Source organism: Algoriphagus lacus, assembly GCF_003583985.1.
GTDB classification, from domain to species: Bacteria; Bacteroidota; Bacteroidia; order Cytophagales; family Cyclobacteriaceae; genus Algoriphagus; species Algoriphagus lacus.
This window is the reverse complement of record NZ_QXML01000007.1, coordinates 56,586-247,697: the sequence shown is the minus strand read 5'-3', so window position 1 is coordinate 247,697 and position 191,112 is coordinate 56,586. Positions and strand designations below refer to the sequence as shown.

General features: G+C 44.7%; 169 protein-coding genes and 3 tRNA genes (1 of these 172 cut by a window edge). 91 read left to right on the top strand and 81 right to left on the bottom strand.

Translation table 11 applies throughout. From position 1 onward, the window contains the following. Positions 1–352: 352 nt before the first annotated feature. The 10 genes from D0X99_RS15115 to D0X99_RS15070 all read left to right on the top strand — a co-directional run bounded on the left by D0X99_RS15115 (position 353) and on the right by D0X99_RS15070 (position 10,156). Complete coding sequence (locus D0X99_RS15115; protein WP_119478673.1) at positions 353–769, top strand: hypothetical protein; 417 nt, start codon at positions 353–355, stop codon at positions 767–769. 322 nt (positions 770–1,091) lie between these two features. Next, positions 1,092–1,763 (top strand): 3-keto-disaccharide hydrolase, encoded by a 672-nt coding sequence (locus tag D0X99_RS15110; protein WP_119478672.1) that lies wholly within the window; start codon positions 1,092–1,094, stop codon positions 1,761–1,763. A 43-nt stretch (positions 1,764–1,806) separates the two neighbouring features. After that, positions 1,807–4,959 carry a PVC-type heme-binding CxxCH protein gene (locus tag D0X99_RS15105; protein ID WP_119478671.1) on the top strand — a complete coding sequence of 1,051 codons (3,153 nt, stop codon included), beginning with the start codon at positions 1,807–1,809 and terminating at the stop codon, positions 4,957–4,959. A gap of 146 nt (positions 4,960–5,105) precedes the next feature. Next, positions 5,106–6,047: an alpha/beta hydrolase gene (locus tag D0X99_RS15100; protein ID WP_119478670.1), complete on the top strand. Its 942-nt coding sequence runs from the start codon at positions 5,106–5,108 to the stop codon at positions 6,045–6,047. Positions 6,048–6,144: 97 nt separating this feature from the next. Beyond that, the gene (locus D0X99_RS15095) at positions 6,145–6,948 is read left to right on the top strand and encodes a M90 family metallopeptidase (RefSeq protein WP_119478669.1); all 804 of its coding nucleotides are present in this window, start codon (positions 6,145–6,147) and stop codon (positions 6,946–6,948) included. 334 nt (positions 6,949–7,282) lie between these two features. Further along, a complete protein-coding gene (locus D0X99_RS15090) occupies positions 7,283–7,675 on the top strand; it encodes a heme-binding domain-containing protein (RefSeq protein ID WP_119478668.1) in 393 nt (130 codons plus the stop codon). Continuing rightward, positions 7,675–8,163, top strand: coding sequence for a heme-binding domain-containing protein (locus tag D0X99_RS15085; protein WP_119478667.1), 489 nt, complete (start codon positions 7,675–7,677; stop codon positions 8,161–8,163). Before D0X99_RS15090 ends, D0X99_RS15085 begins: the two co-directional genes overlap by 1 nt. A 96-nt stretch (positions 8,164–8,259) precedes the next feature. After that, entirely contained in the window at positions 8,260–8,655 is a 396-nt protein-coding gene (locus D0X99_RS15080; RefSeq protein WP_119478666.1) for a hypothetical protein, read from the top strand. Beyond that, complete coding sequence (locus D0X99_RS15075; protein ID WP_119478665.1) at positions 8,652–8,867, top strand: hypothetical protein; 216 nt, start codon at positions 8,652–8,654, stop codon at positions 8,865–8,867. Before D0X99_RS15080 ends, D0X99_RS15075 begins: the two co-directional genes overlap by 4 nt. A gap of 215 nt (positions 8,868–9,082) precedes the next feature. Then, positions 9,083–10,156 (top strand): alkaline phosphatase, encoded by a 1,074-nt coding sequence (locus tag D0X99_RS15070; RefSeq protein WP_119478664.1) that lies wholly within the window; start codon positions 9,083–9,085, stop codon positions 10,154–10,156. 77 nt (positions 10,157–10,233) lie between these two features. Here D0X99_RS15070 and D0X99_RS15065 read toward each other — a convergent pair whose 3' ends face one another. After that, positions 10,234–10,962 (bottom strand): class I SAM-dependent methyltransferase, encoded by a 729-nt coding sequence (locus tag D0X99_RS15065; RefSeq protein WP_119478663.1) that lies wholly within the window; start codon positions 10,960–10,962, stop codon positions 10,234–10,236. 137 nt (positions 10,963–11,099) lie between these two features. Here D0X99_RS15065 and D0X99_RS15060 point away from each other — a divergent pair, with 137 nt between their 5' ends. Both D0X99_RS15060 and D0X99_RS15055 read left to right on the top strand, forming a co-directional pair. Beyond that, positions 11,100–12,392, top strand: coding sequence for a M20/M25/M40 family metallo-hydrolase (locus D0X99_RS15060; protein WP_119478662.1), 1,293 nt, complete (start codon positions 11,100–11,102; stop codon positions 12,390–12,392). Between the two features lie 83 nt (positions 12,393–12,475). After that, a complete protein-coding gene (locus tag D0X99_RS15055; protein ID WP_233553731.1) occupies positions 12,476–13,573 on the top strand; it encodes an outer membrane beta-barrel protein in 1,098 nt (365 codons plus the stop codon). Positions 13,574–13,645: 72 nt separating this feature from the next. Here the strand turns inward: D0X99_RS15055 and D0X99_RS15050 are convergent, their stop codons facing one another. Beyond that, a complete protein-coding gene (locus D0X99_RS15050) occupies positions 13,646–14,185 on the bottom strand; it encodes a hypothetical protein (RefSeq protein ID WP_119478661.1) in 540 nt (179 codons plus the stop codon). 154 nt (positions 14,186–14,339) lie between these two features. Between D0X99_RS15050 and D0X99_RS15045 the strand changes: the two genes are divergently transcribed. From D0X99_RS15045 to D0X99_RS14945, 20 genes are all read left to right on the top strand, one after another. Continuing rightward, positions 14,340–14,942 (top strand): hypothetical protein, encoded by a 603-nt coding sequence (locus D0X99_RS15045; protein ID WP_119478660.1) that lies wholly within the window; start codon positions 14,340–14,342, stop codon positions 14,940–14,942. After that, positions 14,939–15,592 (top strand): hypothetical protein, encoded by a 654-nt coding sequence (locus D0X99_RS15040; protein WP_119478659.1) that lies wholly within the window; start codon positions 14,939–14,941, stop codon positions 15,590–15,592. The genes D0X99_RS15045 and D0X99_RS15040 overlap by 4 nt, the downstream gene beginning before the upstream one ends. Before the next feature lie 21 nt (positions 15,593–15,613). Beyond that, the gene (locus tag D0X99_RS15035; protein ID WP_119478658.1) at positions 15,614–16,045 is read left to right on the top strand and encodes a VOC family protein; all 432 of its coding nucleotides are present in this window, start codon (positions 15,614–15,616) and stop codon (positions 16,043–16,045) included. Between the two features lie 139 nt (positions 16,046–16,184). Then, entirely contained in the window at positions 16,185–16,745 is a 561-nt protein-coding gene (purN, locus tag D0X99_RS15030) for a phosphoribosylglycinamide formyltransferase (protein WP_119478657.1), read from the top strand. A 181-nt stretch (positions 16,746–16,926) separates the two neighbouring features. Next, positions 16,927–17,475 carry a dihydrofolate reductase family protein gene (locus D0X99_RS15025; RefSeq protein WP_119478656.1) on the top strand — a complete coding sequence of 183 codons (549 nt, stop codon included), beginning with the start codon at positions 16,927–16,929 and terminating at the stop codon, positions 17,473–17,475. A 496-nt stretch (positions 17,476–17,971) separates the two neighbouring features. Next, on the top strand, positions 17,972–20,089 hold the full coding sequence (locus tag D0X99_RS15015; protein WP_199708108.1) for a PQQ-dependent dehydrogenase, methanol/ethanol family: 2,118 nt from the start codon (positions 17,972–17,974) through the stop codon (positions 20,087–20,089). A 368-nt stretch (positions 20,090–20,457) separates the two neighbouring features. Next, positions 20,458–20,895, top strand: a complete 438-nt coding sequence (locus D0X99_RS15010; RefSeq protein WP_119478653.1) for a VOC family protein — start codon at positions 20,458–20,460, stop codon at positions 20,893–20,895. A gap of 82 nt (positions 20,896–20,977) precedes the next feature. Then, on the top strand, positions 20,978–21,481 hold the full coding sequence (locus tag D0X99_RS15005; RefSeq protein WP_119478652.1) for a DoxX family membrane protein: 504 nt from the start codon (positions 20,978–20,980) through the stop codon (positions 21,479–21,481). 586 nt (positions 21,482–22,067) lie between these two features. Next, on the top strand, positions 22,068–22,610 hold the full coding sequence (locus tag D0X99_RS15000; protein ID WP_119478651.1) for a Crp/Fnr family transcriptional regulator: 543 nt from the start codon (positions 22,068–22,070) through the stop codon (positions 22,608–22,610). A 73-nt stretch (positions 22,611–22,683) separates the two neighbouring features. Continuing rightward, positions 22,684–23,871: an epoxide hydrolase family protein gene (locus D0X99_RS14995; RefSeq protein WP_119478650.1), complete on the top strand. Its 1,188-nt coding sequence runs from the start codon at positions 22,684–22,686 to the stop codon at positions 23,869–23,871. A gap of 1 nt (position 23,872) precedes the next feature. After that, positions 23,873–24,937 carry a winged helix DNA-binding domain-containing protein gene (locus tag D0X99_RS14990; protein ID WP_119478649.1) on the top strand — a complete coding sequence of 355 codons (1,065 nt, stop codon included), beginning with the start codon at positions 23,873–23,875 and terminating at the stop codon, positions 24,935–24,937. Positions 24,938–25,219: 282 nt separating this feature from the next. Beyond that, complete coding sequence (locus D0X99_RS14985; protein WP_119478648.1) at positions 25,220–25,522, top strand: RNA polymerase alpha subunit C-terminal domain-containing protein; 303 nt, start codon at positions 25,220–25,222, stop codon at positions 25,520–25,522. 33 nt (positions 25,523–25,555) lie between these two features. Then, positions 25,556–25,972: an NAD(+)--rifampin ADP-ribosyltransferase gene (arr, locus tag D0X99_RS14980; protein WP_394336582.1), complete on the top strand. Its 417-nt coding sequence runs from the start codon at positions 25,556–25,558 to the stop codon at positions 25,970–25,972. A gap of 12 nt (positions 25,973–25,984) precedes the next feature. Continuing rightward, positions 25,985–26,398, top strand: a complete 414-nt coding sequence (locus D0X99_RS14975; protein WP_119478646.1) for an SRPBCC family protein — start codon at positions 25,985–25,987, stop codon at positions 26,396–26,398. Between the two features lie 275 nt (positions 26,399–26,673). Beyond that, complete coding sequence (gene purH / locus D0X99_RS14970; RefSeq protein WP_119478645.1) at positions 26,674–28,200, top strand: bifunctional phosphoribosylaminoimidazolecarboxamide formyltransferase/IMP cyclohydrolase; 1,527 nt, start codon at positions 26,674–26,676, stop codon at positions 28,198–28,200. Between the two features lie 341 nt (positions 28,201–28,541). Then, entirely contained in the window at positions 28,542–30,035 is a 1,494-nt protein-coding gene (gene cysS / locus D0X99_RS14965) for a cysteine--tRNA ligase (RefSeq protein ID WP_119478644.1), read from the top strand. Continuing rightward, entirely contained in the window at positions 30,025–31,002 is a 978-nt protein-coding gene (locus tag D0X99_RS14960) for a M28 family peptidase (RefSeq protein ID WP_119478643.1), read from the top strand. The genes cysS and D0X99_RS14960 overlap by 11 nt, the downstream gene beginning before the upstream one ends. Before the next feature lie 73 nt (positions 31,003–31,075). Next, on the top strand, positions 31,076–32,098 hold the full coding sequence (locus D0X99_RS14955) for a LacI family DNA-binding transcriptional regulator (protein ID WP_119478642.1): 1,023 nt from the start codon (positions 31,076–31,078) through the stop codon (positions 32,096–32,098). A gap of 92 nt (positions 32,099–32,190) precedes the next feature. Next, on the top strand, positions 32,191–33,336 hold the full coding sequence (gene galK, locus D0X99_RS14950) for a galactokinase (protein WP_119478641.1): 1,146 nt from the start codon (positions 32,191–32,193) through the stop codon (positions 33,334–33,336). A gap of 116 nt (positions 33,337–33,452) precedes the next feature. Continuing rightward, entirely contained in the window at positions 33,453–36,896 is a 3,444-nt protein-coding gene (locus tag D0X99_RS14945) for a ThuA domain-containing protein (RefSeq protein WP_119478640.1), read from the top strand. Positions 36,897–36,969: 73 nt separating this feature from the next. Here the strand turns inward: D0X99_RS14945 and D0X99_RS14940 are convergent, their stop codons facing one another. The 3 genes from D0X99_RS14940 to D0X99_RS14930 form a co-directional block, all read right to left on the bottom strand. Next, positions 36,970–37,317 carry a hypothetical protein gene (locus D0X99_RS14940; RefSeq protein WP_119478639.1) on the bottom strand — a complete coding sequence of 116 codons (348 nt, stop codon included), beginning with the start codon at positions 37,315–37,317 and terminating at the stop codon, positions 36,970–36,972. Positions 37,318–37,527: 210 nt separating this feature from the next. After that, entirely contained in the window at positions 37,528–38,271 is a 744-nt protein-coding gene (locus tag D0X99_RS14935) for an NIPSNAP family protein (RefSeq protein WP_119478638.1), read from the bottom strand. Positions 38,272–38,389: 118 nt separating this feature from the next. After that, positions 38,390–38,752 (bottom strand): transmembrane 220 family protein, encoded by a 363-nt coding sequence (locus D0X99_RS14930; RefSeq protein ID WP_119478637.1) that lies wholly within the window; start codon positions 38,750–38,752, stop codon positions 38,390–38,392. A 137-nt stretch (positions 38,753–38,889) separates the two neighbouring features. Here D0X99_RS14930 and D0X99_RS14925 point away from each other — a divergent pair, with 137 nt between their 5' ends. Next, on the top strand, positions 38,890–39,471 hold the full coding sequence (locus D0X99_RS14925) for a GNAT family N-acetyltransferase (protein ID WP_119478636.1): 582 nt from the start codon (positions 38,890–38,892) through the stop codon (positions 39,469–39,471). Between the two features lie 86 nt (positions 39,472–39,557). On the opposite strand, the gene D0X99_RS14920 is transcribed toward D0X99_RS14925, so the two are convergent. Further along, positions 39,558–41,009: an arylsulfatase gene (locus D0X99_RS14920; protein WP_119478635.1), complete on the bottom strand. Its 1,452-nt coding sequence runs from the start codon at positions 41,007–41,009 to the stop codon at positions 39,558–39,560. 904 nt (positions 41,010–41,913) lie between these two features. Here D0X99_RS14920 and D0X99_RS14915 point away from each other — a divergent pair. Then, the gene (locus tag D0X99_RS14915) at positions 41,914–43,233 is read left to right on the top strand and encodes a Gfo/Idh/MocA family protein (protein ID WP_119478634.1); all 1,320 of its coding nucleotides are present in this window, start codon (positions 41,914–41,916) and stop codon (positions 43,231–43,233) included. Positions 43,234–43,279: 46 nt separating this feature from the next. Here D0X99_RS14915 and D0X99_RS14910 read toward each other — a convergent pair whose 3' ends face one another. Then, positions 43,280–44,293: an SMP-30/gluconolactonase/LRE family protein gene (locus D0X99_RS14910; protein WP_119478633.1), complete on the bottom strand. Its 1,014-nt coding sequence runs from the start codon at positions 44,291–44,293 to the stop codon at positions 43,280–43,282. Positions 44,294–44,331: 38 nt separating this feature from the next. Here D0X99_RS14910 and D0X99_RS14905 point away from each other — a divergent pair, with 38 nt between their 5' ends. Further along, on the top strand, positions 44,332–45,771 hold the full coding sequence (locus D0X99_RS14905) for a sulfatase (RefSeq protein WP_119478632.1): 1,440 nt from the start codon (positions 44,332–44,334) through the stop codon (positions 45,769–45,771). On the opposite strand, the gene D0X99_RS14900 is transcribed toward D0X99_RS14905, so the two are convergent. From D0X99_RS14900 to D0X99_RS14895, 3 genes are all read right to left on the bottom strand, one after another. Then, positions 45,772–47,013 carry a TIM barrel protein gene (locus tag D0X99_RS14900; RefSeq protein ID WP_119478631.1) on the bottom strand — a complete coding sequence of 414 codons (1,242 nt, stop codon included), beginning with the start codon at positions 47,011–47,013 and terminating at the stop codon, positions 45,772–45,774. A gap of 152 nt (positions 47,014–47,165) precedes the next feature. Continuing rightward, the gene (locus D0X99_RS20525; RefSeq protein ID WP_199708106.1) at positions 47,166–47,342 is read right to left on the bottom strand and encodes a hypothetical protein; all 177 of its coding nucleotides are present in this window, start codon (positions 47,340–47,342) and stop codon (positions 47,166–47,168) included. After that, positions 47,339–48,742 (bottom strand): purine-cytosine permease family protein, encoded by a 1,404-nt coding sequence (locus D0X99_RS14895; RefSeq protein ID WP_119478630.1) that lies wholly within the window; start codon positions 48,740–48,742, stop codon positions 47,339–47,341. Before D0X99_RS14895 ends, D0X99_RS20525 begins: the two co-directional genes overlap by 4 nt. Positions 48,743–49,010: 268 nt before the next feature. Here D0X99_RS14895 and D0X99_RS14890 point away from each other — a divergent pair, with 268 nt between their 5' ends. The 6 genes from D0X99_RS14890 to D0X99_RS14865 all read left to right on the top strand — a co-directional run bounded on the left by D0X99_RS14890 (position 49,011) and on the right by D0X99_RS14865 (position 56,359). Next, on the top strand, positions 49,011–51,131 hold the full coding sequence (locus D0X99_RS14890) for a bifunctional aldolase/short-chain dehydrogenase (RefSeq protein WP_119478629.1): 2,121 nt from the start codon (positions 49,011–49,013) through the stop codon (positions 51,129–51,131). 53 nt (positions 51,132–51,184) lie between these two features. Beyond that, entirely contained in the window at positions 51,185–52,222 is a 1,038-nt protein-coding gene (locus D0X99_RS14885) for a GntR family transcriptional regulator (protein WP_119478628.1), read from the top strand. Positions 52,223–52,344: 122 nt separating this feature from the next. Continuing rightward, on the top strand, positions 52,345–53,673 hold the full coding sequence (locus tag D0X99_RS14880) for an FGGY-family carbohydrate kinase (RefSeq protein ID WP_119478627.1): 1,329 nt from the start codon (positions 52,345–52,347) through the stop codon (positions 53,671–53,673). 15 nt (positions 53,674–53,688) lie between these two features. Continuing rightward, complete coding sequence (locus D0X99_RS14875) at positions 53,689–54,447, top strand: (Fe-S)-binding protein (protein ID WP_119478626.1); 759 nt, start codon at positions 53,689–53,691, stop codon at positions 54,445–54,447. Then, a complete protein-coding gene (locus D0X99_RS14870; protein WP_119478625.1) occupies positions 54,444–55,802 on the top strand; it encodes a lactate utilization protein B in 1,359 nt (452 codons plus the stop codon). The genes D0X99_RS14875 and D0X99_RS14870 overlap by 4 nt, the downstream gene beginning before the upstream one ends. Further along, positions 55,799–56,359, top strand: coding sequence for a LutC/YkgG family protein (locus D0X99_RS14865; RefSeq protein WP_119478624.1), 561 nt, complete (start codon positions 55,799–55,801; stop codon positions 56,357–56,359). The genes D0X99_RS14870 and D0X99_RS14865 overlap by 4 nt, the downstream gene beginning before the upstream one ends. On the opposite strand, the gene D0X99_RS14860 is transcribed toward D0X99_RS14865, so the two are convergent. The 3 genes from D0X99_RS14860 to D0X99_RS14850 all read right to left on the bottom strand — a co-directional run bounded on the left by D0X99_RS14860 (position 56,351) and on the right by D0X99_RS14850 (position 59,292). Continuing rightward, a complete protein-coding gene (locus tag D0X99_RS14860) occupies positions 56,351–57,427 on the bottom strand; it encodes a sensor histidine kinase (protein ID WP_158587710.1) in 1,077 nt (358 codons plus the stop codon). The two genes, D0X99_RS14865 and D0X99_RS14860, sit on opposite strands and share 9 nt — an antisense overlap. A gap of 318 nt (positions 57,428–57,745) precedes the next feature. Beyond that, entirely contained in the window at positions 57,746–58,126 is a 381-nt protein-coding gene (locus tag D0X99_RS14855) for a VOC family protein (RefSeq protein WP_119478622.1), read from the bottom strand. 125 nt (positions 58,127–58,251) lie between these two features. After that, entirely contained in the window at positions 58,252–59,292 is a 1,041-nt protein-coding gene (locus D0X99_RS14850) for a 6-bladed beta-propeller (RefSeq protein WP_119478621.1), read from the bottom strand. 102 nt (positions 59,293–59,394) lie between these two features. Here D0X99_RS14850 and D0X99_RS14845 point away from each other — a divergent pair, with 102 nt between their 5' ends. The 8 genes from D0X99_RS14845 to trhA all read left to right on the top strand — a co-directional run bounded on the left by D0X99_RS14845 (position 59,395) and on the right by trhA (position 67,025). Then, a complete protein-coding gene (locus tag D0X99_RS14845) occupies positions 59,395–60,222 on the top strand; it encodes a sugar phosphate isomerase/epimerase family protein (protein ID WP_119478620.1) in 828 nt (275 codons plus the stop codon). A gap of 141 nt (positions 60,223–60,363) precedes the next feature. After that, positions 60,364–61,029, top strand: coding sequence for a hypothetical protein (locus D0X99_RS14840; protein ID WP_119478619.1), 666 nt, complete (start codon positions 60,364–60,366; stop codon positions 61,027–61,029). A gap of 242 nt (positions 61,030–61,271) precedes the next feature. Then, positions 61,272–61,919 carry a DUF47 domain-containing protein gene (locus D0X99_RS14835; RefSeq protein ID WP_119478618.1) on the top strand — a complete coding sequence of 216 codons (648 nt, stop codon included), beginning with the start codon at positions 61,272–61,274 and terminating at the stop codon, positions 61,917–61,919. Positions 61,920–61,955: 36 nt separating this feature from the next. Then, positions 61,956–63,386, top strand: a complete 1,431-nt coding sequence (locus D0X99_RS14830; protein WP_119478617.1) for an inorganic phosphate transporter — start codon at positions 61,956–61,958, stop codon at positions 63,384–63,386. A gap of 172 nt (positions 63,387–63,558) precedes the next feature. After that, positions 63,559–64,155 carry a DUF2911 domain-containing protein gene (locus tag D0X99_RS14825; RefSeq protein ID WP_119478616.1) on the top strand — a complete coding sequence of 199 codons (597 nt, stop codon included), beginning with the start codon at positions 63,559–63,561 and terminating at the stop codon, positions 64,153–64,155. 120 nt (positions 64,156–64,275) lie between these two features. Then, on the top strand, positions 64,276–65,130 hold the full coding sequence (locus D0X99_RS14820; protein WP_119478615.1) for a sulfurtransferase: 855 nt from the start codon (positions 64,276–64,278) through the stop codon (positions 65,128–65,130). 99 nt (positions 65,131–65,229) lie between these two features. Further along, on the top strand, positions 65,230–66,330 hold the full coding sequence (locus tag D0X99_RS14815) for an acyltransferase family protein (protein WP_119478614.1): 1,101 nt from the start codon (positions 65,230–65,232) through the stop codon (positions 66,328–66,330). Between the two features lie 62 nt (positions 66,331–66,392). Next, positions 66,393–67,025: a PAQR family membrane homeostasis protein TrhA gene (trhA, locus tag D0X99_RS14810; protein ID WP_147392239.1), complete on the top strand. Its 633-nt coding sequence runs from the start codon at positions 66,393–66,395 to the stop codon at positions 67,023–67,025. A gap of 48 nt (positions 67,026–67,073) precedes the next feature. Here the strand turns inward: trhA and D0X99_RS14805 are convergent, their stop codons facing one another. From D0X99_RS14805 to D0X99_RS14765, 9 genes are all read right to left on the bottom strand, one after another. Then, entirely contained in the window at positions 67,074–68,099 is a 1,026-nt protein-coding gene (locus tag D0X99_RS14805; protein ID WP_119478612.1) for a proline iminopeptidase-family hydrolase, read from the bottom strand. Between the two features lie 160 nt (positions 68,100–68,259). Then, positions 68,260–69,426: a Gfo/Idh/MocA family protein gene (locus tag D0X99_RS14800; protein WP_119478611.1), complete on the bottom strand. Its 1,167-nt coding sequence runs from the start codon at positions 69,424–69,426 to the stop codon at positions 68,260–68,262. Between the two features lie 153 nt (positions 69,427–69,579). Continuing rightward, positions 69,580–70,602, bottom strand: a complete 1,023-nt coding sequence (locus tag D0X99_RS14795) for a sugar phosphate isomerase/epimerase family protein (protein WP_119478610.1) — start codon at positions 70,600–70,602, stop codon at positions 69,580–69,582. Between the two features lie 102 nt (positions 70,603–70,704). Beyond that, on the bottom strand, positions 70,705–71,913 hold the full coding sequence (locus D0X99_RS14790) for a cupin domain-containing protein (RefSeq protein ID WP_119478609.1): 1,209 nt from the start codon (positions 71,911–71,913) through the stop codon (positions 70,705–70,707). Between the two features lie 156 nt (positions 71,914–72,069). After that, positions 72,070–73,131, bottom strand: a complete 1,062-nt coding sequence (locus tag D0X99_RS14785) for an aldose 1-epimerase family protein (protein ID WP_119478608.1) — start codon at positions 73,129–73,131, stop codon at positions 72,070–72,072. Positions 73,132–73,354: 223 nt separating this feature from the next. Continuing rightward, positions 73,355–74,119 (bottom strand): 3-keto-disaccharide hydrolase, encoded by a 765-nt coding sequence (locus tag D0X99_RS14780; protein ID WP_119478607.1) that lies wholly within the window; start codon positions 74,117–74,119, stop codon positions 73,355–73,357. Then, positions 74,116–76,800 carry a c-type cytochrome gene (locus D0X99_RS14775; RefSeq protein WP_119478606.1) on the bottom strand — a complete coding sequence of 895 codons (2,685 nt, stop codon included), beginning with the start codon at positions 76,798–76,800 and terminating at the stop codon, positions 74,116–74,118. The genes D0X99_RS14780 and D0X99_RS14775 overlap by 4 nt, the downstream gene beginning before the upstream one ends. Positions 76,801–77,015: 215 nt before the next feature. Further along, a complete protein-coding gene (locus D0X99_RS14770) occupies positions 77,016–78,527 on the bottom strand; it encodes a RagB/SusD family nutrient uptake outer membrane protein (protein WP_119478605.1) in 1,512 nt (503 codons plus the stop codon). Positions 78,528–78,571: 44 nt separating this feature from the next. After that, positions 78,572–81,607 (bottom strand): SusC/RagA family TonB-linked outer membrane protein, encoded by a 3,036-nt coding sequence (locus tag D0X99_RS14765; protein ID WP_233553735.1) that lies wholly within the window; start codon positions 81,605–81,607, stop codon positions 78,572–78,574. 367 nt (positions 81,608–81,974) lie between these two features. On the opposite strand from D0X99_RS14765, the gene D0X99_RS14760 reads away from it, so the two are divergent. The 8 genes from D0X99_RS14760 to D0X99_RS14725 all read left to right on the top strand — a co-directional run bounded on the left by D0X99_RS14760 (position 81,975) and on the right by D0X99_RS14725 (position 90,907). Further along, entirely contained in the window at positions 81,975–85,130 is a 3,156-nt protein-coding gene (locus D0X99_RS14760; RefSeq protein WP_119478603.1) for a PVC-type heme-binding CxxCH protein, read from the top strand. 184 nt (positions 85,131–85,314) lie between these two features. Further along, positions 85,315–86,424 carry an FG-GAP repeat domain-containing protein gene (locus D0X99_RS14755; protein WP_119478602.1) on the top strand — a complete coding sequence of 370 codons (1,110 nt, stop codon included), beginning with the start codon at positions 85,315–85,317 and terminating at the stop codon, positions 86,422–86,424. Positions 86,425–86,520: 96 nt separating this feature from the next. Next, entirely contained in the window at positions 86,521–87,942 is a 1,422-nt protein-coding gene (locus tag D0X99_RS14750; protein WP_119478601.1) for a PQQ-dependent sugar dehydrogenase, read from the top strand. Between the two features lie 151 nt (positions 87,943–88,093). Then, positions 88,094–88,657, top strand: coding sequence for a sugar O-acetyltransferase (locus tag D0X99_RS14745; protein WP_119478692.1), 564 nt, complete (start codon positions 88,094–88,096; stop codon positions 88,655–88,657). Positions 88,658–88,825: 168 nt separating this feature from the next. Further along, on the top strand, positions 88,826–89,389 hold the full coding sequence (locus D0X99_RS14740; protein WP_119478691.1) for a DUF2975 domain-containing protein: 564 nt from the start codon (positions 88,826–88,828) through the stop codon (positions 89,387–89,389). Positions 89,390–89,399: 10 nt separating this feature from the next. Further along, positions 89,400–89,936 (top strand): DUF2975 domain-containing protein, encoded by a 537-nt coding sequence (locus tag D0X99_RS14735; RefSeq protein WP_119478600.1) that lies wholly within the window; start codon positions 89,400–89,402, stop codon positions 89,934–89,936. A gap of 3 nt (positions 89,937–89,939) precedes the next feature. Further along, complete coding sequence (locus tag D0X99_RS14730; RefSeq protein ID WP_119478599.1) at positions 89,940–90,146, top strand: helix-turn-helix domain-containing protein; 207 nt, start codon at positions 89,940–89,942, stop codon at positions 90,144–90,146. Between the two features lie 140 nt (positions 90,147–90,286). Next, entirely contained in the window at positions 90,287–90,907 is a 621-nt protein-coding gene (locus D0X99_RS14725) for a YdeI/OmpD-associated family protein (RefSeq protein ID WP_119478598.1), read from the top strand. A 162-nt stretch (positions 90,908–91,069) separates the two neighbouring features. Here D0X99_RS14725 and D0X99_RS14720 read toward each other — a convergent pair whose 3' ends face one another. Continuing rightward, positions 91,070–92,638 (bottom strand): DUF1593 domain-containing protein, encoded by a 1,569-nt coding sequence (locus D0X99_RS14720; RefSeq protein WP_233553730.1) that lies wholly within the window; start codon positions 92,636–92,638, stop codon positions 91,070–91,072. Positions 92,639–92,824: 186 nt separating this feature from the next. Between D0X99_RS14720 and D0X99_RS14715 the strand changes: the two genes are divergently transcribed. The 4 genes from D0X99_RS14715 (at position 92,825) to D0X99_RS14695 (ending at position 97,685) form a co-directional block, all read left to right on the top strand. Then, positions 92,825–93,757: a serine aminopeptidase domain-containing protein gene (locus D0X99_RS14715; protein ID WP_119478690.1), complete on the top strand. Its 933-nt coding sequence runs from the start codon at positions 92,825–92,827 to the stop codon at positions 93,755–93,757. A gap of 224 nt (positions 93,758–93,981) precedes the next feature. Continuing rightward, positions 93,982–94,737 (top strand): hypothetical protein, encoded by a 756-nt coding sequence (locus D0X99_RS14705; protein ID WP_119478595.1) that lies wholly within the window; start codon positions 93,982–93,984, stop codon positions 94,735–94,737. Between the two features lie 410 nt (positions 94,738–95,147). Continuing rightward, a complete protein-coding gene (locus D0X99_RS14700; RefSeq protein ID WP_119478594.1) occupies positions 95,148–95,978 on the top strand; it encodes a class I SAM-dependent methyltransferase in 831 nt (276 codons plus the stop codon). A 279-nt stretch (positions 95,979–96,257) separates the two neighbouring features. Further along, positions 96,258–97,685, top strand: a complete 1,428-nt coding sequence (locus D0X99_RS14695; protein WP_158587709.1) for a serine hydrolase domain-containing protein — start codon at positions 96,258–96,260, stop codon at positions 97,683–97,685. A gap of 103 nt (positions 97,686–97,788) precedes the next feature. On the opposite strand, the gene bla is transcribed toward D0X99_RS14695, so the two are convergent. Then, positions 97,789–98,529, bottom strand: a complete 741-nt coding sequence (bla, locus tag D0X99_RS14690; protein ID WP_119478592.1) for a subclass B1 metallo-beta-lactamase — start codon at positions 98,527–98,529, stop codon at positions 97,789–97,791. Between the two features lie 52 nt (positions 98,530–98,581). Further along, the gene (locus D0X99_RS14685) at positions 98,582–99,961 is read right to left on the bottom strand and encodes a sulfatase family protein (RefSeq protein ID WP_119478689.1); all 1,380 of its coding nucleotides are present in this window, start codon (positions 99,959–99,961) and stop codon (positions 98,582–98,584) included. Between the two features lie 164 nt (positions 99,962–100,125). Here D0X99_RS14685 and D0X99_RS14680 point away from each other — a divergent pair, with 164 nt between their 5' ends. Together D0X99_RS14680 and D0X99_RS14675 are read left to right on the top strand one after the other, a co-directional pair. Further along, positions 100,126–101,298: an MFS transporter gene (locus tag D0X99_RS14680; RefSeq protein WP_119478591.1), complete on the top strand. Its 1,173-nt coding sequence runs from the start codon at positions 100,126–100,128 to the stop codon at positions 101,296–101,298. Between the two features lie 31 nt (positions 101,299–101,329). After that, positions 101,330–101,764, top strand: coding sequence for a nuclear transport factor 2 family protein (locus D0X99_RS14675; protein ID WP_119478590.1), 435 nt, complete (start codon positions 101,330–101,332; stop codon positions 101,762–101,764). 150 nt (positions 101,765–101,914) lie between these two features. Here D0X99_RS14675 and D0X99_RS14670 read toward each other — a convergent pair whose 3' ends face one another. The 4 genes from D0X99_RS14670 to D0X99_RS14655 all read right to left on the bottom strand — a co-directional run bounded on the left by D0X99_RS14670 (position 101,915) and on the right by D0X99_RS14655 (position 105,818). Further along, positions 101,915–102,766 carry a sugar phosphate isomerase/epimerase family protein gene (locus tag D0X99_RS14670; RefSeq protein ID WP_119478589.1) on the bottom strand — a complete coding sequence of 284 codons (852 nt, stop codon included), beginning with the start codon at positions 102,764–102,766 and terminating at the stop codon, positions 101,915–101,917. Positions 102,767–102,849: 83 nt separating this feature from the next. Then, positions 102,850–103,872: a ThuA domain-containing protein gene (locus D0X99_RS14665; protein ID WP_119478588.1), complete on the bottom strand. Its 1,023-nt coding sequence runs from the start codon at positions 103,870–103,872 to the stop codon at positions 102,850–102,852. A gap of 38 nt (positions 103,873–103,910) precedes the next feature. Further along, positions 103,911–104,792, bottom strand: a complete 882-nt coding sequence (locus D0X99_RS14660) for a DUF808 domain-containing protein (protein ID WP_119478587.1) — start codon at positions 104,790–104,792, stop codon at positions 103,911–103,913. A gap of 141 nt (positions 104,793–104,933) precedes the next feature. Further along, the gene (locus tag D0X99_RS14655; RefSeq protein WP_119478688.1) at positions 104,934–105,818 is read right to left on the bottom strand and encodes a phytanoyl-CoA dioxygenase family protein; all 885 of its coding nucleotides are present in this window, start codon (positions 105,816–105,818) and stop codon (positions 104,934–104,936) included. A 207-nt stretch (positions 105,819–106,025) separates the two neighbouring features. Here D0X99_RS14655 and D0X99_RS14645 point away from each other — a divergent pair, with 207 nt between their 5' ends. Next, positions 106,026–107,450 (top strand): Gfo/Idh/MocA family oxidoreductase, encoded by a 1,425-nt coding sequence (locus tag D0X99_RS14645; RefSeq protein WP_119478585.1) that lies wholly within the window; start codon positions 106,026–106,028, stop codon positions 107,448–107,450. Between the two features lie 195 nt (positions 107,451–107,645). Here the strand turns inward: D0X99_RS14645 and D0X99_RS14640 are convergent, their stop codons facing one another. Further along, on the bottom strand, positions 107,646–108,878 hold the full coding sequence (locus tag D0X99_RS14640; protein WP_119478584.1) for a M48 family metallopeptidase: 1,233 nt from the start codon (positions 108,876–108,878) through the stop codon (positions 107,646–107,648). Positions 108,879–108,886: 8 nt separating this feature from the next. Next, a complete protein-coding gene (locus D0X99_RS14635) occupies positions 108,887–109,933 on the bottom strand; it encodes a PorP/SprF family type IX secretion system membrane protein (RefSeq protein WP_119478583.1) in 1,047 nt (348 codons plus the stop codon). 82 nt (positions 109,934–110,015) lie between these two features. Between D0X99_RS14635 and D0X99_RS14630 the strand changes: the two genes are divergently transcribed. The 5 genes from D0X99_RS14630 (at position 110,016) to D0X99_RS14610 (ending at position 122,783) form a co-directional block, all read left to right on the top strand. Then, positions 110,016–115,529 (top strand): T9SS type B sorting domain-containing protein, encoded by a 5,514-nt coding sequence (locus D0X99_RS14630; protein WP_119478582.1) that lies wholly within the window; start codon positions 110,016–110,018, stop codon positions 115,527–115,529. 1 nt (position 115,530) lies between these two features. Continuing rightward, a complete protein-coding gene (gene yaaA, locus D0X99_RS14625) occupies positions 115,531–116,283 on the top strand; it encodes a peroxide stress protein YaaA (protein ID WP_119478581.1) in 753 nt (250 codons plus the stop codon). A 106-nt stretch (positions 116,284–116,389) separates the two neighbouring features. Continuing rightward, complete coding sequence (locus tag D0X99_RS14620; RefSeq protein ID WP_119478580.1) at positions 116,390–119,890, top strand: T9SS type B sorting domain-containing protein; 3,501 nt, start codon at positions 116,390–116,392, stop codon at positions 119,888–119,890. A gap of 253 nt (positions 119,891–120,143) precedes the next feature. After that, entirely contained in the window at positions 120,144–121,370 is a 1,227-nt protein-coding gene (locus tag D0X99_RS14615) for an MFS transporter (RefSeq protein ID WP_119478579.1), read from the top strand. A gap of 42 nt (positions 121,371–121,412) precedes the next feature. Then, the gene (locus D0X99_RS14610; RefSeq protein ID WP_119478578.1) at positions 121,413–122,783 is read left to right on the top strand and encodes a glycoside hydrolase family 140 protein; all 1,371 of its coding nucleotides are present in this window, start codon (positions 121,413–121,415) and stop codon (positions 122,781–122,783) included. Here the strand turns inward: D0X99_RS14610 and D0X99_RS14605 are convergent. Beyond that, entirely contained in the window at positions 122,780–123,016 is a 237-nt protein-coding gene (locus tag D0X99_RS14605) for a YgdI/YgdR family lipoprotein (RefSeq protein WP_119478577.1), read from the bottom strand. The genes D0X99_RS14610 and D0X99_RS14605 overlap by 4 nt on opposite strands. Before the next feature lie 96 nt (positions 123,017–123,112). Beyond that, positions 123,113–123,186, bottom strand: a tRNA-Arg gene (locus tag D0X99_RS14600). Between the two features lie 178 nt (positions 123,187–123,364). Between D0X99_RS14600 and D0X99_RS14595 the strand changes: the two genes are divergently transcribed. Further along, on the top strand, positions 123,365–124,111 hold the full coding sequence (locus tag D0X99_RS14595; RefSeq protein ID WP_119478576.1) for an outer membrane beta-barrel protein: 747 nt from the start codon (positions 123,365–123,367) through the stop codon (positions 124,109–124,111). A 47-nt stretch (positions 124,112–124,158) separates the two neighbouring features. Here D0X99_RS14595 and D0X99_RS14590 read toward each other — a convergent pair whose 3' ends face one another. Both D0X99_RS14590 and rpoN read right to left on the bottom strand, forming a co-directional pair. Further along, positions 124,159–124,779: a PA-phosphatase gene (locus D0X99_RS14590; RefSeq protein WP_119478575.1), complete on the bottom strand. Its 621-nt coding sequence runs from the start codon at positions 124,777–124,779 to the stop codon at positions 124,159–124,161. Then, positions 124,779–126,236: an RNA polymerase factor sigma-54 gene (rpoN, locus tag D0X99_RS14585; RefSeq protein ID WP_119478574.1), complete on the bottom strand. Its 1,458-nt coding sequence runs from the start codon at positions 126,234–126,236 to the stop codon at positions 124,779–124,781. Before rpoN ends, D0X99_RS14590 begins: the two co-directional genes overlap by 1 nt. 176 nt (positions 126,237–126,412) lie before the next feature. On the opposite strand from rpoN, the gene asnS reads away from it, so the two are divergent. Next, complete coding sequence (gene asnS / locus D0X99_RS14580) at positions 126,413–127,864, top strand: asparagine--tRNA ligase (protein ID WP_119478687.1); 1,452 nt, start codon at positions 126,413–126,415, stop codon at positions 127,862–127,864. A gap of 39 nt (positions 127,865–127,903) precedes the next feature. Here asnS and D0X99_RS14575 read toward each other — a convergent pair whose 3' ends face one another. From D0X99_RS14575 to D0X99_RS14505, 15 genes are all read right to left on the bottom strand, one after another. Further along, positions 127,904–129,091 carry an MFS transporter gene (locus tag D0X99_RS14575; protein WP_119478573.1) on the bottom strand — a complete coding sequence of 396 codons (1,188 nt, stop codon included), beginning with the start codon at positions 129,089–129,091 and terminating at the stop codon, positions 127,904–127,906. Between the two features lie 64 nt (positions 129,092–129,155). Next, complete coding sequence (locus D0X99_RS14570; protein WP_119478572.1) at positions 129,156–130,625, bottom strand: NAD(P)H-hydrate dehydratase; 1,470 nt, start codon at positions 130,623–130,625, stop codon at positions 129,156–129,158. Positions 130,626–130,627: 2 nt separating this feature from the next. Beyond that, positions 130,628–131,941, bottom strand: coding sequence for an MFS transporter (locus tag D0X99_RS14565; protein ID WP_119478571.1), 1,314 nt, complete (start codon positions 131,939–131,941; stop codon positions 130,628–130,630). Between the two features lie 61 nt (positions 131,942–132,002). Continuing rightward, positions 132,003–132,464, bottom strand: coding sequence for an ExbD/TolR family protein (locus tag D0X99_RS14560; protein WP_119478570.1), 462 nt, complete (start codon positions 132,462–132,464; stop codon positions 132,003–132,005). A 1-nt stretch (position 132,465) separates the two neighbouring features. Further along, complete coding sequence (locus D0X99_RS14555; protein ID WP_119478569.1) at positions 132,466–133,101, bottom strand: ExbD/TolR family protein; 636 nt, start codon at positions 133,099–133,101, stop codon at positions 132,466–132,468. A 1-nt stretch (position 133,102) separates the two neighbouring features. Then, positions 133,103–133,432 carry a hypothetical protein gene (locus tag D0X99_RS14550; RefSeq protein ID WP_119478568.1) on the bottom strand — a complete coding sequence of 110 codons (330 nt, stop codon included), beginning with the start codon at positions 133,430–133,432 and terminating at the stop codon, positions 133,103–133,105. 52 nt (positions 133,433–133,484) lie between these two features. Then, positions 133,485–134,291, bottom strand: a complete 807-nt coding sequence (locus D0X99_RS14545) for a MotA/TolQ/ExbB proton channel family protein (protein WP_119478567.1) — start codon at positions 134,289–134,291, stop codon at positions 133,485–133,487. Between the two features lie 348 nt (positions 134,292–134,639). Continuing rightward, positions 134,640–134,727 (bottom strand) — tRNA-Ser (locus D0X99_RS14540). A 92-nt stretch (positions 134,728–134,819) separates the two neighbouring features. Continuing rightward, positions 134,820–135,887: an asparaginase gene (locus tag D0X99_RS14535; protein WP_119478566.1), complete on the bottom strand. Its 1,068-nt coding sequence runs from the start codon at positions 135,885–135,887 to the stop codon at positions 134,820–134,822. Beyond that, positions 135,884–136,660 carry a TatD family hydrolase gene (locus D0X99_RS14530; RefSeq protein WP_119478686.1) on the bottom strand — a complete coding sequence of 259 codons (777 nt, stop codon included), beginning with the start codon at positions 136,658–136,660 and terminating at the stop codon, positions 135,884–135,886. Before D0X99_RS14530 ends, D0X99_RS14535 begins: the two co-directional genes overlap by 4 nt. Continuing rightward, positions 136,657–137,763 carry a glycosyltransferase gene (locus D0X99_RS14525; RefSeq protein WP_119478565.1) on the bottom strand — a complete coding sequence of 369 codons (1,107 nt, stop codon included), beginning with the start codon at positions 137,761–137,763 and terminating at the stop codon, positions 136,657–136,659. Before D0X99_RS14525 ends, D0X99_RS14530 begins: the two co-directional genes overlap by 4 nt. Next, positions 137,760–138,386, bottom strand: coding sequence for a polysaccharide deacetylase family protein (locus tag D0X99_RS14520; RefSeq protein ID WP_119478564.1), 627 nt, complete (start codon positions 138,384–138,386; stop codon positions 137,760–137,762). Before D0X99_RS14520 ends, D0X99_RS14525 begins: the two co-directional genes overlap by 4 nt. A gap of 3 nt (positions 138,387–138,389) precedes the next feature. Further along, positions 138,390–139,601: a PP2C family protein-serine/threonine phosphatase gene (locus D0X99_RS14515; RefSeq protein ID WP_199708104.1), complete on the bottom strand. Its 1,212-nt coding sequence runs from the start codon at positions 139,599–139,601 to the stop codon at positions 138,390–138,392. Between the two features lie 3 nt (positions 139,602–139,604). Then, on the bottom strand, positions 139,605–139,856 hold the full coding sequence (locus tag D0X99_RS14510; RefSeq protein ID WP_119478684.1) for a hypothetical protein: 252 nt from the start codon (positions 139,854–139,856) through the stop codon (positions 139,605–139,607). Positions 139,857–139,889: 33 nt separating this feature from the next. Next, a complete protein-coding gene (locus D0X99_RS14505; RefSeq protein ID WP_119478563.1) occupies positions 139,890–140,990 on the bottom strand; it encodes a glycosyltransferase in 1,101 nt (366 codons plus the stop codon). Between the two features lie 21 nt (positions 140,991–141,011). Here D0X99_RS14505 and ruvC point away from each other — a divergent pair, with 21 nt between their 5' ends. After that, positions 141,012–141,587 carry a crossover junction endodeoxyribonuclease RuvC gene (gene ruvC, locus D0X99_RS14500; protein WP_119478562.1) on the top strand — a complete coding sequence of 192 codons (576 nt, stop codon included), beginning with the start codon at positions 141,012–141,014 and terminating at the stop codon, positions 141,585–141,587. Between the two features lie 44 nt (positions 141,588–141,631). On the opposite strand, the gene D0X99_RS14495 is transcribed toward ruvC, so the two are convergent. Beyond that, positions 141,632–142,189 (bottom strand): porin family protein, encoded by a 558-nt coding sequence (locus D0X99_RS14495; RefSeq protein ID WP_119478561.1) that lies wholly within the window; start codon positions 142,187–142,189, stop codon positions 141,632–141,634. An 82-nt stretch (positions 142,190–142,271) separates the two neighbouring features. On the opposite strand from D0X99_RS14495, the gene D0X99_RS14490 reads away from it, so the two are divergent. The 3 genes from D0X99_RS14490 to D0X99_RS14480 all read left to right on the top strand — a co-directional run bounded on the left by D0X99_RS14490 (position 142,272) and on the right by D0X99_RS14480 (position 145,346). Beyond that, positions 142,272–142,835, top strand: a complete 564-nt coding sequence (locus tag D0X99_RS14490; RefSeq protein ID WP_119478560.1) for a Crp/Fnr family transcriptional regulator — start codon at positions 142,272–142,274, stop codon at positions 142,833–142,835. A 78-nt stretch (positions 142,836–142,913) separates the two neighbouring features. After that, positions 142,914–144,212: a parallel beta-helix domain-containing protein gene (locus D0X99_RS14485; protein WP_119478559.1), complete on the top strand. Its 1,299-nt coding sequence runs from the start codon at positions 142,914–142,916 to the stop codon at positions 144,210–144,212. A gap of 42 nt (positions 144,213–144,254) precedes the next feature. Continuing rightward, positions 144,255–145,346, top strand: a complete 1,092-nt coding sequence (locus D0X99_RS14480) for an SO2930 family diheme c-type cytochrome (RefSeq protein ID WP_233553729.1) — start codon at positions 144,255–144,257, stop codon at positions 145,344–145,346. 1 nt (position 145,347) lies between these two features. Here D0X99_RS14480 and D0X99_RS14475 read toward each other — a convergent pair whose 3' ends face one another. From D0X99_RS14475 to D0X99_RS14460, 4 genes are all read right to left on the bottom strand, one after another. Next, on the bottom strand, positions 145,348–145,788 hold the full coding sequence (locus D0X99_RS14475) for a GNAT family N-acetyltransferase (protein ID WP_119478557.1): 441 nt from the start codon (positions 145,786–145,788) through the stop codon (positions 145,348–145,350). 77 nt (positions 145,789–145,865) lie between these two features. After that, positions 145,866–146,615 (bottom strand): succinate dehydrogenase/fumarate reductase iron-sulfur subunit, encoded by a 750-nt coding sequence (locus tag D0X99_RS14470; protein ID WP_119478556.1) that lies wholly within the window; start codon positions 146,613–146,615, stop codon positions 145,866–145,868. Between the two features lie 29 nt (positions 146,616–146,644). After that, entirely contained in the window at positions 146,645–148,579 is a 1,935-nt protein-coding gene (locus tag D0X99_RS14465) for a fumarate reductase/succinate dehydrogenase flavoprotein subunit (RefSeq protein ID WP_119478555.1), read from the bottom strand. 13 nt (positions 148,580–148,592) lie between these two features. Next, positions 148,593–149,273: a succinate dehydrogenase cytochrome b subunit gene (locus tag D0X99_RS14460; protein ID WP_119478554.1), complete on the bottom strand. Its 681-nt coding sequence runs from the start codon at positions 149,271–149,273 to the stop codon at positions 148,593–148,595. Between the two features lie 320 nt (positions 149,274–149,593). Here D0X99_RS14460 and D0X99_RS14455 point away from each other — a divergent pair, with 320 nt between their 5' ends. Together D0X99_RS14455 and D0X99_RS14450 are read left to right on the top strand one after the other, a co-directional pair. Next, positions 149,594–152,371, top strand: a complete 2,778-nt coding sequence (locus D0X99_RS14455) for a T9SS type B sorting domain-containing protein (protein WP_119478553.1) — start codon at positions 149,594–149,596, stop codon at positions 152,369–152,371. Beyond that, the gene (locus D0X99_RS14450; protein WP_119478552.1) at positions 152,368–152,790 is read left to right on the top strand and encodes a thiol-disulfide oxidoreductase DCC family protein; all 423 of its coding nucleotides are present in this window, start codon (positions 152,368–152,370) and stop codon (positions 152,788–152,790) included. Before D0X99_RS14455 ends, D0X99_RS14450 begins: the two co-directional genes overlap by 4 nt. Here D0X99_RS14450 and D0X99_RS14445 read toward each other — a convergent pair. Beyond that, a complete protein-coding gene (locus D0X99_RS14445; RefSeq protein WP_119478551.1) occupies positions 152,787–153,746 on the bottom strand; it encodes a sodium-dependent bicarbonate transport family permease in 960 nt (319 codons plus the stop codon). The genes D0X99_RS14450 and D0X99_RS14445 overlap by 4 nt on opposite strands. Before the next feature lie 86 nt (positions 153,747–153,832). Between D0X99_RS14445 and D0X99_RS14440 the strand changes: the two genes are divergently transcribed. Both D0X99_RS14440 and fabD read left to right on the top strand, forming a co-directional pair. Beyond that, positions 153,833–154,765: a LysR family transcriptional regulator gene (locus D0X99_RS14440; RefSeq protein WP_119478550.1), complete on the top strand. Its 933-nt coding sequence runs from the start codon at positions 153,833–153,835 to the stop codon at positions 154,763–154,765. 189 nt (positions 154,766–154,954) lie between these two features. Then, positions 154,955–155,830, top strand: a complete 876-nt coding sequence (gene fabD, locus D0X99_RS14435) for an ACP S-malonyltransferase (protein WP_119478549.1) — start codon at positions 154,955–154,957, stop codon at positions 155,828–155,830. A gap of 81 nt (positions 155,831–155,911) precedes the next feature. On the opposite strand, the gene folK is transcribed toward fabD, so the two are convergent. Beyond that, positions 155,912–156,397, bottom strand: coding sequence for a 2-amino-4-hydroxy-6-hydroxymethyldihydropteridine diphosphokinase (gene folK / locus D0X99_RS14430; protein WP_119478548.1), 486 nt, complete (start codon positions 156,395–156,397; stop codon positions 155,912–155,914). A gap of 155 nt (positions 156,398–156,552) precedes the next feature. Between folK and sppA the strand changes: the two genes are divergently transcribed. Beyond that, positions 156,553–158,316: a signal peptide peptidase SppA gene (gene sppA / locus D0X99_RS14425; protein WP_119478547.1), complete on the top strand. Its 1,764-nt coding sequence runs from the start codon at positions 156,553–156,555 to the stop codon at positions 158,314–158,316. A gap of 34 nt (positions 158,317–158,350) precedes the next feature. Here sppA and D0X99_RS14420 read toward each other — a convergent pair whose 3' ends face one another. Then, the gene (locus D0X99_RS14420; protein ID WP_119478546.1) at positions 158,351–159,244 is read right to left on the bottom strand and encodes a flavin reductase family protein; all 894 of its coding nucleotides are present in this window, start codon (positions 159,242–159,244) and stop codon (positions 158,351–158,353) included. Positions 159,245–159,439: 195 nt separating this feature from the next. On the opposite strand from D0X99_RS14420, the gene D0X99_RS14415 reads away from it, so the two are divergent. Further along, positions 159,440–160,288 carry an endonuclease/exonuclease/phosphatase family protein gene (locus D0X99_RS14415; RefSeq protein ID WP_119478545.1) on the top strand — a complete coding sequence of 283 codons (849 nt, stop codon included), beginning with the start codon at positions 159,440–159,442 and terminating at the stop codon, positions 160,286–160,288. Positions 160,289–160,303: 15 nt separating this feature from the next. Further along, entirely contained in the window at positions 160,304–160,750 is a 447-nt protein-coding gene (locus D0X99_RS14410) for a DinB family protein (protein WP_119478544.1), read from the top strand. A 66-nt stretch (positions 160,751–160,816) separates the two neighbouring features. Here the strand turns inward: D0X99_RS14410 and D0X99_RS14405 are convergent, their stop codons facing one another. The 17 genes from D0X99_RS14405 to D0X99_RS14325 form a co-directional block, all read right to left on the bottom strand. After that, positions 160,817–161,938, bottom strand: a complete 1,122-nt coding sequence (locus D0X99_RS14405) for a hypothetical protein (protein WP_119478543.1) — start codon at positions 161,936–161,938, stop codon at positions 160,817–160,819. Positions 161,939–162,066: 128 nt separating this feature from the next. After that, positions 162,067–163,389: a sensor histidine kinase gene (locus D0X99_RS14400; RefSeq protein ID WP_119478542.1), complete on the bottom strand. Its 1,323-nt coding sequence runs from the start codon at positions 163,387–163,389 to the stop codon at positions 162,067–162,069. A gap of 1 nt (position 163,390) precedes the next feature. After that, positions 163,391–164,065, bottom strand: coding sequence for a response regulator transcription factor (locus D0X99_RS14395; protein ID WP_119478541.1), 675 nt, complete (start codon positions 164,063–164,065; stop codon positions 163,391–163,393). Then, entirely contained in the window at positions 164,062–164,889 is an 828-nt protein-coding gene (locus D0X99_RS14390; protein ID WP_147392238.1) for a hypothetical protein, read from the bottom strand. The genes D0X99_RS14395 and D0X99_RS14390 overlap by 4 nt, the downstream gene beginning before the upstream one ends. Before the next feature lie 105 nt (positions 164,890–164,994). Further along, positions 164,995–165,366, bottom strand: coding sequence for a hypothetical protein (locus D0X99_RS14385; RefSeq protein ID WP_119478539.1), 372 nt, complete (start codon positions 165,364–165,366; stop codon positions 164,995–164,997). A 111-nt stretch (positions 165,367–165,477) separates the two neighbouring features. Then, complete coding sequence (locus tag D0X99_RS14380) at positions 165,478–166,677, bottom strand: phosphoglycerate kinase (protein WP_119478538.1); 1,200 nt, start codon at positions 166,675–166,677, stop codon at positions 165,478–165,480. 293 nt (positions 166,678–166,970) lie between these two features. Continuing rightward, positions 166,971–167,933 (bottom strand): L-threonylcarbamoyladenylate synthase, encoded by a 963-nt coding sequence (locus tag D0X99_RS14375; protein WP_119478537.1) that lies wholly within the window; start codon positions 167,931–167,933, stop codon positions 166,971–166,973. 3 nt (positions 167,934–167,936) lie between these two features. Continuing rightward, positions 167,937–168,647: a tetratricopeptide repeat protein gene (locus tag D0X99_RS14370; protein ID WP_233553728.1), complete on the bottom strand. Its 711-nt coding sequence runs from the start codon at positions 168,645–168,647 to the stop codon at positions 167,937–167,939. Positions 168,648–168,778: 131 nt separating this feature from the next. Then, a complete protein-coding gene (locus D0X99_RS14365; RefSeq protein ID WP_119478536.1) occupies positions 168,779–169,213 on the bottom strand; it encodes an acyl-CoA thioesterase in 435 nt (144 codons plus the stop codon). After that, the gene (locus D0X99_RS14360) at positions 169,213–169,764 is read right to left on the bottom strand and encodes an NUDIX hydrolase (RefSeq protein ID WP_119478535.1); all 552 of its coding nucleotides are present in this window, start codon (positions 169,762–169,764) and stop codon (positions 169,213–169,215) included. Before D0X99_RS14360 ends, D0X99_RS14365 begins: the two co-directional genes overlap by 1 nt. Beyond that, positions 169,757–170,359: a hypothetical protein gene (locus D0X99_RS14355; RefSeq protein WP_119478534.1), complete on the bottom strand. Its 603-nt coding sequence runs from the start codon at positions 170,357–170,359 to the stop codon at positions 169,757–169,759. The genes D0X99_RS14360 and D0X99_RS14355 overlap by 8 nt, the downstream gene beginning before the upstream one ends. Then, a complete protein-coding gene (locus tag D0X99_RS14350) occupies positions 170,352–172,274 on the bottom strand; it encodes a RecQ family ATP-dependent DNA helicase (RefSeq protein WP_119478533.1) in 1,923 nt (640 codons plus the stop codon). The genes D0X99_RS14355 and D0X99_RS14350 overlap by 8 nt, the downstream gene beginning before the upstream one ends. Position 172,275: 1 nt before the next feature. Then, entirely contained in the window at positions 172,276–173,052 is a 777-nt protein-coding gene (locus tag D0X99_RS14345; RefSeq protein WP_119478532.1) for an enoyl-CoA hydratase/isomerase family protein, read from the bottom strand. Between the two features lie 59 nt (positions 173,053–173,111). Then, positions 173,112–175,049, bottom strand: a complete 1,938-nt coding sequence (locus tag D0X99_RS14340) for a ComEC/Rec2 family competence protein (RefSeq protein WP_119478531.1) — start codon at positions 175,047–175,049, stop codon at positions 173,112–173,114. Positions 175,050–175,137: 88 nt separating this feature from the next. Then, complete coding sequence (locus D0X99_RS14335) at positions 175,138–175,710, bottom strand: outer membrane beta-barrel protein (protein WP_119478530.1); 573 nt, start codon at positions 175,708–175,710, stop codon at positions 175,138–175,140. Between the two features lie 38 nt (positions 175,711–175,748). Further along, positions 175,749–176,183 carry a GNAT family N-acetyltransferase gene (locus D0X99_RS14330; protein WP_119478529.1) on the bottom strand — a complete coding sequence of 145 codons (435 nt, stop codon included), beginning with the start codon at positions 176,181–176,183 and terminating at the stop codon, positions 175,749–175,751. Continuing rightward, positions 176,152–177,141 carry a PhoH family protein gene (locus D0X99_RS14325; RefSeq protein ID WP_119478528.1) on the bottom strand — a complete coding sequence of 330 codons (990 nt, stop codon included), beginning with the start codon at positions 177,139–177,141 and terminating at the stop codon, positions 176,152–176,154. The genes D0X99_RS14330 and D0X99_RS14325 overlap by 32 nt, the downstream gene beginning before the upstream one ends. 105 nt (positions 177,142–177,246) lie before the next feature. Here D0X99_RS14325 and D0X99_RS14320 point away from each other — a divergent pair, with 105 nt between their 5' ends. The 3 genes from D0X99_RS14320 (at position 177,247) to D0X99_RS14310 (ending at position 178,490) form a co-directional block, all read left to right on the top strand. After that, complete coding sequence (locus D0X99_RS14320; protein ID WP_119478527.1) at positions 177,247–178,017, top strand: SAM hydrolase/SAM-dependent halogenase family protein; 771 nt, start codon at positions 177,247–177,249, stop codon at positions 178,015–178,017. Continuing rightward, positions 178,017–178,316 (top strand): putative quinol monooxygenase, encoded by a 300-nt coding sequence (locus D0X99_RS14315; protein ID WP_119478526.1) that lies wholly within the window; start codon positions 178,017–178,019, stop codon positions 178,314–178,316. The genes D0X99_RS14320 and D0X99_RS14315 overlap by 1 nt, the downstream gene beginning before the upstream one ends. A 90-nt stretch (positions 178,317–178,406) precedes the next feature. After that, positions 178,407–178,490: transfer RNA gene (locus D0X99_RS14310), tRNA-Leu, on the top strand. A gap of 103 nt (positions 178,491–178,593) precedes the next feature. Here D0X99_RS14310 and D0X99_RS14305 read toward each other — a convergent pair. Both D0X99_RS14305 and D0X99_RS14300 read right to left on the bottom strand, forming a co-directional pair. Continuing rightward, on the bottom strand, positions 178,594–181,119 hold the full coding sequence (locus D0X99_RS14305) for an ABC transporter permease (RefSeq protein WP_119478525.1): 2,526 nt from the start codon (positions 181,117–181,119) through the stop codon (positions 178,594–178,596). Next, the gene (locus D0X99_RS14300; protein ID WP_119478524.1) at positions 181,112–181,789 is read right to left on the bottom strand and encodes an ABC transporter ATP-binding protein; all 678 of its coding nucleotides are present in this window, start codon (positions 181,787–181,789) and stop codon (positions 181,112–181,114) included. The genes D0X99_RS14305 and D0X99_RS14300 overlap by 8 nt, the downstream gene beginning before the upstream one ends. Before the next feature lie 248 nt (positions 181,790–182,037). Between D0X99_RS14300 and D0X99_RS14290 the strand changes: the two genes are divergently transcribed. Continuing rightward, positions 182,038–182,724, top strand: coding sequence for an arylesterase (locus D0X99_RS14290; protein WP_119478522.1), 687 nt, complete (start codon positions 182,038–182,040; stop codon positions 182,722–182,724). A 6-nt stretch (positions 182,725–182,730) separates the two neighbouring features. Here the strand turns inward: D0X99_RS14290 and D0X99_RS14285 are convergent, their stop codons facing one another. The 4 genes from D0X99_RS14285 to D0X99_RS14270 are packed head-to-tail and all read right to left on the bottom strand — an operon-like array spanning position 182,731 to position 186,188. Next, complete coding sequence (locus D0X99_RS14285) at positions 182,731–183,747, bottom strand: ATP-grasp domain-containing protein (protein ID WP_119478521.1); 1,017 nt, start codon at positions 183,745–183,747, stop codon at positions 182,731–182,733. 16 nt (positions 183,748–183,763) lie between these two features. After that, the gene (locus D0X99_RS14280; RefSeq protein WP_147392237.1) at positions 183,764–184,447 is read right to left on the bottom strand and encodes an LbetaH domain-containing protein; all 684 of its coding nucleotides are present in this window, start codon (positions 184,445–184,447) and stop codon (positions 183,764–183,766) included. 2 nt (positions 184,448–184,449) lie between these two features. Then, positions 184,450–185,322 (bottom strand): glycosyltransferase family 2 protein, encoded by an 873-nt coding sequence (locus D0X99_RS14275; protein WP_158587708.1) that lies wholly within the window; start codon positions 185,320–185,322, stop codon positions 184,450–184,452. A 5-nt stretch (positions 185,323–185,327) separates the two neighbouring features. Continuing rightward, on the bottom strand, positions 185,328–186,188 hold the full coding sequence (locus D0X99_RS14270) for a BKACE family enzyme (RefSeq protein WP_119478518.1): 861 nt from the start codon (positions 186,186–186,188) through the stop codon (positions 185,328–185,330). A gap of 146 nt (positions 186,189–186,334) precedes the next feature. On the opposite strand from D0X99_RS14270, the gene D0X99_RS14265 reads away from it, so the two are divergent. The 5 genes from D0X99_RS14265 to D0X99_RS14245 form a co-directional block, all read left to right on the top strand. Then, a complete protein-coding gene (locus D0X99_RS14265) occupies positions 186,335–187,372 on the top strand; it encodes a sugar-transfer associated ATP-grasp domain-containing protein (protein WP_119478517.1) in 1,038 nt (345 codons plus the stop codon). A 42-nt stretch (positions 187,373–187,414) separates the two neighbouring features. Continuing rightward, on the top strand, positions 187,415–188,344 hold the full coding sequence (locus D0X99_RS14260) for a 1-aminocyclopropane-1-carboxylate deaminase/D-cysteine desulfhydrase (protein ID WP_119478516.1): 930 nt from the start codon (positions 187,415–187,417) through the stop codon (positions 188,342–188,344). Positions 188,345–188,480: 136 nt separating this feature from the next. Then, complete coding sequence (locus tag D0X99_RS14255; RefSeq protein WP_119478515.1) at positions 188,481–190,223, top strand: GMC oxidoreductase; 1,743 nt, start codon at positions 188,481–188,483, stop codon at positions 190,221–190,223. Positions 190,224–190,226: 3 nt separating this feature from the next. Then, positions 190,227–190,931: a gluconate 2-dehydrogenase subunit 3 family protein gene (locus D0X99_RS14250; RefSeq protein WP_119478514.1), complete on the top strand. Its 705-nt coding sequence runs from the start codon at positions 190,227–190,229 to the stop codon at positions 190,929–190,931. Positions 190,932–191,083: 152 nt separating this feature from the next. Then, positions 191,084–191,112 carry the start of a WD40/YVTN/BNR-like repeat-containing protein gene (locus D0X99_RS14245; protein ID WP_119478513.1) on the top strand. 2,482 nt of this gene lie beyond the right edge of the window, so the window shows 29 of its 2,511 coding nt (coding positions 1–29); it begins with the start codon at positions 191,084–191,086; its stop codon lies beyond the right edge, outside the window.

Below are 191,112 nucleotides of genomic sequence, written 5' to 3'. Positions count from 1 at the left end.
ATCAAAACCGGTAAATCCCTGCTTTCGGATTCGGTGTATTTGGGGAAGGTGTGATTGTTGTGTTTAAGGGAATTCGGATGCTTCGACATATTTCGATAAGCTCCCTAACCACGCTCAATCGCCAAGCTCTGCACAAGAGTTTGGACAACGAATAGAAAAATGAGCCCAATAACAAATTGGTTAGAATATTTGGGTAGGACAATGCTTCGAAAAACAATCCAGCAGTTTATTTTAGCCTTGGGCCGGAATGTAGGGTAAGAAAATTCATATCTTTAAACTAAACATACACTCAGTCCAGTCCGAGATTTGACCTTGCAGAGCAAAATCCCACCAAATTTTTTACTACACTCAGATGAATCAGAATTATAATTTCCTCAAAAAAGCTTTGCAGCTTTTCTGTTTACTACTGATTCAGAGTTGTGGACCGGAGGATCCGACTATATTCTCCGGAGAAGTAGTAGACACAGCGACTGACAGGGAAATTCCAGGCGTCACTTTATTAGTCAGTGTTTACGAGAAGGCTCCATTCCTTACACTTCCTGGTATTATCAGAGAGGATACCCTTGATACGGATAGCCAAGGAAAATTTCGTCTATTGGTTCCTTTCAGTGAACAGTATTCCCGATTTACAATAAGCGTTTTGAAAGAGGTAGCCACTGATACCTATGAATTTGTTAACGGGAAGGATTGCTCACCTTATGATTGCAGTTCGTTTAGGGCTGGGAACATTTATAAATTCAAGCTAAAAATTCCTTTGGACTCACTTTAAAAAAGACAATTAAAACTACTTATTAATCCACCCCATCTGGGCGTAGAATTAGCAATTAACTAAGCAGAGTTTACAACTCCGCTTTTCTATTCTTTCGGATCCCGTACAGGTTTCCTGAAAACTCAGGTGCTGCTTGGTCATGGAAATCGGTTCCTTGAAAAACCTTCCCAAAGGCAAACAGAAAGAAGGTGCATTTTTTAAAAAATGCTCGCTCACCGCATATAAAAATAGGGCACAAAAGAAGCGGTAAACGGATGGATTTTAGGAAGTTCTTCCTAGATTAAAGAGTGAATCAAGCTACATCATTTTCAAAAACAACAGGATGAAGTCCACAGTAAAGCAGTTTCTCCGTATCAACTTGTTCTTTTTTACAGCATTTTTCTCCAGCCATGCAGCAGCTGTGGGACAAACTTTCGAAAATACCATTTCCATATTTAACGGAATTTCCTTGGAGGGTTGGAATGTCCACCCTGTATCAACCAAAGATCTTTGGAAAGTTGAAAGCGGTCTGATCATAGGTGGAGATGGGACAAGTAAAATCCCCGAAAACACCTATCTATACACAGAGGAAGTGTATGAGGATTTTGAATTGAGATGCCTTTTCAGATTGACAGGAGATGAGGCTACAGGCCTGATCAATAGTGGAATACAGTATCGTTCTGCCGTCGTAAACAACAATATGGTTGGCTATCAAGCAGACATCGGAAATGGCTATTGGGGAGATATTTATGACGAACACAGACGTGGCAAGCTGGTGGGAGGTGACTTGAGTACCCTAAAACACATCCTATCAGAAAGTGGATGGAACAGTTATACGATCCGATGCAAAGGAAACTTCCACGAGATCTTTATCAATGGGGTAAAGACAGCTGAGTATGAAGAAAAAGATCCCAATGTTCCAAAAAGCGGATTGATCGGCCTACAGTTACACAGTGGAGGAAATGCCAAAATTGAGTTTCGGGATTTGACGATTACCCGTCTGAACGGGAATTGAATTTTTCTCTTTAAAAAACCAATCCAATACCCTTTCCACTAACATGAAGGCTAATAAAATCCTAATCCTGGCAGCGGTCCTTTCCACCATTTTATTATTCATATTTTTTTTAACCCGTCAGTCCTTTCAGGATCAAACTTCAACCACCTCCTCTGGGGAAGGTGCCCTGACTCCTGAAGAGCAGCTGAAAAGCTTCAAATTACCTGAAGGATTTATCATAGAACTGGTTGCCAGTGAGCGGGATGGGATTATCAAACCGATTGATTTGACTTTTGATGAATCCGGGAGATTGTGGACCCAAACAGCCTCCATGTATCCCCTCGATCCGATCGCGGATATCAAATGGCAGGATTTATTAAATCTCATGAATGATTCAGCGGCTCAAAAAAACCATCCTGAGTTTCAAAGAATTTCAAAACTTTATCGGGGAGAAAGTAAAGGAGATGACAAAATCCTGGTCCTTTCAAATCTCTTCAATGATAGCCCCCTGAAAGTAGATGTTTGGGCGGATGGACTTACCATACCACAAAGTATTCTGCCTTACAAAAACGGCGCATTCGTAGCTCAGGGCTCTGAACTTTTCTTACTGCAAGATTCCAACGGAGATGGGAAAGCTGACACCAGAACTCCCCTTTTTACCGGGTTTGGCTTTACCGATACCCATACCATGGCACATACGCTGGTTCGGGCTCCGGGAAATTGGATTCACTTCAGTCATGGCGCATTAAACAAAGGAGAAGTCACCGCCTATCAAGGGGATATGAAATTACGGATGGACTACAGCAAAATTGCTCGGTTTTCAATTTCCGAAGCAAAAATGGAAATAGTCAATTCAGGGTTGAACAACATTTGGGGTTACCAACTGCGCCACAATGGACAGTGGTATGGCACTGAAGCAAATGATATGGGGTATTCGGTAGTCCCCATGGAATCTGGAACAAGTTTTCCAGGAATAGGAAATGAAAAAATCCGTTCCTATCAGCCTTGGTTGCCAGCCTTTCATGAATTCAGGGTGGGTGGTACAGGTCTCTCAGGATTGGCTTTTTCTGATGACACCTCGGGTTCTTTCCCTGAAGAATGGAGAGATGTGGCTTTTTTAGCCAATCCGATAACTGGAACCATAAACTCTGTAAAAATTAAAAGGAATTCTGATGGCAGTTATAGTTCGGAACATCTTGAAGATCTGCTGGTATCAACTGATCCATGGTTTCGCCCTGTCAATATGGAATTCGGACCAGACGGCTCGCTGTATATCGCGGATTGGTATAACAAGATTGTCTCCCATAATGAGGTTCCTACAACTCATCCGGATAGAGACAAATCGCATGGAAGAATTTGGAGAATCAGGCATGTAAGCCAAGAGGAAAGGGAGATTCCTGATTTCAGGAAGATGAAAACCGAAGACTTGGTGGAACATCTCCAATCTTCTTCACTCTGGGCAAAAAGGTCAGCCTGGCAACAACTATCTGATCGGCCAATTTCTGAAACCAAAAAACTATCACCTCAATTAATCGAGCTGGCAGGTAATACTTCGCTGGATGAAATCACGCGAATCCATGCACTGTGGAGTCTTGAAGGGATCAATCATTATGATGAGAACTTGATGAATGCCTTAATTCAAGACCCCATGGAAAATTTAAGGCGTGAAGCCATTCGGTCTCTCGTCACTTTTAAATTAAGTCCAGCTGAGGCGGCAATTAAACTGAAGGTAAGCAGTGAAGATTCAAATGCTCTGATCAGATCTCAGGTGCTTCGCACCCTATCGGAAATTGGAAGTGCGGTTCCCGAAACCATTGAGATACTACTTTTAGCCTGCAAACCTGAATTACCGGGAAACCAGATGGGTGGATCCTATGAAAGAAGATTTGAGCGCTATCTTGCCAGAAAAGCATTGGAAAACTACCCTTCCGAATTGTATGCATTTTTAAATTCTCCAGCCGCTTCCAAAATCCCCGTCACCAATAAAATCTGGGCGATACAAGCCTTAAACAAAGAAGAAAAAGAACAACAGTTTCTTACCCTTTGGCCAAAGGCCAAGATTTCTGAATTGGATGAAACCCATTTCATCATTGTCTCCCAAATGTTGGGCAACAAAGAAATTTATCAATTGGTCAAGCCCTATTTTTCCAACCTTGACCATGCATCCAATTATGTCAGTTTTGCCATCCAAAACCAAGCCCTGATTCAATCCGATTTACTGACTGATTTATTGAAAACACCCATTGCCTACCTGTTGAAGCAGGATTCTGAGCCGGACAAAAACCTGGGATTAGAGGCTGTCAGCAGATTTCAAATACGCTATCCGGGACAACAATTGAGCTCACTGGTCGATAAAAATGCTTCAGAGAAAACAACAAATCTGGTCATCAAAGCCTTGGAAGTTGACCTCCCTGCCAATCAAAACTACTTTCTTCAACTCTACCAAAATGGAGATATAAGTTTTAGCAATCAGGTTTTGGCATTAAACCATTTTTCGAAAGTAAATCCATCAGAAGGCAAAAAAGAACTGATCAAGTTGATCCCGACATTGGATTCCTATGAAAAAACGGAATTGGTCAAATTATTCTCTGGCTCCAAACAAGGTTCAGAAATAGTAAAACAATTGTTCGATTCAAACTTGCTGGAAATTTCATCCTTTACTAAATCTTCAGCCGAACAAATTAAAAGTTACGATACATCTGACCCTCTTGGAAACAAAATTTTAGCCTCTGTTTACGAATATGAAGAGTCCGAGAAAAAATTACTGAATGAAAAATTAATCAGCTACAAAAACAGTATAGCCAAGAATAAAGGAAATGCAGTGAATGGGAAAGTCCTTTTCCAAACTTGCTTAATGTGCCATAAAGTTGGAAATGAGGGGCAAAGTTTTGCTCCTGCTTTGGATGGTTCGGCCAATCGGGATCTTGATGCGCTCCTTACCGCAATTCTGGACCCGGATGCTGCGGTGGAGTCAAATTATGCGGTTTTTAGGGTTACCAATAAAGATCTCCAAAATATCGAAGGCTATCTAATCAAAAGAGAGGAGTCGGGCACTACCCTGGGCTTTATGGGGGGAAGCAAAGTATTTATTGCAGCGGAGGATATTAAAGGTCAAGGCTTTATCGGCGGGCGTTCTTTCATGAATTACGGATTGATGGACAACCTTACCGAACAAGAAGTAGCCGATTTATTTGCATATATCAGCACCTTAAAATAAAAATTTACTCGCCACTTTTTATCAAAATGAGCTTGTCGTTGCTTGAAGTAAGGGGAATTAGTCATCCGAAATATTCAAATAAAAAAACCTGACCTTATCTCACAAAACCAATATCTTACTCCTGTCAAACCCAAAAACCTAAACCCATGTCCTACCTTATCAAATCGGGCGCTCTCGCCTTTTTTTTGGCTTTTTCTGTTCAAGCTTTGGGCCAGGATGGCACCATCTATCCACTTGAAAACCCCGCTGAACCCAACGCGATCTTACTCGGAACAGGCGGAGTGGATAATCAACCTGCACCCGAAACTTGGTTTCGCCAATGGGGTGACCCTATGGCACGAAACATCTCCACGGCTACTTTGACGCCATTTCTTCCCGAACCCGGAAAAGCAAATGGCGCGGCAGTGATCGTGGCACCGGGAGGTGGCTTCAGCTGGCTGTCGATGGGAAATGAAGGCTGGGAAGTGGCCGAAGCACTTGCAAAGCAGGGTATAGCTGCCTTCGTCCTCAAATACCGATTGAATCCTACGCCTCCTTCGCTGGAAGACTTTACAGCCTGGATGAACCGACCCCGAACGGCACCTGCCCCATCCGCCAATGCTTCCGGTGCAGCTACTCCTGCACCCCGTCCTCCACAGCGCGACCTTTCCAATCAGTTAGAAGACGCTGAAGCAGCCTATGCCATGATCGTCAACCGCGCCAAAGAATGGGGAGTGGATACTTCCCGAATCGGGATGATCGGTTTTTCCGCCGGTGCAGGTCTCACCATGCATTCCACACTGAATTCCAAAACAATGAAACTGGCCTTTATTGGGCCGATCTATGGAGGTATGGGACCGGTGGAAGTTCCTGCTGATGCCCCTCCGATGTTTAATGTGATAGCAACTGACGATTTTCTGTTTCAGGGACAGTTTGGCGTGATCGAATCCTGGCACAAGGCAGGCCGGCCAGTCGAGTTTCACCTCTACCAAAACGGAGGCCATGGCTTCGGTCTCGGCAATCCCAACCGCACGAGCAACCGTTGGTTTGATGCTTTTATCCACTGGCTGGATGTGAATAAATTTCTTACTGCCAAGCAAGGAAATTAAAACACCCTCCTCTTGAAGTTTCTGGACAGGTGCTTTTACTTGAACTGGAATGGACAAATCCCAATAAAAAAATAAAGGATATTAGTAAAACCAGCCCTTGAATATCTTTACCCTTCTCTTCTCCGCTGCTTTGCTTAGCCTGATCGCCTGGGCGATTTATCGGTCTTTTAGAAATAAGAATGTTTATGCAGTACCACCGGCTTTTCCGGAAGAATGGCGTAGCTTTTTGCTGGAGAAAGTCAATTTCTATAAAGCGCTTTCGCCCTCCGAAAAACTCCGATTCGAAGCAGACATCCAGTATTTTTTTAAACGGGTTCGAATCACGGGAATTGGGTTGGACGTGAAAGACGAGGATCGCTTATTGGTAGCAAGCAGCGCAGTGATTCCGATATTCGCTTTTCCGGAATGGGAATACTCCGACCTCATGGAGGTGCTTTTGTATCCGGACTTCTTTTCGGAAGAGTTTGAGTTCAAAGGCCACAATCGGGGAATTTCAGGATTGGTGGGAACGGGAGGAGCCATAGACCATGTGGTGATTTTTTCCAAACCGGCACTTTGGATGGGCTTTGACAATCGGACGGACAAGCAAAATGTAGGCATCCATGAATTCATCCACCTCTTTGACAAGCAGGATGGGAATCTTGATGGCATTCCGGCAGTCTTTATGGAATATCAGGCAGTATTGCCCTGGCTCCACCTCATCAAGTCCAAAACAGATGAAATCCTTTCCGGAAAAAGTGACCTTAATTCCTATGGGGCTTTGAACAAAGAAGAGTTTTTGGCCATTGTTGGGGAGTATTTTTTCGAACGACCAAGATTACTCCAAAAGAAACATCCCGAGCTTTATGAAGCCCTGTCTTCTGTTTTCAAGACTGATTTGGCCAAACGGATGAATGATTGATTGGAAAAGGAAATTCTTTTGCACTTTAACTTTCCGAATTCAGGGCTAAATAAAATCTCCGTTCAATCCTGTTCGAACGGGGAATCAGGATTTTTTGCCAACCTCCAGACCAAAAGCAACCATTTTCAATCATTTTTTTCCCGTGTTTGGTCGAGAAAAGAAAGGTATTCATAGGGCAAAGTCGGTGGTTTCATCTATTCTACCCCCATTGAGAAGATATGGCAATGCAACCAAAACACGGATGATCAGTATATTGATGTATTGAATTGACCAAATTCTATTGGCTAAATCGAAAAACTTACAGAAATTTCATTTTTAACCCAACCCTATTCCTATGAAAAAATTATCACTACTTCCTGTGGCCGCGATCGTAGGCCTCCTTTTTCTCCAAGCCAATCCAAAACCGGAAGCTGACACAATGCTTGCACTTCACCCTGAAGCGCCTGCCTTACCTGCAGACGTGAAGGCAATAGTTCAGCAAAAATGCTACGGTTGTCACAATGCCAACTCCAAAAATGAAAAAGGAAAGGCCAAGCTGGATTGGGATGCTTTGGAAGCTGCAAAAAAATCCAAGGCAATGGCTTCTATGGGTAAAATCTCCGAAGCCTTGACTGAAGGCACCATGCCTCCTGCCAAATTCCTGGAAAACAAGCCGGAAGGCAAATTGACCGAAGCCGAATTGGCGACCTTGATGGAGTGGAGTGCCGGTAAAAAGAAATCCAAGTAATGAAAGTCTGGCAATACCTGGTGGGTGGGATTGCAGTGATTGGCATCGCCGTCCAGTTCGTCCCAAATGAATTGCCAGCTGTGGAGTCCAACAATCCCGGTGACCTCATCGGCAGCGGAATCGTCAGCGAGGAAATCTCAGGAATCCTTAAAACTTCCTGCTACGACTGTCACAGCAACGAAACCCAATACCCATGGTATTCCAATGTGGCTCCGGTTTCCTGGCTGGTTTCCAAGGACGTCCGAGAAGCGCGTGAAGAGCTTAATTTTTCCACCTGGCAAGATTATGACATGATGGAACAGCTGGAGAAACTGGATGACATTGCCATTGAAGTCAAAGAAGGCGAAATGCCTTTGGGAATCTACACTGTCATCCACTCTTCTGCCAAATTGGATGATGCCCAGCGTCAGCTGATTGTGGAATGGGCCGAGGCTACCATGGATGTCGTGGTGGAAGAAGAGGAAGGCACCGAGGAGGAAATTGAGTAAAGGATACCGTTCAAACCTTCATTGACAAACTTATAAAGGGTGTAGGCAACTGCACCTTTTTTTATGAATTGTAAATCAGTTTCGATTTGAATAACCATGCCCAGATTCCTCCGAAACCTACTTATCCTATTCTTTCCCCTCCTGCTGATGGTCCTGGTCAATGAGTTCTCCAGAAAGCAGGAAAATGAAAATTACCATAAGAACTATGGATTAGCAACCATTAATCCAGGGGTGAAAATCGAAGAAAAATGCTCCTGGGCCTGTCACAATGATACCGGCTATTGCAAAACCCATCATGTGAAATTTGACTCCGGCTATTTTCAGTTTACCGATCCGCTGTACTTCGGGATGATTGCCGGTTTGCAGGGGTTCGGAAATTACGGATTGGCCAATATTTTCCTCCTGGTACTTTTCTTCCCACTCTTGATCTACACATTGTTTATCAAGTCGCTCAACATTCAGGATGAGATAAACCAACTGAAAAAATCATGAGTACCTTCCTCGAGATCGCCTATTTGGTGTACAATTATTGCACTGACTTTGTCATCAACCTGGCCAATATTTTCAACCTGTCCTATTACGAGGTCAATTTCATCCTATTCATTATTCTTTACCCTTTGTTGATTATTGGTACAGGATTGATCTTTTTGATCCAGATATGGAGGTTGAAAAAATGGAAAAGACAACTGGGTCAAAAGCCCTAAGGCAATGATCAAACTCAATGTTCAAGGAACCTCCAGCCTGAGGATTGGAAATTGGTCATTGATTATTTAAACGGTGGCTATTTTTCCCAAAAATCAGGTAGACTAGTAGACAGATTTCCTTAAGATCAAGAATCGGTTATGAATCAGTCCGATCTGTATCCTTTACAACTTTGAGCTCTATTTTGCACCTGAAAAACGCCAAATCTTAATCCCCCATGCACAAAAGATCACTGCTAATCCTCGCCCTGTTTTTATGCTTTGGCCCTTCCTGGGCTCAGAAAAAAGCGAAACACCCCAAAAACATCATCCTGATGGTAGGTGACGGCATGGGTGTGGCTCAAATCTACGCTGGCATGATCGGCAACTATGGCCATTTGAATCTCGAACGGATGCCTGTAGTAGGTTTCCATAAAAACCAGGCAAGCAATGCCTTTGTGACGGACTCAGCAGCTGGGGCTACGGCTTTCGCCTGCGGGGTAAAAACCTACAATGGGGCCATCGGAGTAGATGCCAACAAGCAACCTGTTCCCACCATTCTGGAGATAGCGGAGGAAAAAGGCCTGGCGACCGGAATGGTTGCTACCTGTTCCATCACGCATGCCACCCCGGCCAGCTTTATCTCCCATCAGCCTTCCCGCGCGTTGGATGAAAATATTGCACTGGACTTCCTGAATACCGACATCGACGTTTTTATCGGCGGTGGGAGAAAGTTTTTCGCCAACCGATCTGACGGGTTGAACTTGGTGGATTCCCTGAAAAACAGAAACTATCAGATCGCCAACTCCATCTCGGAAGTGCAGCAGGTCAAAAGTGGAAAGCTTGCAGCTTTCCTCGCAGATGAGCAACAGGCCCGGTTTTCCGCCGGTAGGGGAGATGAACTGGTGAAGTCCACTGAAGTCGCGCTAAACCTGCTCCATACCAATAAAAAAGGAATGTTCCTGATGATCGAAGGCTCACAGATCGACTGGGGAGGCCACGGAAATAATACCCAATACATCGTGGAGGAAATGATCGATTTTGATCATGCCATCGGGAAGGTGCTGGACTTTGCAGCCAAGGATGGTAACACCCTGGTCATCATTACCGCCGATCATGAAACAGGCGGATTCACCATTAATGGAGGTAACTCAGAAAAAGGTGTGGTCGAAGGCAAGTTTACCACCGGCAGCCACACAGGAGTGATGATTCCGGTTTTTGCATACGGCCCCGGTGCGGAGAAATTTGCAGGGATCTACGAAAACAATGAAATCTTCCACAAAATGATGAGTGCTTTCAGATTTAAACAGTAGCGAGTTATCGAAGCATAGAGGTTGGGAAGATTGATTATTTCAAACCACTAACCTCCGTGCCATTGGAGGCAGATCCATTAATCCGCTTTCTCAAAAACCAAAAAGTGCTGTATGCTCATAAACTGCCCGTTTTGCACCAGCTTAAAGCCATTTGCTTCGAGTTCCTTTTTGGCTTGGCGAACGGTCATTTTATGAAGCGGTTTGATAGCCACTTCAGGGTCTTCGCCCCGGTATTCGATGAGTAAGATTTTCCCGTCAGATTTCAGGGACTTCCTGATTTCGGCCAGCATTTCCTGAGGGTATTCCAGTTCGTGGTACACATCCACCATAATCGCTAAGTCCACCGAGTTTTCAGGCAAATTTGGAGAAGCTTCAGATCCTTTGACTGTCATTACATTGTCAAAGCCCAATTCCTTGCTGCGGTTTTGAAGGTACCGAATCGCTTCATCCTGAATTTCCACGGCATAAACTTTTCCTTGGGGCACTTTGGGAGCAATTCGAAAGGTGTAATACCCGGAGCCTGCACCAATGTCAGCCACTACGCTTTGAGCCGTGATGGGCAGATTTTCCAAAGCAAGCGCAATACTTTCCTCCTGTTCACGCTCCTGTCGCTCCAGCCAGTCCCTACCCTCAAATCCCATGACAAAGGAAATCTCCCTGCCCATGTAAACCTTCCCGATGCCGTCATAACTGGGGTTTTTGAAGGTATAGGGAGAATCTGTGGATTTGGATTTGGTCTGAGCTTGGCAGGAAAAAACCAAACACAAACTCAGGATCATCAAACAGTAAAATGGGACTTGCTTCATCGGGTCATTTTTTGAGTAAACCCATTAGATTGGGTGGTGTTTAAAAATACCAAGTTCTTCATCCACTTCAAGAAATTGGTAGCTTTAAGATCTGATCCGATATCACCTTCTGCTCAGTTCCTCAAAATCAAATCTTCATGAAATACTTCCTGTTTACGGCATCCTTTCTTACCCTCAGCATTTCTGTGTTTGCCCAGGCAAAAAAGCCAGGAGCTCAAGAAAAGTACCTGACTGAAGTCGCTGCCATCGCCAAAAACAATGCGGTCAAAGCTGCTTTTGCAGAGATCGACCGGTTGAATCCCCAGACGACCGAGGAATTAATCCAGCTTACGGAAATCCCGGCACCTCCATTTATGGAAGGAACAAGAGGCCTGAAGTATAAGCAAATGCTGGAAGAAGCCGGTGGGGTCAAAGTCTGGATGGACAGCATCGGGAATGTCCTTGCTCTCCGAAAAGGAACAGTGGGAGGCCGAATTGTAGCCATTGACGGTCACTTGGATACAGTATTTCCTGAGGGCACAGATGTCAGGGTCAAACAAAAAGGCGATACCCTTTTCGCCCCAGGCATCGGCGACAACACCCGTGGACTGATGGTTGTGCTGACTGTACTGAGAGCTATGGAAAAAGCCCAAATTCAAACAAAAGATGATGTCCTTTTTGTCGCCACGGTAGGCGAGGAAGGGAATGGAGACTTGCGCGGAGTGAAGTACCTGTTTGATAAAAGTGCGATCAAAATCGATTCCTGGATTTCCATCGACTCCGATGGAGTGGGCGGAATTTCCAATCAGGGAACCGGCTCTATCCGCTACAAAGTGACCGTTTCAGGACCTGGTGGACATTCCTGGGGGGATTTTGGCTTGGTTAATCCCCACCATGCCCTCGGCAAAATGATCAATTATTTCTCCGATGCTGCTGCTCAGTTTTCTGCAGTCGCCAAAACAAAAACCAGTTTCAATGTCGGAAAAATCGGAGGAGGCACTTCCGTTAATTCCATTCCCTTCGAATCTTGGATGGAAGTGGATATGCGTTCGGAGGACGATGAAAGCCTGACTACCATGGATTCGATTTTCAAGGCTTCCCTGCAAAAAGGCCTGACTGAATACAACAACAACCGAAAGACCAGCCCTGCCCTGTCCATGCAGGTGGATCAAATCGGATTCAGACCTTCCGGTATTACTCCAGAAGAATCTTCCTTGGTTCAGCGGTCAATGGCTGCAATCCAGTCCTTTGGCATCACCCCTAGCCTTTTTATCATGTCCGGAAATGCGAACTGGCCAATTTCCAAAGGAATTCCTGCGGTGACTTTGGGTTGGGGTGGGAAAAGTGACAACTCCCATGCCCTCGACGAATGGTGGATTGATGACCAGGGAACCGACGCCATCAAACTGGCTTTCCTAACGTTGGTGGCAGAGGCTGGAATAAGCCAATAAATCAATTCAAGTGTTATTTTGGAGAAATGGAATCGGAAAGAACTGTTCCCAACCGTCAATAGGCCTATTTCAAGTGTGATACCATGAAGCCATTTTTACTCGCAGCACTCTTCCTTACGGTAATCTTGTCGGCCAATTGCCAGATCATTAACACGGCCGTGATGGACTCCACCGCCTTGAATTACCAAGGAAAAGTCAGCATTGGAGGCTACATCGACACCTATTTCTCTTACGACTTCAATCGGCCGGCGGATGGAAACAGGCCTTATTTTGTATCAATGCACCGGCACAACGAAGTAAATATCAACCTGGCCTACCTGGATATCAAATACAACTCCTCCAGACTTCGTGCTAGGTTTGTTCCGGGCTTTGGTACCTATATGAACCAAAACTACGCCTCCGAAGAAGGCACTTTGAAAAACATCGTCGAAGCAAGTGCAGGAATTAAGGTCTTTTCAAAAAAGAATATCTGGCTGGATTTCGGTGTTTTCGGCTCCCCGTTTACCAACGAAAGCGCAATCTCCAAAGACCATTTAGCCTACACGAGGTCTTTTGCCCCCGAATATGTCCCCTATTACCTCGCAGGTGCAAAAGTCACCTTGCCGGCTTCGCCAAAGCTAAATCTTTATCTGTATCTCCTCAACGGCTGGCAACAGATCAAAGACCAAAACTCCAACAAGGCAATTGCCACCCAAGTCGAATTTCGTCCCAATAACTATTGGCTGATCAACTGGAATACCTACTCCGGGAAGGAAAGTAGTGCGTCGGAGCCCGGATTTGTAGGATGGAGGTATTTTACAGATGCCTTTTTTATCTACAGCAAAGACCGCTGGGCAATGACCGGTTCCTTCTATATCGGCAGTCAGGAGCAATCTTCCGGAAATGCCACGTGGTGGAACGCCAATCTGATTGCCCAATACAGTCTGACGAAAAAGTTATCACTGGTGTCCCGAATCGAGTATTTCGAAGACGATCGCAGTGTTCAGATCGTCCCGATCACTTCAGTAGTTGGTTTCAGTTCTTACGGCAGTTCCCTGGGGATCAACTATCGCATCGCGGAAAATTTCATGTTTCGAACTGAAGGAAGGGTGTTTTTCTCAGACCAGGAAGTCTATCTCCGAAATGGCCAAAGCGTCAGCAACAGCAGCATGTTGACCACCAACTTTACGGTTTGGTTCTAGACTTTTCCTTGAAAAATCCCAGCGCGAGCACACCTCAAAAACCAATCATCGGTCTGAATTCTTGAGATAAACTCAATCCTTCCCACTTCCCTTAAACTGATCCTCCTTGTAGGCAAAGAGCACGTTGAAAGTTGTCAGAGAACCATAGCAGCGGGTGATGTATTGCTGAAGGTTGACCCTATCCTCGTCATCCAGTTTGGGATGGTTGTTGATGTTTTGTTCGAGTACCCGAAGCTTTTCGCGAACCATCACGATTTTGTGAAAAAAGGTCTCAATCGGAATTTCCTTAGTCTGAAGGCTGCGGTCTGAAGGCTCAATGACCAACGTCCCTCCCATCCACTTACCACCCAAGGGAATCAGCGGCGCCCGCTCCGAGGTAGCCATCAAGGCCTCGCGGATCGCCCGCTCCACATCCTTCATGGTCAGCATCGGAAAGTCCGGCACCTTGGCTTCCTCCACTGTATATCCCTCGTAATCTCTTGCCAGAGTTTTGACTTCCTCCGAGGCGGAAAAATAAATTTTGTAATACGTGGCATCCACCGCCACGATGACTCCTGAGCCAAATTTGGGATGGCCAATGCGGCTGCCTACGCCTAGTTCACTTGCTGACATGGTTTGTAACAGATTGAGTTGGAAACCGGAAATTAAAAGAAAGTGCGCAATCCTTCATCTCCCGGAAGATTTAAAGGAATTAGACAGAAATAATTTTTTATAATTAACTGGAATTCTACCTTTTCCAACAGAAAATAAAAACCAACTCTTGCCCATGAAAAACTTTTTCATTCAATCCATCTCCGCATTCCTTGGCTTTACCTTTTGGGGTGCAGGGATGGTCAAGCTCTATGAAGGTCATCACTTTATCGGTTGGATTGGACCTCAATGGCTGGTCGAAAAACTTGCAGAATACGACCTCGGCCTCTATGCCGAATTCATCGCCATCGCTCAGATTACCATCGGATTTATGCTGATGACTTCGCGGTTCAAACTCCTTGGTGGCATTATGCTTGTACCCATGATTCTGAATATCCTGATGGTCACCATTTCCCAAAACTGGCAGGGAACTCCCTATGTCCTGGCTGTTTTACTAGCGATGAATGGCTTTCTGTTGTGGCAGTTTCGGGACTATTTCAGCCCCTTGGTAAATGAGTCATTCCCAAAGACCTCCAATCGCACCAAAGTCAAGCGGACATGGACAGGTCATGGAGTTTGGTTGGTGGGATTGAGCCTGAACCTGCTATCCATTTCAGTTTCCTATGAGCAGCTGACCCTTGCTTTTGTTTTAGCCGGGATAGGGGTCGTGCTCGGAATTTTGTCATTTCGGGTGGATCGATATTACCTTAGCCAAGCCACCTTTTCCAACCAACTATGAGTGAAAAATTTTTCAACCTCTTACTCCTGCTCCACATTGTAGGAGGTTCCATTGGATTATTGTGTGGAATTTTGGTTTTCATCCTGAAAAAGGGAACCAAAACCCATGCGAACCTGGGCAAGCTGTTCATTTTTGGAATGCTGCTCTCTGGCGTGACAGCTCAGGTCATGGCAATTCTTCACCCGAACACCTTTTTGTTCATGGTTGGGGTATTTACGATTTACCTCGTGGGAACGGGTGCCCGAGCGATTTTCACCAAAAGCTCCAGATCCATTCATTCCATAGACCGATTCCTACAGTTTGGAATGGTACTCGCCGGACTGGCCTTGATCTATCTGGGAATTGCCGGAGTGATGGGAGGAAATAATTTCGGGATCGTTTACATCGTTTTTGCTTCGATCGGTTTGTTGATGGCTGTACAGGATATTCGCAGTGCTTCCAAACACAGCCATGATAAAAAAGCCTATGTCCGAAAGCATTTACAGCGATTAGGTGGTGGTTTTATAGCTTCTGCTACAGCCTTTTTGGTAGTCAATTTGAGAGAACTTCCCGATTGGTTGCCGGTTTGGGTTCTTTGGCTTATACCTACGCTGTTGATCTCACCGCTGATTTCATTTTATTCCAAGAAATACAAAGCGGCTTCCTTATAGTAACCCAAAACCCCAAGCGCTATGAACATCTATCCTTATCTCAACTTTGACGGCACCGCTGAAGAAGCTATGCTGTTTTACAAGTCCATTCTCGGCGGTGAATTCGAGGGAGGCATCAGCTTTTTCGGAGAAATCCCAGGCATGGAACTTCCCGAAGAAGAAAAATCCCGGGTCATGCACATCTCTTTAAAAATAAGTGACTCGGTAAAAATCATGGCCAGTGACACCAGCCCCAGCATGGGCCATGTCTGGATCAAAGGCAACCACAATTACATCTCCATCAATGCTGACAGCAAAGAAGATGGAGACCGCATTTTTAAGGGCCTGTCTGCCGGTGGAAAAATCGAGATGGACTACCAAAAAACCTTCTGGGGGGCGTATTTCGGAAGTTTTGAGGACAAATTCGGGATCGGCTGGATGGTCAATTACGATCTGAAACCGGGAGAAGAATAAGCGATTTCGGATCTCGGATTTCGGATTTGGGACCCAAACTCCAATCCGAGATCCGAAATTTGAAATCCGAAATTACAAGTCCTGTTTTGATTGGAGTATTCCCATCCTCTAATTTGCACTCTCAAACAACTCACGCCTGATGATCAGATTAGCCATACTCGCCTCCGGCAGCGGCAGCAATGCCGAAAAAATCATGGAGCACTTTCAAGGCTCTTCAAAAGCCCAAGTGGGGCTCGTGGGGTCCAATAAAGCCGATGCATTTGTCCTCGAGCGTGCGAAGAAATTTGGTGTACCGACTTTCACCTTTTCCCGCAAAGAAATGGATGCAGGCGTACTGTTGGCTAAACTTCAGGAAGAAAAGATCGATTGGGTGATTTTGGCTGGTTTTTTACTAAAGATTCCTGACGAATTGATCCGTGCTTTTTCGGATCATATGGTCAATATCCATCCCGCCCTTTTGCCCAAGTATGGAGGAAAAGGAATGTACGGTGTCCATGTCCATGAAGCCGTGAAAGCATCCGGCGACACCGAAACCGGTATCACCATCCACTTGGTCAATGAACACTACGATGAGGGAAAAATCATCTTCCAGGCAGCTACTCCCGTAACCCCGGAAGACACCCCGGACACCATCGCCCAAAAAGTGCATGCGCTCGAGCATCGGTATTTTCCGGAAGTGATTGAGAGTTTGCTGGGATGAGGGATTTGGGATGTCGGATGTCGGATATCAGATGTCAGATGTCGGATGTCGGATGTCAGATTTAGTTTGACGGAAGACGAAAGTGACGAGAAGGAGGTCGGAGCCTCGTAAATCTAAAATCGTAAATCGTAAATATTGTAGACGGAAGTTTGAAAAGGAGAAAAAATCAATCCGAAGCAAGATGCAAAACAGCAACCGCGTATTCATCGCCACCAGTCTGGATGGATTTATTGCAGATGCCCAGGGAGGCATAGGCTGGCTGGACACCTTTCCTGAGATCAATCAGGTTGATACGGGCTATGCAGCCTTTACCGAAGACATCGATGCACTAGTCATGGGAAGAAATACCCTTGAGACAGTCTGTGGATTTGACATGGACTGGCCTTACCAAAAGCCGGTGTTTGTCCTGAGTAATTCCCTAACCGAGCTTCCGGAAAAGGCCCTCGGAAAAGCCGAATTGGTTCGTGGGGAACTGTCAGAAATCCTGGAAACTATCAACGGAAAAGGATACTATAAGCTGTACATCGACGGAGGCAAAACCATTCAGAGTTTTCTGCAGGCAGATTTGATCGATGAACTCACCGTGACGGTGATTCCTGTACTCTTGGGATCTGGTATTCCTTTGTTTGGTCCCTTGACCAATCCCCTTGTTTTTGAATGCAAAAGGACCACCCTCTTCTTCGATAAAGTCGTCCAAAATCATTTTGTAAGGCAACGAGCCGGGAGCTAATTGACGGGTTTTAAGCTTTTTTGGCAGGCAGAACTCCTTACAAAATCCAAGCGCTAGGGTTATTTCCCATTTTTCAATTTGATTTTTCGGGTAGCATGAAAACCATTTTTGTCAAAAACGGAGAATTCCGTAACAAGCCTTTGGTCCTGTTGGAATTTCCCTTTGATCATCAGCTGAAGGAGCTGGTCAAACCTGAATACAAAACACGAACAGCTTCAAGACTCTCTATAAATCATGGAATGACTTTAAGGAATGCTGATAGATCGGCGCTTCGCACAATACGGTATATGCAAGATGCCGGGCACTCACTCTTGAAATATATTTATAACTTGGATTTAAACACCAACAAGGGAGATAGCGCAGAGCTGTCGGAATTGTCCCGGCGGCTTTAGCAAGCTCTCCTAACACCCGATAAGTTGCATACACAGGTCGTTGACAGTGATTGGGCTTGATAGCGACATTCTGGCCATTCCAAAGTATTAAACGAAGCAATATTATGAAAGAAACGACCCTATCAACCACCTCACATACCTGGAAGATATTTTCCTGGATTCTGTATGTTATGCTTATTGCTTCGTGTCAGCAACCAAAAGACGCCCTGCAGGCTGATGATGCAGCCATAGCAGATGAATCACAAACAGAAAACTGGCTGGCCTACGGACGAACACATAATGAAAGACGGTTTAGCCCAATGAAAGACATCAACGAAAACAACGTGGCTAACCTTAAAGTGGATTGGTACATTGACTTGCCCAACGATCGCGGCCTGGTTTCCACTCCGTTGGTAATTGATGGTGTGCTTTATTTCTGTGGCACAATGAACATAGTAAAAGCCGTGGATGCCACTTCCGGTAAATTGATTTGGGAATATGACCCAGAAGTAGCCAAACACGTTGCCGGCAAGCGTCAAATAGGATGGGTACATAACCGGGGCATCAGTTTTTACAAAGGGAAAATTTATGCGGCCACCTGGGATGGAAGGCTGATTGCCTTAGATGCAAAGACTGGAAAGGAAATCTGGAGTGCCCAAACATTTGCCCCAACTGAGTCATTGTATATCACAGGCGCTCCCAAAGCTTTTAAAGACAAAATCTTGATTGGCAATGGAGGAACCGAATATGGCCCATCACGTGGATATGTTACCGCTTACGATGCCGAGACCGGTAAACAGGCCTGGCGCTTTTATATCGTGCCCGGAAACCCGGCCGATGGTTTTGAGAATGAAGCGATGGAGATGGCCGCCAAAACCTGGACGGGGGAATGGTGGAAGCATGGAGGTGGCGGCAACGCCTGGCATGGGTTCACCTATGATGCCGATTTGGATGTGCTCTACATCGGCACAGGAAATGGCTCTCCCTGGAATAGAAAGATAAGAAGCCCCGGTGGGGGCGATAATCTTTTTCTCAGTTCGATTGTGGCACTTGATCCGGATGACGGAAAATATTTATGGCATTACCAAACCACACCTGGAGAAAGCTGGGATTACAATTCCAACATGGACATTGTGCTGGCCGATCTGAAAATTGATGGCAAAATGGTGAAGACAATCCTTCACGCACCGAAGAACGGTTTCTTTTATGTCATCAACCGTGAAACAGGAAAACTGATTTCTGCCGATCCCTTTGTTGAAACGTCTTGGGCTTCGCATGTTGATCTTGCTACCGGGCGACCAGTTGAAGTACCCGGGGCACGTTATGAAAATGGCCAGGCGGAAATAACGCCATCACCCTTGGGTGGACATAGTTGGCAATCCATGTCGTTTAATCCAAATACAGGCTTAGTATATTTTCCTGTTATGCATTTTTCAATGACCTATTCAGATGATGGTATTGATGTAGCTAATTGGCAAAACAAAGCATTCCAACGAGGGACAGGAGTCAACACATCTGTTTCGAAAAAACAACCCCGGGAATACCTAAGTTCATTGTTGGCCTGGGATCCTATAAAAAAGAAACCGGTTTGGTCCGTTCCTCAAAATGATTTATGGAATGCCGGTACCTTGACAACCGCAGGCAATTTGGTTTTCCAGGGAAGGGCCGATGGCAAATTCTTAGCTTTTGATGCCAATACAGGTGACGAGCTTTGGTCTTTTGACACAGGCCTAGGCATATCGGCGCCGCCCATAACCTATTCGGTTAACGGCCGCCAGTATATAGCACTGTTGGTGGGTTGGGGAGGTGCTTTAGCTGGAACGGGAGGTATGAATATGGGTTGGGGATACGGTGTGCATACAAGACGACTAGTTGTATTTTCCCTTGAGGGGGTTGCAGACATGCCCAAGCTACCGCCGCGACATTCACCAACTCTTATCGAGGGTTCCAATTTTATTCTGGATAATAATTTAGCCCAGAAGGGTGTAAACGAATACAGCGCTTGTGCGGGATGTCACGGTAAAGGGGGTATAGCGAATGGCATGGCCCCTGATTTACGGGCATCGCCTATTCCCCTAGAAAAGGCAAGCTTTAACGCGGTAGTACGCGATGGTGCTAAAGTCAGTATGGGCATGCCTGCTTTTCCGGAAATGACCGATGAACAACTTACCGCTCTTATGCACTATATCCGGCAACAGGCAAGGGCTGGCATTCCTAAATCTAATTCCAATGGGTCGCATTGAGCTTGGAGGAGAAATAAATCAATTAAAAGTTCTTACTCTTGGTCAGCAGTTTAAAATGAAGCTCCATCATTTGATTTATATATCTGTTTTTATTGGGTGAGATTCGTTGGGAAGGGATAACATGTGGACTTCAAAAAAATAAACTGAGATAAAAAAAAGACACTTAGATGATGCCTAAATACTGCCACCAGACGGTTTGGCAATATGGCGGATGATGTGCAAACTTCCATATCAGTAATTCTATTGAGCATTTGTACAAAACTGAACAATTGTTCTTCGATTGCCCACCATCGCAAAGCCATAAACCGTTATACGGTAGCTTAAAGGCGATGACCAACATAAAATCAGAAACCGGATAAGGTAGCAAAATGGAACAAAGAATTAGTGTATTGACAATTGGAGCTACCGACCTCAACGCAATGAAAAACTTCTATGGAGAAGTTTTAGGTTGGACGACAGTAGCCGAGAACAAAGACATTGTATTTTATAAACTCAATGGATTTTTATTGAGTATCTGTGACAGAAAAATGCTTGCTGACTTTATCGGTGTTGACCATAACGGACAAGGTTTTCGTTCTGTCACAATTGGCTACAATGTCGAAAGCAAGGAAGAAGTTTTAGAACTTTATAACCAACTGAAAGACAAAGTAAAAATTTTGAAAAAGCCGACAGAGCCGCCATTTGGCGGACTTTTCTTTTACTTCACTGACATTGAAGGAAACATAATTGAAATTGCACAGAACTCATTTATAACGCTGGATAAAGACAAAAACGCAATAGGTCATGAACCAATTGACCACTTATAAACTGAAATTAAAAGGACAAGAGAGCCAACCGCATCACAAGGGATTTTCGTTATTCTTAAATTCACCTTGTATGTATTGAAAAATGGAGAAGATTATATTTAGACTGAAATTATTTAAGAGCTTCCAAGTATTTACAATTTTTGTTAGGTATCTGCTTGGCATAGCCTTCGTATGGGCGAGTATTTTAAAAATAAAAGGAATAAGATTTGAAGCTTATTCAGGTGAAAATTCACCAATAGGTTCATTGTCTCACCTATTAGAGGCTATGTATCGTTCAGGTTTTTTTTGGTATTTTATTGGCTGGGGACAATTAATAGCAGGACTTTTACTTATGTCTCAGATTTTTAGCACACTTGGCGCCTTAGTGTATTTCCCAATTATGCTTACTATTTTTGTTCTTACTACCGCCTTTCAGGGACCTGTTTTTTTGACTATGACATCTTTAATGCTTCTTACAAATATATACTTGTTATTGTGGGACTGGAATAAATTAAAATTCATAATTCTAAATAATCCAGGTGAATATATTGACCAAAATACTGAGTTTTCAAGAAAAAAATTTGGACATATTGTGGTATATTGTTAGGTGCAGCAATTGTAACTTTTCGTATAATAAGCACATGATAAAATAGTTGATAAACACAAAGTGAAAAATCGAGCGCACAACATTGGGTTTAATGCAAGTCGGGCATGACCAGCAAACATCAACCGATTGCAAATCCAAGCTGTGGTTTGGGATGGACAATCAACTTTCAACTTTAGTTCTTAGATTCAACTTTATATTTTCAATCAGCTGTAGTTATCGGCGGAGGGAATGCAAATTCCCAACTTGCATAAAGCCCTACTCGTTGGCGGTAATTGACCCAAACAATTTGTTCACGTAAGGGCAGAGACTCAATTAACAAAGATTTCATAAGGGGAAAATCTAGCAGCTTCGACCCAACTTCGGCTCAGAAAAAACAAAAACCTGGGCCAGACTAAAATAATACTGCCAACCCTTCGCGTTTTTAAAAAGATTTTCCTGCAAAAGTCCTGTGCATTTGGAACACCCCAAAGTCAATAAAACCGACAGCGAAACCAAAGCTATGAATGGGAAGAGCCAAATCGCCTCTGAGTACAATCCATTACTAAATAAATTAGACACCAATTGCTCATGATAAAGGATTCAGCCCATGGTAAATGAACGTGAACTACTGAATGTCGAATGGGAAAAGTATCGGCATTTCTTTAAACATGAAGAGATTGCTGCCCGAACACTATTGTTACGGGAGGGTATGGTCTCCGAAAGAATGTTCTACATAGAAAAGGGATGTATCAGGTTGTCTTTTAATAAGGATGGAAAGGACATCACATTTCAATTTTTCTTTGAAGGTGAAGGGGTCTCATCGGCCGAGAGTTTTAGAAGCAATCAACCAAGCTTATTTTCGATTGAAACGATTGAGCCTTGCATTGTTCATACGCTGAATAAAAAAGACCATGCACTAATTATTGAGAGTTCCCCGCTTATCAAACAAGAACTTGAAGAACAGACCTTTCAGCGATTGCTTTATTATCAAAAATTGTTTCTCTCGAGAATAAAAAACAGCCCTGAGGAAAGGTATAAAGAGTTACTCGAGCAAAGTCCCCACATCCTGCAACGAATACCGCAACATTATATAGCATCATTTCTAGGGATTACGTCCGTGTCGTTAAGCAGGATCAGAAATAGAAAGTAGCGTTTCTTAACAATTGTTATCGCTTTAAGGGGGCATTACAAGCCAGTTTTGTTTTAAAACAAAACCAAAAAGTATGAAACAATTTAAAATTCAAATTCCTAATTCCGAGATCAAGGATCTGAATGAAAGACTGCTTAACACTCGTTGGCCAGGTGAAATGATCAACGAGGGATGGAAAAAAGGCCCTCCGACAGATTATTTGAAAAGTCTGGTAGATTATTGGATAAACAAATTTGACTGGAGAAAACAAGAGACCTTGTTAAATCAGTATCCTCAGTTTATAACTGAAATAGATGGCCAGAACATCCATTTCCTTCATGTAAAGTCTGACAATCCCAATGCTACTCCGCTTATGTTGATTCATGGTTGGCCGGGTTCCTTCGCGGATTTCGTAAACGTAATTGAACCACTTACCAATCCGCAGGCAGGCAAAGAGAATGGAGTCAGCTCATTTCATTTAGTTATCCCATCTATTCCAGGATTTGGTTTTTCCACCCCTGTTAAAGAGAAGGGATGGAATATGTTTCGAATTGCCGCAGCCTTCAGCACCCTAATGGAGCAACTAGGCTACGCCAAATTTGCCGTTCATGGGGGTGATATGGGTGCCGGGGTGACGAGTATCATGTCGGCATTGGCTGCACACAAACTTATCGGAACCCATGTGAATACTGATTTCTACTCATTGGCTGGACTGGGCATGTTTCCGTCAGATTCTTCATTTTTATCCGAGGCTGAAAAACCACGACTGGAACGCATGAAAGATTATAAAAAGTATGGTACCGCCTATCTTGAAATACAATCAACAAGACCACAAACAATTGCATATTCACTTTCAGACAGCCCAGTAGGACAACTGGCATGGATGATTGAAAAATATAAAGAATGGACGGATGAAGATATAGAATTGCCAGATCAGGCCATGAATATCGATCAGATGTTGACGAACGTTTCTTTGTACTGGTTTAATAAAACTGGAGCATCCAGTGCAGAAGTGTTGTATGAAAACATGAGCATGGCCTTTAACTGGGGAACAGACAGTGGAGCGAAGGAATCAAGTCAATGGACGCCACCAAGGGTTCGATCTGCTATGACCGTGTTTGGTAAGAGTGCGGATAAATCGCTTTTTAATAAACTTTTATCACTCACAGGAGAACCAGACTGGTACAGGTTTCATGAAAAAGGAGGGCATTTTCCTGCCATGGAGGTTCCTGACTTATTGGTGAAAGACCTCAGGGAAGTTTTCGATCAGCACAACGTTTAGTATGAAGGTAAAGGAATTAATACAATTAAGATTGGCAAATCAGGGATTAACATCTGCGGAGGTCAGCACTTGGGCTGCAGATGTAGTCTCCCATTTTGGTGCTATGCAAGCCCAAGATTACCCGATGGCAAAATGGGCAGTGGGTATGAGAATGCAGCAAGCCTCTGATAAGGATATCGAAATGTGTGTGAATTCAGGAGAAATCATTCGAACACATATTCTTAGGCCAACATGGCACTTTGTAAGCCGAAAGGACATTCGCTGGATGATGGAGTTGTCAGCACCCTATGTGAAAATAAAATCGCAATATGTAAATAAGCAAGTTGGCCTTACAGATGAAATCTTCAAAAAAGTATGGAAGATGATCGAGGTTGAACTGGCAAACGACCACAATCTTACAAAAGAGGATCTAACCGAAAGGCTTTTGAAAAAGAAAATAAAAGTCGAAGGCTTACTGGCTACGCAGCTATTAATACGGGCCGAATTGGAAATGCGAATTTGCAGTGGGGTGAGGAAAGCAAATAAAATTACTTATGCTCTCTTTGAAAGTAGAGTTCCGAATTCAGAAAAATTATCCAAAAAGGACTCTCTTGTAAAACTTGCGTCAATTTATTTTAAATCGCGCGGCCCTGCTACAATAAAAGATTTTATGTGGTGGAGTGGCTTAAATATGACCGATGCTAAATACGGAGTATCCGGATTAGGCGAAAACCTAATATCGGCTTCAATTGACGGAGTGAGGTATCTATACTTTGAAAGCGACAGTTTTCCAAAAAAGCAAGTCTCAGCATTACTTCCTTCCTTTGATGAATACATGGTTGGCTATTCTGAGAGCAGAGGCATTGCCTTCCCTCCTGACATCGAAAAATCTTTTTTAGGCAATGGGATATTTAAGCCAATAGTTTTATCGGATAATACAATTGTCGGCACCTGGAAAAGGGTGGACAGAGAACCATTTGTCGAAATCCAATTTCTAGAGGACCACAGAAAATACAGTGGTGTAAACATTTCCCAGCAAAGATTTAAATCATTTTCCGGCAAAGCAGAAGAGGAAAACCATAAGTAAATCAAGTCCAAGGTTTTTAATTCAAAGGTCCCACACACATTGCGTTGAACCAAATACACCCCAGATCCAAAGTCAGTCAATTAAGTGCGCATAGTTTAGAGTAAGCCGACAATAGAATTATCAAAATACTCGGGACTCCTTCGATGACCTTTGAAAAATAAAAGAGACAAACACTCGCCAATCAGAACTTAACGGGTGAATAGACGAGAAAAAAGTGAAGCATCAAACAAGTTATACGGGCATTGTAAAAGACGAGACTACTCAAGTAAAAAAAGACAGGAAATGGTGACAAGAAAGATTTTGAAAACATGTAAAAATGGGCACAAATTTTATAAAAGTTCGGACTGTCTTACTTGCCCAATTTGTGAAGAAGAACGAAAGCCAAAAGACAGTTTCCTTTCCTTTCTTGTGGCTCCCGCAAGACGAGCATTGGAAAATAATGGTATCACAACATTGGAACAACTTTCAAAATACACGGAAAAGGAAATTCTGAACCTGCACGGAATGGGAAGAACCACCATTACGAAACTGCAAAAAATACTATCCGAAAATAAATTAGCCTTTAAGAATTCGATAATGCTATAAATAATGAAACAAAATCAAAATGACCTTAAATCAATAGGACAGGGAGCAACACCATTCTCCCAAACATACTTTCACGGCACGAAAGCAGACTTAAAAGTTGGCGACCTGATTGAAGTTGGGTTCAACTCTAATTATGGACAGAAGAAAAACGCAAAATATATCTTCTTGACAGCAACATTGGACGCTGCAATTTGGGGTGCAGAACTTTCATTAGGCGAAGGGCGAGAAAGGATTTATTTGGTTGAGCCAACTGGTGAAATAGAAGATGACCCGGACTTGACTGATAAAAAATTCCCAGGAAATCCGACAAAATCATATCGATCAACAGAACCCTTCAGAGTGGTAGGAGAAGTAACCGTTTGGCAAGGGCACCCAGCAGAACAAGTAAAGACTATGAAAGAACACCTTGAAAAATTGAAAGAACAAGGTGTCAATTCGCTTAACGACTAAAACTTTATCAATATGTCAGCTAGTAAAATTACAATCAGCACAATAGTTTCCGCTGATAATCAGAAAGTTTGGGACTATTATACCCAACCTGAACACATAACAAAATGGAATTTCGCCGATCAAAGTTGGCATTGCCCTACAGCCACAAACGATTTGAAAGTTGGTGGACGATATATTGCAAGAATGGAAGCCAAAGACGGAAGTTTCGGTTTTGACTTTGAATCAGTTTATACTGAGATTAATTCAGGAAAAAACTTCACTTATGAGTTTGGAGGACGTTATGCTAAAGTTGAGTTCAAAGAAGCAAATGGACAAACAGAAGTAATTGTATCATTTGACCCTGAAACAGAAAATTCAACTGAATTACAGCAAAAGGGTTGGCAGGCAATCTTGGACAACTTCAAAAAATATGTTGAAACCAACTGATGAAAAGAAAACGACCCGCTAACAGCGGTTTGGCGAAATGGTGGGTTCAATGCTTCGTATGACAGGTTTGTGGTAGGTTCAAGTGCTGTTATTCGATTGAACTTTTGTTCTAAAAATCCGCCACAACGCCTAGCTGCCGAGCCTTGCCCAAACCAAAGCGATTACTACAGCCTTTTGGTTTTCCCAATCCAAGTTCCCTAATTTTCCCCCACCGGTTCCAAGCATTTTTTCTACCTTTGCGCCTTCGCAAGATTTCATCCCAATTCCATTCCCAAATGGCTACCAAAAAAATACAATCTGCCCTAGTTTCAGTCTATTACAAGGACAACCTCGAACCGATCATCGCCCTCCTCAAAAAGCATGGAGTGAAAATCTACTCCACCGGCGGTACGCAGAAGTTTATCGAAGAGCAAGGCGCAGCAGTGATTCCTGTCGAAGAACTGACCAGCTATCCGTCCATCTTTGGCGGTCGAGTGAAGACGCTCCACCCAAAAATCTTCGGAGGAATCCTCTACCGCAGAGAAAATGAAGGCGATGTGGCCCAGGCTGCTGAATATGACATCCCGGCCATCGACTTGGTGATTGTGGATTTGTATCCTTTTGAAGAAACGGTTGCCTCCGGAGCATCCGAAGCCGACATCATCGAGAAGATCGACATCGGAGGGATCTCTTTGATCCGTGCCGCTGCAAAAAACTTCAAGGACGTCATCATCATCGCTTCCAAAGCACAGTACGGAGAATTGGAAGCCAGACTGTCAGCACAGGATGGAGGAACCACCCTCGAAGACCGTCGCTACTTTGCGGCACAGGCTTTCCAGGTGTCTTCCAACTATGACACCCACATCTTTAATTATTTCAACCGGGCAGAAAACATCCCGGCTTTGAAAGTTTCAGAAAACAAGGCAAAGGCCCTTCGCTATGGAGAAAACCCGCACCAGGCGGCTCATTTTTACGGCAACTTGGAAGATCTTTTTGACCAGCTGAACGGCAAAGAACTTTCCTACAACAACCTCGTGGACGTGGACGCCGCAGTGAACCTGATCGCTGAATTCCCGGATCAAACCGCTTTTGCAATCCTTAAGCACACCAATGCCTGCGGTTGCGCAACTGCTGGCTCCGTCAAAGAAGCTTACCAGAAGGCTTTTGCAGCCGACACCACTTCCGCTTTCGGAGGCGTGTTGGTTACCAACAAAACTGTGGACAAAGAAGCCGCGGAGGAAATGAACTCCCTTTTCTTCGAGGTATTGATCGCTCCGGAATTTACCGAGGAAGCCTTAACTGTGCTGAAAGGAAAGAAAAACCGTATCCTGCTTCGTCAGAAAATGGGGTTACCTGGCACCAAGATGATCAAAACCTTGCTCAATGGCGTGATCGAGCAGGACAAGGATTTGGCTACCGAAAGCAAAGCTGATTTCAAGGTAGTGACCAAAGTTGCACCGACAGAAAAAGAACTTGACGCTTTGGTTTTCGCAGCAAAAGTCTGCAAGCACACCAAGTCCAACACTATTGTACTGAGCAACGATTCCCAATTATTCGCTTCAGGCGTGGGTCAGACTTCCCGCGTGGATGCCTTGCGTCAGGCAATCATTAAGGCCAGGGAATTTGGCTTTGATCTGAAAGGTGCTGTGATGGCATCCGATGCTTTCTTCCCATTTCCGGATTGTGTGGAGATTGCACATGAAGCCGGAATCACGGCAGTCGTGCAGCCTGGTGGATCGATCAAAGACCAGGACAGCATTGACTTCTGCGATGCCCACGGCATGAGCATGGTGATGACGGGAGTACGTCATTTCAAGCATTGATCTGAAGTATCAAGTAGCTAGATTATAGTATCAAGACCTCCGGTTCGCTTAGGATCGGAGGTCTTGATTTTTCCAACCATTAAGAAATTGAGGGGATTAAGAGGGCTTTCAAGGAACTTCGCTTTAGTAATTTTCCCTCTACACTCTTAATTTCTAAATGGTAAAATCCAAGTCTTTGTAATCCAGCTTTTCCAAAGGTTCAAACTTTGGAAAAGATAAACTTACCGGCATTTCAATTCACTTTTATTTACTATTTCCAATCAGGTAATTTGCCTCCAAATTGGAACCGTTTACCACAATCCTCGTATTTCGTATTTCGTATTTCGTACTTTTGAAGACTTATGAAGTCGCATCAATTAAAACTCTATAATACTCTTTCCCGCCAAAAGGAGGATTTTGCACCCATCAACCCGCCCTTCGTGGGCATGTATGTCTGCGGACCGACTGTTTACGGGGATGCACACCTGGGTCATGGTCGACCTGCCATCACCTTTGATACGGTCAACCGCTACCTGACTCACCTTGGCTATCGCGTGCGCTACGTTCGCAACATAACCGACGTGGGTCACCTCACCGGTGATGCAGATGAGGGCGAGGACAAAATCGCCAAAAAGGCCAAGCTCGAGCAGCTCGAGCCCATGGAAGTGGCTCAACAGTATACGGACACCTACCACCGGGACATGGCATTGCTCAACACCTGGAAGCCAAGCATCGAGCCTCGCGCCACCGGTCATATTCCGGAGCAAATCGCCTTGGTCGAAGCCATTCTTCAGGAAGGCTTGGCTTACGAAGTCAATGGTTCGGTCTATTTTGATGTGCTCAAATACAACGAAACCTACAAATACGGAAAGCTGTCCGGCCGTGTGCTCGACGAACTCATGAGCGGGAGCCGGGATCTGGATGGACAGGGAGAAAAGCGGAATGCCGTGGACTTTGCACTCTGGAAAAACGCCTCTCCCGAACACCTGATGAAGTGGGATTCCCCTTGGGGTGTGGGATTTCCGGGTTGGCATCTCGAGTGTACAGCCATGAGCAGCAAGTACCTTGGCACCCAGTTTGACATCCACGGAGGCGGAATGGATCTGATGTTTCCTCACCACGAATGTGAGATCGCACAGGGCAATGCCTGCAATCACCGCGATCCGGCCAAATACTGGATGCACAACAACATGATCACCATCAACGGGCAGAAGATGGGCAAGTCCTTGGGTAATTTTATCACGCTGCAGGAGCTTTTCACCGGCAATCATCGACTGCTGGAGCAAGCCTATAGCCCGATGACGATCCGGTATTTTATCCTCACGGCGCATTACCGATCGACCCTGGACTTTTCCAATGAAGCCCTGAAAGCTGCGCAAAAAGGCTATAAAAAAATCATCAACGGACTGCGGATCGCCAGAGCTTTGGAGTTTACATCCAACCAGGAAGTTGGGATCGATGCCGACCAGGTGAAACAAATCGAACAAAGCATTGCCGCTGCCTATCGCGCAATGGATGACGATTTCAACACCGCACAGGCCATTGGTCACTTATTCAATCTGCTCAAAAAGATCAACTCCATTTTCACCGGACAGCTAAATTCAGCGACTTTGGGTGAAGAGGTTTTTGCCAAACTTAAAGGAACCTTCATCACGTTTGTGGAAGATATTCTCGGACTTATTGAGGAGAAAAGCGACGTGCAAAACTCAATGCTGGATTTGCTGTTGAAGCTTTACACCGAAGCAAAAACTGCCCGGGACTATGCCAAGGTGGATGAAATCCGCGCCGGACTGAAGGAAATGGGCTTTGTGGTCAAAGACATGAAAGACAAAATTGACTGGGCGTATGAAGAATAGATTTTGGCTGATCGCCCTCTTGGTTTTTGCCTGGGCCTGTTCGGGTGAAAAAACCACCGAGACTGTTGTACCCGAAGTTGTCACCAAGCCTTATCCAGCCTTCAATGCCGATTCGGCTTATGCATTTGTGCAAAAGCAGGTGGACTTTGGACCACGAGTACCCGGAACCAAAGGCCATGCCGACACCAAAGCTTGGATGATTTCCAAGTTGGAAAGCTACGGATGGACGGTGCAGACCCAGGATTTTCAGGCTAAAACCTACGATGGTTTGACATGGAATCTTACCAATGTGATCGCCTCCTACAATCCTCAGGCAACCAAGAGAATCCTTTTGGCTGCCCATTGGGATACCCGACGGATCGCCGACAAAGACACCGAGCGAATCAAGGAACCCATTGACGGTGCAAATGACGGCGCATCGGGAGTTGGGGTTGTTATGGAAATTGCCCGTGTGATCGCCTCTCAGGAACTCAAACCTGAGGTTGGAATCGACATCATTTTCTTTGACGGAGAAGATGACGGGGAACCCGAAAATGCTTCCGTCACCAACAACTCCCAAGTCTGGTGGTGCCACGGTTCGCAATACTGGTCCAAAAACAAGCACGTCCCTAACTATTCAGCCTTTTATGGGATTTTGGTGGACTTGGTTGGAGGAAAAAATGCCCGGTTTTATCGGGAAGGATATTCCAGAAAATATGCGAGCGGAATTGTCTCAAAAGTGTGGGGGAATGCAGCCCAGTTGGGGCATTCAGGTACTTTTATCCAGCAGGATTCCCCGGAAATTTTGGATGACCACGTTTTTGTGAATGAATGGGCAGGTATTCCCATGATTGACATCATTGAGTTTTCACCGGAGTTTGGTTTTGGGCATTACCATCACACCCACCAGGACAATTTGGACCTGATCGATCCCCGGACTTTGAAGGCAGTTGGGGAGACTGTCATTTACACAGTTTATCAGGAATAACGATTTTTCCCTAAATCTTTGCTTTATTCGTAATTGCAGACGTTTGCAGGATCAGGATTAAGAAAGCACTAAAATGAAGAAGGGTCATCAGATTACGATGAAGGAAATCGCCAAAAAGCTCGGCGTGTCGGTTTCCACCATTTCCAGAGCGCTAAAGGATTCCCCGGAATTACATCCCGAAACCAAACGAAAAATCGTGGAAATGGCCAAGGAGATGAATTATCAGCCCAATCTTCTCGCCCAAAGCCTTCGCATTTCCCGATCAAAAACGCTTGGAGTCATCGTTCCGGAGATCACCTCCCACTTTTTTGCATCCTGTATCAGCGGAATTCAGGACACTGCCAACAAACGCGGATACAATGTTATGATCTGCCAAAGCAATGAATCCATTGAGCAGGAAAAAGCCAATATCCGAACTCTGGTTTCAAGCCAGGTTGACGGTTTGCTGATATCTCTTAGCCGCGAAACCAATACCTTCGAGCACCTCTATGACCTGTATGACCGGGAGATCAACTTTGTGTTGTTTGACCGGGTTCAGGAAGACATTCCGGTATCAAAAGTCACCTTCAACGATGCAGGTGGAGCTTATCAGGTCACCCACCACCTCCTGGAGGGTGGCAATCGGCGGATCCTCTATGTGTCCGGACCGGAGGACCTTTACATTTCCAAAAAAAGAAAAGAAGGCTATCTCAAGGCTCTGGCAGAATACGGGATCGGAGAAGATCCTTCCCTCATCAAAATCTCCGAACTTACTTTGGATGACAATATCCGGGTAGCAAATGAAATAGCTGAAATGAACCCCAGACCCGATGCGGTTTTTTGCATGATCGATCCGGTAGCGGTGGACGTCCTGACCCAATGGAAGTCAATGGGCATCAAAATCCCGGAAGAAATGGCATTGGCGGGTTTCACCAACAATCCAACTTCCGCGGTCGTCGAGCCCCCCCTCACTACGGTCTCCCAACCCGGGTATGAGATGGGAAAACTGGCAGTTAGCCACTTGTTGGATCAGCTCGATGGAATCGCATCGGAAGATCCCATTTCCATTGTTTTGGAAACCACCTTGGTTCCGAGAAAATCCTCTCAACACTTTTAAGTGAAGAAGTAATCGGTTATTGAGTTAATAGTTATAAGTCTCTCGAGAATCCCCACTTGTAACTAATAACCAATAACTTAATAAACTATCCCATGATCTCCCAACTCACCCAAATCTTTTACTCCTACTTTGCCTCTACTCCCCTCATCGCATTTGCTCCTGGCCGAATCAACCTCATTGGCGAGCATACCGATTACCAGGAAGGGTTCGTTTTTCCGGCAGCTGTGGAACAGGGGATTTGGGTTGGCATTCAGAAAAACGGACAAAAAATCTGTCGCATCTATTCCATGGATTTTGACCAGGAATTCACCTTTGACATCGACGCTTTTTCGCCGAAAAAAGGACATTGGGCGACCTACGTGATGGGCATGGCTGCTTTGCTACAGCAGTCCGGTTATGAAATCGAAGGATTTGACATGGTAATAGGGGGGAATATTCCGGTGGGTTCGGGGCTTTCCTCCTCTGCTGCGCTTTCGGTAGCAATCGGCACGGCGATATCAGGTTTGTTTGATTTTCAGATACCCAAGAAAAACATCGTCCTCTATGCCCAAAAATCCGAGCACCTGTTTGCAGGTGTAAAGTGCGGGATCATGGACCCCTATGCTTCTGCCTTTGGAGCTGCCGGGAAAGCCCTCTTGCTGGATTGCCGAAGCAATACCCATGAGGAAATTCCGGTTAATCTCGGAGAGTATTCTCTGATGCTCGTCAATACCAAGGTGAAGCATTCCTTGGCTGACTCCGCCTACAACAAGCGACGGGAGGCCTGTGAAGAAAGCGTGAGAATACTGGAACCAAATTTTCCTGGCATTAAGACCCTTCGGGATATTGGAGTGTCAGACTTGGAAAAAGTTGAAAAACTACTTCCTGAAGGCCTTTTCCCGAAAGCCAAACATGTCATCACTGAATGTGTCCGGGTGCACGAAGCAGCAAAGGCTTTGCAATCCGGCGATTTGAAGACTTTTGGAAAGCTTCTCAACGCCTCCCACCAAAGCCTCAGTCAGGACTTTGAAGTCAGCTGTCCCGAACTGGATTTTCTGGCTGAAATAGCACAAGTTTTAGATTTTGTCTTAGGCTCAAGAATGATGGGCGGAGGCTTTGGAGGCTGCACTATCAATTTGGTCAAGACCAGCGAACTTGAGAATTTCCATCAAACCATTTCAGCCGGATACGAACGCACCTTTGCCATATCTCCCGACTTCATTCCGGTGAAAATCGGATCTGGAGCCCACCTCCTTTAAGGGATCGATTTTTTGTCGACAAAATCCCTCCGTTGGTCTATTAAAACCCCCGAATTTCAGTTGGTTAGCCTGAAATTCTCTTTTATTCCCTATTTTCCCGAAAATTTCTAAACCCTATGCATTTACCCAAAAACCTACGTAGCCTGTTACTTTTGCTGGTAGTCCTCGGACTGGGATTTTCTGCTTGTTCCAAAAAGCGGGAGGGCAATCCCAAAGTCCTGGTTTTCAGCAAAACAGCAGGATTCTATCATGAATCCATCCCGGATGGAATTGCCGCAATCCAAAAGTTGGGAGCCGAAAACGGCTTTCAGGTGGACACCACCAAAAACGCAGAAAACATCAACGAAGAAAATCTGGCCCAATATGCGGCTGTGATCTTCCTGAGCACCACCGGAGATGTGCTCAACAATTATCAGGAAGCTGATTTTGAGCGATACATCCAATCCGGAGGTGGCTATGTCGGCATCCATGCCGCAGCTGATACGGAGTATGAATGGGGCTGGTACAACCGATTGGTTGGCGGCTATTTTTCGGATCATCCGGGCATCAATGATCCCCATCCAAATGTTCAGCCTGGCAAAATCACCAAAACTGCCGAAAAACACCCATCTACAGACTTTTTGCCTGAGACTTGGGAAAGAACGGACGAATGGTACAGCTACAAACAAGTCAGTCCAGACACCAAAAAACTCCTGATGTTGGATGAATCTTCATACCAGGGAGGAATGGACATGGGCGAACACCCAATTGCATGGTATCATGATTTTGACGGAGGGCGTGCATTCTACACCGGTGGTGGTCACACCAAGGAGTCCTATTCGGAAAATGACTTTTTGAAGCACCTGCTTGCAGGCATTCAGTATGCCGTTGGGGAAAATGAGGAGTTGGACTACACCAAAGCCAAGTCCAAGCGAGTGCCTGAAGAAAACCGATTCACCAAAACCATGCTTTCGGTAGGTGAATTTACCGAACCAACAGAAATGACCATTTTGCCAAATCTGGACATCTTGGTGGCTCAGCGCAGAGGAGAAATTTACCTGTACAACAATGCCACTCAGGAATTGAAAGAGGTCGCCAAGCTCGACGTGTATTGGAAAACTGAAGTGAAGGGTGTCAATGCCGAAGAGGGTTTGATGGGAATTCAAAAAGACCCGAATTACGCAACCAACAATTGGGTATATGCCTTCTACGCTCCTACAGGTGACAAAGAAATCAACCGACTTTCCCGATTCAAGTTTGCCAACGGAGTTTGGGATATGGCTTCAGAACAAGTGATTTTGGAACTTTACTCGCAGCGAGACATCTGCTGCCATACCGGAGGATCCATTGCATTTGACAAAGAAGGCAACCTGTACCTTTCCACCGGGGACAACTCCACTCCTTTCAATCAGCCCGGCTCGAAATACACCCTAAATGGCTACGCGCCTTTGGACGGAAGAGAAGGCAACAAGCAGTGGGATGCCCGTAGAAGTTCCGGCAACTCCAATGACTTGAGAGGAAAAATCCTCCGAATCAAAGTGGCTGAAGACGGAAGCTACACCATTCCGGAAGGCAACCTCTATCCACAGGGAACTGAAGGCACCCGACCTGAGATCTATGTTCAGGGCCTCAGAAATCCTTACAGAATCTCAGTAGATCAGAAAACCAGCTTCCTCTACTGGGGTGAAGTAGGTCCTGATGCCAACAATGACTCACTGGACATCAAGGGTCCAAGAGGATATGACGAAGTCAATCAGGCAAGAAAGGCAGGACATTTCGGATGGCCTTATACCATCGGAAAGAACTTTGCCTACCGGGAATTCAACTATGAAACCGGACAAACTGGGCCAGCATTTGACGTAGCCGGACCAACCAACAACTCTCCAAACAACACCGGCCTGAAGCAACTGCCTCCGGTGGAACCGGCATTTATCTATTATCCTTATGCTGTTTCTCCGGAGTTCCCTCAATTGGGTACCGGTGGAAGAAACGCCATGGCAGGTCCGGTGTATTATTCAGACATGTATCCGGCTGAGACCCGATTCCCGGATTATTTTGATGGTAAGCTATTCATTTACGACTGGATCCGAGGTTGGATCAAAGTCGTGACCATGAAAGAAAATGGGGATTTTGACAAAATGGAGCCGTTCATGAAAGGCACCAAGTTTAACGCCATGATCGACATGGAAATGGGTCCTGACGGAAAAATCTACATCCTCGAATACGGAAATGGCTGGTTCTCCAAAAACCGTGATTCTGGTCTTTCCCGAATTGATTTCAACGGTGGTAACCGTGCTCCGGTAGTGTCAAGCTTGACGGTAGACAAAACTTCCGGTAAAAACCCGCTGACCGTGACGCTTACTGCTACCTCAGCCGATCCTGAAAAAGACCCGATGACCTACACTTGGGATTTGGGTAACGGAGAAACCAAATCCACCACCGAACCTACGTTGACCCATACTTACAATGCAGTTGGAGAGTATGAGATTAAAGTGACCGCAGCTGATCCTGCTGGCATGACCGGAGTCAGTGCCCCAGTATCCGTTTATTCCGGCAATGTGGCCCCTGTGGTTTCTATACAAATCGAAGGAAACAAGTCCTTCTATTTCCCGGGTAAAAAAGTGGGCTACTCGGTAGCGGTGACAGACGAAGATCATCCGGATGCTGCATCAGACCTAAGCACTTTGGTTGTCTCTGCCGATTACCTGCAGGGAATCGATCAGGCGGAAGCAAATATGGGGCACAAAGTAATGACCGAAGCTATGAACGGAAAGGCCTTGGTGCAGTCCCTGACTTGTAAAACCTGCCACAAGGAGGCTGAAAAATCCGTAGGCCCTGCTTACACCGAAGTGGCTAAAAAGTATCGCGAGCGTGACCGTGATTATTTGCTCAACAAGATCAAAAACGGTGGCGGAGGCGTATGGGGTGAAACAGCCATGCCTGCCAACCCGGATCTCAAATCGGCAGATGCAAATGCCTTGGTAACGTACATCCTATCGCTGAGAAACGAAGCCAAGCCTTTGTTGCCTGCCAAGGGAACTGTAGATGCCACTCAAGGAAAACCGGCCACGCCAAACGGAGTGCTAGTGTTGTCCGCATCATATACTGATAAGGGAGGAGAAAATATTAAGCCGCTGACTGGCACAGGTACCTATTTCCTCAGAAACAACAGCTTGGATATGGGAGTAGCCGAGGAATTGGTGGGCTTTGGATCAATGAACTTCAATGGAGCAAACCTGCTCACCGTGCCGGAAGGCTCGGGAAGCTTTGCTGTTCCATCCATCGACCTGACCAACATCGGATCCATCACCATGATCACAGCGACCATTGCTCCGGTAACCCAAACCTTCACCTTCGAAGTGTATTTGGACAGTCCAACAGGAACAAAAGTGGGCGAGGGAACCTTCAAGCAACGAGCGATTAACGAAGGAGAACCGATCCCTTATTACACTCCGGTCAACATTGCCATCACTGGCGCACCGGATGGCAACAAACACACCTTGTACTTTGTGTCCAAGCAAAACGGTGAAGGAAGCCCAGGCACCTTTATCCTTGCAAACCTGACTTTCAATCCCAGATAATTCAGGATTGAGGTAAAATGCAAAAAGCCATCCCGAAAAATCGGGATGGCTTTTCTTTTTCTACCGATCTGTCCTAGTCAAAAGTACAGACAGAGTTTTCCGGCTTCCAGATGATTTTTTGGTTTTTCACCTCGCTGATGGACGCGTCTTCGATCACCTTACCCTGACAGTCCGCCACCAAAACAATGGAATTACAAAATGGACAACACGAGCCCCATGAAAAAACGGTCTCTCCTTTATAGCTTCCCTGAATAAGGTAGGAATACTGAGACAGGCTGTTTGATTGAGATTCTTCAATCGTTTCTTTTATCCATGCCAAATTCTCTACAGGATTATCAACTCCACAGAGTGTGGGATCTTCGTTTTCAGTACAGGAAAAAAGAAAAGCCGAGTACATAAACAGAAGGGTGTACTTTTTCATGGGTTCATGGAAGTTGAGGCTATGATACAACGAGCGGCATAAGCCAAAGGCTACAGTTGAATAAAAAAACCACCCTGATCTGGGTGGTTTTATGGTTTCTAAACTCTCGGATGTGTGAAAGAAGGAATTCTAAACTTTTTTAAAATTTCGAATATCGAACGCTGAACATCGAACATCCGAACTTCCTGACTTCCCTGTATCCTTACCTCGCTACTTCATCGGTGAAAAAGGCAAGGCCTTGTAAAATACCGCGTCGATCTTCTCCACGATTTTACCATCAGCCTCAGATGCATCACGTGCTTTGATCCAATCCGGATCTGCTACAAATCGCTTGAAGGCCTCATTGTAGGCTTCTTTGGAATCATGACCGAGGATATAGACTAACTTAGGCTGAGAACCGTCCTTTTCCACAGTCAACCAATACGGATAATTTTTCAAGCCTTGTCTTTCAAAAAGCTCCCGGGTATGATCTCTGAATCGGGTTTGGATATTTTCGATTCTTCCGGGTAAGCAATAGTAGGTCCGCATCTGAAGAATCCCACTAGGCTTTGGCTTTTTATGGTCATTCAGATTGTTGGCCCAAACCATGAAGGTTTGATCCACTTTTTGAACCAAAGGTCCGTTGGCCTCAGAGGCAGTTCTTGCCTTTGTCCATTCCGGATCATTGGCAAATTTGTTCCAAAGTACATCTCTGGAAGCCTCATCCGGATAGCCCAAAATAAAGGTCAGGGTCTTATCCGGGTTTTCCTCGGAAATAAAATAGGCAACGTTTTCAATGCCATTCTTCTTGAAAAGTTTCAAGGTATGATCTTCAAACCGCTTGATCAGATCCGGCATTTTGCCTTCATGGGCGGTATAGGTCCGCATTTCAAAGTAATTGGACTTGATTCCCTGCTGGGCAAAAATGCTGACCGAGATCAACATCGTGAAGATTAAGGAGAGTAATTTTTTCATTAGGTCTGTAGGTTTATGAATTGACAAATTGTTTGATTGATTAGTTATTGAAGAAATTCTATCTATAGATTGAAAGACAATTCCCTTTCTGGATTCCAGCTCATTTTTCGTGTTGGTCTTATTTTTTCAATGCTCGATATAAGGCCGGACTCAAAACCAAGGCAATGGACAATAAGCCAAATGTCTCGCGATTTTCCTCCATTTGGGGAGTTTTCATAGTTAGGTCTTTTTGGGCCCATTCCTGAGCAATCCAATCCCCGACTCCGCCCGGAAAGAAATACACTGCACCAAGAAGACATAGGATTATGACTAAGGTAAGTGGGATTTTGGGGAAAATTCCCCGCGTACCGAGCAGGCAAAAAATCATGGCAACACCATAGATACTTACCCAAACTTCCGGATCGGGGTCATTGAATTGCCAGTATGCAAAAAGGGCAAACAGGAAGAACCAAATGCCAAAGAAAATGCGATTGAACTTCATAGATTTTTTGGGTTGATTTGGCTAAAACTAATCAATTTAAAAATCAATCCATCCTGCTTGGGATAAATGGTAAAGCATCAGTCCAAAGCTTGGAAAAAGTAGCTTTTTTCGGTTAGTTTCCCTGAAAAATCCCATCCATGATTCAGATCAAAAGCGCCGAAAATGAATCAGAGCTAAAAGGAATCCTGGAGCTCCAGGAGGCCAATCTCTTTCAGAACCTTTCCCCTATAGAAAAATCAGAGCAGGGTTTTGTTACCGTCAAGCATTCGCTGGAACAATTAACTGCAATGAACGAACTGGCTGCCCATGTGATTGCCAAAGACGGAGATCAGGTGGCAGGCTACATCTTAGCCATGACGAAAGCGTCCAGAGCGGTTATTCCGGTGCTCGTGCCAATGTTTGAGCAATTTGATCAGTTAAAAGTGGATGGTCAGCCTATTTCTGCGCTGGATTATCTGGTCATCGGACAAATCTGTGTGGGAAAAAACTACAGGGGGCAAGGCCTCTTTGATCAGATGTATGCCGAATACCGGAAAAAATTTTCAGGAAAATACGAGTTTGGAATTACCGAAATCGCCACTTCCAATCTCCGTTCACTGAACGCCCACCATCGGGTTGGTTTTGAAACCATTCACATTTTCCGGGATACGATTCAGGAATGGGCAATCGTAGTCTGGAAATGGAAAGATTTATCAGGCAGGTCAGACAAGGATAGTTGATTCCGGACAGAAGCTATCTTAGAATAACTTATAGGGTAATAAGTAAATGATTGGGTAAGGAAACGGGGGCTCTTGAGCTCCCGTTTTTATTGTTTAAAGAGTTGAAATACAGGATTCGGCCGATGTGCATGCGTAATTAAGGCTTCCAATTCTTTCACCTTTTCAGGATTTTTTCCAGACAAATCAACCTTCTCCCCTGGATCTTTGGACAAATCAAACAGCTCTGTGGTTGTTTTCAGCGGATCTTTAACCTGATACTTGACCAACTTCCAGCCATCTTTCAGCACTGCTTGCCTTCCTCCCAATTCATGAAATTCCCAATACAGAAAGTCATGCTTTTTCTGACCCGATTTACCCAACAAGGAAGGCAAAAAAGAGACTCCGTCAATTCCTTTCGGCGCAGGTTGATCCAAAAGCTCGGCAAAAGTCGGCAACCAATCCCAAAAGGCAGAAACATGATCGGATTGACTTCCTGCTTTAACTTTTCCTGGCCATTTCACAATCAGGGGAACATGGATTCCTCCATCATACAGGTCCCTTTTCAATCCACGAAACGGGCCATTGCTGTCAAAAAACTCCGGATCCGCACCTCCTTCAAAGTGCGCTCCGTTGTCGGAAGTGAACACGATGATGGTATTTTCGGAAAGACCAAGTTCTTCCAGTTTGGCAACTACTTCACCTACATATCGGTCAATTCGCCCGACCATGGCAGCAAAAGCTGCATGAGGATAAGGTTCGGACTGATAGCCCGGAATTTTCATTTCCGGTCCATAGTCACCTCCTTCGGGAGCCTGATGAGGCTTTTCCTCGCCAAACTTGGCCCGGTACTTTTGAAATATCGCATCATCCGGTGCAGCAAGTTCGGCATGAGGAGTTACGATCGGCATAAAGAGAAAGAAGGGCTTATCCTTATTCTCCTCCAAAAATGTTAAGGTCTTTTCCTGAATCAGATCCGGGGCATAGGTGGTTTTGGTAGTCCAGTCATTACCGGGCAGGTTTACCTTGGACTGATTTTGCCATAGGTAAGCTGGATAATACCGGTGGGCATAACGCTGACAGTTGTAGCCATAAAACTCCTCAAATCCCTGATTGCCAGGGTCACCGGAAGTACCGACAAAACCAAGGCCCCATTTGCCAAAAGCTCCAGTCGCATACCCGGCCTGCTGGAAAATCTTGCTCAACGTCTGCAGCGTATCCGGCATGGGATATTGCCCTTCGGGTTGAACCTCAAAATTACCTCTTACCGGAGTATGACCGGTATGCAAACCCGTCAACAGTGCAGATCTGGAAGGAGCACAAACAGGCGCACCGGCATAATGCTTGGTAAAAACCATTCCCTCAGCGGCCAAGCGGTCAATATTTGGTGTCTCGATGTATTTCTGTCCTAAAAATCCAACATCACCATAGCCAAGGTCATCAGCTAGGATAAAAATCACGTTAGGATTGCCTTCAGATTCTATTTGGAAAGGAAAATAAAAGCTGCTAAAAACGAACACGCAGCCAAGCAATGCCAGGATCGACAGGGAAAGTTGTTTCATAGGCGAAAATATAACACAGAGGCCTATAAAACAGAAATGGGAAGCATTTCTTGTAGAAAGCTTCCCATTTAACGACTTAAAAACCGTAATCTTCAAATCGTTTCAAGCTACAGTTATTTTGACTATCCCCAGTTGCCCAGTTCAAAATCAAATGTTCAAAGCCTCTCCGAAGAGAATGTCCCAGTTTTGGAAATCCTTTTGCACTTCTGCGGTTGCCCGTCTCAAACTTTCCTTTCGAAAAACTCCTTCATGCCCGGAATCCTGATTAAGTCCGAAGACAAAACCTTGGGCCGATCTGTTTTTGCACTTCTGCGGTCACCCGTTGCAAACCGCCACACCTAAGTAGCTGTTCCTTTGTGCCCGATTGATTTGCTTTTATCCCGAAGAATAACAGCCTCTGATTAATCCGGTTGGTTGCACTTCTGGAGTTTCCTCTTTCAATCGACCGATTGCTCAGCCAATCCTTTATGCCCGGAAATTTGATTCTATCCGAAGATTTCGTCAAATTCAGGTCAATCGTTTTTTGGCACTTCTGCGGTTACCCGTCTCAGAAACTTACCTTGCGATAAGCCCCCCTTTGCGCCCGATCTCAAACTTTCAAACATTGATCCGGAATCTTATTTCCGGCCTTTTATCTCTTACTTGATGATTTAAAGTTGGCTGAATTTCAGACAGATTCCAACTTTTAAACTAAAAACTTTTACACAATTTTTCCCCAAAAAAAGTCCCGTAAACGAACAGGTTATCCACCGTTTTTTCTGAGATATTCACACTTTTTGAAAATTTGTTTTACAGAAATCCTGATTCACAAACTTTCCGCTAAGTTGAGTTTCTAATCCGACTGTTTTTCCTCTATCTTAAAAATCCAGAATCCGCTATTAACCTGATAAACCCAACCTATCCCATGGCAAATCGCAGAAACTTTCTAAAAACAACAGGTCTGTTGGCAGGGGGACTTTGGCTTTCCCCGGCTCTTCTTCAAGCACGTCAAAGAATCTCTCCGAGCGACCGAATTAGGTTGGCTTTAGTAGGTGCCAACAACATGGGCTTTGGAATTCTGCGCCATCACCTGGCCTTGCCGGAAGTCGATTGTGTTGCGATCTGCGATGTGGACCAAAACGTACTTGACAAACGACTGAAGGAAGTCGAAGATGCAACCGGAAAAAGGCCGGAGCGCTACACGGATTTTAGGAAATTGCTGGAGAAAAAAGACCTGGATGCGGTCATTATCGGCACGCCTGACCATTGGCATTGTCTGATTGCGGTGACTGCCTGTGCTGCGGGAAAAGACGTCTACGTTGAAAAGCCCATGGCAAATTCGATAGGAGAATGTGACCTAATCGCCAAAGCCGGATCTCAGTACCAACGGATCATCCAAGTTGGGCAACAGCAACGGGCCGGACAGGCATTTCTGGAATCAAGAGATTTTGTAAAAAACGGCCACCTTGGAAAAATCCGGAAGGTGAATATTTGGTCCAATTTCAATTATGGCCTGGGAAATGAAATTAAACCCGCTACCCCTATTCCTACCGGGGTGGATTATGATTTTTGGCTAGGCCCGGCTCCCAAGAGGGAATTTAATCCCAACCGCTTTCACGGGAGCTGGAGGCATTTCTGGGATTATGGAGGAGGTTTGATGTCAGACTGGGGAGTACATCTTTTGGATATGGCGATTTGGGTGGAAGAAAACCCTTCCGCACCCTCCACTGTCTTGACTTATGCCAACAATGTGAATAAGGAGAATCGGGACCGAGACACCTTTGATACCATGAATGTTCTTTTTCCCAAAAAGGACTTTCTGATCAACTATGACATGAACGGAGGATTGCAGACCGGACCTTACAACAAACCCTATGGAATCGCCTACGTTGGCGAAAAAGGCACCCTGGTAGTCAACCGCAGCGGTTACGAAATCTATCCGGAATGGGATGGTACCACTAAAGCGCCGAAATGCGAAGCAAAAAAACTGGAAGGAACGACGGAATCGCACAATCTCCACGTAGCCAATTTTGTCGAATGTATTAAAAGCCGAAACCAACCCAATTGTCCACCGGAAGCCGGAAGAATTGCCGCCCTCCACGCACACATTCCCAATATCGCCGCCCGAATCGGGGCAGACCAGGTAATTTGGGATGACGAAAAGAGACAGTTCATCGGGAATTCACAGGCCAATGACTTGATCTGGCCTGAATATCGAGAGCCTTGGGTATTGCCGAAAATCTAGGCCTCGACCCGGCCTGGCTTTGGACAATCCTTACTTCCTATCCTTATTACTTCAAGGGTATCCTCATCAGGTAGGAATCTGCTGTCATGTAGAGGTATTTTTCTCCGGAATCAAATCCACAGTTTGCAGTTCCATTTTCAGTTAGGATTGTACCCAGGTGTTTTCCTTCAGGACTGATTACCAACACTCCTCCCGGACCTGTTGCGAAAAGCGTCCCATTGGAATGCACTTTCAGGCCATCAGGAAGACCCTTTTTGCTTTCGCTCTGCAAAGCTGTGACATCAAGCAAAACTTTTCCGGCGACCACATTCCCGTTTTCATCCAAGGAATATTCATAATAACGGGCTTTCTCCGGATCAGACTGAGCGATATAAAACTTGGACTCATCCGGGCTCAATGCAATGCCGTTTGGCCGACTGAGCGAATCCACCAGAAGTGTGACTTTTCCGTCTGCATCCAACCGATAAACTCCCTGAAAATCCAACTCTTTAACATCCCAAGGATCCATTCCATAAGGCGGATCGGTAAAGAAAAGTTGACCTTTGGAATTGAATGCCAAATCGTTGGGACTGTTGAATCGCTTGCCCTCATACCCGGTAGCCAAGGCTTCAAATTCCGGCCTTGGCGCATCGAGTGCAGCTTTCATTTTCCCTACTTGCCTTTCCCCATGCTGACAAAGGATGAGATTACCCAGTGCATCCATTGCCAGACCATTGGCTCCAGGTTCCCCTTTATCTGTTCGGTCACCAAGGTAGCCTGAAGGAGTAAGAAACAGGGAAAGACTGTCTTTTTCCGTCCATTTCCAGATTTTGTTGGTAGGTACATCGGTAAAAATCAGTGCTTGTTGATCCTCCAGCCAAAGCGGGCCCTCAGCCCATTCGAAACCGGAAGCCAACACTTCAATCTGTGCATCAGCGGGAATCAGGGAATTGACTGCGGAATCGAGCCGCTCCACGGAACCGATGGTTTGGAAAATTTTATTTTCCTTGACTTCCTCCTTTTTAGGAGATGCACAGGATAGTAAAATCAGAAAAACAAAGGATTTTGAGAAAGCTTTCATTATTAGGCTGTTTCTTTTTACCAAGTTAACTTAAAGTCATGGAGACAACCAGTTATTCTATTCGAAAATCCATAGGGAATTTATGTCTTATTTGGGCGCTATTTACTTCCTTGAAAAGCCAGGCTCACCCGGAAACCTCAAGACCAAATATTCTTTTTATTCTCACAGATGACCTTGGGTATACAGATTTGCCTTCTTATGGCAATCCTTTTCAGGAGTCTCCCCACCTGGATTTCCTAGCCAAGAATGGGTTGAAATTTACTGACGCCTATTCATCCAGTCCCGTTTGTTCTCCTTCTAGGGCTGGATTATTAACAGGCATCCACTCCACGAGATTTCACTTGACAAACTTCATCGCTGGAAACCGAAAAGCAGACACTGTGGCAATTGATCCGGCAATTTGGAATCCTTTTTTGGAAGGAAGCCAACTCACCTTAGCGGAACTTTTTAAGGAAAAAGGCTATCAAACTGCTATGATTGGAAAGTGGCACTTGGGAAATCAAGAGGATCAGACGCCTTGGGCTCAGGGTTTTGATTTTACCCGGATGATTGGAAAAAATGGGCTGGACTACTATCACTACGGTATTTTTGCAGACAGTTATCAGAGGGAGTTTTTAGACTCTGGAAAAAATTACCTCACGGACCAGCTCACCTCCTACGCTTTAGACTTTTTGGATCAAAAATCAGCCAAAACGCCCTTTTTCTTATTTCTAAGCTATTCTGCTCCCCATGTGTTTGTAGTGCCCAGAGGGGACAAAGTCAGTAAGTACCTCCGAAAGTACGAGCAGTTTGAAGGTAAGTACAATCCATATTATGCGGCCATGATCGAATCAGTGGACGATGGAATCGGGTTGATCTTGGAAAAACTTAAATCCCAAGGCCTGGACAAAAACACCTTGATCATTTTCACGTCGGATAACGGCGGAGTGGGACTACCGGAACTTGGACCTACCCCAACCCATCTGGATCCTTTACGGAAATGGAAAGGCCACCCCTATGAAGGAGGTATTCGGGTGCCTTTGATCACCTACTGGCCAGATAAAATAGCGCCCGGAGTTACCGCCTTTCCCACTTCCAATTTGGACTTTGCCCCCACTTTTGCAGAACTAGCTGGACTTACACCACAAAAGTCTTGGGACGGTCAATCACTTTCCTCTGTATTGTTTGAAAATCGTTTGGCTACCCGTGAAAAAGCCATGTACTGGCACTACCCCCATTTCTCCAATCAATTGGGAAAACCAGCCGCAGCCATTCGTTTGGGGGATTGGAAACTGATTTTGCACTACGAAAATCAAAAGGCTGAACTATACCACCTTAAAATCGATAAATCAGAAACCAATGATTTAAAATCCAAAGAACCTCAAAAAGCCGCAGAGCTCTATGCGTTACTTTTGAATTGGCTGGAAGACACGAAGGCTAATCTCCCGATTTCCAAGGCTACCGGAAAACCAATTATCCTCCAGAGGACATTGAATTAATCAAAGCCCACTCGCCTGGGCATTTTTCCCACGCTGAGCAATCAGTTTCTCCCGGATTTTTTCCCTGCGATAAAAGGCCAAAGGATTAGGCTCTCCTCCACTTTGTATTCTTGCTTCCCTGACCAAAGCTCTGACATCAGTCAGGAAAGCTTCCTGCAAAACCGCCTGGGCACCGACCGTATCCCCTGAAAGCTGACAATGTGTGAGTTTTTCCCGATCTACCAACAGCGCCTTGGCATAAGCCTGGGAAATTGCTTCCAGTGCCTGAATCAAATCTTCCAAAGGGTCCTTGGTATTATGACTCGCATCGATCATCCAGGATATCGAGTTCCAGTTTTGGGCACCATCGGCTGCCCCTCCGATCAGTTCGCAGAAAATCAAAAACAACTGATACGGCTTAATACTCCCTGTACTCAGATCATCGTCACCGTATTTGCTGTCATTGAAGTGAAAACCTGCCAATAGATTCTGATGCATCAAGGTGGCCACAATCTGTTCGATGTTGGTGTTGGGCAGGTGATGCCCTAGGTCAACGAGAACCTTGGCCCGGTCTCCAAGTTGTCGGCAGATCAGCGAAGATGTCCCCCAATCCGGGATCACGGTATGGTAAAAATTGGGTTCGTAAGGTTTGTATTCCAACAACAATTTCCAATCCCCCGGCATCCCTCCATAGATTTCTTTAAGGGAATCAGTAGTCCATTCCAGGGCTTTTCGGAAATGGGCCTGTCCCGGAAAATTACTCCCATCTGCCAACCAAACGGTCAACCCTTTGCTGCCCAGACTTTTTCCGATCTCTATAACCTGAAGATTATGCTCCACAGCTTGCTTCCGGGTGGCTGCATCTGCATTACTGAGCGAACCCATTTTATAAGTTAGTGCCTGTCCGTAATCCTGGAACGTATTGCTGTTCATTGCATCAAAGCTGATTCCGAGGCTACTGGCTTTTTCCTTGATGGCTTGAGTATCTTTTGGAATATCCCAGGGAATATGGAGGGAAACCGCATCCGTCCGTTTGGTCAGCTTCGCCAATAGACCTATATCCTCCAACTTTTCCTCCAGATTCCTAGGCTCACCACCGATAGAAAATCGTCCAAAACGCGTCCCTCCTGCCCCCAGCGCCCAACTTGGCACTGCGATCTGAAAAGCAGAGATTTGAGATATAAGCTCCGCAGTGCTTTTTCCCATTTCCGCCAGCTGTTCGGAAAGCAAGGAGAGGGATCGTTGGTGGAAGTCGGTGGACATGGAAGGTAATGTGTTATTGAGTTAATGGTTATTAAGTTTTGGGCTAGGAAACTACATCAACCTGGTAATTGACTATTGAATTTGCTTATTGATACTTGGCTTTAGGTCTTAAATCGCAAATCCTAAATACCCACACTGTTTACTCGGATTACTCACTGCTCACTGGGTTTATTTATCCAAAATGGAGCAGAAATCATCCAAACCACCATTCCTATTCCCATCCATAGCTTCATGGAGCTTAACTCCATTTTACCAAGGAAAAACAGAATTGGAGGAAAAATGCTCATGGCCAATCCAACCAGTGAAATTAATTTGAGTAGAATTTTCATGCTGCAAGAGATTTGGTCTGAGGATAGTTGATTTTGGAAAGCATTACAAAAATGGCAACTGCCACAAACCAACCCGGAAGCCCCAAAAAGAAGATTTCAACTCCATAGAAAAAGTTTAACCCCAGACAAAAGCCCAAGGTCAACACCCAACTCAACAAAGCCGGGAGACTAAAATTGGATCCGGAGCTCAAAGCACCTTCCGCTTTGAAGCCCATTTTCTTGGAAAAATAAAAGTCCGCAAAAATTACCGCTCCCATTGGCATCAAAAGCAAGCCATAAAGTGCAACAAAGTCAAGGAGCTTCATCACCAGAGCAGGAAAACATGCCGCCAAACTGGTGATTCCGCCTACGATTGCCGTGATTTTCCAAGTTGGAACCTTCGGGAAAATCCCCTGCAAAGCCAATCCTGCCCGATAAATCGTGGGGTTAGCTGTAGTCCAACCCGCAATTATAACGCAAACCGCTCCTGCAATTCCCAAGGTTTGATAAGCAATCTGCCCAGGAGCAAATTCCTGGGAGTCCGCGTTGGCCTGAAGAAATACTGCATACAAAATTCCAGAAGCGATCCAGGCAACAAAATGACCTAAATACACTCCTGCAAAAACTGAAAAACCGGATTTCCAGGACTTGGCATAGCGAAGGATCGTCAGGTCAGACATCCCAATATGCATTGCCATATTACAAAACCAGGCAAAGAAGATGATGTGCCAGATCGAAAATCGGGACATTCCAGGAAGCGGAACGCCATTCCAAATCACCTCCTGAGCAATGGTGACCATACTTTCAAATGAATTCACCCCCAACTGTGCCAAGCCGACGATTGCAGCAGCGAAGAAAACCAGAATCATCCATGGGGACATGATATTGGCAAATTTGGACACTTGAGAATATCCTTGGATAGCAACCAAGGTAATGACGGCCCCCATCAACAAAACAGTAATTATCCATCCGGGGGTCCTCGGAAGCCAATCGTTAAGTGTTGGCATTTCCAGATCAAATGGAATCCCCACTGCTGTGGCAGAAACGGCAATCATCGATCCCGCCAAAAAGCAAAACATCAAAGCATTGACCAGATTATACCAACGAACAACGTTTTTGCCGGCGATCCGCTCAAGTTGGTAATAAAGTGTCAACCGCTTAGCTGTGGCTATGGGTGCAGTAATAAAACCCCAACTCAAAACTGCGAGAAAGTTGCCGATCAAGAGACCTAAAACCAAATCCAAAGCTCCCACTCCATGGGCGACAAACAACGGTCCGATTACAAATTCAGTCCCTGCTGTATGTTCTCCCGCATACATCCCCAAAAAACTTTTATTTCCTTTCAATTCATTCTCAGGAATTGGAGTCCGCTCATATTCATTGGTATCAGCGACAATTTTTTTAAAAAAGCGGTTGCTCATAGGGGGAATTTTGAATTGAATAAATGAATTTTACCTTCCTGTCCCATCCTGCCCTGTCCGAAGATAATTTCATGGAATTATCGGACAAAAATTTTGCAATTCTTCGATTTCGAATTAGATTTTAGAAACAGGCAGGCAGATATCCAAAACATACTGCTTTTAAAGAAAAAAATTATCTTAAAAAATTTCCCACTCAAGACACTACAGGATACTTGAAGTCTCTATATGATAGAAATTCATGTTATCATCACCAGTAGACCGATCATCTATGAATACACCGATTATGAGTTTTAAACACGTAAGCTACCTCTGGGACGAAGCGAAAGCCTCGAAGCTGGCAGGAAATGAAGTTGACCTTTTGATATACCGCTCCAATATTCTTGGGGCAGACCTAAGAATCACCAATTATGGAGGAGGCAACACTTCCTGTAAGACCATTGAACTGGATCCCCTCACCAAAGAGCCTGTAGAGGTGATGTGGATCAAAGGTTCAGGTGGAGACATCGGTACGATGACTCGTTCCGGACTTGCTGGACTCTATGTAGATAAACTTCGATCCTTGAAAGGAATCTACCGCGGGATCGAGTTTGAGGACGAAATGGTAGAGTTGTTCAACCATTGCATTTACGACTTGGCCTCAAAAGCACCCTCTATTGATACCCCGCTTCACGGGTTTTTGCCATTCAAACATATCGATCACCTTCACCCGGATGCTGCAATTGCGATTGCCGCTTCCAAGGACGGCGAAAAAATCACCAAAGAACTCTGGAAAGGCACGATTGCTTGGGTACCGTGGCAGAGACCGGGGTTCGATTTGGGACTTAAGCTCAAAGAAGCATTGGATAATAACCCAGGCATCCGTGGAATCATGCTTGGGGGTCATGGCCTGTTCACATGGGGAGACACAGCCTTCGAATGTTACCTCAACAGTCTTGAGGTGATCGAAGCTGCTTCAGCATACCTCACAGAAAATTACGGTAAGAAAAGACCTGTTTTTGGAGGTGAAAAAGTAGCATCTCTGGCGCCTGATCAGCGTAAATCTCAAGCTGCAAAACTTGCTCCGGTTTTACGGGGGCTGGCCTCTTCCGAAAAACGGATGGTCGGCACCTTCAACGACAACGACACCGTCCTTCAATTCATCAACAGCCATGATTTGGTAAAATTGGCCCCGATGGGTACCAGTTGCCCTGATCACTTCCTTCGAACCAAAATCAGCCCGCTGGTTTTGGACCTTCCTGCAAATGCAGATCTGACTGACGTAAATGGTTTGAAAGAAAAAATCGGTGTAGCATTTCAGGCCTACCGGGAAATGTATGCCGATTATTACCAAAAACACAAGCATCCAAACAGTCCGGCAATGCGCGACCCAAATCCGGTAGTGATTCTTTGGCCTGGCGTGGGGATGTTCAGTTACGCAAAAGACAAACAAACCAGCAGGGTAGCTTCAGAATTTTACATCAACGCAATCAATGTAATGCGCGGAGCAGAGGCTGTTTCCGAATACGTTTCGCTTCCGCTTCAGGAAGCATTTGACATTGAATACTGGTTGCTTGAGGAAGCAAAACTTCAGCGAATGCCAAAAGAAAAGCCCCTTTCCAGGAAGATAGCTTTGATTACAGGCAGTGCTGGGGGAATAGGAAAAGGCATTGCCGAAAGATACATTCAGGAAGGGGCCTGTGTGGTTTTGACCGACATAGATCAGGCAAGACTTGACGGAACTGTTGCTGACTTTGAGAAAAAATACGGAAAAGACAATGTGCTCAGCGTCAAATTGGACGTGACCAATACGGCAAGTTTGGCAGATGCGATTCAAGCTACCTGTCTGCGATTTGGCGGACTTGACATAGTAGTCAACAATGCCGGAATTTCCATTTCCAGATCATTCGAAGATCATACCGATCTGGATTGGGAGCGACTCAATGATATCCTGGTAATGGGCCAATACCACGTTTCCAAAGCCGGAGTTACGTTGATGAAACAGCAAGGCTTAGGCGGAGATATTGTAAATATTGTCAGTAAAAACGCATTGGTTGCCGGTCCAAAAAATGTAGCTTACGGTACAGCAAAAGCCGCTCAACTTCATATGTCCAGACTGATGGCTGCCGAGCTGGCGGAAGATAAAATCCGAGTGAATGTGGTGAACCCCGATGCGGTGATCGAAAACTCCAATATCTGGGAAGGTGGCTGGGCCGAAAACAGGGCCAAAGCTTATGGCATTGATGTAAAAGATCTACCTCAATACTACGCAAATAGAACTTTACTGAAAGAAAGTGTCAAAGTGAGCGACATAGCTGACGCGGCCTTTGCCTTTGTGGGTGGATTATTAACCAAATCCACCGGGAATATGCTCAACGTGGATGGAGGCCTTGCGGCTGCCTTCCCTCGGTAAATCCGATTTACCCTTATTACCCTACCCAACCTAACCCAATAACCCAGTAACCTATGCTTCTTGACAAATCTGAAAAAATCGCCGTGGATTCACGCACGCCGAAGTATCTCCAGGTGGTCAATTTGATCCTCGAGGAAATCGAGAAGGGAAAGCTAAAAATCGGCGATCGCATCCCTTCGATCAATGAAACCAGTTTTGATTTTTTACTCTCCAGAGACACCGTGGAAAAAGCCTACAACGAACTTCGCGACCGTGGAATCATTTCCTCAGTCCGAGGTAAGGGTTTTTACATTTCGTCTACCAATATGGGAAGTAAACTAAAAGTACTCCTGCTTTTCAACAAGCTCAGTTCCTACAAAAAAATCATTTACTATTCTATCCTGGAGACCTTGGGATCCAATGCCTCCGTCGATCTTCAGGTTCATCATTACAACAGGAACTTGCTGGAGGACTTGCTGGAGACCAACTTAGGAAATTACAATTATTACGTTTTGGCCCCGCACTTCTTCGACAATTCCGGCCATCCCGAAACAGCTTACGATTTGATTAAACGTATTCCAAAAGATAAGCTTTTGATCATTGACCGTGCTGTAAAAGGACACGAAAACGAATTCCCGGGGATTTATCAGGATTTTGCCAAAGACATTTTCGAGTCACTTGAATCCGGAATTTCCCACCTCAAAAAGTACCAGAGATTGATTCTAGTTTTCCCGAAAGGTGAACTTTACCCAGTGGAAATCATGGATGGATTCAAGCGCTTTTGTTTTTTCCACGATTTCAAAAACCTGATTGTTGACGGAGTGGATGATGACGAGCCCTTGGATGAAGGAGATTGCTACATCGTTTTAGCCGAATCAGATTTGGTGAATATTGTCAAAAAATCCCGAGAACAATTGTTGAAACTAGGCAGAGATGTAGGAGTCATTTCCTACAATGACACTCCGCTGAAGGAAATCCTTGCTGAGGGAATCACCACTGTTTCCACGGATTTTACCCACATGGGTAAGTCCATCGCCGAGCAAATCCTGGGGGTAGAAGATCGAATTCCGATCAAAAACCCTTTCCGACTGACCATCAGAAAGTCACTATAACCTAATAAAAAAACACCAGCTAGAGCGTCTGGATTCTGGATCCTGACGCTCTATTATTGAATATCAGTTCTTGCTTCTTGGTACATAGTACCTAGGTACTGGGTACAATCATTTTGATCAACATGCCAAAAATTCCAGTAACTGCCGTCTTTGACATTGGGAAAACAAATAAAAAATTCTTCCTTTTTGATGAAAACCTGAAGGAAGTTCACAATACCTACACCAGACTGGACGCAATCCCTGACGAGGATGGTTTTCCCAGTGAGCCAATTCTTCCACTGAGGGAGTGGATGCTGGATACTTTTAAACAAGCCCTGAATTCTCCCGAATTCGAAATCAAAAAACTCAACTTCTCCGGCCATGGTGCCTCCTTTGTTCATACCGATGAACAGGGAGAACCTGTCACCCCGCTTTACGATTACCTGAAGCCCTTTCCGGAGGAATTACTGGAACGTTTTTATGCTGAAAACGGCGGAAAAATGGCTTTCTGCCAAAAAACTTCCTCCCCACCATTGGCGATGCTCAATTCAGGATTGCAGATCTATTTCCTGAAATATGCCAAGCCTGAATTATTTAAAAACGTTCGGCACTGTCTGCACCTTCCCCAATACCTCAGCCTGATTTTCACCGGGAAAATGGTATCCGACTATACCAGTATTGGTTGCCACACAGGTCTCTGGGATTTTGAGAAAATGGATTACCACGATTGGGTGAAAAGAGAAGGGATTGAACCGCTCCTTCCACCGATTCTTCCCGGAAATTCATTGCTGAAAACGAAGCCCGAACTTGGGGGAATTCCCTGTGGAATCGGGGTTCATGATTCTTCTGGAGCTCTTTTGCCCTACCTCAAGCAGGAAACCAAACCTTTTGCCTTGCTTTCCACCGGCACTTGGGCGATCAGCATCAATCCATTCAACAAAACTTCACTTTCGGAATCAGAATTGACCAAAGACTGCCTCCAGTTTTTGAGTATTTCCGGTCAGCCAATCAAGATATCCCGTCTTTTCATCGGGGAGGAGCACAAATATCAGGTCGATGAAATGTACGCCCATTGGAAACTTCCATTGGGGACCTACAAAAAACTGAGATTCGACGAATCCTGGTACCAAAAGGTATGTCAGCAATCCAAAAAAAGAATCGGCTTCCACTACCTAAAGCCGACCGACTATGGGTTGGAAAAGTCGGATTCCAGTAACTGGAGCAGTTTTTCCGAATTTACCGAGGCGTATTACACCTTTTTGCATGAGCTGACAGATATTCAGGTAGCCTCATTGCAGCTTGTCCTTGACGGAGCCCCGGTCACTCGGCTGTTTGTGGATGGTGGATTCAATGCCAATTCCATTTTTCTGGAAATGCTCCGGAAAAAACTTCCCGGAATGGAAATAATTCCAAGCGATTTTCCGAATGGATCTGCATTAGGGGCGGCAATGCTCGTGAATATGAACTCCTGAGATTAACTTACCCTGATGAAGCCAGATTCCCCTCATATTGCCTTATTTATTCCCTGCTACGTAGATCAATTCTATCCTAAGGTGGGAATTGCATCGCTCGAACTGTTGGAAAAGCTGGGCTGCAAAGTCACTTATCCGCAAGGCCAAACTTGCTGCGGACAGCCCTTGGCCAATGCGGGATATGAACGGGACACCGTGGGAACGACGCGACATTTCATTGAGCTTTTCAGGGAATTCGACTACGTGGTGGCTCCATCAGGAAGCTGTGTGCTGCACGTAAAAGAGCATTCTCCGTCCGTTCCGGGACTGGAAAAAGAACAAGCCGAATTGCATCACAAAGTATTCGAGTTGACCGAATTCATCACCGATATCCTCCAAGTTGAAAAACTGGATGGCAAATTCCCTCACCGGGTAGGATTTCATGCTTCCTGCCACGGACAGCGAGGACTGCGTCTGGCTTCGAGTTCAGAACTCAATCAAACGCCATTCAACAAAGCCCGAAAACTTTTGGAAAATCTGGAGGGTTTAGAATGGGTGGAACTGAGCAGAACTGATGAATGCTGTGGATTTGGGGGGACTTTTGCGGTCACGGAAGAAGCGCTTTCCATCCGAATGGGGAAAGACCGACTTGAGGATCACCTCAGTCATAAAACAGAAATACTCACCGGTGGTGACATGTCCTGCATCATGCATTTGCAGGGAATCGCAACTAGAAATAATCAGAATTTGAAATTTCTCCACATTGCCGAAATCCTAAACCAAGCGATCTCATGAGCCATCCGGAGAATGCCACCGAATTTCTGAAGGATCAGGCCAAAGCCAAATGGCATGACGAAACCTTGTGGTTTGTCCGGGATAAGCGGGACCGAATCAGCAAGACTATTCCTGAATGGGAGCAACTGCGTGAGTTGGCCTCCCAGATCAAAGACAACGTCTTGGCAAATCTGGGCTCCTATCTTGAGGATTTTGAGCGAAATGCACAAAAAAACGGGATCATCGTCCATTGGGCGGAAGATGGAGAAGAGCACAATCGGATCGTGCTGGAGATACTCCAAAAGCAAAACTGCAAGGCCATTGTCAAGAGCAAATCCATCCTGACCGAAGAGTGCCACTTGAATCCCTATTTGGAAAAGTATGGAATCGAGGTCGTAGACACCGACCTTGGTGAGCGGATAGTCCAGTTTCTCAATCAGCCCCCTAGTCATATCGTATTGCCGGCAATCCACCTCAAAAAGGGGGAGATTTCAGAGCTTTTCCACGAAAAACTTCATACCGAAAAAGGCAACGAAGATCCTACATACCTGACTCAAGCAGCCAGAATTCATTTGCGGGAAAAATTCCTCGGGGCTAAAGTGGCAATTACTGGGGTCAACTTTGGAATTGCTGAAACCGGAGAATTTGTGGTTTGCACCAACGAAGGCAATGCTGATATGGGCGTACACCTCGCCGATGTCCACATTGCCTGCATGGGCATTGAGAAAATTCTCCCAAGAAGAAAAGATTTGGGTGTTTTTCTTCGGCTCCTGGCCCGATCCGCTACCGGTCAGCCGGTCACCAATTACAATTCCCATTTCCGAAGCCCATCCCCAGGAAAAGAAATCCACATCATCTTGGTGGACAATGGACGGACTGCTCAACTGGCTCGGGAAAAATTCAAAAACTCCCTCAAGTGCATCCGCTGCGGTGCCTGCATGAATACCTGCCCGATTTACCGTCGAAGTGGGGGATTCAGCTATGGAAGCACCGTTCCAGGACCGATCGGATCAATCCTCTCACCGGGATTGGATATGAAAAAATACAGCACACTTCCTTTTGCCTCCACCCTATGCGGCAGCTGCTCGGATGTGTGTCCTGTTAAAATCAACATCCATGAGCAGCTTTACGAATGGCGACAGGAAATCACCAAAACCCATGGGGAATTTGGAAAGGGACTGTCCATGAAGTTGGCCAGCGGAATATTCAATAGTCCATTGGCCTATAAAATTTCAGGAAGCCTGATGCGAAGCGCCTTAAAAGCGCTTCCGGATAGTTTGATTTATCACCCATTGAATACTTGGGGCAAAAGCAGAAATCTACCTGAAACACCGAAAGAAACTTTCCAACAGTGGTATCAGAAGAACCGATCATGAGCAGCCGGGAAAAAATTTTAAGCGCTATCAAAGGAATTTCCATCGAGCCAAAAGCACTTCCTGAAATTCCGGATTTCCATCTGACCGGAGAACTGGTGGAGCAATTCATCCGATCCATCATAGGAAACAAAGGAGAGGTCATGAGCAGGGTGGAGTTTCAATCCTGGATTGGCACTGCCCATTTCTCCAAAATCATTTCACTTTCGAAGACATTCGAAGATCTTTCCAACCTTGCACTTCCTGAGGATCCTCATGAACTTGAGGATTTGGGATTGGCCATTTTGGAGGGGCAATTCGGTGTAGCTGAAAACGGGGCAATCTGGCTGGAAGACCCCAACCTTGGACTCCGCGCTTTGCCGTTCATCACGGAGCATTTGGTGATTGTGTTAGAAAGAAAAAATTTGGTGGAAACCATGCACCAAGGTTATGATCGGATTGGATCAGCACATTCCGGTTTCGGAGTGTTTATTGCCGGTCCTTCCAAAACCGCAGACATTGAACAGTCCTTGGTCATTGGAGCGCATGGTGCCAAGAGTTTGAGAGTAGTTTTACTCTGATTTGACTTTAATTTCCAAGAAAAACACATTCTCCTGAAGTTCGCTCACTCGATAGCCCAGTCTCATTCCGAGGTGATCTGCTATTTTTTTGCAAAGTGACAGTCCAAGTCCTGTGCCCTTTTCTTTTTCAGTACCAAATGAATTTTTGACTTGAAAATCAAACAAATACGGCCGAACCTCCTCCGAAATTAATTTTCCTGAGTTTTTCACCTCCCAAAGAATTTGGTTTTCGGATGTGGTCAAGGATAAATAAACCGTGGCTCCAGCGGGTGCAAACTTAATCGCATTATCCAACAGGTTTTTGAGAATAATCTTCACCTCCTTCGCTTCCAGATTAACTTGGCGGTTCTCCCCCTTCAAATCAAACACAATGCTCTGATTCTTACGGATAGCCTGAAAACTCATCGTTTCCACCATAAGCTCCCCAAGTTCTTTAAGGTCAGTTTCAGTTTTATCCATCTCACTCATCTGCATTTCGGAGGTAACCCAAGCTAGCGTGTTATTCAAAACTTGGGTCATTTGGAAACTTTGGGATTTTAGGCTAAAAAGAATCTTGGACAAATCCTTTTCGTCCAAAAGCCCTTGATCTACTAATTGCAGAGTCGCGTTCAAAGTGTTCACCGGACCTCTGAGGTCATGAGAAAGGAGTGCGATTAACTCGTTTTTCTTTGAATTCAATGAACTGAGTTCTGCCAAATGAATTTGGTTCTCCTTTTTCAAATCCAATAAAATCTGATGTTGCTTTTGGTAATTGATGATCAAAAGATAAATCCCTATAAAAATGAATACTATGCACAACACTATGGAAATCGAGTTGTCCAAAAACAAATCCTGAGGAGATCGGTAATTTTTGGAAACGTGGATTTTGGATTCAACTTCCAAGTAAAAAAGCACCAAATAACTCCCCATACTGGCCAGTAACCATATCAAATTCAATGGCTTCTTAAAAAAGATAGCCACTGCCACCACGAATACGAAAATGTTTGTCAAGGTTGGCCCCTGGTACCCGTCATTGTATAAATAGTTGAAAATGGAAAAGATCAAAATCAACCCTAACATAAGGTTCATTGACAGAAAAAATTTTCTGTATTTGACCATGATAAAAAAACAAGCACTGAATAATAAGATGTAAACTATCCTTACATAATTCAATGTCGAATTGAGCCCAAGTAAATAGTCGGAAATTCCGAAAAATACGATTGCAAAGAATGTCAAAAAGACAAAGTACAAGGCGATTCTTTGCTGAAGGTGCTCTAGATTGCCTGGGTCCTCCTGAAGATTAAAAAGTTTTCTCCACATGATTATTCAATCAAACCCATTGACCTAAAAGTACGAAAGATAAATACCGGCCCATGGTTCATGCTAAAATAAAATACCGAAAACCGCTTAATTATTAGAATGAAGGGCGATTCGGTTTCCTTCCGAATCCAAAAAAACGCCCATATACCCAATGCCCGGAGCAATGAGCCTTTTTGTAATTTGCACTTTTCCTCCTGCTTCCTCCACGCGTCCTAGTTCGATCGAACAGTCTTCCGAAGTAAAATAAATCAACGATCCAGCGTGGCTGCTAGTTTGATAAAATTTTTCATGGAAAACCAAACTACCACCTGCCCCTCCTTTGTTTTCATCCCAAGGAAACCAAGCCATCTGAAAATCTCCCATGTCCTGCTTGCTTAGCTTACAGTCAAATACTTTTCCGTAAAACGAAATTGCCCGGTCCATGTCGCTCACCGGAATTTCAAACCAACAAACACTCACTGATTTCATGGCTAAATGGGGATAGTTTTTGTGATTTTCTTGGGATTAGAAATTCGACATTCAATATTCCTTATCAAAATATCGAATGTCGAAGACTGTATATCAAATCAGGAAGCCGAAAGACTCAAAATCAATTAGACTCTGGTCAATTTAATCGGATAGGTTTTCCCTGCATTCCACTGGCAGACATAGATGTTTTCATCCTGATCGATGCATACATCGTGGCAATGCTTGAACACCGGTTCTTTTTGAACCATCAATTGCAACTCACCATTCCGGTACTCAGGAGCAGTTCCCCCGGGGTTGGAGACCACTTTGTTGTCTTTGTCCAGGATGGTCACAAATCCGGAATTATTGGTCTGTTCCAAGTACCTCAATCTGGACCAGCAAACTCCAGCGTAAAGATTTTCTCCGTGAATTACTGGCCTGCAAACAAAAGCTCCCGGAAGAAAAATCGTTTCAATATATTTTCCATCGAGCGTAAATCTTTTGAAGGAATTATGTCCTCGGGAGGTACACATTAGGGTTGGCTCCTTGCCTCCTCTCTGATCAACAGCAATGCCATGTGCTGTACTGAACTGGTCATCTCCTTGGCCGGCTCCTCCGAATTTACGGATGAAGTTTCCATTCTTGTCGTACTGGAGAAAAAATTGGGAACCATAACCGTCAGCGACATATAGGTCACCATTAGGAGCAATGGCCGTCTCAGTAGGTACCCATTTCATGCTTTCGGTATAAATTCCCTGTGAAATAGGCGACGCAATCTCTGCGACGACCTTCCCGTCCAAAGTGGTCTTGACCACTTTTCCCCCGTTGTCGACCACCCAGAGGTATTCTGCATCCCCTTCGTCAACTAAGGAAAGCCCGTGAGCGCGATCCAATCCAAGGGTCCAGGTTGCTAAAAGCTTTCCTGACTGATCGTAGATAATGATGTTGTTTTTAGCCTCATCGGTCAGGAGGATCATGCGTCCTTTCCGGTCCATGACCATCTCATGGCAATTAACCACCGGAACTTTGGTGGGATCAAGATTCCCCCATTTGGGGTCAATTTTGTATTTGAAATCTCCGTGTCCAAGGATGGTATCCTGGGCGGCTAAAAGGGACAGGTCAGGGTTAAGACTCATAGCTAATCCTAAAAAGGAGGAGGTTTGGATAAATTTTCTTCTGGAATTCATGGGAATGTGCTGTGAAGTCAATTTAGGGATTTTGATCCTAAACCCACTTCCTAAACCGAGAAAAAATCTCTAGATTTCAATTGACCCAAAATTTAAGACTCAATGAAACTAAAACACCTGATTTTAAGCCTAGCCCTAGTCTTTCCTTTTAGCCTGAGTGCCCAGGAAATTGCCCTCCAACTCTACTCCCTTCGAAATGAAATGAAGGTTGACCCAGTCAAGTATCACAAGATGATCGCTGAATGGGGAATCTCAGCCTTGGAAGGTGGAGGAAACTACGGGATGTCTGAAGCTGAATACCAAAAACTGCTCAAGGACAACAAGCTCAGGATTGTCGGAGTGGGAGCAGATTACAACAAGCTCAAATCAGACCCTGCTGGAATCGTCTCGGAAGCAAAGAAATACGGCGCCAAATACGCGACCTGTTATTGGATCCCGCATGCAGAAGGTCCAATCACCATGGATGAAATCAAAGCGGCTACGGAACTTTTCAACAAGACCGGAGAAATGCTTGCCAAGGAAGGAATAACACTGACCTACCATCCTCACGGTTATGAATTTGCACAAACCGGAAGTGGCTCACCTATGGACTACATGCTTCAAAATGCAAAGAATTTCCAGTTTAACATGGATGTTTACTGGGTTAAAATGGGCGGAGGAGATCCCCTAGCCATCATGAAAAAGTATCCGGGCAAATTCCCTCAGCTACACCTAAAAGACCGAAAAATTGGCACCCCAGGATCACCTGATGGACGGGGAGATGTTGAAACCAACGTAGTTTTAGGTACCGGGGACATTGATATTGCCGGATTGATACAGGAGGCTAAAAAACAGGGTACCAAATACCTCGTCATCGAGGATGAAAGCTCCAGGTCGGTGGCTCAAATTCCACAAAGCATTGCCTTCATTCAAAGTCAGTTGAAAAAGTAAATCAAAAACAGCCCATTGAAAAATTTCAATGGGCTGTTTCAATTTTTCAAATTTCCACTTTCTGACGATTCCCTGAATATTACCTGATGATTTCAACACTCCACTCAAATTTTTAAGCCATTGCCAATCTAATATTGCTTTATGAATTCAATCCCTAATCCTTGGTTTACCACTTATTCTGACCAAGCAGCACTTGTCAAGGACGGAACTCAAATCACCACCCAGTTTATTTCAGACATTCATCAGATCAAGGCTGATTTGCCCTTCGATGTACAAGTGATTATCAACACCACGCCTTCTTTGGTATTTTTTGATCCTGCGACCAAAACCGTCAACTTACCTTTTTGGGATCAATTGGGTTCCGATTCGATCGGTTTCTTTTCCCAAATGGGGGGATCAGATGCAGCTGGAAAAACACTGTTTGGACTCTTTTTCAACGGGTTTTACCTTCCTCATGAACTGGGACATGGACTTCAGTTTTTTGCAAAGGGAGACGAAAAGGGTTCCTACAAAAATGAATATTTCGCCAATCAGGTAGGCTTGACTTGGTGGAGAATGCATCAGGAAATCGACCAACTGGAAAAGTGCTATGCCTTTGCTCAGCATATTGTTGGGATTCTCCCTGATCCTGTCCCAAAAGGAATGAGCATCGAGCAATACTTCAATGAGAATTACGACAAGGTCTCGAGCGATCCCTATATCTATGGCTACATGCAGTTCAATCAGTTTATCCAGATTTACGAGGATAAGACATTACCTGACTTTGTCACCTTAGTCAGAGACTACATCAACAGCTGCACATCCTGACCTATTCGAAAAAAATGAAATAAAACGGCCTGACTGACAATCAGATATAAATCCTAAATCCTCATTTCCATTTCCTTGGACCTCTCTGAATTACCCCGGAAGTCTGGACGGCCATCAGAATCAAAGGCGTCTTCAATATTATCTAATTGTTAATTCACTGTTAAGCAACGGAGCCCTTAAAATGAAGCACTTACCTTTGCAATGCCATTCCAAAAGATCACCACACCAAAATCAATAATCCCATGGGTTTAAATTCCTTTGTAAAACTCTTCACTCCCAAGGACAGAGTTTTCTACAGTATTTTTGAAGAAGTCGCTGATAATCTAAACGTTATGAGCCAGGTATTCCGAGACGCATTGTACGAAAAAGAGGATGAGAAAAAGGATAATATGCTGATCACTCTGGAAGCACTGGAGCGTAAAAACGACGAAGCTACTCGCCGGCTTTTCTTGGAATTGGGGAAAAATTTCATCACCCCGTTTGACCGGGAGGACATTCACTACCTCGCGGGTTCTTTGGATGATGTAGCTGACTACATCTGGCTTTCTGCAAAAAGCATAGTCAATTATGATATCAATGAAGTCAATGACACCATGCGGGCGTTTTCTGATGTGATTTTGAGTGCAACGGGTGCTCTCCGGGTTGCATTATTGGGTTTGAGAAATATGAAAGACCTCAAGGCCATCACCGACGCCTGTGGCAAGGTAAACTACTTTGAAAATGAGGCGGATAAAATTTTGGACAAAGCGCTTAGGCACCTTTTTCTCACCGAGAAAAACCCAATTGAATTGATCAAGCTAAAGGAGCTTTACCAGGATATGGAGACGGTAACTAATAAATGCGAAGATTCGGCCAATGTAATCGAGTCGATCATTATCAAGTACTCTTAATCAAAAGCCTCTCTCAATCGATCACCTTCCCATCTCATGACGACACTCCTGATAGTCATCATAGCGCTTGCACTTATTTTTGATTACATCAACGGTTTTCATGACGCCGCCAATTCCATCGCTACGGTTGTTTCTACAAAAGTTTTGACTCCATTCCAGGCAGTAGTTTGGGCGGCATTCTTCAATTTTGTGGCTTTCTTTATTTTCAAGGATCACGGTGTTGCCAATACCATCGCCAAAACCGTCCACGAGGCAGATATCACCCTGGAAGTAATTTTGGCCGGTTTGATTGCTGCAATCGCCTGGAACTTGCTGACTTGGTGGTTCGGAATCCCGTCCAGTTCTTCCCATACCTTGATCGGAGGGTTTGCTGGAGCTGCGATCGCGCATGCCGGATTTGACGCGATAGAGGCTGGTACCATCGCCAAAATTGCAAGCTTTATCGTACTGGCTCCCTTGCTGGGAATGCTGATGGCCTTCATCATTTCCCTTTGGTTTCTGAACTCTTTCCGAAAAAGCATTTTTCCAAAAATCTTTTCCATCCTAGTCATGGTGGTGACGGTTTATTATGTGAGCCTGTCCTTTGAAACCAAAATGACCAAAATACTGGGCTTCAACAATATTGAGGTTACCGACCAAGGTCTGGCTGTTCAGGAAATCCTAAACAAAACTCCAGCAAAAGCCATGGGGCTGAACAAAGGGGACATTATCCTGGCAGTGGATGGCAAATCTCTGGAGGATTCAAACGAACTCGACCAAATCTTAGCTTCCCATCGGCATGGAGATCAAATTACTTTTTCCCTCCTCCAAAGCGGCAAACTCAAGGAAGTTGCGACAACATTCCAACCCAGATTTGAAACCAATTACATGAATTACATCTCCCATGGAGAAAATGTAAAATGGCTGATTATCGGGTTTATAGTTATTTCCATCGCCCTGTTTAGCCTTTTCCTAAGCATGATGAACTACACCCAAAGTGAGGCGTGGTTTAAGCGAATGCAGCTGGTCTCCTCTGCTGCATTTAGTATTGGTCACGGGGGAAATGATTCCCAAAAGGTGATGGGAATCATCACTGTCGCACTGATTGCAGGCAACCAAATTTCCAGTTTTGAAGAAATGCCCAACTGGGTACCCTTGGCCTGTTATTCATTTATAGCCCTTGGCACAATGAGCGGAGGCTGGAAAATCATCAAAACAATGGGGACCCGAATCACCAAAGTCACCCCATTTGAAGGAGTGGCTGCAGAAACAGCCGGTGCTTTGACCTTGTTTTTGACCGAAATGCTAAAAATCCCGGTTTCTACCACCCATACCATCACCGGATCAATCATTGGGGTAGGTGCTACCAAAAGACTTTCTGCAGTTCGCTGGGGAGTGACGATCAATTTGCTTTGGGCCTGGATCTTGACCATCCCGGTTAGTGCTATGATCGCGGGGCTGATCTACATGATCATTTCAGCATTCTAAAAACAGTCCGAATTGCTTTTTAGTGGAAACAACAGATCCTATTTTCCCGGATCACCACTAAATCGATTAATTCCTGATTTTAAAATCGGAAAACCCAAGGGATAATTTGAATGGTCAAACATCACAGCTGATTTTTTGTTAGCTTTCCAAACAAAATCCAAACATAACATTTATGAAATCCACCAAGTCCCTTTTTCTTGCCATTGCATTGATCATGGCAACCTCATTTGCGGCTTTTGCGCAGCTACAAACTCCCGCTGCCAGCCCTGCTGCATCCGTTTCTCAGGTAGTAGGCTTCACCAAAATCAGCATTGACTACTCATCTCCAGCTGTAAAAGGTCGAAAAATCTTCGGAGAAATCGAAAAATACGGCGTAACCTGGAGAGCAGGCGCAAACGCTCAAACCATCATCGAATTCAGCACTCAGGTAAGCGTAGGCGGTAAAACCCTCCGTGCAGGTAAGTATTCCATCTTCATGACTCCTGCCGAGTCAGGCGAGTGGACTGTACACCTGAACAGCAAGGCTGCTTCTGTATTCTCTTACATGAAAGAAGGCAAAATCGACGAAGCGGCTGTAGCAGCTGACGACGCGGTATCCTTCAAAGTGGCTCCAGTAATGGGCGGAAACACTGAGCGTCTACAGTACCACATCTCTGCCGAAAACAACAAAGTGGCTAAAGTGACCATGGCTTGGGAAAAAGTAGCCATCTCCTTTATGGTCGATACTATGGTTGATCAGAAAATGGAAGGGTTCAAATCGGCTTTCTAATCCACATTTAAATCAACTTTTAAACCTGCCCTGAATTCATTCGGGGCAGGTTTTTTTTTCGCAATCCCAGCCTAAAAAACTTAAATCCTTAAATTCGGAGAAAGCAATTCACCCATTCCCATGTCCAGAAGACCTTCTCCCCTTATCCAGGCAACCGAATTAGCGGAAATTCTCCAAAGTCCTGACGTACTCATCGTCGATGCCCGTACCAGCGCCAACCCAAAAAAAACCTATGAGAGCGGTCATTTGAAGGGAGCTGTCTTTGTAGATCCCAATCTAGACTTAGCGGATATCAAAGCTAATTTGGCGGAGGGAGGAAGGCATCCCTTACCCAAACTGGAGGATTTCTGCAGAACTCTGGGGAAATTGGGAATCCGTCCTGAAAGCCGCTTGGTAGTCTATGACGATCAACTTGGCGCTAATGCCGCTGCCAGATTTTGGTGGATGCTCCGTGCGCTGGGCCATGAGCAAGTTCAGGTTCTTGAAGGCGGATTTCAGGCTGCCATAGCAGCTGGAATTCCTATCAGCACAGCTTGGGAAACAAAAAATCCTACTGCTCCCTATCCGGCAGATCATTGGCAATTGAGAATTGCCGATATGGAAGAAGTAGAAGCGGTAGCTTCGGACAAAAATCACTTAGTAATCGATGTGCGATCTCCGGAGCGATTTCGGGGAGAATCCGAACCGATTGACTTGATTGCCGGACATATCCCTGGCGCTGTAAATGTGCCATTAACCGGAAACATGGATGACAAAGGAAACTTCCTGTCTCCGGAAAAACTGAGAGAAAAATACATTCCAATTCTGGGGGAATTCCAAAATGAAAACATCATCGTTCATTGCGGCTCAGGAGTGTCGGCTTGCCACACCCTGCTGGCTTTGGACCATGCCGGACTCGAAATACCCAAACTATATGTCGGATCTTGGAGTGAGTGGAGCCGAAACGACAAGCCAATCGGGAAATCCATCGGTTAAAATCCATACATAATGAGGAATGAGGGATAACCTTTCATCAAATTCCTCAGGAATATTTTTGGGCAATTTTTAACTTGGATATAACCCAAAACCCTCACTATGAATACCATTCCTAATCCAACCCAACGGTTGGTTTCCCTTGATGTGTATCGCGGACTGACCATGTTTTTGTTGGTTGCGGAAGCTTCTTTGGTTTACGATGCACTGTTGGAACTCTTTCCTGAAGGACATGCACTCCATGGAATTTTCATTCAGTTTACCCATCATGAGTGGAATGGGTTGATGTTTTGGGATTTGATCCAACCCTTTTTCATGTTCATAGTCGGCGTAGCAATGCCCTTTTCCCTGAATAAACGATTGGCCATCTCGGAGGATAGAACCAAAGTAACCTTGCACATCCTGAAGCGTTGTTTATTGCTTTTCCTATTTGGGACGGGATTGCATTGCATCTATTCCGGTGAGCTGGTGTTTGAGCTTTGGAATGTCCTGACCCAACTTTCCTTCACCGTTTTGATCACCTACTTTCTGCTGACCAAAGGCTGGAAGGTTCAATTAGCCGTTTCCTTGGGGTTATTGGCTTTGACCGAGATCCTTTATCGGGCTTACAATCCAGAAGTGCCGTTTGAACATGGCACCAACTTTGGCAACTCGATCGATCAGCTCATGATGGGCAAAATCAACCGAGGCGGTTGGGTGGCCATCAATGCGATTCCAACAGCTGCCCATACCATTTGGGGAGCGATTTGCGGGAATTTACTTCTTTCGCAGAAACCCAACTCCGAGAAAATCAAAACCTTCGTCATTGCCGGATTGATTGGATTGGTTGTCGGCTTTGGATTGGATTTGGCGGGAATCACTCCTATCGTCAAGCGAATCAGTACCACGGCATTTGTATTTGCATCAGGGGGCTGGGCACTTTTGGCGTTGGCATTTTTCTATTGGTTTGTCGATGTGAAAAACAACAAAGGATGGGCTTTCACATTCCTCATAGTCGGGATGAATTCCATTTTCATCTACCTTTTCGCCGAAACATTGGGCCGGTGGATGAATAAAACAATTGGGATCTTCACTACCGGATTCTTGGGCTGGATGGGCTTTGGGGAGCATGGACTTGCTTTGGTGACAGCATTCGCTACGCTGGCCGCGATGTGGGGCCTGTGCTATTTCTTGTATCGAAAGGGAATCTTTTTCCGGATTTAATCTGCAAAAAACCTCTTCAGAAGGATTCCATTTCTTCCCAGCTTCCGAAAGAAACTTCAGCAATGGCTAAGCGCACCCAAACTCTAAAAGAAGAATCAGCCAATGCACTTTCGCATGGCCTTGGGCTGGTTCTTGGACTGGTGGGAATTCCCTTTTTGGTTCAAAAATCGCTGGAAAAAGAGGGTATATCGGCCCTGATTGCGGGAATTGCATTCAGCTTGGGAATTTTGATGGTGTACACTTTCTCAACCTGGTACCATTCGACAAAGGATAGGCGATTGAAAAGCAAACTTCAGGTACTGGATCATATTTCCATCTTTTTCCTGATCGCAGGCTCTTACACTCCGATGGTTTTGGCTGTTTTACAAAAGGACAAAGCCATCCTTTTCCTTTCAATTCTATGGATTTCCGTTTTGGTGGGTACATTTTTCAAACTCTTTTTTACCGGTCGGTTCAAAGTGCTTTCGGTTGCCATTTACCTATTGATGGGGTGGCTGGCAGTATTTTTCTTGGATGAAGTATTGGGAAAAATCTCCTTCGGGACTTTAGTTTGGGTCGGAGCAGGTGGATTGGCTTATACGATTGGGGTATTCTTTTACGTCAAAAGTGACAAGCCCTATTTTCATACGATTTGGCATCTATTTGTCCTTGCAGGCACGATTGCACACTTTGTAGCAGTGTATCAAATCCTTTAAAAAAGGATTTAACCTTTGATTTCTTCACCAAAGAACTTTTGGAGGTTCTTAAAATTTACCGCTGTCCACGTCCTTTACAAATCCAATCAGGCCAGGAAAGAAGTGTTCAGGATCGTCATATTGGCTAAAATGACTGCCGTTGGGACAAAGCAGGAACCTTCCGTTTTTCACTTCCTTGGAAATCCATTCCATGTGCTTAGGATCCATTGTGTCGTGGGTGCTCCCAATAACCAAAGTCGGCACAGTGATGTTTTTCAGATTTGGCTTAACGTTCCAGCCTTTCAGCGTCGCCCCCGGAGTAATTCCAAATTCACTGTATCCCTGCATGTAGACATAGACATTGGGATTCACATGTTCGATTGTTTTGGCTGGAGATTCTGGCCACTCGTCCATGGGTTTTCTCAAGACATGAAATGGATAATGGTGCTCAGCGAGAAGTTCCATGTAGCGCGGATTTTCGAAGTCATTGTTTTTTTCGATTTCCATCAGTTCTGCAAAAACTGCTTCAGGCATCTGCGGACCGAGTACCTCTTTGGCATATTTCTCATAGTCATCCAAGCTTGCCATCATATTGGAAATGACCAGTCCTTTGAGGTTCTGCTGATGCTTTAGTGCATATTCCATGGCCAACATTCCTCCCCATGATTGACCGAACAAGAAGAAATTATCCTTGTTTAGGCCCAAAGCGATTCTGACTTGCTCCACCTCATCCACAAAGCGTTCAATGGTCCAAAGTGTAGAATCATCCGGCTGATCAGAGTAATAAGACCCCAACTGGTCATAGAGAATAAACTCGATATTTTCCTGTGGAAAGTAATCCTGAAAATTGCCGTATTGCTCATGAGTCATCCCCGGACCACCATGCAATAACAGCACTTTCATGGTCGGGTTATCTCCGATTCGTTTGGTCCAAACCTTAAATTCTCCCTTTGGTGTCTGGATGGGAATCATCCGAACTCCCTCCTCCACAGCAAGTGACGTGGAATCAGAAGTGATTTCCTCAGTTTGAGTTTGGGGCTGGCATGAGAAAAGAAATCCAGCCAAAGCAAGGAATAAACAGGTGATTTTGAACATGGCACAAGGGATTTGAAGGAATCTGAAATTAGCCAATAATGCAGATTTTACGCTAGTCTATCCAAGTTTGATTTTTTAGGTCGGTATTAATCTTCCTGTTGAAAAACAAAAAGGTCCAAGCCTTTCGACTTGGACCTTTTTAGATTTAAAACTCAACACTTTAAACTTTCTCCACCCACTGCACTCCGGTGTCTTTCCAGGATCTGGAATTCGCGGATTCGATAACAGCTTCACAGACTTTTTGGGTTTCGAAGGCATCTCTGAAAGTAGGATGGCAAGGCTCTCCAGTCTGTAAGCTCAGGAAGAAATCGGATACCTGATGGATGAACGAATGCTCATATCCAATGGAAGTACCCGGAATCCACCAACGCTTCATGTACGGATGGTCACCGTCGGTCACGTGAATGGATCTCCACCCTCTCAATTGACCTTCATCACTGTGATCGAAGTACTCCAGACGGGTCAAATCGTGCAAATCCCAACGGATAGAAGCATGTTCTCCGTTGATTTCAAAGGTATAAAGCGCCTTGTGCCCTCGCGCATATCGGGTAGCTTCAAAAAGACCCAAAGAACCGTTGGAAAAGTGGCAATGGAAAATACAGGCATCGTCAATGCCTACCTTTTTCTTCTCCCCAGAGCCCACGTGAACCCGCTCTTTCACGAAAGTTTCGGTCACGGCAGAGACATCAGTGATTCCTCCATTGAGCCACATCGCAGTATCGATGCAGTGCGCCAGAAGGTCACCGGTTACACCCGAACCTGCCGCTTCCACATCCAATCTCCACAAGCCATCTCCTCCCTGTGGAAGTTCCGGATTGATGGTCCAGTCCTGAAGGAAGTTGGCTCGGTAGTGGAAAATCTTGCCCAGCTTGCCGGAAGCCACGATGTTTTTGGCCAAGGTTACAGCAGGAACTCTGCGGTAATTGTACCACACGGTGTTTTTGACTCCGGCTGCTTCGACTGCTTTTACCATTTCGGCTGCCTCTGCAACTGTTCTCGCCAAAGGCTTTTCGCAAAGAATCATTTTACCGGCTTTTGCCGCAGCAATGGCAATCTCAGCATGGGAATCGTTTGGTGTACAGATATCCACCGCATCGATATCATCGCGCTCGATAATTTTTTTCCAGTCAGTCTCAATGGACTTATAACCCCATTGATCGGCAAAAGCCTGTGCGCGTTCTGCTTTTCTGGAGCAGCAGGCCTGAAGTACGGGAACGTATTCGTATTCCGGAAAAAAGTCAGCCAGACGCTTGTAGCCATTGGTATGGATTCGGCCCATCAGACCGGTTCCGATCAGGCCAATTCGTATTTGTTTTTTATTGCTCATTTTTCTAAGATTTTAAAATTAAAAGATTTGAAAATTGGGTGGAAAGGTTGAAATGTGGTAAGATTATTAAGTTCCGGTTCCTCAAACGTCAATCTTCAAAACTAACTTCAACACTACCCAGAAGCTCGTAAATCGTACTTCTTAAATCGTAAATTAGCCTTTCCAGCCATGCGCCTCACGCACCTTGACCATTGCAGCCAGAATGTCATTCCAGGTTTGCTGCTTTTCCATCACGGCATTGGGGAACATGCAACCATCCCAACAGATATGCTGGAAGGCTTTGGTCAACTGACCGTTTTCATCACGCAGCCAATAGCCCGCATCATGAGCAATATCCAAAAGTCCGTTTGGATCCGTTGCCTGGCAGTGGCGACCTGTTTTGTCGTGTGAGCCTGAACCAAAGACAGACCCGTCGTTTTGAGCCACGTGAAAATCAATCGTCCAAGGACGCAAAGCATCAGTAACAGTTTTCAAAGCGGCTTTGATGGTTTCGCGGTTTTTCAAGTCTGCGTCGGCAGGCAGGATTCGATGCTCAGGGGCATTGTAGCCCATGGTGTAGAGGAACGTGTGGGACATATCCGCCTGGAAACCGATGTTTGGTCGGTCCACCATTTCAAGGAGTTCGACCATGTGCTTCCAGCTGTGCATGGCACCCCAGCAGATTTCCCCTTCAGCCGCCAGTTTTTCTCCAAACCCGGCAGCCACATCGCATGCTTCCCGGAAGGTTTCAGCAATCTGCTTAGTATTGCCAACCGGATCTTTTGACCAATCATGTACTCCTGCTGCGGAGTCAATCCGTACCACACCATAATGTCTCACTCCCAGATCTTTTAGCTTCTGACCAAACTCGCAGGATTTGCGGACCATTTCCACAAAAGTCTTACGCTGATCTGCGGTACCCATGGCTGAACCCGCCCAAATCGGAGCAACCAGCGATCCTACATTTAAATTGTATTTAGAAACTTTGTCAGCAAGCTTTTTTGCTTCATCAGGGTTATTCAAATCAAAATGCGGCTCAAGTAAGCCCACATCAATCCCGTCAAATTTTACCCCGTTGACTTCCGCCGCAGCGGTCATTTTCAGCAAAGAATCAAATGGAATTACGGGCTCTGAATCTGGGCCTTTGCCCACCAATCCAGGCCAGGTGGCGTTGTGGAGTTTGGGAAAATTGTTCATGTGAAAGAGTTATTGGGTTATAAGTTATTGAGTATTTATTTCGTCAACAGTCAACCGTCCACGGACCACCGCAAAACGGTTGACTATGGACTGTTGACAATTCTATTTCACAACCAAATCCGGGTTTCTAGGCCCGAAGTGCTTCAGCATCACGATAGGATCAGTTTTGGACAAGTTGGTGATTTTCACCCCTGCCTGTGCCGCCTGCTCAGAGACGAAGTATTCGTCATGGGTCAACTGACCAAAGCGGATCAGTGCAGGAGTTTCAATATCCCACACGCCCATTTTGCCATAGCCCTGCATCATGATGAAGCCATAAGCAGCTGCATCCTTGATCACCACAGTCTGACCTGGGAACACAGTCAATTCCTTTGCACTGTAATCATGCGAACGGTAACAAATCCAGGATTCATGGTAGCCGGCAGCATGCATCTCATTTGTGTCTCGCACAGGCTTTGGCTCCATGTAGTGGTTGTCCATCAGATTTGGATTCACATTGAGATCCCAATCGATCATTTCCACCAACAGCTCATAGTCACCCCAGCGGTCTTTCGGAGTGGCATTCCAAAGCAATTCATCCGGGATGATCGCTTCATTGACCAGCGACTGATACATCGCAAAAATATCAGAGGCCTTCTGAGGCTCATAGGTACACAAGCTTCCCGGTGCGTGAAGCATCCCCGGAGGCACGTCCCAACCGGTACCCGGCTGAAGTCGGAATGCCTGGGAATAATTCGTGATTTTGTTATCCCCTTTGTTGAAGTTTTTCAGGCAATCCAGGATAATTTCTTTGGTGGTTCCCGGAGCGATTCCGAAGAACGTATAAGGAAAGTCTCCACCGTGATTGTTTACCTGAGGAGGGAAATAGTAGGCTTCCGGCTTTCCGTTTTGTCCGGTCAGCTTTCCAAATTCATCCGAAGGGTGAATATGGTGCGGAAGTGGCCCCATGTTATCAAAAAACTTCGAATACATCGGCCAAGACTTGTATTGATTCCACAACCTTGAACCGACGATCTGTGCGCCAAGTTCGTCTATGGCGTCTTTCAACAGGAAGAGTTCAGTTTTGCCGCCGTCTTCAAAAGCGATATGACTCAAGCCTTCATTTTTGGAAGTTAGAGGGCCGTTTTGAGCAGGTGTGGTGGATGCAAACCAACGCTCATCGATTCCTCCACGCATTCCACCCAGCGCATAATAATCATCCGGATGAAGCTTGATTCTTCGGCCGGGCACGCAGAAAGAGCGTGGAACCCAGGTGGGTGTTAATCTTAGTATTCCTTCGCCTTGTTCAAGGGCTTTTTTTGCTAGGCTCATGGTGTTGGGTATAGTTATTAGTTATTGAGTTATTTGATTTGTTCGATATTCGAAATTCAGCGTTCGATATTCGAAATTTGTTAAGTGTTAATTATCCAAAGCTCAGAGTTTAAAGTGCCGGATTGGTGTCGTAAATTCTCAATCTTACCCCGATAGCTATCGGGGCGTAAATCCCCTTGCTTCTTCCCCTGTCAGCACTTCCAGCAGCAAGTCATAAGTTCTGCTTTCGCCGGGCTCCAACAGAATAAGGGTTCCGTTTTCCCGTGCTGCTGCCTGACCGATTGGAGGATGGGTCGCAGGTTCCAAAGCGGTCACGTACTCATTTTTCCCCCAATGCTGCCAGTTGATCAACCAAGGCATTTGGGTTTTGGAAAATGAAATCCTCAAAGCCAATCCCAGTTCATCATTGGCGTAGCCACAGACGACTTGATTTCGGGAATCTGCTTTGGGATCAATAAAGGCCACATCTTCCCCAAATCCAGAATGCTCTTCCATTGGAGGGGCACACCGGGTAAATTCATATTCCCGGTTGAATTCCGTATTGTTGGCATCCGTGGCTTTCGGTTTTTTCTCACCTTGCCAAATGATCCTCGTTCCGTCATCAATCAAAGGCCATCCACAATTGATATGATACAAAATCATGTGTGGAGCAGGAGCATTTCCCCGGTTGGTGACCTGATCTTTGATTCGGATTTCGGCTGAACCGATTTTCCCGGAGATCGTCCGGGTCATCTCCAGACTCGGGCCGAAAGTGGTTGTTTCCCTTACTTTGGCTACAATTTCAAAGCTCAAATCCTGGCTGAAAATATCAGGTTGGCGGATTGAGATTAACTCAGCCGGCGTGTTGGAATAGTTTCCATGAAGTCCACGGCTTCCGCTTCCATCGGTATTTGGTGGGCCGGCATTGGATAAGCCACAGGTTGTCAACAAGCCTCCGCCAAAAGTTCGAAGCCAGTCTATTCCCTGATTGGAAAATGGCTGGGGGAAAGTCATTCCCGCATGGGAAATCCAAGCCAGGCTGTATTCATTAAAGAACGCATCCAAGATATCCATTCCCCGATCCAGCACGAGCTTGTATCTCAATCCTGTCCCGGTATTGATCCAGGCGACCCGGACTCCCCGACCGGCACCGTTGTCTATGACGGAGGTTTCGATCCCTCCCAACTGATGGGAGTTGGAGAGTTTATACTTCCATTTTGCTTTATCGGACAGGTTCATTTTGGGCTGCTTGGACTAGGATTAAACCTATGAAAAAGGCCTTCTGAGACTATCCTGCTGTATATGGGTTGCTCAGAAAAGCATGAGCTTAAGATAGAGAAAATGCAAAAGGTTCTCTCGCCTTTGGTCAAAAAATCAGGATTAAAATTTCTTTATCCAATTTAATTTAAAAACAAAAGGCGTGGATTTCTCCGCGCCTTTCTGCCTTTTATGGCTAATCACTTTACAACTTTTTTACTTGGATATTTTTAAACATCACTTTCATCGGAGGACCAACGTGAACCTGGAAACCCATCAGGCCTTTCAGCCTTCTGTTTTTGGCATCTTCATCATGCACTTCACTCATCAATGTTCCGTTGACATAGTGCTGCATTACATTTCCTTTGGCCACAATATGGATGGAATTCCATTCACCCTTTTTGATCAGATTTCCGAGTTCAGCACGATCACCCAGTTCAGATACGATATTCAAACCCTTCCAGGCATTGCGCTCAACAAATCCTCTCACTTCGGTGATGGAGTCCGGCTGGGAGGTGATTCGTGTTTTTTGCCCACGGTAAGCTAAAGTGGTTCGCTTACGCTCTTCATAGTTTTGGCCGGTATACCGGTTGCCTCCGTCAATATCGGCCTGATACCCTCTGAGTGCGTATGGCAATTCAGTAAAGCGATCACTTCGGTATTGCACTCCTGAATTGCCGGTATCAGAAATCCAATAGTCCACTTTCAGTTCGAAATCTCCCAGTTCTCCACCCTTCCAGATGATGAAGGTGTTGTTTTTCAAAACTGTCTCGGGGGTAATTTCCCCTACCATTGCACCGTCCTTGACAGACCAATACACCGGATCATATTCCCAACCTTCAAGCGTCTTCCCATCAAAAATGGATTCGAAATCAGCCTTTTCTGTAGAGGAAGAAATCCCTGCACAGGAAAAGACAGCAGCCAAAATCCAGGCTGCTGCTTTAAAATTTATCAGTGATGAGAGACTCATTTCTGTGCGGTGGGTTGTTTGTACACGGCATGATCCGCATGACCACCTGAAATCAGGTACGCCATCAAATCTTTCAATTCTTCCTCATTGAGGCGGTTGATCAAGCCCGGCATCATGATGGAAACTTCTGCACTTTTCTTCAATGCAACCGTATTTTTCGGAACCGTCTTGATGTCATTTGGAGCAAATGGATTCTGAGAGATGAAATAATTCTGTGCATCTTCATCATTCAATTTACCCACAATAGATCCCCCACCTTTCAATTCCAATACCGTAGCCTGATACTGATCAGAGACGGTTTCACTTGGATTGATCGTGGCAGCCAAAATATCTTTTGGAGAGAATCGAGTTCCCAACTGAGTTAAGTCTGGACCAATTGCACCACCTTCACCTTGCATGGTGTGGCAAGACTGACAAAGGACTGCTGCATACATGGCCTTTCCTTTGACCAAATCACGTCCAGTCAGATTCTCCACCAACGGTGCTGCTTCCTCCACAGTCCATCTTCTACCCGGACCTTCAGGCTGCACGCCACTGTTTACGATGTCATTTCCACTGGCAGTCAAAAGCTTACCTCCGGACATTTCATCGTACTTCTCAAAATCAGCTTTGTCTACGGAAGCCAAAGCCATTTTTCTTGCCCGATCCAAGAAGCCCACATAGCTGCGGCCACCCTTGTAAGCGGTCAGTGCATGATGGATCCATTTAAAGTATTCCTCTCGCTGGGCAACAGTCCATCCCTTGTCGGCTCCGCCTAGAACTGTAGCGTAGAAGGTAGCCTGAGCTGGCGGCACATTAGCCAGCATATTGGCAATGTCCATCCCGTACTGGGGATTTCTGAACACCAAGTCAGAGGAAGCGGTGAAAGTCTTCTGATAATTTGGATCATCCTTGGCTGTTTTCAGCAATGCCAATGTCTTTTCAACAGCACTTGGAGCATCCAAGTGAACCATCAGGATGGAAAGAGATCGATCCAGCATGTTGTCATTAGACGGATAATTTGGATCCAAGTATGCAATCAACTGCGGCTTCACCGATTCGGCTCCTTTGCCATAGCGATACAAAATCACCTCGATGGTTCGAAGTATATCCTGCTTATCCTTTGATGAAAGACCTTTGTAATCCACCTGCATCAAGCTGTTTAGCATTGCTGGCGCATCTGCATCCGTAGCATGATGGGCCAAAGCTAAAACGGCATGGATCTTTTTGGTTGGATCAGTTTCAGCAATTGCTTTATCCTTCCAGGAAGCTACAGGCTGATGCTCCAACACGATACGGGCTGCATATTGAACAAAGCGATCTTTGTGGTTCAAATTTTCCCATGCCATTTCAAGAGCTTCAGTAGGAGCTCCAGCTACGTGGTACTGCTCAAGCTTTCTTCTAAGTTTCGCTTCTTCTGGTAAATCGGCTTCCTGAAGAGGCGTGTAGGTATCCACATCTCCTTTGTAATAAACTCGATAAAGGTCTGAATCCAATCTTCGACCACCCGTAGCGAAATACATTGCACCGTCAGGACCAATGGTACCATCGGTTAGTGGAAGCGGAGAACCTGAAATAAATTCTTCAGCCGTGGCATCATAAGAAGCGCCCTTAGGTGTCAGGTGAATGGCGTAAATGATTCCAAAGCTCCAATCAAAGGCAAAAAGTGCTTTCTTGTATTTGCTTGGAAAATTGGCTTTCAACCCAAACATCACGTTAGTTGGAGAACCTTGTCCGATATTCAAAGTAGCAGGCAAGTTGTCCGGATAGTTAGGTGACCACTTGGAATTGCCTGTTCTCCAGCCATACTCAGAGCCACTTGTCAAATGAGTGATTCGCGTAGGCCGATACCAAGGCATCCCGAAGTCCCATTCCATGTCTGAGTCATAGGCGAAAATATCTCCTACCTCATTGTAGTCAAAATCGAATGCGTTTCGATACCCAGCAGAAATCAATTCCCAATTTTTCCCTTCGGGATCAATTCGAGCAAGCCATCCTCCAGGAGCCAAACGGTCATTGGCATGACCTCTAGGGTCTTTGATCAGAGGAAATAAATTGTCCTCATTCCATACTCTAGGTAGGCGGTAGGAATTCATTTCCGGTACGTCTACGTGGTTACCTGCGATCAGGTAAATTCCTTTTCCATCCGGCGTCACCTTCATGGAGTGCGGGCCGTGCTCACCTTGTTGACCTTTTAGTTCCCGAATCTGAGTTACAGTTTCAAACTGGTCATCTCCATCCAAGTCCTGGATTCGGTAGAGACCGGTAGGCTGACTGAATTTTTCATTCGGATTGTGATTCACCATCACGTAAAGGGAATTGAAGGCATAAAGCAGGCCTTGGGCATAACCCATTCCGACCACTGTATCAGCCACATTCCCAACGTTTAGTTTCTCAACTTTTGGCTTAACGGTGGAATCAGACCCAATCGGAGGCAATTCGAGACGGTAGAGAAAACCGTATTGATCTGAGGTAATCATTCTACCCTTGTCATCAAAGGTCATCGCTACCCAAGAGCCCTGGTCATTCTCTCCTGGGCTGTAAAGCAATTCTGCCACAAATCCATCCGGGAGTTTCAGTTTATCAATCTTTGGATTGCCGGTAAGCTGCCGGCCGGTTTCTTCTTTTTTCGAGCAGGCAAAAGAAATTGCCAAAACCCCAGCAAAAAAGAAAATATTCTTTAGAGTGCTTTTGAGGAACATATTATTAGGGATTATTGAATTGCAGGTAAATAAATTTTCATAGGGATCAAATTGCAAAATATTTAATGGGATCAAAAGCCATTCATGATAGCTATTTACTTTCTGTCAATTAATTAACTGTCCTGCCATTTCCGGCTTAGAAGAAAATAACCCAACATCTTTCAGATTTCAGGAATCTTACCGGATGTCGGGCTATTTGATTGAAGAAAACCAACTTAGAAATAAGGACTCAAATCAGATTCTGCAGCAGGATATGCGTAAAACTTGCTCAGATTCGTGAATACGTTGTTTCTTGGTACCGCACCGGCAATTGGTGGGTAATAATAGGCCTGTGGATTGGCTTTGATTCTGTTACCATAAGGAACAATGATTTCCTGAATACGGTCTGTTCGTTGAATATCAAACCAGCGCTTGTTTTCGAAAGCAAGTTCTACTCTTCTTTCTTTGAAAATGGCTTCCCTAACACCGGCCTGACCGGAAGCTGTTGTAGCTCCAAGTCCTGCTCTGGTTCTTACCTGATTGAGGAATTCAATGGCTTCGCCTGTTTTTCCCTGTTCGTTCAATACCTCAGCCATGAACAAAAGAACTTCTGCATAGCGATAGACTGGCCAGTTGGTTCCGTGGTTATTGTGCTGGGAGTGCTTTTTGGCGAATTTCAGAATGTAAGGCAAAGTTTTTGGTACTTGGAAAGCTCCGTTCAAAAAGACATATCCGATAGAAACATCTTTTCTAAGATCACCTGGCTCATACGCCGCAATGATATCCGGTGTAGGAATATTGTTACCTTCTCCATCTACTGGCTGAGGGTTGCTGGTACCTGTGATTGGCTGAAGTTCGGCAGCACTGATCGGTCTTGGCAGGAATTGATAGATGAAATTACCCTGCAAACCTGCTGCACCTTCCAAATACTGCACCTCAAAAACGGATTCCACATTGTTCTTATTGGAAGCATTATCAGAGAAAGCAGCAGCATAAGTTGGCATTAGTCTGTATTGACCGCTGGTAACTACGGGTCTCAACACTTGCTCGGCATCTGCCCATTTTTTCTGGTTGATGTACACATTGGCGAGGAGCGTTCGTGCTGCGCCAGCAGTAGCTCTTCCTGCCTCTTGGGTAGCCTTATCTTTCAATAATGGAATGGCAGCAACCAAATCAGACACAATCTGAGCATACACATCCGCCTCTGGGGAAAGCGGCAATGCGGCTTCACTTCTTACGGTCACAGGAGTCAGGTGCAAAGGCACACTTCCGAAATATCTTGCCAACTCGAAGTAGGCGAAGGCTCTGAGAAATAAAGCCTGACCTTTGATGTTTGCCTTAGCAACTTCGTCAAAGGTGACATCGTCAATGAGATCCAAAATTTGGTTGGCTCTCGCAATAATCAGGTAGTCCTGTCTCCATTGGTTGAGCACGTGGGTATTGGCAGTGGTCCCATTGGAAACGGGAACTGAGAAATCCGCCAAATCTTCCTGGTTATCTACCGCACCAAACAACACGTTTCGGGCATAGTAGGTATTGTCGGAGTGCATTTCTCCCAAAAGCCACGCTCTATCATTGAAGATGGTTCGAAGTGGAGCATAGGTGGCATTTACTGCTTGTTCAAAGTCCTTTTGGTTTTTGAAGAATGTGGCCGAGCTCAGCTGAGTTTCCGGTACCACCGTCAGAAAGTCTTCACAGCTTGTCAGAAAAACGCTCGCTGCAAATATTGCTATGATATATTTTTTCATTGTCATTGAGTTTAAAGGTGAATTAAACGGTCGATTTCCGCAGATTAAAAGTTGATGTTAGCACCAATGGTAATCGTGCGAGGAACCGGATACGCTGACAAATCAACCCCTGGGCTCAAGTTACCTCCGTCACCCTGACCATCGCTTTGCATACTCACCTCTGGATTGGATCCACCCCAATATTTGGTGAATACCCACATATTCTGGCCTGAGGCATAGATTCGCGCTGACTTCACTGATTTACCTAGTTTCTTGAAAGAATATCCCACTGTAATATTTCGTATCGTGAAATAAGAAGCATCCCATACGAAGTTGCTGTTGTTCCAGTCACGTTCTACCCCAGTTACGTTACCGCCACCCACAGTGGTACCAAAAATTCCTTCACCAGGATTTTCAGGTGATCTGAATCGGTCTTTTGCTTTTCTCACCATGTTGAATACCCCATCAAGGTTAGCTGTACTGTACAGGTGTCTCATGTACAACTGATTGCCCTGTGAACCTGAAGCAGTGATGCTGGCATCCCAGTTTTTGTAGGTGAAATTGTTGACGATGCCGTAAACGAAATCAGGGAATGGATTACCGATGATGGTACGGTCATCGCGGTCACCACCGTAAGTGATTACCCCGTCACCGTTGATATCTGCCAATTTGATACTACCCACGGTAGATCTTCCGGGAATCTTTGGAGAATTAGCCAAATCTTCCGCATTGGCATAATTACCCAACTTCTTCATTCCGTAGAACTGACCAAAAGGCTTTCCTACCTGAGTGATGTGCTGGTTACCATAAACTCTATCAATTCCGTCGGCAAGAGAAATTACCTCATTTCGGTTGAATGAAATGTTAGCGTTGACATTCCATCGGAATGCACCTGCTACAGGGATAGCATTAATTGAGAATTCATGACCCCAGAATTTGATCTCACCGATGTTGTCATTGAAGTTGGTGAAACCTGCTTCCTGAGGAATCTGAACTGCATAAAGCAGGTTCGTGGTGTTTTTGGTATAAAAATCATACACGAAAGACACTCGGTCATCCCAAAGTCCCAAGTCCAATCCGATATCAAACTGTGCGGTAGTTTCCCATCCTAAGTTACTGTTGTTCAATGAAGTAATAGCCGCACCCGGAGTTACTGTATTACCAAATGCCACGTTGATAGTGTTGTTCACCAAAGCGTATTGAGTATAGTTACCGATGTTATTATTACCGGTGATTCCGTAAGAAGCTCTCAGTTTGGTAAAGGAGATCGTAGAACTGGTCTTCATGAACTCCTCGTCAGAAAGTACCCAACCCAAAGATGTAGATGGGAATACACCCCATCGGTTGTCCGAACCAAAACGGGAAGACCCATCACCTCGGACTGAGGCCGTAAACAAATATTTTCCTTTGTAATTATAAGTGGCTCTAGAAAAAATAGAGGTCAATGTCCATTCTTCAACTCCGCTGATTGTACCCCCTCTGTTGATGTTCAGAGCACCTTGAATGGTTGGGAGTCGGTCATCAGCGTAGGTATCTGCCTGAACTCGGGTTCGATCCCTTCTGAATTGCTGATTGGAGAAACCTGCCAAAAGCTGGAAAGAGTGATCATTGATCTTCTTGTCATAGGTCGCGATGTTTTCATTCAACCAAGTGAAGTCTTGGTTCTCATCTCGGATAGATACAGCGACCGTAGGAATTGCCACGTTGATCTGTGCTGTAGCCGTGGAGGGGTTAAAGAAGAAGTAATTGGAATTCCTGATTTCGGCATTGAAAGTTGATTTCAAGGAAAGTCCCTTAATCGGCTTCCATTCTGCATAGGTATTTGCCAAGAGGTTGATCACCTTGGTTTCATTGGTGATTTCCTGAGCAGATCTTACCCAGTTTGGATAGGCGAAGATGTTACCAGTATTGGCAGGAAATCTGTTGAAATAGGTCAATTCTCCCGCCTCATCATAAATCGGCATCACAGGCCATGTATGTAGCGCATTGAACAAGATACCGGTACCACGATCACCATCTGATCTTGGAGTATTGTCCACCACATAGTTTGGAGCTACGTTTACTCCGATATTGACTTTGTCAGATACTGCGTAGTCCGTGTTCATTCTCATGGAAAAACGTCTGTAATCTGTATTGATTACAACACCCTTCTGATCGAAAACACCGGCTATCACCGCGGTATTTACTCTTTCTTTATTAGAAGTGAGGGTCAGGTTGTAGCTGGAAATCGGAGCATTCTGGAGCACGGCATCATACCAATCGTTGTTCTTGTCCCGGTATTGGGAAGGGTTTTGAAAGGCTTCTGGTACAGGAAGTTTGGCATCCTCGTAGTACTCCTTTTTAAACTGAGCAAATTCCTCCGCGTTCATCATTTCCAATCGTCCCTTCTCCGGCACTTCCTGGAAACCTGTAAATACATTCAAATTCACATTGGTTGCGCCTGCTTTACCCTTTTTGGTGGTAATCAATACCACCCCGTTGGCTGCTCTTGAACCATACAAAGAAGTAGATGCTGCATCTTTTAGTACAGTGATGTCATCGATTTCATCCGGGTTGATGGCATTGATGTCACCGGTAATCGGGAATCCATCCACCACATAGAGCGGCTGGCTACCACCGGATACAGAGAGCTGACCTCTGATACGCACGTTCATACCTTGACCTGGACGGCCGGTGGTCTGATTGATTTGTACACCGGCGAGTCGACCCTGAAGCTTCTGAGCAACTGAAGAAACCGGCATGTCCTGAAGATCTTTACCGTTGACAGATTGGATAGCACCGGTCAATTCCTTTTTGATCTGGCTACCGTAGCCAACTACGACCACTTCGGAAAGGTCAGAGGTAGAAAGGTCCAGTGTGACATCATAAACGGTCTGACCTCCAACCACAGGAACTTCCTTGGAAGAATATCCAACAAAACTGATTACCAGGATTTCTCCGGCTGCAGCATTGATGGAGTAGTTTCCATCGATGTCAGTTACAGTACCTCTTTGGGTGCCCTTGATTAATACCAAGGCACCGGGTACTGGTTCTCCTTCGGATGTGACTACACCCCGGACAGACTGGGTCTGCCCAAAACTCGTTACGCTTATGCAGAACATAAGCAATAAAAACCCGAAAAGCCGGATTTTTACTCTAGATAGATAGTGGTTATTCATATAGACGGGTTTAAAGTATTTGAATAATTTCCACTCAATTACATCAATCGATTTCCAGACTCTATCCTGTCGAATCCTGCATAAAACTCAGAAAATCAGGAAAAAATAGCAGGACACTACAGGATACATATAATTTAAAAAAGAAGTAAACCCACAATACAGGATGGATCAGGTTGCACTAAAATTTATTTATTTCTAATTCACCATTGAAATCAAACTTGGAACCTTGGTAAAAAAGGATTTATCCACCCATCCAAATCCGATTAACTTCCATTTATTTATAGATTAAAGAATAAATACCCCAGACCTTATGAAAAGAATACTTTCTTCTTTTTCTCTCAGACTGCTTATTCTGGCTATGCCTGTTTTTTTCAGCTGCAAACCTGACAAGACTCTAGAGATTCGAAAAAACTCCCGCATCACTCTGGTCGGAAACAACCTAGGATCCCGGATGCAGGAATATGGGCTTTTTGAAACCGAAATGCACCTCCGATATCCGGACAGCACGCTTTTTATAAGGAATCTTTGTGATCCCGGAGACACTCCGGGTTTTAGACCTCGATCTGGCACCAAGGACCCTTGGGCCTTTCCCGGTGCTGAGGAGTTTCAAACAGAATACGCCTCCCCTTCAGGAAGCGAAGGTTTCTTGGAAAAACCAGATCAGTGGCTCACCCGACTTCAGGCAGATATCGTAATCGGATTCTTTGGTTTCAATGAATCCTTCCAGGGAAAAGAAGGCTTGGAAAACTACAAGGCCGAACTCGATGCATGGATTCAACATTCAAAAACCCAGAAATACAATGGAAAATCAGCCCCTCAACTGGCTTTGGTTTCTCCGATTGCATTCGAGGATCTTTCTGGCACCATTGACGTTCCGGACGGAAAAAAGGAAAACGAAAATCTGAAGCTTTACACCGATGCCATGAAGGAAGTGGCAGCGAAACATGAACTGGTTTTTGTCGATGCATTTACCCCAAGTCAGGAATGGTATGCCGAATCGGAAGAACCGCTAACTATCGATGGATCCCAGTTGAATGAAAAAGGCTATGAAAAACTGGCAGTCTTACTGGCAGATAAGCTTTTTGGAAAAGAAGACCGAAAAGCGGAAGCCAACCGTGATCTGATTCACGCCGCTGTCATGGAGAAAAACTGGATGTGGACCAACGATTACAAAATTCCAAACGGAGTACACGTCTTTGGTCGTAGATACGACCCCTTTGGTCCTGACAACTATCCTTTTGAACTGGAAAAAATCCGTCAGATGACGGCCATCCGGGATACGGCAATTTGGGAAGCTACCACTGGGAAAGTAAAAGACCTCGCTGCTGCCGATGCTAAAACCCGCCCCCTACCTGAAGTGGAAACCAACTACAACCCGGAGGCAAACGGAAGCTTGGAGTATAAATACGGTGAAGATGCGCTGAAATCACTAAAAGTGCCTGAAGGCTACAAAATCGAGCTTTTTGCCTCTGAAAGTGAGTTTGTTGACCTTGCCAATCCGGTCCAACTTTCCTTTGACAATAAAGGAAGACTGTGGGTAGCTACCATGCCCAGCTATCCTCACTACAGACCGGGTGATAAAAGACCTCAGGACAAATTGATCATTCTAGAGGACACCAACAATGACGGCAAGGCTGATAAACAGACCACTTTTGCAGACAATCTGCACATACCGGTAGGTTTTGAAATTGCTCCGGAGGGAGTATATGTTTCTCAGGGGAATAATCTCATCCTTCTCGTAGATGAAAATGGGGACGATAAAGCAGACCGTAAAGAAGTCCTCTTAAGCGGATTTGACGATCACGACACCCACCATGCCATATCGGCTTTCACCACCGATGAATCCGGCGCCATTTACATGGCTGAAGGCGTTTTCCTCCATACCAATGTGGAAACGTCCTACGGTCCGGTTCGTGCTACCAATGGAGGCTTTTACCGATACGAACCCAAACGCCATAAGCTGGAACGTGTCAATCAGGTGAACATCCCAAATCCTTGGGGCATTGCCTTTGATGCCTGGGGACAAAACTTCTACGCCGAAACCTCCGGACCAAATGTCAACTGGATGCTTCCAGGATCCGTATTGCCACGCTATGGCAACTCAAACTTTAAAGGTCCAAACCTGATTGAAAAAGCACACATGGTTCGTCCTACCTCCGGTTTGGAATTCATTTCCAGCCGCCACTTTCCGGACGAGGTACAGGGCGACCTGATTATCAACAATACCATTGGATTCCTGGGAACCAAGCAGCACCAGATGTTTGAGGACACTGTTGGATTCACCACCAAATGGAGACAGGACCTAGTCGTATCCAGTGACCGAAATTTCCGTCCTGTCGATATGGAAATTGCTCCGGATGGCTCACTTTACATTGTTGACTGGCACAATATCCTCATCGGTCACATGCAGCACAATGCCCGTGACCCGCTTCGAGACCACGTCCACGGCAGAATCTACCGGGTGACCTATCCTTCACGGCCGTTGGTTACCCCTGCAAAAGTTGCCGGCGCCAGCATTCCTGAATTGTTGGAAAATCTGAAACTCCCTGAGTATCGTACACGCTACCGAACCCGTCGCGAACTCAGAGGCAGGGATAAAGGAGAAGTTTTCACAGCTATTCAAAACTGGACCAAGTCTCTAGACAAAACCGATCCGAATTATGAGCACCACCTGCTCGAAGGACTTTGGGTGACTTGGGGAATCAATCAAGTGGATCAAGACCTGTTGAAGCAATTGCTCAAATCCAAGGATTACCGGGTAAGGGCCGCAGCCACCCGAGTGGTCAGATATACCGGGCATCAGGTCAAAGATCAGGCAGAACTCCTGATGGCCTCTGCCAAAGATCCTCATGGCCGGGTGAGACTGGAGGCCATCGCGGCCGCTTCCTGGCTTCCAAGGGAAATCGGCTTACCGATTTTGGCTGAAGCTGAAAAACAACCTCAGGACAAAACCTGGATTCCGGGAACACTGGAAACCGCGGTAGCTCACCTAAATGGACTTTCTGTTCGGGAGAAAAAAGAAGAGGACGTCAAATCTTCCCTGACCGGCTCGGATCGTGAACTCTTTGTCCTCGGAAAAGAAATCTACGCCCGCGAAGGCTTCTGTAGCACCTGCCATCAGCCGGACGGCGGTGGCTTGACCGCGTCCCAATTCCCTCCACTTCGAGGCACGCCATGGGTGACCGGTAGTCCGGAACGATTGATCAAAATCGTCCTCAAAGGTATCATGGGGCCAATTGAAGTAGCTGGAAGGGAATATCCGGGACAAGTTCCTATGACACCTTACGAAGGCATGCTCAACGACACCGAAATCGCAGCAGTGTTGACTTATGTGAGAAATTCCTTCGGCAATAAAGCCTCTCCAATTTCTCCGGATTTGGTCAAAACAGTACGGGAAGAAGTAAAGGGCAAAGAAGGATTCTGGAGTCCAAGTGAGTTGCTCAAGATGCATCCGATGGAGAAATAGGATTTCGGATTGGGTACGATATTCGGAGTTCGAAATTCGTTATTCATTATTGAGAAATTGGTTATTAAGTTATTGGTGGCATGGTTTTTTAGATCTTGCCACCAATACTAGTTTTAATGAATTTCTTACAAAAATCAGGTTTGAGGCCCCAATGCCCTCGTAATACGTAAATCAAAAATCGTCAATGAGAACCACCCTTACTTTACTTGCCCTCTCGTTACCAATCCTTTCCTTTTCCCAATCCAAAAATCTCAGCTTCGAAAAGCAAATGATCGCTTACGAAAGCTATGAGTCAGTTGGGATTATTGATGTGGACAAAGACGGAGTTCCGGATTTGGTCTCGGGTAGCTTTTGGTACAAGGGACCCAAGTTCCTCGACCGGTTTATGATCGGACAGGTCAAGAGGTACGGAGAGTACTATGAGGATTTTTCCACCATTCCCATGGATGTCAACGGAGACGGAAACATGGACTTTATTACCGGAGGATGGTTTGAAGGCAAACTCACCTGGAAAGAAAATCCCGGAAACGGAAAGGAATGGACTTCCCATGTAATCGCCGAAACGGGAAATATCGAAACAACCCGGGCCTGGGACATCGATGGCGACGGTACATTGGAGATCGTTCCCAACACCCCCAGAAAACCTCTGGCCTTCTACAAATGGGTCGCTCCAAATCAGTTTGAGAAATACGAAGTCTTCGAAACCCAAGGACATGGACTGGGCTATGGAGACATCAACGGCGACGGATGGGGAGATTTTGTGAGTTCATTTGGCTGGTATGAGGCTCCGGCTGACTTGCGCAACGGGGAATGGACTTTCCACCCGACATTCAATCTTGGCGATACTAGTGTACCGATCATTGTGACCGATCTCAACGGGGACGGAATGAACGACCTGATCTTGGGTAATGGCCATAATTACGGCTTGCTCTGGATGGAACAGGTGAAAAAGGACGGGGAAATCTCCTTTGTCAAACATGACATCGATCCCTACCACGCCCAATACCATGTTTTGGAATGGGTAGACCTGGACGGTGACGGCAAAAACGAATTGATTACAGGAAAGCGCTATCGGGCACACAACGGAAAAGATCCGGGAGAACTCGATGACTTTGGACTTTACTATTTCAAATGGGATGGGAAGACTTTTGTCAAAAATGTGATCAGCTTTGGACCTTTTGGGGAGGGCAAAGGAACCGGGCTTTACTTCTCTACCGGAGATCTCAATGCAGACGGAAAAATTGACATCGCTGTGGCCGGAAAAGATGGCTTGGCGGTGTTTTTTCAGAAGTGAAAACTGTCGGATGCTTGGAGCCGAATGACTGAATAAACTTAACCCACTAGAAGAATTCCGTATCTTCATCAGGTAAAACCATTCAGGAAACTTACGATGAAAGCCTTTCATTCCTTAGCCATTTTAACTGGATTAATCCTTTTCTCCTTTATTGCTGTTGCTCAAAATGGAGAAAAGGTTTACAAAATGTATTGCATGGGTTGCCATGGAGCTGACCTAAAAGGAACGCCGGCAGGCACTTCTCTTTTGGCAGAAAACCTAAAGTATGGGAATGAAACTGCTGATATCAGCAAAAGCATCAGCAATGGAATTCCTAATACAACCATGATCAAATGGAGCAATACCTTGCCGGCCCATGAAATCGGGGAGCTGACCGAGTACATTTTAGGGGTTAGAAAAAGCCAACCCTCCCAAAAAAAATCCGCAGAAACTCTGACGTTCAGTACCGAGGATTACACTCTCAAAGTGGAGAAACTTGTGACCGAGGGGTTGGTTTTCCCCTGGGGGATCGAATTTGTCGATGCTCACCGGGCCTTGATTTCCGGCAACAAAGGAGAGCTGTATTGGGTAGTAGATGGAAAACTCGATCCCAAACGGGTAACCGGACTTCCTTTCATTTACGGAACTGACTTGGTCGGAGGAATGATGGATTTGGCTTTGGATCCCAAGTATTCCGAAAACGGCTGGATCTACTTTTCCTTTTCACACAATCCCAAAAACACAGCGGACAAAACATCTCCAGCCATGACCAAAGTGGTTAGAGGCAAAATAAAAGAATACCAGTGGGTGGATCAGGAAACACTTTTTGAAGCTCCGGATTCCGTTCTGGTCGTGGGAGGAACGCGTTGGGGAAGCCGCCTTTTGTTTGACAAAGAAGGTTACCTGTATTTCACCACCGGTGACATGCAGCAAAGCATAGCCGAGGGGATTAATCCTCAGTTGCCCTCCCGGGCAGAGGGAAAAATATTCCGGATCTATCCTGACGGAAGCATCCCCAAAGACAACCCTTATTATGGTCAAAAAGGCACTCTGCAGGCAATCTATGCAGTGGGTACCCGGAATGTCCAGGGGCTTGCACAGCATCCGGTGACCGGAGAAATCTACTTCACTGATCACGGACCAAAAGGTGGGGACGAGGTGAATCGGCTAAAAAAAGGAGGGAATTACGGCTGGCCGGTGATTACCTACGGCGTGAATTACAATGACAGTCCCGTCACGAGTCTGACAGCCAAAGAAGGTATGGAGCAACCCCTCACCTATTACGATCCGTCTATTGCCATCTGTGCGGCAGAATTCATTACCGGTGCTCTTTTCCCAAAATGGAAAAATCAGCTCCTGATCACCGCCCTCAAGGATCAGGAAATCCGGAGATTGGTGATCGACGGGGACAAGGTGCTTGGCCAAGAAGTAATTCTGAAAGGAATGGGACGGGTGCGTGATGTCAAAATCGGCCCGGATGGGGCACTTTATGTACTCACCAACGCTCCGGATGCCTTGCTGAGAATTACCCCAAACTGATAGGAATCCAGTATCGATCCAAGAAAAAGGTGTTTGATTTTCTTAAGTCTTGATTTGATTTGAGTTAAGAAGCAAACCGGGATACTGTCGAATTTTGAACCCTGATTCTCTTGCAGAAAAAACTGGTTCCCATTTAAACTCAATTGCCTTAATGACCCTAGCTGAAGCCTACGCCCGATTCAATTCCGGAGAAGTCATCCCTCCAAATGACCCTGCTTTCTCCGTCGTATTTCCAATCGTGGGAGAAACCCTGCGACTGATCGGAAAACTTAATGCCAGCGGAGATATCGGTGAAGCAAGGCAAATTCTCAGTCAGATTCTGGATCAGGAAGTACATGAAAGCACCACAGTTTTCCCTCCATTCACTACCAATTTTGGGAGGTTTACAACGATCGGGAAAAACGTTTTCATCAATCACGGCTGTTCCTTCCTGGATTTAGGCGGAATCACCATCGAGGATAATGTGCTCATCGGTCCCCAGGTCAAACTGGTAACCGAAAATCATCCCCTGGATCCAGCCACACGGAAAGGCTTGATCACCAAACCCATCGTAATAAAGCAAAATGCCTGGATCGGTGCGGGTGCAACAATTCTGCCCGGCGTAACCATAGGCGAAAATTCCGTAGTAGCCGCCGGAGCGGTAGTTTCCAAAGATGTACCCGACAATACTGTTGTGGGAGGAATTCCAGCCAAATTCCTGAAGCATATTGATTAAATCCCAGTATGCAGGCAAGCATTCAAAAAGGGGATATTGACAAAAGCAGAAAGAACCATTTTCTTCTGCTTTATGACCTTCAAAAATTAATTTGAATTTTTTTCAACAATTATTTATTGTTTTTCAATAAATATTTACCGAGGTTTGGGAAATCAAATCCATCCTCCTATGAACAATCTAAAATCTCAATGGAAAGAAAAGTGGGTCAACCAGCCTGCTTTGATGCTGATCACTGTCGTCATCTGGTCCATTTTTATCGGACTCTGCATCCAGGCAGGCGCATTGCTTTTCACTTTTATCTATAGTCTTTTTAATCCAATTGTCGCTCACAACCTCTATGAAGGACTCGACCTTTCGGCTTTGCGCGAGCAAAATCTCTGGTACTATGGAGGAGTGATCTCCATGGTCCTGTTTATTCTGGGTCAAAAGGCTTACCTGTTTTACCTGATGATCCGCATTTTTCTCAAGATCAACCTGGTTCATCCATTCAGCAAAGAAGTTTCCAAACTCATCTCCTCCATCAGCTACGTGGCTTTTCAGATCGGTGTGGCGATCATTTTAGCCTCAGGGGTTTTCAAATGGCTGGTAAAAAGAGGCTTTGAACTTGATAAAGTTCAGGATATGGTCGGAGGAGGCTTTGAGTTCTTGCTGATGGCAGCCCTGTTGATCGCTATCAGCATGGTCTTCAAAAGGGGCGTGGAAATCCAATCTGAAAACGAGTTAACGGTATAAGTCAAGCACCATGTCACCAAAAACCGACTTTGTCATCAAATTACTCCATGTGATCTCTTGGATCATCTTCATCGCGCTCTGCTATCAAACCGGAGCCTTGATGTTCAACTATGCATTCATGCAGTTTCAAGTTTTCCCGCCAGAAAATCAGTACCTCATTTTGGATCTATCCAAACTCTTTACCCAAAGTGAAATCTATTTTGGGATACTGTTCGGTTTGGCCATAGGAGTAAATGGATTGAAGGCCTATACCTTCTATCTGATCACCCTGATTTTCCAGTATCTGAATTTGCACAAGCCCTTTAGCAAAGAGATATCCAGCTTGATCTCCAAGATCAGCTATTACATCTTCGCTGTCGGCATCCTGGGAGCGATCGCACAGGGAATCAATGAGGAATTGGACAAACAGGGTTATCCGGTCGAAAATGCCTATGAACATTGGGACGACTATTCGGCATTTCTCCTGATGGCCGCAGTGGTCTTTGTGATCGCTCAGATTTTCAAAAAGGGAATGGAAATCCAATCTGAAAACGACCTTACCGTCTAGGCCATGGCAATCATTGTAAATCTGGACGTCATGATGGCAAAGCGGAAAATGTCGCTGAATGAGCTTTCAGAAAAGGTGGACATCACACTTTCCAACCTATCCATCCTCAAAACCGGCAAAGCTAAAGCCATCCGGTTTAGCACCCTGGAATCCATCTGCAAGGCCCTGGACTGCCAGCCGGGGGATATCCTGGAATTTAGAGATGAATAAGTGGAGATTCGTATTTTGATTCAAATGGGTGTTCAAGGTTCGGCGTTCAAAGTTTGATTTTCGTCCAACCTTGGATTCACAGCCCTGAACCCTGAACTTTGAACCTTCGGTAACACTTTACTTTTAACCTTGACGACTCTATGAATCCCCATGTCGACCTATTCCTACTTGAAGGCTGCATGCGCTGTGCAAAGGGCGCCACTCCTGCCTGCAAAGTGCATCGATGGACTGTTATTCTGGAATTTTTGCGCCAGCTTCTCCTTGAATCCGAACTCACCGAAGAACGGAAATGGGGCGTACCTACCTACACCCTGAATGGAAAAAATGTGATTATGTTGGGTGTTTTTGTGGAGTCCTGTGTGCTGAGTTTCCTGAAAGGGGGTCTGATGGAGGATCCGAATGGGATTCTGGAGCTTCCCGGACCTAATTCCCAGGAAGGCCGATTCATCCGCTTTACCACATTGGAAAAAGCAAAGACACTGGAAAACGAAATCCGGGAGTACATCCAGCAGGCCATCGCGATTGAAAAGTCAGGCAAAAAGATCGAAACCCTACCTCGGGGTGGAATGGAACTTCCGGAGGAACTAATCCAAAAATTCGCCGAGCACGAGGGCTTGGAAAGGGCCTTTTTGGGATTGACACCCGGACGACAACGAGGCTATCTGATCCATTTTACCGGAGCCAAACAATCAGCTACCCGACTCAGCAGAATCGAAAAATGCATTCCCCGGATCATGGCAGGAAAAGGGATGATGGATTGAAGCTATTTCACCGCAGAGTCGCGGAGATCGCAAAAAGAGTTTTAAAAAACTTGTAAAAGCATCTTTTAAAAAAATCCAATCCTCTGCGTCCTTTGCGCCTTTGCGGTGAATATTTCTTTGTGTTCTTCAATTAAACCTCCGCGCCCTTGGCGGTTAAAATCTTCACTTCACCTCCACCACAAATCGCACATACCGTGTCATCGGATGGATTCCATTGTCCTTCACTTCCGCGATCACATGGAGCTGGCCTGTGGATTCTGAATCCAACCTTACCTGCGCTTGATTTCCTGTCATACTTAGGCTTTCATTACCGGAGTAAGTTCCCACTTCCCGATAAACCCAGAATTTGGTCTCCAATTGATCGCCATCCGGATCGTTGGTCTGAACCTCCAGGGTCAGTGTTTCCCCGGGTTTGGCTGAAATGCGGGTTCCGCCCACAGCCTTAACCACCGGTGGATGATTGGCCTCGGCAAAGTCCATCACACACCAATCTGCCCGGGCAGCAAAATCCTCCTGAATTGTCTCAATCCAGCGGATTTGGGGATAGGTGGCATCTAGGGTGTCAGTGAAAGGATTGTAATCGAGGACAGTTGCGCCGTCTTCCCATCGGTTGGGTTGCTCAATGGATTGCACCAATCGGCCACCCCAACCTCCCCACTGGGGCTGATTGAGATTGTCCAAACCGACATCGATCAGGTGAAGGTAAGCCGGAGAGTCGCCCTCGGAGATAAAGTCATACACTCCAAAGGTTCCCCATTGCGCATTGACCAACTTGGTGGGATCGCCGTGGATATGCTCGTCATCCCCTGCCTGCACCTGTCCGTCGCCGTAGCTGTAGTATTGCTTCAGCAGCGGCCCGTGGTTGTTGATGATTTCCTCACCCATGAATTTTCCTTCAAACAGGTACTGCTGGGATTCCGGTACGGCCCGCTTCCAGGGATAGGCAAAGCACCAAAACTGATTGGAATTGTAGTAAATCTTCAGGTCTGGCCAGTTTGGTGCGATGTACTTCCGATACGTCGCATCCTGATCTAAAATCGCATAGATGATGGCCTTATCGATCACCTTCTTGTAAATGCTTTTCCACTCTGCCGTGCCTTTGTATTGATCTTCGATGGACTTCAAGGCCCGGGCAATGGTATTTGTCCCGCCCCAGACCTGAAGGTAAATCGGTTCCATGTTGGCATCCAGTAGCTTGGCTTTGATAAAGTCTGAACCCTCCGTATCGACTTCCATTTCTCCTTCAAAGTCGATGTTCCCCACCCGAACCACCGAGCGCAAATATTCCGCTGTAGGGAAACCCTCCGCATGCTGACTCAGTTTGGGATATACCGATTCATAGGCATCCAAAAGCGGATTCATCCATTCCACTCCCGGCCAGCGGAGGTCCGTCTTCGCTCCATACATAGTTTTGGTCATTTCCATCTCCGAGGTGAACAGCGTCCCTTTACCATCCCCCTTGTAGTGCCACATGGAGGAAGAATAGATCAAGCCCTCGATTCGGAATTCATTCGCATAGAGTAACATTCGGATAAAGGAATCCACATCATCAATCTCCCCGTCGGTGGTGACGATGGTTCGGGGCTTTAGGGGTTCCGGTGTGGCTTCCTCTACCGACTCGGTCTTGGGTTGACAGGAGAAAAAGGAAAAGAAAAGGGAAGCAATCAGGAAGAAGCGCATGTGGCTTAGGGTTGAGAATGGGAAAATAGGGAAAGGGCGGGAAAAATCCATTTCCGATCAACTAGGGTTTGGAGATGCGAGTGGAAGAGGGTACTTTCAGAAAGTTGGGGAAGGAAGTTCGCGGGGAAATGATAGACCTGCTTGTTTCAATTATTTGACAGACTGAATCAAAAAAGCACTAAAAAATGGCGACTATAAACCGGTTAATGACCATATAAAATGACAAAACCGATAGCGATGAAAATATACAGTAAGTCAAATTTTAAAGACGAAACAGCAGACCTAACCTACTTTGAAAATTGGGCGGAAAAGCTGGAAAAAAATAACGGAAGACACTATGAACGTTTCAAAATAGAAACTTCGCTTGGTAAGACACACATTTGGGGTGTTAACACAAATGAGGAACAATTAGATACGTTGGTGATTTTTCCAGGCGCAAGAACTACTGCACTCATTTGGGACTTTGACAAAGGACTTGATAACTTAAATCATAGAATGAGAATTTTTATGGTGGAAACAAATGGACTTCCAAATTTGAGTGAGGGATCAACACCAGATATTAAATCTTTGGACTATGGTATTTGGGCAACAGAGGTATTTGACCGGTTGAAAATTGAAAAAGCCTTTATCGCAGGCGCTTCTTTTGGGGGATTGATATGTATGAAGTTTGGAATTGTAAGTCCAGATAGAATAAAGGCGGCTTTTTTATTAAACCCCGGTTGCTTACAACCCTTTTCTCTGACTTTTAAAAACCTATTCTATAATCTTTTGCCAATCATCAAGCCAAATAAGAAGAACGTCTTAAAATTTCTCGATAAGGCGATTTTTTCTAAACCGAATCACAAGCTTTCAGAATTTTCAGAAACAATGCTTGTAGATTATGAGGTTTTTGCCATAAGTAGATATAAAGACAAAACTCAAAAACCTTATTACATGGACAAACAACTTGAAGAAGTTAAAGTAGATACCTATTTACTCGTTGGCGACAAAGACCTTTTATTTCCCTATCAAAAATCAATAGATAATGCAAAAAGGCAGATTAAATCATTGAAAGAATCAAAAATCTATAATAACGTAGGTCATGGTATTGAAACCTACGACAAAGCATTGAACTATATAGGAGAAACAATAAAAAAATACAACCCATCTGAAAATAGAATAAGCCATTGAATAGGGACAAAGTACCCCCATTTAATCTGGCAGGTCTAAACGAAACAACCTGCCTGAGTGTAAAAGAAATGACGGATAATTGGTCAAAGTTCGTTACCCCTCCCCTTACCAAGATCCGAGAAGCACTTTTTGCATTTGATCAACATCCTGTTTATTTTCAATTACTTTTCAGAAAAAACCAGCAAGAGCCCGGCTTGATTTTTTGAGAAAAACTCATCTTTTACATGAAAAAAATCTTATTCCCGCACATTGAAAAATGGCTGCTCCTCTTGGTGCCTTTGGTAGTCCTTGGATTCTACCCCAGCTATTGGAGTAAGTTATTGTCCGTGGACAAAACAGCAATCCAACATGTGCATGCATTCTTGATGTGTCTGTGGGTCATTATGAGTTTGGTGCAGCCCTATTTGATCCTAAAAAAGAAGATCCAAGCACATAAAATCATCGGCAAAATAAGTTACGGGTTGATGCCCTTAATCGTCATCTCCGGTTATCTCCTTATTCAGGCACGCTATGAACGCGTGCTTTTTCGGGTCCAGGATCGGGTGGCCACGGGCGAACTCCAACTTACTCCGGAAGAGGTTCTTGGAAGAGTAGCCAGTTCGCAAACTATCGGCATCCTGTTTTTGCTTTTACTTATCATCTGCTACGTACTGGCCATTGTCCATCGCAAAAAAATCCTCCCCCATGCCACCTACATGTTGGGGGCCATATTTACTTCCATTGATCCCGCCTTGGACCGATTGATTGGGTTTTGGTCAAATGCCTATGAACTCGAGCCTAACTTCTTCATTACCTATGGTTCCCAACTTTTCGCCATGGTCTTGCTCCTTGCCTTAGCCATTTACCAGCGATCCAAACAGCTGTCGCTTAAACCCGTGTTGGTGGTGATTGGTCTGTATGCCATTGTTTTCTTAATAAACAACAATGCAAGTGAAACTGCCGTTTGGCGAGGATTTGTGGAGCTCTTCTTGTTCAGATAATAACCCTCCAAACCAGTGAAGGACAAAGGCAATCCGAACATTTAAGGATTTGGTTGAGAATGCCCGGTATGTTCCTGAGAAGGTTAAGGGGTGGCCATTCTGAACACCTTTGTTTCTTCGTTCAGCCTTAAACCTATTGCATAGAAAATAAAACTTTTAAGTTATATTGACTTTCCGTAAAACCCTGATTACCATCTGATTTTTAGGAAAAGTATCCCGGAAAAAAAAGGAAGTTTATAACATACGCCCATACAGTTGGACGGAAAGTACCTGCAAACACGTAATCATAAATAAGTTACCTGTCTTTTTTTTTACGGTTCCCATAGCTGATTTCAATTGTTCGATTATAAATTTAGCGTAAAAACGGTGCAGCTGAAAACCGGAAAAAAGAGGCGAAAAATTCAACCAATATGGAAAATTCAACGGTAACAAATCCAAACAAAGCCTTGTGGGAAAAGGGCGACTTCACCCGCATAGCTCAAACTATGCGTAAAAGTGGGGAGGAACTAGTGGCCAAACTTGGCATCAGTCACGGAATGAAAATTCTAGAATTAGGTTGTGGGGACGGAACTACGGCTATTCCTGAAGCAAAATTGGGTGCTGATGTTCTTGGTGTTGATATTGCAGGCAATCTTGTTGCAGCCGGAAATATCCGTGTCCAAAAAGAGGGCCTGGGCAATTGCAAATTTCAGGAAGGTGATGCAATCAACCTGATTGGGTTGGAAGACAAATCATTCGACCGTGTGATCAGCATTTTTGGAGCCATGTTCGCCCCAAAACCGTTTGAGGTTGCGAAAGAAATGGTTCGAGTTACAAAACCGGGAGGTAAGATTATAATGGGCAACTGGATTCCTGGCGACCCAACATTTGTGGCCCAAATACTTAGAATCAGTTCTTCCTTTACTCCTCCCCCTCCGGAGGGCTTTATCAGTCCTATGACATGGGGAGTTGAAAGTAATGTAATTGAACGCTTTGAGAAGGCAGGTATTTCCAAGGAGAACATCTCATTTGAAAGAGATACTTTTACTTTTATTGCAGAATATTCTCCGGAAGAATTTGTCCTGGCATTTAAATCCTATTACGGACCTACAATGAATGCCTTTGAAGCAGCAGAGAAGAACGGTAAATCAACCGAACTCCAGCAAGAGTTAATTGAATTATTCACCAGCCAGAATCAAAGCTCAGATCCAAGCAAGACTGTTATTCCAGCTACTTATCTGAGAGTAACAGTTCAATGTTGATCCATTAGGACCAAAAAGCGGTAAAATAAAGAGTCTGCGATAGGGATGAAGTAACTTCGCAGACTCCATTTGGCCCTGTACAATCTTATTGTTTGCCTAAATCATTAATTAATTGAGCAAGCTTTTCCTATCTCTTCTACTTCACGTAAAATTACTAGGGGAGATATCTACCAAAACCTTCTCCCTGTATTCCAAAACGATGTTTTGCCCTCTACCCCTCGCCCTATAGTTCCGGAAAAGATGGGACCACCCTTAAAGGCAAAGTTCTTATCTTTCTACATGCGAAATATTATCCCCTTCCTTTTTGTACTTCATCTGATCAGTTGTGGTCCCAGCAAGAAAACCGATCAGGAAATTTTGGCCGAGCGAATTTCCAGAATAGAAAATGGCCTACAACCCAACCTCCAAATTGAAGGAGACTCGGTACCCCAATTCAATATCGAAGATCGGATGAGGGAACTGGGTATTCCCGGAGTAAGCATTGCTGTACTCCACAACGGAAAAATTGAATGGGCCAAAGGCTACGGAACAGCCGATAGTGTTGAAAATCGTCTGGTCACCACGGAAACACTTTTCCTCGCTGGATCCATCAGTAAACCGGTGGCTGCCACTCGGGCCCACCAACTTGCAGAGCAAGGGGTCATCAGCCTAGATTCTAATGTAAATCTATACCTCAGCAGCTGGAAGCTACCTGAAAATGAGTTTACCCAAACTGAAAAAGTCACCACCCGGAGAATGTTGAATCATACTGCAGGATTGACCGTTTGGGGATTTCCCGGATACGACAAAGGGGATACCATCCCATCCGTATCTGAAGTTTTGGATGGAAAAGGAAACACGGATTCTGTCAGGGTGTATAAAAAACCAGGAGAAAGTTGGATGTACTCCGGGGGAGGATACACCATCATGCAGTTGATGATTACCGATCTGGAAGGTAAAACTTTCCCGGAAATCATGAAGGCGAATGTTCTGGATCCTCTGGGAATGAAGAACTCCACCTTTGAAAATCCACTACCATCCAAGTATCATTCCCTTGCTGCCACAGGATATCGATCCAATGGAAAGGAAGTAGAGGGCAAATGGCCCATTTACCCGGAAATGGCTGCAGCAGGTCTTTGGACTACTCCATCCGAACTCATCCTTTGGGCCAAAGAAATTCAGCAGATCCAGCAAAACCAAAAAGATGGATTATTGAAAACCGGGACTGTAAATGAAATGCTGATTCCGGGAATGAATGACCATGGACTTGGTCCAGTGAGCAATGAACACACCTTCGGACATGGTGGGGCAGATGAAGGATTTAGGGCAAATATGGTGGCCTGGAAAAATCATCCGGTAGCCGTAGTGATCATGGTAAATTCGGACAATGGCAGCATCATGCAGGAAATTCTTTTGAGCATTGCCAGGGAATACAAGCTTCCCGGTGTCGAACCAAGTATCCGAAAAGTGATTAACAAAACAGTGGAAGAGCGGACCCCTCTGGTCGGAATCTATAAATTTCCAGAACTGGGAGAGGCGACTATTTCCATCAAGGACAATGGTCTGGAAATTAGCGCAGAATGGTTGGAAGAGTCTTTCTTTCTTCTTCCCCAAAACGATTCCACTTATTTCAACAAAAAAAATGGAGATAACTTCACGTTTGTTTACGAAGGGGAAAAGGTAAAGAAGATGAAAGTTTTTCGGTTTGAGGGGGAAAAGATTAAGTGATAAGAAATTCCTCTGAAAGGCATCTTTGTGATTTTTGTAAAATCGATCTCCGGTTCAAAGACCCAATGTCCCGAGTTGGAGCTGGGCTTGTCATTTCGGAATCCTATTTCCCTTCAAACAACCGGATCGTATAATCCAGCAATCCCCCATTCCCAATTTTGCCATGACCCGGAATGACGGTCTGCACTTCGGGGAAGGTCGTTTTTACCTGTGACACCGTCTCGGACCAAGCCCCCGTATTGGCATCGCCCAAAAAGCCCATCGTTGCTCCAACTTCCTTGATCAGACAGCCTCCAAACAATACCTGATCGGACGGCACATAAGCCACGACATTGTCCCGGGTGTGGCCTTCTCCCAGAAAGCGGATCACCACATCCAATCCTCCCGCCTTTAAGACCAGCTGCCCTTCAAATCCATTCTGCGGCACGGGACCTCCTGCAGCTTTTGCCAAAATTTGGGTTTGGGAGGAGCCGAAGGAAGGCACACCCTGAGTGTGAAACTCATTTAATCCTCCAAGACAGTCATTGTGAAAATGGGTGGCAAGCACTGCTTTTACCTTGACCTTACGCTCAGTTTCCAACCAATTGATCAATTCCCTACTGGCCTCGTCATCGGTGGGAGTATCGAAAACCACTGCTTCGTCCCCATTCACGACAATCATTCCATTGCAAGGGACTTTCCCAAAATCCTGAGTACTCAGGTAGCTGACATGAACAAAAGTATTGGGACTGACCTGCTCGATCTGAAGCGATTCTGATTGGTAAAGTGGCTGGGCGGTCTGGGCAAAAAGGGACTGATTGGCAAAAAACAGGATCAGGAGGATTGGATAAAGCCGGGATTTCATAAAGTCTGAATTTGAAACCCAAGATACTGGGTCCCCGCATTTTTTTCCGTTCTTAATTCTTCTCCAGCTTCATTTTATCGATTAGGTAATCCGCGGTCTGTCTTTCCAGCTTGGAACGGAGCTGTGTAAGTACTTTTGAATAGGAAGGATCAGAAGCCAGATTGTTCTTTTCCAGCGGATCCACGCTCAGGTCATACAATTCCTCGTGGCCGGGATCATTGATGTATCGAAAATATTTCCATCGCTCGGTACGGATGGCCTCACTGGGTGCAATTATCGGAGTCTGCCACAGGTGCTCGGCCAGGAATTCCTTTCGGCGGGAAAGCTGGGCAGAGGTCAGAGGGATTCCCTGCCAGGTCTTCGGAGCTTTTGCTCCTGCCAAGTCCAGAATCGTTGCCGGCACATCGATATTCAGTGCAAAATTACTAACCCGCTTTCCTCCTTTTTCCCTTGGGTCAAAAACCATCAGTGGAACCCGTATGGAAGGCTCGTACATCAGCCACTTTCCCGCGAGTTGGCGCTCTCCGAGAAAGTACCCATTGTCCCCCATCAGAATGATGACGGTGTTTTCCGCCTGACCACTTTCTTCCAAGGCCTTTCGAATTTTGCCGATTTCCGCATCCACTTCCGAAATCATGCGGTAGTAGCCCTTGACGCTATGCTGGTATTTTTCCGGAGTATCAAACCGCCAGTACCAGCGGGTACGGTTTTCTCCTTTTCGGACATACTCCGGTTGTGCCAAAAACTCAGCCTCTGAAGCCATAATCGGATCAGGGATTGTCACATTTTGGTACATCGTATCGTACTCAGGCGACCAGAAATACTGCAAAGGCGCAGGGTCATGTGCATGCGGAGCACTAAAGCTCAGGGAAAGCATGAAGGGCTTTTCTTTTGGAGCATTATGGATAAAATCGATCGCCTGCTGCCCGGTGTAGCGACTGAGATGGACCGTGTCTTTTCCGATGGTTTTGAAAAAATAACCCCTTCGGTCATTGAATTTCCCATTGCGGTCGTAGTCTTCCCCCTGATCGAATAGCTCCGAAAAACCCGGATAATTCACCCCAAACTTCCCAAAGAAACCGGTGTAATAGCCAGCTTTTTTCAGTTCAACAGGATAAGACTGGTCCATGAAGGGCTGCTTTATAGCGCCCTGCCCAAAGGTGTAGCCGTGTGTCCGCTCATACAATCCGGTCAGGAGACTAGCCCGGCTGGCAGCACAGATCGGCGTGGTGACAAAGGCATTTTCGAAATACCTGCCTTCTGCAGCCAACCGGTCCATCTCGGGAGTCTGAATGATCGGGTTCCCTGCAAATCCCAAAGCATCCCACCGCTGATCATCCGTTAAGATAAAGATGATGTTGGGACGTTTGTCCTGGGCATGTGCCTGGAAACAGAGTCCAAGAAACAGGAAAAGAATTGAGAGGTTTTTCATCCGTTTGAAATTCAACATTTTTCAAAGGAAAAACACTTTTCCAGAAAACTATCCTGCCCAATAGATCCCAAGGCCCAAACCGAAAAAATCCTTGGATAAAATCTCATCTTTTCTAATTTTATTCAAACCTGAAATCCAACCCTTCTTTTAGCATTCCCTATATTTTGAAAAAGCGAATTCTCCTCCTGATTATCTACTTGACCTTTATCAGTCTAGGCCTTCCTGACTCACTTTTAGGCTCTGCCTGGCCGGCCATGTTTGGCAACTTGGGTGTCCCAATGGACTATGCGGGTATTATTTCCATGATAGTAGCTGCCGGCACGGTGGTTTCCAGTTTGTTCAGCGGCAGAGTGATACAAAGTTTCGGCGTAGCCGCAGTGACTACTTTCAGCGTGCTGATGACGGCTTTGGCTTTGATGGGCTTTTCTCTTTCCGGCGAGTTCATCTACCTCTGCTTCTTGGCTATTCCCCTCGGACTCGGCGCAGGGAGTGTGGATGCCGCACTCAACAATTACGTGGCACTGCATTATGAGGCCCGTCACATGAACTGGCTTCACAGCTTTTGGGGAGTGGGTGCGGCTATCGGGCCCATGATCATGGCGGGCTATTTGGCAAAAGGGGATCCCTGGTCGAACGGCTATCATACTGTGGCATGGATTCAGTTGAGTCTGGTGTTGGTCTTGCTTCTTTCCCTGCCGCTCTGGACCAAAGGAAAGCAATCGGAAACACATACCTCTGAAGCAGCTTCTCCCTCTTTGTTTGACCTGTTGCTCACCCTACCCGGACTCAAGCAGGCATTGGTCGTATTTTTTTGTTACTGCACGATAGAGGCGACCTTTGGCTTGTGGGGAGCGAGTTACCTGGTTTTTGAAAGAGGATTTGATACAGACGAGGCCGCAAGGCTTACTTCCCTGTATTTCCTGGGAATTACACTAGGAAGGTTTTTATCCGGATTCTTGACGGCCCACTTTTCCAACCGGCAATTGGTTTTTCTGGGACAGGGAGTCATCGGCTTGGGACTGCTGTTACTTTTCCTGCCATTTTCGGCCACGATCATTCCGGGGTTTCTTCTGATCGGCTTGGGTTGCGCGCCGATTTTCCCCAGCCTCCTGCATGAGACCCCTGTCAATTTTGGTGAAAAGCACTCCCAATCCATCATGGGCATGCAGATGGCAAGTGCTTACGTAGGCATTACCCTGATGCCTTTTCTCTTTGGGAAAATTGCGACTTTCACCGGACAGGGCTTTCTTTTGGTTTTTTTGGGAGTATTCCTCATCTTGATTTTCGGGATGACTCGACAGATGAACCAAAAAGTGGCTGTCCAGAAAACAACTTGACATTTTTTACTCCATATTAGAAACACCTCCTATGAAAGTCTTATTCCTTCTCTCCTGCCTCACTATACTTCAGACGGTTTCTTTTGCCCAAAGCCCAGAGGAGCAACTTCTCCAAGTGGACCAAGGCTGGGAAAAAGCCCTGCTGGAATCCAATGTGGAATTTTTGGAAAATCTCGTGGCAGCCGATTTTATCTGGGTGCACAACCATGCCGGACTGATCGACGGAAAAGAGGCGGTAATTGTCCGGGCTAAACGGATTCGGGGCGGGCAAGCCGATGATACCCGAAACCGGACTCCCCGAGATCAACAAGTGGTGATCTTAGGACAAACGGGTGTGGTCAGCGGCTATACTGTGGTGGATCGTGGACCCAGTCCTACCACCTATCACTTCATGCGGACCTATGCACGGGTAAATGGTGAGTGGAAACTTCTGGGAAATCACACCATGGCGATTCCGGAGGATTAGGGGAAATAACAAAGGGTCAATCCTCAGCAATTAAGTTCCGATTTTCAAGGATCTTCACCCACTTTAAAATTGACAAAGGATTGAAAGTTTTCCAATCAACTATTTGGTACACTTCCCGGGCTATTGCAGGCCTATACACTCAAAAAACAACTACAACCCGTACTTCTCCCCCATCTCCCTGATTAGTTTATAGCCATTTTCAGCCATGTCCCAAGGCGCTGAAAACTCCCTCCACACGCCGATGGAATTAGCAAAGGCGGGATCATTGCGGGTAAAGCCCTCGATAGTAAGCCAACCAGAGTAGCCTACTTTTTTCAGCGCTGCAAAGGTTTCGTCAAAGTTGACATGGCCCGAACCGGGAGTACCACGGTCGTTTTCTGAAATGTGGAAATGCCCCAGTCGAGGCGCAATCAACTCGATGGCCGATCCCAGTTTTTTCTCCTCCATATTCGCATGGTGGGTATCAAACATCGCCTGCACATTCGGATGATTGACTTTGGCAAGCAGGTAATCCAACTGCTCCATAGTGTTTGCTAGATAGCATTCAAATCTGTTGAGTGCCTCGGGAGTTAAAAGAATTCCTAGTTTTTGGCCATAATCGCCCACTTCATTAAGAACTTCTGCAGACCAATTGTATTCTTCCTCAATGGGTGCACGGGAAGCGAAAGTTGCAAAAGCTGAATGAAAAGGTCCACACAGCACCTGAGAATTCAGGTCAGCAGCCCGGTCGAGTATCCATTTAAGTTTTTCAATGGACTTTTCCCGAACTTTGGCATCCGGTGAAATTGGGTTTTCATCCGGACCCATCACGGTCACTGTGGTGACTTCCAGACCGATATTTTTGCAGTGGTCTCCTACAAGTCGACAGGCTTTTTCATCTGTCCCACCAACAAAAAATTCCGCTCCATCATAGCCGACTGACTTCAATCGGTCCAAAATCGGCAACAGTCCTTCTGATATTTCTGCTGACCAAGCCAGCACGTTAAATCCTATTTTGTTCATCGTTTTAAAATTGTCAACGGACGACAGACCACGGTCCACAGCCGCGCATCGGTGGACTGTGAACCGTAGACTGTTGACCAGAATTATTTGAAATCTGCCACTCGCATTCCCTTTCGGAAGGTATCAAAACCAAAATTGGTCGGCTGATAGCTGCCCACATAGTCTACGTTTAGATCCGGCTTGACCATGTCTCCCATTCCCATCAACCAGAACGAGGCATTGATTACCAATCTTCGGAGGTCGGCGCTTTGAAAATCCAGGGAAGCCCCCATAGTCGAGGCGAAAGCCATTCCCTGCTTACCTCCTTCGATTTGATAAGGCTTGGTCCAGGCGATCGGCATCACAGACTTTTCCCACATAAGGGGAGCTTTATCTTCCATTCCTGCTGTGGACTGCCCATAAACCAACACATCCGCTTCTTTGGGTAAGTTCTTGATCCCATAGACATCGGAAGGACCCCAAATGTCCTTCACTCCACGAAGTACCGGATGATCGTTCATCTGCTTCACTCCGTCGATCAATGCGCGGGTTCCTTCTTTAGCATGATAACCGTGGTGATTGACCCAGGTTTCCCCGAAAATCCGCTGCCCAAATCCACGCTCCCAACCTTCCGTTTTGCTGTTAAACGCCCACTTCGCAAAAGGAGAAGTCAGGTTTTTGGAATAGGCAAAAGCGTGGGTGGAGGTTCGGAGCCCGATGATTGGCTTTCCGGCTTTTAGAAAATTTTCGATGTATTTGCTTTGCTCATCGGGAAGTTCACGAAATCGAATCAACATGATCATCAGGTCAGCAGATTCCAGATGCTCAAGACCGGGAATATTGTTTTGGTAATTAGGGACAATATTTCCCGTGGAAGGTTCAATTGGAAAAAGGACCGTAGTCTTAAATCCATATCTGTTGGAAAGGATTTTTGCCAGCATTGGCATGGACTCCTCCGAGCGATATTCGTCATCCCCGGCAACCAGGACTATGTGTTTGCCTTTTCCCGGGCCGGAAGTTCCTTCGTATTGGAGAAAAGTCACGCCATTTTGGGCACATGCAAAAAACTGCATTCCAACAAAAAGAAACAGAAACAAAAGTCTGGTTTTAACGAAGGATGATTTCATGGGCTTGGGTTGATTAAAATTGTAGAGGCAACGAAGAATTATGTCGGTTCGGATTTTGACCGGATTTTTTTAAAAATAAGAATTGGAATCAAACAAACTATCCCGACCCCAAGTCCAATCAAAAACTCTTTGATAATTCCTGGCCAAGTAGGCAGCAGATGATGGAAAAATTCAATGTTGTGCGAAAAGATTCCTCCAGCCACCAACAAAAGGGCAATCGTACCGACAAAGCCAATGATTCGAATCAGAACAGGCAAGGCATTCACAAGCAGGCGTCCGATTTTATCCGAAATGGTGTTGTCCTGGGAATTGAGTGCGATCAGTTTGAATCCAAACTCATCCATCCGAACGATCAACGCTACCAATCCATACACACCCACAGTAGCCAGCAAAGCAATAACGGATACCACCAAAATCTGGGTGGTCAGAGGTTGCTCCACTACAGTACCTAAGGCGATGATCACAATCTCTACTGACAGGATAAAATCAGTTGTGATTGCTGACTTGATCTTCTTCTTTTCATGGGCCAACACCTGCTCGGGAGTGATTTCTTCCTCCAAATCAACTTTTTCATGCGGATGGTGATGAGGTAGGATCATTTCCAGAACTTTTTCCGCTCCCTCGTAGGCCAGATAAAGTCCACCCAAAACCAAAATGACTGTCACCGCCAACGGCGCAAAGGCACTGAGCAAAAAAGCCACCGGCAAAATGATCAACTTATTGACGAAAGAACCCTTGGAAATTGCCCACAAAACAGGAAGCTCCCGGTCAGGAACAAACCCAGAGGCCTTTTCGGCATTTACAGCCAAATCATCTCCCAAAATTCCCGCAGTTTTCTTTGCTGCCACTTTACTCATCACTGCTACATCATCCATCAGAGTAGCGATATCATCCAACAAGGCAAATAATCCAGAAGCCATTAAGAAGTAAGATTTACGAAATACGAAGTACGAAGCTAATAAGAAGTCAGGCGATTTGACAAAATCGATCGCCGATTAAAAAACCACCAAGTTTTGATTACTTCCCCTTGGGAAGGTACTTTCGAGGAGGATTGGCAATTTTCAAATTTCCAATCTCTCTGGATCAAAAATCAAGGGAAAGAATTTACCTCCCATTTTTTCACCCTTTGGAATCACAGGTACACCTTCCAGCAAAGGGTCATTGGTATCCGAGACCGTCCCGTCGGCAAAGACATTCAAAACAAAGGCTTTTCGAGACCTGGGTGAATAATTGGCATAGCTTCCATGCACCAGAAGGGGATGATGAAACGCAGCATGTCCGGCCTTGAGTGGTACTGCAACGGGTTTAAACTCTGCCTTTTGCTCTTCGGTAAGCATGGCCATCAACCCGTTCATTTCCCCTGCTAGGGCAGGTTTATCGAGCAGTCCCCAACGATGGGATCCCGGAACATATTGAAGGCATCCATTTTCCTCTGTGGCATCATCCAATCCACACCAGCAGGTCAGGTGCTGCATTTCGATGGTACGGGTCCAGTAGGAATAGTCCTGATGCCAAGCAACCACTCCTCCGTGATGTGCCGGCTTGCAAAAAAGCTGGTCATGCCAAAAACGGACTGGTCGATCTCCCAGAAGCTGGCTTGCCACCATCCGAAAAGCGGGGTTCCATATCACATCATGAAATGCTTCTGCGATCCGCCAATGGCCCAAAGAGTGGAAGAGGACTGTATTAGGATCCGCAGATTCATTGCTGTGAAACTCATGGAAAAGATGGTGAAGCGGATGCTTGGGATCCATCACTTCGTCCAGCGCCTTTTTCAACACTTCGATTTGATGTTCATTCAACAGCTTGATGTCCGCGAGATATCCATTTTCGTGGAAAAACTCCACTTGCTCTTTGCTGATACGGTATTGATCCCAATCGGAGGCAGTTTGGGGCTGGGAGAAAAGATCCGAAATCGGATGAGGAAAGTCAGCTAGGTCTTTCATGGGTTGATTGATCATTGGGTACCGAAAATATAGCAAAAATTGAAAGCTAAGCTGTCTGGTAGTCCTAAAATCCGCTTCGAAATGGTTTCCGTTGATTTTCCTGCACTTTCTCCCAAGTTTGGTTTTTGCTGGGTAGATTGGGAATTAGAAAAAGATGCCAATTCATGAAGATTTGGCACTACCCTTTTACCCAAAACGACCAAAGCAATGTCTACTAATCGAAGAGACTTTTTAAAAACCGGAGCTACCGCCGCCCTTGGGCTTTCGGGCTTCACACTGATTTCCCCTTCCGTACTTGGCAAGTCCATGGGCTATATAGCCCCTTCCGACAAAGTAAACCTGGCATGTGTAGGAATCGGCAACCGAGGCAACGAAATCATCAAAGCCTTGGACAAAACCGGCCTTTGTAATATTGTCGCCCTCTGCGATGTGGACATGGGCGCCAAGCAGACTTTGGAAGTCATGAACATGTTTCCAAATGCCAAAAAGTATCAGGACTTCCGAAAAATGTTTGATGAAATCGGAAGCGAATTTGATGCGGTAAGCATTGCAACCCCGGACTTTTCCCACTTTCCGGTGACCATGATGGCTTTGGCCGAAGGCAAACACGTCTATGTGGAAAAACCCATGGCACGTACCTTCCAGGAAGTCGACTTGATGATGGCTGCCGCTAAAAAATATCCGAAACTGGCCACCCAAATGGGAAATCAGGGCCACTCAGAGGGAAACTATTTTCAGTTTAAAGCATGGAAAGATGCTGGGATTATCAAAGACGTGACAGCGATCACAGCCCACATGAACAGTCGAAGACGCTGGCATGACTGGGATCCGAAAATTACCCGTTTCCCTGCTGCCGAACCTATCCCCTCCACTCTAGACTGGGATGTATGGACCAGCCAAGCCCGACCGCATCCCTTCAACAAAGATTACCACAACGGACAGTGGAGATGCTGGTATGATTTCGGAATGGGCGCTTTGGGAGACTGGGGGGCACACATCATCGACACGGCTCATGAGTTTCTGGAATTGGGACTTCCTTACGAAATCAACCCGACCAAACTCACCGGACACAACGCTTTCTTTTTCCCGATGTCCACCACCTTGGAATTCAAATTCCCAGCTCGGGGAGCCATGCCTCCACTTACCATCACCTGGCAGGATGGTATGGATAATATTCCGTCTGTGCCTGAAGGATACGGCGTATCCGAACTCGACCCTAACATTCCACCTCCAAGCACCGGGCAGATTCAGCCGGCCAAACTCAATCCCGGTAAAATCATCTACAGTAAAGAACTGACCTTCAAGGGTGGTTCACACGGAAGTACGCTTTCGATTATTCCTGAAGCAAAAGCCAAAGAATGGGAATCCAAACTTCCGGAAGTGCCTCAGAGCCCGTCCAACCATTTTGCCAACTTCCTCAAAGCCTGCAAAGGTGAGGAGAAAACGCGATCGCCTTTTGAAATTGCCGGACCACTTAGTCAGGTTTTCTGCCTAGGGGTCATGGCCCAGCAGATGGGAGTGAAATTGGAGTTTGACCGGGAGACGCGACAGATTACCAACAATCCACTCGCAAATCAAGTGCTGGCAGGTATGCCTCCGCGAAAAGGCTGGGAGGATTTTTATAAGGTTTAGTCAACTGTTGACAGACCACAGTCGACCGTAAGGTTCAATTAAAGTTCAGGCCACCAGATTTCGATCAGGTGGCCTTTTTTAATCCCTTAGAATCTACGCAAAGACCAATCATTAGAAAATTTGTGTCGATCTGTGTTCTTTTCTTAGAAAATCCGGGTGAAAATCCGAAATGTCAGTTCCGAAATCCGAAATCTATCAGCTTTCCAGCTTTTTCAACCTTTCCAGCAAAGGCGGATGCGAATAATTCACAAATACGTACCACGAATGGGGATTGATGTTGGTCAGGGATTTGACCGAAAGTGTTTTGAGCGCCTCGGCCAAGGGTTCGCCTGAAAAAGTAACTTTTGCAAACTCATCCGCCTCAAATTCATTCTTGCGACTCAGCCAGTTCATCCCGATCCCAAGAATCATGGAAATCGGTGCAAACAACATCGTAAAGCCAATAATATTGAGTTCAGCCGACCAGGATTGTCCACCCAAAGCCTGACTCATCGTCTCGGAAAAAATAAACTGTGCCAACAGGAAAAGCATCAAGCCCACCTGAAGAACAGCCGTCACCATTCCCCATAGAATGTGTTTTTTCTTATAATGACCTACCTCATGCGCCAACACTGCCACCAGTTCGTCAGGAGGATGCTGCTCCAACAGGGTATCATAAAGAACTACTTTTTTCCGTTTCCCAAAGCCGGAGAAAAAGGCATTGGCTTTGGAAGATCGCTTACTTCCATCCATGACAAAAATATTGTCCAGTGGAAAGTCCACCGATCGGGCATAGTGAATGATTTTTTGCTTCAACTCCCCGTCTTCCAGTGGGGTGAGTTTGTTGAAAAGTGGAAGAATCCAAGCAGTGTAAAAGAGGTTGACCAAAACCATAAAAACGGACGTAATCACCCAAAACTGCCACCAGAAGTCTTTCCCCATCTGGTGAATCAGCCAAAGGAAAATCAGAAGCAAAGCACCTCCTACCAAAATGGAAAGCACATAACCTTTGATTTTGTCAGATAAAAACGTGGCGAAAGTTGTCTTGTTGAATCCGTATTTTTCTTCAATCACAAAAGTGCCGTAATAATCAAAAGGCAAACTGAGGATATCAGAACTCACAAACACCAACCCAAAAAAGACTAGGGATTTGATCAGCGGATTAAACCCAAAACCTGCGACCCAATTGTCAATAGCTCCAAACCAGCCTTGGGAAATAAACAAGAAGGTGAGCACAAAAGAAAAAGTCCCTGCAATGAATTTGAATCGGAAATTTTCGCGTTGATAGGCTTTGGCCTCTTCCAGTTTTGCCTGGCTGAGATACTCTGAAAGGGTATCAGGGATTTTGGGAACAGGATTCTTGACATTGAGATACCCTAGGGTTTTTCTCACCAAAAATCCAAAGACCAACACCCCGACCAGCAGGTATTTCAAACTCTCAGCACTCATCGATTCAATTAGAATTTAGGGCAAGGCAAAATCGTGTCCCTTCGGGAAGGTTTACCCTGATAACTGTTTGGCAAAGTCCAGGACAAACTTAATTCGTGGGCACCACCTGACTGGATGCCCAATTGAGATACCGTGTAATCGAAACTGTAACCGATATTCAATCCACTTAGGAGATTTATACCAACCATCATGACGATTGCGTCACGATTGCTTTGATTTTCAACGGGTTTGTAGGGAAGCCCTCTGTACCAAAGTCCAAAAACGATGGGCTCAACATAAAAATATGCCCCAAGATCCAACTGCTCAAATGGACCTTGACGTTTATAATTAATCGTTGGAGTGATGGACCGTTGCTTTCTCATATGGGTAAAGTCCCCTCTCATGCCACCTTCACCCAATTCAATTCGATAGCCGGCGTGAAAAGAAAGTTTCATCGGAAGCGGGCTAACTCCGTCTATGAAAGACTGATTGGGTTCATTCACATGATGCGCAGAGACTCCAGCCCACATATTTTCGGTAAAAAACAAACCTCCTACCGAAAGGGAGAGCATTCCTACCGGATCCCCTAAACCAGGAATATCTGTTCCGGGCAAGGTTGGGCCGAAAGGATCGCTTGGATTGATCTGATTGGCAAAAACCAAATTTTCGTAAAATCCGATTTCGCGCCGGATGTAGCTAGCCTGAAAACCAGGTCGGAAATAGGTGTTGTCACCAATTTTCAACTCATAGGAATATAGTGCAGAGATCGTGGTAGAACGCAGTTTTGCTGCTCCTTCTGTATCCTGCATAACATGAACCCCAATTCCGCTGTTGTAATCAGGAAGGTAGGTGTCGTAATAGGCAGAGAAAGTAGTAAACTGTGCGTCTATGGATGGCCACTGATTTCTGTAATTAAATCCAACGCGACCGGTTAATTCACCACCAGCCATAGCGGGGTTAAGGTAAAGGGGAGCAGCGTAATACTGGCTATATTGCGGATCTTGAGCGTAGGAAGACAAGGCTGTAAACAGCCAGAGTCCTGTAAAAAAAACCAAACCGCGCAGAGACCGTAACAAGGAATTGTTCGTTTATTTGAATAATTAGATAGCTTCTAAACGATCCAAGGCTTTGGTTGTTTTAGTAAGCAGTTCGAAAAATATGAAAAGCAGCCCTATTTCCATAAGGTTCATTTTAATTTTTACAAGCTTCATTTCCCTGAGCTTTTTCGGAATCAATGGTTTAGGGTACTCCCAAGGCTTTAATGATAACGAGTGGATTTTCGGCTATTGTGGCTCAGGCACTCCAAACAGCTATCTTTCATTTGGAAAAGGTGGCACTGCCAATGTGCAAACGCTGCCGGGTTCGGTAATTATCGGAGCAAAAAACAATGCGATAGCCATTGACCCGATCACAGGGCAACCGCTATTTATAACAAACGGTGAACTGGTTTATGACTACAGCTCCCAACCTATCCAAGGCGTGGGGTCGGGTCTCAACGGCGACATTGATGGTCATCAAAAAGTCGCCACTGGATTTTTGGAATACAACCCTACTGGAAATAAGCTATTTTACATCTTCTACCTTTCTCCTGGAGGGCAACTCCAATATGCCGTAGTCGACATGAATGCCCCTGGTCAGGCTACCGGAAATGAGCGTCCTTTGGGACAGGTGACTGAAAAAGACCAAATAATCGGTCCTGGATCCGGAGCGATCCTAGTGGTAAAAACTCCAGCCTCTCCCTCCTACCTGATCAGCTTCAGCGGTGGAAACCTAATTTCCAGAGAATTGGAATCGACTCAGGGAAGTTTTTCCCAGAAGGACACCGAAGGAATTCCATTCACTCCAAAGGCCATTGTTTTTGATGAAGAAAACAGCCAACTAATCGTGATTTCGGAAAATCCGGGCGATGACATTCTGGTTATTCCATTCGATACCAGCACTGGTAATTTCGGTAGTCCTAGCCCAATTACTGGTTCGGGCGGAACAGGGGAAATCGGCGGGGCCGACTTTTCACCGGATGGATCATTCATTTATTTCTCCAGAGGAAATCAACTGTTCCGTGTACCCAGCAACAACCTGAGTGCAACTCCCGAAGAGATCCCATTGACCGCGGGATTACATCAAGTGTATGATGTAAAAACTGGACCTGATGGACAACTCTATTACATCTATGAGGAAGTCCCGGGTGGACCTCAACTGATGGGAAGAGTGACCAATCCGGACGAACCGGATTTGACTTTGGTTACTGTAGAAGAGGATCCTTTTGGAGGAACAGACTTTTGTGGGACGATATTTCCGGTTTTTGCACCAAATGCTGACATTACTCCAACGGTTGATTTCACTTGGTCTCCCGAGGAGCCATGTGCAAAGAATCCCGTACAGCTAACCAGTGTGATCACACCGCAAAATTACCAGCCGGTCTCGTTCAATTGGGAATTTAATCCTCCCCTGACAGATTCAGACGGCAATCCACTCCCAGCAGATTACTCTCAAGAGCATTTTTTAGTTCCTGCCGACGCAGCCGAAGGATCAAGTATCGATGTGACCTTGACGGTGGAATTTGCAGATGGAAGCACACAGGTAGTCAACAAAACCATTCCTCTTACTGAAAATAATCTGGAAGCGAATTTTTCTCCTTCAGATACTACACTTTGCGAAAGCTGCATTGACTTGGATCCTTTACTTCAGGCTCAGTCTGGTGACAGCGGTGGAGAAGCACCACCTGCAGGTGGTGACAACTACGAATACTTCTGGTCCAATAAGCGGGATCGGGGTTGGATACCAAAAGAAGCCAATGAAGTCTGCAAGCCGGGATTGTATTGGGTATTGGTCCGTGAACCGGGATCACAATGTTATGCTTATGCGGAGATACGGGTAAAAATGTGGGACATCCCAGACCAAAGCAACAACATCTGGTATTTTGGCGACGGTGCGGGACTCGATTTCAATCCCGATCCAAATGATTCCACTGCCCCAACACCAAGGCCAATTGCCCAAAGACATCCACAAAATATTCCAGCAGGTACCACCACCATTTCCGACCAGGCTGGACAAGTCTTGTTTTTTACCGATGGCCAGTCTGTATGGGATTTGAATGGAGATTTGATGGAAAACGGGGCAGATATTGGAGGAGATAATTCTTCCAGTCAGTCAGTACTTGCAGTAGGACTTTCTCAGGAGCCCACCCTGTTTTACCTCTTTACTACACAAGCTTCTGCAAACGGCAGCAATACAGTAAGCTATTCCCTGGTTGACATCAAATCTGAAAATCAAACCGGTGTAGGAAACGTCGTTACCAAAAACAACTTCCTCTTTAGCCCTTCCACAGAACAGTCTGCCGCACTCAGTTCGGGAGATACTACCTGGGTCATGTTTCATGAATTGGGAAATAATACATTTCGCGCTTATCCCGTTTCAACGCGTGGGATTGGTCAGCCGATCCTAAGTTCAGTGGGAAGTAGCCATGGATTCAACTCTGGAGTTGGAGCGATGAAATTCAGTCCCGACGGCACTAAACTGGCCGTTACGATTTCCGAAGGAGGGTGTAATAAGTTGGAAATCTTCGAGTTTGATCAAAATACCGGTGAACTCTCCGAATATGCCAGGATCGACTTGGGATGTAATGGGGATGTCTATGGTTTGGAGTTTTCTCAGGATTCTGACCGGGTCTTGGTCTCCTACCGAAACGGAGGTCCGGGAGTCGAAGAATTCATCATCAAGGCAGTGGACAATGATGATCCCAATGCCGCATCCTGCCCTTCATGCTTTGAATCCGCAACTACGAGGGCTCAACGCGAGACCTGTATTCTTTCCACCAAAAAACAAGTAAGTGGAACAGCAGGCCTCAATTTGGGAGCACTTCAAATTGCATCCGACGGACAAGTCTATGTCGCTGTTGTAGGAGACAACCGAATCGGCCAAATTCAGGTAGGAACGGGTTGTACGGCTGCAAGTACATTCAATCAAGACGCAGTGGAGCCCATGCCGGGCACTTCCAATCTGGGACTTCCTTCTTTCGTCCAAAACTCCGGAAGTTCAATCCCCGAACCAGCTTTATCCTTCCCTGCCAGACTCTGTCTTGACCCGGAATTAGGCGCAAGCGGTTTGCTCGAAGGTGCCGGCGAGCCTGATATAGACTCTTACTTCTGGACCATCACAAATGAAGACGGAACTGTGATCCGAAACAACTATGGAGGACCGGGCGACCAATTCCAAACTTTGGATCAGATCTTTACTACACCTGGAATCTACACAATTGAACTTCGGGTGGATCGATGTGGTGACCCTGAATATTTCAGAGCCGAAGGCGAAATCGAAGTGGTGGCTCCTCCTGCATTGACCTTTGCTTCCGATGCCACACTTTGCGCTGGAAACCCAGTTACACTTACTGCAATCGACGGATACGATCCGGCAGATGGCTTGTATGATTTTCAATGGACCAATGCTGCCGGTCAAGTTTTTGGGGATGAAAACTCCAATTCCATCGAAGTTACCGAGGAAAGCATTTACACTGTCCAAGTAAGCTACAGACTACCAGATGGATTGTCGGAGGAAGATGCCTTGCTTTTTGAGACTTGTCCATCCACTGCTGAGGTATTTGTCGGACCGGCATTTGAGTTTGACCTGACTCAAACTGCAACTGAGGTTTGTTACGAGGAAACATCGGTGATTTTCGCGCCGAATACCCCGATCACAGGGGAGTGGTTTTATGATCTAAATTCCAGTGGAACACGAGTTTCCTTGGGAGAATTTTTCGAACTCGAGCTCTTCATCAATACCCTTCCAAGTCCGGGAAATTACGAGATCATCTTTGTGGCTCAGGATCCGATTCTACCGGGGTGTACCATTGAGAAAAAACTGGACCTCCTGGTCAACGAGTTGCCACTTCTTACAGCTGTCCAAACCACTCCTGCGACAGATTGTGCTTCGGCGGATGGCAGTTTTGAAATCACAATGCAGGCCAATGCTTCTGAGGTAAGAATTCCTGAACTCAGTCTTACGTTTTCCAATGCTAATGCAGGCGATGTGATACCAGTGACAGGTTTGCTTCCCGGAGTTTACACAGTTGAGGCAGAGAACGGCGCAGGGTGTTTGTACTCAACTTCGGTGACGGTTGAAAACCTCAATCCACCCATAGCTTATGCCTTTTCAGTTGCCACCACAGATGAAACCTGTAATGCTACCGGAGTAGAACCCGGACGAATTACGATTTCATTTGATAACGGATTGCCACAAGTTGGCGAATACCGCATCGTCAGACAAGGAGACGGCCTTGAGTTCACTGCTCCTCTTCCCAATCAGGCTAGCTTTGAAGTAGAGGTGCCTTACGGAGATTATTTGGTTGAGGTAATTGACCAATTTGGTTGTTCCATTCCGGATGATCAGGTCTACACGATCGACCAAAAATTCGAAGTGGTGTTCTCAGTTCCCTCTGATGTCACCGCCTGCGAAAGCCTGATTTTTGCTCCTTTAGGACCCAAACCTTTGACCTATTCTGCTAAGAGTTCAAGCGGGACAGTCTTTAATCCTGATGCTGACGGAAACTTCACTTTTACCCAAAGCGGGATTTACACTGTTCTTGGGGTGGATCCCACCGGAGTGGATTGTCCTAAGGAAATTCAGATGAATGTGACCATCACCCAGCCGCTGGATTTTGAATTGGCTGGACCTATTGTCGACTGTCAGACAGGAATCCGATATGAGGCTGTCTTGAACAATGCAGATCCTGCAGATGTCATTTTCCTTTGGAAAGATGCGCTGGGAGTGATCGTGGGAAGAAGGCAGACTTTTGTTCCGAGCCGGGACGGAGATTATTCCCTGGAGATTCAGCCTGCCGCTGGTGGACTTTGTCCGACATTGGAAATTCCTTTTTCGGCTAAAATTTTAACCGAGCCTGTTCCTGTAGCCTTGGAAGTGGTGCCTTTCTGTATCGACCAGACCAGTACTACGGTAGCTGTCCAAGCAGATCTGACCCAAGTGGCAGAAATCGAATGGTACACCGTTCAGGGAGGAACTCGGACTCGGATCTTTGCATTCGACGATCTTCCAGTCGTGGAAGTATCTCAGGAGGGTACTTATGAAGTGCTTCTTCGCAGCGAATTTGGATGCGAATTGGGCAGGGCAAACGGAGTTGTCGCCAAATCCACCATTATCCCTCCTGTAGTGCCAACGGAGGAAATCACGATCTGTGCGATAGAGGGAGTCACCACTAGCATTGCTCCGGGAGACTATGACAACTACAGCTGGATTTTGAATGGAGAGGAAGTGTCTCAGGATGCCATCTTCACCCCTACACTTCCCGGAACCTATGAGTTGATAGTTTCCGACAATTTGGGTTGCGAGTATACTGCCACCTTTACAGTGAATGAGGATTGCCGTTTGAGAGTATCCTATCCAAACGGGGTTGTCCTTGGAGACCCGAATAGAAATTTCATTCTCTATGCCAATGAATTTATCGATGAGGTAGAAGTATTCATTTTCAACCGATGGGGAGAATTGATCTTTTATTGCGAGCATGAAAATTTGGAGCCTAAACAACCCTTCTGCCCTTGGGACGGTATAGTCAATGGAAAAAATGTCCCAAATGGAACATATGCCGTCGTAGTGAAGTTTACATCCCGAGAACAAGGAATTACTCAATCCGAAACCAAAGCCATTACGATTATTCAATAGTATGTTGATTCTGATTTCCCCTGCGAAAACCCTCGATTACAGTACCCCAAGTTTCAAAGAATACACTCACCCGGATTTCAAATCAGACATTCAGTCTCTGATTAGGGTGATGAAAAAAAAGTCTGCCCAGGAGATTTCGGAACTGATGCATGTAAGCGAAAATCTTGCAGTACTCAACGAGGAACGCTACAAGACCTTTCAGAAAGAGTTTAACACCGAAAATTCGAAGCAGGCGCTCCTGGCCTTCAAGGGTGATGTTTATACCAAAATTGAAGTGGACAGTTATTCTAAAGATGATTTTGAATTTGCACAGGATCACCTGAGAATCCTTTCCGGATTGTATGGGCTTCTGAAGCCCCTTGACCTGATTCAGCCTTACAGGTTGGAGATGGGTACCCGACTGGAAACCAACAAGGGTAAGAATCTTTACGAATACTGGGACAAAAAAATAGCCAAAGCGATCAATGATGTAGCAGCAGGAAGGCCAATCGTGAATTTAGCTTCTCAGGAATACTTCAAAGCGGTCGACCTGAAAACCCTGAAAACTCCTGTTATCACTATCCATTTTAAAGAATTTAAAAGCGGTACTTACCAAGTAATTGGTTTTTTTGCCAAGCAGGCTCGAGGCATGATGACCAATTTTGCTATCAAAAACAGGTTAACTGAACCAGAGTCTCTGAAGTCATTCAATCAGGAAGGCTATGAGTTTTCAGAGCCGATGAGTACCATTTCGGATTGGGTGTTTATCCGTTAAATTGCTTGCATTGGGTCGATCAGAAGGACTGATTAACCCAAGTCATTTTTTTGAGGGGCTAAAAATCAGTAATTTAGTAACCCCGTAGTCAGTTTTTCCAAATCAATTGAAAAAAGTTTTTTCCAGAATACTGTTTATTTTTTCCCTCTTTATGCTGTTGGCATTTACTGGAGGGGCTGGTATTTTATTGTTTGATCGGCTCGGGGAAAATTTCCCTTTCACATCTGTAAATCCGGTATTCATTGATCCGGAACTTACTGGCCCTGATAGGCTCTGCAATGTTTTCGGGAGTGTAATCGGTGACTTTTTTGGAGGAGGCGATCCTGCCAAGGATGTATATAGCTGGGAGATTTTAGGTCCGGCAGGCCAATCCCTTTTCAAAGGAACCGGAGGAGCAGGATTTCAGACGATCAGTTACACGTTTTCAATAACTGGAGTTCACCAAGTCAAGCTGGAGGTGAGTAGAGGAGGAAAGCCAATCGGTACTTTTTCAAAGAACGTTGAAGTTTCTCCCGGGCCAATTATCGTGCTCAAGTCCTCCTATCAAATCTGTGAAAATCAAGAGATAGAGCTACAAGCAATTGATCCCACAACAAGTGTTAATTTTTCCTCTTATGAATTTGAATGGCGGAATGAATCCGGAGTTTTAATTGGAGCAGAAAACAATCAAAAAGTAAATCAGGCAGGCAACTATGAAGTTTCCTTTTTCTTCAAAAACAGTTTAGGTGAAAATGAATGTTTCACCACACTAACTACCAGTGTTTCGATTGCTACTGGTTTTTCTTTGGTTTCCTCTTCAACGTCCGTTTGTCCGGATGAGGAAATTGTCTTTTCTACTGAGCCTCCAATTGATGGAGAATGGTTTATCCAGAAACAAAATGAACCTTTAAAGGAATCCATAGGAACAGGCACCACGATTAAAATAAACCCAATTTCTGATCTGGTCACTACCGGTGAGTATTCGGTTTTTTTTCAAGCAGGAAATAATGGAAACGCAAGTTGTTTGCCTGAATCATCCATTTCATTTACTTATTTTCCAAAACCTGAATTTGAAATCCTTGAACCGATCATTTCCTCCGGTTGTAATACGCCGGATGGTACAATCCGAATAAAAGCAATCACTCCCTTGGAAGGAATCTATCTCGATGGCCAAAGTCCTTCAGGTATTTCTCTTTCCCCTGGTGATATTTTTGAAATTCCCAATCTAAAATCCGGCACCTACACTGTGATCGGAAGTCTTGGTTCATGTGCAAATTCTCTTGGTACTGTGGTCCCTTTGGACAATCCACCCCCAAATTTGGAGTTTGAAATCCTCGATATCAAACCCGAAGTCTGCACACCTACCGGGAAATTAGACGGAGCGTTTACCATTTCATTATTGAACGGACCATCAACGGGAGTTTCTTACCGCCTGATAAATGAAAGAGGGGCAGTGGTCCTGGAGGAGAAACTTAGCCCGGGATTATTAACCATTGTCACCGTACCTGGAGGTACTTATTTTGTTGAAATATTTGACGAAGATCTTTGCTCTTTGCCCCAGGTTGAAGAATTGGTAGTCCCAAATCTTGATCAGGTAGAGTTTTTTATTCCCGAATCTCTATCGGTCTGTCAGTCTTTTGATTTTATTCCTGAAACCTCCCAAGCATTGGAATTCACCCTTACTGCTCCAGATGGGACCGTGGAAATTCAAAAAGCGGGGGAAGCTTTTTCTATCACGCAAGCAGGCAAGCATACGCTAGTTGGTGTATTACCGGGTCAATCGAACATTTGCCCTACCCTGAAAGAATTGATGGTGACCTTGGTTCCTCCGGTAGATTTTGAACCACTTTTGATCAAACAGGATTGTTTCGGAAATCAGACATACCGTGCAATAATAAAAGACAGGGCTCCGGAAGAAGTGGTTTTTTCATGGTATAATGAAAAGGATGAACTGGTCGGTACTGGAGAATTCCTATTTCCCTTCTCCTACGGAACGTACAAGTTGGATGTACAACCGGCCGACAGTGAGGCATGCCCCATCCCCCCAAAGGAATTTGTTGTAAAAGAACCTGTGCTTTCTGTCGATGTCAGCTTAGAATCAACCAAACTTTGTGAATTTGGGCCAAGAGCGGTGATTAATCTCAGCACCACGTATCCGGAGGAAGTCACCGATATCGAATGGCGAAGATTTGACGAAACAGGCCAAATAACTGAACTACCGGAATTCCGAGATCGGAAAGAAGTTACAGTGGATGTCGCGGGAACTTATGAGGCCTCTGTTTTTAGCATAATCCCCTCGATTGAAAAAAACTGTGAACTTGGGCGTAGCACTATTCAAGTTGACTTGATTCCGAATAAAGTCACGTTTGATATTCCTGGGAATCTTTCTATTTGTGACCCATACCAACTTATTCCCCAAAGCACCTCTCCTTTGGAATTTTCGCTCATCTACCCTGACGGCAATGTCGAAACCAAAAGCTGGAACGAAGCATTCACAATTGACCAGGCAGGTCTTTATACCATATTGGGCTACGACCCTGACATCAAAGGACCTCTGTGCCCGGAGCAAAAAACCTTTGAAGTCACTATCAATTCGCCAGTACAGTTTCAACCGGTCTTAAATAATCTTTCCTGCGAAGGGATTTATGAATATCAGGCCCAGGTAGATAATTACGCTCCCGATCAGGTGGATTATTTTTGGAGGGATCCAGCCGGAAATCTAGTAGGAAGTTCCGCTGTATTTACTACTTCCACCTATGGAACCTTCACCTTGGAAGTCCAGCCTAAAGGTTCGATTCCATGCAAGATTGATCCTCAAAGTTTTGAAGTGGCGATTCCCGTACTACAGGTTGCGACTAAAATAATCGCAGGTCCTTTGTGTCCAGACCAGCCCAATGCGGCCTTGGAAGTGGATGCCGATTTCACAGAAATCTCTACCATTGAATGGTGGTTTACGGACATCAACAACAATCGGATTCAGCTTATTTCAGAAACAAACAAAAAGGAAATACTGGCATCTAGGGAAGGAACCTATGAAGTGATCGTCAGAAACAGCTTCAATTGCATCCTTGGCAGAGACCAAGTTTTGGTCCTCAGAAGTTCGGACCAAGTAAGACCGGCATTGGAAGAAAGCTACCAAGTCTGTCCTCGCTATGAGATCGCTCCAACGCTAAACCCGGGAAACTTCGCCCAATATGAGTGGTACTTTGAAGATGCATTGGTTGGGAATTCGCCTACCTTCAAACCATTACAAATTGGAACTTACAAAGTGATCGTTTACAGCACGGAAGGTTGCGCTTATGAGACCACTTTTATCACAGAAGAAGAGTGCGAGCTTAGGGCTGTTTTTCCGAATGCTATCCAACCTGGAAATCCTGAAAAACCTTTCCTGATTTATACCAATTACCTGATTGATGAATTGGAGGTTTGGATTTTTAACAGGTGGGGTGAAGTAATTTTCCATTGTAAAAACACTGACCTCCTGACGGAAGAATCAACTTGTCTGTGGGATGGTTACTTTGATGGACAAAAAATCCCGCCAGGATCTTACGCCTACCGACTGAATTTTAAAAACTTGGAGAAAAACATTTCAAAAGAGCAATTAGGATCAATACTCGTTATTGATTGATTTTTTTGAACACTCAATCTATCACCAGATTGGGCTATAGAGGCTTTTACTGAATTAGGCCAATTCAATCGGAACGAAAGGCATCCCTTCTCAAAGTAAGAGAATCCTGCCCAATTCCCATTTCAGGTTTCTTAAAGCCATCTTCCGTTCACGGAATAATTTTTACCACGGGAAAGCTAAATCCTTTTTTTTTTCTATTTTGAACCGTTTCAAACCTGTGTTTTATTCAACCCAAAATCCAAAGCACTCATCTATGACCCAAACCATCAATCGGAGCGCCCTCTTCAATGCAAGCTGTCTGGCGCTGATTACGACCGCCTTTACCTTCGCAATCCGTGCAGGTATCCTACCTCAGCTGGGAGAAACGTTCGGCCTGACTGCCGAACAGCTCGGCTTTATTAATTCCATGTGGTTTCTCGGCTTTCCGATTTCCATGATTCTGGGAGGGCTTTTCTACCATATCGTAGGGCCAGCCAACATTATGAGAATTGCTTTTGTCACTCACACGCTGGGAATTCTACTGACCATCTATGCTGATGGGTACACTACATTGTTGATTTCTACCTTATTTATCGGTTTTGGAAACGGATGTACCGAAGCTGCTTGTAATCCCATGATTGCAGACATGTATTCCGGAACCACCCTAAACAAGATGCTCAACAGGTTCCACATGTGGTTCCCTGGAGGAATTGTTTTGGGAAGTTTGATTTCCAAATTCATGACAGATGCCAATATGGGTTGGGAAGCTCAGATTTGGGTGATGATGATCCCGACTGTTGCTTATGCAGTCTTATTCTTTGGAAAAACTTTCCCTAAACCAAGTGTGGAAGCTGCAACTTCAGTAGGAAGCAATATCAAGGCAATGTTTAGCCCTGTATTCATATTCCTGTTTGTATGTATGGCTCTGACAGCCATTTCCGAATTCGGGCCTCAGCAGTGGGTAGGATTGATCATGAGTGCCAGCGGTGCAAGTCCTATGCTAATCCTTGCACTGACCACAGGCGTTATGGCCATTGGTAGATTCTTTGCTGGGCCAGTTGTAAAGGCTCTAGGTCAAACAGGTGTTTTGTTGGGAGGAGCGATTTTCGCATCTCTTGGAATTTTCCTTTTCAGTACCGTCACAGGACCAATGGCCTATGTTGCCGCCTTGGTTTTTGCGATTGGAGTTTGTTATTTCTGGCCAGTAATGGTGGGTGCAGTAGCACAGCGTGTTCCACTTAGTGGTGCGCTTGGCATGTCCATCATTGGTGGAGTTGGGATGTTCTCCACAGCTATTTTCCAACCGATCATCGGTGGATGGATTGATGTCTCAAGAGCTACTCAAAGCGCTGCTGGATTAGCTGGAGATGCACTTGAACTTGCTGCAGGTCAGGAGACTTTACAAAAAATGCTCCTTTTCCCAGGTATCCTGATTGTACTCTTTATCATCTTCTTCATCTGGCAAAAAGGCTCCAAGCCGGCCGGTGCAGCAGCACATTAATTTCCAGAAGCAGCCTTCGGGCTGCTTTTTTTTGCTCCAACTATGAAAAAATTCAAATCACTTTTCTTTTGTCTATTGACATCATTGGGAATGTATGCCCAAGAAATAAATGGCCCAATCCAAATCCATCCCGAAAACCGATATCTGATGACGGCGGAAGGAAAGCCGTTCTTTTGGATGGCTGATACAGCATGGGAAATCTTTCATCGACTAGATGAAAAACAGGCAACGCTCTATTTGGAAACAAGAAAGGAACAGGGCTTCAATGTAATCCAAGCTGTAGTTTTAGCTGAATTGGATGGAATTCACTCTCCAAATGCAAATGGAGATACTCCATTTTTGAATTTGGAAACCTGGGAGTATAACGAAGCCTATTTCAGTCATGTTGACAGAATTTTGGATTTGGCTTTGGAACGAAATATTCATATTGCTTTGCTCCCTACCTGGGGAGATAAGCTTTTCAAAAACTCATGGGGGACCGGTCCGGAAATTTTCACTCCTGAAACTGCTTATTCCTATGGAAAGTGGATCGGGAAAAGATATAAGGATAGAAAGAACCTGATTTGGGTTTTGGGAGGAGATCGGAATCCAAGGGAAAACACTCAGGACATCGAGGTTTGGAATCAAATGGCCAAGGGAATCCTGGAAACCCAAAATCCAGAAAACCCGATTTTGATAACCTTCCACCCTCAACCCACCGAACCCGGTGGTAGCAGCAACTGGTTTCACCAAGCAGGTTGGCTGAGTTTCAACATGCATCAGACGGGTCATTGCCCCAATCAGCCTATCTATCAAAAAATAGCCCATGACTTGGCCCTTTCACCCCAAAAACCAACCATCGACGGGGAGCCCATGTATGAAGAGCACCCGAAGTGTTTCAATGCAAAAGAGTTGGGCTACAGTGAGGCAACGGATATCCGAAAAATCATGTATTGGAATGTTTTCGCAGGTGCTGCTGGCCAAACTTACGGATGTCATGCGGTCTGGCAGATGTATGATTTGGACAAACAACCTGTAAATGCACCTTTGAAACCTTGGCATCAATCCCTCGATCTGGAGGTGGCCAATCAAGTCAAACATCTCAAGTCTCTACTCCTTAGCCGAAATTACTTTGAAAGGATACCCGACCAAAATCTTATTCTAGACAGTCAGTTAGATGATGACCATTTTGTATCAGCTACCCGCTCCCGGGATGGTTCGTATGCCTTTATCTATTTTCCCACCGGCAAAAAAACAATGTTAAATTTTTCCTCCCTCCAAGGCGAAAAATTTCAGCTGAAGTGGTATGACCCAAGAACAGGTGTAAGCTTTGTCAGAGACAATCCAATCGACCGTAAAAATTCAGTGGAAGTCATTCCTCCTAGTTCTGGCAGAGGAAATGATTGGGTATTAATTGTAGACAGTGTGAATTAATTGCCACAAACGTAACTTTCATATTCATCTGTCGTCACGGACCAAAGTCTTCCTTCATCATCTCTATAGGTGATGGTTCCGGTACTTTCGAGGATTTCAATGCTTTCTTTAGTGGTTATGGTGCTTCCATCCTTCATCTGAATGGTACAGGGCCCATCGAAGCGTAAAACTTCTATCAGTTCATCACACGAACCAAGAACAACCAAAAAGAAAAAAAGAAAGTAACGATACATAATCAGTGGGATGTTGCTCTAAAATAGTCTGATTCCAGAGATTAATAAAAAACTTGATCTAAAAAGAAAAAGCCCGATCTGAAAGACCGAGCTTAGTGACCTCGTCAAGATTCAAACTTGAAACCTCCTGAGCCGTAATCAGGTGCTCTATTCAGTTGAGCTACGAGGCCGAATGGGTTTGCAAAAGTACCCAATAATATTTTTTATGCAAATACACGGATCAAAGAAATTTAGGATTCTACTTCTTCACAATCCCCAGGCCTTAAGAATAATTAAGAGGCTGAGAGGGGTAAATCCTTGAGGATTTTATATTTTTGCCCACATTCCACAGAAAAGAATATTCTTTTGATGAAAAAATTATTAACACTGTCCTTGGCAATTTTGGCTTTTCAATTTGTGCAGGCACAGGATTCCGAGACTAAACCGAAAACTCCAATTGGTGGTCGCCCAAATATTCCAAGTGATTTGAATTTTGAGTTTGGTTTCAATCAACTGAACAACCGACCAGCAGATTTGGATATTGATTTCCTTGGATCACGAACTTTCAATGCCTCCTACCAATTCCCAATAAATCTTTTCGGAAAAGGCTCGGGCTTCACGCTGAACCCAGGATTCGGTGTGGGATCTGATAAATTGGAATTTGACGGTGCTAAGAATCTTTTTATTAACCCATTATTAGGCCCGGAATCTTCCAAGTTGACTGAGGTTTCTGATGTATACGGAAAAAACATCAACCTCATTTCAAACAACTTCTCAGCAAACTACTTGGAAGTCCCCATTGATATTCGCTATCACCTTAACAAGAATAATTACAGTAAAAGCTTTAGGATAAGCGTTGGCGGCAAAGTAGGATTCCTCTATGAAGCCCATACAAAAATCAAATACGAATCTGCCGAATACGATAAACGGAAAATCAAAGACTCCCAAAACTTCGGTTTGGAAAAAATCCGATATGCCGTTTCAGTCAAAGCAGGATCTCCAGGTTTCTATGTATGGGGAAACTTCTTCCTTAATGACATGTGGCAAGCCGGTCGGGGACCATTCGCAAACCAATCAAGCCAAATTAATTTTGGACTAGCCGTCACAGTTTTCTAAAAAAACTCAAATCTGCAGAGAGACCAGGCAAAAACCTGGTCTTTTTTTTATACCCAAATCAGATTAAAACCAATCCAACAAATGGCAAATCCTGCTAGCCATCCTGCATACACCTCAACCGGCTTATGGGCCTGAAGCAATAGTCTTGAAGAAGCTACAATACCACAAAGAATAAGTGCTCCCAAGAGTGGATAAACAACTTCAAACGTTGGGAATTTACTTCCCAACACCACAACTACCCCTAGCAATCCTCCCAGTCCTGTCATATGAGCGGACATTTTCCAGAAAAATGTAATGATTGTGAGGAATATTACAGCCACACAAATCACTGCCAAACTTTGCCAAAGAACTGGATCCATATCTGTCTTTTGGTATAAAAACCAAGTTGTCATCAGATAGAATGCAGTGGTAATCAAAAAAGGAACCCTTCGTTCCTGAACTTCCGGCATATGCAAACTTTTCACCATTCCGCTGATTCTAAGACCAATAATGGTGATCATTGGGATAAGTAAAGTAGATAGAACAATAAGAAAAAATATTCTGTCTTTGAATTCTTCAGGAATACTCGAAGCTTCCGGTACAGCGAAAAGCAATAAACCATAAACCATAGCTGGCATCAGCAAAGGCTGAAAAACCACCGAAATCACCAACGCAATCGACCTTAGCACTACAGTTCCTTTCTAAGTCTTGCCACTGGAATCTGAAGCTGCTCACGGTATTTGGCGACAGTCCTTCGTGCTATGTTGTAGCCTAATTTATTCAGCATTTTCACCAGCTTGTCATCAGAAAGCGGTCGCTTTTTATCTTCTGCATCTACCATCCCTTGCAATACGGATTTCACTTCGCGATTACTTACATCTTCCCCACTGTCTGTAGCGATTCCTTCTGAGAAAAAGTATTTCAAAGGATAGACTCCAAATTCCGTCTGAATGGACTTGCTATTGGCAACTCTGGAAACGGTAGAAATATCCATGTCAATTCGCTCGGCAATATCTTTCAGGATCATGGGGCGCAGATTGGTTTCATCACCGTCAATGAAAAACTCCTTTTGGTAATTCAATATCGCCTCCATTGTCCTCAACAGCGTGTTTTGTCGCTGCTTGATGGCATCAATAAACCATTTTGCCGCATCCAGTTTTTGCTTCACAAAAGTGACCGTATCCTTCAACTTCTTATCCTTCTTATCACTCTTGTCATATGCATCAAACATGTCCGCATAAGATCTTGAAATCCTCAGTTCAGGAGCATTTTTGGAATTCAGGCTGACTTCCAGCTTGCCTCCGTTATTGGTCAAAATAAAATCAGGAATGATATACTGTGTCCTGACCAACCCATCGGAAGCCCCTCCAGGTTTTGGATTCAAGCGGGTAATCAGATTGACTGCATCCTTGATACCTTCTTCGTCCAGGTCCAAACGCTTTTGGATCTTGGAATAGTGTTTTTTTGTAAACTCTTCAAAACAATCCTGAACGATCAATAAAGCATGCTTCACAACCGGATCGTCAGGATGTTCTTTTCGCTCCAACTGGATAATCAGGCATTCCTGAAGAGTACGTGCAGCGATTCCTGCAGGGTCGAAGGTTTGAATTTTTCGAAGGATTTCCTCCAATTCGTCAATATCAGTTTCAATGTTTTGGCTAAATGCCAAATCATTGATTATCGCCTCCAAATCTCTTCGGATATAGCCATCATTTTCAATACTTCCGATTAATTGTTGCCCAATAATCTTCTGGCGATCATCCAGTTTCAAAAAATTGAGCTGAGTGATCAATTGTTCATGCAATGAGGTTTGTGAGGAAATCGGAATCTCCCGATCATCATCATCGGAATTGTAATTTCCGTCGCCCTGCATCTTATACCCACTGTATTCATCATCCAGATAGTCATCCAGATTGAGTTCGTGATCATCTCTTCCCAAGTCGTCATCGTAGGAATCCTCAAAATCATCATCCTGGGATTGTTCCGTCTCTTCTTCCTTCCCCTCCTCGAGTGCAGGATTGATTTCCAGCTCCTCTTCAATTCGGGTATCCAGCTCGGCGGTAGGCACTTGAAGCAGTTTGATAAACTGGATTTGCTGGGGTGAAAGCTTTTGAGAAAGAGATTGACTAAGATTAAGCTTTTGCATTGAAATCAGTTAAAACCTGCTAGTTGGGTTTAAAAAAGCTTTTCCTTTGGAAAAAGCCAGTTGACCAAATTTAGGAAAAAGAGGCAATTTTTTGATAAAAAGGTGATTTAATCGTTTTTTTGCATTCCACTAAAAAATGGCCGGAAAAGAACTTTTTTCCGATAAAAAAATCGCTAATGGCATTCAACAAACGGGTCAAAATCAAGACCATCCTGGAACAAAACCCGATCGGACAAGAAATCACCCTGATGGGTTGGGTACGTACCAAAAGAAGCAATAAAAATGTTTCTTTCATCGCACTCAATGACGGCTCCATAATTACCAATTATCAGGTAGTGGCTGATCCAAACCTGATTTCTGAGGATATTCTGAAAAAATGCAGTACCGGTGCATGTTTGAAAATATCCGGAACTGTAGTTGAATCCCAAGGTTCAGGTCAAGCTTCCGAGCTCAATGCGAAAACAATTGAAATCCTAGGAGAGGCAGATCCTGAGAAATATCCTTTACAGCCTAAAAAACACTCACTTGAGTTTTTGCGGGAAATTGCTCACCTCCGAATGCGGACCAACACGTTTGGAGCTGTTTTTCGGGTGAGACATGCATTAGCTTTTGCTGTTCATAAGTATTTCAATGACAAAGGATTCTTTTATATCCACACACCAATCATCACGGCATCCGATGCTGAGGGTGCAGGAGAAACCTTTAAAGTAACCACCTTTGAGCTTGGAAATCCTCCCAGAACTGAGGACGGAAAGATCGATTTCAAACAGGATTTCTTCGAGCGGGAAACCAACCTTACTGTTTCAGGTCAATTGGAGGGAGAATTGGCTGCAATGGCGTTGTCCGAGATTTACACTTTCGGACCAACTTTCCGTGCAGAAAATTCCAATACCACCCGTCACCTAGCGGAGTTTTGGATGATCGAGCCGGAAATGGCCTTCTACGATGCTGAAGACAACCAAAATCTGGCAGAGGACTTCTTAAAATACGTGATCAAGTACGCACTTGAAAACTGTGCTGAAGATCTTCAATTCCTTGCTCAGCGAGCACTTGAGGAAGAGAACACCAAGCCTGCGGATCAAAGAAGTGAATTAGGGCTCATAGAAAAGCTGAAATTCGTTGTTGAAAACGACTTTGTCCGCCTAACCTACACCGAGGCTATCGATATCCTGAAAAATTCCAACCCGAACAAAAAGAAGAAATTCAACTACCTTATTGAATCTTGGGGTGCAGACTTGCAGTCTGAACATGAGCGTTTCTTGGTGGAAAAACATTTCAAAAAACCGGTAATTCTGACTGATTATCCAAAGGAAATCAAAGCCTTCTACATGCGTCAGAATGAGGATGGAAAAACCGTTGCAGCTATGGATATCCTTTTCCCTGGAATTGGGGAAATCGTGGGAGGTTCCCAGCGCGAAGAGAGGCTGGACCGATTGACTCAACGAATGCAGGAAATGCACATACCTGAAGCAGAACTTTGGTGGTATCTGGATACCAGAAGATTTGGAGCCACTCCTCATGCTGGCTTTGGATTAGGCTTCGAGCGAATGGTTCAGTTTGTCACCGGAATGGGAAATATTCGGGATGTAATCGCCTTCCCTAGGACTCCAGGAAACGCGGAATTCTAAAAACCAAAAATCCCCGGCTTTACCGGGGATTTTTGGTTTTTAGCTTACAATAGTTACTCGTTTGGCAAGGGGAATACAAAGAATACTAAAGAATATTGCCAAATAGCCCACAATGTTGAAATTGGTCAATTGACCCAACTCATTTTCCCCAATAATCAACCCTGCCGCAAGGGAAGCCAATCCGGCTGCCACTTGTTGCACAGCAGAATTGAAGCTTAAGAAACTACCTCTGTTCTCCGGAGTAGCCGTTCCGGTAATAATCGCTGCAGCAGGAACATATCGCCCGTTGGAAGTCACAAAAAACATCGTAGTAACAATCAAAACAAGCGGAATCGGAGTGACTCCCAAATGGGTAATTATTCCGATTGGAATCAGGTTCAATATCATGAAAATGGTAAATACCTTCAGCTTTCCATGCCTATCTGCCAATTTTCCTACCCATGGAGAAGTGAATATGGTAAATGCGCCTCCTGCCATGTAGATGTAAGTCAGCTGCATTTCACTGAATCCAACATTGGCTACATTAAAGGGGCTCAAAAAAGGGATGATCATAAACTGCCCAAACATCATCATGATGGAAAGTGTAATGGCTTTCATTTGATTGCTGTTACTGGTTACCCGAGAAATCACCTCAAGCGGGTGAGGTCTTTTAATTTCCACTCCCAAGTGCCCCGCTATAGGTGGAATAAAGCGGACAATCATTCCCAAACTTAACACCGAAAGGCCAGTAAGAATATAAAATGGTGTTTGCCAATTGGATAAGCTAGCCAAAAACAGCCCCAAAGGAACACCCATAACAGAAGCAAAGGAAAAAGCAGCCATCACCAGCCCCATTGCACTCCCTCTTTTCTCATTAGGTATCACGTCTCCAATGATTGCCAATATCAACGCTGAGGTAAGCCCACCAAAAACCCCTGAAACCACCCTTGCTACTAACAGAATTCCATAACTTGGGGAGAGTGCACAACCTAACGTACCTATCATAAACCCCACATAAACCCAGAGTAGTATTTTCTTTCGGTCAAACCGGTCCAAGAAAAAGGCACCGAAAAAACTGGAAGCACCGGCGCTAAAGGTGTACGAAGATACGAGAAGACTAAACTCACCAGGACCAATCTCAAAGATTCTCATTAGCTGAGGTCCCAGCGGCATGAGAATCATGAAGTCAACAATGTGGATGAAATTAATCGCTGCTAAAGTCCAGAGCAGGGCTTTTTCATTTTTCATGGTAAAAATCTATGGTTTGAAAACCCCTCCTGGAAAATTTAAGTTTATCCAATTCCAAAATAAATCAAGAAATATCAAGCTGAATGAATGTGTCAGGAATAGCCTCTATAATATCCGAAGCAATTGTGCCCCTTCTTTTAATTTTCCCTGCAAGTTCTCCCGCTAATCCATGATGAAAAACACCACAAATGAGTGCTTGTTCAGGAGAATAAGACTGACCTAGAAAAGAAGTAAGTATACCTGTCAACACATCTCCCGAGCCACCCGTAGCCATGTATTTCGTACCTGATGAGTTGAAAATCTGACGACCATCAGCCAAACAAATCACTGAATTAGCACCCTTGATCACCAAATTCAACCCCCACTTTTTGCAAAAAAGGAAAGCCTTTTCAAGTCTTTCCAAGTGATTGACAGACGTGCCTAGCAGCCGATCAAATTCACCCAAATGAGGCGTAAGAATACTGTTTTTGGGAATCATAGGAATCAAATGCTGATTCAAAGCTAAGAGGTTTATTGCATCAGCATCCAAAACCAAGGGCTTGGAATACCGCTCAAATAGATCTTCCAGCAAAGCTGTTTTACCTTCTGTTCCCAATCCAGGACCTACTCCTATTGCATCAAATTCACGATAATCAATCTTTTCTTCCAATCTGCACATGGCTTCCGGAACGGCGGTTTGGAGGATAAGCCTCTCCTCGGAATCCACTTTACAAGATACCAATCCAGATCCTGTACGAAGGGCACTTTTTGAGGAAAGAACTACCGCTCCCATCTTCCCTTTACTTCCTCCGATAAGCAAAACTTTCCCAAAATCACCTTTATGGGAAAACCGATGAAACTCCCGATGAAATCCGGAAATATCCCTATCCCTCAAATAGAAAAAAGAACTCGAAAAAGAATCATATTCCCCATCCGAAATCCCAATATCCACCAATACTATTTCTCCAACATTTCTTGCATGCTCAGGGAAAAGCAAAGACAACTTTGGAAAAGCAAAGGTTACCGTTATACTTGCCCGAACGCAATTGCCCTTCAAAACATCATCTGAGGGTAATCCACTTGGAATATCAACAGCAATAATCTTACCTGTAAAAGAATTAATTTTTTCAATAATACCTTCTGCATCGGATCTCAAAGCCCCTTTAAAACCAACTCCAAGAAAAGCATCGATCAAAATCCCCTTCCTAGTAGGATCAAATTCCTGCCATGATTTTATTTCAATCCCTTCCGAAAGCAGAGCATAGTTTTTACCTGCATCTTCACTTAAGGATGTTCTGTCTTCGAAACACTTAAAAACTGAAACAGTATAATCCATTTTATGAAGCAATCGGGCTATAGCAAATCCATCACCACCATTATTTCCTGCTCCACAAAAAACAAAAACCGGAAGATTCTTTGAGAAAAGCTTTGATTTCCACCAATTGGAAAATCCCACAGCAGCACGCTCCATCAATTCAAAACTTGAAATTACTTTTAGCTCTAAATGAGCTGAGTCCAACTTTTTAACTTGATTGCCTGAGAGAATTTTCAACATAGTTAGATGGTTTTTGGCGAAAGAAGCTTTTTAGGTATACTGACCAAAAACAAAAAACCAAGACCCACCAAAAAGAAAACGCCAAGGGAAACAGCACTATTTCGCATACTCCCTGTAAGTTGCTCAATTGCACCGTAAGTAAAGGTCCCCAAGACAATAGCCATTTTTTCAGTTACATCATAAAAACTGAAATAGGATGCATGATCTGTAGTTTCCTCGGGGATAAGTTTTGAAAAAGTAGATCTGGAAAGAGACTGAATCCCACCCATTACCATACCTACTACAAACGCCAAGGCATAAAACTGGTATACTGAATAGACATAATATGCAGCGCCGCAGATGCCAATCCATATCAAAACCATGATCATCAAACTGATTTTATTGCCAAAAAATTTTGAAATAAAAGCGAAGAGATAACTTCCTCCAATCGCCACAAATTGAATTATCAATACAGTTAGTATCAATTGATCTCCTGGCATTCCCAACTCCTTATCACCAAAGGATGCCGCCAGATACATAACAGTTTGAACCCCCATGGAATAGAAAAAGAATGAAGCCAGGAAGCGCTTCATAACTGGGATCTTTTTGACTTCCTGAAAAACTGAACGAATTTCTTCGTAACCCTTTAAAAAAAACTTACTTGAAATTATCTTTTGGTAGGGATTTTTAGGAAGTATTCGAAATGGAATTTGAGCGAAACCTGCCCACCATAACCCGGTAATCAAAAATGAAAAACGAGCTGCAAAACTTCCCTCCGGCACTCCAAACGATTCGGGAAACTGAATCATCAGAAGGTTAAAGACTAATAAAATTACACTTCCAATGTAGCCAAGTGCAAAACCTCGAGCGCTTAGAAAATCATATTCATGCTCATCAGCGATTTCGGGTAGGTAAGCATTATAAAACACAATACTACCAGCATAACCAATACTTGCCAAAACACTGCATAAAATCCCAAACTCAAGATTACTCCCATCAAAGAAAAATAATCCAATGCAGGCTACGGATCCCAAATACGCGAAAAATTTCATAAAAAAGAGCTTATTTCCAGAGGCATCAGCTATGCCAGAAAGTAATGGTGAGAGAATCGCGATTACCAAAAATGAAAATGAAATAGAATAAGAATAAAGTACTGTGTTAACTACTTCCCAACCAAAAAAATTGACTCTATCAGATCCATCAACACCTTTAGTGACGCTGTTATAATAGACTGGAAATATAGTGGAAGTGATAACCAAACTGTAAACGGAGTTGGCCCAGTCATACATCGCCCACGCGCCTTGGACTTTAGATTTATTGCTTAAGATAAATTTCATTGGAGGAAAATAAAAAAGCCACCCTGAACCCAGGATGGCTTTAAATATAAGGATTGAAATCTTAATTGGGAACTTTTGTACTAGAGGCGTAAAGTACACGTCTAGCATCCGCATTCCTGAGTTCAGTTTGAACATCAGAAACAGGACCCATCTTAACATCTTTATCCACTTTCATCGAAATAGTGATCAAACCTCTATCCGCTTCAGGAAGCAAATCTCTTTCTTGGTTTACCCACTGAACGATATCTGGAGTACCAATTAAAACATCATTTGCCTGAATCCTAGGCTCAGAACCGTATAGACCAGTATTTTTTGGTTTACCGATAAAGATGTAAGAAATCAAGGTTTTGTTCTGAAGCTTTTGAAGCTGAGTTGCTTGCGGGATCTTTTGTTCAACTAATAGATCTTGCTCCCTCAAAACTGTTGTCACCATGAAGAAAAACAACAACATGAAGACAATATCAGGAAGAGATGCTGTAGATACAGCTGGTAAGGGTTTCGGTTTTTTAGCAAACTTTGACATCTTAATTCCCTCCTATTTTATTTGGTTCAGCAATCGAAATAGCCATCGGAATTCCTTCTTTTCCTCTGTCTTGAAGTGCCTTAGAAGCTTCGTCATCGCCGGTTAGAGCTCTATATTCATCAGCCGTCAGGCCAACTCGCTCAGCGTAGATTTCAAAATAAGCCTTCTTAGCCGCATCAAATACCTCAAGATAAAGCTCGTAACTGGTACCACGGTCAGTTTTAATAGAAACTACCGCTTCACCAGGATGATCAGATGATTCAGGTCTCCTTAGAGCTTGAGATTTAAGAGAAGCCGGAAGAGAATTGAACAAGGCAACAGCTTCCTCATCTGGATCACCAAAATTCAGAATAAATTCTTTGATGTCTTTGTCCAAGTCATCTGTTGTCCTCCTGTATTCACCTTCCACCAACAGATCATTGTTCGCATTGATCAAAATAGCGAAAATATTTCTCTCGTTAACTTTGATGTCTGGTGGTGGCACATTCGGGTCTTGCTTCGGAGGAAGGATATTTAATATACCCTTATCTGAAGCAATCGTAGTGGTAACGAGGAAGAAGATCAACAGCAGGAAGGCAATGTCAGCCATCGAGCCTGCGTTAATCTCATTACTCATTCTATTCTTATTTTTTGCCATTTTATCTAACAGCTTTAAATAGTTCTGATACAAAAATTGATAAAATTGTTACTACTGACAACACGTAGGTCAATACCAACATTCCACCAATTGTTTGGGACATACCAGGAGTCAAGTTGAAAGGATCACCTTCAAACTTCGGCAGTACTTCATTTCCAGAAACAGAGTATGAAATGAAGAATAAAACTGCAAGACCCAAAATACCCAAGCCAGACTTCATCAAACCTTTGGGATCGTCCAAAGACTTTATAAGAGGCAAAACTATCGACAATAGGGTACCAACTACGGCTAGCGCGTAGGTGGCATAAAGCATTATATCGTAAGTATCCATATTTTCAAAGGTTTATAAACTTAATTAAATGAGCAATTTAATTAACTGGATATTACTTACCGGTCAATTTATGCTTAACCAAGATATCAACCAAAGAGATGGAAGCATCTTCCATATCGATTACAAGAGAGTCGATTTTGGAAACTAGATAGTTGTAAAACAACTGAAGAATCATTGCAGCAATCAAACCAGCTACAGTAGTCAAAAGGGCGATTTTGATACCACCTGCTACGATAGTTGGAGAAATATCACCAGCTTGTTCGATGGTATCGAACGCGAAGATCATACCGACTACAGTACCGAAGAAGCCCAACATTGGAGCAAGAGCGATGAAAAGAGAGATCCAAATCAAACCTTTCTCCAAACGACCCATTTCAACAGAACCGTAAGAAATGATTGATTTTTCTACCATGTCAATACCTTCAGCGTATCTCATCAGACCTTGAGTAAAGATCGAAGCTACTGGACCTTTGGTATTTCTAGTTACCTCTTTAGCTGCTTCAACACCGCCTGAAGCTAGTGCGTCTTCTACTTTCAACAACAATTTCTTGGTGTTGGTTGTAGCCAGGTTCAAAGTGATAATTCTCTCCAATGCAATTGCAAGACCAAAGATCAAACAAAGCAATACTGGAGTCATGTACAAAGGATCACCCTCGATAAACTTCTCCTTAATCAACTGGTGAAAGCTTTGCTCCTCAGCAACGATCTCGTCGTCAACAACTGTAGGAGATGCAGCAGGTTCTTCTACTGCTTGGGTAGCTTCAGCTGCAGCAGAGTCTGCAGGAGCTTCTTGTGCGTTAGCGAAAACAGGAACAAACATGATACCTGCAAGCATGAACAAAGCGATTAACTTTCTCATAATGTGTTTTTTAAATAGACTTTTGATAAAGGTTAAATGGTTTCCAGATTAAAATCGAGTTTTAAAGTTATGATTTTTTAAATTCAAAAAACAATGGGGTCTTTTAACTTTTTTGAAAGAATCCCGTGTTTAAATCGAATTTAGGGCAATTTTTACATGAATGGATTGAATGGAACAATCAAAACAGGATTGTTTAAATTAAGTGATAAATACTCAAATCATCACCTTATTGTGAATATTATCTTTTAAACTAGTTGATTTTCAATTGAATCCGATTTTTTAAAACTGAAACTAATTAAACTCCCAAAAAAAGAAAAACCAGCTTCATTTCTAAAGCTGGTTTTATTGCAGAGAGGAAGGGATTCGAACCCTCGATACCCTTTTGGAGTATACACACTTTCCAGGCGTGCTCCTTCAACCACTCGGACACCTCTCTGTGTTGATTTTTCGCTGTTTTGCGATTCGGAGTGCAAAGAAAATTATTATTCCTGCCGATTCCAAACCCCTTCCCAAAATTCAATGGAAAAATCACGCAGTGATCTCCCCTGCCAAAGATTGGGTTAGCTTTAATCTTATTTCATCTCTGGAAAAATTCTGACCTAATAAAAACATGAGCTTGGTGACTGCTGCCTCTGTAGTCATGTCAGCACCGCTTACTACCCCAACTTCCAATAATTCTCTGCTGGTCTCATACCTTCCTTGAATAACACGCCCACCATTACATTGAGACACGTTGAGTATGATCAAGCCCTTTTTGATTGCTCGCTCCAAGGATTTCATAAACCAGGACTCCGACGGACTGTTTCCCGAACCATAGGTTTCCAAAACAACACCTCGTAATCCTTCGATATTAAAGCAGGCATCCATGATTTTGTCTGTGATTCCGGGAAAAAGCTTCAATATCATTACCCGGTTATCAAGCTTGTTTTTATTTACCAATTTTCGGTTAGGTTCAAATGGCCGAATTGCGTTTGTATTATAATCAATCACAATCCCTGCCTCTGCCAATGAAGGGTAATTAGAGGATTCAAAAGCATCAAAGTGTATGCTCTGAACTTTTTTTGAGCGGTTGCCTCTAAGGAGCATGTGATTAAAAAAAATGCAAACTTCAGGCACAATGGGTCTACCGTTGATTTTGGCGGTTGCAATTTCTAACGAAGTCATCAGATTTTCCCTCGCATCAGATCGCATGGCTGATATTGGCAATTGAGCGCCTGTAAAAATCACTGGCTTATTCAATCCATTCAGCATGTAGCTAAGCATGGAGGCTGAATACGCCATAGTGTCCGTGCCATGCAGTACGACGAAGCCATCGTAGCTATCGTAATTTTCATAAATAATATAGGCCATATCCATCCAGTGACGCATGGTCACATTGGACGAATCAATGGGCTCTGGAAAGGAAATCACCGTGATTGCGATATCCATATTGGAAAGGATGGGTATCTTCTCCAAAATCTGTCCAAAGTTGAACGGAACTAAGGCGCCGGAATCATCATAGGCCATACCCAAGGTACCACCGGTATAAATGATCAAAACCGATGCGGTTTTTCCGGTTTTCAGACCGGTATTTAGACGGACGATTTTATAGTTCATTTCTTGATCTCCTTGAATAAATTTAATGCATTCGACTTGGTCACTTCGGCTACTTTTTCGGAAGAAATCTGAAGTAAGTCTCCTACTCGCTGGGCAATAAGCGGCAAATAGGCCGGACTATTTCTCTTTCCCCGATGGGGAACAGGTGCCAAATATGGTGCATCTGTCTCCAAAACCAGATTTTCCAAACCGATAAAAGGAACTACCTGGTCCAGTCCTCCATTTTTATAGGTCACGACTCCGCCGATTCCCAATAAAAACCCAAGTTTTGTAATTCGTTTTGCTTGTTCTAAAGTTCCGGTGAAACAATGAAAAATACCGGTAAGCGATCCATTCTGAGCTGACTCAATAATTTCAATGGTCTGATCAATGGATTCTCTGCAATGCAATACGATGGGAAGATTTTTAGATTTTGCCCATCCAATTTGAATCTTCAGGGCCTCTACCTGAATATCAAATGTGCTTTTGTCCCAATACAAATCAGTGCCGATTTCTCCCACAGCCGCGAAAGGACGCTTATTCAACCAGCCTTCCATCACGTAAAGTTGCTGCTCAAAATCTTCCTTGACATCACAGGGATGGAGCCCCATCATCGGAATACAGAGATCACCGTACCTAGACTCGCAGTCCAACATGCGGTCGATTGTCTCCACATCTACATTGGGCATGAAAATCCGCTCAATCCCAGCTTCTCTAATTTCATCGATGACCTGATCCCGATCGGAATCAAATTTTGAAGAATAAATATGAGCGTGGGTATCGATAAGGTTCATGGGTAATTCCGGGCTTTCCATTGCGTTTGCCCGGGCCAAAAGTAATAAAGAATCGTCAGGCTAAGGCTTTGAATCTGGTAAAAATCAAAGCACAACAAGGGTAAAATCCCAATTTTTTGACCTGCCTTTTTTGCGAAAAAACTCAAAAAAACACTCTGAATTCCAATTTTCAACCCCCAAAGGATTACACCCAATTTCCAAGCTAATCCTATGAGAACCAACACCGCAGGAAAAAAGAAAAACTGAAACCCCAGCAAAATTTTCCAGTAAACTGAAAGCGTCATTGCTCCGGACATCCAGCGTTTTCGTTGACTGAGGAGTGACTTCCAGTTTCTTTCGGCTTTTGTTTTGACCAAAAAAAAATCACTAACCTGATGCCGGATTTCAAAACCCTCGTTCACTATTGCTTTGGAAATCTCCAGATCTTCTGTCAGGGAAAAAGGAATCCCTTCAAAGCCGCCGCTTTTAAAATACGTGTCTCTGCTGATTACCATATTATTGCCCAAGCCTGTGGTCGGCAAGCCCAAATCTGTGACGATCTTGACTATCCCAAGCGTATTCCACCATTCCAGTTCCTGCATTTTCTCAAAAAAATTCAGGCATTTGACTTGTGTAATCCCAATGAGTATCCCTGTTTTTCCACCAAAACAGCTTACTCCTTCCTGAATCCAGCTTGGAGGAACTTCGCAGTCTGCATCAGTAAAGAAGAAATATTCCCCTGTGGCTTCTTGGGCCAAAACCGCCAAGGCATTGGCCTTCCCATTCTTTTGGTAGAATCCGACTTGATCGGATTGGATGGAAATTAGTTTTCGGTTAGCTCCCTTTTGAATCCAATCTCTTGCCACCTGCGCCGTATCATCCTGACTTTGGTCATCAGCAAGGAGAATTTGGAGCTTATCCACCGGATAATCCAGTTTTTCCAGACTTGCTAAGAGTTGAGGTAAGAATTTCTCTTCATTCCTGGCTGCAACCAAAACCGAAACATGAGGAAAAACCTTGAGCTGCTTTTGGTGATTTTTCCAATTACTCTTTAATAAAAAGGTCAAAAACATATACTGTAGGATAAGGATTCCTACTACCACACTTAGCCATGCTGAAATCATAGCAAAGCGCTTTTAAACCCATTATCCTCCAAAAAATTAAGATATTGCGGTAAAACTTTGGGCAATACCTCACTGGTCTTCTGTTGATCGTGAAATAAAACGATACTTCCCGGAAGGGTCATTTGAATGCTTTTTTTCAGGATTTCAGAAGGCAATATGGATCGGTCATAGTCCCCTGTCAGGACATTCCACATGATGATTCTTTTGGATTCCAATACAGGTTTTGCCTGTGAGATTTTAATCAAACCATAGGGCGGACGAAAAAGGTCAGTGCCTACTCCAAGCTCTTCTTCAAAAACCAAATCACATTTTTTGACATTATCCAGATAAACTGAGTCCGCTGTATCCCATCCTTTAAGGTGATTGAAGGTATGGTTTCCGATCTGATGGCCTTGTGCCAGTACCTCATTGGCGAGGGCAGGATGCTTACGTACATTGTCTCCCACCATGAAAAAAGTCGCCTTTTGATTTCGTTTCGAGAGTTCATTCAACACAAAATCTGTAATCCCCGGAACAGGACCATCGTCAAACGTGAGGTAAACTCGTTTTCCGGTTGGATCACCTTCCCAAATTCTATTCGGGAATAGCCCTTGGACAAACTTGGGTACCGTATGCCAAACCATGGATTAACTGAATCTTAGGCTTAGCAGCGTCAAATCATCCCTAAGGGGAATTTTTCTTGAAAAACTCTGCATCAATTCCAGAAAATCCCGATGAAATTCCTCTGGGTCATCTTGAATATGTTCGTCCACAAAATTGTGGAACCTGTCCTCTCCAAACTCCTCTTCCTCAGGGTTCATGGATTCGGTCAAGCCGTCCGTGTATAAATGAATGGTAAACTGATCAAGGTTTTTTCTTTCTCCGATTTCCATAAAAGGCAATTCCTCAAAAGCTCCCAAAATGGTCGTCCCCGCTTCCAAAAGCTCGGTCTTGTCAGTTTTGCCCCAGCAAAGAATAGGAGGATTATGCCCGGCATTGACGTATCGAAGAGTTTTAGTACTAAAATCGTACTCACCCAAAAAGAAGGTAATAAACCGTTCCCCTTTGGTGTTTTCAAAAAGTGTATAGTTAAGCTGTTGAATAATCACCCCAAATTCCGCATCACTACGCAATAAGGTCCGTAAGGCAGCTTGGAAATTGGACATCAGCAAAGCTGCTCCAATTCCTTTGCCCGACACGTCTGCAATACAGAAGTATACTTTTTCCTTCGATTTTCGGATGAGGTCGTAATAATCCCCTCCTACCATACTATGAGGGAAATAAGTGACTTTGGCTTTCAACTCCTTTGAATTAGGAAGAGAGGCGGGGAAGAGCATTTGCTGCACTTGGGATGCTATGGCAACCTCTCGGTTCAGTACTTCCTGTTCGAGTTGCTGTCTTGCAAACCGCTTGTTTTCCAAGGCAACTACCAGAATGTTTGTTAGGGCTTGGGTAAAGTCCAAATCCAACTCCAACTCCATCGACTTCCGTTTCAAAAACAGAATAGCAAGCATTTTGTCCTTATGGTATACCGGCAGATAGGTCTCCAGCTCTTCAAAGGTGTATCCGTCACTTAGTTTTATATGAAGTTGACCCGAGGATTTTTGGTCCGTCACCTGAGAGGAATCCAAACTAATTGGAATCTTACCCTTCACTCCGTGAGAAATTTTTCGCTCAAACACCCCCTCCTTTGATACATAGAGAATCAGAGCCTTGATGTCTAGGTGAACCAGACAGGTAAATTTGAATATATTTACCAAGACTGCCTCTGACTGATTTTCATTAATCGCCTGAGTAATCTCCAGGAGTGCTTTCAACTCCAGTTCCTTACGTTGGTATTTATAGGTAGTATCGATCAAAGTTTATAGCGCATTGTGAGCCATCAGGCCCTTTTTGGTTGCGAGAAACATCAGCTTTTTACCTTCTCGGAAAATATCCACCTGATCAAAAAGCTCCCGGTCCGGTTCTGTCATGCATTTGACGAAACCCTCCTGATAAAGGGAGCTCAAGGTTTCCAATAAACGCTCATCCTCCCATCCCAAGGTTTCCTTGAGGTAGTGGTAAGGTTGGACAAAATACAGCTCATCAAGCAGGTCAAATTCCGCGTCGCTCATGGTTTCAGTTTCAAAAGCTAAATTAAGCATTCTTCAATTGGTGCGTCCTTTCCATGTAAAATTTCCCCTAAAAGACCTAAAACCGACCGCAATCACATAAAAAGGATGTAAAAAGCCTGTTCCGATAAAATCCAAAACGGAATAGCGGACCCCTAAACTTCCCAGCAAATGGCCCAGTGCCAATTTTTCCGACAAGATCTTCCCTGACCAAATCAGCAGAAAGAAAAGAATCTCCCTCCATCCAAGTGTCAACAAAAAGAAACTTGAAATCCATATCAGCTGGACCAAAAAAGGAAAAAGCGCAGATAATGAATGTGTCAATTCACCATGTGCACGCCATTTCCCAGCCCATCGGACCCGTTGATTTAGTAAGGAAGAAAAATCAACTTGGGGCTGAGTCAGGACTAAAACTTGAGCAAACGGCAAATAAAGACAGCTTTCTGAACCAAACATTTTGACGACTTTCTTTAGTAAAAACTCATCGTCCCCAGACAAAAATTGCCGGTTTTGGTCAAAGCCATTGACTTTAAAAAACACGGATTTCCGATAGGCCAGATTCGCCCCGCTGCACATCAAGGGGCTTTTTTGACTGAAGAAATAGTGAGTCAATAACAGGATACTGGACCACTCAATCTGCTGAAACCGCTGGAAAAATGTCTCTTGCTTCGAAGTAAGTACAGGTCCCGCGACTAACTGCACTTTGGGGTTGTAAAAAGGAGCAGTTAAGTTTTGTATCCAATTTTCAGGAAATGAACAATCGGCATCCGTGCACACTACAATTTCCCCTGAGGCTTTTCCCACGCCGAATTCCAAGGCTGCTTTTTTACCGATCCCGGGACTTCGGAGTATTTTCACTCTACGATCTGACTTCAGTTTTTCTTGAAAAAGGGAAAAAGAATCATCCTCACTTTGATCATCGATCAAAATAATCTCCAAGTCCGGATAACGGATTTTTCCCAACTCATGAGCTAACCCAGACACGCTGCCCTGCTCATTTCGAAATGGAATCAACAAGGTGACTTTCAAAACCGGATCTTCTGAAAATGGCTTCTCTGGAAGGAGGGGCCACTTTTTCACAAAAAGCTGGAGCAAAACAAAATAGCACAGAACCCAAACTAGGTAAAAACTGATCATCTTTTCGGCTAAATTGCGGAGGTGAGTAAAGAACTTAAAAAAGAGGCAAAGGAAAAAATCATCCTAGGAATCGACCCTGGCACTACGGTAATGGGCTATGGGCTAATCCTAACGGAAGGTAAAAAGTACAAAATTCTTCAGTACGGGGTCATTCACCTCAAAAAATACGAAACTCACGAGTTGAAGCTAAAGAAGATTTTTGAACGAATCAGCGGGATTTTGGATGAGTTTGCACCGGATTCAGTTGCATTGGAAGCGCCTTTTTATGGAGTAAATGTGCAGTCAATGCTTAAACTTGGACGGGCGCAGGGAGTAGCCATGGCTGCGGCACTTTCCAGAGAAATCCCCATCACCGAATATTCTCCAAAAAAGGTCAAGCAATCCGTAACTGGAAACGGTAATGCTTCCAAAGAACAGGTGGCAGCTATGTTGCAAACGTTGTTGGGAATTACCGAACTACCCAAACTCCTGGATGCCACTGACGCACTTGCAGTAGCTCTTTGTCATCATTTTCATGAAGGACGAGTTCAGACTCGTGGGAGAAATGAAGGCTGGAAATCCTTCATCGAAGAAAATCCTGATCGGTTAAAAAAATAAATCCCGGACTTGATGACCGGGATTTACATTTATTATTATGTAAATCAATTACCCCCGAAACTGTAGCCGAGAGAAACTTTAAACACCTGATTTTTCACATCGGTATCATAATAATTAAGGGAAGTAAACCCGATATCATAGCTCGCCTGAATATTAAATCCCAAAGGCAGCTTGGCTTGCGCACCCACTACCCCTGCTACGTCATATCCTCTGATGACTTCGGTGCTACTGGAACTGGTGTCACCTAATTGGTAATCCCTAGAAGCCAAGAATGATGCTTGCGGGCCAGCAAAAATATTAATCGCCGGAATGAGCTTTAATCGAACCAATACAGGAATATCAATGTAGCCCAACTTTTCATCCACTGGATCCCCTGTGATGTCTTCTGTGCCCTGATACCCCTTTTGGGAATAGAAAAGACCAGGCTCAATGGATATAAAATCCGTCCCTAAAGTATAATAGGCTCCGAGGTGAAAACCGGATTTAGCATCAAAATTTGTGTCGGAGAAATTTGCGGAATTATATCCTGCCCTAACCCCAAACTGTGCCTCTGCGGTAGCCACGAATCCGATCAGAAAGAATGCAATCAAAACTTTTCTCATAATCCTTTTATTAGTTAATTTCCATAAAGCTAACGTAAGAATACCCAATTCTTGTCTAAACTTGACTTTTTAAAAACGCAACATGGAAAAAATTTCCGGAATGTTTGATCTGTTTCCAGGACTAAGTGAAGAGGCAAAAAACGCCTTTAGTGGTGAAATTGAAACACTTTCATACGAAAAAGGTGAATTGCTGGAGAAGGAAGGAAGGGTGTGCGATCACCTTTACTTTATCATCGAAGGCTCGGCAAGAAGTTTTTACGTCAGAGAAAATAAGGACATTACTGTATCCTTTTCTCTGGAAAAAGAATTTTTGACATCCATGCACTCCTTTATATCCAGAAAACCCTCCTATGAAAATATCGAGGCCATGGAAAAGTCAAAAGTCGCCCGAATCAATCACAAGGCTTTGTTAAAACTTTTCGAAAAACACCATGATCTGGAACGTACCTATCGGTTGATTTTGGAACAATATTATGTGACGCTGGAAGAGCAGTTGATTTTTGCAAAATTCAAATCCGCTCGAGACAGATACCTGGATTTGATGGAATATCGACCAAAAATCATTCACAAAGCTTCAGTCGGGCAGATTGCCTCCTACCTGGACATGAGTATCGAAACACTCAGCAGGATCAGGGCCAAGATTTGATTTATTGACTTTTCTCAAGAGATTCTTCTTTGAGCATCAGGTACTTTTGAGGAATATTTCACCCTTTCCCAAAAGACTATGAGAAAATTACTCCGCTATTTCTTTGCTTTTCTTCCAATTGCGGGATTTTTCTCCTGCGGTACAACTACCACTGAGCAGACCTTTGATTCAACCACACTCACCCGGGCCAGCCAGGAAGAAGTCGAGAAAGTGATCGAAGACTTTATCATGGCGGAAGATTCCAGCACCATCGAGATTCCGGCGGGATTCTTTGAATTGAACACTCAGTTGATTTTGGACAACAAGTCTCACATTAAAATAAAAGGTGCGGGGATGGACCAAACGGTACTTTCATTCCGAAACCTCAAATCAGGAGGAGAAGGAGTCAAAATCGTCGGAAATAATATCAGCGTCGAAGATTTAAGCATCGAGGATGCACCCGGAGACGGAATCAAAGCCCAACATACCGACGGAATTACCTTCCGGCGGATTAATGTCACCTGGACCAATGGGGACAAATCCAAAAACGGAACTTATGCGATCTATCCTGTTCAGTGTAAAAATGTGGTGATTGATGAATGTATCGCCTCCCACTCAAAAGACGCAGGAATCTATGTCGGTCAGTCTGAAAATATCGTCGTGAAAAATTCCCTGGCCTTTGGAAATGTGGCAGGAATCGAAATCGAAAATTCCGACAATGCGGAGGTTTTTGGAAATACTGCTCGGGATAATTCAGGAGGAATTTTGGTCTTTAATCTCCCAGGACTACCAAAATCTGACGGAAAAGGGACGAAAATCTACGACAACGACATCATCGACAACAACCACGAAAACTTCGCAACTCCACTTGGTGAAGGGCCAAACGGCAACACGGTAACGATGATTCCTCCCGGTTCAGGAGTAGTCCTTTTGGCTGCCAAGGAGGTGGAGATTTACAACAATCGAATCCTGAGAAACAAAACTGCCGGTGTTTCCATCGCCAGCTATCAGATCACGGGTTTCCCTGCAGAAGCTCCAAACTGGTCTCCATACACGGTGGGGGTTTTCGTTCATGACAACCAATACGAGAAAGAAACACTCAACATGCCGGATTTGACCCGGGAATTGGGTCAACTGGTCAGCGTGCACAATGCCTACGGGCCTGGCCTAACGCAGGACATCATCTACGACGGGATTTGGGACAAGTCCATCAGCGAAACTATCGAGACAAATCCGATGAAAATCTGCATCCAGGAAAAAGGTATCGAAAACCTCTATTTCACGCGTTTCTATCTAATGGATGGGGAAGAAAACATTGAGTCCTTCAAGGACTATCAGCTTTTTCAAAACTGCACCGTGACTGTAAGGACTGACAGTTCAGGTTTGGTGGGATTATAAGGTTTTTTGTAAAAAAGGAGTGAACAAAAGATCATGAAAAAAATGAACTGGAAACTTGCCATCTGTACACTGGGCCTTAGTCTGGCGTTTTTGATTTCCTGCCAAAAAGCAGATCAAAAATCACCTTCCAAATCCAAACCGTTTGAGGAAGAGGCAGCTACAGGACTGTTTCCATACAAAAGGCTTTCGACTTACGGTTTTTTCACAGGTGAAATGAAAAATCTTGAGCCTAACCAAGAGGTGATTCTCTACAAACCGGCTTCTTCGCTTTTTACCGATTATGCCCTGAAAAGCCGTTTTGTCTTTATTCCAGCAGGACAAAAAGCCAAAATTGACGGATCTGATTTGGATCTTCCAAAGGGATCGGTTTTGATCAAAAATTTTTATTACCCAACTGATTTCAGAAAACCAGAAGGCGAAAGACGAATCATCGAAACCAGATTGCTCATAAATGAAGAAATGGGTTGGGTTGCTTATCCGTATGTATGGAACGAAGAGCAAACCGATGCGGTCTTAAAAGTAGTCGGCGCTGAAACTGAGGTGAGCTTTATCGATTACTCCGGAAAAGATCAAATCATCAATTACATTGTACCAAACAAGAATCAGTGCAAAAGCTGTCATAACAAATCCGAACAAATGGCTCCAATTGGTGTCAAAATCCAACATTTGAACAATGAACTGGACTATGGAACGGTAAAGAAAAATCAACTGGAATACCTCAGTGAACTGGGCAAACTGGAAGGATTCGAGGGAGAGTCTGCTCATCCAGCGATGATCAATTACGAGGATCAAACCCAGAGTTTGGAAGATCGGGCCATGGCATACCTAGACATCAACTGTTCACATTGCCACAGTGCAGAAGGACCTGCCAGTACCTCTGGCCTCTTTTTAACTTATGACCAAAAAGAGGCTATGAAACTTGGCATCAACAAAACTCCTGTTGCTGCAGGAAAAGGGTCCGGTAGTTTCAAATTTGATATTGTACCAGGGCAAGCTGATCAGTCCATCCTCACCCACCGCATGAATTCCACCGAAGTCGGGGTGGCTATGCCTGAATTGGGCCGATCCACTGTTCATCGGGAGGGAGTTGAATTGATTCGCCAATGGATCAACAGCATGGAACCAGAGAAATAAATTATCTAGAAAGTCTCATTTCCAGGTATTTGTTGGTGAAGCCCAGCTTTTCGTATAAATGAATCGCCGGATTATTCGGCTCTACGTGCAGCGCAATTCCTCCTGGTAATTTTCCCAATAAGAACTCCATCATTTCTTGCCCCAATCCTTTTCCCCTCAAATTTTCCGAAACAGCAAAATAGACCAGGATATGCTCAGGGATGTAACCTGCCATTCCCGTGTGATTCACTACCAACGCAGCTTCCAATAGAGGAAACTCCCCTGCTGTAATCACCAATCCCCCCGGCCCTTTTTCACTTGTCATCGCATATTCCAAACAGCTTACCACGTCTTTCTTCTGGTCTCCAAATTCTCCCAATTCCTTAACCAAAAAATCAGCGAGCACATCTTTTTGAAGGTCCGAAAGCCGTTCTGCAGGAGAAAAAACCTTAAAATTTTTCATAGAAGGAGTTTTGATTCTGAAGAAAACAAAAAAAGCCGGGAAAATCCCCGGCCTTTTTGAATTGAAAAAGGTAATAATTACATGTTTTCGCTGCTGACCACAGCGGAGAAATATTCTCTGTTCATTCGGGCAATGTTTGTGATAGAAATGCCTTTTGGACATTCTGCTTCACAAGCTCCGGTATTGGTACAAGCTCCAAAGCCTTCTGCATCCATCTGAGCTACCATCTTTTCAGCTCTGGTTTTCCGTTCTACCTGACCCTGTGGCAAAAGAGCCAACTGGGAAATTTTTGCAGAAGTAAAGAGCATGGCAGAAGCATTTTTGCAAGCTGCTACACAGGCGCCGCATCCGATACACTGAGCAGCATCCATAGCCAAATCCGCCACGGTTTTTGGAATTGGGATTTCGTTGGCATCGGGGACACCACCGGTGTTCACAGAAACATATCCTCCCGCCTGGATGATCCGATCAAATGCAGATCTGTCAACTACCAAGTCTTTCAAAACCGGAAATGCTTTTGCTCTCCAAGGCTCAATGGTGATCGTTTCCCCATCGTTAAAAGATCTCATGTGCAACTGACAAGTAGTGGTCTGAAGTGGGCCATGTGGTTTGCCATTGATGTACAAAGAACATGTCCCACAGATACCTTCTCGGCAATCATGATCGAAATGAACCGGATCTTCGCCTTTTTCAGTTAAATTTTCATTCAACACGTCCAGCATTTCAAGGAAAGACATGTCTTTGGAAACGTGATCAACAGGGTAGGTGGCAAAACCACCTTTGTCTGATGCATTTTTTTGTCTCCAGATTTTTAAAGTCAATTTCATATGGATAGCTATGAATTTTTGTCTTAAGATTATTTGTATGAACGCTGAGTCAGCTTCACGTTTTCGAAAACCAACGGCTCTTTGTAAAGCTCCTCTTCCTGATTTTCTCCGACGTATTTCCAAGCAGCTACGTACGCGTAATTTTCGTCGTCACGAAGTGCTTCTCCTTCAGGTGTCTGATATTCTTCACGGAAGTGACCTCCACAGGATTCGTTTCTGTTCAATGCGTCATCGATCATTAACTCACCCAATTCAATAAAATCTGCTACTCGGTGCGCTTTTTCCAAAGACAAATTCAGTTCTTCATTAGCACCTAGTACTTTAACATCTGACCAGAATTCTTTTTTAAGTGCTTTGATTTCAGCTTTTGCTTTTTTCAAGCCTTCTTCGGTACGAGCCATTCCGCACTCATTCCACATGATTTTGCCCAATCTTTTGTGAAAGTGATCAACCGTTTTCTTACCGTCAATATTGAGCAAGTGACTAATTCTGTCCTTGACTTCCATAGCAACTTTTGAGAATTCGGGATGATTGACATCTACCTTGACAGGAGGTGTTTGAGCGAGATAGTCACCAATAGTGTAAGGAATCACAAAATAACCATCTGCCAATCCCTGCATCAATGCTGAAGCTCCCAGTCGGTTTGCGCCGTGATCGGAGAAGTTTGCCTCTCCAAGAGCATACAATCCCGGAATGGTGGTCATCAGGTTGTAATCAACCCAAAGTCCGCCCATTGTGTAGTGAACAGCTGGATAGATCATCATGGGAACTTCATAAGGATCCTCTCCGGTGATCTGCTTGTACATATCAAAGAGGTTACCGTATTTCTGTTCGATCACCTTACGGCTGTCACGCTTGATTGCATCCCGGAAATCAAGGAAAACTGCCTCTCCGGTCTCGTTTACGCCACGGCCTTCATCACACACATATTTTGCATTTCTTGATGCCACATCACGTGGTACAAGGTTACCAAAAGAAGGATATTTTCTCTCCAGGAAGTAATCTCTGTCTTCCTCCTTGATATCGTTTGCTTTGATTTGTCCTTTTCGAAGTTTCTCAGCAGTTTCTTTTGTAGCAGGTACCCAAACTCGACCGTCATTTCTAAGGGATTCTGACATCAAGGTCAACTTGGACTGATGATCTCCAGATACCGGAATACAAGTTGGGTGGATTTGAGTAAAGCAAGGGTTGGCAAAGTAAGCACCACGCTTGTGAGCTCTCCAAGCTGCTGTTACGTTGCAACCCATTGCATTTGTTGAAAGGAAAAACACGTTGCCATATCCACCGGTACAAAGAAGCACTGCATGTGCAGCATGAGTTTCCACTGCTCCGGTGATCAGGTTACGGGTAACAATACCTCGTGCATGACCATCTATCATGACCACGTCCATCATTTCTGTACGTGGATACAATTTCACTTTACCATTGGCAACTTGTCTGCTCAGAGCTGAATAAGCACCCAAAAGCAACTGCTGCCCGGTTTGACCACGGGCGTAGAACGTACGGGAAACTTGTGCTCCACCAAAGGAACGGTTGGCTAGCAATCCACCATACTCTCTGGCAAAAGGAACTCCTTGAGCCACGCACTGATCGATGATTTTTACAGACACCTCTGCCAATCGGTACACGTTGGCTTCACGGGCTCGGTAATCTCCTCCCTTGATGGTGTCATAGAATAATCTGAAAATAGAATCCCCGTCGTTTTGATAGTTTTTAGCAGCGTTGATTCCTCCCTGAGCTGCAATAGAGTGCGCTCTTCGGGGGCTATCATGGAAAGTAAATGCTTTGACATTGTAACCCAACTCCGCCAATGAAGCAGCTGCAGATGCACCTGCCAAACCTGTACCCACTACGATGACATCGTATTTTCTTTTGTTTGCCGGATTGACCAGCTTGCTGTTAAACTTGTGCTTAGTCCATTTTTCTGCCAAAGGACCAGCAGGTATTTTGGAATCTAGTATCATACGGGACTATTAATTAGCTGGTGAAATAGATATAAAGTGGCATGCTGGCAAATAGAACCGGCACCACAATACAATAGAACTTTCCGACTGCTTTGATGGCCGGAGAATATTTGACGTGGTTTAATCCCAAAGTCTGGAAAGCGGAAGAAAATCCGTGAGAAAGGTGAAACCCCAGAAACCCCATTGCGATAACGTAAAGTGCTACCATCCAAGTTTGCTGAAAAGCCACTTGCACTACGCTGTAAAGATCTTTGTATTCCTCAGTACCGTAAACGACAGTTGGGATTCCTCCCCAATGCATCTGATACCAAAAGCTGTACATATGTCCAACCAAGAAAAGAAGGATGATTGTGCCCAAAACACCCATATTTCTAGAAGCCCAGGTGCTGTTGGTTGAAGCTTTGGATTCAGCGTAGCCAACAGGTCTGGCAGATTTGTTAAGTTGACCGAGTGCGATGGAATAAATTACGTGACCGATCACCGAAATGTAAGTCAGGTAAGAAAGAATTTTGACAATCGGATTGGTGGTCATGAACTTGGCATACATGTTAAATGCCTCGCCACCGTCTCCTTTGAACAACAGTAAATTTCCGGAAACGTGACCTGTCAAAAAGAGAATCAGAAATAGCCCGGTCAAGGCCATAACCAACTTTCTACCGAGGGTGCTTTTCAAGGTTTTTGTAACCCAGCTCATACAATTTTTAAGATTAGTTTAGAACGAAAGCCTTTGATTATTATGCGGCCAAATTTACACGGGGAAGTGGTAGCAAACAATGCAATCGAATTCCATTCTCTTATTTTAAAAGGTTCTAAATAGTTTACTTTTAAGGCTCAAATCTTCCTTTTATTTGGTCCGCTAACAGACTGTTTATTTTTATTGTTTGAATTTCCGGGGAATTTCTACTTACTTCCATTTATTTCGTATAGGTAGAAAAACCTGAACTGAAGTCTCCGGTGTTAACTTTTCCATTTCTCCGGCGTTTTCAGGTATAGAATCACCAAAGTTGACCAAACATGAAGCTTAAACTTTCCTTAGGGATATTTTTTATTTACCTCATTGCTGGAATTTCATCGGCTTTTGCCACTCACATCCGGGCAGGGGAAATCATCGCCGAGCGCATCTCTGTTCAGACGCTTACTTATCGAATCACCGTGGTCGGCTACACAGACACCCGATCCAGTGTGGTGTTTGGACCCGGTACGATCAATTTTGGTGACGGCAGAGAGGAACAGTTAAATACCGAAAGTGATTTCTCCTTGGTCGAGGATCTCGGTGATCAAATTGAGAAAAACACCTTTGTTATTACCCACACTTTTCAAGGACCTGGACGATACAAGATCCGTTTTCAGGAATTCAACCGAAATGACCTGACATTGAATATGGACAACTCGGTGGATACGCCTTTTTATGTGGAAACCGAAATAAACATAGATCCATTTATCGGAGTAAATAATTCCCCTGTATTGACCATTCCTCCTGTAGACAATGGTGCTGTAAATGTTCGCTACATCCACAATCCAGGAGCTTTTGATCCGGACGGAGACAGTTTGTCCTATGTGATGGACACTCCAAAGCAGGCATTCGAAAGACCTGTTAACAACTACAGAAGCCCAGCTGATGCCGAATTCAGCCAAAGCCAACAAGACGGCAGCACACCTGCAGTCTTGGACATTGATCCAGTTTTTGGAGATCTGATTTGGGATGCACCCGGTACTGCAGGCCAGTTTAACGTAGCATTCCGAATTCAGGAATGGAGAAAAATCGATGGAAAATTCGAACTCATTGGATATGTGGTTCGGGACATGCAAATCATTATCGAAAACTCAAACAACCGCAGACCGGAACTTCTTTTACCGGATGACCTTTGTGTTGAGGCAGGTACTTTGATCAAAGAAATTATCCAGGGATCAGATCCGGATGGCGATCCAATAAAAATTGAAGTCTTCGGTGAGCCCATTGAAATCACGACCTCTCCTGCCTCTTATTCTCCGGAAAGTAAATTTCAGCCTCAGCCGGGAATTGTCAATTTTACCTGGCAGACTGTATGCAATCATGTAAGAGCAAGGGAATATGAAGTCCGGGTGAGAATCACAGATCAACCCAGATCAGGACCAAAATTGGTGGACATCAAAACTTGGAAAATTAAGGTAATCGGTCCTCCTCCGGTATGGGATGACCTCGAACAACAATCCGGTAGAACTGTAGAACTCAACTGGGATCCCTATGTCTGCGCCAATTCTGCCAAAGAAATGCAGATCTGGAGAAGAATAAATTCTGACCCCTATGAGCCAGATTCCTGCGAAACCGGTATTCGTCCGGGTTATGAATTGATCGGAACCACCGACATGACAACTTTCTCGTTCAATGATTTGAACGGTGGAGAAGGCCTTGCACCAGGAAATACATACTGTTATCGATTGGTTGCTGCTTTTCCAGAACCAAGACTTGGAGAAAGCATTGTTTCGGAGGAGATATGTATCACCATTGACGTGGATGTACCGATTATCACCAATGTCAGCATTGAAGCCACAGATCCAGCACAAGGAGAAATATTTGTCAAGTGGACCCCTCCTTACGATATCGACAAAACACAATTCCCGGGACCTTACAGCTACGAATTGCTGAGAAGTGAGGGATTCACGGGAACACAAAACAGAACTTCATTAGGGATTACCAGTGACACACTTTTCACGGATAAAGGCCTGAACACCGAGAATCTTGTGTACAACTACAAGGTGGTATTGCTGGATAATAACACCAAAATTGACACTTCCTCGGCGGCATCCTCTGTGAGATTGGAGCCCACGATCATCAATGAAGCCATTGAATTGAACTGGACCTTCAACGTTCCATGGAACAATGTGATTGGAGAGTTTAAGCACGAGGTCTACCGAAACCGGACCGATCCTGCAGCAGCTGATACGGAAACTTTCGTCAAAATAGCCGAAGTTGACGTAACCACAGCAGGATTTAAGTTTCTGGATAATGGAAGCTTCAATGGCAAGCCTTTGGTCAAGGAATTGGAATATTGCTACTATGTCGTGACTAAAGGTGCGTACAACGTAGCCGGACTGGTTTATCCGCTCGAAAACAAATCTCAAATTACTTGTGCCAAGCCGGATGATAACCGACTTCCATGTCCTCCTGTATTGACTTTTGAGGGGCCGGAGTGTTCCGCCTATGTTTCAGAACAACCTTGTAACAACAATACGTATGAGCATGACCTAAGCTGGGAACCCAATTTTACCGGGCAATGCGACGATGAACTCAGCGGCTATAGACTGTATTTCACACCTGATGGGGAAGAAGGTCAATTCAACTTGGTAGGCCAATATTCCTCCCTGCAACAGGCGACAACCCTTACCAACCTACCTAATTACAGAGGCTGCTATTACATCACGGCTGTGGATAGATCCGGAAATGAAAGTGAACCAAGCAATGTTGTCTGTGTGGACAATTGTCCAAGCTACAACCTTCCAAATGCATTCACTCCAAATGGAGATGGTGCCAATGACACATTCATGGCATTTGACAATCCATTCTCTGAATGTCCAAGATTTGTATTGGGTGTGGAAATCTTCATTGTAAATCGTTGGGGAGCAGAAGTATACCGCTACAATAGCTTGGAATTCAATGAAAATGATATCTATATCCGGTGGGATGGTCGCGATAAGAATGGAAATGAACTTCCAGCTGGCACCTATTTCTACTCGGGCAAAGTGTATTTCGATGTGCTGGATCCAGCCTTGAAAGAGCGGGAACTTAAAGGTACCATTCAATTGCTCCGATGAGCGATCAGAAATCTGTAGTGCTCTTTGACGGAGTTTGCAACCTTTGCAACGCTTCTGTTGATTTTATTCTAAAGCGGGATAGGAAAAACAGATTTTTGGTTGGGGCATTACAGGAGGAAGCTGGTAAAAAGCTACTATCAAATTTCAAGGTAGATTCAGACTACTTGGATTCTCTTGTTTTGGTGGAAGACGGTAAAGTCTACTTCAGAAGTACAGCAGCGTTAAGAATTGCCAAAAATCTCCCGGGTTTTTGGCCATTTTTTTATGTGTTCATTGCACTCCCTCCATCCATCAGAGATGCTGTCTATGATTGGATTGGTAAAAATCGTTACCGTTGGTTTGGAAAGAAAAGCACTTGTAGACTACCCTCTCCCGAGGAAAAGTCAAAGTTTCTAAACCTTGAAAATCTTCCTTTTTAAAACGCCTGAATGATCATCCAATAAACCGGCATTCCCAAGGTAAGATTGAACGGAAAAGTAATGGCAAGCGCCATTGGCACATACAATCCTTCATCCGCTTTGGGATTGGATAACTTCATTGCAGCAGGAACAGCGATGTAAGAAGCCGAAGCTGCCAAAATTGAAAAAATCAGTCGGTCACCTTCCGCCGGAGCAATCCATTGACTCAGAACTGCCACCGCACATCCGTTAATGAACGGAATCACAATGGCGAAAATTGTGGAAAAGTATCCGTATTGAAAAAAAGCCTTCAGCCTCTTCCCACTGTTGATTCCCATATCCAATAGAAATACTGCCAAAAACCCTTTGAAAATGTCAGTCACGAATGGCTTGATTCCTTCAGCTTGCTTTTCATCAGCAATCAATCCGATGACCAAACTTCCCAGGATTAACAATACGGAACCATTGGTGAAGGCATGGAATACAATGTTTCTAATTCCTCCTTTAGTTTTTTGCTCTGAATATTTTTGAAGCAAAATCACCGCTGAAATGATAGCTGGGGCTTCCATCAAGGCCATCACAGCGACCATATGACCTCCGAATGTCACTCCTTGCATGTCCAGAAAAGAAGCGGCCGCTACAAAGGTTACCGCTGAAATAGAACCATAAGCTGCAGAAATCGCCGCGGCATTTGGTACCCCAAGTCGTTTCTTCAGCAGAAAAAAAGTATAAAAAGGAACCGAAGCCGATAAAACCAATCCGAAGAGCAACGCATAAATTATCTCAGGATTAAAATCACTGTGCGAAAGTTCCTGCCCTCCTTTAAATCCGATCGAAAGCATGAGGTAAAGAGCAATAAACTTTGCACTGGTGGCCGGTATCTCAAGATCACTTTTGAGCTTTACTGCCAAAATTCCAAGTATGAAAAAAAGCAAACTTGGGTTGGACAGGTTGTTAATCAGAATTTGAAAATCCATGCTGCAAATATCTTTTGCATTTTTGGGATAGAAAAAGAAAACATATATTTTTTTTATTCGTAATCTGATATAAATTAATTTTATTTATGAATCTAACCTTGCATCAACTCAGAGCATTTCAGGCGATTGCCAAATACCAAAGCATTACCAAGGCGGCGGAGGCGATGAACATGACCCAGCCTGCAGTTTCCATCCAACTTAAAAACCTGCAGGAGCAATTCTCAGTACCTCTGACAGAAATCCTTGGAAAGAAAATCCACATCACGGAATTCGGTCAGGAATTGGTGGATACAGCAGATCGGATTTTTACGGAAATGAACAACATCGAGACCAAAATGCTCGAATTGAAAGGACTCCTGGGAGGAAAAATCAGGATTTCTTCGGTCTCAACAGGCAAATACATCATTCCTTACCTGATGGCAGATTTCATGAAAATCCACCCTCACGTGGACATCAGTTTAGAAGTCTCCAATCGATACAATGTCCTTGCACACCTTCAGGAAAACAGTACTGACCTCGCTTTGGTCTCACTTTGGCCGGAAGACCTTGATTTGGAAAGCATCAGCATTGCCGAAAACAACTGGTACTTGGCCTGTGCTTACGATAAAGTGGACTTTTTCAAAAGGGAAATTGAAAAAGAAAACTGGTCAAAAATCCCCATGATTCTTCGGGAAAAAGGTTCAGGAACACGGACGATGATGGAAAAATTCTTCTTTGACCGCGATATCCACGTTGAAAGCAAAATGGAATTGGCTACCAATGAAGCCGTCAAACAAGCAGTCATGGCAGGTCTTGGCGCATCCGTTTTGTCCAACTTTTCCATGACTCAGGAACTTAAAGACAAGCGATTGGCCATAATTCCTTATCCGGGATTTCCGCTAAAAGCTGATTGGAGACTGATTTGGCTCAAGCAAAAAAAACATCCACCCGCTGTCAATGCATTTATTAGATGGCTGGGAGAAAACAAGACCGAAATTTTCAAGGATCATTTTCCAGCCTTGGAAACCCTTGGGATTTGATCCCATCCAACCAAGGCAAAAAGATTTATATTTGTGGCCTTCAACACTAAGTCAAGGTTTGGAATCTAGCATAGTGATAGATTCACAAAAGCAATGATTATCCCTAATGTGAGGTTCTTCCGATACAAATCCGCCTATGTTGGCTAGTCCAGCGCTGGCTAGGTCTCAAATAAAAATCAATAAAATAAGATGAAAGCATTTGTTTTTCCGGGCCAGGGAGCCCAATTCCCCGGAATGGGAAAGTCACTTTATGAGTCGAATCCTGAAGCGAAGGCCCTTTTCGAAAAAGCCAATGAAATCTTGGGATTCAGGATTACCGATATCATGTTTGACGGCTCTGAAGATGACTTGAAGCAAACTAAAGTCACTCAGCCGGCTATTTTCCTCCATTCGGTGATCCTGGCTAAAACCACGCCTGACTTTGCTCCGGACATGGTAGCTGGACATTCGCTGGGAGAGTTTTCAGCTTTGGTTGCCAACGGTACGCTGGCTTTTGAAGACGGACTCAGACTAGTCTACCAAAGAGCTTTGGCCATGCAGGAAGCATGCGAAATCAATCCTTCCACGATGGCAGCCATTTTGGGATTGGCTGATGAAAAAGTGGAAGAAATCTGCGCAGAAATAGATGGTGAAATCGTAGTTCCTGCCAATTACAATTGCCCAGGGCAATTGGTTATTTCAGGATCAAACAAGGGAATAGAGATTGCCTGCGAAAAAATGAAAGCTGCCGGCGCCAAGCGAGCCCTACCCCTTCCGGTGGGTGGAGCTTTTCACTCTCCCCTCATGGAGCCAGCTCGTGAAAAACTGCAAAAAGCAATCGAATCGACCCAGTTTAATACCCCAATCTGTCCAGTCTATCAAAATGTCAGCACCACCGCAGTGACTGAGGTAAGTGAGATCAAAAAAAATCTGATTGCCCAACTGACTGCTCCGGTAAAATGGACCCAATCGGTTCAAAATATGGTCAAAGACGGCGCCACCCAATTTGTGGAATGTGGACCTGGCAAAGTACTTCAGGGTTTGGTCAAAAAAATACACCCAGAAGCAGAAGTCTCCGGATTATAAAAACCAAATCCCGCTCACAAGGCGGGATTTTTCAATTTGTGCCAACAAGTAGGAATCACCTTAAAATTCAAAATCAAAAGTCTACTTTTTGAAAAGCTTCACCTCATTTGGATCATCGCATTCTTCTAATAACTCAGCGGTAGTCTTAAGTAAGACTGGGTGCTTTTTATCCGGCAGAAGTTCACATAACGGAACTAGAACAAATCTTCTCTGATGCAGGAATGGATGGGGAATTTTCAGGCTTTCTGAATCAATCACTTGGCTTCCAAAGTACAGAATATCAATATCCATGGTGCGGTCACCCCATGGTTGCTCCCTGGTTCGACCAAGATCAACCTCAATTTTTTGGATGATTTCAAGGACTTCTTCTGGAGTTTTTGCCGTACTGATTACTGCGATCTGGTTCAAAAAATTCCCCTTCGCCACCCCGCCCCAAGCTGAAGTTTCGTAGATTTTGGAAACCCGGAGCAATTGAAAGTGATCATTGAGTGATTCTATGGCATGAAAAAGCAACTTTTCCCGGTTTCCTTTGTTACCTCCAAGACTTAGTACAACCTCAGTTTGCATCGCTCGTCATTTATCCGATTGTAAACCTAGCTCAAAATAGATTATTTTCGAATCCAAAATCTTTTCTTGTAGGATGCCCTTGAGAAGTACTTCTCACAAAGTTGGATGATTATCTTGGGCATTCCGTTTGACCTCTAAAAACCAATTATAAACAAATGAAATTCTTAGGCAATGTGTTGGCTGTGATCGTTGGTCTTTTCATTTTCTCCATTCTCAGCTTTCTTATCTTTTTCGGCATCATCGGAATGATCGCGGCTTCTTCGGAAAAAGAAGTGTCAGTCAAAGAGAATACCATCCTTCACCTCGACCTCAACGGAAGAAGACTCGTCGAGCGAACAACCGAGGACGACCTTAACTTTGGAGGATTCAATCCCTTTGGCGGGGACATGAACGCCGGCTTGGTCAACTTGAAAAAAGCAATCCTCGAAGCCAAAACCAACGAGAACATCAAAGGGATTTACCTCAATACGGGCTTGATTATGGCCGGTCAAGCGAATCTTCTTGAACTGAGAGAGGCGCTGATTGACTTCAAAGAGTCCGGTAAATTCATTGTCGCCTACGATGAGGCATTTACAGAAGGAGGGTATTTTCTGGCATCAGTTGCGGATGAAATCTACCTGAATCCTCTTGGAGGAATCGACTTCAACGGTTTTTCTTCCGAGGCGATTTTTATCAAAGGTTTCTTTGAAAAAGTGGGAATCAAGCCTGAAGTTTTCCGTGTTGGTGAATTCAAAAGCGCTGTTGAACCGTTCATTTTAGACAAAATGAGTGATGAAAACAGACTGCAAACCCAGTACTTCCTGGATGACATCAACAATCAGGCAGTAGCTAAAATCGCGGAATCCAGAGGAATTGCGTTGGACAGCTTGAAAAAAATCAATTCCGAAATGCTCGTCAGAAAGCCAAAAGACGCTGTCACATACAAGCTCGCTACCGCCTTGGCATACGAAGACGAAGTCCACACCAAGCTCCGTGAGAAACTGGGACTTACCGAAGACGATGAAATCTCCACCATCAATGCCACAGATCTAGGTTCAATTTCCAAATCCAAAAACATCACTTCCAAGAATAGAATTGCAGTAATCGTAGCCGAAGGTGATATTGTAAGTGGAGATATTGATGGAGCATTGAGCTCTGAAAAATTTGCCAAAGAAATCCGTAAAGCCAGAAAGGACGAAAATATCAAAGCCATCGTCTTACGTGTCAATTCCCCAGGGGGCTCAATTGTTGCCTCCGATGTCATCTGGCGAGAGATGGTCGAAGCCAAAAAAGTCAAACCGGTCATTGTGTCCATGGGTGAAGTAGCCGCTTCCGGTGGGTATTACATCGCTGCACCTGCTGACACCATTGTGGCCCAGCCAAACACCATAACCGGTTCGATCGGGATATTTGGTTTGTGGTTTAATGTTCAGGAATTGCTAAATGATAAACTCGGAGTAACCACCGATGTCGTGTCCACTGGTCAGTTGTCCGATTTTATGAACGCTGCGAGACCTTTGACTGAAGTGGAGCGGAGCATCATCCAATCCAGTATCGAAGACGGATACGAGACCTTTATTTCAAGGGTAGCAGAAGGACGAGGCATGCATCCGGATTCTGTAAAAAAAGTAGCTTCTGGCCGTGTTTGGACCGGGACTCAGGCGAAAGAAAGAGGCTTGGTCGATGTACTTGGCGGATTGGATACAGCGATCGGAATCGCCGTAGCCAAGATCAATGCCGGCGATGACTATCGAGTGGTCTATTATCCGGAGCAAAAACCTTGGTTTGAAGAACTCTTCAGCACCTTCGGAGACAAAGTCCAAGCCAGAATCCTTCAGGCACAACTGGGTGAAAATTACCAGCTGATCGAGAAAATGAAAAATCTCCAAAACTACCAAGGAGTGCAAGTCAGAATGCCTCAGGATATTGTGATCAAATAACAAAAAAGGCCCGGAATCGAAATCCGGGCCTTTTTTATTGCCTTTGCAGAAGAATTTTCCAGGCTTTATTGACCTCTCCCGCTTCCAATTCCTCCTTGGCCCATCGATGCAGGTGATCCATCCAGGACTCGGGATCGTTTTTAAATCTTTTCCGCATGTCCTGGACTTCTTCGCTCTTCGAAAATTCTTCCAAATCAGCTACTGTTGGGAAATGCTCCACATTCCCCAGCCTTCCCAGATTATTTCCTGTCAAAACCGGGCTGCTGCGAATTTCCATAGGAATCTGATCCACGCCTATTCCCAGTGTGGTCAGCGGTTTTGGGATTTGGAAAAGGGAATCCGAAGTAATCCTCGAATACCAGCTTCCTCCCAACCGGGCTACCGGATTGAGTCTGACAGGATCGATAGTGCCTTTCTCATCGAAAATGGAATCATCGAAATGCATAGCGATCACCTCACAGATGACCAAATTTCCTGCTCCACCACCTGTCCCCAATGGCTTGACTTCAATCACTTTGCACTCCATGGCTACTGCGGCTTCTTTGACCCTTGGTGGAGCCACCAATGTTGAAGCGACAGGAGTCAGGCCGGCTTTTTCAAATTCATTGACTCCCTTGGGGTATTCGGTGCTTGCCAGAGACAATTGCTCCACCCGATCAAATCCCACGATATGAATCACTACTTCGGGTACTTCCAGCACATTATCCAGCGTATGCTTGGTGGTATTGTCCCTCACTCTTCTGGATGGAGAAAAAATCAAAATCGGGGGATTGGAGCTAAACATGTTGAAAAAACTGAAGGGGCTGAGGTTCACATTTCCGGCTTTGTCCACTGTACTGGCAAAGGCAATCGGACGTGGAGCTACAACTCCCTGCAATAGGGTCTGAACCTCAACGGGACTCAGGTCTTTGGGATAAAAGGTTTTCATCTGTTTATAATTGTTCTTTAATTGTCAGATAGTTTGTCCCAAACCTGCCTTTCGGAGGCAGGCTTGATTTGGGAGAATCTCGCAAAGTGAAAACCATCTTAAACCGAAATTGCCAATCATGCTCGATTTCATTTCAGCTAAATTGAATGCAATTTTAATCAGATAAGCATTTTTACACGAATTAGTTCTCGTTTTATGTTTCAAAAAATCATCTCAACGTTCTTTTTCTTCTTTCTGCTGATTCTCTTCCAACAGGGGAATCTATCCGCACAAAGCCATCGGATAGCCACCTTCAACATCCGCTGGGACAATCCCGGTGATGCAGGTAACCTGTGGAAAGACCGAGCTCCTCATGTCATTCATCTGATCCAATTCCATCAAATCGGACTGTTTGGGACACAGGAAGCATTAGCCCATCAAATCAAACAAATCAATGAAGGATTGGGCTACCTATCGATTGGAGTCGGAAGGGATGATGGGAAGGAAAAGGGCGAGTTTTCTCCCATTCATTACAATCCTAACCTTTACAAACTGGAAGATTCCGGGACATTCTGGCTTTCTCCCACTCCGGACAGCCCCAGCAAAGGCTGGGATGCCGCACTCAACCGGATCTGTACCTGGGGAAGATTCAAGGACAGTAAGGGGAAAAGATTCTACGTCTTCAATGTACACTATGACCATATCGGACAGCAGGCACGGGAGGAAAGCAGCAAGCTGGTCGCTTCAAAAATCCAGCAAATCAACCGAGAAAAGCTCCCTGTCGTCTGGATGGGAGATTTTAATGTCACTCCTGACAACGCCGCCTATCAGACAATAGTGAGTAATCCAGCTTGGAAAGATGCCCGATTGGCTTCAAAGCTTCCTTCTTATGGACCTCCCGGAACCTTTACCGGATTTGACTGGGAACGCATGCCAGATGGAATTATAGACCACATATTTGTCCAGGGCAAAATCAATGTAATCAGACACGGGATCCTGACTGATAACTATGGAAAAAAATACCCTTCCGATCACTTTCCGGTTATGGCGGAGCTTCAGTTTTAACTTCCAATCAATTCTATGAATAGCTTCCGCCCTCTATTGCATGATATGCTGGAGCAAAATAAGTTGACTTGCTCTTTCGCTTTCGAAAAAATCACTCAGGAAAATTCCTCTTGGAGACTTAACCCAAAAACAGCCAGTGTGGGCTTCATTTTCAGGCACGTTGGGGAGACGATGATCCTGTTTGGGTACTTTTTTGGCTACCCTCCTACCACAACAAATACCACCATGGGAAGGGAGGACAAAGGAGAGCACTATAACCTATTCGAAAGCAAAGCTCTCCTCGAAAAGGGCTACAACCTATTCGAAAACCTGGTCAACACCCTTCCCGAAGAAGAATGGAGCGAAATGATCGAGACTCCTTTTTTTGGCCAAGTCTCCAAAATGAGGCTCTTTTCGCACGTGCTTTTTCACAATGCCCACCATGCAGGGCAAATTTCACTAACCCTTACCAGAGGAGCCTGACTTATAAAAAATAAAAAAACCGATCAGCTCACTGCTGACCGGTTTTCAATCGCACTAACCCAAGTTTTAACCGCCAATGGTTTTGGTGGTAGTTTCTCCGTTTACGGTGATGGTAATGGTCTGATTGCTGCATGAACCGTCTCCATAATTCACGGTGATGGTATTGTCCCGGTATACTGTCTTAACGGCTCCCAAAACCGGGCCTCTCCTCTTGCCTTCGCAAGACAGATCGATTTCAAGTGGTGTGGTGGTCTCGTGGGAGTAAATAACCGTACCGTCAGTGGCAATGATCGTAGTCTTGACCTTGGTGACAATGGTGCCGCTGACCGGACGTCGGGAGTCCTCGGATCGTACCACTTCAGACTGTCTTGATTTCTCAGAAGTCCAAACCGCCTCTTCGCCATCGGCAAAAACAAACTTTCCGTTAGCTACAGAAGAAAGGACACTTCCTTTTCCGGTATTTTTGTCAAACTCCGAAACGGTGGTCTTTTTCCCGCTGATCTGAATATCATTTACCGAGTAGCCCTCAAAGGTCACCAATTCTGTGAGCTTATTGCCCACTTTGTTGCGCTCAATGATGATTTTCCCGGCTCTGGTGATTTCCTGCTCATGTCTGGTGATTGTTACTCCGTCTCCAAAATCCACTTCAGTTTTGACAATCAAAGCTAATAGCGAATCCAATTGAGGAAACTGATTTCCGCTATGTCCGGCATGTGGTCCATCCGCACTGCCAAAAGCCGGCAAAACAACCGTTTCTCCTTCAGCATCATAATGGGTAATGGTTGCTCCACCGAATTTGTACACCCGGAATCCCCGGATTTCCCCGGCACTTTCGGCATCGATGATGGCCAAAATCTCATCATTCGGGGCCAGCAAATTCAGCCCGTCCATAATTCCTTTGTGTCCTCCTTTTCCTTTCCCAAGGCCTTTCAGACCTCCCATTCCACCCGGACCATGGGAAGCCTCGCTATTGTCCGAGATGCGGGCATTGATGCCTCCAGTCTGGGAAGAATTTCCGCTGATGGCAAAACTGGTACCACTGGCCAATTGTCCGGAAGTTTGGGCCAGGTCAATTGCAGTGGCATCGGTGGCAGTTAATTCACCGATTGCGGTAGGGTCATCTTGCTCAGTACAGGCTGCCAAAAACAGCAAATACGAAAGAATAAGCACACTCTTGAAGGTTTTCATAGTTTGTGATTTAGATTATGAGACCAAATTGATATGTCAAGATGAAGGGAAAATGAAAAAGGACTTTTTTTCAGTTTTTTTTGAAAAAATTTTACAAAACGGTCAAATCAGGAACTCAAAGCCATTTTTTAAGAAACTGGAAAACTGAAAACGAGCGTTGTTTTTCCATCTTGGGAGGAAAGTTGAATTCTTACTGCTAAAAAAGTAGCAATCCGGTGCATAATCTGAAGCCCAAAACCGGACTTCTCTTTATTCACATCCTTGAGAAAAACCAGCCCGTTTCTTACCTGCTCCAGCAGTTTTTCATCAATGCCTTCGCCGTCGTTTTCGATCCGGATTTCATAGCGATCCGGATGTCTAAGTCCACTGATCCAAATTTCCCCTTCCTCACTCACATACTTGACGGCATTGCTCAGCCCATTTTGGATCATCATGGTGCAGAGGGAATGATTGGTATTCTTGAAAACAAACGGGTCGATTTTTCCATGGGAAAGCTTAATCCCCCGATTCTCGGCGATTTCCCCCCAATCGTCAATCAGGTCGTGCAGAATTTTAGCCAAATCCACCTCCTCAGTTTTGAGAAACTGTGCATTGTTTACTTTTGACAAGAGCAGGAGTGCATTGACTGACTTCTTCATTTTTTGAAGTGAATCCTGCATTTCCATCAGCTTTTCACTTTGATAAGCATTCAGATTTTCATCCACAAAAAGTGCCTCCACCTTGGATTGAAGCACCGAAATCGGTGTTTTTAGCTCATGGGAAGCATGTGAAATAAAAATCCTCTCCTGATTAAATGACTTTTGGATCCGCTTCATCATCTCGGAAATCGCCTGATCCAAAATCTCAAATTCCAGGGTAGTGCTGGATATGGGAAGATCATTGAATTCCTGCGGCTCGTTGATCTGGGAGATTTTGGTCCGGATGATTCGGTTAAACGGCGCCATGATGCGCTTGCTGATGGCTGAATCCAAAATGAAGGACAACCCCAGAAACAGGAATAGAATTCCAATGGCTATTCGAAAAAAGATCGATTCAATCTGCTCGATCGTGCTGAGACTCCGGCCAACTTCCAGCAGATAAATTTCGCCATTGATATCCAGCAAGTCGGCATACACGCGATAGCTGATCTCCTCCCCTTCAATGATCCGTTCCACACTGGAAAGGCTGTCTTGGAGCACAGTTCCCGCATCGACCTTTTCCAGCAGGATGTATTCTTCCTTTAGAATATTGTAGGATCCAAAACCCTCCTCGGGATTTTCATTGGAGATGAAACTCTCAATGCCGTCTGCCTCGATCAATTCCAATACTTCCGCCTTTTTTTGGATGAGTTGACGATCGGTGTTTTTCAGGATAAAATAGCGAAGGAGGTAAGGTCCGGACATCAAAAAGAGGAGCAAAAACAGACCTTTGCCCAGTAGATTAAAAATAAGCAGCTTGTGGAAGAGCTTCATTTCAGGAGATTACTTTATAGCCCAAGCCTCTCACGGTCTCCAGCCAATCCACCGGTCCAAAGGCACTGAGTTTTTTTCGGATATTTTTCACATGAACGTCGATGTAATTGGACTGGTAGTCATCATCCAAATGATCTCCCCACAGGTGTTCGGCAAGCTGGAAACGATTCAGCACCCGGTTTTTGTTGATCACCATAAACTGCAGCAACACATATTCCTTGCGTGTCAACTTGATTTCCTGCCCCTGAAAATGCACTGATGGCTGGCTCAGGCTGATCTCAAATCCCCCCAGATTTACCGTATCCTTTCTCCATCCTCCCTTTCTTCTGAGGATGGCCTGCATTCGGGCCTTCAACTCGAGTAGTGAAAAGGGCTTGGAAAGGTAATCATCCGCTCCGCTTTCAAGTCCCAAAATTTTATCCCCAACTTCTGTCCTCGCAGTGAGAATGATGACGGATGCATCTTTTTGATACCGTTGGATATCGCCGAGCAGCTCCAACCCATCACCATCCGGCAGACCCAAATCCAGCAGGATAAAATCGTACGAGTTGGCGGCCAGGTTTTCAGAGGTATCTTTAATCAGTCCCACCGAATCCACAATGTGATGTTCGGATTGGAGGAAATCTCCGATTTCCTTTGCCAGCTCCCGCTCGTCTTCTACCAGTAATATTCTCATTTGGATTTCTCTATCGGTAAAGCGTACGTCACTTTAAGGGCAGCTTGGATATTTCCTGTGGATGTGTCATAGTCTGGAACATTGACAGGAATGACCCACTTGGGTTCAAGCTGAAATTCAAAGCTACCCAAGGTAAGGTTAAATGGAACGGCCATTTCCACGGATTGGGCTTTGAATTTCTGTGTTTCCAACAACTCTTGCCTACTCAAGTCGTAACCGCCGATCTGATAATAGTTACTCGTTCCGAAAAAGAAGGAAAGTCTTGGCTCAAAAGACAAAATAGCTTTTTCCCAAAGTCGCTTATCCAGTTCAAAATATCGGGAGTGATTACTGACAATGAAAAAATCCGCCGGGTCATTGATCAAAAACTGAAACTGAGTCGTCGAATACAACAGTCCCCAATCCAGACCAACAGTTCCCTGCACAATCCCAATATTGTCTGTACCACTGGCATTGAGGTAACTGGCTCCCCAAAACTCAGAAACGGAAAAATCGAAGTCGGCTTTTTTGCTGAATTGTCCGGCAAATCCCAATCCGAATCCTTTTTGCCAGGAAAGGTCCTCTATAAAAAACTTGGAAAGTGACGCGGTCAAATACAAACCCGAATGATGCCAATACATGACGTCCGTTGAAAAAAACGGAGTCCTCTGCCCAAAATCCCTCCCCATGAAAGTGGTTCGAGTCTGATATTGCCCGCTCACCAACAGAAAGTCATAGGAAACCTGCTGAGCGCTGTCCGTTTTGACAGAATCCTGCTCCTGGCTGTATCCGGAGGATATCCAAAGTGCATTCAAAAGAAAAAGCAACGCAGCGCCTTTCGTCATGAAAATAGAAACAGGTTCTTTTTGAGCGATTGGATTTTGAATCTTAGACCAAAAGATTGGCAAAAGTTTAAAATCTAGAACGGAGTCGAGAAGATGATGGGAATTTTAATTCCCCGGTGGTCTCAACCTTGGACCTGGAGGCCGCTGTCCAGGCATTCCTCCCGGCCGGGTGATTGGCCCTCCAGGTCGGGTTTTGGGCACACCTCTCACATGGGGTCTATTGGGATCCATTCCTCCTGGATGACCCGGTTTTTTTCCTCCCATTTGGTTCGGCTGATTGGGATCCCCATTGGGCTTAGCGCCCGGTTGGGCCACAGCAGGCAAAGAACTTCGCCTGGCAGCACTGGAGATTCCCACCTTTTTACCGTTATCTCCGGATTGAACCTGAGCGGGTACCGATCTCTTGGGAGGCTGACTTTGAGCCCACCCATGATTTGCGGTAAATAGAAGCAATGCCAATACAAGAATCCTGATCATATCCTAGGTGGAATTTGTGAAAGCAAATGAAAGGGGAAAAGATGAAGAAAAGATGAAGAAATAAGGCCACCCTTTCGGATGGCCTTTACTTTTATTCTGATTTCGAAATTCTTACTCTGCCAAAGCAGCAACTCCCGGAAGTACTTTTCCTTCCATGTGCTCCAATAGCGCTCCACCACCGGTGGAGACGTAAGAAACCTGATCAGTGTAGCCAAACTTATTTACCGCTGCCGCTGAATCTCCACCTCCTATAAGTGAGAAGGCACCGTTTCGGGTCGCTTCGGCTACATATTCAGCGATGGCTTTGGTTCCTTTGTCAAAGGACTCCATTTCAAAAACGCCCATTGGACCGTTCCAAAGGATGGTTTTGGATTCCAAAATCGTCTTTCCGAAGAGCTCCCGAGTCTTTGGTCCGATGTCCAAGCCCATCCAGTTATCAGGAATTTCTCCACTTGTAGCTACTCCCTGATTGGCGGTATTGGAAAATGCATCCGCAATGATCGTATCGACTGGCAGAATCAGGTTAACGCCTTTCGCCTTTGCTTTATCCATCAATTCCAATACGAAATCCATCTTGTCCGCCTCCAAAAGAGAAGTTCCGATGGAACCGCCTTGCGCTTTGGCAAAGGTGTAGGACATGCCGCCCCCGATGATGAGGTTGTCCACTTTTTCCAGCAGTCGCTCGATGATCAGGATTTTGTCGGCGATTTTGGCCCCTCCCATGATGGCTGTGTAAGGACGCTCCGGATGTCCGAGTACTTTGTCGGCATTGGTCAACTCGGACTCCATCAGGTAGCCGGCAACTTTGTCTTTGAAAAACTCAGCAATGACCGCGGTGGAAGCATGCGCTCGGTGAGCGGTACCAAAGGCATCGTTCACGTAAACATCTCCCAGCTTAGCCAATTTGCCTGCGAAGTCTTTGTCGCCTTTTTCCTCCTCCTTGTAAAACCGGAGATTCTCCAACAACAACACTTCACCTGCTCTTAACGCTGCCGCTTTACTTTCGGCTTCAGCACCAATGCAGTCTGAAGCGAATTGAACTTTGGTGCCCAAAGCCGCTTCAACCGCAGAAATGATGTGTCTGAGCGAATATTTATCCTCAGGCCCGCCTTTTGGACGGCCAAGGTGAGACATCAGGATGGCAGAACCGCCGTCTTTCAGGATTTTCTTGATCGTAGGAACAGCAGCCTGGATACGGGTATCGTCAGAGACTGTAAAATCTTCATTCAATGGAACGTTAAAATCTACCCGGATCAGGGCTTTTTTGCCTGCGAAATTCAGGCTATCGACGTTTTTAACACTTGAACTCATAGGATTGGTTTAATAGATGTAGACTGGATTTTCTTAAAAAGAGCCTGAATTTAACCAAGATTCCTGCAATTGTCGATCAATTCGGTTGATCAATTTGCTATTTCCTAAAGTCCCCAATTCCGAAATCGATTGAATCGAATTAAAAAATTGGAAAATTCTAAAATTGGAAAATTGGAAAATTTTGAATCATTCGAATGAATGGGTAAACTGAATTATGCTATTGAAACCAACTTTTCACTTTTCCGATTTACCTGCAAACTGCCTACTGTTTACTGCCCAAAGGTCACTTAATCCTATTTCGCCCCGGCACGCTTCAGACGATCATTGATCGCCCGTCCAAGTCCTTCCTCCGGCATCAATTCTGCCAAAATCAGGTCAGATTTTCCTTCATCCAGCTTTCGCATCGCCGAAAAAAGGTTTTTGGCAGCTTCGTGAAGATTTTTGTTAGGACTTAGCGCAATCTGATTTCCAGCAGACACCTCAGCGTAATAGTCGGAGAAACTCAAGACAGCGAAATCGGTTTTTTTCTCCAAATGCTCTCCAATCAAATCCTTGAGATTTCCCAAAATAAATGGCTTTCTGGGAGAATAATGGCTTTCCAAAAGGCCCGGAGCCTGAGGATTACTGGAGCTGTGATCTTTGATCTTGACAGGCCCAATGAGCTTTTCAATTTCAGCAATCTCCAATCCTCCCAGGCGATAAATGACAATTTCAGCTCCTTCCATTCCCACTATCGTACTTTCCAAACCGACCTCGCAGGGTCCCCCATCGAGGATGTAAGGGATCTTTTCACCCAATTGGGCATTGACATGGGCCGGACTGGTCGGGCTGATGTAGCCGAAAGGATTGGCGCTGGGAGCCGCCAAAGGGAAGTCCAAAGTTTCCAATAAGGCCAGCGTTAAGGGATGTTTTGGCACACGAACTGCCACCCGTTCCAAGCCTGAAGTCACCAAATCCGGAACAATTGACTTTCTTGGCAAAAGCAACGTCAATGGTCCCGGCCAAACGTACTCGGCAAGGGTTAGTAGCTTTTCAGGAAATTCGGTCACAAAATCACTCACCCGATCCATCGAGGATGTGTGCAAGATCAGTGGATCAAAGGCCGGCCGGTTCTTGGTTTCAAAAATCAATGCCACGGACTCGGGATTCAGCGCATTTCCGGCTAATCCATAGACTGTTTCCGTGGGAATTCCCACAAGCTGACCTTGTTCCAAAAAGGATTTAGCCAAATCAATGTCTTTGCCGATCTGAGCCATGAGTTATTCTTCGCAAAAATCCTTGATCCAGGTTTCGGCTTCGGCATATCCCAACGAAAGAGCCATTTTCAAGTCTGCACACCCTTCGTTTTTTTGTCCCAAGGCACTCATCCGGGTAACGCCCAAAAGGTAATAAGCCTCAGCATTTTTGGGATCAAGGTTGACTGCGTTGGTCAGGGATTCCATGCCGTGCATCGGGTCATTCATACCCAATTCTGCTTTTGCCTTGCGAAAATGGGCTTCGGCCTGGTTAGGATTGGCTTGAAGGACGGTTTGGAAATCGAGAAGCGCATCCTCGTACTCTTCCATATTAAGCAAAGCGGTACCCCGGTTAAAAAAAATGTCGGTTTGGGAGGCATCCAAAGCGCTGGCCATGTTGAAGTCGGCAAGGGCTTCCTTGTATTTTTCCAGTTCCATTTTGGCATTGCCACGGTTGAACCAAGGCTTGTAGCTGGCGGAATCTGCAGTGATGGCCGCATTAAACACCGGGATCGCCTCCTCTACCTTACCCTGCTGAAAAAGTGCCACACCCTTGGCATTCAGAGCCGTGGCATTTGAGGGATTTTTCTCCAACAGCTGATCAAAATAGGTTACTGCCTCGGGCCAAGCCTGCGCGTCCATTTTTTCAATACCTGCTTTCAGTAATTCTTCCTCACTTGGGCTACAGGCGAAGAGGCTCACACAAAGCAAGCCCAAAATCCAGAGTTTATTCACGGGGTAAATTTTCGGCAAAGATAGGGAAAATGACTTGCGCAGCAGGGGAATCTTGAATCTCAAATCGTTGAAAAGGGGAAATCTGATTTTTCAGGGAGTGACGACAATCACTGGGGCGAGGATTTTACCAGTTAGGAGTTGGCCAACTTCACTCTATATTCCTCCGGAACCGAAACCGGCTTCATCGTTTTCATATCCACGGAAACCATGACGCATTTGCATTTGGCAAAAACACGAACTTCACCTTTGCTGTCCATTCCGATCAGATATTGCTCCAGGTCAAATGAGGAATTGCCAATTCGGGTGCATTTTACCAGGACTTCCACCTGATCTTCTAAATGAACTGGACGGAGGTAATCGATCTCAATCCTCCCTACGACCGTTCCAATGGTCATGACATTCCATCCGCAGACCTGATACAAAAAAACTGCTCGGGCATGCTCAAAATAGCTGAAATAAACGCCATTGTTGACATGCAGGTAGCCATCAATATCCGAAAAACGGATTTGAACTGGAGTGGAGAAAGAAATTTGGGATTTCAGTTGCGCAGGATCTTGCACTTCCATTAAAGCAGGATTTCGGATTTGCTGGTTTTTTCTAACATCCGGAGAATTGAGGGATTGTAACCGATCATATCCACGACCGAATCAAACGTAATCCAAGCCAGTGAAATACTTTCATTACTCATGATCAGAGGTTCATTGATATCAGCTTCAAACAGATACCTCACATCGTAATGAAAATGCTCAGGTACGTGGGGACGCTCTGGAATGATGTGCTTATCCAAGTCAAAAATGGATGAATCCACCAGTTTGAGGGACTTCAGTCCGCTTTCCTCTTCCGCTTCTTTCAAAGCCACTTCGATCAGATTTTCATTGCCGTCGGCATGTCCACCCAGTTGAAGCCATCTGCCCAATTTGCGGTGCAAAGTCAACAGTGTATGTGTCCGCCTTTCATTCACAATCCAGGCGGAAGCTGTAAAATGTCCCTCCAATCGCTCCCGCTTGTATGCAAGTGGATCGAGAGTCAGCTCGGCAAAATCAGAAATGAAGGCAGATTCCTCTTCGTAAGGAGTGCGGTAGATTTCAAGTTGGTGTCTAAAGGTATTTCTATCCATTTTTTCGTAGTTCGAAAATCCGATCCATCAATTGGTCGAATGGTTTGGCGTCTTGATAAAGACGATCGGAATATACCGTCGCCAGTAATTTGATATAACTGGGCTTATTGTCAATGCTCACTTTTTCCAACGCCACATTTCCATAAAGCTGAGAAATCAACTCTCCCTCAGCCGGAAGCTGAAGAGGAGGTTTAAAGTAAAATTTCTCGGTCACCTTCACCTGCTCGTTGATTTCTTCAAACTTACGGTCGAGGCTAACTTGCTCATATCCCAAAGCTAGAACCCGACGGCTAAAAGCCAAGAAAAGTCTGGAAAAAGATTTCAAATCGAAAGGATCTTCATAAGTCACTGCAAACCCATTAGCATACGGTGATTCGAATATATGAACCTGCGGATGCCCATTGATCTGAGTTCGCTTGAAATGGAAATTTTTGTAAACCAATGCAAATATCCGATCCGCCTCCTCCGAATTTATCCAGGAATCCAAATCCAATTGTTCGGCTTCTTTTAGGATAAAGTTTTCCTTGACCTTCATCGGAGATTTCTCCGAAGGAGGAAAGACTTTTTTCAAAAGGTCATCAAAGAAATTACCCATGAGGATGAATTGAAAGGATTGCTTCCGAGGACCGGTGCACCTGACCTTGATCGATCAACTGTCGCAGCAGACGGAGATTAGAATCGGAAAGAGGCTTGTTCAGTTTTTCAAACAAAGCCTGCTCTGATAACTCTCCCGATTCGGCTAAGGTTTCAAGTATTTTCAGTTTAAGCCTGTCTTCCTGAGTTTCGGGAACAAGTTGCTTTTTCTTTTCGATGCATACATCGCATATCCCGCATTCCGCATCGGTCTGTTCTCCAAAATACTCCTGGATAAACTGGGTGCGGCAGAGGCGAACCTGATGCGCATACTCCACCATACTTTTGGCCTTTTCAAGCGTCAACTCTTTTCGGGCTAGGATTCGGGCATGGTTCAGCGGGAGCTTACCAGCATCGTAGCGGTTGGTCAGAAAGGTCAGCTGAGGTTTATCTTTTCGCTGATCATAGTCCATCACCTCCAACTTTTCCAGCTGAAGGAGCGCTTTGACCAGATCCGGTTCTTTCATCTCCAGAGACTTGGCGATTTTACCTTCCTGAATTTTAATGTATTCCGAAAAAAGATTGCCCCCGTAAGTCCTCAACAGCATTTTGATCACTGGATCCAACTTGGCATAGGCGATCTGTATCTCATACAACCTGCTCGGATCCACCCTAAAATGCACCCTCGAGGGGGCAAAAAAGCTCTCATTGACCTCCACAAATCCTTCTTCGCCAAGCACCTTCATAGCATAGAAAGTCTCCAATACACCCAACTCATAGGTATGGCAAAAGTCCGAAAGGTCGAAGTCAAAACTGCTGAGCATATTACTTCCCACCGCCAGCTGAAAGTAATTGGCCAGGCATTGGTAGACCCGTTTCAGAAAATCCACCGGAGGATAACCGAGAGCGGATCGATCCATAAGTTGCTCGAAATCCTGCTCGTTTGCCAGCAAGACGGCAAATGCTTTCTTCCCATCCCGGCCAGCACGTCCGGCTTCCTGATAATAGTTTTCAAGGTTTTCCGGCAAATCGCTGTGAATGACCACCCGCACATCCGGCTTGTCGATCCCCATCCCAAAGGCATTGGTACTGACCATGACGCGGACTTGGTTGGATTTCCAGGCCTCTTGCCTTATCGCCCGGTCTGAGTTGGAAAGCCCTGCATGGTAGGCTGAAGCGGAGATTCCCAACTGACCAAGCGCCTTGGCGATTTGTTGGGTAGCCTGACGGTTTCGTACGTACCAGATGGCTGTTCCCGGTATCCGGTTTAGGATTTCGATTCCTTTTTCCAATTTATGTTCTACCAGCCTGACGCTGTAGCTCAGGTTTTTTCGGGAAAAGCTCTGGCGAAACTCGTTTGGAGACTTCATTTCCAGCTTTTCGAGGATATCCGCGCAGACTTGCGGCGTGGCCGAGGCAGTCAACGCCAACACAGAAACTTTGGGATGAAAAACACGGATTTTGGCGATTTCCAGGTATGGGGGGCGAAAATCATACCCCCATTGGGAGATGCAATGCGCCTCATCCACAGCGATCAGATTGACATTCATCTGCCGAAATCGCTCAATAAACAATTCCTGCTTCAGTCGCTCGGGAGAAACGTAGAGAAACTTATAATCTCCGTAAATGCAATTGTCAAGGGTTGTGTCGATCTCCCGGTAACTCATCCCGGAGTAAATCGCTGCGGCTTTGATCCCCTTTGCCTTCAAGTTGTCAACCTGATCTTTCATCAGAGCGATCAGCGGTGAAATCACCAGACAAATCCCTTCACGAGCCAACCCGGGAATCTGATAGCAAAGACTTTTGCCCCCACCGGTAGGTAAAAGTGCGAGAGTATCCTTCCCCTCCATCACGGAATCGATGACCTGCTTTTGCACCGGACGAAAATCATCCAGTCCAAAAACCTGCCTCAGAATATGAAGGAGCGTATTTTCCAATTTACCAGCTGGGTTTGATTTTGGACAAAAACGAAGAAACCCCTTTCACACAATCCGCATGGCCTCGTGCTTTGGCATTGGCTTCGGCGGCCAAATCCAAGGCTTTATGGCGTGCTTCCATTCCAAGGCTTCGGAGCAGTTGTTTCGTTTGCTGCATGGAAAAAGTGGAGTTTTCACTGATTAGTTTTTGAGCAAATTCGAGGGTACGTTTTTCCAAAAACTCTTGATCAACCGTTTCGGTAATCAAACCGAGCTCGGCAGCTTTTGTCGAGGAGATCAATTCTCCGGAAAGCAACAATTCAGTTGTTTTTGCCTGACCGATTTGCTCCGAAAGAAACACAGAAACCAACGCGGGAATGAATCCGATTTTCACCTCGGTGTATCCAAAAAGTGCTCCAGGAGTAGCAAAAGCAAAATCACAGACTGTCACCAATCCACACCCTCCAGCCAAAGCAGGCCCCTGAATCTGAGCGATGACCACCTTGGGAAACTCGTAGATTTTGGAAAAAAGCGCTTGGAGTCGCTTGCTGTCTGCCAGGTTTTCCTCAAACGAAAATCCCTGCATACGTTCCAAATAATCAAGATCGGCCCCTGCACAGAAAGCCTTTCCTTCGGCTTTTATGATCACCACTTTGACCTCCTCGTTTTTTTCAAACTCCGAAAATGCCAGACTCAAGGCCTGGATCAATTCAGGGCTGAGTGCGTTACGTTTTTCCGGACGGTTGAGCGAAATGAAACCAATTCGGTTTTTTACATGAGTTGAAATGGGATTCTGCATGGATCGATTTGAGCTTTGCTTGAAATTACAGGCATAAAATGCTAAGACCAAAGGAAGCCTTAGAAAACAATCCGAAAAGCTCCCTGAGTTGCCATTAAAGAATCTGAGGCAGCTAGTTCCCTGAACTCCGAGTGGAAAATTTCTTCTACTCGCTTTGGCTTCCTGTTATTCCAGAGAAATTTTCGTTGTTCCGGATCAAACTGAAAACTAAAAATTGGAAACCATAGCCCTGTGTTTTTTTCAATTGCTTTGGCAGATTCAGGAATTTGAGGGCGATGTTCTGCTATCCGATTGGGTTCGATGGAAAAACTGATCTGCTCCGGTGGAAAATCCTGATTCCACGACCAATGGGTTGAGCCTAATTTAAAATCCATCAGCAGTCCTTTTTCCCCTGAAAAAACCAGTAGCTCCTGGGAAGGACGGAAAAGCTCTTGAATCAGCCGATCTCCTGACCACAGCAGAAACAGAACTGTTGTCAAATAGACAAGTTTCTTTCGATCGCCCCATTCCCAATTTGCCCAGACTACCAACAATACCCAAACCAAAACCATCCCCAGAACCGAAATGGTCAAACGCTCCAAATTTCCTCCCGGGAACTGTTGAATAGTGAGCGTGATCCAGTTTTGCAGCCAAATCATTTCACTCAAAATCCAACCCAATCCGTCGCTGACAAACGGAATCCAACCGAAAACCAACAGCGGAATTCCCACCTGCATCACCAGGAAAGACAGCGGAATAATTATCAGATTGGCCAGCAAAAAGTAGGTCGGAAATATATGGAAATAGAAAATTGACAGAGGAAAGGTGGCCAGCTGTGCAGCCAAACTCACTGCCGTCATTTGCCAGAGGTACTCCAAAATCGGATTGGATGGTAACCACCAACGAAGAATCAGGGGCTGCAACAACAGAATGCCCGCTACCGCCAGGTACGAAAGCTGAAATCCAACTTCATAGATCACTCCAGGATCAAAGGCCACCATGAGGATGGCGGAAAAGGCCAAAATATTGAAAGAGGATGGCCTTCTCTCGCGCATTTGACCAGCTGTGAAAAGTGAAAACATCGTCGCCGCCCGAATTACTGAAGGCGAAAATCCGGTGAGAACCGCATAAGCCCAGATCAGCAGAATCACAGCGACCAGATAAATTTTTCTTGATCTCTTTTGCAGCCTAATTCCCTTGAGAGGAAAAAGCAAAATCGCGTAAATGATCCCTACGTGAAGACCGGAAACTGCTAGAATATGCATCGTCCCGGTCTCCGCATAGGCATCCCGGATTGCCTTATCCAAATCCTGCTTTTGCCCCAAAAGTAACGCAGAGGCGATTTGCCTTGAGTCAGGATCAGGAACTTTGGCATCGATTACCTCCACTAAGTTTTTCCTGAAATCCTCCAGCCAAAAGTTTGGAGTAGCAACTTCGGAGGAATCGATCAGGGTGAATTTTTCTCCGATAAACTGTCGAAAATGGATATCGCTTCGGGCCAAAAAACCTTTATAATCAAATTCATTCGGGAAAGCCGGAGGGGGTATTGATTCCGGAGATTTTCCCACCAAGATCACCTGCCCGGGAAGAAGTGGGGTTTTACTTTTATGGTAAATCAGTACTTTTCCTTTGGATTTCATCCATCCCAAACTGTCCCGTAAAGCGATTACTTCCAGTTGATTTTCCAAGGAGTTGGGCTTTTGAACATCGTGTTTTTGCACCTTGGCCAAATACGAATTTGAATGGAGAAGCCTTGGATCGAAAGATTCGAGCGCATTGTTTTTCTGAATTTCTGAAAGAAAAAAACCAGTGCAAAACAGCATCAAATAGGCCAGAGCCGCATAAATCAAAGGATTTGCACTTTTCTCCCTAGCTATCAAAAACCAATAGACCAAGCCTGAAACTCCAATCAATCCTATGGGAATCATTAGGGGTATCCCAAAATCCTTGCGGGACACCAAAATCCCAAAGACCAAAAAAGGGAGGTAACGCAAAAAGGGAAAGTCAGCAAATCTCATTCTGAAAAAAAATTAAAACCTTAAGTTAAAAAAATCAGGGTAAAAAAAAGAGCCCTTGTGCAGGGCTCTCAGAACTATTCTTCAGGAATTAAAAGCGGTAACCTAGGCTAAAACCTGCATTGGGCTCGATGGCAGTGAATTTATCCGAAACAGCCTCGCTGAAATTGCGGGCGATGCTCGCATAGGGTCCAAATGCAAAATGCTCCGAAACCTCCCATTTGTATCCAAATCCTGCACCTAAGATGAAGGCAGTCATGTCGGTAGTGATAATGGCAGCATCTCCTGCCTCCTCAAAATCTCCAAATCTGAATTTCAGAAAAGGATATACATGAAATCTTCCGCTGGGTTTGTTGCCGAAATAAAAATTCATTCCGGTTTGGATGGAATTAGTTTTATAGGTCTTCCCGTCATCTTCTGAATTATACCCAAATCGGTCATTGATATGAACCTGTAGATCCAAGGAGTGGCTTTCGCTGAGGAAGCGTTCATATCCGACTTCAAAAGATCCGAGGACAATCAGATTGAGAAAGTTGAGTTTGATTTCATTGTCAAAAGTCCCAACGATTGGATTGGATGTCCCCGAGGATGAAATGACCTGTTGGGAAAAAGCCGAAAAGGAAAGACTACTGGCAAAAAGGAAAGCTAAAATTGATTTTTTCATAAAGTAAGACAGTTGGTTTAAAAGCAAATGGACAAGGATTAGGCCAACTCCATCTTAAAGTGCTTGATATTGCATTCTTCAAACATCTCTCCGACTTTTTCAAAGCCAAACTTGGCATAAAGAGGAATTGCAGACAGTTGAGAATGGAGGTATTTGATTTTGCCTTCTGACTTTGGATTGGCATTGACATCTGCCAGCACAGCAGCAACCAATGCCTGACCGACTCCCTTTCCGCGAGCTTCCTTCAAGACGGCAAAACGCTCCATTTTAATACCGTTTTTCGTAAATCTCCAGCGTGCTGTTCCGACAGGGCTTCCCTCTAGTTTGGCCAAAAAATGAGTGGACTCCTCCTCAAATTCGTCGTATTCAACAGTTGGATCAACTTTCTGCTCGATGACAAATACGAGTTCACGAATTTTTAATGCTTCCTCCTGAGATTTTTTATTCGCTATTTTTTCGACTGTTAGCCTCATGACGTCTTTGCTCTTCCAATTCCGTGTTGATCTCATAGGCTTCAATGATGGCCTTCACAAGTTTGTGTCGGATTACATCTTTTCCGCTCAGGCTCACCACTCCGATTCCTTTTACATCTTTCAAAATCCTGAGTGCTTCTGACAAACCGGATTTTTGGCGGACCGGAAGATCAACTTGAGTTTGGTCACCGGTAATGATGACTTTGGAATTTGGACCCATACGGGTCAAAAACATCTTGATCTGCTCGCTTGTCGTGTTTTGAGCTTCATCCAACAGCACAAAAGCATCATGAAGTGTACGCCCTCTCATGTAGGCCAAGGGTGCGATTTCGATGACTCGGGTTTCCTGGTAATATTTCAGCTTTTCCGGCGGCACCATATCCTGAAGCGCGTCGTAGATCGGTCTGAGGTAGGGATCAAGCTTTTCCTGAAGATCTCCTGGAAGAAAACCTAAATTTTCCCCTGCCTCCACTGCCGGACGGGTAATGATGATTCGTTTTACCTCCCTGTTTTTCAATGCCCGAACAGCCAATGCAACTGCAATGTACGTCTTGCCTGTACCTGCAGGACCTAGTGCAAACACCAGGTCGTTTTTCATTGCAGCTTCCACCAGCTTCCGCTGATTGGGCGATTTGGGTTTGATGACCAATCCCTTATTGCCAAATACGATCACCTGGTCACGATTGGCTTCCTCAAAAGGAATTCCCTCGATGTCGAGGTAATCTTTGACATTTTCAGGAGTAATGTGACCAAAGCGATCTACGTGTTCCAGCAATAGATTGATCAGGTCATTGATGCGCAAAATCTCCGGGGCACTTCCCTGAATCCGGATTTCGTTGCCTCTGGATACGATTTTGCATTGGGGGAAAGCTTGGGCAATTTGTCGTATATTTTCATTGGCAGTGCCCAAAAACTCAGCCAAGGGGACATTTTCTAAAGTGATGACTTTTTCTACCAAACTCGTGTATTGATTAGATTAACCTTGAAGGCAAAAGAATAAAATTTCTATTTTTGTTCACTCCCCCCTCAAACAAAATTACACAATTTTAATAGACTTGCTTGTATGGCATTGGTGACATTCCTCTCTGACTTTGGGGATAAAGACTATTACGTTCCGGCTGTAAAGGCCAAAATGCTTTCGATAAATCCACAGCTGAACATCGTCGATATATCTCATCACATAGAGCCATACGACATTGAGCATGCGGCTTTTATTCTTCGATCGACATTCCGGGAATTTCCCAAGGGGACGGTACATCTGGTGGGAATCAATACCACCGGAACGATGACTCAAGGTTACATTGGGGTGAAACTGGAGGAGCATATTTTTGTTGGCCCAAACAACGGGATATTAAGTCTCTTGGCGGATCAGGATCCAGGCATTTTGGTTCAGTTTGCGGACATACACCTGAAGGATTCCACTTTCCCGACCCGGGATATTTTGGCTCCCATTGCTGCCAAAGTAGCCAGCGGAGCCGCAATCCATGACTTTGGAGGGCCCTTGACCAACTTCCGCAAACTGATGGCACGACAGGCAAAAGCTACCCGGGAGCACATCATCGGCCATGTGATCCGGATCGATCGCTATGGAAACCTGCTGACCAATATCCGAAAGGATGTGTTTGAAAAACTTAATCCTGGCAAGTTCACCATTCAGTTTGGAAGGGAGTCTGTAACCAAGCTTCAGAGCGGTTACGATCAAGTGGAAGCCGGTGATCCGTTTGCATTTTTCAACAGCCTGGATTTACTCGAAATCGGCATCAACATAGGGCATGGAGGAAACCTGCTGGGCTTGAAGCAAGACAGTGTGGTCTACATTCACTTTGGAGGTTGATGCTAGTCCGGATTGTACGCATGACTTTCAGGCCGGAGACGATACCCGCCTTTTTGGAAAACTTCGAAACTCACAAGGATTCGATTCGGAATTTTCCGGGATGCAGGCACTTGGAGCTTTGGAGAGACTTTTCTTCCGAAAATATTTTTATCACCTACAGTCATTGGGAAAGTGAAGACGCGCTCAATCAGTACCGTGATTCTGAGCTGTTTAAATCCGTCTGGAGCTTTACCAAGGCACTTTTTGCAGAAAAACCACATGCTTTCAGCTCAAAAAAATTGCAGGAAGTAGGAAAATGAGTTTGTAGGAAATCATTTTTGTATTCATATTTGCAGCCCGTTCAACAAGGAACGGAAACACAAATTCTGATCTGATCAGATGCGTACCATGCCCAGGTGGCGGAATCGGTAGACGCGTTGGTCTCAAACACCAATGAGGTTACACTCGTGCCGGTTCGACTCCGGCCCTGGGTACGTCCCTAAAGGCTCCTTCTCAAAAAGAAGGAGCCTTTTTTATGCAAAAAGCCCCCGTTTCCGGAGGCCCTTCTTTGATTTTAGATTCTTCGTTTTCAATTTCTCATCCGTTTCCTCTCAGGATTTCCATCGGAGGCTGATTAATGATCTTCCGGCCGTTAAGCCAGCCCAAAACAATCGTGAGGCCTGTTATTGCCAAATAGATTACCAAACCTTCCTTCCAAGCCAAGCCAAAGCTCATTTCGAAAACAAATCTTCCCAATAGGAATGTTGCCATAAACGACAACAGGATACCTGAAAGAGATGCCAAACTGCCTAGAAAGAAGTATTCAAGGGTATTGATTTTTCGAACTGTTCCCGAACTGGCTCCTAAGGTTCTCAACAATATGCTTTCCCGCATCCGCTGATATTTGCTGATGATCAGGGAGCTGATCAAAACCAGGATTCCGGTTGCGATACTGAAAAAGGCCATGAACTGAATCACGAAACTGATTTTCCCGAGAATTTCTTCCAAGGTCTCCACGATGGTTCCGAGATTTATTATTGAAATATTCGGGAAAGAACGGACGATTTCCGACTGAACATCTGCGGCTTCCCGGTCGGTCTTGGTCTTGGTGATCAGCACGTGAAATTTTGGGGCCTGCTCCAATACTCCGGAAGGAAACAGAACCAGAAAATTGGTGGAAACCTGATTGAATTTCACATCCCTGAAGCTTCCGATGTAGGTTTTGATAGGTCTGCCTTGTACATTAAACTCGAGTTCGTCTCCTATTTTCAGGCCATTTCCTTCTCCAAATCCTTTCTCCAAAGAAACAAAAATGCTGTCGCCCCGAGCTCCCAAGGGGATCAATTCTCCCGCAGTCAATGTTTCGGAAGCGATCAAGGTATCCCGATAGGTAACTCTAAACTCCCTGTTGTAAAGCCAGCGGGAATAATTTTTATCATCCGGTAACTCCTCATTGGCCTTTTTGTCCACCCCGTTGATCGAGTTGAGATTCATGGTTACAATCGCCACCTCCTGCAAAATAGGCAACTTCCGGTCTGTCACTCTTCCACGCACTTCATCCAATTGCGAAGACTGTATATCAAACATCAGCATGTTGGGCTGATCTTTTTTGTCCGCAAATTTCGCTTCAGCCAGCAATTGATTTTGAAGGAAAAAGAGCGTGGCTATCATCGCGGTGCCCAGGCCGATCGTCGCAATCAGAGAAATAGTCTGGTTATTGGGACGATACAAATTGGCCAAAGCCTGCCTCCAGGTGTACTCAAGGGAAATGGGAAGGAATTTCCTAACTGCCCACATGATCAGTTGTCCTACACCCCAAAGCGCCCCGAATGCCACAATCACAAAACCGGTAAATCCAAGCGCCCAGGTCACTTGCTTGAGCAAGTAAAAGCTGAATCCCCAGATAAATACCAAAATACCTGCAATCACCAACCAGCGAAGTGGATCTTTCATCAAAGTCGAATCCGCAGTCTCCGGTCTAAGTGTAGCCATTGGAGAAACATTTCTCACTTTCAGCAAAGGCAACAATGCGAACAAAATCGACACAAACAAACCGGTGATGATACCGAATCCTACCGAAATCCATGACACGCCTACATTGACCTCCACAGGCAAGAAGTCGGAGAACACCACTGGCAAAATATACTGAAGAAGTGTACCTAATCCTGAACCGAGAAGGGCTCCCACGAGCCCCATGACCACAATCTCAGCAAGATAAATCAATAGCACATCTCTGGAAGCCACTCCCAAACATCTCAAAACTGCCACGGAGGCAAGCTTTTCCTTTACAAAAACATTGACTGCTGAAGCAACACCCACACAGCCCAGTAGTAGAGCAATGAAAGCAACCAGACTCAAGAAATTGGAGAGGTTGGAAAATGACCGACCTGTTGATTGCTTACGGTCCTCCACCGTATCTGCATCCAAACGATCCTCTTCCCACTTTTCTTCAAAAGGTTTGATCAGTTCTTCCACATCTGTGCCAGGAGTAAACTGCAAATAGCGACTGTACTCCACTCGGCTTCCGTACTGGACCAAGCCTGTCTCTTGTAAATAGGCCATCGGGATGTACACAGCGGGAGCTACCGTAGCTGTAATTCCTGTTTGTCCGGGAACTTTCTGAAGTTCTCCCGCTATCTGAAAAGTAACTGCTCCAACCTTGATCGAGTCCCCGACCTGAGCATTAAACTGAGCCATTAAGGTCTTTTCTACCAGGGCCTTTTTGCCTCCTCTACGGAAGTCTGCCTCCCCAACTAAAGGGATGGTTTCAAGTTTTCCATAAAAAGGAAAATTCCCCTCAAGTGCCCTGACTTGAGTTAATCGGCTGGCACCAGTGCTTGGAAAAGCTACCATAGAGGCAAAATTCACCTCTGAGGCCATCTCACTTGCCAATGAATCCACTGGTTGGTCCCCGATTGGCTTGTTATTTTCAAGAACTAAATCTGCCCCTAGAAGCTCCTTTGCCTGATTGTCAATATCCTTAGTCAAGTTTTCACCAAAACTGCTGATCGCGACCAAGGCTGCAATCCCCACAACTATCGAGGATACAAAAAGCAGAAGGCGCGACAAGTTTTTCCGGAAATCCCGGAGCGCCATTTTCAAAATCCAACCAAAATCAGGCATGAGTATCCTCCTGTATTTTTCCGCCTTTAATGTGAATGATTCGCTGGGTTTTTGCTGCCAACTCCAAATCGTGGGTAACCAACACCAGCGTTGTGCCCTGTTCCTTATTGAGATCAAAAATCAATTTTTCGATCATTTCACCAGTTTCCGTATCAAGGTTTCCGGTTGGTTCATCTGCAAATAAGATCTTTGGCTCATTGGCAAAAGCTCTGGCAATTGATACCCGCTGCTGTTCTCCTCCGGAAAGTTGAGTTGGGTAGTGAGTGGATCGATCTCCCAAACCCACTTTTTCGAGCAATTCCTGCGCTTTTTGCCGTGCATCTTTGCGCTTTTTTAGCTCAAGAGGTACCATGACATTTTCCAATGCGGTGAGTGTAGGGAGCAATTGGAAGTTTTGAAAAATAAATCCCACATCTTTATTTCTAACTGCAGCTCGTTGATCCTCATTTAATTTTTCAAGCGCCTGTCCGTTGAGGACAACGCTTCCGGTGGATCCGGAATCGAGTCCAGCACACAGACCCAAAAGTGTGGTTTTCCCACTTCCCGAAGGACCAACAATAGAAATGGTTTCGCCCGCCTGAATATCAAAATTGACCTCATCCAAAACAGTCAATTTTCTGTTTCCGCTTTGGTAGGTTTTACTTAAATTCTTGATCGATAAAATGCTCATGAAAAGCCTTGATTTTAGAGTTGAAAGGTCAAACGCTAAAGTCCCAACTTTGTTGGACAAAGGAATTGAACTCCGGGTTGACCAAGTAAATAAAAGAAAATTAAGCGTTGGAAGCCAAGTGCTATCGACAGAAGGGCATATTTGCTCGACCAACGCAGAAAAAGCTATTTTTACATCCAAGATTAAAAGAAAGCTGAATTAAGCCGAACCTTTTTTCCAAAAAACCTTTATTAAGAAAAACTCACAAAATGTCCCACCATAGAATTTCATTCCCATTCCTTTTAAGTCTTATTATTTCAGTTGCCCTGCTAGGTGCCTGTGGATCTTCTACCGAGCAAAAGCAATCAGAAACTGCAACAGCTGATTCGACTCAAGTAAAATCCGCACAAAAAACCATTCTATTCTTCGGAAACAGTCTGACAGCTGGATATGGAATTGATCCGGAGGATGCTTTCGCCGGGTTGGTGCAGGCAAGATTGGACAGCTTAGGTAAGGATTACCGGGTGATTAACGGGGGACTCAGTGGAGAGACTACCGCTGGGGGATTGAGTCGTTTGGACTGGTTTCTGGAGGAAGAGCCTTTCATTTTTGTGCTGGAATTGGGAGGAAATGACGGTTTGAGAGGAATCCTGCCCAGTGAATCAAAAAGCAACCTTTTGGCCATCATAGATAAAGTTCGGGCAAAGTACCCGAATACGACTATTATTTTGGCAGGCATGCAGATTCCACCGAATATGGGTCAGGAATATACTGAGGAGTTTAAGGCAATTTACCCCGCTGTGGCGGCCGAGAAAAACGTGACCTTAATTCCTTTCCTACTGGAAGGTGTGGCCGGAAATCCTGACCTGAACCTGCCTGACGGCATCCATCCGACGGAGGAAGGGCATAAAATTGTGTTTGAGACAGTTTGGAAAACTCTGGAGGGACTAATTTAATCCATTTTACTCTCTGGAAATTATCGTAATCCCCTTCACAGCTTTACTTCCGATTCGGGGAGTTAAATAAATTGTTGGGTCTACGACTTCGCCTTTGAGCCACTTGATCAGAGCTTTTGGAAGATGTATTCCAGCATGATGCGAAAATGGATATCCTCCGCTAAATCTTGGGTTAAATTCAAGAATGTAAGCTTTCCCATTTGTCCAAAAAACATCAGCATCCATCACCAATGGAAATCTGAAAATCTCACTGATCTTTTGCCCAAGCGCTTCAAGTTCCTGGTGTTTGACGGTTTCCACAGCCTCAGTTTCCCCTCCCTTCCTCAATAGTTTCTTATTTACAACAGTGACCTGATAGTTGCCTTCCAGATCATTTAGTATATCCAACATGTACTCTTCTCCGGTCACATAGGCCATAATCAACAATTCTCTTCCGGGATCTTGGCTACTCTCATACTTCAGAAAGGAATTGGCAATTTCTCTTTGAGCCTTTTTAAAGTAAAAATCCAGCTCTTCCTGATTTTCTGCGAGGTAAACCGAAAGCGAGCCCATGCCCCATCTTGGCTTAATAATCACAGGAAAATCAATTTTGCCATTTTGTTTGGCACTGTAAAAATCTTCTAAATCACAAAAAGTCGGGACTGTTTCAAACCCCTGCTCTTTTAAGAACTGATAGGTTTTATATTTATCATTTGCCAAAAGTGCAACCCATTCCTCGGGAGCCAAGGTGTATATTCCTGCGGACTCAAATCTCGCTTTATTTTTTGCCAAAACAGGCAGGTCATTGTCCAGCAAAGGGACGATTAAATCAATTTTGTTTTTGACACAATAATCAATCAGGAAATCCACATAGCCTTCCGAATGAATCGGCGGTGCCAAAGCATAGTCATCAGCCACAAACAAGGCCGGGGCATTGAGGTGACTGTTGATGGCGAAAACCTTACCCCCATAAAGCTGGAGTGCTTCCTTGAAATAATCTACCAAGTAATTTCTCCTTCCTACGCTCGTCAAGAGTACATTCATCGACAATAATTGAGAATCAGTTAGAAATAGAAATTTTTGACCAGCGCTCGTTTTCCCGGACTACTCTGCAGGGATTACCATAGGCTATCATCCCATCTGGGATATCTTTTGTCACCACACTACCTGCGCCTATTAGGCATCTTTTTCCAATTTTAACATTATTAGAAACTATGGCACCAACCCCTATTTCCGAACCTTCACCAATGGTAACAAACCCAGCCAAAACGGCTCCTGGGTTGAGAGTCGCAAAATCTTCCAAGACTGCATGGTGACCAACTGAAGCACCTCTTTTTAATGTCACCCCAAAACCTAGTTTTGCCATTGAGGATACTAAAGAAAGTGGCTCCATCAACAGCCCTTCTTCTGAACTCGCAGTAGGTGCGAAATCTGCCGTATGATGGATCAAACTGATATATTGCTCACGATTGATTTGGTAGTTCTTCTTAAAGTGTTGGTATAGCAAATATTTTACATTTCCGTGATGAACCCCGAACTGGACAGGAAAATCCCTTTCAGGATCAAATGAATACTCATAGTCAAAAAAGTGGGTTGTTTTAAACAAATGTGAAAGAAAGATACAATCTGGCCTGTCAATATTTTTAATAATGTCAAAAACTTGGCAACCAAAAATTTGAAAGGCATTTTCCATGACTGTAGAAACACCGCCATCGCTATGTCCAAGTAAAATTAGTTTTTCCATTTTCAAGAATTATTTTTTCGTTTTTTAGTTGGTCTGAAAAAAATATGAAATCCCCTTTTTAAGGAATAACCCATGGTCCTGAAAAATTGGATGGGGTCATGATGGACATAATAATACAGATACCAGTTGTTTCGATACTGTGCCTTATGATTCTTTTTTTCACTCTGACTTTGGAAGGCACCTGTTGGGTTTTTACGATAAATGGTGGTAACCTCTGGCATATACACCGTCAATCCTCGAAGCTTATAAAAGGCAAAAATTACCATGTCCAAAGGGACTGGCAATTTGACTACAGGATTATTTAGGAGTTCTGTCATCCGATTTCTCATCATCCAGCTGGAGATATGTCCGAGGTATTGAACTTTTTTCAAATCAGAAGGATGAAAAATTTGAAATTTATCAGGAAGACCTGGAGGAAATTCCACACCTCTTTCTTCCACCTTTGTATTGGTTATACAAAGGCTGGCCTCTGGAAAATCCCGCATTACTTTTAATTGCTTTTGGAGTTTTTCAGGATCCAGCCAAAGATCATCTCCATCACAAATACAAACAAATTCCCCGCGCGCACTTCTATAGAGCCCCAGGTGATTTAGTTTTCCGGATTTTTTACCTAATAGAAATATTTTATCCTCATCCCGTCTCAAAAAAAGGCGAATTTTATCCGGATACCGATCCGCGTAATTGAGGCATATTTCTCTAGTCCCATCCGTGCTATCGTCCTCTCCAATCAATATTTCAAATGGAAAGTCTGTTACTTGCATCAAAAGACTGTCTAAGCAAGTGGAAATAAACGCAGAATGCTGAAAAGTAGGAACACAAACCGATACTAAGGGTTTGACCTGGTTTACTGGCTTGGACTCTCCCAAATATTCCATGGTCATTAATTCTGTGAAAGCCCTTTCAACTGTTTTCTAAGGACCGTTTTATTGTAAAATCCAAGCTCACCAAATTCTTTGGAGGAGTATAGTTCCTTTCCATTTAATTCGATCAAATCATGGATTCTTCTGACCAATTCTAGGTTGTTACAAAGCCGGCTTTTTTCTTCATCCCACCACAAATTATCCTCAATTCCCACACGAACACCATACCCCATTGCGATTGCGGAGGCATTCACTGGTAATTGATACTCGCCCAAACCGGCAAGTGAAATGTAATGGTTACTGGGGATTTCCTGGATTGCAGCACCCATTTGGCTGAAAGTCGCCTGCATTCCAGCAATATTTCCAAATAGAAGATTCCAGTAAAATGGACCTTTTAAAATCCCCTTATTGATTAGGTAGTTGCCGTAATTAATCATCCCAAGGTCAAAACACTCAAGTTCTGCCACTACCCCATTTTCCATCATTTTCTCCGCCAATCTAACAATCATGTCCGGGGAATTAAGGGAGGCTTGCTTGGCAAAATTCAAAGAGGAAAGCGTCAAAGAACACATGTCTGGTTTCAATTCGATCACTTCGGAACGCTTTTCGAATTCCGGAAAATTCCTCCCGGAACTGCTTCCACAAATGATTAGATCAGGGCAATATTTTCGCACACCGTCAAAAATCTCCCGGTAAACATTTTTTCGATAAGTCGGTACGCCATCTTCCTCTCTGGCATGTAGGTGTGCTATTGTTATCCCTAGTTCGTATGCCTCGTGTGTTTGTTCGATGATTTCCTGGGGTGAAATCGGCACAAAAGGTGAATGGCTCTTCTGAGGAACCATGCCGGTAGGACAAAAATTTATTGCTATTTTTTTCATTTTAAAGAATGTAATCAAGCTTGGGAAAATCTTTCCTTATAAACCCTCTTAATTTCAAATATAAGGAGTATTATGACTTTTTGAATTCAGAAAAATGCAGTTTAATCTAAAAACCATAACTTGAGAAACCGATTTCATTTTCTTTAATGTACCTGAATCGCTTAAAAAATTTCTTTTTACGAGAAGTCCGAAAATTCTCCCCTAACAACCAGTGGTACTCTAAAGGACTTCCTGTCCAAATAGACAACAAACGAAAAAGAGAACTCCTTGCCAGAGGATTTTACCCGAGCACGAGCCTTTTTTATGACTTCGAGAAATACGGGTATGAGCTATATCTAAATGAAAGGGATTACAAGAAAATGTACCCATTGAATAAGCCCTCTGTTTCTTTCTTAATTGACAACAAGGCTTATTTACCAGTTTTGTTTAAGGCAAAACCCCATTGGCTGCCAACTTTTTACGCCAATTTTCAATATGGTCAACTTTTATTTCACCAAGGAATAACAGACCCAAATCAAACTATGGCTGAAATCCTAAAAAAAGCGCTGGTTGAATTTGGCTCGCTGATCGTAAAACCAACTGCTGATGGAGGAGGAAGAAAAATAATCAAACTGAATTCCATCAACTTTGAAGAACAAATAGATCAGATAATGTCACGAGATGTGGTCATTGCTTGCACGCTTCAAAATGAAGAATTCCTCAAAGAAATATCTCCTCTTTCGTTAAATACAATGCGTGTGATGTTTTTCAAAACAAAAAATAAGAAAAACAAAATTCTGATGGTTGGGCAGCGGTTTGGAACCCAAAAATCAAATCTCGTAGATAATATTGCCAGTGGAGGATTTGGATTCACGGTTAATCTCAAGACCGGAAAATTTTCCAGTCCTTATTCTTTCACTATACCTTTTCGAAAGGAAGATTTTAGATACCACCCGGATAGCGGAATGAACCTGGAAAATTTTCAATACCCAGACTGGCAGATTCGGCTAAATCAAATTCAGGAAATTGTTGATTTTTTGGATTTCGTAGAATATGGAGGATTAGACCTTGCCTTTACTCCTGATGGAATAAAAGTGGTTGAAATCAATTCCCATCCTGAGTCCATTTTTTTTCAATTGGATCAACCTGCTTTTCTAGATGCGGAATTCCGGGAGTTTATCAGCTCGAAACAAAAGCACAATTGATTACAAAATGAGTCTTCAGGAACTTTAAAATCCAATTCCGCCATGTTTAGATATTCTCCCATCGAGTATTCACCTTATCTCTCAAAACTCACTCAAACCGATTTTTATATCAAAAGAGAAGATTTGATACCGTTTGGTGGAGGAGGAAATAAAGCAAGAATTGTCCGTCGTCTGCTTGACGATGCTAAAAAACAACAAGCGGATGTAATCGTCACAGCAGGAGGACCATACTCGAATTTCAACAGAGCTCTTGCTTTAACCGCCATCCCGGAAGGGTTTCTCGTTAAGATTATTTTGATTCAAAAAGAAGAACCACTCCCTGAATATCCTCTCAATAAAAAAATTTGTGATTTTATGGGGGTCGAATTTATCGAATCCCTTCCTGAAAAAACCAGTGATACCATTCGAGTTCAGCTTGAAAAATTGGAAGCTAAGGGAAGCCGACCTTACTTCATTTATGGAGGAGGTCATACATCTGTAGGATGCGAAGCCTATTTAGATTCCTCAAAGGAAATTTTAGAACAATTAGGGTTTGTGCCGAATTTGATTGCGACTCCGCTAGCGACTGGAACAACATTTACTGGACTTTTGGCTGGTAGCAAAATCCATTTGCCCAACACAGAAATTTTGGGAATCAGTGTGGCTAGGGAAAAACGTCAAATTATCGCCAATACTCAGGCCCAATTGGGATCAATCCATAAAACCCAAGGAGAAGTCATAAACTTTTCCGATTTGGAAAATCAACTTGTGGACGGATACACCTGTGGAGGTTATGGTAAAAAAACTCCCGAACTTGAGGATTTCATCCAAAAAACCATGGTCCATACCGGTCTATTATTAGATCCTATTTATAGTGGTAAAGGTCTGTTTGGCCTCACTCAACACCTCAGGCAAACTCAAAAATACCAAGGAAAAAAAGTAGTTTTCTTACACACTGGAGGAGTTTTCAATTTTGCATCCAAGGGTCACTAGGTAGCATTTCAGAAAAAAAACGACCTCTCTCTCCAAAATTCAGCAAACCTGTTTCCATTTTCTTTTTCGGAAGGAATCAACTTCTATCCTGAATTTTTTTACACTATATTAACCACTTCAATAAAAATTTTTGAGAATGAGTTTTCAAATCAAAACATCCGCTGAGCCCTATGACGTCATCATCGTGGGTTCCGGAGCAGGCGGAGGCATGGCCTCCAAAATCCTTTCCGAAGCTGGCCTTTCGGTTGCAGTTGTGGAAGCGGGTGGCGACTTTGATCCTGCAAAAGAAGAGGATCGAACCCAACTCCGACCACCTTGGGAATCCCCTCGAAGGGGTGCTGGTACCAAAATTCGCCCTTTTGGAGATTTTGACCAGGCAATCGGCGGCTGGGAAATTGACGGAGAACCTTATACCCGAAAAGACGGTACCCAATTCGACTGGTTCAGATCAAGAATGGTCGGTGGACGGACCAATCACTGGGGAAGAATTTCCTTGCGATTTGGCCCAAATGATTTCAAACGGGCAAGTATCGACGGCTTGGGTCATGATTGGCCAATAGGATACGATGAGTTGAAGCCTTACTATGATAAAGTGGACAAGCTCATCGGAGTTTTTGGAACCAAAGAGGGAATCTACAACGAGCCTGATGGATTTTTCCTTCCTCCTCCCAAACCAAGATTGCATGAACTTTTCATAAAAAAAGGAGCAGATAAGGCGGCCATTCCGATGATTCCATCGCGTCTATCCATGCTTACCCGACCCATCAACAATGAGCGGGGAGTGTGCTTTTTCTGTGCTCAATGCAACAGAGCCTGTCAGGCTTATGCGGATTTTTCAGCAGGAACCTGTTTGGTCCATCCAGCCATGAAAAAAGGCAAAGTGGACCTCTACACCCACTCCATGGTCAGAAAAGTCACCACAGACGATCAGGGCAAAGCCACCGGGGTATCATTCATTTCCAAAGTGGACATGAAAGAATACAAGCTCAAGTCGAGAGTAGTCGTGCTTGGAGCTTCCGCCTGCGAATCTTCCAGAATCATGATGAATTCCAAATCCAAATCCTATCCTAATGGAATCGGGGCAGATTCGGGGGTTTTGGGTCGATACCTCCATGATTCCACTGGAGCCAGCCGATCCGGAATTATGCCTGACCTGATTGACCGGGAGCGATACAACGAGGACGGAGTCGGGGGCATGCACATGTATACCCCTTGGTGGTTGGATAACAAAAAACTTGATTTTGCCCGTGGATATCATATCGAATACTGGGGTGGAATGGGTCAGCCCTCCTACGGCGCCGGAGGTGGAATGGATGCCATGAGGAAATACATCAAGGACGAATTTGGAAATCCAAGTCCAAACGGGGGCTATGGAGAAGGATTGAAAAAAGATATTCGCCGCATCTATGGATCTACCCTTGGAATGTCAGGTAGAGGTGAAAGTGTACCGATGTACGATAATTACTGCGAGATCGATCCCAATGTGGTGGATAAATATGGGATCCCAGTTCTTCGTTTCCACTACAAATGGACGGATCAGGAGATCAAGCAAGCCAAGCATATGCAGGATACCTTTGAGGAAATCCTGACCGGAGCAGGAGCGACACTTTTGGGAGAAAAACCCGGACCGGATACCCTTTACGGTCTCGCCGCCCCAGGAAGGATCATTCATGAAGTGGGAACCACACGCATGGGAAATGACCCTAAATCATCTGTGGTCAATTCCAATTGCCAAGCCCATGACTGTAAGAACCTTTTCGTGGTGGATGCTGGACCATTTGTCTCCCAAGCTGACAAAAATCCAACCTGGACCATTCTGGCCTTGTCTTGGAGGACATCTGAATACATCGTTGACCAATTGAAACAGAAAAACATCTAAGCCATGAACCGAAGAGAAAATCTAAAACTCCTCTTTACTGGCTCCGTGGGGGCAGGATTGTTGTTGACCGGATGTGAGCCTGAACAGGAAGCTGTCCAAGGTCAACTTATGACTGGAGGCACACCGGGAGGAAGGACTGATGAGGAAAAATTGAGGGACGCAAAGCTTCTTGAGGAAACCTTTTTTACCGAGGAGGAAAAGAAAAAACTAAGCACCTTGGTGGACATCATCATGCCTGCTGACTCAGAATCCCCCAGTGCAACAGAATTGAAAGTTCCGGATTTCATTGAATTTATGATGAAAGACCAACCCAACAATCAAACTCCGATGCGCGGTGGGCTAATGTGGCTGGATTTTGAAGCTGACGAAAAATTCGGTAAACCGTTCAATGAACTGACCAAAGAGCAAGTAATTCAAATTGTGGATTTGGTGGCATGGCCAGAAAAGGCAGCGCCGGAGTACATCGGTGGAGTACGCTGGTTTAATATGCTAAGAAATCTCACCTGCTCAGGATACTTCTCTACCGAAGCAGGCTGGAAGTATATGGGATATATGGGCAATCAAGCGAATGTTTGGGACGGAGTTCCTCAGAACGTACTTGACAAACATGGGCTTTCAAATCCAGAAAAATATTCAGACCTATTCCTCAAACCGGAAGACCGGGCCAAAGTCGCCCAATGGGATGAAGAAGGAAACCTGATCGGGTAACTGCTCAAATCGTCTAAAATCCACGGTACCAAAACCGTGGATTTTTTCTGTCGTTTCTTTTAGCCTTTGACACTAACGAAAATCTGTCTGTCCAATTTTTCCAAACGAATTCGTCCGAATACTTATATTCAAATTCTATCAAAGAAAACCCCATGCAAAAATCTACTTATCTCATCCTGTT

Excerpts from the sequence above, each read along its gene's own strand:
- D0X99_RS15115 (WP_119478673.1), top strand. The coding sequence starts at position 353 with ATGAATCAGAATTATAATTTCCTCAAAAAAGCTTTGCAGCTTTTCTGT.
- D0X99_RS15110 (WP_119478672.1), top strand. The coding sequence starts at position 1,092 with ATGAAGTCCACAGTAAAGCAGTTTCTCCGTATCAACTTGTTCTTTTTT.
- D0X99_RS15105 (WP_119478671.1), top strand. The coding sequence starts at position 1,807 with ATGAAGGCTAATAAAATCCTAATCCTGGCAGCGGTCCTTTCCACCATT.
- D0X99_RS15100 (WP_119478670.1), top strand. The coding sequence starts at position 5,106 with ATGTCCTACCTTATCAAATCGGGCGCTCTCGCCTTTTTTTTGGCTTTT.
- D0X99_RS15090 (WP_119478668.1), top strand. The coding sequence starts at position 7,283 with ATGAAAAAATTATCACTACTTCCTGTGGCCGCGATCGTAGGCCTCCTT.
- D0X99_RS15085 (WP_119478667.1), top strand. The coding sequence starts at position 7,675 with ATGAAAGTCTGGCAATACCTGGTGGGTGGGATTGCAGTGATTGGCATC.
- D0X99_RS15080 (WP_119478666.1), top strand. The coding sequence starts at position 8,260 with ATGCCCAGATTCCTCCGAAACCTACTTATCCTATTCTTTCCCCTCCTG.
- D0X99_RS15075 (WP_119478665.1), top strand. The coding sequence starts at position 8,652 with ATGAGTACCTTCCTCGAGATCGCCTATTTGGTGTACAATTATTGCACT.
- D0X99_RS15070 (WP_119478664.1), top strand. The coding sequence starts at position 9,083 with ATGCACAAAAGATCACTGCTAATCCTCGCCCTGTTTTTATGCTTTGGC.
- D0X99_RS15065 (WP_119478663.1), bottom strand. The coding sequence starts at position 10,962 with ATGAAGCAAGTCCCATTTTACTGTTTGATGATCCTGAGTTTGTGTTTG.
- D0X99_RS15060 (WP_119478662.1), top strand. The coding sequence starts at position 11,100 with ATGAAATACTTCCTGTTTACGGCATCCTTTCTTACCCTCAGCATTTCT.
- D0X99_RS15055 (WP_233553731.1), top strand. The coding sequence starts at position 12,476 with ATGAAGCCATTTTTACTCGCAGCACTCTTCCTTACGGTAATCTTGTCG.
- D0X99_RS15050 (WP_119478661.1), bottom strand. The coding sequence starts at position 14,185 with ATGTCAGCAAGTGAACTAGGCGTAGGCAGCCGCATTGGCCATCCCAAA.
- D0X99_RS15045 (WP_119478660.1), top strand. The coding sequence starts at position 14,340 with ATGAAAAACTTTTTCATTCAATCCATCTCCGCATTCCTTGGCTTTACC.
- D0X99_RS15040 (WP_119478659.1), top strand. The coding sequence starts at position 14,939 with ATGAGTGAAAAATTTTTCAACCTCTTACTCCTGCTCCACATTGTAGGA.
- D0X99_RS15035 (WP_119478658.1), top strand. The coding sequence starts at position 15,614 with ATGAACATCTATCCTTATCTCAACTTTGACGGCACCGCTGAAGAAGCT.
- purN (WP_119478657.1), top strand. The coding sequence starts at position 16,185 with ATGATCAGATTAGCCATACTCGCCTCCGGCAGCGGCAGCAATGCCGAA.
- D0X99_RS15025 (WP_119478656.1), top strand. The coding sequence starts at position 16,927 with ATGCAAAACAGCAACCGCGTATTCATCGCCACCAGTCTGGATGGATTT.
- D0X99_RS15015 (WP_199708108.1), top strand. The coding sequence starts at position 17,972 with ATGAAAGAAACGACCCTATCAACCACCTCACATACCTGGAAGATATTT.
- D0X99_RS15010 (WP_119478653.1), top strand. The coding sequence starts at position 20,458 with ATGGAACAAAGAATTAGTGTATTGACAATTGGAGCTACCGACCTCAAC.
- D0X99_RS15005 (WP_119478652.1), top strand. The coding sequence starts at position 20,978 with ATGGAGAAGATTATATTTAGACTGAAATTATTTAAGAGCTTCCAAGTA.
- D0X99_RS15000 (WP_119478651.1), top strand. The coding sequence starts at position 22,068 with ATGGTAAATGAACGTGAACTACTGAATGTCGAATGGGAAAAGTATCGG.
- D0X99_RS14995 (WP_119478650.1), top strand. The coding sequence starts at position 22,684 with ATGAAACAATTTAAAATTCAAATTCCTAATTCCGAGATCAAGGATCTG.
- D0X99_RS14990 (WP_119478649.1), top strand. The coding sequence starts at position 23,873 with ATGAAGGTAAAGGAATTAATACAATTAAGATTGGCAAATCAGGGATTA.
- D0X99_RS14985 (WP_119478648.1), top strand. The coding sequence starts at position 25,220 with ATGGTGACAAGAAAGATTTTGAAAACATGTAAAAATGGGCACAAATTT.
- D0X99_RS14975 (WP_119478646.1), top strand. The coding sequence starts at position 25,985 with ATGTCAGCTAGTAAAATTACAATCAGCACAATAGTTTCCGCTGATAAT.
- purH (WP_119478645.1), top strand. The coding sequence starts at position 26,674 with ATGGCTACCAAAAAAATACAATCTGCCCTAGTTTCAGTCTATTACAAG.
- cysS (WP_119478644.1), top strand. The coding sequence starts at position 28,542 with ATGAAGTCGCATCAATTAAAACTCTATAATACTCTTTCCCGCCAAAAG.
- D0X99_RS14960 (WP_119478643.1), top strand. The coding sequence starts at position 30,025 with ATGAAGAATAGATTTTGGCTGATCGCCCTCTTGGTTTTTGCCTGGGCC.
- D0X99_RS14955 (WP_119478642.1), top strand. The coding sequence starts at position 31,076 with ATGAAGAAGGGTCATCAGATTACGATGAAGGAAATCGCCAAAAAGCTC.
- galK (WP_119478641.1), top strand. The coding sequence starts at position 32,191 with ATGATCTCCCAACTCACCCAAATCTTTTACTCCTACTTTGCCTCTACT.
- D0X99_RS14945 (WP_119478640.1), top strand. The coding sequence starts at position 33,453 with ATGCATTTACCCAAAAACCTACGTAGCCTGTTACTTTTGCTGGTAGTC.
- D0X99_RS14940 (WP_119478639.1), bottom strand. The coding sequence starts at position 37,317 with ATGAAAAAGTACACCCTTCTGTTTATGTACTCGGCTTTTCTTTTTTCC.
- D0X99_RS14935 (WP_119478638.1), bottom strand. The coding sequence starts at position 38,271 with ATGAAAAAATTACTCTCCTTAATCTTCACGATGTTGATCTCGGTCAGC.
- D0X99_RS14930 (WP_119478637.1), bottom strand. The coding sequence starts at position 38,752 with ATGAAGTTCAATCGCATTTTCTTTGGCATTTGGTTCTTCCTGTTTGCC.
- D0X99_RS14925 (WP_119478636.1), top strand. The coding sequence starts at position 38,890 with ATGATTCAGATCAAAAGCGCCGAAAATGAATCAGAGCTAAAAGGAATC.
- D0X99_RS14920 (WP_119478635.1), bottom strand. The coding sequence starts at position 41,009 with ATGAAACAACTTTCCCTGTCGATCCTGGCATTGCTTGGCTGCGTGTTC.
- D0X99_RS14915 (WP_119478634.1), top strand. The coding sequence starts at position 41,914 with ATGGCAAATCGCAGAAACTTTCTAAAAACAACAGGTCTGTTGGCAGGG.
- D0X99_RS14910 (WP_119478633.1), bottom strand. The coding sequence starts at position 44,293 with ATGAAAGCTTTCTCAAAATCCTTTGTTTTTCTGATTTTACTATCCTGT.
- D0X99_RS14905 (WP_119478632.1), top strand. The coding sequence starts at position 44,332 with ATGGAGACAACCAGTTATTCTATTCGAAAATCCATAGGGAATTTATGT.
- D0X99_RS14900 (WP_119478631.1), bottom strand. The coding sequence starts at position 47,013 with ATGTCCACCGACTTCCACCAACGATCCCTCTCCTTGCTTTCCGAACAG.
- D0X99_RS20525 (WP_199708106.1), bottom strand. The coding sequence starts at position 47,342 with ATGAAAATTCTACTCAAATTAATTTCACTGGTTGGATTGGCCATGAGC.
- D0X99_RS14895 (WP_119478630.1), bottom strand. The coding sequence starts at position 48,742 with ATGAGCAACCGCTTTTTTAAAAAAATTGTCGCTGATACCAATGAATAT.
- D0X99_RS14890 (WP_119478629.1), top strand. The coding sequence starts at position 49,011 with ATGAATACACCGATTATGAGTTTTAAACACGTAAGCTACCTCTGGGAC.
- D0X99_RS14885 (WP_119478628.1), top strand. The coding sequence starts at position 51,185 with ATGCTTCTTGACAAATCTGAAAAAATCGCCGTGGATTCACGCACGCCG.
- D0X99_RS14880 (WP_119478627.1), top strand. The coding sequence starts at position 52,345 with ATGCCAAAAATTCCAGTAACTGCCGTCTTTGACATTGGGAAAACAAAT.
- D0X99_RS14875 (WP_119478626.1), top strand. The coding sequence starts at position 53,689 with ATGAAGCCAGATTCCCCTCATATTGCCTTATTTATTCCCTGCTACGTA.
- D0X99_RS14870 (WP_119478625.1), top strand. The coding sequence starts at position 54,444 with ATGAGCCATCCGGAGAATGCCACCGAATTTCTGAAGGATCAGGCCAAA.
- D0X99_RS14865 (WP_119478624.1), top strand. The coding sequence starts at position 55,799 with ATGAGCAGCCGGGAAAAAATTTTAAGCGCTATCAAAGGAATTTCCATC.
- D0X99_RS14860 (WP_158587710.1), bottom strand. The coding sequence starts at position 57,427 with ATGAACCTTATGTTAGGGTTGATTTTGATCTTTTCCATTTTCAACTAT.
- D0X99_RS14855 (WP_119478622.1), bottom strand. The coding sequence starts at position 58,126 with ATGAAATCAGTGAGTGTTTGTTGGTTTGAAATTCCGGTGAGCGACATG.
- D0X99_RS14850 (WP_119478621.1), bottom strand. The coding sequence starts at position 59,292 with ATGAATTCCAGAAGAAAATTTATCCAAACCTCCTCCTTTTTAGGATTA.
- D0X99_RS14845 (WP_119478620.1), top strand. The coding sequence starts at position 59,395 with ATGAAACTAAAACACCTGATTTTAAGCCTAGCCCTAGTCTTTCCTTTT.
- D0X99_RS14840 (WP_119478619.1), top strand. The coding sequence starts at position 60,364 with ATGAATTCAATCCCTAATCCTTGGTTTACCACTTATTCTGACCAAGCA.
- D0X99_RS14835 (WP_119478618.1), top strand. The coding sequence starts at position 61,272 with ATGGGTTTAAATTCCTTTGTAAAACTCTTCACTCCCAAGGACAGAGTT.
- D0X99_RS14830 (WP_119478617.1), top strand. The coding sequence starts at position 61,956 with ATGACGACACTCCTGATAGTCATCATAGCGCTTGCACTTATTTTTGAT.
- D0X99_RS14825 (WP_119478616.1), top strand. The coding sequence starts at position 63,559 with ATGAAATCCACCAAGTCCCTTTTTCTTGCCATTGCATTGATCATGGCA.
- D0X99_RS14820 (WP_119478615.1), top strand. The coding sequence starts at position 64,276 with ATGTCCAGAAGACCTTCTCCCCTTATCCAGGCAACCGAATTAGCGGAA.
- D0X99_RS14815 (WP_119478614.1), top strand. The coding sequence starts at position 65,230 with ATGAATACCATTCCTAATCCAACCCAACGGTTGGTTTCCCTTGATGTG.
- trhA (WP_147392239.1), top strand. The coding sequence starts at position 66,393 with ATGGCTAAGCGCACCCAAACTCTAAAAGAAGAATCAGCCAATGCACTT.
- D0X99_RS14805 (WP_119478612.1), bottom strand. The coding sequence starts at position 68,099 with ATGTTCAAAATCACCTGTTTATTCCTTGCTTTGGCTGGATTTCTTTTC.
- D0X99_RS14800 (WP_119478611.1), bottom strand. The coding sequence starts at position 69,426 with ATGAGCAATAAAAAACAAATACGAATTGGCCTGATCGGAACCGGTCTG.
- D0X99_RS14795 (WP_119478610.1), bottom strand. The coding sequence starts at position 70,602 with ATGAACAATTTTCCCAAACTCCACAACGCCACCTGGCCTGGATTGGTG.
- D0X99_RS14790 (WP_119478609.1), bottom strand. The coding sequence starts at position 71,913 with ATGAGCCTAGCAAAAAAAGCCCTTGAACAAGGCGAAGGAATACTAAGA.
- D0X99_RS14785 (WP_119478608.1), bottom strand. The coding sequence starts at position 73,131 with ATGAACCTGTCCGATAAAGCAAAATGGAAGTATAAACTCTCCAACTCC.
- D0X99_RS14780 (WP_119478607.1), bottom strand. The coding sequence starts at position 74,119 with ATGAGTCTCTCATCACTGATAAATTTTAAAGCAGCAGCCTGGATTTTG.
- D0X99_RS14775 (WP_119478606.1), bottom strand. The coding sequence starts at position 76,800 with ATGTTCCTCAAAAGCACTCTAAAGAATATTTTCTTTTTTGCTGGGGTT.
- D0X99_RS14770 (WP_119478605.1), bottom strand. The coding sequence starts at position 78,527 with ATGAAAAAATATATCATAGCAATATTTGCAGCGAGCGTTTTTCTGACA.
- D0X99_RS14765 (WP_233553735.1), bottom strand. The coding sequence starts at position 81,607 with ATGTTCTGCATAAGCGTAACGAGTTTTGGGCAGACCCAGTCTGTCCGG.
- D0X99_RS14760 (WP_119478603.1), top strand. The coding sequence starts at position 81,975 with ATGAAAAGAATACTTTCTTCTTTTTCTCTCAGACTGCTTATTCTGGCT.
- D0X99_RS14755 (WP_119478602.1), top strand. The coding sequence starts at position 85,315 with ATGAGAACCACCCTTACTTTACTTGCCCTCTCGTTACCAATCCTTTCC.
- D0X99_RS14750 (WP_119478601.1), top strand. The coding sequence starts at position 86,521 with ATGAAAGCCTTTCATTCCTTAGCCATTTTAACTGGATTAATCCTTTTC.
- D0X99_RS14745 (WP_119478692.1), top strand. The coding sequence starts at position 88,094 with ATGACCCTAGCTGAAGCCTACGCCCGATTCAATTCCGGAGAAGTCATC.
- D0X99_RS14740 (WP_119478691.1), top strand. The coding sequence starts at position 88,826 with ATGAACAATCTAAAATCTCAATGGAAAGAAAAGTGGGTCAACCAGCCT.
- D0X99_RS14735 (WP_119478600.1), top strand. The coding sequence starts at position 89,400 with ATGTCACCAAAAACCGACTTTGTCATCAAATTACTCCATGTGATCTCT.
- D0X99_RS14730 (WP_119478599.1), top strand. The coding sequence starts at position 89,940 with ATGGCAATCATTGTAAATCTGGACGTCATGATGGCAAAGCGGAAAATG.
- D0X99_RS14725 (WP_119478598.1), top strand. The coding sequence starts at position 90,287 with ATGAATCCCCATGTCGACCTATTCCTACTTGAAGGCTGCATGCGCTGT.
- D0X99_RS14720 (WP_233553730.1), bottom strand. The coding sequence starts at position 92,638 with ATGGATTTTTCCCGCCCTTTCCCTATTTTCCCATTCTCAACCCTAAGC.
- D0X99_RS14715 (WP_119478690.1), top strand. The coding sequence starts at position 92,825 with ATGAAAATATACAGTAAGTCAAATTTTAAAGACGAAACAGCAGACCTA.
- D0X99_RS14705 (WP_119478595.1), top strand. The coding sequence starts at position 93,982 with ATGAAAAAAATCTTATTCCCGCACATTGAAAAATGGCTGCTCCTCTTG.
- D0X99_RS14700 (WP_119478594.1), top strand. The coding sequence starts at position 95,148 with ATGGAAAATTCAACGGTAACAAATCCAAACAAAGCCTTGTGGGAAAAG.
- D0X99_RS14695 (WP_158587709.1), top strand. The coding sequence starts at position 96,258 with ATGCGAAATATTATCCCCTTCCTTTTTGTACTTCATCTGATCAGTTGT.
- bla (WP_119478592.1), bottom strand. The coding sequence starts at position 98,529 with ATGAAATCCCGGCTTTATCCAATCCTCCTGATCCTGTTTTTTGCCAAT.
- D0X99_RS14685 (WP_119478689.1), bottom strand. The coding sequence starts at position 99,961 with ATGAAAAACCTCTCAATTCTTTTCCTGTTTCTTGGACTCTGTTTCCAG.
- D0X99_RS14675 (WP_119478590.1), top strand. The coding sequence starts at position 101,330 with ATGAAAGTCTTATTCCTTCTCTCCTGCCTCACTATACTTCAGACGGTT.
- D0X99_RS14670 (WP_119478589.1), bottom strand. The coding sequence starts at position 102,766 with ATGAACAAAATAGGATTTAACGTGCTGGCTTGGTCAGCAGAAATATCA.
- D0X99_RS14665 (WP_119478588.1), bottom strand. The coding sequence starts at position 103,872 with ATGAAATCATCCTTCGTTAAAACCAGACTTTTGTTTCTGTTTCTTTTT.
- D0X99_RS14660 (WP_119478587.1), bottom strand. The coding sequence starts at position 104,792 with ATGGCTTCTGGATTATTTGCCTTGTTGGATGATATCGCTACTCTGATG.
- D0X99_RS14655 (WP_119478688.1), bottom strand. The coding sequence starts at position 105,818 with ATGAAAGACCTAGCTGACTTTCCTCATCCGATTTCGGATCTTTTCTCC.
- D0X99_RS14645 (WP_119478585.1), top strand. The coding sequence starts at position 106,026 with ATGTCTACTAATCGAAGAGACTTTTTAAAAACCGGAGCTACCGCCGCC.
- D0X99_RS14640 (WP_119478584.1), bottom strand. The coding sequence starts at position 108,878 with ATGAGTGCTGAGAGTTTGAAATACCTGCTGGTCGGGGTGTTGGTCTTT.
- D0X99_RS14630 (WP_119478582.1), top strand. The coding sequence starts at position 110,016 with ATGAAAAGCAGCCCTATTTCCATAAGGTTCATTTTAATTTTTACAAGC.
- yaaA (WP_119478581.1), top strand. The coding sequence starts at position 115,531 with ATGTTGATTCTGATTTCCCCTGCGAAAACCCTCGATTACAGTACCCCA.
- D0X99_RS14615 (WP_119478579.1), top strand. The coding sequence starts at position 120,144 with ATGACCCAAACCATCAATCGGAGCGCCCTCTTCAATGCAAGCTGTCTG.
- D0X99_RS14610 (WP_119478578.1), top strand. The coding sequence starts at position 121,413 with ATGAAAAAATTCAAATCACTTTTCTTTTGTCTATTGACATCATTGGGA.
- D0X99_RS14605 (WP_119478577.1), bottom strand. The coding sequence starts at position 123,016 with ATGTATCGTTACTTTCTTTTTTTCTTTTTGGTTGTTCTTGGTTCGTGT.
- D0X99_RS14595 (WP_119478576.1), top strand. The coding sequence starts at position 123,365 with ATGAAAAAATTATTAACACTGTCCTTGGCAATTTTGGCTTTTCAATTT.
- rpoN (WP_119478574.1), bottom strand. The coding sequence starts at position 126,236 with ATGCAAAAGCTTAATCTTAGTCAATCTCTTTCTCAAAAGCTTTCACCC.
- asnS (WP_119478687.1), top strand. The coding sequence starts at position 126,413 with ATGGCATTCAACAAACGGGTCAAAATCAAGACCATCCTGGAACAAAAC.
- D0X99_RS14575 (WP_119478573.1), bottom strand. The coding sequence starts at position 129,091 with ATGAAAAATGAAAAAGCCCTGCTCTGGACTTTAGCAGCGATTAATTTC.
- D0X99_RS14570 (WP_119478572.1), bottom strand. The coding sequence starts at position 130,625 with ATGTTGAAAATTCTCTCAGGCAATCAAGTTAAAAAGTTGGACTCAGCT.
- D0X99_RS14565 (WP_119478571.1), bottom strand. The coding sequence starts at position 131,941 with ATGAAATTTATCTTAAGCAATAAATCTAAAGTCCAAGGCGCGTGGGCG.
- D0X99_RS14560 (WP_119478570.1), bottom strand. The coding sequence starts at position 132,464 with ATGTCAAAGTTTGCTAAAAAACCGAAACCCTTACCAGCTGTATCTACA.
- D0X99_RS14555 (WP_119478569.1), bottom strand. The coding sequence starts at position 133,101 with ATGGCAAAAAATAAGAATAGAATGAGTAATGAGATTAACGCAGGCTCG.
- D0X99_RS14550 (WP_119478568.1), bottom strand. The coding sequence starts at position 133,432 with ATGGATACTTACGATATAATGCTTTATGCCACCTACGCGCTAGCCGTA.
- D0X99_RS14545 (WP_119478567.1), bottom strand. The coding sequence starts at position 134,291 with ATGAGAAAGTTAATCGCTTTGTTCATGCTTGCAGGTATCATGTTTGTT.
- D0X99_RS14535 (WP_119478566.1), bottom strand. The coding sequence starts at position 135,887 with ATGAACTATAAAATCGTCCGTCTAAATACCGGTCTGAAAACCGGAAAA.
- D0X99_RS14530 (WP_119478686.1), bottom strand. The coding sequence starts at position 136,660 with ATGAACCTTATCGATACCCACGCTCATATTTATTCTTCAAAATTTGAT.
- D0X99_RS14525 (WP_119478565.1), bottom strand. The coding sequence starts at position 137,763 with ATGATTTCAGCATGGCTAAGTGTGGTAGTAGGAATCCTTATCCTACAG.
- D0X99_RS14520 (WP_119478564.1), bottom strand. The coding sequence starts at position 138,386 with ATGGTTTGGCATACGGTACCCAAGTTTGTCCAAGGGCTATTCCCGAAT.
- D0X99_RS14510 (WP_119478684.1), bottom strand. The coding sequence starts at position 139,856 with ATGAGCGACGCGGAATTTGACCTGCTTGATGAGCTGTATTTTGTCCAA.
- D0X99_RS14505 (WP_119478563.1), bottom strand. The coding sequence starts at position 140,990 with ATGATCAGTTTTTACCTAGTTTGGGTTCTGTGCTATTTTGTTTTGCTC.
- D0X99_RS14495 (WP_119478561.1), bottom strand. The coding sequence starts at position 142,189 with ATGAGAAAAGTTTTGATTGCATTCTTTCTGATCGGATTCGTGGCTACC.
- D0X99_RS14490 (WP_119478560.1), top strand. The coding sequence starts at position 142,272 with ATGGAAAAAATTTCCGGAATGTTTGATCTGTTTCCAGGACTAAGTGAA.
- D0X99_RS14485 (WP_119478559.1), top strand. The coding sequence starts at position 142,914 with ATGAGAAAATTACTCCGCTATTTCTTTGCTTTTCTTCCAATTGCGGGA.
- D0X99_RS14480 (WP_233553729.1), top strand. The coding sequence starts at position 144,255 with ATGAACTGGAAACTTGCCATCTGTACACTGGGCCTTAGTCTGGCGTTT.
- D0X99_RS14475 (WP_119478557.1), bottom strand. The coding sequence starts at position 145,788 with ATGAAAAATTTTAAGGTTTTTTCTCCTGCAGAACGGCTTTCGGACCTT.
- D0X99_RS14470 (WP_119478556.1), bottom strand. The coding sequence starts at position 146,615 with ATGAAATTGACTTTAAAAATCTGGAGACAAAAAAATGCATCAGACAAA.
- D0X99_RS14465 (WP_119478555.1), bottom strand. The coding sequence starts at position 148,579 with ATGATACTAGATTCCAAAATACCTGCTGGTCCTTTGGCAGAAAAATGG.
- D0X99_RS14460 (WP_119478554.1), bottom strand. The coding sequence starts at position 149,273 with ATGAGCTGGGTTACAAAAACCTTGAAAAGCACCCTCGGTAGAAAGTTG.
- D0X99_RS14455 (WP_119478553.1), top strand. The coding sequence starts at position 149,594 with ATGAAGCTTAAACTTTCCTTAGGGATATTTTTTATTTACCTCATTGCT.
- D0X99_RS14450 (WP_119478552.1), top strand. The coding sequence starts at position 152,368 with ATGAGCGATCAGAAATCTGTAGTGCTCTTTGACGGAGTTTGCAACCTT.
- D0X99_RS14445 (WP_119478551.1), bottom strand. The coding sequence starts at position 153,746 with ATGGATTTTCAAATTCTGATTAACAACCTGTCCAACCCAAGTTTGCTT.
- D0X99_RS14440 (WP_119478550.1), top strand. The coding sequence starts at position 153,833 with ATGAATCTAACCTTGCATCAACTCAGAGCATTTCAGGCGATTGCCAAA.
- fabD (WP_119478549.1), top strand. The coding sequence starts at position 154,955 with ATGAAAGCATTTGTTTTTCCGGGCCAGGGAGCCCAATTCCCCGGAATG.
- folK (WP_119478548.1), bottom strand. The coding sequence starts at position 156,397 with ATGCAAACTGAGGTTGTACTAAGTCTTGGAGGTAACAAAGGAAACCGG.
- sppA (WP_119478547.1), top strand. The coding sequence starts at position 156,553 with ATGAAATTCTTAGGCAATGTGTTGGCTGTGATCGTTGGTCTTTTCATT.
- D0X99_RS14420 (WP_119478546.1), bottom strand. The coding sequence starts at position 159,244 with ATGAAAACCTTTTATCCCAAAGACCTGAGTCCCGTTGAGGTTCAGACC.
- D0X99_RS14415 (WP_119478545.1), top strand. The coding sequence starts at position 159,440 with ATGTTTCAAAAAATCATCTCAACGTTCTTTTTCTTCTTTCTGCTGATT.
- D0X99_RS14410 (WP_119478544.1), top strand. The coding sequence starts at position 160,304 with ATGAATAGCTTCCGCCCTCTATTGCATGATATGCTGGAGCAAAATAAG.
- D0X99_RS14405 (WP_119478543.1), bottom strand. The coding sequence starts at position 161,938 with ATGAAAACCTTCAAGAGTGTGCTTATTCTTTCGTATTTGCTGTTTTTG.
- D0X99_RS14400 (WP_119478542.1), bottom strand. The coding sequence starts at position 163,389 with ATGAAGCTCTTCCACAAGCTGCTTATTTTTAATCTACTGGGCAAAGGT.
- D0X99_RS14395 (WP_119478541.1), bottom strand. The coding sequence starts at position 164,065 with ATGAGAATATTACTGGTAGAAGACGAGCGGGAGCTGGCAAAGGAAATC.
- D0X99_RS14390 (WP_147392238.1), bottom strand. The coding sequence starts at position 164,889 with ATGACGAAAGGCGCTGCGTTGCTTTTTCTTTTGAATGCACTTTGGATA.
- D0X99_RS14385 (WP_119478539.1), bottom strand. The coding sequence starts at position 165,366 with ATGATCAGGATTCTTGTATTGGCATTGCTTCTATTTACCGCAAATCAT.
- D0X99_RS14380 (WP_119478538.1), bottom strand. The coding sequence starts at position 166,677 with ATGAGTTCAAGTGTTAAAAACGTCGATAGCCTGAATTTCGCAGGCAAA.
- D0X99_RS14375 (WP_119478537.1), bottom strand. The coding sequence starts at position 167,933 with ATGGCTCAGATCGGCAAAGACATTGATTTGGCTAAATCCTTTTTGGAA.
- D0X99_RS14365 (WP_119478536.1), bottom strand. The coding sequence starts at position 169,213 with ATGGAAGTGCAAGATCCTGCGCAACTGAAATCCCAAATTTCTTTCTCC.
- D0X99_RS14360 (WP_119478535.1), bottom strand. The coding sequence starts at position 169,764 with ATGGATAGAAATACCTTTAGACACCAACTTGAAATCTACCGCACTCCT.
- D0X99_RS14355 (WP_119478534.1), bottom strand. The coding sequence starts at position 170,359 with ATGGGTAATTTCTTTGATGACCTTTTGAAAAAAGTCTTTCCTCCTTCG.
- D0X99_RS14345 (WP_119478532.1), bottom strand. The coding sequence starts at position 173,052 with ATGCAGAATCCCATTTCAACTCATGTAAAAAACCGAATTGGTTTCATT.
- D0X99_RS14340 (WP_119478531.1), bottom strand. The coding sequence starts at position 175,049 with ATGAGATTTGCTGACTTTCCCTTTTTGCGTTACCTCCCTTTTTTGGTC.
- D0X99_RS14335 (WP_119478530.1), bottom strand. The coding sequence starts at position 175,710 with ATGAAAAAATCAATTTTAGCTTTCCTTTTTGCCAGTAGTCTTTCCTTT.
- D0X99_RS14330 (WP_119478529.1), bottom strand. The coding sequence starts at position 176,183 with ATGAGGCTAACAGTCGAAAAAATAGCGAATAAAAAATCTCAGGAGGAA.
- D0X99_RS14320 (WP_119478527.1), top strand. The coding sequence starts at position 177,247 with ATGGCATTGGTGACATTCCTCTCTGACTTTGGGGATAAAGACTATTAC.
- D0X99_RS14315 (WP_119478526.1), top strand. The coding sequence starts at position 178,017 with ATGCTAGTCCGGATTGTACGCATGACTTTCAGGCCGGAGACGATACCC.
- D0X99_RS14305 (WP_119478525.1), bottom strand. The coding sequence starts at position 181,119 with ATGCCTGATTTTGGTTGGATTTTGAAAATGGCGCTCCGGGATTTCCGG.
- D0X99_RS14300 (WP_119478524.1), bottom strand. The coding sequence starts at position 181,789 with ATGAGCATTTTATCGATCAAGAATTTAAGTAAAACCTACCAAAGCGGA.
- D0X99_RS14290 (WP_119478522.1), top strand. The coding sequence starts at position 182,038 with ATGTCCCACCATAGAATTTCATTCCCATTCCTTTTAAGTCTTATTATT.
- D0X99_RS14285 (WP_119478521.1), bottom strand. The coding sequence starts at position 183,747 with ATGAATGTACTCTTGACGAGCGTAGGAAGGAGAAATTACTTGGTAGAT.
- D0X99_RS14280 (WP_147392237.1), bottom strand. The coding sequence starts at position 184,447 with ATGGAAAAACTAATTTTACTTGGACATAGCGATGGCGGTGTTTCTACA.
- D0X99_RS14275 (WP_158587708.1), bottom strand. The coding sequence starts at position 185,322 with ATGGAATATTTGGGAGAGTCCAAGCCAGTAAACCAGGTCAAACCCTTA.
- D0X99_RS14270 (WP_119478518.1), bottom strand. The coding sequence starts at position 186,188 with ATGAAAAAAATAGCAATAAATTTTTGTCCTACCGGCATGGTTCCTCAG.
- D0X99_RS14265 (WP_119478517.1), top strand. The coding sequence starts at position 186,335 with ATGTACCTGAATCGCTTAAAAAATTTCTTTTTACGAGAAGTCCGAAAA.
- D0X99_RS14260 (WP_119478516.1), top strand. The coding sequence starts at position 187,415 with ATGTTTAGATATTCTCCCATCGAGTATTCACCTTATCTCTCAAAACTC.
- D0X99_RS14255 (WP_119478515.1), top strand. The coding sequence starts at position 188,481 with ATGAGTTTTCAAATCAAAACATCCGCTGAGCCCTATGACGTCATCATC.
- D0X99_RS14250 (WP_119478514.1), top strand. The coding sequence starts at position 190,227 with ATGAACCGAAGAGAAAATCTAAAACTCCTCTTTACTGGCTCCGTGGGG.